Here is a 230686-nt window from a genome sequence, read left to right as displayed (position 1 = left end):
AGGTGAAATCAAAGATAACGCGTTAAAAGCGGTTGTTACCAGTCAGCTGTTCCAAACACGAGTCGTTAAAGCGAAAAAAGGTAAAGGTAGCTTCAGCCGTAAAATGAAGCATAGAGGCAAAGAGCCCTATTCAAAGTTCTCCCCAAGGTGGATTTTGAATAGGGCTTTTTTATTGGTACTAGGTGTTTGCAAAACTGATGATATTCAATTTTTTAGTACCAGATAAGTTATTCCTAATTTATCATGTACTGCTTCAACTGCTTCAACTGCTTCAGCGAACCAGGCGTTGAAAGTACCAATTAAGTACTAAAACTTACTAAGTTAGATTCATATCAATAAGCGTCACTTCCTGTCTTATGCAACTCTACTATATCTTTAGTCTAATCAAACAGCCGAGATTATGGTTTAAAAAGACTGGTGAGAAGTAGGTATGTCATCGACGAGTTATGGTACTTATGGTTGCAAATGTAAAAAAGCGTGTGCTTCTTTATTACTACTGTGGCTGTCCATTTGTCCGATGGCGCATGCGCACAAATCAGAGTCTCATTCTTTAATTGTTGCTAACTCCAAAGCGTGGAAGCCGTTCTCTTACCTTAGCCCAGATGGTGAACCTAAAGGTATTTTAATCGACTTTTGGAAAGAGTACGCGGCGAACAACCAAATTGACGTTCAGTTTCTCCTTTTGGATTGGGATGCTTCTTTGCAAGCCGTAAAAGAGGGTAAGGCTGACTTTCACGGAGGACTTGTCTACTCGCCCGAAAGAGCGAAGTATATGGACTTTGGCGCCGTCATAATGCCTATCCAAACCAAATTGTACGTAAATAAAGATGTACTTTCGGTTGATATCAGGAGTGTTTTAACTGGCGAAATGACGCTGCCAATTGGCGTTGTTAAAGGAAGTTACGAGTCTGAGTTTGTTCAGACGAATTATCCGAATGCACCTATCGCAGAATACATTAACAATGATTCGATGATACAAGCCGCCGTCGATAAAAAGGTGCTGTACTTTGTTGCAGACCTGCAAGTTGCTAACTTTTATATGGCAACCACGCCGGGAGCGGGTATGTTTGTCCCGACAATTAGCTTATATAGTAAAGATCTTCGGATTGCAGCAGGAATGCACAGTGCAACTTCCATTTTAGAGGTATCAAGAGCGTTTGAAAAAGTCATCGATACGGATCGTGAGCGGATCCTCACCCGTTGGAGTGTGGTGAAAACGGTTTATCCACTTTATCTTTTCCCTATTGCTATTTTCATTATGGCGATTGCAACGCTTTATCATATTTTTGCCCTCAAACGTATGGTTGCTCTTCGGACAAGGCAATTAACGATTGCCAATCAGCAATTGCTGGAGATGACGTTGACGGATTCTCTCACAAAGCTATACAACCGTAGACACCTGATTGAGCAATTGGCGCTACTGAATCATTTGAAGCGAAACTTAACGGTGATGGTGTTTGATATTGATGATTTTAAATCAATCAATGATCGATATGGCCACCTTGCTGGAGACCGAGCAATAGTTGCCATCGCAGAAGCCGCTAAGTCGATGACTGATGACCGAATGACATTGGCGAGAATTGGAGGAGAAGAGTTCGCACTCGTTACGTCGTCTCTGTCAGAGCGAGAAGCACTCAATTTTGCCAATATGCTTTGTAAAGCCGTTTACGATCAGCCTGTTATACTGGGCGGACAAGCAATTCATTTGAGTATCAGTTTGGGCTGTGCTTACTATCCTGAGTTTACCCACATCGTGAGCTTGCAAGATGCTGACGAGTTGATGTATCAAGGTAAGTCTGAAGGAAAGAATCGTGCAGTTTTCCAAGTTATAACAGACTGTCAGCTTCAACCTGCGCTTCGTCAAGTGAATTAGATCTCGTTAATTCAACTATACTTCAAACCGTCCTCAAGCCTCAAAGTTTTAGTCAGAGTAACGTGGTAAGCGTTAACGATCACGTTGCGTTGTTTTCTTTGAGGCCAATTTGCGTACAAATACTTGCACTTTCATATATATAACCCCCCACCTGCTCACGTTTTTATCATAGAAGCAGTAATTGTTTTAAAGTGATAAGCGATTTCTTGGTAAAGATCAGAACCCCTGTCTACACTCAGTGTAAAGTAATGCATATAAAGTATGATGCATACAGTGTTGTACAAAAACAATTAAAGAAGATAAGAAATAAGTTGGCTTGAGAAGGACGGGGAATGAACAACGAATGCTTTGCTAGGTTCCGAGCTGTCACGGATGAACTGTCAATGAAAGAATCGTTGTCAGTTGGGAAAGACCCTTATGCTCACTATCTCAAAGATATTGTGGGCATTGATTTGTTGTCTCGTGAAGAGGAGTTGCATTACGCCAAACTTAATCGAGCTGGTGATGAAGAAGCGCGCGAAATGTTGATTGAGTCTAATCTTCGACTTGTTGTGAAAATCGCAAAAGGCTACCTCAAACGGCCAGGCAATAACTTTACTCTGCTCGATTTAATAGAAGAAGGTAACATTGGTTTGATAAAAGCGGTCGATAAATTCGATCCTGAGCCAGGCTACCGTTTTTCTACTTATGCGGTATGGTGGATTCGCGAGAATATAGAAGCGGCATTAATGAACAATGGCCGCACGGTACGTTTACCTGCTCATGTGTGCAAAGAGATAAATAGCCTGGCTTTAAAAAAGCTAGATGCGTCAAAAAGTGAGAGCAAGGAGTTGTCTATTTCTGAACTCTCACGCTGCTCAGGGGTGACAGCAGAACGTATAGATGAACTTGTTGCTCTAAGTGGTTTTATTGATGTATCGACCACTGCGGACCTACATCGTGTTCCATTTGTTCTTGAACTGTGTGAAAGTGAGTACACGCCAGATCCACAACAAGACTGTGAAAACCAGTGCTTTACTCAAGCCATTGAAAATATTATTAAAACTTTGCCAACTAAGTTGCAGAAAGTCTTAATCCATCGATTCGGATTATTTGACCAGAGAGTGAAAACCTTGTCGGAAATAGGCTTGTTGTTAAACGTGTCTAACGAGCGTGTTCGTCAGATGCAGATAGAGGCGGTTGAACGCGTGCAGAAACGTCTCCGATTCGATGGTTGGGTTTAAGATTTTTAGCCCCTTATCCTAGCCGATTAATTTACTGGCTTGCTACTCTGTTCTTCCGTAAGTAACAGCAGCTCAAGCTGTGCTTTAGCTGCTGCCTCCAATCTCCATACACTCAATAATCGGTTAAGTGCTGCGCGATAAGTACGACTTTTGAGTAAAAAAGCGAGCGTACTTGTGTAGTTGTTTACGACTTGCGCTTGTGTCTCGACTAATGCGGTTTTGTTTTCGATGTCGATGTGTTGAAGGTTAAAGTCAGGAAGAAACGCACACTCATACCATACCTCTACAATTTCACGAATTTCGAGTTCTTCTTCAGGCACGTCGAAGTCTTGTAACTGGTAGTTTTCTGGTATCGTTGATAAATAAACCACATCCAATTTGTCTGCAACAAATGTATACATCGGATTCCTTAGTGTACGCGCTTACAGAGTAAATAGTCTCATCGTTTACATTTTTGTCAATGACCGTGCTCAATTATGAATGATGAACCACACCACATTCCGAACTTAACTTAGACTTTTTAAGTACTTATCGGTTAACCCGAAATACTTCAAGTTGCCATCTGGCTCCAAGACTAAGCTCATATTGGAAGTAGAGATCATGCCCGGATCATTCGTTGAGAAAATAACGGTCTTATTGAGTAGTTTGTCGCTGAATAACCGCTTGAAGTAGTGCGAGTTTTCTTGCTCTGCACCATTAAATGGCTCGTCAATGATAATCAAAGATTGTTCGCAGTTGCCTAGTCCTAATGCGAGCCGCAGCCTTTGTTGAATACCATTTGGTAAACTTTTGCAGATATCAACGCTCAATTGAGTGTCCAGGCCTTGTGGCAACCATGTATCGAGCTCAAAGAAACTCACCATTTCACGCATTTTTTCTGTTGGGATTAACCCATTATGCAAGATGAAGTTAGTCTCCAAGGAGCCTTCAAAAATATGCAGGTTAAACGGGATGTAGTTAATCGAGGTTCGATAGCGGTAACTGTTGAATTGTTTGATGTTATAACCGTCCACCGAAACTGAGCCTTGATAGCGTTCCTCTAGCCCAGCGATAATAGAAATGAGCGTCGTTTTACCGCAACCTGTTGGTCCACAAATCACAACTTTTGCGCCCGGTGGAATTTTAAAACCAAGATTAGTTAAACCTGTTGCCGCACCACTATAACGATGGCTCACACCAGAGCCGACGATACTACCTTGAAATAGGCGAATAGGGGGGCTTTTCTCTAACGTTAGCTTATCGTCATTCATCGCCATAAGGTTGTTGATTTGCGCAGAAGACGCCTTAATGGATTGGAACTTAGAAATAGAGTTGTAGATGCCCATAATAGGCCCCAACGCCTTCCAGACTAAAATTACGGTAGCGAGCATTGCACCTGCATCGGAGGTGCCGTCCATCACGCTGATAACGGCCGCGACGATACTTGCGGTACCAATAACCTGAATCAAACTTCCGCCTGCTGCCTGAACCCTGCTATTAGTCACTGAAACATGTTCTGCATCGTTGGTGCTTTGTAAATGCGATGCGCTAAAGCGGGACTGGATAACACGCAACAATGGCAAGCCTTGGATGGTTTTTATACCACGAAGAATCTCATTCCATTGGTAAGAAACCATGGCGTTGGCGCGAGAGCTCTTGGACGTGGCTTGCGAGTAGATGTAACGAGAATAAACACAGAACACCAACATTAGAATCAACCCCGCCATAACGACTAGCGCTGCGGTACCAGACATAAGAGCAATGGCAATAATGAATACGATAACAAACGGCATGTCGAAGTAGCTTAATGTTGACTCTGCGGTTACCAAACGGCGGAAAGTGTCGATGTCTTTCAAACGCGCTAACTGAGAAGAGACACCAGCGGTAGATGTCATCGAATAAGGAAGCCACAACAGTTTGGATATTACGTTTTGAGAAATATGCACCGCCAAATCCTTCCCTGATGTGGCGATGATGTTGACCCGCATTTTCTTGAAAAAGTATTCCGAGAACCCAACAATCACAGCAAATAACGTGAGCCAATAAAGCGTGGCTTGCGAGCTAGAGGTTAAGGCGAAGTTGTACACACTCATAATAAAAAAGGGCTGGAGTGCGCCGAGAATACTGACCACGAAGCTGAGGATAATCAGGCTCTTGAGTTCATTGTTGTAGCGATAAAACGCGTATTTAATCCAGTTACTGCGGTCTTGAGATTCAGGTGGCGGCTCTCGGAACAAGCGCGAGTATTCGCTGATCGAGACCAACAAGCATGGCTTTTTGCAGAGCGGGTATTCAATGGTGTTGTTATTGGTGTAATCAAACAGGATCAGCTTGCCGTCTTTGGTGCCCAAGAAAATCGCAGTGAGGTTTTCTATCTCGATAAAACAAGGATGAGGGTGCCCCTCGATGTGCTCCAACGTTTTTAATTTGGTGACGTCACAACGGTAACCAAGGCGTTCAATGGTGGCTATAAAACTGTCGCTGTCTTTTGGTTTAGGGATAAAAGCGTCACTGAGGATAGAAGGCGTGCCTTCCCATTCAAGCGCAATGAGGGTGTAAGCTAAACCACGAATCAAAGGTGACTGATTGTATCGCTCATCATAACTGCGAGCCTCAAAGTCCAACAAGCGTTGAGGGACATTATTAAAATCAACCAAAATACTCATTGGTCACCTCCGGTAAGTTTGACGCGTTTGAGGCGATGATTGAGTTTGTCCATCTTGTTGCTGACGATGATGAGGATTTTGTCGTTGGCGCGATAGGCGGTGCTGGTCAAAACCAATCGAGCAAAGTCGTCATCATAAACACAGTCGATGTCGTCGAAGATCAACACACGTTTGTTCGCGAGTAAGGCACGCACTAACAACAAGGCATAAGTGACTTGGCGCGAGAATGGGTTGCGTAAATGTCCTTTAAGCTCGGTGTAAAAACCAGCGGGAAGGGCATCGATTTGTGCCTTGATGTTCATGGTTTCGCAAAGCGCAAATGCCGTGTTATTTAAGCTCGGGCGGAAACAAGTCAAGTTGTCGATGATGGTGCCTTCGACGAACGAACTGGTTTTGTCGACCATGAGCACGCTATTACGCCAGACGTTGTAGTTGACGTCATCGAGCGGTGTCTCGTTGATTTGGATATCGAGCTTGCTGTCGGTGTTTTGCCGCGTAATGCAATTGGCGAGGTGGGTTTTACCTGCGCCGCTTTTCCCCGTCAGCAAGTAAGCCTGACCGCATTCAAACTCAATGCGTTGTTTTTCCGAATACTTCACCGAGATGCGCTCGACTTCTGTCGTGTCATTTTGTTGTTCTACAGATGCAGCAAGTTCAAGCAGCTCGGCGATACGTTGAATATGAAGCTTGTTCAACTCCCAGCGGCTCACCGTGCGCATTATTTGCTGGTATGGCGCGAAGTAGCGGTTGGTAAGCATGATGATAGCAGCCATGATGCCTTGGCTAGATTGCATGTTGATAACTGCCGTTGCCAAAACCACCACCACACAAGCTATGGAGAGCTGTTGTATGAGCGACAAGATAAGGCTGAAGTTCGATTCGATTTGCTCATATTTGATGTTCTCGACTTCACGTTCTTCCACCATTTGTGTCATGAGGCTCTCAACGCGATATTCCATATTGCGCGCTTTGATATCGAGTGGGCTAGAGATGATCTCGATGATTTTAGAAGTAGTTAAGCCTTCGATGTCGGATTTGTTTTCTAAGCTGTTGATTTTCTGCTTAGATAGGCTCAGTGCGAACACCGCCAAAATGATGGAGGCGAGCAAGATGGTCACTCCCGCCCAAATGTTGATCACACCGATAATCAGAATGGTCAGTATGCTGACGGCAAGGTTGATCAATGCCCGTACAGATTCTCCGCCAAAGAAGGATTTAATCTCGGGAATGGTGGCAATACGCTCTAAGTATTCACCGGGTTCTAGGCGACGAAACTTCGATATCTCAGCCAAACAGATGGATTGAAACACCTTGTTGGTTAAGTTGGTTTCGAATTGCTTCATGATCACCGACGAAATCTTCTCTTCCTGATTCTTTAAGTGATAGTCGAGGAAGATGGTGATCAAGATAATGGCAAACAGAAGAAACAGCGTGTCTTTGGCTTGGTTAGGTAAAACTCGGTCAAAGATAATCAGAATCGAAAAGGGCAGTACTAAACCAAACAGCGTCGAGATGACCGTGGAGAAAGTCAGGTAACACTTGTCAGCAAAGTTAATCTTTTGGGAAAAATGCTCAGTTTGCATTGCGACCTCCTTTCTTAATCGATGGTTTGGAGAGAAGGTGTTTTGGAACTAAGTCTTGACTGCTTCTGCCTTCGATATCGCTCATCAACTGCATGATGCTTTCGATGGATTGCACCGACAGCATGCCTTTGATTTGCTCAAGATTGATCGATTCAATGATGTAGTCATAACGCGCGCTCTCGTAATCACGTAGCGCGCTAAACAGTTTACTTTCCGCTGCCAGTAAGTCGGTAATGGTTCGCGTACCAAGCTGGTAAGCGCGTTGAATGCCTTTGTAGGAAGCGTAGTTGGCTCGGATGATGTTCTCGTAACTGCTAATTGCGCGGGAGAAGTCATTAATGTTGAGTACCGAGGTGTTAACGCTATTGCGCGTCGTGAACAACGAATCTTGGTACAGTAGTTCCGTTCGCTCGATAGCAGTCGACGATTTTTGATAACCGTAGTAATCCGAACCACCGGAGAAAATCGGCACATTCAAGTTCAAACCGACGCTGGTGGAATTACTGTCCCCTGTTGCGGTTGGGTCGGTTCGGTCATAGTTGTTCGCATCGTCGTAACGGTAACTGGCAGAGAGCGATACGGTCGGCACAAAGTTTGAACCGCTTTCTTTCAAGCCTCTTCGGCTGCGCTCTACCGTCTTCTTCGCAACCAATAAGTCGTTATTTAGCTTCAAAGCTTGCTCAAGAATCGCGCGTTGTTCGGATTCGCTGATTTCCGCCAAGGGCACGCTTTCGTAGATGTCCTGCGATGGGGTGACTGGGTATTGAACTTGAATCTCTAAACCGTTCAAAATCACACGTCGGTCTTTCTCTAGGGTTCTTAAGCGATTGGCAATGCCTTCTTTCTGAGCAATCACCTCATACAACTCGCTCGCCGCAGTGTTGCCAAGTTCCACGTTGCGACGCATTTGGCGCTCACGTGTTTCAGACGATTTAAGCTCAACTTTGGTGGCTTTGATTTGCGCGTTGTTTTTCAGGTACTCGAAATATTGCGTCGCGATTTCAGAAATAGTGCTCTGGATTTTGTTCTCGTGTTTGATTTCTTCAATGTTGAAATCAAGCTTCGCGGTGCCGTATTTGAAGATGTCGCCAAGGTTAAACACCGATTGAGATAAAGACACGCTGTAGCTGTTTGAGTTGTAGCTAGAACGCGTATCCGGTGTTCCCGTTAATATGGTCTCGTTTTCATTCCATGTTGTATCAGCGGCACCGTTTAAAGAAGGCAGGAACTTAGAACGGCTAATGTCGATGTTGTATTCGTTTTCTTCCACGCCTTTGTCACTAGCGCGCAGAGATAAATTGTTTTCCAAGCCGAGTTTGACCGCCTCAAGCAAGGTGGTCGCCATTGCCGAAGGAGCATTGCTCAATGTAAGCGCTGCCAATACGCAGCTAGTTAAGTTTCTGTACCGCCACATACTTGTTGATCACCTTGATGATTTCGTCGTTTTTATAAGGTTTGCTGATCACGTAATCCATTCCAGCTTCGATACAAGCTTGGTGTTCATTACTGCTGGTCAATGCTGTCGCGCCTATGATGGTGCAAGGGTTTTGTCCGCTCTCTTGTTCGTATTGTCGAATGCGTTTGGTTGCTTCAATACCGCCCATGCCAGGCATGATGCAGTCCATAAAAATGATGTCCGAGCGCTGATTCATGAAGTGCTGAACAGCGTCTGCGCCATCGTCAACGGTGTCGGCTTCGTATTCTTGCTTGCTCAAAATACGTTTGAGTAGAATCTGTTGAACACGGTCATCTTCCACAATCAGGAATGAGCTGTTCTCCATCTGATCTTCTGAGGCTTCCGCTTCCATGATTGCTAAAAGATTGGGGATAAACTCATACGGAATCGCAGGGGAGTTCAGAATCTTGTCGACAAAGGTATGGCTCTCTTGCGCTTGCTGAGTGCTAGTGACCGAGAGCAGCAACTTGGTGTTCGGGTGATTGCGCAGTTGCGATTTCACCGTTTTGCTCAGTGAGGGCAGCTTGTTTGGCTCGAACGTGTCGGTCAGCATGATGGCATCGTATTCGCCAAAGGTTTTTGCCGCAGAGAAGAGTTCGTTCGGCGTTCGAATTGGCGTAATCTCTAAGCCCAAGTTGACTAACATTTTGCTCATCACATCAATGCGCAGCTGAGAGTTGGCACACAGTAATAGGCGCTTATTGTCGAAGCGAGTTTTCTCGGTGTGGAAGCTTTTGGCTTTCAAATCGAGCTGAATTTGAAAACGTTCCTGATTGCCCGATTGATACCAATGGCTCTCGTAATAGCCATAATCTTTCAACACGCTTTTCGCCAAATCGTCTTTGGTTGCAGTGTGCTGTTTATGGTCGCTCCAGTGTAGGGTATTGAGCTTGGCAAGCGGCACATCCAGCGTGGTTAAGAAGTTTAGATTGATGGTCAGGCGGGTATTTTCAATGTCTGACGCCGCACCTGATTCAATGGTGACAAACAGTTTCTTGTCGGCTTTGAGTTGGATGGCATTTGATAGCTGAAGGAACAACACCCAGAATAAGCTGGTGGATTGTCCTTCAACACGGTTTGGTAAGTTATCTGAGATAAAGCAGTCTAGCTCACCTTCATTTCGCTGCACTTTGGAACTGATGTGAATCATCAATTCAGACAGTACATTCAGCAGTGAAAACTCTTTCGATTTGCTCTCGGTCCCTTGTGAAATGAGTCGGTTGTAGTTCTCTGCCAATTCAGACAGGGTATTGGCAGCCGAGGTTATATCTTGCGCCATCAACACGCCGCTCTCATCGGTCTCTTGAACGAGATATTGCACGCCGCCGTTAATGGTGTTGGTGATGCCACGAATCTCGTAACCAATCAGAGCATAGAGCTGCTTGTAGAGATCGTTATTGCGTTTTTGTTCTTCGAGTTTGCTGAAAATCAGTTTTAGGTGAGAGTAGATCTGACGCTGCTTCGGATTGATGCTCACTTCATTCAGCAACTCTTCCAACCTTTGTAAATCCAGTTGTTTGAGCTCTTGATAAAGCTCATCGAATTCTTGGTCAATGTCACGCTCATTCGAGCTAGATTTTTTCAGCTTAAGGATTGCCACCAAGTTCGATAGCACTGCGATACCAACCAGTACGACAACGACCACAAACAACCAAATGAAGAACTCGTTTTTCTCCATCATTAGGTCGCTCGCATGGTTGTTAAATATGGTCCGGTAGTTGTCGTCCATTTGTAGGTAGTTATTGGTGAGCGAGAGATACAGTGCCAACACATCGTCGCGTGTTTTTTGGCTGTCTGAGAAGCGATTGATTGCCAGTTCAAGCTGCGTGTATTCGGTCGCGCCCACCAAGCTAAACTCGGTTTTGTTGAGTGACGCGAGCGACTTAAATTGGTCAATTTCGTCTTTCAGAACCTCAAAATCAAGCTCTGTTGTACTGCAATAACGTGCGCTTAAACAGCGTTGAAGCGTTTGAATATCAAACTCGATAGTTTGGTTGAGTAGTTGAGCTTGAACCAAAAGAGGCGCGTTTTGCACTTTCTCGACTGAATCCACTTTGTCCCAAGAGATATACAAATAAAAGGCGAGGGCAGCCAGCATCAAGCTGAAAGCAATGCTTAGGCGCATAACAGGAACGGAAATATTGTAAGAAGGCTTGCTACTCATCCATCACCTCTCATCGAATGCGTCTTCGATAGCCGACATAACCGGCTTCGCTGCGTATTCGATAACCCGGCGTGAACCTGTTTTCACGTCTGCGGTAAACTCCATATAAGGGGACAGCTTGTATTGTGTACCTCCGCGCTCTAGATAGTTTTGACTGATTTGGATTTCCGCGAGGTAGAATTCAGCGTCTTCTTCTTCATAAGAAGAACGGCTGATCGATGCAATTCGACCTTCCAAAAATCCGTATTTGGCAAAGTTGTAGGTATCCATCTTCACTTTGACCGCTTGTCCGATTTCTACAAAACCCATGTCTTTACGCGGGATCTTCGCCTCTCCATGAAGGGCGTTATTGATCGGTGCAATGTCCGCGATGCTTTCACCTGGCGGTATCACAGCGGAGCGGAAGTTGAAGTGCACTTTATCTACTACACCGTCAATAGGGGCGTAAACCACGAGGCGATCCACTTTATCTGAGTGTTGAGGACGTAATATACGTTTCAACTTTAAGTCCTTGTTTGCTTGAATGATTTGTGCTTGATACTCGGCATTACGATTTTCCACCAAGTCTCGGTACTGCTTCTCTAGTTTGTCGAGTTGGAAGCGCTCATTCATGACCGACTCATCAAGGTTTTCTATCTCACGCACCATGTTTGACTCTTGAACCTGCATATTCAGAACATCGACGTAAGACGCCATTTCCTCTTTGTACAAGGTGTTCTTAATATTGAGCTGCTTGCGTATCAAGGAGAGCTGGTTCTCGGAGCTTTTACGGCGCTTGAGCATTGAATCAATAAGCGAATTCTTATGTTGGATATCGTGAGTGATCAACTCTTCATTGGAACGGTTTTTAGAAAATTCTTGCTGCCAGGTATTCATGTTGACTTGCACTAATTCTGGGTAGTTTTCGATGTAGGCAGAAAAATTGGGTTCCACCATATCGCGCAGGCTTTCGTAACGAATCTTGTCTAGCTCTAGCTGAATGATCTCTGTGTTTACCGTATCGAGTTGAGTGTTTCTATCCAGAGAGCGAAGGCGTGCAATAGGCTGACCTTCGTAAACTACTTCGCCTTTGCGCACTAGCATTTCTTCTAGAATACCGCCTTCAAGGTGTTGCACTTTTTCGATGTCAGATTCGAGCAATAGCTCACCGCGCACCGACACCACAATGTCGATACGAGCCTGAGATGCCACGGCGATAGCCACCATGGAAAGCAAAAAGATAACCAGCAAGGTTTTGTGTACGCTGGTCATTGCACTGGCTAGCACGATTGTATCGTCTGTTGTTACCTTCGAAGCTTCGTTGTTCGAAACGAGCGCCTTTTTGAGGTGATGTTCTATTTGCTTATTACTCATGAGCCACCCCTACGATTCACTACCTGTGCGGCTATCGATTGAATTTTCGATTTTTAACAGCTGGCTAATTTGTTTGTTTACGTTGTTAAGCTCGGTTTTAACGTCCTCGATCAATTCATTAGGAGCAGGGAAATGGTGTTTGTTTAAGTGTTCAATCTTTGCCAATTTTGGTGGTAAGTCGTCATCACATAACAAGACGAGAATGGTCTTTAGTCTTTTTGAATAACATCTGAGTGCTTCAAAACGGTTTTGTTTATGCAGCATCTCAATATCAATCCCTGCGTCACTGAAATCTTGGTAAAAATCGCCTAATAGCAATTGCAGCCCTTTATGGCTGTTGTCGACTGAGCGCAACAGATTTGTCATATTTATCATTATCCCACCGCACTAATTGCTTTAATGACAACAAGTAAGGATCTTTATACTGGGTTTTCAAATTTTTTTGTTTTTATGGAACTCGAAAGGTATGAAAAAAGTTGTATAAAAAAGTTGGTTTCTAAAAATGGTGTCCTTTACTGCCTCTAAATACGATCAGTTAGCTAAAAGCAACGGAGGCTGTAATGGCAGGCGACACTAATCAAGAAAAAGACAATGAAAAGCTTAACGATGCGGTAGAGCAAACAGAAACGAAGGATACGGGGACAAAAGAAGAAAAACAGCAGTCGACCGTCTCTTCGACTGTAGCGACCGGTGCTGAAAGTGCAGATGCTGTTGATGAAGCCAATCGTGCGATGGAAGAAAATCCTAGTGGCGCGGGTACGGAAGAAGAAGCAGTGAGCTCGGGTGGCGCAGTTCAAGAAGAGGATACTGAAAGTAGCAGCGACTCTGACGCTACACAATCCAATGTTGTTGATAGTGTAGCTTCTAGCGGAGAATCAGGTGACCAGGCTCTGGGCAGCGGTGGTTCGGATTCTGGGGCGGGTGCCCAAGCGGTCGGTGGTGGTGATGCCTCTGGCTCTGAAGGTGGTTCGGACGCAGAAGGCAATGAAGCGCAAGGACAAGCGGTACAAACTTCATCTGCGCCAAGTGCTTCTTCAGACTCTGAAGGTTCTCAAGGTGGTGACGAGCTAGATTCAGAAACCACTGAAGAGAGCTTCGCGGTGGATGTACAAGACACCAGCGAAGAAACCACGACGCAAGTAGAAGACGATTTCGACTCCGAAACTACGAGCGAGACGTTCCAAATTAAAGTCGAAGGTGAAAATGACGCGCCAGAAGTAGGGCAAGATCTGGCATACATCATGGATGAAGATGGCACTATTACCTTCACTCAAGAACAACTTCTCGGGTACGCGAGTGATGTTGATGGCGATGATCTTGCCGCATTTAACGTGCAAGTGGGTGCTAATGCATCCGTTGTGGATAATGGTGATGGCACTTATACCGTCACACCTGAAGCTGATTTTAATGGTGAACTCGACTTAACGTTTGATATCAGTGATGGTCAAGAAACCATTTCTAGTTCGATTGATTTAACTGTTCGTCCAATCAATGACGCACCAGTGCCTGAAGATAAAACCTTTGAGATTGAAGAGGATGGCACTCTGATCTTCACCGATGCTGACCTGCTTGCTGGCGCAACGGATATTGAAGGCGATAACCTCACAGTTGAAGGTGTAAGTTACGATGGTGGCGACGGCATCCTGACCGATAACGGTAATGGGACTTACACTTTCGCGCCAAATGAAAACTTCAATGGCGATGTGAACTTCAGCTTTGATGTGTCCGACGGTACAGATACGGTTTCTGCCAACATTGATGTAAGCGTCACACCAGTCGATGACGCACCAGTATCTGGCAATCTTGCTTACTCGGTGGATGAAGATGGCTCGATTCGTTTGAGCCAAGAGCAGTTGTTGTCGCAAGCTTCCGATGTGGAAGGCGATGCACTGACGGCGTCTAACCTTTCGGTAGATGGCAATGCGACGGTGACTCAAAATGACGATGGTAGCTTCACCATCACGCCGGACGCAGATTTCAACGGTGATATCGACATCAGCTTCGATATTTCCGATGGCACGAACACCGTTCAAGCAACCGCTGATCTAACCGTTAACCCAATAAACGATTTGCCGGTTCCTCAAGACCAGCAGTTCAGCGTGGAAGAAGATGGCACGCTGATCTTTACGGACGCAGACCTGCTTACTGGCGCAACGGATATTGAAGGCGATAACCTAACAGTTGAAGGTGTGAGCTACGACGGTAGCGATGGCATCCTGACCGACAACGGCAATGGGACTTACACTTTTGCGCCAAATGAAAATTTCAATGGTGATGTGAACTTCAGCTTTGATGTATCTGATGGCACAGATACGGTTTCTGCCAACATTGATGTAAGCGTCACACCAGTCGATGATGCGCCAGTGTCTGGCAATCTTGCTTACTCGGTGGACGAAGATGGCTCGATTCGTTTGAGCCAAGAGCAGTTGTTGTCGCAAGCTTCCGATGTGGAAGGCGATGCACTGACGGCTTCTAACCTTTCGGTAAATGGCAACGCGACGGTGACTCAAAATGACGATGGTAGCTTCACCATCACGCCGGACGCAGATTTCAACGGTGATATCGACATTAGCTTTGATATCTCAGATGGCACGAATACCGTTCAAGCAACCGCTGACCTAACCGTTAATCCAATCAACGATCTGCCTGTTCCTCAAGATCAACAATTCAGTGTGGAAGAGGACGGCACACTGCAATTTACTGATGCGGATCTGCTTGCAGGTGCTACCGACATTGAAGGCGATGACCTTTCTGTAACGGGAATCAGCTATGAAGGCACCGACGGCGTTCTAACTGACAATGGCGATGGCACGTATAGCTTTGCGCCAAATGAGAACTTCAACGGTGATTTAAACTTCAGCTTCGACGTGTCTGATGGCACAGATACAGTTTCAGCGAATGTAGATGTGAGCGTTACGCCGGTGAATGATCCTCCGGTGGCTAGTTCAACGTCTTACACGGTTCACGAAGATAACTCTATTACCATTTCTGACGCGCAACTGTTGGCAAACTCTTCGGATTTAGAAGGGGATGTCTCGATTGATAGCGTGAGCTACTCTGGCAGCGATGGTGTGTTGCAAATCAATGGAGACGGTACGTACACCTTCTCTCCAAATGAAAACTTTAATGGTGAAGTGACGCTTGATGTTGTCGTCGCTGATGAAGAAGGCTCAACGGATGTCACCACTGCTGGCATTACGGTGCTGGAAGTGAATGATCCACCAGTCGCAGGACCAACTTCTTACACCATTGATGAAGATTCTGTTCTGACCTTTAGTGAGTCGCAAGTGCTGCTGAATGCCTCTGATGTGGAAGGCGACGTAGAGCTTGTTGGTATTAGATACGATGGTCCGGATGGCATTTTCACCGTTAACGATGATGGTACGTGCAGCTTCGCGCCAAACGAGAACTTTAACGGACAAGTTCAACTTGATGTGACCATTCGAGATGAGGATGGGGCAGAAGTTGATACCGTCATCAATGTGAATGTATTGCCAATCAATGATGCGCCAGTATCGGGTGATTTGGCTTACAGCGTTGATGAAGACGGTGCGATTACACTCAGCCAAGAGCAGCTTCTTTCTCAAGCGTCTGATATTGAGGGCGATGACCTGACTGCTAGCGATTTGACTGTCGATGGAAACGCAACCGTTACAGCGAACGATGATGGCAGCTTCACGATTACGCCAGATGCGGACTTTAATGGTGACATTGATATCCAATTCAACATTACGGACGGCACAGACACTATCCAAGCAACGGCGGATCTAACGGTTAATCCGGTTAACGATCTTCCTGTTCCTCAAGACCAGCAGTTTAGTGTTGAAGAAGACGGCACGCTTCAGTTTACTGACGCAGACTTGCTTGCTGGCGCGACAGACATCGATGGCGATAACTTAACGGTTGATGGCATTAGCTACACAGGCAGCGATGGTGTGCTGACTGACCACGGTGATGGTACTTACACCTTTGCACCAAACGAAAACTTCAACGGTGATGTCAGCTTTAGCTTTGGTGTTTCTGACGGCACTGAGACCGTACCAGCAAATGTGGACGTGAGCGTCACTCCAGTCAATGATCCTCCGGTTGCGGGTGCAACGTCTTACATGGTTGATGAAGACAACGCGATTACCATTTCTGACGAGCAGCTTCTGGCTAACTCTTCGGATGTGGAAGGCGCAGTGTCCATCGATAGCGTGACCTATTCAGGCACCGATGGCGTATTCCAAGACAACGGTGACGGCACTTACACCTTCATGCCGAATGAGAACTTCAGCGGTGATATCAGCCTTGATGTGATTGTGGCGGATGAGCAAGGTGCGATTGACGAAACGACCGCAGGCATTACGGTCATTGAAGTGAATGACCCTCCAGTTGCCGGTCCAACGTCTTACTCGATTGATGAAGATTCAGTACTGACATTCAGTGAGTCACAAATTCTTGCCAACGCATCTGATATCGAGGGCGATGTAGAGCTTGTTGGTATCAGCTATGAAGGCTCGGATGGTATCTTTACCGTCAATGGCGATGGTACTTGTAGCTTTGCGCCAAACGAGAACTTCAATGGTCAAGTTCAGTTGGATGTGACCATTCAAGATGAGAATGGGGCAACCGTTGATACGCACATCAATGTCGATGTCTTACCAATCAACGATCCACCAGTATCGGGTGATTTGGCTTACACCATCAACGAAGACAGCTCAATTACGCTAAGCCAAGAGCAACTGCTTGCCAAAGCGGGCGATATTGATAGCGAGAACCTTGAAGCCATCAATCTATCGACAGATGACAACGCGACGATTCAATACAACGATGATGGCAGTTACACCATCACACCGGATGAAAACTACAACGGCGACCTAGATCTGACCTTCGATCTCATTGATAACGATGGTGGCTCGGTACAAGTTGGTCTGAATATTACAGTTAATCCTGTGAATGACTTGCCACAAGCGCAAGATCAACAGTTCACGGTAGAAGAAGATGGCACCTTGCTGTTCACGGATGCAGACCTATTGGAAGGCGCATCGGATATTGATGGCGATGATCTGTCTATCGAAAACGTACTCTACACAGGTGCGGATGGTGTGCTTACCGACAATGGCGATGGCACTTACAGCTTCGCGCCGAATGAAAACTTCAACGGTGATGTTCAGTTCACATTCGATGTGTCTGACGGCACAGGTTCAACACCAGCATTCATTGATGTCAGCGTGACACCAGTGAACGATCCACCGGTTGCAGGTTCAACGTCGTACACGGTTCAAGAAGACGGTCAAATCACCATTAGTGACGAGCAGTTGTTAGCCAACTCTTCTGATGTGGAAGGTGACGTAGCCTTGGCGAATGTTAGCTACTCTGGTAACGACGGTAGCTTCGTGGACAATGGCGACGGCACATATACCTTTACGCCAAATGAGAACTTTGACGGTAACATTTCGCTCGATGTTACGGTTATCGACCAAGATGGTGCAACGGATACGACAACCGCAGGCATCGATGTTATCGCGGTGAACGACGCACCAGAAACGTCAGGCATTCAAGCTGAAGTGGATGAAGATAACGCCATCACCATCACGCAAGAACAATTGCTTGCGAATGCGACAGACATTGAAGGTGATGACCTTGTTGCCAGCAATCTACAAACCAATGACCCAGATGCGACGATCGTAGCCAACGATGATGGTTCATTCACGATTACGCATACGGAAAACTTCAATGGTGAGTTGGACTTCACTTACAACATCAGCGATGGCGAAAATGATGTTCTGACCACGTTGGATCTGACCGTTAATCCTGTCAACGATGCGCCAGAAGCGGGCGACGAGATCTTTATTCAAGCAGAAGAAGACCAAACAGTGGGTGTTTCTCTGCGTGAAGAGCCTGCGTTACGTCTCGACCAAGCCCCTGAAAACGGCATCATTGAAGCAAATCTAAATGACGAATGGGTACAGCTAGAAGTCGGGCAGGAGGTTCCTGCAGACACGGAAGTGCGCTTCATTCCAAATGATGATGCATTGGCAAACGGTACGCATACGAGTCAAATTGGTACCTTTGACGACAACGCTAGCCTCGATGATTGGGGTACTGCTGTTGACCCTTACACACGTGAGTTTGTTGATGGCGATTTGAAAGTTACTGTTCAAAGTAATGATGACCCACTCGGTGCGTGGAATGGTAAAACACACATCGGTCACGGTATTGGCGATACTGACCGCCAAGGCTTGAGCGGTGATGAAAAACTGACTGTGACTGTTGAAGGTCAAGACATCAACGAAATCAGTTTCCACCTAGATGGCCTAGGCGGCTGGTTTATGGAAGAGTCTCGCCACTTTACGGAAGTCGAAATTCGCGCATTCAACTCTGATGGTGACTTGATCGACTCGATGACTTATCACAAAGAAGATCGTGGTAGCTATGAGACGGATTACACCCTAACGGTGAACGAGCCTGTATCTTACTTCGAACTAGGTACGATTCAAGGTAACGGTACTTACGTGGTTCAAAACATGACGGTTTCGCAAACTTGTCATGATGAAGCGGTGTTCACATCTATTGGCGTGGACGGTACGGAAATCACGGAGACGGTAGAACTGAATATCCGAGAAGGTGACAGTGAAATCGAACTGACCGCTGACTTGCCAAATGTGACCATCGATACCGAAGGTTCTACGCAGTTTGCCTCTGTGGTTATCACAGAAGAGCAGCTTTTAGCACAAGCGAGTGATATCGATAGTGATGTCCTTGATATTCAAAACCTAGAGCTGGTGGGGGATAACGCGGAGCACGCTACGTTAACCGACAACGGCGATGGTACATGGACAGTCACACCAGATGAGAACTTTTACGGTGAGATTGAGCTGGGTTACCAAGTTACGGATGGTGAACTCACTGACGACAACATCATCAACATCAACTTCGAAGCAGTAAACGATGCGCCAATCGTTTCTGGTCCGATTGTGTTGTCGACTGATGAGGATGTGGGCATTACGTTTAGCGCGGACGATCTGCTTGCCAATGCAAGTGATGTGGAAGGCGATGTGCTGTCTATCTCTGATATTTCTTACAGCGGTGATAACGGTGAGCTTGTCGACAATGGCGACGGCACTTACACCTTTATGCCGAATGAAAACTTCAATGGTGAAGTCGACATCGATTACAAAGTCTTCGATGGCACCGATGAAGTCGATACCCACTTAGATCTGACCGTTATTCCGGTCAACGATGTGCCAGTCCCTGGTGCACCGCTGCATACTCAAATGCTAGAAAACGGCACCATCATCATCGAAGCAAAAGACCTGTTATCAGGTGCGACTGATGTGGATGGCGACATTCTGCATATCGAGAATCTGCTGCTTGTTGACCAGTCACAAGGTACGTTGACAGACAACGGCGACAACACCTTTACCTTCGAGCCAACTTCGAACTTCTACGGTGAAGTGAACCTGACCTTCGACATCAGCGATGGTCAAGCAAGCGCACCAAGCACTGCGAAGATCGATGTTGAGATCGTCAACGAAGGTCCAGAGGTCAGCGGTCCAGTTGATGCGGTCGTCGATGAAGATGGCTCAATTACCATCACTCAAGAAGACTTATTAGCGAACGCGACGGACGTGGATGGTGACAACCTTGAAGCGGTGAACCTGTCGACCAACGATCCTAATGCAACCATCGTTGAGAACGCTGATGGTAGCTTTACGATTACACCGAGCGAAAACTTCTTTGGTGAAATCGAATTTACTTATGACGTAACTGACGCGATCGAAACCGTCGCCGCGGATCTAAACCTCACTGTTAACCCAGTGAACGACCTGCCAGATGTACCTGATTTGTCCTTCACCACAGAAGACGGTGAAGCCATCACGATTACTGAAGCAGAGCTGCTGGCTCAAGCGACGGACATCGAAGGCGATGACTTATCTGTTGTGAACGTGACGAGCTCAAGCGATACGGTTCAAGTGACAGACAATGGCGATGGCACCTACACGTTAACGCCAGAGCAGGGCTTCTTTGGTAATGTTGACCTCACGTTTGATGTGAGTGATGGCACCGATGTGGTGGCGGCAAACATCGACTTGAAAGTTGAGTTCGTCAACGACGCACCAGAAGCAGCGCCAATCGTGGCAGACGTGGACGAGGATGGCTCTATCCTCGTGACACAAGAAATGCTGCTTGAAAATGCCAGCGATCAAGATGGTGATGACCTATACGCAACGGCACTAGAAACCAATGATCCGAATGCCTCTATCGTGGATAACGGCGACGGCACCTTCACGGTGACACCGTCGGAAAACTTCAATGGTGACATTGCATTCACTTATGAAGTGAGTGACGGTGAACTAAGTGTTGCTAATGAAATGACATTGACGGTGAATCCAGTCAATGACATTCCAATTGTTGCGCCTGGCATGTACCAAATTGAAGAGAATGGCAGCATCCTGTTCACGCAAGAAGATCTGCTAAGTGGCGCGATTGATATTGATGGTGATGACCTCACCGTTACCAGCATTAACTACTCGGGTGATGAAGGTACTGTAACGGACAACGGTGACGGTACATTTAGCTTCGTACCAGAAGAGCACTTCAGTGGTGACTTACAGTTCAGCTTTACGGTTTCTGACGGTACTGATGAAGTTGAGCAAGACATTAATGTCCATATCGAAGCCGTGGCAGATGCGCCAGACCTAGTCATCACTGATGGCGACGGTCGAAACGTGGATGACCAAGCGATCTTGGTTGAGCCAGGCGGTATTGTTGAAGTGAACATCGCCGCAGCATTGGTTGACCAAGACTTGTCAGAAACGCTGACTGTGACCGTTGATGGCGTTCCAGAAGGTTCGGTGATCAGCTACGACAACGAAGGGGTACTTAACGATCAAGACAACGGTATCACCAGTTTTAACGATACTGAAATCACGGTTACCTTTGAAGGTGAAACCGCGGGTTACCAAAACGCAGCTGGCTATTACAAAGTTGATGAAGACGGCAATATCACGGGCGTTGAAGTGGTGTACGAAAACGCCTCTCAAGTTGGCGGAGGCGGTGACCTCATTCCGGGACAAGATCAGTTCAGCTTCCAAATCTCGGAAGGGGAAAGCTTCAACCTATTCTTGATTCCTAACGGTCATAACTTCAATGACTTTGCGTCCATGCAAGATGGTCAGTATGAGTTCCGTGCGGCAGATGGCTCTCCTGCGAACATGGATACGGTCGACCCACAACTCGTGTTTGTGGGTGCTGATGGTTCTGAAACCGTGATTCAAAGCCAATTTGGTGATGCAGTCTTCCATGGCGGCACAAGCTCAGAGCTCAACCAAGATGGCATTGAACATACTCGAACTACTGTGAACGAAGACGGTGAACTGGTTTACGGCTTTGAAGATCTCTACGGTGGCGGCGATGCCGATTATAGTGACTTCAACTTCACCATTGATGTAGGTGAAGTGAACAGCCAGATCTACAGCGGTGAAGTAACAGTCGGTCCAGATGGTTCTGTAACGCTTCCAACCACAGCAATTGAACAAGAGCTACAGATTCAATTGCCTGAAGACTTTAACCAACAGCTAGAAATCAATGTAACGGCAACGGCGACAGAGCTATCAAATAATGATTCTGAAACCGTTTCTCAAACCATCTACGTCAATGCGACGGGTGCTCACATTGAACATACGCCTGAAGCATTGCCTGTTTCTGCTGTGGTTGAAGAAGATGGTTCAATCCTAATCACGCAAGAAGATTTGCTCGCTAATGCGCGTGACTTGGATGGAGACCAACTGACAGCACTGAACTTGGCAACGGATGATGAAAACATCACCATCACAGACAATGGTGACGGTACTTACACCTTAACGCCAGATGCGGACTTTAATGGTGACATCACCTTTACGTTCGATGTGTCTGATGGCGATGATGTTGTCTCAACCAACCTTGAGTTATTGGTGTCACCAGTTAACGATGCGCCTGAACCACAAGATCAAGCGTTCACCATTGGTGAAGATGGTGTGCTGACCTTTACTGATGCGGATCTCCTAACAGGCGCTACCGATATTGAAGGGGATGACTTATCTGTTGAGGGCGTCACTTACACAGGCGCGGACGGTGTTCTTACTGACAATGGTGATGGCACATATAGCTTCGCACCAAACGAGAACTTTAATGGCGACGTGAACTTCACTTTCGATGTTTCCGATGGCACGGATACCGTGACGGCGAATATCGACGTAAGCGTGACGCCGGAGAACGATCCACCAGTGGCAGGCAGCACGGCTTACACCGTTCATGAAGACAATTCGATTACCATTAGTAACGAACAGCTGTTGGCTAACTCGTCTGATATAGAAGGCGAAGTGGCGATTGATAGCGTGAGCTACAGCGGTAACGATGGCGTGCTGGAAATCAACGGTGATGGTACGTACACCTTCTCACCAAACGAAAATTTCAGCGGCGAGGTGAGCCTAGATGTTGTCGTTGTCGATGAAGATGGTGCAACGGACTCGACCACTGCAGGCATTACTGTGATTGAGGTAAATGACCCACCAATCGCAGGTCCTACCGCATACACTATCGATGAAGACCAAGTTCTAACCTTCAGTGAATCGCAAGTGCTACTGAATGCTTCGGATGTTGAAGGGGATGTCGAGCTAGTAGGCATCAGCTACGACGGTCCAGATGGCATCTTCTCAGTAAACGGTGATGGTACTTGTAGCTTTGCACCGAATGAAAACTTCAATGGCCAAGTACAGTTGGATGTGACCATTCGCGATGAAGATGGTGCAGAGGTCGATACTTACATCACAGTCGATGTCTTACCAATCAATGATGCACCAGTATCGGGTAACTTGGCGTACAGCGTTGACGAAGACAACTCAATCACACTGAGCCAAGAGCAGCTTCTTGCTCAAGCATCGGATGTAGAAGGTGATGCGCTGACTGCGTCTAACCTAGTGGTTGATGGCGATGCAACGGTTACGGTAAACGACGATGGTAGCTTCACTATCACGCCAGATGCGAACTTTAATGGCGACATTGATATCACGTTCGATATCAACGACGGCAGCGATACTATTGTTGCAACGGCGGACCTAACGGTTAACCCAGTTAATGACTTGCCGCAGCCAGAAGATCAAGCGTTCACCATTGGTGAAGATGGTGTGTTGACCTTCACTGACCAAGATCTGCTTGATGGTGCAACGGACATCGATGGCGATGACCTATCGGTAGAAGGTGTGAGCTACACTGGCGCAGATGGTGTCCTAACCGACAACGGTGACGGCACATACAGCTTCGCTCCAAACGAAAACTTCAATGGCGACGTGAACTTCACCTTCGATGTTTCCGATGGCACGGACACCGTGACCGCGAATATCGATGTGACAGTCACGCCAGAGAACGATCCACCGGTGGCAGGCAGCACGTCTTACACAGTGCATGAAGACAACTCGATCACCATTAGTGACGAGCAGTTACTGGCTAATTCATCAGACGTCGAAGGAGATGTCGCAGTTGATAGCGTTAGCTACAGCGGCACAGATGGTGTGTTCCAAGACAATGGTGACGGTACGTACACCTTCTCGCCAAACGAGAACTTCAATGGCGAAGTGAGCCTAGACGTTGTCGTGGTCGATGAAGACGGTGCGACGGATTCAACTACCGCGGGTATTACAGTACTTGAGGTGAACGATCCACCAATCGCAGGCGCGACCAGCTACTCAGTGAACGAAGACGAAGTCATCACCATTAGCTCTGAACAGCTGTTGGCGAACGCTTCTGACGTTGAAGGTGAAGTTGCGATTGATAGCGTGAGCTACAGCGGCTCCGACGGTATCTTTACCGATAACGGTGACGGTACATTCAGCTTCGCACCAAACGCCAACTTCGATGGCGATGTGAGCCTAGATGTTGTGGTTGTTGATGAAGACGGTGCAACTGCGGCAACTAACGCAAACATCGATGTCTTGCCAATCAACGATGCGCCAGTATCGGGCAACTTGGCTTACAGTGTCGATGAAGACAATTCAATTACGCTAAGCCAAGAGCAGCTTCTTGCCCAAGCATCGGATGTAGAAGGCGACGCGCTAACCGCATCTAACCTAGTTGTTGACGGTGATGCAACGGTTACGGCAAACGATGATGGTAGCTTTACCATTACGCCAGATGCGAACTTCAATGGTGACATTGATATCACGTTCGACATCAACGACGGCAGCGACACTATTGTTGCAACAGCTGACCTGACGGTTAATCCAGTTAACGACCTACCACAGCCAGAAGATCAAGCGTTCACCATTGGTGAAGATGGCGTCTTGTTGTTCACTGATGAAGATCTGCTTGATGGTGCAACGGATATCGATGGCGATAGTCTTTCGGTAGAAGGTGTGAGCTACACTGGTGCAGATGGTGTCCTAACCGACAACGGTGACGGTACTTACAGCTTCGCGCCAAACGAAAACTTCAATGGCGACGTGAACTTTACCTTCGATGTTTCTGACGGCACGGATACCGTGACCGCAAATATCGACGTAAGTGTGACGCCAGAGAACGATCCACCAGTGGCAGGCAGCACGTCTTACACGGTGCATGAAGATAATTCGATCACCATCAGTAACGAACAACTATTGGCTAACTCATCTGACGTAGAAGGCGAAGTAGCAATCGACAGCGTGAGCTACAGTGGCGCAGATGGCGTGTTCCAAGACAATGGTGATGGTACTTACACCTTCTCGCCAAACGATAACTTCAATGGTGAAGTCAGCCTAGATGTTGTCGTGGTAGATGAAGACGGTGCGACGGATTCAACCACCGCTGGCATTACTGTTCTTGAGGTGAATGATCCGCCAATTGCCGGTGCAACTAGCTACTCAGTCAACGAAGACGAAGTCATCACCATTAGCTCTGAGCAGCTGTTGGCGAATGCTTCTGACGTTGAAGGTGACGTCGCGATTGATAGCGTCAGCTACAGTGGCTCCGACGGTATCTTTACCGATAACGGCGATGGCACATTCAGCTTCGCACCAAACGAAAACTTCAACGGTGATGTCAGCCTAGATGTAGTCGTGACCGATGAAGATGGTGCGACGGTAGCAACCAATGCAAACATCGATGTTCTTCCAGTCAATGATGCTCCGGTATCAGGTGATTTGGCATACAGCGTTGATGAAGATGGTTCTATCACTCTCAGCCAAGAGCAACTTCTTGCTCAAGCCGGCGACGTGGATGGCGATGACCTAACCGCATCCAACCTGACAGTTGATGGCAATGCGACCGTTGTTGCGAACGATGACGGCAGCTTCACAATCACCCCGGATGCAGACTTCAATGGCGACATTGATCTGAGCTTCAACATTACGGACGGCGATGCCACCATTCAAGCCACTGCCGATCTGACTGTGAATCCAGTAAACGACCTACCAACGGTTGGTCAGCCACAGTTCGTCACGCAAGAAGACACCAGCTTCACCTTTACCGAAGAGCAACTGCTGCAAAATGCAGGTGATATCGATGGTGATAACCTAACGGTTGAAAACGTTGCTTCTGACAGCGGTACTTTAGTCGACAACGGTGACGGCACGTACACCTTTGCGCCGAATGAAAACTTCGATGGCAACGTGAACGTGACGTTTGATGTCAACGATGGCACCGCAACCGTGCCAGCAGAAGCGAACATTGATGTTCAATCTGTGGTTGATATGCCAGAGCTTTCGATTGCTTCGGACTTGGTGATTGCTTCGGACAACTTCGAGTCTGGCTCGAACGGTTGGAACGTGAGCACTGAAAGTTCACAAGGCTTCGAAACGGGCGACATGCTGGGTCGTATTGGTGGCACTGGCGGTGATGAAGCGGTCAGCAAAACCTACGATATTCCAAGCGATGTCAACGAAGTTAATATCTCGTTTAGCTTCTACGAAATCGATTCATGGGATGGCGAGTCGTTCCAAATCTTTGTGGGCGGTGAACAGCTAACGACGTTAGAGAACTCAGCGTTCCGTACTCAAGATGGTACGACAACGCTATACGACTCTGACGGTAACGAAGTGGGTGAAGTGATTCATGGAGCCTCTCAACGTGAAGGCTTCAGTGGTTGGAATGACCAAGCACACCAAGTGAACTTAACCGTTCCGGTGGAAGACGGTCAGCTTCAGTTAGGCTTTGGTTCTACGCTAAACCAAAGTATTCCTGACGAGTCATTCGGCATCGACAACATCGAAATCACGGTAGCGGATGCGGATTACCAAATCATTGGTACCGAAGATACACCTGTGCCGCTTGATATCGATGCAGCATTGACCGATACCGATGGTTCAGAAAACCTCGCTATCTTGATTGAAGATGTGCCAGAAGGCAGCTCGCTATCAGCGGGTGTTGATAATGGTGATGGTACTTGGTCACTACAACCAGGCGAGCTAGACGGACTAGAGTTTATCCCTTCTGCGGACTTCAACGGCGATGTGACGCTAACCGTGAATGCAACCTCTACGGATGTAGATACCGGTACAACGGCGACAGCGACGCAAGATGTGACGATTCATATCTCGCCAACCAATGATGCACCAGAAGTAACGGGTGACATCAGCGCAGTCACTGCCGAAGACAACAGCATTACGCTAACTCAAGAGCAGTTACTTGAGCATGCCGTTGATATTGATGGTGACGACCTAAGCGCAATCAACCTGAGCACCAATGATGAAAATGCAACGGTTGAAATGAACGAGGATGGCAGCTTCACCATTACTCCGAGCGAGAACTTCTACGGTGACATTGAGTTTAGTTACGATGTCACGGATGGCGAAGAAGTGGTCGCGGCTGGTCTCGATCTAACGGTGACACCAGTCAATGACGCTCCAGAGCCACAAGACCAAGCGTTCACTGTGGGTGAGGACGGTCTTCTTACCTTTACAGATGCAGACTTGTTAACAGGCGCGACGGATGTAGAAGGTGACAACCTAACAGTTGAAGGCGTGACCTACACAGGTGCAGACGGTGTCCTAACCGATAATGGTGATGGCACTTACAGCTTTGCACCGAACGAGAACTTCAACGGTGACGTGAACTTCACGTTTGATGTATCAGACGGTACGGATACAACCTCTGCCAACATTGATGTGAGTGTGACGCCGGAGAACGATCCACCTGTGGCGGGTAGCACGTCTTACACCGTACATGAAGACAACTCGATCACCATCAGTGACGAGCAACTACTGGCTAATTCGTCGGATATTGAAGGCGACGTAGACATCAGTAGTGTGACTTACAGTGGCAACGATGGCGTCTTCCAAGACAATGGCGATGGTACGTACACCTTCTCTCCAAACGAGAACTTCAATGGCGAGGTTAGCCTAGACGTTGTAGTTGTCGATGAAGAGGGTGCTACAGACTCAACCACTGCGGGTATTACCGTTCTTGAGGTGAACGATCCACCAATCGCAGGTGCGACAAGTTACTCTGTCAATGAAGACGAAGTTATTATCTTCACGGAAGAGCAACTGCTAGCGCAGTCAAGCGATGTTGAAGGTGACGTGAGCCTAGAAAGCGTCTCTTACAGTGGTAGCGACGGCATTCTAACGGCGAATGACGATGGCACTTACAGCTTCGCACCAAATGAAAACTTCAACGGTGGCGTAAGTCTAGACGTAGTAGTGGCTGATGAAGACGGTGCAACTGCGACAACCAACGCGAACATTGATGTATTGCCAGTCAACGATGCTCCGGTATCTGGCGACTTGGCTTACAGCGTCGATGAAGACGGTTCAATCACATTGAGTCAAGAGCAGTTACTGGCTCAAGCGGGTGACGTCGACAGCGATAATCTAGAAGCAGTGAACTTAACCGCGGTAGCCAATGCAACCGTTGTTGAGAACCAAGATGGTAGCTTCACGATTACGCCTGATGCGAACTTCAATGGCGATATCGACCTAAGTTTCGACTTGATTGATAACGATGGTGCGAGCGTGGAAGTGGGCGTCGACCTAACGGTGAACCCAATTAACGATGCGCCGCAATCAACGCCAGTGAATATTGCTGGCACCGAAGATACCACCATTCTTATTACGCAGGACATGTTGCTTGCTAACGCGACAGACATCGACAACACCTACGATGAACTGTCTGCTGTCGACCTAGTGATTGATGAGCAATACGGTGACTTGCTAGACAACGGCGATGGCACTTGGTCATTCACTCCAGCTGAGAACTTCAACGGCGATGTGCCAATGTCGTTCGGCGTCAGCGATGGTGATTTAGTGACGCCGGTTGAAGGCAATCTAAACATCGAAGCGGTTAATGATGCACCAGAAGCGCCAACCATCCAGATGCAAGGCGAAGAAGATGTGGTCATGGTGATTGACCCAGCTTACATCGCTGATCAAGTTACGGATCTTGATGGTGACGAAATCAGCGTAGAAAGCATCACGGTTCGTGCGCCTGCAAACGCGACATTAACCCAGCAACCAGATGGTATGTACCACTTGGTAACCACTCAAGACTTCAATGGTTTGGTGGAACTGGACTACACCGCGACGGATGGTGAAGAAGTGGTTGAAGGCTCGTTGAATGTGGATGTTATCCCAGTCAACGATGCTCCATTCAATGTGGGTAATGCCTTTATGGCAACCGACGAAGATGGCGCATTCACCTTCGACGCTGGCGACCTGATGAACTTGTTTGGCGATATCGATACTGAAAACCTAGTCGTATCACGCATTATCACCGCAGAAGGTGAAGATGGTGGTGAGGTAACAGACAACGGTGACGGTACTTGGACATTCACACCGACTGGCGATTTTGCAGGGGTTTCTGACTTGCAAGTTGTGGTAAGTGACGGTGAGTTTGAAACAGTACTTGATGTACCAGTGTTTGTTCGCCCTGTTGCGGATGGCGCAGTCATCACAACCGACCATGATGGTCCGTTAGTCTTCGGTGAGGACGAAACGGGTCACCTAGGCTTGAATGTCGGTCTAATCGACGACTCAGAAACGTTAAGTAACCTAGTGATGACTGGTTTCCCTGTTGGCTTCGAAGTTACGGATGGTGTGAACACCATTACCATTACGGAACCGGGTCAATACATCGACTTGAACGAGTGGGATATCTCAGACCTGCAAATGACGCCTCCGGCTGACTTTAATGGCGAGTTCTTCGTAACCGTGACCGCAACAACGGTGGATTACGGTGACGAGCCAGAAGAGTTCGAAGATGGCATCGATTCAGGTGACTTCGAAACCCTAGCGGGTGAGCCAGTTATCCTAACCGCTGATGACCTAATTGGATTGGCAGAAAACGTAGACGCAGACGCGGGTGATGAAGTGAAATTCGTTCACCTAGCTGATCGCAGCCAAGGTGAAATTGTCGATAACGGTGATGGCACATGGACATTCAATCCAGCACCAGGCTTTACGGGTGAAGCGGATATCGCTTACGTGATTGATAAAGACGGTGTGCTTCATGATGAGCAAACGGGTGTGGTCGTGAAAGAAGACGCACCACAAGATAATGTTTCTCCAGAAATCGACAGCATTTCTACCACAGAAATGGCTGCGGATGGCACCTTGTCGTTCACCAATGATGACATGCTATCTACCTTGAGCGATGCAGAAGGCGATAGCTTGAGCATTGAGTCAGTGAGCCTAATGGAAGGTCAAGGTGTGATAGAGGCCGATAACCAAGGTAACTACCAATTCACACCAGCAGAAGGCTACACCGGAGATGTTCAAGTTGGCTTCATTGCAACTGATGGTGAAAACCGCATTGAGAGCTTCTTTAATGTCGACATCCAAGGTGAAGGTGAAACCACAACCAGCGAAGGCTACGCACTCGCTGATGATGGTTCACTAACACTAACGGAAGCACAGTTGATTGATGAGCTTGGCATTAGCCCTTCAGCAGAAGTGTTGGATGTCGCCGATGCAAACGATGCTGGTTTCTTCGCGAAATCAGGTGATGAAGAGTGGACATACTGGCCGAACGATGACTTCGATGGCAATTTGGCTATGGATGTTCAGGTCAACGACAACGGTGAAGTATCAACTCAGAATCTGAGCATCCAAGTTGCGGACGACTCAGCGCAAAGCGACGAGCCACAAATCCAAACTGCTCAAGCATCATCAGAGCAGCAAGTCGGCGAAGCGCAACAGCCTGAAGAGCAAGCAGCAAACGGTGCAGACAGTGAAGAGGAGAGCACAGCTGATGTGACTGCAGCACCAGGCGATACCATTTCTATCTCGGTTCCAGATGAGGTCAGTGGTAACGAATCGGTGGATTATGCAGAAATGTCCGGTCTACCTGATGGCGCATCGGTAAGCAACGCGCTGGATAATGGCGATGGTAGCTTCACATTAAGTGGCAACCTGAACCAACCAGTATCGGTTGACCTACCAGAAGGTTACGAAGGTACGAGCGAAATCCAATTCCAAGGTTACGACGAATTGGGCAGCGCGGTAGAAGGTGCGAGTGGCACAGTTGAAGTTGAAGTCGATGATCAATACACCATGCAAGGTTCTGCTCAAGATCAGCAACCAGACATGGCGGGTATGGAATCTGGCGGCAGCGACTGGACAAGTGCGGGAGGTCAAGATCAAGGTGTTGACTTCACGGATGACTCTGGCAGCTTCGACTCGGATACTCAAACGGGTACTGACCAAGGCAACGATTTCGATCAAAGCTCAATGTAACTAGTCATAGACGAGGGCAGTGTCATTGCTGCCCAAACCAAAGCCATGCAGAGCCTACTTTGCATGGCTTTTTTGTTGGGCTTCTTTCTATGAGCTGTAGAAAAAAACTTGGAAATTGAAAAAAGTATTCTTAGCTAGTTTATACCCAAGTAACCTCGAGATGTTAGGTTCAGCGAGAATGGCTTGGTTTGTAGACGCGGCGGCGATTTAAAGGTCTAGTGGGTCTAAATCAAGAATCGACAACAAAGTATACAAACCAAGACAGCTCGCCCTTCGGGAGCGTGTCATTGACTCGGTTTCTGTGTCAAACAACTTGGAAAGAGCTGACTATTACGCTGCGTTGTTTTCCTTGACCCCGAATCAATGACAACGCTCTGAATCCTGCATCTTGAAGTCACTTGGGTATAATAGTCATTTACAAGGAGGAGCGACATGTACCGTTATGTCAGTTCGCCAAAAGCGTCAAAGTACATAGTACCGCCGCCACTGCATCGTGAGTTGTCGAGTATCGATGTTCCAGAGTCGGAACTTGAGATGCGTGAAATTCTGAACAATTGGTTTGCCGATGGATTGGCGCCCATCATTCAGAGTGAAGACAATTACATCTCCGCTAATGAGCAACAGCGCTTTGAGCAGCTCAGCCGTACGGTGGGCGTGCTACTGCGTAATAAAGATTACTACTTTGCCACCAAGCGGATTCTTTCGTTGTGGGAGCAAGACTGCTTAGAAACCACTTACGTTAATTATCTGATTTTACGTAGTGAGCGCATACCATACTTCGAATAAGTCCCATTTATTGGCTTGAAATAGTGGTTTACATGGTTTTCTTAGTAACTTTTGATACCCGTATTTAACATTTTTGTAAACATCGTTATATTTAAGGCTCATCGTTGTCAGGAGTTTATGGATGAACCTTACGATATCAGGGAAGTTGCAGCTCAGTTTTGTGCTGCTAGCCGTACTTTTTATGGCATCAGCGGTATTCACGTATCGCAACGTCACCACCGTAGAGCAATACGCCTCTTCGTTACTTAAATCCGATTTACCGACCGTAGACACCAGTCGCGGTATCCAACAGTCCATTCAAGCGTCGCTGTCTTCTATTCGAGCCTACATGTTGCTAGGTGGCGATGAAGAGGCTAGCGCACGTCTCAGTGAGGACGTACGCAATATCATGGCATCTACAGACGAGTCGCTTCCAACGTTGCAGGCTTTGATTTCTGAACAGGATTTTCAAGCGATTCAAAGTCAGTGGGATGCGGTAAAAGTCTCTCTAAACAAGTTGATTGAGCTCAGTCACAGTGATGAGAACTTACCCGCACATAACCTCTTTATTAACGAAGCGGCACCCATTGCAGAAGTGGCACTTGATCAGCTTCAAAGCTTAATCAACGAAGAGTCAGGCAACCCATTTGGTGGGGACAGAAAGCGTTTGTTTAAAGTTTACGCCGACAGTTATACCTCGCTCGCCAATGCACTGTCTGCTCTGCGAGATTTCCTGTTGTACGGGCAGCAAGATCATCTGGACAAATATCACGACTTGATTAAGTACCACAATCAGTCTGTGGCGGAAATCGACAGTAAACTCGACAGACTGACTGATAACGACCAATCATTGTGGTCACTGTTTAAGGAAATGCAGCAACTGTACTTTCCTTTAGCAGAGCAGGTAATTGCATTGCGTCAGTCACCAGAGTGGAACGAATCAAACTTGTTAATGGCGAATGAACTGTTGCCAGCAGCGGATGCACTAGACCAAAGCTTAGAAACGATCGTATTGGCTCAGCAAAGTCGTGCTGATCAAAGTGGACAGGGTATTAATCAGTCGATCAAGAACGTACTGACCACTATGTTGATTGCAGCGGCATTAGTTTTGTTTGCCGCAGTAGCGATTTCAAAATACATGGGCAATACCATTGGTCGCCGAGTGAAAAACTTGTCGGAGCGAGCAAAGACGATCGCTTCAGGGGACGTTTCTCAGCCTCCGTTAACTGTTGTTGGGAAAGATGAATTGGCAGACCTTACCGATTCGATTAACCGCATGAACCAATCGTTAGCGAGCATCGTGGCTGGGGTGAGTGAGAAAGCGCACCAAGTGGATACCAGCATGGGGGCTTTATTGGAATCGGCGCAAGTCACTTCATCGAATGTTGAACAGCAACAGACCAGCATTGTTGAAATGGGAAGCCAATTGGATGAAATCGCTTTAGCAGCGCGTAACACTCTAGATCAAGCCAATCAATCTGTGCAGAAGCTTTCTGATTCAAAAGGCGAGATTGAACAAGGTCGCGATGCTTTAGAGCAAAACAAAGTCACCATGGAAAGTTTGCACGGCAGCATTGAAACTGCGAGTACGCAAGTCACACAGCTAAGCAAAGAGAGCGAAGCCATTGGTCGAGTGACGGAAGTGATTGAAGGTTTGGCAGAGCAAACTAACTTACTGGCATTGAATGCCGCGATAGAAGCAGCGCGCGCAGGTGACCAAGGGCGAGGCTTTGCGGTTGTGGCGGACGAAGTGCGTATGTTAGCGACGCGCACTACTCAATCGACGACGGAAATCAACGGCATTATCAACGCGATTCAACGCTCGACCAATTCGGTGGTTGAGGAGATTGAACACAGTCAATCACTTGCGGAGCAGGGCGCTGAGCACATTGAAAAAGCGGTAACTCGTTTGCTTGTTACTACTGAGCAAATAGGTTCCTTGAATGAACAAATGGCAGAGCTTGCGGCAGCGGCAGAGCAGCAATCTCATGCGACCAATTCGATCACTGGATTGATGTCCGGTATTACTCAATCAGTTGATGAGGTGTCGAATAACAGCCAACGTGCATCAGAGACATCATTGCAAGTAAAAGAGCAAGTTACCGAGCTGAATCAACAGATGGCAACTTTCAAAACGGCATAGATAAGGTTTACGTCTGTTCATCGACTTTTGAACATTAACCAAATAGTCAAAAAGCCCCAATTCTTTTTACACAAAAAGGGTTGGGGCTTTTTGTTGGATGATACGCCGATATTCGTCTACTTGCTCATTGGATTTAGCTATTTAAATCATAGTTAAAACCAAATTTTCTTCACCGAGCCAGAGTCGTAATATGACTCCATCGGCAGCAAATACTGCAAAAGAATTTTTAAACTTTATACCAATCCCGGTAAGAGAATCGTTCGTTACTACGATTGGTATCATCCTTCTAGGAGCAAGATTATGAACAAACAAGTAAGCCTAATTGGTCTAGACAGCGAACAATCAGCACAACTAGCTCAACAGTTAAATCAACTGCTAGCGCATTACCAAGTGTTATACATGAACTCTCGTGGTTACCACTGGAACATTAAAGGTACGCAATTCTTCGAACTGCACGTAAAATTTGAAGAGATCTACACTGATCTACAAACAAAAATCGATGAGCTTGCAGAGCGTATTCTAACTTTGGGTCATACGCCAGCACACGCATTCAGCAACTACTTGGAAGCAAGTGAAATTAAAGAACATCAAAACGCGACTTCTGGTGAGGAGTGTGTACAAGGTCTGGTTCAAGGCTTTAGCGTTCTACTTCTAAAACAGCGTGAGATTCTACAAAACGCGGGTGAAGCAGATGACGAAGGTACAGCGGCATTGATGGGTGACTACATCCGTGAGCAAGAAAAATTAATGTGGATGCTTAACGCTTACCTACAAGGCTAAGCAGCGCATCACCCAAGCAATCCTTGGGAACGCATGAAACAATCGGGAATAAGTCATAAGGGGCACGCTGGTGCCCCTTTTTTGTGTGCGTGTTTTATGTGTGCGCTTTATTTGCGTGGTAAGGATTGGAAATGGCTCAGTAAATCGCTGAGTTCATTAAGCGCCAACGAGGCTGAGTCATTGAAGGTTTCTTGATTCCCATGGTGCACAAGGCAAGAGGGCATCTGCGCGTTATACGCTGCCTGCAAGTCGTAAAGGTAATCGCCGACATAAAGCACTTCATCAGGCATCAAACGCCACTCTTTCGCCAATACCTGCAGAGACAAAGGGTCTGGCTTGGGCGGGAAGCATTCACGAGTGATGACTCGTTCTACTGAGATTTGGTTGTGCTCTAGTTTGCGCTGAGTGGCGATTTGGCAGTTGCGCGTCACGATAGCGGTTTTGATTTCATTTTGATGCAAGTGGGCGAGCAATTCATGGCAGCCAATCATTGGAGCAGACTGCTCAGCATCAGAAATCTCGTAATCAAATATCACGTTATGAGCGTGCTCTCGATGATGAGGATGCTCAAGTGCGTCGACAAAATCCAATAGATCTTCACTCTGCGGACAGCCAAGCTGTTGTCGCAATTCGCCGAAGTTCATATCAGAACTCACCAAGGTGTTGTCCAAATCAAACACCACGGCTTTAATTTTATCGAGCTGTAAAGGGAATGGAATCATAATGACCTCGTACAACTTAACCGAACTATCGTTTTAAAAAACAAAAGGTTATTGTTAAGTTTAGATTCTTCTGCTTAGATTGTACGAAAATAAATCACTAGTACGTCACAAATTAAATAGTCTTAACGATTTTAGTGTTTGATTACCTTTCCTCAAGACGAAATATTTTGCCGCTGTCGGTAGAAAAGTAGATATAACCATCGGGGCTGATGGTTATATCTCTTATTCGCTCACCAAGATTCTCCATTAATCTTTTTGATTCGGTAAGGTTGCCATTATCAATAGAAACCACGTTGATGTGCGCCAGTTTCAATGCGCCTGCGAGGATTTTCCCGTCCAATTCTGGGTATTTATCACCACGGTACAAAATCATATTACTGGGCGCGATAGAAGGGACGTATACCAGCTTGGGATCTTCCATTCCCGGTAACGACTTAGCTTCCCCAACGTCCAACGGTCCCCAATATTCTTTACCATGAGAGACTTTTGCCCAGCCGTAGTTCGCGCCTTTCTTGATTAGATTAATTTCATCGCCACCGCGTGGTCCATGTTCAATCGACCACAGCTGTTTTGTTGCTTCGTCGTAAAACATACCTTGTGGGTTGCGGTGCCCGTAACTCCATATCTCAGGACGAGCTTGGGAAGGTTTGAATGGGTTGTCTTGCGGAACCGAACCATCAAGGTTAAGGCGCACAATACTGCCAGCATGGGTTTGAGTGTCTTGGCCATTATCACGTTCGCCACGGTCACCGATTGAGAAGTAAACTTTGTCGTCAATAAATGAAATTCGACTGCCGTAGTGGCGACCCGTGTCGGTGATGGCATCAGCAACAAAGAGATCGTTCCAACCTACAAGCTGATTGTTTTGCAATTGCGCCGTCGCTAACGCCACCGTATTGCCTTTGCTCGTGCGCTTGCTGTAGGTAAAGAAGAGTTGCGGGTTTTGCGTATCGGCATTCGGTGCGCGCGCGACATCCAATAAGCCGGCTTGTCCACTGGTGTTCACATTGGGGACGTTAAACAGCTTTTGAGGTTTGCCTGTGGTGATATCCAGCAACGAAACCGTACCGTTCTTTTCATTGACAATAACGCGTTGGTTATCTAAAAACTCGATCCCCCAAGGGATCTGAAATCCATTCGCCACCTCGTTCGCGCGGTATTCGGCAGCGTTGGCAGAAAAGGATAAACAAGTGAGTAGGGCAGCAGCAATCGTTCTCATGGTTCCTTCCAATATGAATCGTGTTAATACTTAAAAGCTAACACTAAAAGACTATGTTTGGCAGAGATTCACTTGTATATGAATGTAAAAAATCCCCGATACGAGATCGGGGATTGAATTAAGGCTAGAGAATTGTTTAGTTAGCGAGATTACATCGCTTCTTCGAAGATCTTAGAAATTTCTTCGTGAGTTGCTTGTTTAGGGTTAGTGAAACCACAAGCGTCTTTCAGTGCGTTGTCTGCTAGTGTTGGGATGTCTTCTAGTTTCGCACCAAGCTCTTTGATACCTGCTGGGATACCCACATCTTTCGCTAGAGTAACGATAGCGTCGATTGCTGCCGCTGCACCTGCTTCAGCAGACATGCCTTCTACGTTTACGCCCATTGCTTTTGCTACGTCACGTAGACGCTCAGGACATACTTGCGCGTTGTAACGCTGTACGTGAGGTAGAAGAATCGCGTTACAAACACCGTGTGGAAGGTCATAGAAACCACCTAGCTGGTGTGCCATTGCGTGTACGTAACCTAGAGACGCGTTGTTGAATGCCATACCCGCCATGAACTGTGCATATGCCATTTGTTCACGAGCTTCTAGATCTTCACCGTTTTTCACTGCTGTGCGTAGGTAAGCTTGGATAAGCTCAATCGCTTTAATTGCTACCGCATCAGTGATTGGTGTTGCCGCGATAGATACGTAAGCTTCAATCGCGTGAGTTAGGGCATCCATACCTGTTGCCGCAGTTAGCGAAGCAGGTTTAGCGAGCATTAGCTCTGGATCGTTTACCGAGATAAGCGGTGTTGTGTGCTTATCAACGATTGCCATCTTGATGTGACGCTCTTCGTCAGTGATGATGCAGAAACGCGTCATTTCAGATGCAGTACCTGCCGTCGTGTTGATCGCGATAAGTGGCATCATTGGTTTTGCAGATTGGTCTACGCCTTCGTAATCTGCGATTTTGCCGCCGTTAGAAGCAACAAGCGCGATACCTTTCGCACAGTCGTGTGGTGAACCACCACCTAGAGAGATAACGAAGTCACATTCGTTATCAGTAAGAAGTGCTAAGCCGTCGTTAACGTTGCTGATAGTTGGATTTGGTTGAGTGCCATCAAACACAACGGTTGCTACATCGCGCTCAGTGAGAAGGTCTTGAACCTGTTTGACTACACCGATTTGGTTAAGGATCTTATCCGTAACGATCAAACCTTTTTTAAAGCCTTGAGATTGGATGCTGTCTGCTGCGTCTTTCAAACAACCAGCGCCCATTAGGTTTACCGTAGGGATAAAAAATGCACTTGTCATATTGGATAGCTCCGTCGTTATTTTTAATAATCTTTCTTAATTTGCCATTTACTGTCGCACATTCGTTTCCAGATTGAAGTTGATCTGAAGCAAGTTTACCTACTTAGAGGTACTTGCAAGAGAAAAACTGTGACAGTGATCTTGTTGCACTGCGTATAAGTGCAACACTGATATAAAGTAGAACAAATATGAAACTATGGACGCAAACGATTGGCAGAAATTGACTTCTGACGCGGATATATCTCTAAATTCGACTAAAGTATAAAAAATCCCCATTAATAACTTAATTATCAATGGGGGTAGGGAAGTGTTTTATAAGTTAACTACTAATAATTAAGCTATTTTAATCAGCTTTGATACTAACTTTTTGATACCTGAAGCCGCTTGAGAGATATTTTCTGCCAACATGTAAGCAGGGGTTGAAAGTACGAGGTGTTTTTCATCAAAAACGATGTCTTCGACAGGGCACGTGGTGTGTTCACCGCCCATTTGATTAAATGCTATTGAGACTGCCTCATCGTTGCCTACCGTTCCTTTCACGCCTTGCTCATAAATCATCGGAATAATGACAGGAGAAATACACAGATAGCCAGCTGGTTTTTTCGCATTAGCAAACGCGCGACAAGCTTGAGCTACGTGTGTGTTAATGGAGCACTCTGCACCTGAAACGGCGAAGTCGGTTAAGTTTTTCGCAGCACCAAATCCACCTGGAAGCAGTAGGGCATCGTATTCATCAACGTTAAGTTTGGCAACATCGTCAATGTTTCCGCGTGCGATACGAGCTGATTCGATCAAGACGTTACGGGTTTCATCCATTTCGTCACCAGTTAGGTGATTGATGACATGGAGTTGGTCAATGTTAGGTGCAAAGCAGTGCCAAGTTGCCCCTGCTTTCTCGATGGCGTAGAGCGCCAACACTGCTTCGTGGATCTCAGAACCGTCGTAAACGCCTGAACCACTTAAAATGACTGCGACTTTTTTCATGTTTGGATTCCTTTACTCTGAACGTTCCTTAGATTGCTCTTCGCTATCTAGACCATGCGTTTCCGAATGTGTTTTAACGTTTTCACTCTCGTTGTCATCTTCATCATAGTAGCGCACAACAAAGGGTGTAAGCATAACACTAGAGGGCAGAAAATGTTTCATATCAACTCCAACGGCTTAATAGAATGATTTTTATACTGATTTTTATAAAACAGTACGTTGAACCTGATCATTTTTGAGTTAAGCTGACGTTTCCTTTGGCATTCGTGAGTGGTAGGTCACATGAAATCAGTGCAATTTCGTTTCACACTTTATGGTTGTATCGCGATTCTCTCTTGGAGTTGTCTGCTTGGCATCGCGAGGTTGGTTACGGAGAGTTTAGGTCCTGTAGGTGGGGCAGCCATGTTGTACTCTCTCAGCTCTGTTTTCCTTCTTATCGTGGTCGGTATTCCAAAGTTGTCTTACTTTTCTCCCAAGTATCTTGTGCTTGGTGGTGCGATGTTCGTTTGTTATGAAATATTTCTCGCTCTATCTTTGGGATATTCCAACTCGCGCGCGCAGGCAATTGAGGTGTCGATTGTCAACTACCTTTGGCCTGCACTGACGGTTTTATTTGCGGTCCTTGGCAGTAATAAAAAAACAAACTGGTTGCTTTATCCAGCAGTTACGCTGGCGTTTGTTGGGGTTGCTTGGACTGTGAGCGGTGAGAATGGCTTATCCATAACTCAGATCATGTCCAATGTCAGTAGTAACCCTCTGGTGTATTTTATGGCTTTCGCTGGCGCGGTTATATGGGCTTTTTATTGCAACTTAACCCAAAGGCAGCAATCTAAACATAATGCGATTACCCTGTTTTTCATTGCAACTGCTGTTTCGCTTTGGGTCAAATATGCGTTTACGGATGAGCCAACAATGACATTCAGTTGGGAAGCGATGGGGTACTTAGTGGCTTCTGCGGCTTTAATGGCTGGTGGTTATGGTTTATGGAACATCGCGATCGTTGGCGGCAATATGGTTTTTCTCGCCACCTTGTCTTACTTCACGCCCATTTTTTCCGCTTTATTTTCTTCCATTATTCTTGGCGTAACTCTGAGCCATAGCTTTTGGCAGGGCGTTGTGATGGTAACGGTGGGCTCGCTGATGTGTTGGTTAGTCACCAAAGAGAAGCGCGAAGCGGCTGGGTAAGTTACCAACGAGATCAGAGAATTTAAGTGAGCAACGAACAGATCTCCCTTGCGAGCTGTATTCGAATACGAAGCAAATAAATCGAAAAAATTAAAAAAGCTCCCGAGATTGGGAGCTTTTTATTGAGTTTTAACGGCTCTTTGGTGGCACTCTAATAAGCGACGTTCAAGTGTAGTTGAAGCTTGAATCTGTGCTTCGACAGTCGCTTGATAAGCTGCTTACGAGTGTGCTCTAGTGTATCAAGCTCCAATGTGTCGTCATCAATATGTACGTCCACATTTACTCGTAGCTCTTGGCCCACCTTCGTTACGCCAGCCAGTTTCAATTGATGCTCAGTTACTTTTTCAATCTCAAGAACATCTTTGCCAACGCTCTGACACAGCTCTTTGCTTGGTGCCATCATTAGTAGTTCACGTAAGGCACCTACTAGCATATCGAACGGTACTTTGAGGAAGTAAAAGCCCATTAAAACCATCATCATGGGGTCGGCATATACCGCATACTCAGAGAATGGCGTTAGTGAAACAGCCCAAGCCGAGATAAATCCTACGGTCACCGCCACACTCAACAAAGTATCCATTTGCCACTGTTTTTTCTCCGCTTCAATCAAGCCTGATGAGAAGCGGCGGCTGCGTTTCGCCATAAACCACCAAGCGTAACCACAGCCGATAACATTCACGATGCCGAATAAGGTCGCAATAGAAGCATCGACCTCGCGACCTCCAGACATCAATGCTGATATCGCAGAGTAGAGAGAGAAGCTTACAACCACTAAAATGACGGCTGCTTTTATCGCAATAACGATTGGTTCTAAGACCGCTTTTCCAAATGGGAATACAGATTTTGAAGGCTTGTTAATATAGTAAGAAGCGGCCAGTGACAATAAAGTTAACAGTAAGCTGACCAAAGAGTAAACACCGTCAAAAACGATGACAATTGAGCCTACAAGCAAGCCAAGTACCATACCACCAGCAGCGAACCCAGATGCCAAAAGGGCTGAAATGGTTAGAATACGGTTTTCGTTTTTGCTTGTCCTGTCACACATAAAAGATGCCTTTGAATTTTAATACCTTACTATTCTTCGCTCATAAGGTAATTTAGGCAACCACAAAGTGACCAGTAACTAATTTAAAAAATTGCGTTTTTATTTATGTTCTTATAAAACAATGACTTACTGTGATTTTTTGGTGTCAGTAAAATTGACGCTCACTGATAAAATGTTTAGAAGTCAAATAAATACTCGCTCAATTTATCTGCTAACCACGTCATTGCTGGATGCTCAGTATGGCCGTTAGGTGAAAACATACAGTAGTCTTCTTGCGTCAAGCCGTATGTGTGTTTGATAACGGCGAGCTTCTGCTGACGAAGGTAATGGCGGATTAATGGTTCAGGAAGCACGCCCCAAGCGTCTTCTTCTAAGATGGTGTTCAGCATGTAGTCAAAACTCGAAAAACCAATATATCGAGTCGAGAAAGGTTGCAGTTCAGGGTTGTCTTTCTCATTTAGGTACACCATTAGTGCTTGCATTTGACTACGTAGATCTTCGTCTGAGACACGGCGCATCTTACTTAGGCGGTGTTCTACACTGCATACTGACATCATACGTATCTTGCCTAACGGGTTATATACGATACGAGGATCGTCTACTCGCTCATAATCAACGCCGAAAGCAAAATCTACTTGGTGGGTACTGACCAAGTTGGCTAAGTCGCCACTGGATGCCAAGATTAAGTTGAAGGTTGTTGAAGGAAAGCGGTTATTCAATGTATGAGATAATTCTTGCCAGAGATCATCAGGTAAGGAGTCGTCACGTGCTACCCAAACTTCCGCGTTAAACCCTTCCGAGATTTGAGCGCAGGTCTTTCTGACCCGTTGTGCGATGATAAGTAGGTGTTCGCAATCTTTGTAAATGGCTTTCCCAGCTTCAGAGAGGGTGAGCTGGTTGCCAGTTCGGTTAAACAATTCAACGTCGAGATCTTTCTCTAATGCCTTAATCGACATACTGAGTTTGGTGCGATTGCAGTCGAGTTGCCTTGCCGCTTCAGAAACAGAACCACACTCAGCGATGGTGCAGAAGGCTTCTACTTGAGTTAAGTTCATGATTTGACACAACCAATAAATGAATTCAAATAATTTGGGTATTATGCAGATGCGCTCCCAAAGCCATGAAAGATTATCGAAAAAAACGCGAATCCGCCAGATAAGTCTATGGTCTTTTAACGGTTTTGCGGTAATCTATGTGGGTTACAAAAAGTGAACATGGAGGCCACGATGGCACAAGATTGGGACGGCTTAGCAAAAAACTGGGAATCAAATCCAGCAACAGAGCAATTTGCGCAGTCGGTGTTTGAGCAGTTACAACAGCTAACTCAGCTTGATGGCATTAAAGTACTAGATTTTGGATGCGGAACAGGGCAGTTAAGTCAACGATTGTCACCGATGGTTAAAGACATCGTAGCATTAGACGCATCGGAAGCCATGATTGAGGAACTCGATAAAAAAGAGCTCGTCAACGTAGAACCTGTGGTAGATGCATTATCTCGCGGCTTGGTCGCTCAGCATCCGGCGTTTCGTGGACAGTTCGACTTGGTGGTTGCATCATCAGTTTTAGCGTTTGTGGAAGACTTAGACGCGTCATTAACGATCTCGCATTCTCTACTTAACCACGGCGGCTATTTTGTTCATTTTGATTGGATTGCAGAATGTGAACAAGACGGTTTTACCCTTGCGAAGTCTGAGCGTGCACTGAAAGAAGCAGGCTTTACTGAAGTTGAATCGCAACACGTTTTTGACATTACATCTGATGGTAAAACAATGTCGGTATTAATGGGGCTTGGTCGTCGCTAATACCGCTGAATAAAGAACAAAAAATGACAAAAGCGAGCTAACAAGCTCGCTTTTTTCTTATCTGCTGAGGGTATATGTAACTTCACTTGCTCTAAACAAGCGTCGTGGTGCAGGCAAGGACATACTCGAACAACTTAGTCTTCGGAGGTTATTTTGAGACGACTATCCTGCGTATCTCCTCCAGCACTTCAGGGTTGGCTATTGCGCCTAAATTTTCGACGCTTCGGTTGTTAACGACTTGCTTAACGGCTAACTCGACCAGCTTTCCTGAGCGTGTCTTAGGTATATCGCTTATTGCGTAAATTGCACTAGGTACATGCCTTGGAGAACATGCAGACTTTAGCTGTGCTTTGATGGAAGCGATCATCTCGTCATTGAGCTCTACCCCTTTGACTAATTGGACAAACAGCCATATTTGTTCGTTGCGATCGACTTCTTTTCCTACTGCGATCGAATCTAGAATACCGTCTATACAGTTCACTTGCTGATAGATTTCGGCCGTGCCGATTCTTACGCCACCAGGATTCAACGTGGTATCACTTCGACCATAAAACACGTATCCCCCAACGCGGGTCTGTTCAACATCATCGCCGTGGTGCCAAATATTGTCGAATTTATCCCAATAAGCGCGATGATATCTCTCACCGGTGTCATTCCAAAAGCCAGCAGGGAAGTTGGGTAATGAATTGGCACAAACCAACTCACCGCGCTCTCCCATTACGCTATTACCTTGTGGGTTAAAGACTCGGACATCAACCCCTAACCCTGCTGATTGGCACTCTCCCCGATAAACGGGAGAAATAGGGTTGCCCAATACAAAGCAGCCACAAATGTCTGTTCCGCCAGAAATCGAGGCGAGGTGTACATCTTCTTTAATGTGCTGATAGACATAATCAAACTGTTCTGGATACAGAACAGAGCCCGTTGAGCAAATGGTTTTCAGACTTGGAAATGCATCACTTTTCTGCGGAGAAAAAGATGCTTTTTCCAGCGCCTCTAGGTATTTTGCTGAGGTTCCAAATAGCGTCACTTCGGCTTGTTCTGCGAGGTCCCAGAGCACATTATGAGTGGGGTAAACAGGGCTACCATCAAAAATCACCAAACATGCACCGCTCGCGAGTGAAGAAACGTGCCAGTTCCACATCATCCAGCCGCAGGTTGTGTAGTAAAACACTCGGTCGTTCGGTTGAATATCGCAATGCAGTTGATGCTCTTTCAAGTGATTAAGCACCGTTCCGCCGACGGAATGAACGATGCATTTCGGTTTGCCTGTTGTGCCTGAAGAATAGAGCACAAATAGCGGATCGTTAAAATTCACACGAGTAAAAGTCAGCGCTTCGGGGGTGTATTGATTCAGGACGTTTTGCCAATCTTGGGTGCAGACATCGCATTCAAAAATGTGTGGTTTAAGGTAGCTAATTTGGCAAACTTGTTTAAGACCATCAAGATGATCCGCAATATGCTGGTTTTTCTCAGACATATCGAAAGTTTTGCCATTGAATGTATAGCCATCACAAGTAAACAGGATTTTGGGTTTCACTTGACCAAAGCGCTCCAAAACGCTTTCGATGCCAAAATCAGGTGAGGTGGAAGTCCAGGTCGCCCCTAAACTGGTGGTTGCTAGCATAGCTATCACCGTTTGAGGTAGGTGAGGTAAATAACCAGCGACGACATCACCTTGCTTAATTCCACATTCTTTCAACCATTGCTGCACACTCGAAACTTCTTCGCACAATTGTTTCCAGGTGTAGGTCTGTTTTTCTTCACGTTCATTTTCAAACCAAATCGCGAGATCATCGGGTTGGTGACACGCGTAGGTTAGCAAATTTTCGGCGTAGTTAATTTGCGCGTTTGGGAACCATTTTATATCCCTATTTTCAACAGGTTGCTGCCAGCGACTTTCTGCTCGCTCTTTTATGGTCTCTCCCTGAGTGCCAATGACGTCGCAGAATAGCCAAACTTCCTGCCAAAATTTTTCTACATGATCGAGTGACCATTGATGCAGATCAGCGAAGCTTTCAAGGGTATTTCCTTGTCGATTAATGTGTTCAATAAACTGTGTAATGTTGGCTTCTTCGATACGACTTTCGCTCGGGTGCCATACTTTGCTGCTCTCGCGCATAGGTCCCTCTATAACAAAGTGATAACAGGGTTTAGTTTGAGAGGAATACACGATAAAGTCAAACAAGCCAGAGATTATATCGTGTCATAAAAATCATGCAGTTACGATGTGTTGTAAACAATATGTTACATTGGGGTGGTGCTGAGAAAATCGCACAGGGATTGGAAGCTCTTAAGACTACAGATAGGCTTAATGTAAAGGATTTGTTAATGGAGATGAGCCATGACGCAGTATCGTTCTAAACCTGTAAACCAGGAAGGCAGGGTTGAATGGAGCCGTGAAGAAGACGCCATTTGGCGAGATTTGGTAACACGACAAATGGGTGTGATCCAAAACAGAGCTTGTGAGGCTTATTTACACGGTTTGACGCTGCTTGATTTACCTCAAGACCGCGTTCCTCAGTTACCAGAAATTAATCGTGTCTTGATGGAGACAACAGGTTGGCAAGTGGAGCCCGTTCCCGCGCTTATTGATTTCGACCGGTTTTTTAATCTACTCGGTAATAAGCGCTTTCCAGTCGCCACATTCTTGCGTACAAGAGATGAGTTCGATTACTTACAGGAGCCAGATTTCTTCCACGAAATATTTGGTCATTGCGCGATGTTAACCAACCCAGACTTTGCTGCATTTACCGAGCATTATGGTCAACTAGGGCAAGCCGCTACCCCAAAACAAAGAGCCTATCTCGCTCGCCTCTACTGGTTTACCGTAGAGTTTGGCTTGGTGAAAGAAGGGGACAAAACCAAAATTTACGGTGGTGGTATTCTCTCATCTCCTGGCGAAACCCTCTACGCATTAGAGAGTGATGCAGCAATTCGCGACCCATTTGAATTACAAACAGTGCTGAGAACGCCTTATCGTATCGACATCATGCAACCGAAGTATTACGTGATTGATGACTTTTCTCAGCTCTTTAAAATCAGTCAGTTAAATTTATTGAAACAAGCCGATCTAGCGATTGAAGCTGGACTGCTTCCTCCACTTTTTGAACCAAAGGAACCTGCTCATGTTGAATGAACAAAAATGCGAAGCTTGTAGTATCGATGCCATTGCACTAAGCAAAGAAGAACAACAATCTCTGCTGCTGCAATTGTCTGATTGGCAGATCATTGAAAGAGAAGACATACCTCAACTAGAAAAGGTGTATAAATTTAAGAACTTCAAACAAGCATGGGCTTTCAGTAACAAAATCGCGGAACTGGCAGAAGATGAGTTCCACCATCCTTCTATTTTGTTGGAGTGGGGTAAGGTTACCGTAACGTGGTGGAGTCACTCTATCAAAGGTCTGCATAAAAACGATTTTATCTGCGCATCAAAGTGTGACGCGCTAGCATCGGCAGAGTAGGACATTACCTCATACAAAAAACGCCCGGCTTACGTCGGGCGTTTTGGTTCTAAATGACTTTTACATTACTTTATAGATTGATTCGGAAGACGGATGTCGTGCCCGATACCTCATTGCCAACGACGATAAAATGACCACCGTTACGGGTAAAGTAATTAATGGACTCTGGACCTAAATCGCCTGCTTTTGGATTGTATGTGTCGTTCATGCATTCGCCATCTTCGACTTCTGTACATACTGGCTGATTGTAATCACGGCGGTTTACGTAATGCATAAACTGCGCTTGTTTCGGGTCTGTGATGTCATAAATCATGATACCGCCTTGACGCTCCAAGCCGATAAACGTGTAATGACGACCGTTAATTTGTGCTACTTCAATCGCCTCTGGCTCAATACCTTTATCATCACTTCGGTCATCCCCACTACTATTGTTATCGTTGGTGCTGTTGAAGTTCTTGCCTTCATTCAGCAGCGCGATAGTCGCGAAATCGTCACCACTATCGAAGACCAACTTGCCGTTTTCATCCCAAATCGAGAATGAACGCGCGCCAAATGATTGAACATTCTCTTGTGCAGAAAGCGTTTGTTCCGGCTTAATCACTTTTAAACGCGCGAGTTGTTTGTTGTCTTTTAGTGCCTCTGCCAATGGGTGTTCTGCTGCCACTTTCAGCTTCTTACCGCGCACTTCATCAATATGGCTTAAACAGGTTCCTTGCTCAGATGTATATTCATCTGTACCGAGGTAATCGTCTTCATCCCACATAAAGCCAGCTTTGTCGCACAGTTCTTGAGTGGTTTTGAATCCGTACTCACGCCCGTCGCCTTCATTTGCCGATACGATGTAAGTACTCCCATTCACTGAGTAGCTGTCGATGGTGTCAGGCATAAATAAGCCAACCAGTTGTGGGTAGCTTTTCAAGTTCCCAATGATTTTGTCTTTGTTGGATGCATCGAGTTTAGCGCCCGACCAAGACTTCTCACCTAAGCCAACAATTTTTTCTACCGATTTGCTCTCTGGATTGACGATTGCCATGGCGTTATTTTCTTGTAGCGCGACATAGATTTTACCGTTATCTGCAAAAGTGAGGTATTCAGGCTCTAGATCTTGTGCGACGGTGGCGTTTGGCCCCGAAATACGCACATTCATTGGGAGCTCTGCTTTTCGTGAACCATCAAATTCGTTAAAGCCAATTTGTGTCACTTCTGCTTGAGTAACACCAAGGCTCAGATCGATCAAAGTGATACTACCTTCAGGGTCAATGCTGTAATCGCTGTTTGGTTCTCCTTCATTAGCGGTTGCGATGTATCGGCCATCTTTTGAGAAGCCAACCATGTCTGGCAATGCGCCTGTTGGGAAAGTCGTGACTAATGACAAATCGCCGGAGCGGTACAAGCCAACAATACCATTCGCTTGTTTATTACTGTTTTCAATCGCAACTGCTACCAAACCATTGAATACAGCGACACTGTTTGCTGCGCCAATTTCAATGCCCGCTGCTTCGCCAGCGCTGTTGAGATCAATGAATGCGCTTTGCGTTGGTACGCCGTTGTCATCCATAGACATTACATCGATACGTTTTGCTTGAGCATTCACCACATAGAGCTTATCTGTACAGGCGTCATAACTCACGATTTCAGCTGCCGATGTGTCGAATGGAGCATCAGCAACGGATGTTCCGATAAACGTTAAACCTTGAATTGACGTTTCCCCAGTAACGGGTGCAGTGGTAGGTTTGCATTGTGTAGCGAATGAAGCCACGGTATCTTCGGGTTGTGATGAACACGCGATGGCAAGTGATGACAATGCGAGTACACCGATTGCCTTTAAAGGGGTGATCATGATATCTCCTTATCAATCCGATAGGTTGTCAATCAGCATGGGTTTTATGCTGCTGTCCATTTCCGCAACTGGAATGATAGAGCGCTGAATGACGTGTGATTTGGTAAGGCTCTGAATATATGTATGATTGATGACTCTTATATTGGCTTTTTATGAAACTAATGTGTCATCAATATGATGAGGTAGGGATAGAGGAATAATGGAATTAAAATCGTTTTTAGATTTATTGGCAGCGTCACCAGAGCAGGTCGAATTTGAAGCAACGATGGCGGTGATCGAAGATAACTATACGTTTGAGCCAACCGCTTTTGTAAATGGTGAGACACAAAACAATGCAGGCGAGAACAACGGTTCGTGTAAGATCTTCGCTTTCGGTTTGCTAAACAACCTAGACAAAGAAGCGACGCTAGCCTGCTTTGGCCGTTTTTATCGTGAAGATGTATTGCAGCATCCAGAGAACAGCGATCACCAGAATATTCGTAATTTTATGGTGACAGGGTGGGAAGGCATTAAGTTTGAAGCGTCCGCTTTAACCGCTAAATAAACACCAGTCAGAAAACGATGATCAGTAAGCCAGTCGTATTACGCGACTGGCTTTTTTTCTAGACATTTTCGGCACAAACACAGCTGGTTGGCGCTTGGCTTGGGTAAATCACGGGTTTCAATAGTAAAGCACCAGCATGTCTCTTTGCCTGCGGCGATATCACAATGGGCTTGAGTCCCGCATTCAGGACAACTGTGTGTTGAATCTTCTCCTGCGATTTGTTCGATAATCGCATCTCGTTGGAGATCGGTTTTGTCTTTCCATTGGATGATTTCATCCATCGTTCGGTGACAACCAGAGCATATTCCGGCGTTATTTTTACATGCTGCTCGACAAGGTGACTTCATTGCTTTCTCGTTCTCATTTTTTATGCCGCGTACTCTAGCATAAAGCGAGTCAAGGCCGCCAAAAATAAACGTGACTGCGATTTGCTGGTGAGGAGGGAGAACCAGTGTTACCCTTGGGCGAGTTACCTTAACTCTCTGTCACTTATGTTAGAAAAAGAAAACCTCATTAAACTCGCTAGAATGCAAATGCCATTTGGGAAATATGCAGGGCGAGTGTTAATCGACCTGCCTGAAGAATACTTACTGTGGTTTGATAAAAAGGGCTGGCCAAGCGGCGAGCTAGGGGATTTGCTCAAGCTATGTTTAGCGCTCAAAATTGAAGGCTTAGATAGTGTCGTGAAGCCTTTGAAGCGTATGTAACTAGCCACAGAAACTCCCACTCTTAATGAAAAGACTTATTATGAATTTTGATATCGATGCACTGAAACATCACCAATTGGTCGAAGATGGTAAACTAGAGGGATGCTACATTCATCAGCCAGCTCAAGGTAGCCAACACAATGACAAAGCTGTTTTGGCAGAGCGCCAAGCGTTGGAAAAGTTGGGATATAAGGTAATACAGCTTAAAGCTAAAGGCGGGACAACAACGTTTGCCGAGGCGATGCAAAAGCTTGCGAAGGAAACTGGTCACCTGCCTAAGGAGTAAGTGAGTGTAACCTGCCACAGCCTTACAAGTTCTCCCACCAGACTATTTTTTCATTCAAAAGAGCCAGACCGTTAGGCTGACTCTTTTTTGTCCCCAAATGAGCTGAAATCAATTTCGAAGTGGATAATAGAGTCCAAGATTTTCAAGTATTTAATCTAATAGAAGGCAAGATCACACTCCTACGCTTATTGACAACATAAAGGGGGAGAATGTCTATTCCTTTACTTTAAATGTACTTAAACATTAACTGTTCAACTTGTGCCATACAGGCTCTTTATCGTCTCCCTCAACCACACGATTTTAGGGTTCTGGTTATTGCGCTTGTGCCAAATCATAGTAAATGGAATCAGTAGCTTGTGCTGATAATCTTCAGCAACGGGGATAGGCAACGCTATTAAGTTGGGGTGAAGCTGTTCGCAGTATCGCTGACAATATTTTGGTGCTGTGGTTAACATTTGATGGTCGGGCTTTTCTGCAACAAATAAAGCTTGCTCGAAACTCGCCATCGTTAGGCTAACGTTTCGAGTGTGTCCCTGCTCAGCCAAGATCTCATCTAACACCCAACTGTCATTTTTCTCCCATGCTACATTGATATGGGCATAGCTTAAGAAAGTATCCAAATTCCACTCTTGCTTGAGCGCAGGATGATCTTTGCGGACATACACCATAGGTAAATCTGAGAACAACACTTCGAAGTTAATGAAATACGGTAGCAGTTCTAACGACTCTTTGGAGCGAGGATGGCTTTCGCGGCCAGTAAAACCAATATCCACTTCACCGCTAGTGATGGCATCTAATGAGTCCTCATCCCAGTTATGGTACTTTACCGTTGAGTCTGGGTAAAAGTCATGGATTCGTTTGGTCAGTTCGTCGACCATGATGAGTGACAATGGCGACTCTACTCCAAGATGAAATTTAACTCCGCTTGGAACATCATCACCTCTGAGTGAAACAATCTGGTTACCGATCTGCATCCAGTCTGACAAAAGCACTTGCACGTTTGTCGCGAGATTTGTTGGTTTTAGGCCTTGCGGCGTATTCACAAAAAGCGGGTCATCAAACCAAGCGCGTAGTTTGCCTAGAGACTTACTCACGGTTGAGGGAGTTACATTAAGTTTTTTCGCCGTTTTAGTAACACTCTGCTCTTGCAGTAGCAATTGCAGAGTGAGCAGTAAATTAAGATCAAGTCGGGCAAGAGATTTCTTCATGAGGCTCACTAACGTTATGATTTGGAAATAATAATATTACGGAGAGTCCAATAACGCCACTAGCAACCAACGCTATCATTAACATCATCACGGCCGACACACCTAGCGTCGCCATCAACCAAATGTAAAGTGCAGACCAAGAAACCTGACCTATGCCAAGCATAGAGCTTGCAAGTCCAGCTTTGCGTGAGAACTGGCTTAACGCTTGGCTCATCGCCACACCAAACCCCATTGGAAAACTCATGCTGAGCAGAGTGAATCCTACCATATAAAGTGTCGGACTATCGCTATTCAAGTGAGCCGCGAGAATAACGATAGCCGACAGAAAATTGGTCATTTGTGCAGCGAACATCAATGTGGTTTGTTTGAAGCAAGAAAGAGCAAATGGAACTGAAAACGATGTCGTCATACCTACCATCGCGAGTAGTGCCATCGTTGTTGAATATTCGCCTCGAGTAAAACCAATTGAATCCATTATTATCATTGGTGACGTATTTACATAAGAGAGAATAGCTGTGACGCCTAAAGATGTATAAATAACGCGCGATATGAAAAAGCGGTTAGATAGTGATTCGTTCGAAGCTTCACTCACCTTTAAAGTTGTGCGCTTGGTTTTAGGCAAGGTTTCTTTCAAGACAAAGCAAGCAATTAAACCTATCACAACACCCATTATCGCCATGGCAGTGAATAACACGGGCCACGGAAACTTGATCATAATCAGATTGCCGATCACGGGGGCAAGTACTGGAATAGAGCAGATAATTCCATTAAGCATCGATAGAACCTTAGCTCGCTCTGGGTCCCCTAGAGTGTCACGCAAAATGGCAAAGGCCACTACATAGCAACATGCGGCACCTACGCCTTGGAAAAAGCGCATTATTAGGAAGCTATTACTGGTCTCAGCAGAGCCCGCGAACATTGATGCAAGGGTAAAAATCACTGCACCGCAAATGGCAACAGGTTTGCGTCCTAAACAATCAGCAGTTCGCCCAACAAAAACCATAGTCGATGCTAGACCAGCGAGGTAAATAGAAAAAGCAATATGAAGTTGTGATTCGCTGGCAGACAGGTCATGGGCGATTTGTAGTAAAGCAACCAAGTAGAAATCTATTGCCGTAGGATAAAGCAACACAAAGGCGAAGCTACATATCAGATATCGGGATAAATTAATTTTTTCCATTACTACCTCGTGAAGGAATTGGGCTTACGAGGATGATATGCAACATTACTCATCTTGGCGCGTTACCTTTCTGACAACAGGTATTTCCATATACGACATCAGTAACGATTGTGGCTATAGCAGTCAAATTTGCCCTAAGAAGAACCGTGGTATTGGGAGAAAGTAATCTATACAACCGAGTCCACTACATTAGTTAAATAGACAACGATGGACATTAGTGACCTGGAGTTTTCTCAAGCTATATTAAGCTCTCAAAACCACAGGGCTTAAATAGTGTGGTTAAGCCTTTGATTCGGATGTGGCCTGCCTTTGTAATCTCTTTCCCCAAAATACAATGTGTTTTGTTTTACAGGAGTCAGAATGCCTGGCTCCTTTTCCCTTTGCTTATCGCGAACGCTACCATCTTGGTCGTAGAGTATTGGTTACCGAAACCATTAACTCATGTTAGTGAAAGGAAATTCCTGAACCCTATAGTGCTTCTTTCACCAATCTTCTGTTTGGGCCATTATCTCTAACATCCAGACGCGAAATAGCATAAGATACACGGCCTTTACTAGCACTGAGCCACTCATCGTAATGACAGATAAAACACAGCAAGCGACATTTGCCGATCTTGGCCTGATTCCAACCTTAGTCGAGCGACTAGAAGCGTTAGAATACAGCCAACCGACACCCATTCAATCCCGTGCTATTCCTGATATCCTTGAAGGGAAAGATATTATTGGTGGTGCCAATACGGGTTCTGGTAAAACCGCTGCTTTTTCGCTGCCAATCCTGCAAAAAATTGTTCAGCAAGACGGATCAAACAATCGCCGTGGTAACTTCGTTTCTCACCTGATTTTAGTTCCAACTCGTGAGTTGGCATCACAGGTGGCATACAACGTCAAATCTTACTCGTACCATCTTAGAGATAAGATCAAAACGGTTGCCGTATTTGGTGGTGTATCGGTGAACCCACAAATGCTAGCGCTTCGCGGTGGCTGTGACATTATCGTAGCTACGCCGGGTCGATTACTTGATCTGGTATCCAGTAACGCGATTAAGTTGAGCCAAGTAGAAACGCTCGTCCTTGACGAAGCCGACCGAATGTTGAGCCTCGGATTTACCGAAGAACTGAATAAGATTCTTGCGTTACTACCAGAGAAGAAACAGACGCTGTTATTTTCTGCTACTTTCCCTGATAAAGTCACGACGCTGGCTCAGCAGTTGCTCCGCGACCCTGTTGAAGTTCAGTTGCAGAGCGCAGAAGCCAGCACTTTGGTGCAGCGCGTGTTTAGTGTAAATAAAGGTGAGAAGACGGCGGTACTCGCGCACTTAATCAAACAGCATCAGTGGCGACAGACTTTGATTTTTGTGAACGCTAAGAATGCCTGTAACCATTTAGCTCAAAAGTTGTCAAAACGCGGTATTACCGCTGAAGTTTTCCATGGTGATAAAGGGCAGGGCGCTCGTACTCGTGTCCTTGACGGTTTTAAGTCTGGCGAGATTCAAGTTCTTATTGCCACTGATATCGCAGCACGCGGCCTTGATATTGAAAAACTTCCAGTGGTGATTAACTTCGATCTTCCGCGTAGCCCTGCTGATTATATGCATCGAATCGGTCGTAGTGGTCGTGCTGGTGAAGTAGGTTTAGGATTATCTCTTATCGATTACGACGACTACCACCATTTCAAAGTGATAGAAAAGAAAAATAAGTTCCAACTTGAACGCGAGCAGGTAGTCGGTTTTGAAGTGGAAGACGATCAGAGTGAAGCCTACTTTTTACCAATGAAGCCGCGAGCGAAGCCGGCAGGTACGGGTAAAAAGAAGAAAAAGCGTAATCAATAGAAAACGTAAACTACATGTGAGTTTACTTACGGGAGTTGTTAGAGAAAAGGAATGCTCACTAGCTTGAGTCTTCGCTTCTAGCCATTCCTTTAAAGAACAATAGAGCCCTGCTGGAGCTACCAGTAGGGCTCTATTGCTTTTCAAGATAGTGTTATTGGCGACGAGCAGGGCGTCCGCGAGGTGAACGCTTTTTAAATGCAGACGCTGCTTTGGCTTGTGACTTAAGAATAGAGTCAACGGTTAGCGGCATTGGCTCTTTAGGTTCAAGGCCATGAGGGAAGGTACGAGCTCTTGGTGGTAAGTTGTATTCTTCTTCGCTCGCGCGTGGCATGCGCTTAAAGCGATAAAGGTAAAAGTTTTCTAATTTTTCTCTCGCCCATTCGGTTTTCTTTAAATACTTCACGCTACTTGCAATCGAAGGCTTAGTGTTAAAGCAATTAAAACGCATTGCTGTATCTAGAATGTCCCAGCCGTAAAAATCCACTAACTCTTGCAACATAGTCTCTAGCTTTAATCCGTGCAGTGGATTGTTCTGTTGCAGCTCGATTCTCTCTTCGTCAGTCATCATTTTTAAGGGCCTTACTCATTAAAGGGCGGAGTTTAACAAAGTATACAATGTAGAGATATCTATAGTTACTTTGCGATGGATGCGAGCACAGTGCTCTCTACCTTGAAAGTATAAATCGGAATTGGCCGCTCTACTTGGCTCTCTGCTCAAAAATGACTCTTAAAAGTTCAAGCGTCCCAGCTCGATGTTAAATTGTTGTGTAATAAGTGAGATTTTTGTTGTTCTTTTACTAATGTCTAATATTCCTACCCATAGCAACACATGCTTAATAAGCTCAAAATCAAAATTGGTTCATGCCGCTTTCTTAGTATGGCCTAGAAGTTTGATGTGGGTGTTGTCTCGTATTGGTCGAAGGCCTGTCTACCAAGCGAAACTCTAGTTGACGTAGTTCAACGTTGAAACATAAAAGGATGACTCAATGTCTGACAAAAGTAAGACTTTTTACAGGGATGTGCGCAAAAAACCGCATGAATTTGAAAGCCGAGAAGACTTTCTAAATCATGATTTAACCGTCATGAGTTTCCGTCGCTGGGGAATTCATTTGCCCTCACGTGATTACAGTATTGAAATCGAAGACTGGGTACCTGCATTAGCAGCAACCATTGGTAAAGTGGTTATGGTCACTGCCATGGTTTCCGCTTTTGCTGCTCAGTTTGGTTTATCTCCGGAATTCATTGCAGAAAACGTGCGTTACGAATTACTTATCGCTGGAGCCCTGTTCGTCATCCTGTTTTCTGCCATCCTAAACCCGAATGCAAACTTAGCGGGAACCCATGGCCCAATGATACCGCTGATTCCTATGATCGCAGCTGCAGGAGGGCACCCTCTCGCGCTAGGTTTGATGGTATGTGTTTTTGGTTTAATTCTCGCTTTAACCAAAGGTGGCTCTAAACTCATGACTCTGACTGGTATCGGGGTTCGAGGAGGGTTGTTGATCTACCTTGGTGCTGTTGGGTTGCTCGGGCAAATTAATAAGACGGAAGCGTGGGCTGCAAGTACGGACCAAGGTTACATTTCGTTTGTGGTCATAGGCCTAACCGTTATGGTTTACGCTTACTTAGCCAAGATCAATAAACGTTGGCTCGCTATCCCATTGTGCTCTGCACTCGCGGGTATTGTTGCTTATTTGATGGGCGCTGAGTTTGCCTTTACCACAGAACCGGGCCTGCCTAATTTCAGTCCATTCTACTGGTGGGGTGAAGATACAGGCTGGCAGCTAGGCTGGCCAACCCTAGAGCACTTTATTGCCGTGACTCCATTTGCTCTACTGGCAGTCGCTATGTGGTCCCCTGATTATCTCGGCCATCGTGTGTTTCAAGAACTTAACTACCCAAAAGAAGCGAAAGGTGTACTCATGGATGTCGACGACACGATGGTCGGAGCATCTGTTCGTCAGGGGGTTGGTTCACTCTTAGGGGGCGGAAACCTAGCTTCTTCTTGGGGAACGTACATGATTCCTGCCGCAATTGCCAAGCGTCCTATTCCAGGTGGCGCTCTGTTGACGGGTTTCATGTGTATTGCGGCGGCGGTAATTGGCTACCCAATGGATCTAGCAATGTGGGAACCTGTTCTGCGCGTTGCTTTGATTGTGGGTGTATTCTTACCACTCCTTGAAGCGGGTATGCAGATGATCCATAAGCATAAAGATTCACTCAGTGCAGGTATCTGTATTTTTGCCTGTGCATTCGTTAATCCAGTCTTCGGTTGGGCAATCACTATGCTGCTGGATAATCTCGGGCTTATCGGCGACCATGAGCGTGCTAACGAACTATCGCGCAAAGATAAATATCTGATTCCTGGCACTGCGTTTATCGTTTGTGCAGGCTCCCTTGCTGTTGTTGGTCAGCTTCCAGGCATTCCAGCTCTTATCGGTTAATCGAATTATGCTCTAAAGGTATAGTGAGAGCAGTGAGTAAAGGGACTTGCTTCTTAAAATAGTAGACAAAAACAAAAAGCTACCTAGTACCAGGTAGCTTTTTGCATGTAGGGTTAGGCTACGGAGTTAGGCTATATGAGTGATTCAATGCCGTATTTTGCGCCGTAGTGTTCAACGACAAAATCAATGTCTTTGTCACCACGGCCTGATAAGTTGATCAAAATCGAGCCGGTTTCTCCTTGCTGCGCGAGTTTAATTGCGTAAGCGACAGCGTGTGAGGATTCAATAGCAGGGATTATTCCCTCTTCACGAGACAGCTCAAAGAAGGCATCAATCGCTTCGTCATCACTGATTGAGCCGTAATTGACACGGCCAATGTCTTTTAAGTAACTATGCTGAGGCCCAACCGATGGGTAATCCAAGCCACTTGCTACAGAGTACACTTCCTGAGGTTCGCCTTGCGCATCTTTAAGCATGTAAGACTTAAATCCGTGCATGATACCTGGCTCACCGAGTGTGAGTGTTGCAGCATGCTCGCCAACCTTTTGCAAAGAGCGGCCCGCAGGTTCAACGCCGTGAATGGCGACTTGTTCATCCTCTAAGAAAGCAGTAAATAGCCCCATCGCGTTAGAACCACCTCCAACGCATGCGACGAGATTATTGGGTAACTTGCCGGTCATTTCTTTGAATTGAACTCGTGCTTCGTTACCGATAATTGATTGGAAATCTCTCACCATTTTAGGGAATGGGTGAGGGCCAACGACAGAGCCTATCGCATAAAGTAGTGTATCAGGATCTTTCAGATAAGCTTCGAATGCAGAATCTACCGCTTCTTTGAGGGTTTTGCGCCCATGAGTGGCAGGAATGACATTAGCACCAAGGATTCTCATGCGGACGACATTCGGATGTTCTTTGGCGATATCAACTTCACCCATGTAAATATCGCATTTCAAGCCAACCAATGCCGCGGCTGTAGCAAGCGCAACACCGTGTTGCCCTGCGCCAGTTTCAGCAATCAGTTTCTTCTTACCCATCTTTTTAGCGAGAATGGCTTCCCCTAAGCAGTGGTTAATTTTATGTGCGCCTGTATGGTTTAAGTCTTCGCGCTTTAGGTAGATGTCTGCTCCGTATTTTTTAGACAAGTTTTCCGCATGGAAGATTGGGCTAGGTCGTCCAACAAAGTGCTTATACAGGCGAGCGAGTTCCGCTTTAAATTCAGGATCTTTGCTGCATTCCTCATAAGCTGCGTTGATGTCATGCATGATTTGTTCAAGCTCAGGTGGAACAAAGCTACCACCGTATTCACCAAAGTATCCTTCTTCGTTGGGCATAGTGAGATCAAACGAGTTTTTCATTATTTACATCCTAGTTAACGAAAGTATTGATACTTTTATACCCAAAATTTAGAAGTGGTTGTGTGATCAGTTGCTTAAATCAGAGTTCGCGATCTAGTGCACTAGTTAAAAAGTACAGCTTGTGTAGGGGATAATAGTTGTGATGTAGAATCAGGTGGTTTGAATAGGTGCAAAAAAGCCTCGAGAGATCCTAGGCTGTCATAAGAACCTCTCGAGGCAAACAGAGTGCTGGAAATACACTCTGCGATGGTGTCTGGAAACAAAAATTAGATTCGTTTCCTTTGTCAGATATTAGGGTTTTAGAATGAGTCGATGTCAGCGAAATGTCACAAGTTAATTGCGGTATTAAAAGCTTATTTTTTATTTTTGATTAATGGATTAGAAAGTAACCTAAAACAGGCTAGCCTACCGCGTGTTCCGCATCTTTTAAGTTGAACATGATCTTTCTTTGTTTCGAATCGACGTCTTTAACCAACGCGTGCACTTTGGTCCCTAAAGTAAACGTGGCGCTCTGGCTGGAAATTTTTTGTTTGACTGCATCAAATTCGAACTCACCATTTTGGAAAGTTGATAAAGGAATGAGACCTTCGGTTCGGTTCCTCTAACTCAACAAATACCCCGAAGTGTGTGACTCCACACGCTGTCCCTATGAAGTGTTGTCCGATAAATGGCTTCATGTAATGACATTTCAGTGCAAACTCAATCTCTCAGCTAGGGATTATGTGCTCGTAGTTATTAGAATTTATTGATTGAGCAGATATATTTAATTTCATTTTTTCTCTTATATTCGCCAATCGCTTTTATTTTATAAACTTTATTTTTATGAGCAAAGCATGAGGCGAAGTGATTCAGATATGAATGAGATTAATTTAGTTCCAAACTGGAATTGCAAGGTAGACTGTGTGATTACCTAAAGATGTATACCAAAGTGACTTTATTGAAAGTGATTAATGATGGTGTGGGAGAGGTAAGTGATTTGGGTATATAAACTCAGATAGAGAATAGTAAGGGCAGTAATAAGTGGAAGGGGATTGTGGCACCAACAACATTGATGCCACACAAAGAATTACAGTGCAGTTACTTCAGCTGCTTGTAAACCTTTGTTACCTTGTTCAACAACGAACGATACTTTTTGGCCCTCAGTAAGAGTTTTGAAGCCTTCAGAAACAATAGAACGGAAGTGAACGAATACGTCATCACCGCCATTGTCTTGAGAAATAAAACCAAAACCTTTAGTTTCGTTGAACCATTTTACTGAACCAGTTAATTTATTAGACATAGATACCTCTATATTTGATTGTTTTAAATATTGAATTTTTAGCTAATATCAAGTGCTACTATATGATTTTAGAGATAACTATTTTGTCGCAGGAACGTAAACGAGGAATTCGATGTGGAACTGAGAGAAACTTTGATCTTTAATTACATTAATAGCTCTTTCCGTAAGAGCTGATGTGCAGTATACCGACAAAATTAATAAAGGCTAGCCTTTTCTTTTTTATTTTTTGAGTACACCAAGCGCATTGCTTTCAAAGCATACGCTTGGTGTATAAGACGGCGTGATGTTATAGGTGGCGTCGAGCGCTTAGTGTTTTCTGGTTGGGCCGTTACGAACGATGTCTTTACCATTGTCATATACGTGCTGCGAAACCCAGCGGCCAAGGAGCAATTGGTGCTTTTCTCCTAATACGGCAACAAATGGACGGCCATCGGTATTAGAGGTGGCTAGCGCAACGCCAGTGACACCTTCAAGGCCTAGAGCGCCGCTTTCTACTAAATGCAGAAATGCCTCCAACTCTTCAATCGTTTCGATTACATGGTTATCAATATTCATTGTATTCAATCTCTTCGAATTGCATTGCGGTCGCGTACTCTACCTAAGTTAAGCGTGGAAACCAAGCTTCTACGTGCGTCATGTAATGAGAGAACCTTGCCCTGCCACTAATCATCGATAGTTAGTCTCGATAGTCCGGAACTTGTCTAGATTCAATAAAGTGAAAACCCTCGCTGGTTAGACATGAGTCACATAATGTTGTCTGGTTTATCTCATCAATACTTTTGCTATTGGATGGGGTGAAGGGGAGTGCAATAATTTGTAAAACTCTTTTCCTAAAGGCTGTTATGAAGAAAGTCCTGATTACCGGTTTTGAACCTTTTGGTGGTGACGCCATTAACCCCGCCTTAGAAGCGGTCAAGCAATTAGAGGCTGTGGCCATAAAAGGCGGTGTGATAGTTACTTGCCCAATCCCCGTAGTTCGATATGACTCGGTGAAAGTCGTTATTGAAGCAATAGAAGCGCACCAGCCAGACTGTGTGATTACTGTAGGGCAAGCGGCCGGGCGTAGCGCGATAACCCCAGAGCGTGTCGCAATTAATGTTGATGATTTTCGTATTCCAGATAACGCTGGTCATCAACCGATTGATGAACCCGTGGTGGCTGATGGGCCTGATGCTTACTTCTCGACACTACCGATAAAGCGTGTTGTGCAAGCATTGCAAACGCAGGGTATACCTAGCCAGATTTCCAACAGTGCTGGAACATTTGTATGTAACCATCTCTTTTATGGGATCCAACATTACTTGAAAGACAATCCGATTCGTCACGGGTTTGTTCATATTCCATTATTGCCAGAACAAGCAGCAGATGGCAGTCAGCCTTCTATGTCTTTGGACATGATAGTCGAAGGACTAAAGCTGGTGGCGCAAGTTTGTATTGCCAATGATAGCGATATCCTGGTAAGCGGTGGAACGATTTGCTAGTAAGTGTTTTAAAATCCAGTAAGTGTCTGAAAGATAATAATAAGCTCGTCGTTTGATGTTGTAGTAAATGTTAGCTTTGTCAAATTTCACAAGTAGCGAAAGGAGTAGCATTGAATAGTCAGGTTGGATGTTGTTCAAACTGGCATTCCTCTAGTACTGGAGGTGTTAGGGGCTAACTTTACGAAAGGCGAGTTATTATGAAAAGCAACAAAAGTAAGTCAATCGCACTTATCTCTGTCGTTGTTTTCGCGTTGGCTATTGCTGCGCTTAAATTCGAAAACACGCTCGGAGTTCTTCCCATCGTAGTCGCTATTATCGCGTTTTTTACTTGCGTTATTTATACCAGTAGATACCTGTCTGATATGAAGCGTTCAGAGTTGATAAGTCAACCCAAACAAGCTCGAAAAATGTGTTCCAACGCATCACGTAATGAGCTTGATGCGTGCGATAAAAAGCGTTGAAGCGAGTCACATTCTCCGTATACTTTGCTGGAGCATTAATGCACTAACGTGTCGGAGATAAGCATGTCAAATCGAGTACCAACCAACATACTGACCGGATTTTTGGGTGTCGGTAAAACGACCACGATTTTAAATCTACTGAAGAACAAACCGGAAAAAGAAAACTGGGCGGTTTTGGTCAATGAATTTGGTGAGATTGGCATCGACGGTGCATTGATGACCGACCAAGGCGCGCTGATTAAAGAAGTGCCGGGTGGTTGTATGTGCTGCACTGCGGGTGTGCCGATGTCGGTAGGTATCACCGCATTATTGCGTCAAAAACCGGACCGTTTATTGATTGAGCCGACAGGCCTTGGTCATCCAAAACAGGTTATCGCGACGCTTACCTCACAGCAGTATGAACCTTACGTTGATCTTAAAGCGACGATTGCCTTGGTTGATCCGCGTAACTTAAGTGATGAAAAGTATCTTTCTAACCAAAACTTCGTGGACCAGTTAGACAGTGCAGATGTGGTTATTGGTAGTAAGGTTGACCTATGTTCCAGCCACGACCTTGATGTGTTTAATGACTGGGTGACGGACCAATCCCCTTCAAAAGTATTCAGTAAGCTTATTCATGACGGTGAGTTGCCGATAGAAGTCTTGGATATTGAGCGGGTTTACGGCAGCGCTTCTTCCCATATCGAGTCACATCATCATGACCACGCTCATCAAGAGCCTCAATTCCAATTGGCGCCTGGTGAAGCCTTTGTGCGCAAAGAGAACAAAGGGCAGGGTTATTTTAGTTGTGGGTGGTTGTTTGGGGCAGAGTATAAGTTTGATTTTGAAAAGCTTTTCTCTATGCTTTCGGACTTGACCGCAGAGCGTGTTAAAGCAGTGGTCAATACGGATCAAGGTTGTTACGCGTTTAATGTTGCCAACCGAGTCGTGTCGGTGAATGAAATCAGCTTAGAAGGCTTTGAATCACGATTAGAAGTGATAGATTCTCAGCTGTTGCCATGGGATGAGCTTGAGCGAATTCTCCTTCAGTTATCTGGCATCAAACATTAAATCGCGCAAAGGTTAAACGAAAACGGTGAACCACTAATATATCTGTGCTCACCGTTTTTTCTTTTGTAGGATTTCAATGAGAAAAGTGAGATAAATCACTCAAATTCGGGTATAGTGCACGGCTAAATTTTTAAAGCTATTTTTAGTGGTTTGTTTAAGGAATACGCTCAATGTCATTTTCATCTCAAGGTTTTGCGCCAGAAGTGGTTAAAGCACTGGCAGAATGCGGTTATGAAAAGTTAACGCCAATTCAACAGAAGGCGATTCCAATGGCTCGCAAAGGCCATGATATTTTCGCTACAGCACAAACAGGTACTGGTAAAACGGCTGCGTTTTCTCTGCCTATGATTCAGCAGTTGCTAGACAGTAACCGTAGCGCTTCTCGTAAGACTGCTCGCGCACTTATCTTGGCTCCAACTCGTGAGCTTGCTGAACAAATTGCTGACAACATCAAAGCTTACACGAAGTACACGAACCTGTCGGTGGCTGCGATTTTCGGTGGCCGTAAAATGTCTTCTCAAGTAACGGCATTAGAAAACGGTGTAGATATCCTAGTGGCTACACCTGGTCGATTGGAAGAGCACATTGAACAAGGTAATGTCTCGGTCGCACACTTAGAGTTTTTAGTGTTTGATGAAGCAGACCGTATCTTGGACATGGGCTTTATTCACGCAGTACGTAAGATCATGCTAGATGTGGATACTGATCCGCAAATTATGATGTTTTCTGCAACGACTTCGAGCCAACTAAATCTGTTAGCAAAAGATATCCTGCGTAAGCCTAAGCGTATTGAAGTTGAGCGAGCGAATACGACAGCACAGACAGTTGCTCACGTGTTATATCCAGTTGATCAAGAGCGAAAAACGGAACTGCTTTCGGAGCTGATTGGTCGTAAGAACTGGAAACAAGTGTTGGTATTTGTGAACTACAAAGAGACCGCAAACGACGTTGTAAAAGAGTTGAAACTTGATGGTATCAAAGCGGTGGTTTGTCATGGTGACCGTGCTCAAAGTGCTCGTCGTCGTGCGTTAGAAGAGTTCAAGTCCGGTAAAGCACGTGTCATGGTGGCTACCGATGTCGCTGCTCGAGGTCTAGATATTGAAGATTTACCTCACGTTGTGAACTATGACATGCCTTTCCTAGCGGAAGATTACGTTCACCGAATTGGTCGTACAGGCCGTGCAGGTAAACAAGGTCATGCCGTTTCATTTGTAAATCGAGATGAAGAACTCACGGTTGTTCAGGTTGAAAATCTGATCCAGCAGCGAATTCGCCGTATTGAGCTTGCTGGCTATGAACCAAAACAGCGTGAATCTTACATTGAAAAGCTGCACTCAAAACCAGCATTCAAGAATCGTCAAGGTCGTCGTAATAATCCGAACCAGTCGGCAACAGACCAAGGGTCGGCAGAGCGTCGTCTTGCTATGGTGAAGCGCCTGAAAGCGCGTCGTGGCGCAAAGTAAATTACATCCGTTTTAGATGAAAAGAGCCCCTCAATATAGGGGCTTTTTTTGTTTTGTCGTTTCGCGTTAATTTAGGCCAAGCATATTTGGCTCACCACGATAAATAATGCGATCGTTTCCTCGGTGAATACCAAACGTAACTGTAACAGGTGGATTTTCCTCTTCACTTGTCGTGTTATCCCAATCGTATTTCAGCCAAGAGATGCGATTACCTGAGCCGTCTAAATCCAGATGGAATTGTATTTGCTCGCGTGCTGAGTCAATTTGTCTTGCAACGATATCGGTCATCCTGCCAACATGCATTGTCCCAACTCCAGAAAGCATGGCGTTGTTTGCAGGCGCATTCGACCAAATTGGCGTGCTGAAGTAATATTCACCATTCGCCGTTGTTGAGCTGTCATCGAAGTTAGTCATAAATCGACCGTTTTGCCAAGTTTCTACAGCAAGTGGCACTTTGATCACCATGCCTTGGTTGCCACCTACATCTTGAAAGTTCAAACGACCGAATCGAATGTCTGGTTGTTTTGTGAGTACTTCGCTATCGTCGAAGAAGTTTACCTCATCAACGGCTTTAGTCGTGACTATACCTATTTTGCTGCTGTCACTGTTAGTCCCTTTATTAAATGGGCCATCAGGATATTGCTTATCTGTCGTGTTCTTTTTCCAGCATGGGCTATTGTTACAAGTCGCATTGGTCGAGGGCTTCTCTATAACAAACGTTCCAACACTCGCGCTACCCAGTAGTTTCCAGTCTACCTTCTTAGGCTTAGGCGGCAAAAACCGATCGGAGTATGAGCTTAGCTCGCCTAAATCGAAATGTTGTTGAAGGTTAGACGAAAAGTGGACGTAATTCTTCACGTTTTCCTTATTCGCATTGAGTGCGACAACATCGTAAGTGACTTTCTCAAAAGGTTGATTCATGTAAGCAAAAGTTTGGCCATGTGGGTAGTGCCATTCTTGGTCTTGCACTTGAAAATATTTTGGGTAAAAACGACCAACGTAACGATAGCCTTCGTTCACAGTCATACCTAGATATTTACTTTCTAGGTTTGCTTTTACTCTCAAGCTCCCGACTTCTTCCCAATATAATCCATTAAAGACGAATTGATCATTCTTGGCTGAATTATGCGCCTGAGCCAGTGAGTCACTACTTTTTAGCAATTTTGAGGTTTGGTTCGCTGTCTCTGATGGCGTATGTTGCTCACTCGACAAGACAACCGATGCTGCTGGAGCGTCATCAAGCGTAAAATTACGGGTGATAGAAGCATCACAATAGCGTGCTGATTCAACAGACCCACTTACAGAGCCGTCAGGTTGCCAAATGATTGGTTTCACCGTTAGAGAGAAAAGTTCTCCGGCAGCAAGAAACCCTTCTCCTTGTTCAGAGGTGCCAGAAGGCAAAGCACGTTGGTTGTCACAAATAGCGAGTGTCCATGGTCGCGAGTGCACATTAAATGTCCCTTTCACTTCCACTTTGCCTTCTTCTGGACATTCTTCAAATCCCTCACATTCAAAATGATCGGACAATGTCACTTCAAATATGCCGGACTCGTTCGTGATAAGACCATGTTCAGACAAGCCGTCTTTAAATTCCGCTGAATAGCTAAAGTTTCCTTCACTTCCTCCTAATGGTTGAACCAATGGATGAAAAATCTTAGGCGTACCATTGTAGTTGCTTGCCACTACAGGTTCGCCGGTAGAGGCACAAGCAAGCAATCGCGTATGCACGTTTTCTGGTTTACCTGCAATAACGCGTATTTCATTTAAAGTTGCGCTTTTCGTCTTTGAGTAGGCCTCAAACATAAATGGCGTAAACATAAAGCGAACAGTTTGATGCTTGCTCGTGTCTTTCGCCATAGTGAAAGTTAGTGTGTAGTTGGTATCTAACGAGATCGTATCAATATTATTCGGAACCACTCGAACAACAAGTTCACCATTCTCGTCAGATATAAATTGGTTGGCTCCTAATGTCTGCTGACCTTTAACCACCTCTAAAGTGAACAAGTCAGGGTGTGATAGGACAGCACTGACTTCTGCGCTTACAACTTCTCCATTATTGGTTGTTGTTGCTGTAAATTGCGGAAGATCGTCGCCGCACATCAGTGCCATGTCGTCCGATGGTGTGACGCTGAGGTTTAAGTCGTTCTCCGATGGAGGCTGCATGCTGCAATTCGGAACATCTTGAGGGGTGATTGGACAGATTTGGGAAGAGTAGTGACAATCAGCCTGGTCCAATCCACAGTATTGCGTGTATGTGTTGTCTTGTGCTTTCGTTTGTGCACTTCCTGGCGCTTGTTGGATTTCACCACAAACTTGACTAGGCTGATTTGGAGCGTTGTTGAAGTTCAATGTGTGGAAGTATTTAATTGCTGCGGTGGAACTATAGAATGAGCCACTTAATGTAGCTGACGATCCTACAGATTCAGCTGTACCATAGATCGACATATCTTTTATAATCAGAGAGTTGTGCGCAGAAACATCACCGACGACAAAATGGTCTTGTAAAGGATGGTTTGTTTTTAGGTGTAGTGTTTCGCCTTGTGATTCGACCTTACCACAGATGTTTGTATTAAATACATTGGTCGTGCTGTGTGTCGAAATATCACCAATAATGGTGTTGTACGTTCCATCAATGTGAAGTGTCGAACCTGTTAGCTTAATATTCCCGTCTATGAGAATGTTATGAAGCTTTGTTGGGTAAGCCGATAGAAGATCACCATAGATGACAGTGTGTTTGTTTTGGTAATCGTCGAGGTTTGATGCTTTCTCATTGTTAACTGTTAATCCGGTAGCGAGGGCGTGTAGAGAGATACGTTTATTGGGTTCACCAATCGTATTATTCCCCTCTAACACAATGCCATAATCTGCTTTTAACGTTATCTCTTTTTCCGGTAATGAGGAGACAATTTTATCACCAGCGGGTAGGACTAGTTTCCCTGTACAGCGATAAGTCGTGCCATCGCTTTCGATACTAAAACTCTTGTGTGAACAAAGTTGACCTAACTCAGATAGATCTTTTACGTCATAAGTGGTGGCGTGTGAGGTTAGCGGTAAAAAAAGAACCGCAGTGAAAATACTGCAAAGACGCATCATCAAATGTCCTAATGAGTGGAACAAGATGGCATCAAGCGAGCGTGAGCAAATGCTCACTGAAATTGGAATAGCTGCGGTACTTTTTTGTTTTGAAGCCGCTTAGTTATTGAACTTTGGTTAATTTTTATTTCGTATGTCATACCAAAGTTTAGCGGCCTTATTACAACGTAAGTGTCAGGTTAGTTCAAGAGGTAAGTGTGATGTGTGTCGCTTTATATGTGTAACTATTTGTTAGTTAAGGATAATGAGTAAGCATGTTGGTTCAGAATCAGGAAGGACGCGATCCTGATTCTGAATGTTTATAACGCTAGGCAGCGTGAACGATGAGTGGGGCCATCTGATATAACTCTTCTAGTATGGCTTTCGTTTGTCTCGAATACACCAGACAATCTCGATCGCCAACGAGCTGAATTGCTCGCACTTTACCTGCAACCAAACATTGCCTAATCGTGCGTAGAACCATTTGGATATCAATTTCTGACGCGCCATCAAGGCTGTTTTTGGTTTTTAGAGATCCAAGGTCGATGCTAATGATTATTTGGTCGCAGTGGTCTAGGTAATTGCCGATCTGTTGCTTAACGTTATTGCGATGACGAAAAGAAAACTCTTTCTCGGTCACCCAATCACAACCTTGATCTTCCGCGTATTCCCACGTTTCCTGCTTCGTCTCTTGCTCACTGACGCCAGCAAAAAACAATCGTACGTTTTGATAGCGAGAAAGAGCAAAATGGAATGCAGAGCCTAAGCGTGGCTCAAGTGTCGGCTTCAAGTTCATGTTATGCCCGATATTTACGACACCCACTTCGTCTCGATAGGATACGACCACAGGTAACATGGACAAGATTGCCTCGGTACAGTTAGTGACTAAAACAGGAATTGAGTGGCGAGAAAGCGAAAGGCTTAATGCTTCCTGAAACTCGCCATTTTCCAGCTTGTCGTGGTTGAAGTGACCAAAGTTTTCAGCGGTTTCATGATCATGCTGTTGGTATAGCCAATCGCTAGCATTTTCCAAACTTTGATCAGCTAATTCAAACGCGCCCTTAGACATGGGTGGCAAATACTCACACACTGTCATAAAAGAAAAAGGGTAATGCTGCGGCTGTTTCACGGTGTGGTGGAGTTTATAGCGTTTGAAAAAGCTTAACATGATGAATTACCTTTCTGGTGGTAGTGCCCTTGCCGCTTGCAGTACATGTAAAATAATGCGCTGCTTATCCTTTTCGACTCGGTGGGCCGGAGCCATCACCGAGACTGCGCCAATCAGTTTGCTTCCTTTCATTACCGGTGCGCTAATACCTGACACACCAGGGTCAATCTCAGAAGTACTGACGGCATATCCGTGTTTACGGATGGTTGTGAGCTCTTTTTCCCACTCGTCACGTCGGTGATCTTGATTAAAATATCTCAAGATTTTCTCGCATCGACTTTGAGGCATAAAAGCAAGCATCACTTTAGATGAGGCACCGCGCAGCAGAGGTTGACTTTGACCCTGGACGAAGCTGCAACGCAGCGCCTGCATACTTTCTTTCTGTCTGACACAAAGCGCACGATAACCCGCTGGTACCATATAAGCGGCCATTTCCCCGGTTTGTTGTACCAACCTAGCCAGTATGGTTTCGACCATGTCGAGCCCATGTTGCGCGGTCTCATAGCTGTGCATGAGTAATAATGCCGCCGGACCAACGACAAATGTCTTGTCGTGAACGCTTTCTTCGATCAAGTTCCACTCTTTAAGCAGTTTTAAGTGTCGGTAAAGGCTGCTTAAAGGAACGTTCAATTGCTCGCTTAGCGTTTTCGCAGAAACTGGGAACGGACTAACTGCAACTTGCATTAACAACTGCAGTGATTTTTCGTTTACCTGGTTAGCATTAGCTTTGTTTGTCGTCATGAGAGTGTTGTAACGTGTTGTAGGAGTTACGACAAATATAATTCTTAATCACTGAGAAAAGAAAAATAATTTTAATGGGTAATTCTTACATGATGAGAAACAGACAGGTAAAGACTTTCGCAAGTACCGATAGACATAACATGGTGTCGAATTAAAGTCTCAGGTTTGAGGCGCTTGATACTAAATTGGAACAGGAGTGAATAAGACATTGTTTAGTTTGCGGTATTACTCAGCGTTTCGCATACTGAGTTAATCCAAACAAATAATGTTAAAAAACGTGAGTTGCTAGCGGGTATCGGAATCGAGGTACCATCTCAGTAAATCGGTTTTATAAAAGGTTACTTTTATATGCTGAATAAGGCGATTTTTAAAAAAGCCATCATTTTTCTTCTGCCTATTCCCTTGGTTATTGGAGAGGTTTTGTATTTAGCTCGTGAAAGCGTGCAAAACAATCTCAATCATTTATTAGAAAAAAATGTGCAAATTGCAGATGAAATTTTATTCCAAATAGAGACAGAAAACCGCACGGCGTTGCTACACCCTGAACGATGTGAAGAGCTCCAGCAAAGCTTAATGTTTGAACGAGATATTGAAGAAATGCTCATTGTGAAAGAGGGAGTCATTACTTGTTCTTCGAAATTGGGAAGTATCTCTAAACCGTTAGCTGAGCACATCACCTTTCCTAAGGGACAAACGCTAGCGTTTGGTAGTGTTGATAGCTTGTACGATCAGTTCTTGCTTGTGGTAACGGAGGGAGAGCGGGGTTATCAAGCCGTAACGATTATCGATCATGACTACTTTAATGCAACAATAGGGTTTAACAACGATTTACGCCTAAAACGCTCTGCGCTGTTTATCCATGATCAAGTTTCACCTGAAGGAGCATTAAGAGCGGGAAGTAATCCTATCGGTATCAAATCGTCGCAAATGTTTGAGTATGAAGCTTTGAGCGAAGCCAGCGATCTTTTCGTCAAACAGAGAACACTTTCCTATTTTTTGTACTCAATTCCAATTATTTTCGTTATCTACCTTTGCTTGTATGCGTTGAATAAGTTTATTGATCCCCATCGCAATTTGATACTGGATCTTAAAAGAGCGATAAAAAGAGGAGAGTTGACCCTGTATTACCAACCGCAAGTTAACGTTGATACCGGCCAGTTATTCGGGTTTGAAGCGCTAGTGCGATGGGAGCATCAAAGTAAGGGGTTCATTTCTCCGGATGAGTTTGTCCCTGCGGCAGAGCAAAGTGGATTGGTTTTTTTACTTACTGATTTCGTTCTGGATAAAGCGGCAGAGGACTTCAGTAAATTAGGCTTTGATCAGCCTGTCCACCTTGGTATTAACGTGCCGCCTGGTTATTTAGTCGGACCAAACGCGATCAGAAAAATTCAATTGCTCGACAGACAGTTGAGCCGAAACAAAGTCTCATTAGGGGTAGAGATAACGGAGCGTCAGCTCATTGATTCAGAGGCGAGAAAATGCATTGCAGCGCTGCGAGTGCATGGTATTGATGTGCTGATCGATGATTTTGGAACTGGCCAAACCTCGTTAGCATTTCTACAGCACATGCGCATAGATTACTTAAAAATCGATAAGTGCTTTGTCGAAACTATTGGTATTCCTAGCCTTAGTGCTTCTGTCTTAAAAGCGATGGTTCACTTCGCGGAAGAATTACAAGTACAATTGATCGCTGAAGGCGTGGAAACCATAGCGCAAGCTGAACACTTAAAGAAGATGGGAGTGAGATATCATCAGGGATACCTGTACTCCAAACCATTACCTTATGAGCAGCTTGCGCAGCGAAGTCATTATGATTGGTAGACGTTAGCTCTATAACACTGAGCATTTTCATCAAACACAAACTCTAACTCATTTTTGATGCTATCTAAGCGGTCTTCTTGGTAGTGAGACACATACAATAGTTGGCTTAAATTCTCTCTAGCGATGAGCTCAAGTGTGTTCTTAACTAACCGTCTACCCAAAAAATCTAACCCTTGATACGGCTCGTCCAAAATCAATAATGTGGGTTGTTTCACGATGGCTCTTGCAATCAGTAATAGTCGCTGCTGACCGTACTCTAATTGCTTGAATGAGGTTTTTTTGTACTGGCTCATATGTAAGATATCGAGCCACTCGTTTGCAATATTCATCTCTTTGCGAGTTGGCTGGTTATACAACCCAATCGAATCGTAAAATCCTGACAAAATGACTTCTAATGCGCTGCAATTGACTCGATATTGGAGGTGTAGCGCTGAAGACACCATACCGATATGCTGCTTAATTTCCCAGATTGTCTCGCCAGTACCACGCTTTTTACCAAAAATATCAATGTCATTGCTGTAGCATTGCGGATGATCGCCAAAGATCAATCCAAGTAAGGTACTCTTTCCACAACCATTTGGACCTTTGACCTGCCAATGTTGGCCCTTGTCTATGCGCCAGTTCAAGCCAGTAAAAATCTTCTTATCGGTATATTCAACAGCCCCATTCTTTAGTTCAAATATTGGGTTGTTGAATGGTGTCGAGTGCTGATGCTGACGTATCAAGCTCATCATTTCTTCACTCTGTTGTTCTGACTGAGATTTAATTTGTCCAATGATTGGATGATTATCCCAACTGGACTTATCCATTGTACTATCAAGCTTTCCTGCACTGAAAAGCGCGATGCTATTGATCCACTCAGGCATGTCAGATTCGCGAGAGAAGGTTATGAGTAGTTGCACATTTTGAGAAAGCGAGTGTAAATAGCGAGCGAGAGCAGCTCGGTGCGCAATATCTAAGCCAGTAAATGGATTATCGAGTAATACTAAGTCAGGTTGTGTGGCTAAAGCTCGGGCGAGCATTACTCTTCTGGTTTCTCCGGTAGAGAGAACACGGAAGCCACTATCTCTAAGATGACTTAGGTCGAGATCATTAACTAGCTGTTCAGTTAAGTTAGTGTCTTGGCTCTGTTCTAGGATTAATGAATAAACAGTGCTTCCTTGGTCGATACGATCAAGAAAATCCGTATCATCTTTTTCTAATTCTCTTTCCAGTAATCGCTGTTGCTCTGATAACGACACTTGCGCAACGGATAGCCCATTTAGCTCAATTTCCCCACTATTTGGTGACATTTCATCACAAATAAGGTCTCCAAGCAGAGAGCCAATATCTCCATCCGCGCTGAATATCCCCCAAGACTGCTGAGTGTTAATTTTCCAATCGTCAATAAACAAGTGTGTCGTGTTTCTCTTAGCTGCAAGCTGACGAAAGTGAATAGTCATTGTGTTTGTCTTCCTTGTTTTCGTTTTAGTGGATTACTTATAACAATTTACGAACTCAGTACGGAAGCGCTTTTGTGTATTAATTTTGAACAGTGCTCAGTCTTGTGCATATCAACGAAGCCTTGTGTTAGAGGATAAAAATGCGACTAGAGTCATTAAGTAACAAGTAAGCTTGTCAATAATTTTGTTTTATTTTTGAATCAATCTATCATTATGCATGTAAATGTTATGCTGATAAATTCATATTTGCCGTTTGTTAATTAATCAATGTAAGGACACATGTTTATGAGTGAAACGGAATACGATTACCCTTCGAGTTACAGCCTAGTTTCCATTACCGATACCTCCAGTTACATCAAATATGCCAGTGAAAACTTTAATGAAGTAGCGGGGTTTGATGAAGGGGAGCTTATCGGTAAACCCCACAATGTTGTGCGTCATCCTGATATGCCAAAACAGGCTTTTAAAGATTTATGGACTCACCTGAAAACTGGCAAACACTGGATGGGAATGGTCAAAAATCGACGTAAAAACGGCGGCTATTATTGGGTTGACGCGTTTGCTTCTCCTATAAAATCTAATGGTGAAGTTGTGGAATACCAATCAGTGAGATTTAAACCTGAGCGTATACACATCCAGCGAGCGGAAAAAGCGTATTCGAAGCTTCGAAATAATCGTAAGCCGTGGAAAATGTATCTTCCTCGTACACGTTTGTGGATGAGATCGGCCTTCTTCCTTTTAATTTCAAACCTTCTTGGCTTACTCATTCTACAAATGAATCAATCACCAGTGATAGCGTTTGGCGTTGTTGCGTTACTTTCCGTTTTCTCTATTTATGTATTAACCAGACCAGTTGAGAAGCTCGCTAAACAGGCTAGGCAAGACTTCAACAATCCACTCATGGAATATATTTATTGCGGAAGAATCAACGATCTGGCTGAGATTGAGCTGGGTATGAAGATGCGTAAGCAATTTGCCAATGCGCTACTGGGGCGCGTTGGCGTGTCTGTAAAAGACTCTTGCGAAGAAACGCGCGCAAGTGCTAACAGTGCTGCGACAAATAGCCAGCAAGTGACGGAGAACTTAAGCGCACAGAAAGTGGAGATTGACTCGGTCGCAACAGCGGTCAACGAGATGCAAGCCTCTTCATCTGAGATATCAAATAATGCTCAAGCGACCGCCGAGGCTACGTTAGAAGCGCAAAATACGATGATAGACAGCCGTAGCGTTATCGATAATGTTAACCAATCGGTTTTAGAGTTGGTTGATGAGCTCGGCGAAATATCTAAAGTGGTCATACGTTTGAACCAACAAACCGAGCAAATTGGAACCGTTGTTGAAGTCATCAACGGTATTGCCGAACAAACTAATTTATTAGCGTTGAACGCTGCAATTGAAGCCGCGAGGGCAGGCGAACAAGGCAGAGGGTTTGCCGTTGTAGCAGATGAAGTGAGAACCTTAGCTAAAAGAACTCAGGAATCGACAACAGAGATTAAATCGGCCATTGAAGGGATTCAAAATGGGAGCAAATCAGCGGTTTCTGCGTTAGAGAAAGGTAACGAAATGTCGACCGGAACGGTAACATTGTTAGGTACTGCTTTGGATAGCATTCAACAACTGGAATCCCTTGTTCAAGACGTTGTCGAACGAAACCAACAAATTGCGGTCGCGATAGAAGAGCAGGTTTATGTAACGGATGAAATAAATGAAAACATCCAGTCGCTTAATTTAAAGTACAGTGAATCGTATGAACTGATGACTGAAACGAATCATATGAACACCAAAGTGCAAAATTGCACCAATGACCTGTCTGAAATGATTAAGAAGTTTGCTTAAACTTTAGAAAATCGAAGTTAAAAGCCCGCTAAACATTAGCGGGCTTTTAACTGGAATATAGTGAAGTGCCGGATTCGTTTACGAGCGAGGATTTCTAAATCTCGTTTTTTAAGAGCTAAAACGACGAAAGCTCGCAATAAATGCGAGCTCTCTAAATAAGTGGCGGAGAGATAGGGATTTGAACCCTAGATACGCTATTAACGTATGCCGGTTTTCAAGACCGGTGCTTTCAACCACTCAGCCATCTCTCCGTTTTGGGCGGTATAATAAGGAGCATAGTCCGACTTGTAAAGTGCTGAATTATAATAGAAGTACTGTTTGCTTGTTTTATGATCACTGATGTGATGTTGGACAGTTTGAAAACGGAGTGAAAAAGGGACAAAAAGTACCAATTTATAGAGTTTTTACTTTATATTGGCGCACGTCAATAAAATGGTGTTTTATTGTTATCTTGCTGATATATAAGACATAACATGCTTTTAGGGTACATGTGTTCGCCCGAAAGTATTTGCAAGACTTTGTGAACTAATTCAAAATTAACTGGTATAGCCAGTTGTGCTTAGAATTCTTAAGGGTGTTTATGAAGGTCACAAATCTATTTAAAGACAAAGTTGATGCGATTTCTGCTCATCAATCCGAGTTTATGAATTGGATGTCTCCAACGTTACGCGATTATTGGAGTGACTTTTTGGGGAAAGCTCAAAATAGCTTTCTTTTCTCAAAAGTTCGTGATCACCAGCAGCCAGCCGTCAACGAAGAAGTTGCACCTCAACCTGCACCGATCGTAATGGCACCTGAGGCTCAAAAGCTTTATGACGAGTTAAGTGAAAAAATTGGCGAAGTTATTCACACTGGTGATTGGGTTCATGTGTCTCAAGAACGTATTAACCAATTTGGTGCGGTAACGGAAGACATGCAATGGATTCATACCGATCCAGAGCGTGCTTCAACTGAATCTCCATTTAAGACAACTATCGCTCATGGCTTTTTAACATTAGCATTGCTGCCTAAACTGACGGATTCAGTCGATCCAGACAAGCCAATGTTCCCAACAGCTAAAATGGTAGTTAACTTGGGTTTAAACCAAGTCCGTTTCCCTTACCCTGTCAAAGCAGGCAATAATGTTCGTGCAGTCAGCACGTTAACAAAAGTAACGCCAATCAAAAAAGGTTTGGAGATTGAGCGCGAAATTAAAGTGGAAATTGAAGGTATTCGTCGACCTGGTGCGGTTGTGGTCTCTGTAATTCAACTGCATTTCTAATTCCGAAACCGGATAGAACACGACATAGTAAAAGAGAGCATCAGGGTGCTCTCTTTTTCATTTTTACTGATTAAAGTTTTTTACTGGCGTATAACCGTAATCTGCAATCGCTTTTTGTCCCTGCTCTGAACGAAGGAAAGCGATAAAACCTTTACCTGCATCGCTAATCTTATCTACTTTGTATAGCACTAGGAATGGTCGCGCCAACTTGTACTTATGATTGCTAATGTTTGTCGAGGTTGGGTCAATACCATCTAACTGAATCGCCTTGATCGAGCGATCTACTGACCCTACAGAGATAAAACCAATGGCGCGAGTGTTATGGTTAACAATGGTTTTTACCATGCTGTTGCTGTTTACAACCAAGTTGTTTGGGCTGATATCCGAGACAAGGCGATCATTAACGATTTTGGTCAGTCCCAGCAAGCTTTCGAAGCTGTAACGTGAACCTGAAGACGCTTCTCTAGTAACCACCGCGATAGGCTGATCTGCGCCCCCGACCTCTTTCCAATTCTTAATCTTACCTTTGTAAATATCAAACAGCTGTTGCTGAGAAAGGTTTTCTACAGAGTTGGTACGGTTTACAACAACAGCGAGGCCATCATAAGCGATAGGGTATACATTGAGATCTTCACCTTTTTCGCTTTCAGTCAGATAGCGAGAGCTCATGCCTATTTCGGCTACTCCTTTATTGACCATGGTGATACCAGCACTCGAACCAATGCCCTGAACAGCAACGTAATCGTCTGGGTGTGTTTTGTTGTATTCCTCAGCAAGTACATCCATCACACGAGCAACCGACGTTGAACCCGAGATGTTGATTTCTTTTGCAATGGTAGGGAGGGAGACTGCTATGGCCAATAACGTCGCCACAGTAAAACGTAACATATTAAACTCCATATACGGGATAAAGCAGAGTTTATGATATTGCGTTCAGGTTACACTTTTGTGAACTGTTAGCGCTAAACAGGGGAATTGTTTCTAGTCAAGAGGTGATGGAGCTAGCGTTTCCAAGTGGACTGAGATGATAATCTGGGCAAATGATAATATAGCTATCTTATACTTGAGTTAGGTAGATAACTACCATCGGTGATGATGTAAAGGTTATATACTAGGATCGACAGCTCTAACTATCATCCATCGGGAGAACGTTGATGTCAGTGTCCCAAATGGCGACAAGTCGTTTATACAAATCAGTTCAATCGCTCTGCTCTGCGCGTAATGCTAACTTGCCTGTCGAACAGGGCAAGTGCCTCTATGAGCTAGTAGAAAATGGCGTTGAGCTTCATCGGGCGCATTTTCTCCTCGACTCCCAGCATAGCGAGTATACTTCTCCCGTCGCGAAGATCATGTTTGATGAGGAAAACCAACTTTGGTATTTCTATGTTCCCACATATCACAACGAGCTGTTAAGGTGGGTGCCTTATAAGCCACTTCCATTTAGCCGAATGCTTGAGGACTTACTCAACGAGTTGGAGCGCGATCCTCAAGCGTGTTTTTGGGAATAGGGCGAGCCCAACGGATGCGAATGCCGACATGATTTATACTTTAGGCCTAACAACTTGGTTTCTAAAGTCTTTGGGGGTCATGTTGTAAACGGATTTAAATGCTGTACTGAAATGCGCTGCACTTTTAAAGCCAGACTCAAACGCTATTTCTGTTATTGATTTTTCTGACTTGCGCAGTTGGGTTGCTGCGAAGTTTATCCGTTTCACCTTTAATATCTGAGAAAACGAAAGATCATCTGCGGCGAGGCGACGTTTTAAGGTTGCGATGGACATGCTCATATGAGCCGCTAAGCCTTCTAGCGTGATGTCTTTTTCAATATTACCCTCAATGTACTTAATGGCTTTTTGAGAGTCGCTCAGGCTACTTGCATCATCTATGATAGATAGGATGTTTGGCTCTACCTCAACCATCAACGACAGCAATGCCATTGCGATATGGCTTTGTGTGTAGTCTGGAGCATTGCGACTCGCTAACTTAACCAACATGTCCTTCAATTGTGCTACTTCGCTACTGGATTGCGTTGAAAAAGGATAGAAGCGCCTTTCTTCCGTTTTGGAACGTAGCATCGGGTGCGCTTTCTTAAAGTCACAGAATATATTTGGATTGAAGACTAAAGCCAGTGCTTTAAAGCCTCCGTCACTAGAGACGGCTTCTGCACTGCTCAGATCTGCGGAGTTATAGAGTGTGAAATCTCCGGCTTTAAGTTCAAATTGCTCGCCATTAGGTTGATGAACTAATAGGGCACCTTCTTCAACAATATATAACCCATTATGTGTTGCAGTGTAACGCTCACTTTTGCGCGCAGTGAAGTGATTAAAGCGAATGATCTCAATGTTCGGCATACTCTTTCTTATCGTTTTACATAACAAATAAAAAAGGCGCTCAATAGAGCGCCTTTTAACTTCATTCGGTATTACTCACTTACAGTCTGTTCTGTTTGTGCTGCTGGTTGTTCAGCGAATACCTGGGTTGGCTTTGCAACTAAACTGCGGTTTTCTTGGTTTACGTCCGTAAGGACAATTTCCAATGTATCCCCAAGTTTGTATACGATCTCTTTATCGATAGAGATGGTACCGTTGTCGCCATTGCACTCAATTCTTTCTTTATTATCAAGAATTAGTGCACCAGGAATAAAGGCTGCTGCGCCATTTTCGAGAAGTCGGACACGTGCGCCTGCACGATTAATATCGAAAATCTCACCTGTGAAACAAGTTTTCTTACTCGGCTCATCAGCAAGCGTGCGTGCATATAGCCAATCTGAGACATTTCGCTCAGCGATTTTATGATGTTTACGATGTAGAGCTAGCTCTTCGCCTACTTGGTCATCTGGTTTTTGTACGGGTTCTTTACCAAGGATGACGGCCTTCAACATACGGTGGTTGATCATATCACCGTATTTACGAATTGGTGATGTCCAAGTTGCATAGATGTCTAAACCCATTGCGTAATGAGGCAGAGGCTGATTACCCACCTCACTGTATGCTTGGAACTTACGAATGCGGTTATCTAGATAAGACGTTTCTTGAGCTGCCAACCAGCGGCGCAACGCAGCAAAGCCTTCTAGCGTAGCAATAGACTCCGCTGTGAACTCCAACTGGCCTTCTGGATTGACAAGTTGAACCACTTCTTCAATCTTCTCGTTCTTGATACCTGCATGCGTATTGAAGACACCTGTTTCAAATTTATCGCGTAATGTACGACCTGCACAGATGTTTGCGGTAATCATGGATTCTTCAACAAGACGGTTTGCACTGCGGCGCATGTCTGCGTGGATAGCGATTACATCGTTATCTTCACTGAGCTCAAAACGGTAGTCAGGACGATCAGGGAAGACCACTGCGTTTTTCTCACGCCATTCAGCGCGAGCAAGAGAGAACTCATAAAGATCACGAACGATGGTCGCGATCTCTTCAGATGGCGTCCATGCTTCAGAGCTGCCGTTTTCTAACCAATCAGACACGTGATCGTATGCTAGGCGTGCATGTGATTTGATGTTTGCCGCGAAGAATTTAATATCGTCGCCAATCACACCATCTTTACTTACCGTTACGGTACAGCAAATAGCAGGGCGGGTTTCACCTTCAATCAGAGAACATAGGTTGTCCGCTAAATCGCGAGGTAGCATCGGGATGTTGCGTCCTGGAAGATAGATAGTATAGCCACGCTCACGCGCTACTTTATCCATTTCATCTTCAGGTGTGATGTAAGCGGTTGGGTCCGCAATAGCGATGGTGAGTTCGAAATCGCCAGATACGGTTTTCTTCGCGTACAGCGCATCGTCCATATCTTTAGTCGATTCACCGTCGATAGTGACGAATGGAACATGAGTCATGTCTACGCGTTCTAGCTCCGCGTCGTCTTTCAGTTCCCAGTTATCGATGCCTGCTGGCTCAGAGTTTGGTAGATCGTTTTGAGCAAGCGTTACCCACCAAGGCGCAATTTTATCATTCGCGTCAGTGATTTTTTCAGAAATTTCTACGAAGAAAGAGTTATCGCCTTTTAGAGGGTGGCGAATAAGATGTGCGACAACCCAATCACCTTCGGCGAACTCGTCAGGTTTTAGACCTTTCTTTAGTTTCGCTTTAAGAGATAGCTTTTTAAGCTGTGGGTGATCAGGTGCTACGTTGAGCTTGCCTTTGAACATTTTTACTCGACCAATAAAGCGAGTCACTGCTTGTTCTAGCAGCTCTTGTGGCTCTGCAACTTCGCGTTCATTTTCGGTGCGGATAATGGCGATGACTTTGTCACCGTGCATGCACTTTTTCATGTACGCAGGCGGGATGAAGAAGCTCGTCTTACTGTCCACTTCCAAAAAGCCAAAGCCTTTATCTGTGGCTTTTATTGAGCCTTCTTTTTTAGGCAGGTTTTCTTGGATTTGCTGCTTAAGCTGAGCGAGTAGTGGGTTATCTTGAAACATCTTTTCTTAAATTACCTATGGAGTTGGGCACACTATAATCATTGCGAGCTATTATTACTACCTGTGGAGCGTAATTTCGCCGTGAATTTTGCCAATTTAACCACGAGAAATTGGCTTAAATATTGATGAAATTCTCATCTGTGAGTTACGCGAATCTACGGGGAATGGTAGGGTTGGTGGAAAAATATGCTAAAAATACCATTGTTGAGAATAAATTGTGATGTAATTCAATTTTTTCTGGATTTTTTTATGCTTTTAAGGAATAATCCGCCTCCCTTAGTCGTCCCTAATGGCTTATCGCGGTTGTGTACTGTGCTGTGTTCCCGTCTGAATGGAATCAGTATCTGGATGGATCAGTATCGAATTGGAAGAGCATATGGGACTGTTTTTTTGTTTAATTAAGTAGGATCCCAATGCAAGATTCTGTTATTCAATTCAGTGATTTATCTCTGAATGATTCTATCCTTTCTGCTCTAGACGGAATGGGTTTCGTGTCACCAACTCCAATTCAGGCTGCGGCAATCCCACACCTATTGGAAGGTGCTGACGCGCTGGGTAAAGCTCAAACAGGTACAGGTAAAACAGCAGCGTTCTCTCTGCCTCTTCTCAACAAACTCGATCTAAACCAACGCAAACCGCAAGCGATTGTACTTGCTCCGACTCGTGAGCTGGCAATTCAGGTTGCAGCGGAAATGAAAAACCTTGGTAAAAACATCAAAGGTTTGAAAGTTCTAGAGATTTACGGTGGCGCATCTATTGTCGACCAAATGCGTGCTCTTAAAAGTGGCGCTCATGTAGTTGTCGGTACTCCAGGCCGTGTTCAAGATCTTATCAATCGCGAACGTCTACACCTAGACGAAGTTAGTACTTTCGTTCTTGATGAAGCAGACGAAATGCTAAACATGGGTTTCGTAGATGACGTAACTGCGATCATGGAGCACGCTCCAGAGTCAGCACAACGCGTTCTGTTTTCTGCAACTATGCCTCCAATGCTGAAGAAGATCGTTGAACGTTTCCTTCGTGACCCTGTAACGGTTGACGTTGCTGGTAAAAACCACACTGTAGACAAAGTTCAACAACAGTTCTGGGTAGTGAAAGGTGTAGAGAAAGATGAAGCAATGTCTCGTCTTCTTGAAACTGAAGAAACTGACGCGTCAATCGTATTCGTACGTACTCGTCAAGATACTGAGCGTCTGGCTGACTGGCTATCTGCACGTGGCTTCAAAGCAGCTGCACTGCACGGTGACATTCCTCAGTCTCTACGTGAACGTACTGTTGATCACATCAAACAAGGTGTTATTGACATCCTAGTTGCAACTGATGTTGTAGCTCGTGGTCTTGACGTTCCACGTATTACGCACGTATTTAACTACGACATCCCATTTGATGTTGAGTCATACATCCACCGTATCGGTCGTACTGGCCGTGCTGGACGTAAAGGTAAAGCGATCCTTCTAGTTCGCACTAACCAAATTCGTATGCTTCGCACTATCGAGCGTGTAACTAAGTCATCTATGGAAGAAATCCAACTTCCTCTACGTGACCAAGTTGCTGAAGCTCGTCTAGCTAAGCTAGGCGCTGAGCTTGAAGCAGAGAAAGAGCACAAAGCACTAGACAAATTTGCTGAGTTGGTAGAGAAACTACAAACTTCTCTAGACATCGACCCTGCAACACTTGCTGCTATGCTTCTTAAGCGTCAGCAAGGCAAACGTCCTCTGTTCTATATTGGCGAAGACCCAATGGTTGAAGCAATTGAGCGTGACAAGCAACGTCGTAAAGAGCGCCGTGAAGGTGGTCGCGACGGCGGTCGTAACTTCAACAACCAAGACTGGGATACTTACCAGCTTCAAGTTGGTCGTGAGCAAGGCGTTCAAGTTAAAGACATCGTTGGCGCTCTAGCAAACGAACTAGGTCTAGGTAAAGGTTCTATCGGTGCGATCAAACTAGCTCAAGGTCACACATTCGTACAGCTACCTAAAGCAATGACTTCAGACGCGGCGAACAAGCTAAGCAAACTACGTATCCGTCAACAAGATGTTGGTGCTGTAGTATGTGACTTCGATGATTTCCGCGAGTCTCGTGGTGGTCGCCGTGACGGTGGTCGTCGCGATGGTGGTCGTCGTGATGGCGGTGGTTACCGTGGCAACCGCGAAGGCGGCAATCGTGGTGGTGATCGTCGTGAAGGCGGTCGTCGCGAAGGTGGTTTCCGTGGTAACCGTGACGGCAACCGCGATGGTAATCGTGAAGGTGGCGAACGTCGTTTCGATCGCAACCGTGGTGGTGATCACCGTGGTGCACATCGTGGTGAACGTGGTCACGGTCGTGGCCGTCGTACAGACGCATAATCACGAGTGATTAAAGCGACGGTTTAAGTTGCTACAAAAAGAATTGAAAGCCGAGCAAAGCGCTCGGCTTTTTTATGCGCGTCTAATACGGTTTTGCTTTTCATCGTGTTTGTTTACCCAACTTATTACTTCGTCTAAGGGCAGGGCAGAACAAGTAACCCTGAATGATGTCACAGCCTCGACTTCTCAAAAAATGCAGTGTGTCCATGTCTTGAACGCCTTCTGCTACGACCGAATACCCTAATCCATGTGCTAGCGCAATCGTGTTCTCAACGATAGAGCGGGAGCCTTCAGTGCGGCTTGCTGTGAAAAGAAATTAACCAGCTTACCTTGAAACGTATTATCAATCTTTCGACGTTTTTGAGGTTATCTCATAATTTGAATCAGTCATTGGCCTTCAGGTTGTGTCATGTCTTCGATAGACTCAAAGTAGTATTTACGATAAGGGAGCCCAGTAAGAGCGTCATGGACGGCATTGCGCTTCTCTCTTTCAGCAACAGTATGAAGCTTTAATATCGAATCGTTGCTCCACTTAATCACCAGCACGACAAAGATACTGCCGCCAAAAAGTATAAGAGAAACCCCCGTTTCTAAGAGAGAAGTAATAGGTTTTTGCATGATAGCGTGCAAAAAAACGGCATAAGCAAAAATGAAACAGCTGATTAACAATAATAGGAAAGTCCACCCGGTTACGTCAGTTTTCGAGCAGATGTTTTTTGTCATCTGCCATCCCCAGCAGAGCAAAATCAAACCTAAGATCACTAATAGAAATGCAATAGTGGGCACATTATTACCCCGATTTATTGATTGGTTTGTTATTTTTGTTCACCCAATAAACAACGTAGCTTATATATCTGACTTTGTACAAATTGACCTATTCATAAATTATGTTTAACAAGTGATATTTTTTAGTCTTCAAATAAAATCAAAACTTGCTACAGATCAACAAAATTTGTTCAATCAAATCGCTTTTACTAAAAGATTGTTGAAAGATTAAAAAATTATTGAATAATAGAGGGACAAACAAGAAGTACGCAGCGCACAAGCGCTATTACAACCTCTGCTCTACAACAGGATAACTATTTCATGTCTAATTCGTTTGTACTGGTGATCAACTCTGGTAGCTCTTCATTAAAATTTGCTGTTATTGATTCTGAAACCGGTGAAGCTTTGGTATCAGGTATTGGTGAGTGTTTTGGCCTACCTGAAGCTGAAATCAGTTGGAAATATCAGGGAGAAAAAACCGTTGAAGCAATTCCAGCTGGTGGCAACCATCATCAGTACGCTGTTGAGCGAGTGGTAAAACTACTCGATACTCTAGGTTTGAGCTCAAAATTTGTCGCTGTAGGCCATCGCATTGTCGCAGGCGGTGAAACCTTTAAAGGAACTGTGAAAGTTGATGAAACAGTTATTCAAGAAGTAGAGCGCCTTGCTGAACTTGCACCACTTCATAACAAAGCGAACGCTGAAGGCATGAGAGCGGCAATGGCGGCGTTCCCTTCACTGCCTCAATTTGCTGTATTTGACACTGCTTTCCACCAAACAATGCCAGCCAAAGCCTTTATGTACGCACTTCCTTACGAGCTTTACGAAGAGCATAAAGTGCGTCGTTACGGTGCTCACGGTACAAGCCACTACTACGTAAGCCGTGAAGCAGCGAAAATGCTAGATAAGCCGGTTGAAGAAAGCAGCTTTATCACTGTGCACTTAGGTAACGGTGCATCAGTGAGTGCGGTTAAAAATGGCGAATGTGTTGATACAAGTATGGGTTTGACGCCGTTAGCTGGCCTAATGATGGGCACTCGCTGTGGTGACCTTGATCCAAGTGTTATCGAGTTCCTTTTCCGTAAAGGCTGGGAAAAAGACGAAGTGTTCGAGATGATGAACAAGAAGTCAGGTTTCTTAGGTGTATCTGGTGTGACAAGTGATGCTCGTGGCGTACTAGAAGCAATGGAAGCGGGGAATTCACGTGCGAAGTTGGCATTTGAGATCTTCACTTACCGCGTTGCGAAATACATTACTTCCTACCTAGCGGCTCTGGATTCATTAGACGGCATCATCTTCACTGGTGGTATTGGTGAAAACTCACTACCAATTCGTCGTGAAATCTTGAAAAACCTAAAACTGTTAGGTTTTGTTGAAGATGAGAAAGGTAACGAAGATGCAAGATTTGGTAACGCAGGTGTTATTGCAACATCTGAGTTATTAGGTGCCAAAGCTCTTGTTATTCCTACTAACGAGGAATTTGTGATAGCTAAACAATCGGTTGAGCTATTGTAATATATAACGAAAACAGAAAGTTAAAAGCGAGCCTCGTGCTCGCTTTTTTACTTAAAGCAATTTGGTAATTACTCTTTGAGTTTCAGAGCTTCGCGCTTTTCGATTAAAAAATCCATCAAGACGCGGATTTTTTTCGGCATATGCTCTCGTGAAGGTATATATAAATAAAACCCAGGAAACTCTTTGCACCAAGGTGTCAGAACTCGGGTCAATCTTCCCTCATTTATGTGCTTTTCCACCCATAAATCAATATGCTTCACTAAACCCACACCCTGTATTGCAGCTTGTAACATACTATAGTCATCATTAAAAATAGCATTGCCTTTAGGCTCGAAAACGAGGGTGCGCTTTGCAACATCTGGAGAGGTTAGCGACCAATGATCAATTGTTCCGCTAGAGGTAAAACGATAAGCAAGGCAATTGTGACCTTCTAAATCCTCAGGAGTTTGAGGTAGTCCATTTTGCCTAAAGTATTCAGGAGAGCCCACTATTGCCGTTGTTAACGGCGGAGTAATAGGGACCGCAACCATATGTTCATCTAAGCTTAATCCTAAGCGAATGCCAGCGTCAACGCCTTCTGCGACGATGTTAGAAAACCCATCATCCATGATTAGCTCTAGGCGTATTTTAGGATAACGAGAGAGGAACTCACCTAGATAGGGCTCAATAAGCAGCCGAGCAGCGGTTCTTGATACACTGATACGGATTAATCCCGAAGGCTCAAGATGAGAGTCGTTCAATTCGTTAACGACCTGCTCAATGTTCATCAATGAAGGTTGCAAAATATCAAGCAGACGTTGGCCTTCTTGAGTCAACGACATACTTCTGGTGGTTCGATTAATTAACCGAACTTGTAGCTGTTGTTCTAACGCTTTTAGGTGTTGTGATAAGGCAGCACGGGTTACCCCCATTTCTAAGGCTGCTTTAGTGAAACTGCGATGGCGAGCAATATGTGCAAACCACGTCAGTGATGAAATTAAAGAAGGTTCTATTCTCATTTGTTAAGTATAACTAAACAGTCATGTAGATAAAACGATATTTATCCGAAACAGTGTGTTGACTAATATTACATCGAAGCTTAGGTCAGCCTGAGATGAACAGTTAACCTCTAATGGAGAATGTCGCTATGTCTAAAGTCACTTTCAAAAATCTCAATGGTCAAGGTATTGAGATTTCAGCGGTTATCAACTTCCCTACAGATTTTGATGCAAGTAAACAATATGCGGCGGTTGTTGTTTCACACCCAGGTGGTGGCGTAAAAGAGCAAACCGCAGGCCTATATGCGAGTAAACTTGCAAAAAGCGGCATAATTGCCATTGCGTTTGACCGTTCGTATCAAGGTGAAAGTACAGGTGAGCCTCGCCAAATGGAAAACCCTTACACGAGTACTGAAGACGTGAGCGCAGTCGTCGACTATCTGACAACGTTAGAGTACGTCGATAACGATAAAATTGGCGCAATGGGGATTTGTGCTGGTGCGGGCTATAGTGCAAATGCAGCGATCAATGATCGTCGAATCAAAGCACTGGGTATGGTTAGTGCCGTAAACATTGGCCAAATGTTCCGTAATGGTTGGGATAATTCGGTTAACGATGCTGACGCTGTTGGTTACTTAGAATTTGGTTCGAATGCTCGCACAACCGACACGAATGGTACAGAATTCGCGACTATTCCTCTAGCTCCGATGCGTGAAGAAGATGCCTCAAATGCAGAGCTACGCGAAGCTTGGGAGTATTACCACACACCACGTTGTGAACATCCAAATGCGCCGGGTTTTGCTCTAACTCGTAACTTAAACCAGATCATTACTTACGATGCGTACCACAAAGCGGAAGCATTCCTAACTCAGCCAATTCTTGCTGTCGTTGGTAGTGACGCAGGCAGCAAATGGATGAGTGATGACCTGATAGAACGTGCAGCGAGTTCAGATAAAACCTTGTATGCCATTGATGGTGCAAACCATATGTCGCTTTATGATGTTGCCGAATACGTCGATGACGCAGTATCCCAACTCGCATCTTTCTTCCAACGCACTCTTTAATATTCCCGATGAAAGGCTCAATTGCTTCGAGCCTTTCTGCTCTCAAGGCTTTTTACTCTTAAGGTATTGATTATGAATATGCAAAAAATCACTTTTAGAAATGCTGATATGGCTTGGGATATGTCTGCATTAATTTTATTTCCAGAAGGCTTCAATGAATCGAAACGCTACCCAACAATGATAAGCGTTCATCCTTTTGGTAGTTGTAAAGAACAAACATCCAGCGCTGTCTATGGTAAAGCCCTTGCTGAGTTAGGTTACGTCGTGATCGCATTTGACGCGAGCTTCCAAGGAGAATCGGGAGGATTGCCTCGCTACGTAGAAGACCCAAGTCAACGTGTTGAAGATATCAGTCGCGTTATCGACTATGCAGTAACTTTACCATATGTCGATGAGAATAGAATTGGTGGACTCGGTATCTGCGGCGGTGGTGGTTACATGATCAATTCAGCCCTAACCGAAAAGCGCTTGAAAGCTGTCGTAGGTATTACGCCTGTTAACTTAGGCCGCTTGTTCCGTGAAGGCTTTAGTATGTACGACCCTATCGCCAATCTTGAAGCTATGGCTGCACAGAGAACAGCCGAAGCTCGCGGCTCAGAGCTGAAAATCGATGAACTTCTTCCTCCAAATATTGAATTTGCAAAAGAAAATGGATTAACAGAACGAGACGTGTTCGAAGCTACTGAATACTACAAAACATCACGTGGACAAACCGAAGGTGGTGCAACTCGTATGCTGTTTTCACATGCACAGAAAACACTGAGCTGGGATGCCTTTGCATTTGCCGAAACGTTATTGACTCAGCCTGTTATGGCCGTGGTAGGGCAAAAAGTCGGGGCGTTTGGTGCTTATCGTGATGGGCAGGAAATTTATGGCCGCTCTGTTCAATCAAAAGACCGACAGCTGGTTAATTTGGAAAATTGGTCTCACTATGAACTGTATGACCATCCAGAAGCAGTCGGCATTGCAATGGACAAGGTTTCTGCATTCCTTGAAACACACTTAAAATAATCTAATAAGTTAGAAGCGTTTTGTAGAGTTGCAAAGCGCTTATTTTTAACAGCGTAAGATGTAGTTCGAAGCGAGTAGGTCGGTAAATCTTCGTGCGAATAACCTCATCTACAGGCTATTGACTAAATACCACTGCCAAATACTGTTTAAGACAATGTAGACTGAGACCTAATTAAAGGCGTTAGATAGGAAGGCAGTTTAATTCATGCGCAAATCAGATAAGAAGGTCGAGAATCTAATTAGAGAAGTGTTGACCGAAGTTTGTGAAGATACGCTAAAAGGCTACGATGGCTTTCTTTGGGTGACTCATACCGTCAAATTCTCTTCTTTTCCACAAAGTTTAGAAATAGTCTGTGTATTCGAAACGAAGCAAGATCGAGCTAACTTTTTTGAAGGAGAGGGCCGCCAGCATGTTTCCACAACTATTCAAAAGGCATTTAATAAGGTAGGAGTGCAACTAAAGAACGTCAGTAAGCAAATCAGTTACGATACAAAACAAAAGCATTAGCGCAGGCAGCAATGGTCCGTAATAAAATGGTGCTTGGCTACCTTGCTATAAAAATGCAAAGGGCACTGGATGGGCAATGAAGCTTCAGCTCACTTAGATATACATCGGTGTAACTATGAGTTATGGAGTTATGGATTGTGAATACGGTTGGTTTTCTAATGTTGCCTTAAGAGGCCATGATTAGTCGTTTACAATGAGTAAAGTACAAACTTCTGCATGGTGGATATCCGCAGAAAATTATTGAAAAGAAAGGCTCTAGCTGGAGCGGTCTATCATTTTCTTTGGGTTACCTCGACTATGAATAGCTTAATTGCTATGTTTCGCAAAATATATGGAGAATCTCCTGCGCGTTATTTTTCTAGATGCCGTGCAGAATAATGTGTTGACCGGCTGAGGGAAAAATGAAAACCAAAATAATAATGTCGTTTCTACTCGCTACATTGTGTGTCAGTGCCAGCGCCAGTACGAATGAGCCGAAATACCATTCTGCGCTAACAATCAAAACGGGATTCAGTGAAGACAGAGATAAGCCAGTAGAAGTCTATTATTGGTATCCCACAACGAACGAAAAAAACAATTTCACGTTTGGTAGGGGGAACATTTTTAAATCAGTCGAAACGCAGTTAGATGCCCCTTTAGCAAGTGGAAAATTTCCCGTTGTGCTTTTGTCGCAGGGCGGAACACGGTCAGCGTTTTCCCACAGTGGTTGGATAGCCTCGAGCCTGGCGCAACAAGGTTATGTCGTTGTGGTACCAAAGCCTCCTGCACCGAACGAAATCAATGCAGAAATGGCTGTCGATGAAATCACATTCAGAACCAGTGATTTGGTGCTTGGGCTGAACGAATTAAGTTCGGTCGGGATACTGTCCGGAGGCGTAGATACTGATGCAGTGCAGGGGGTCGGCTTTTTTCTGGGCGGCACATCTATGCTGATGCTCTCCGGAGCGCAAATAAGCCCGGAGAAATATCGAACATCGTGTCACAACGCCACCAATGTAGACTGTCATTGGTTACGTGAAAATAACGTTGATATTACCAGCATCCCGGATCAAAAATTTCCCCGATTTCAGTCTGAAAACAAACTGAAATCGGTCGTCGTTATCAACCCTGAGCTAACGAAAACTTTTGTCCCTGAAACTCTGGCCTTGATGAACAATGCTATCACCGTGGTGGCGCTCTCTGATCGGCTATATCCCGCACTGACACCAGCCGAATCACTTGTTGCTCTTCCCAATGTAACATTTCAAGAGATCCCCAGTGCGAGTCAGTTTAGTGCGTTCGCAGAATGTACTGAGCGTGGCATTAAAATTCTCGCATCAGAAGGGGAGGAAGCACTTTGCCAGGAGCGTGACGAGGTTTCCAGAAAGGACAATCATCGGCACATTTTGGATGTAATTCTGGCCAGGTTAACAAAGTCATAAGAGTGCAACAATGAGGAGCTTTCTTACACATTGTGTGCTTGGACCAGCAAAGCGAGAAGTAAGTTTTTGCAGGCTTATCCTTTCACCATAGTGCAAGGCCTACTAGTGACCGTGTTATTTGCTCTAACTAAGTACTTGTACCAACATTTTGAAACTTAGAAGAATACACAAAATACCAACGATTTTCTTAAGAACTTTATTTGGGAAATACTCTGCACAACGCACGCCGAGGCTAGTAGTTAAGTAGCTACTAATGGAGAAGCTGAGCATTGCAGGAAGGTATATGTATCCTAAGACTAAGTTGTTCCAATCTGTATTTTCCCATCCGTTTAACATGTAACCGAGGCTTCCTGACAGCGCGATAGGGAAACCTATCGCAGCAGAGGTTCCAATAGCACGTTTTACTTCAAAATTTTGCTGGACAAGATAGGGGATGATCAACCCCGCACCGCTTATAGAGACAAGTGCTGATACAGAGCCAATGACCGAGCCTACAGTGATATTACCGATAGCCCCATGCGGGTTAGGGTTGTACTCATTTTCAGTGTTGAGAAACATCTTATAAGCAACATACAACATGAATACGCTGAAAAAGCCTGCCAGATAGACTCCTTGTAGATACGATGCTACGAATGTGGCGCAAAATGTTCCGACTAGAACTCCGCTCAACATTTTTACTACCATTGTCGAGTCTACATTCTCTTTTTTGTAGTGAGCGCGCATGCTGCCCAATGTTGTAACAATCATCGAAGCCATTGATGTCCCCAACGCAAGATGCACTACTTCCGTATCAGCTATTCCCTGTAGTGAAAATAGAAACGCAAAAATAGGGACGGCCATTCCACCACCACCCACACCAACGAGTCCTGCGAGAAAGCCAATGCCCAAGCCTGCCGTAATGTAATAGATAATAAAGATAGGTTCGTTCATGATGGTTCTGCCTTCGATAAAATGGTCGTTGCTAAAATGTTACTCGAACGCTAACTTGCTATGGTAACGTTAAGAGGACAGAAAATAATGAATAATGGCCAAAATGGAATTGAGTAAATAAAGTGACAAACTCTGATTACAGCGAATGGAAAAATGGCGCCGCACTGATCGTTAAGGAGTGGCAGCATGAAAGGAGCGACTTCAACCATTTGGATCAACGGCCACATAATTGGCACAGTCATCATCGAGGCCAGTTACTGTGTATAGATGAAGGGCTAATTCAGGTCAAAACCGATGAAGGAACGTGGATACTACCACCTCACCGAGCTGGTTGGATCCCCCCGGGTGCGATGCACAGTGTTTATTTTTGTGGTTCTCTGAAAGGTCGTTCATTACTGTTTACTCCAGAGAGTTGTGAGCGGTTTCCAATGAGACCTTGTGTTATCCAAATGAGCGATGTGTTGAAAGCCCTATCGGTTAGAGCATCGATATGGAGCAAAACAGACGATCTATCCATACAGTCTTTACGTATTCTTGCCGTAATATCCGATGAAATCGTCAATAGCCCTCATGAGTCACTCCACATCCCGCTGCCCAGAGATCCGAGACTGCAAAAAGTTACTCAAGCAATTTTAATAGACCCAAACAGCAAACATTCTGTGGAGCATTGGGCCAATATTGGGGCAGTCTCATCTCGGACGTTAAGACGATTGATTCGAAGTGAGTTAAACATGAGTTTTAATGAATGGCGGCAACAAGTACTGCTAATACATTCATTAGAAATGATAGCTCGAGGGGAATCTGTAGGAGCGGTTGCACATGCTTTGGGTTATTCGACGCCCAGCAACTTTATCGCGATGTTTCGTCGGGTCTATGGCGATTCACCTACGCGTTACTTTTCTAATCGCGGAATATAATTTCCGTGCTCGCATGCTCATGATGTTCCCCTAATTATTTTTAATCAAAAAAGGTAAATATTGAAAAGATTAATTGTTATGTTATAACATTGCTTTGTTTGGGGCTCTACAATTTGTTGTTTAAAGAATTGATCTCACAACCAGTAGTCTCCTATTGAGAGAGAGTAAACGTTGATTTCTTCACAAGCGTTGTCTGACTTGACTCTACATGGGGTGGGACTGTGTCAATATGTCCGTGAACTAGAGCGAAATCGTAACGATTACTAGGTCTCATAGCCCTAGAAAATCAACGTTATTAAAACCTTTACCTGACCTTTTTAACGCTTGGGAGGAAGATATATGAGCATTGATGTAGTTGAGAACCCGCTTCGTGTCCAAACAACATCATCGTTGGCGATATCGACATCAGCGAACATACTTAGCGACATCTACAAACCAGAGCACAATATTGCCATATGGCAGCGAACGCTCTCGAAAGAGTTGACGAAGGACATTAATCTGATGCTGGCACAGGAGCCTAGATTGGCACTGGTACAAAGTGTCACGCCAGATGATGCTGCACAATGGGTACGAAGCAAGTTAAAGGGCTATGCGTGTGCTGATGCGCTGAGTGAAGATGTTGCTTTAATCGTCGATATGTTCTGCTGTTTGTTTGAGGTTAAAGAAGCAGGTTTGAGGCTAACTCGCCTAGACAGCCCGATGTGCCCGAAATTTCACTTTGATCGTGTGCCTTGCAGACTTGTCATAACTTATACCGGCCGAGCGACCGAATGGTTAACCAACGATACCATTGATCGCACTAAACTCGGTGCCGGTAGTCTTGGTCAACCTGATCACCTATCGGGCTTATACGACTCTGAAAGTGCCATACGACGAATGCAGCCTGGCGATGTTGCCCTGCTCAAAGGAAGTGGTTGGGAAGGCAATGAAGCCACTGGACTTATACATCGCTCTCCACATGTTGCAGACAATGAACGTCGCTTACTACTCACATTGGATTTCATCTAGAGATATGAGAAAGCTCAAAACGGTAGATGACGTCATGAAGCAGGTAGAGAAAATCTGCCTGCTGCGAGGTAAACAACTCACTACTAAACGGAAATTGATACTGACTTCACTGCTATATGCGGAGAAGCCGCTTTCTGCCTACGAACTAGTTGACTACTGCAATCACAACTTTTCTCAAAACATTCAAGCGATGTCGGTTTATCGAATACTCGATTTCCTTGAAGCAGAGCACTTTGTCCATAAGCTCAATACATCTAGTAAATACGTCGTTTGTTCTCAAATCGCGTGCGATCAGGAGCATGGCGTTCCACAGTTTTTGATTTGCTCTCAGTGTGGAAAGGTTAGTGAAATAGCGGTTGAAGCCAATGTTATTTCTAGCGTATGTGCGAAAGCCATACAAGAAGGCTTCACCGTTCTTAGCCCACAATTTGAGATTTCCTGTGTTTGCGATGAATGCGCAAAGCGCCCGCTATGAGGCGGACACACGATTTCCCCTTATAGCTTCACAAGGTGACCGAGTATTGGCCACCTTTTCAAATTATCTAAAGAATGAATTATGTCAGCAACATTGATTAAAAACGCTCGGGTGGTCAACGAAAGAGCCATTACCGAAACAGATTTACGTATTGTTGATCAAAGAATTGACAAGATTGCTACTAATATATCCGTACAACACGGAGATATTGTAATTGATGCTAAAGGGGCTTATTTACTGCCAGGCATGATTGACGATCAAGTGCATTTCCGAGAGCCAGGGCTGACACATAAAGGCACAATTGCAAGTGAGTCGCGGGCAGCGGTGGCTGGCGGTATTACAAGCTACATGGAAATGCCCAATGTTAGTCCGGCTACAACGACTATTGACTCGTTAGAGCGCAAGTTCGCTCTCGCTAAAGAAAGCTCGTTTGCGAATTATTCTTTCTACCTCGGTGCAACCGAAGACAATCTTGAACAGATTAAACAACTTAACCCCAAACAACATTGTGGTGTGAAAGTATTTATGGGGGCATCAACAGGAAATTTGTTAGTCGAAGATCCGCAAGCGTTAGAGTCAATTTTTCGTGACTCTCCAGTACTCATTGTTACTCATTGTGAAAGTGGGACTGTTATTAAACAAAACCAGCAAAAGCAAAGGCTTAAGAAGCCAGGTTTCACTATCGAAGACCATCCCATTTTGCGTGACGAAGAGGCCTGTTACGCTTCATCTTCTTATGCGGTAGAACTTGCCAAAAAGTATCACAGCCAACTGCATGTGCTGCACATCACAACGGCGAAGGAGCTAGCACTTTTTGACGAGGGAGACATTCGAGATAAATCAATCACTGCGGAGGCTTGTGTTCACCATCTTTGGTTCAGCAACAAAGATTATGGCGCTCTTGGTAATTTGATCAAATGTAATCCTTCAATCAAGTTTCCTAGTGACCGCGATGCGTTGTTAAAAGCGTTAAATACGGGGCAAATAGATATCATTGCAACAGACCACGCTCCTCACACTTGGCAAGAAAAACAAGTGCCTTACGAGCAGGCTCCAGCCGGACTGCCGTTAGTTCAGCATGCGTTACTTACTCTCTTCGAGCATGTCCGTTTAGGTCATATGAGTTTGACTCAAGTAGTCGAAAAAACTGCGCACAACCCGGCCATTCGCTATGGCATTCAAGGCCGAGGTTTTATTCGTGAAGGTTACTACGCCGATTTGGTGTTGGTTGATGCTCATACCCCAACACGAGTTAGCAACGAAAACAGTTTATATCACTGTGGTTGGTCGCCTTTTGCTGGACATGAATTTTCAGCTCAAATTCAAAAGACTTGGGTCAATGGCGCGCTAGTTTATGCCAATAACAAAGTCATCGATAAACCAGCTGGAGCGATGCGTTTATCCTTCAATCGTTAAGTCGCTGACCGCAAAGAAAGAGCCATAAACAAACTGGAAGCATTATGTTAAGAAGAAACCCAACGGGCCATATGCCACAGGTGTCCTCAACAGCCTTTATCGATCCAACCGCTATTATCTGTGGCAAAGTCATTATTGAGGATAACGTTTTTATTGGACCCTATGCTGTTATTCGAGCTGACGAAGTTAATAACCATGGAGACATGGAAGCTATCGTCATCAAACGTGACACCAATATCCAAGATGGTGTCGTAATTCACTCTAAGGCAGGGGCTGCGGTGACCATTGGTGAGCGCTCATCCATTGCTCATCGTTCGATTATTCATGGTCCTTGCCAGGTTTGTGATGATGTTTTCATTGGCTTCAACTCCGTCGTGTTCAATAGCGTCATCGGTGAGAGGTGTGTTATTCGTCATAACTGTGTCGTCGATGGCCTCGATTTACCCGCTTATTTCCATGTACCACCGATGACCAATATTGGTGTCGGTTTTGATTTAGAGAGTATCTCTAAAGTGCCGCCAGAATATTCAGCTTTTTCCGAATCCGTCGTTTCTGCCAACCATGAACTAGTCCAAGGCTACCGGAGAATTGCCAATGAACTTTAATAAGCCACTGATTTCGCGAGTGCCGACTAACATCATCACTGGCTTTCTCGGGGTGGGGAAAACATCGGCAATAATGCACTTATTGACCCATAAACCGAGTCATGAACGTTGGGCTGTATTGGTCAATGAATTTGGCGAAGTTGGTATTGATGGCAGCTTGTTACAAGGCCAAAAAAAACAACAAGACCAAGTGTTTATTCGAGAGGTCCCCGGGGGATGTATGTGCTGTGCAGCAGGTCTTCCGATGCAAATCGCCTTAAATCAATTATTGTCTGAAGCAAGGCCAGATCGATTGTTGATTGAACCTACAGGCCTTGGTCATCCTAAAGAAGTACTGCAAGTGCTATCGACCGAGTATTATCGTCAAATTCTCGCTTTGCAAAAAAACATTACTTTAGTCGATGCACGTAAACTATCGGATCCTAAGTACACTGAGCATGAAACGTTTAACCAGCAAATCACTATCGCAGATACAGTGGTAGGTAATAAGCGCGATCTCTATCAAGATGAAGATGAGCAAAAGCTGACGGCTTATATAGCAAAGCTCGGTCTGCGGGAAACAAAAGTGATTTTCGCTGAACATGGCGCTATCCCTTTTCATGAATGTGAGGGAGCGACTCGTATTGACGTGCAAAAAACGCCCTCTGTTCTTTATCGTGAAAGAGAGAAAAAGTCACTTGTTCCTGAGTTGCCTATGCCTGAGAGCGGCATTCTAAAAGCAACCAATCAGGGGGAAGGTTTCTACAGTATCGGTTGGCGTATATCCGCTGAAAACGTGTTCGATCATCAAAAGCTGAGATTATTGCTGCTCGACCTCAAGGTCGAACGAATGAAAGCGGTTTTTATCACGGGAAGCGGTATTTTTGGTTACAATCTAACATCAGATGGACTCACAGAGTTTGAACTAGACGAGTGTTCAGAAAGCCGCCTAGAACTGATCTCTTCCGGTCTAGATGACCAATTTGAAGATAGATTATTTCGATGTTTGGAGAAGGCATCATGATAGAAAAGAGAAAACTCTCCTTTTAACCATAATGTCTTACCTCCTTAAAATTCTAGTGGGGTTTCTTTTAAAGCTGCGCTTAGGGCACTTATGCTGCCGTATTAGGGTGGGGTTAGTACCCGTATTTTCTGCCTATGCGGTTCAGGCACAGTTTTATTCATGGGGTGAGGTATCCACGTTACACGTGGCCTAATTACTTGCTTTAAGTTACACGGAAGAAACACGTCTTTTTTTAGCGAGGGCCATTGCTATATTTGCGGTACTGTAGGCGCTCTCATTGATAAAGTGCGGGTAAATTTCCCCTTTGCCATTCCAATGGATATCATAACCAGCGAAAGTCGCTAATAAAGGTGCTCCTGGTTTGACCGCCTCAAAATCTCTGCCACAAATAGTAGGGTGTACTAGTGCTTGCCGCATACCCTCTTGATCAAGTGGAACCCTGATTTCTTCGGTGTAAAAAAACGCCTCATAATCGCTCAGTAAGCCTATTTGGTTGAGGTTGTGCTTTTCAACATAGTCCAATACTGCGGTAAGCATCTGTTTCATCAACTCCAACGTACTGTACTCTAGCGCACCATGTGCTTGCGCCCCGACCTCAATCATTATTCCATATTGCCCAGCAGTACAAAGGTAAGGTTGCTCTTGCCATTCTTTTCGCTCTTCGAAAAGGATATGTGCTGATGGCATTCGTTGTTTGACGTACGCGCCCAGTTTCCGATAAAAAACATCGTTAGAAAGCAAAATCAACGTCGCTCCCATATTGCTTGTTGTATTGTGCAGGTCAACAATCAACAGTTTTTCTTGGTTTGCATATTTTTCGATAAATTGATGTGCAATCTTGCTTTCATGCAAATCAGGACAATGATTGCTATTCATTGCTGAGAACTCGCGATTTAAGTCTGTATCGATGTATCGGACGTTGTGTTTTGCTGCTTCGGAGTTTGCGATGATCGAGCAGGCTGAAAAGGTTGATCTATTGACAGAGTAACGTTTTTCTTTGATTAGTTTATGTAAATAAATACCAGAAAGTTCGTTTCCGTGTGTTCCTGCAACGATAAGTGCTGAATTGAATGTGTTCATTATTGAGCCTTCTCAAAGAGAATGGGTTGAATGACTGGTCTTCTCTTAGCCAATCCAGTGAACTGAATAAACGTTTACTAAACTGAGTAAAAATAATCCTAGATATGTTATAACATAACAATAGTTGTTATTGATACTTAGTTTCTCATGAGTCAGTTTAAATTTATTGCTTTAATCGTTGCTGTGTTTTGTTTTTCGGTCGCTTTGCTTCTACCTACAGAGGATGAGCCAAATCAAGATAGTCACAGCACTCAACTGAATCAAAGCAGTGATTCGTCACCACCTCCATCATCAAAGATAGTGGTTCCCTCAGATAGCAGTTTGACTCCGTTGCCTAAACCTAAACCTAAACAAATACACTACATAGTTAAAGTGGGAGATACGCTCAGTGGTATCTTCGCTCAATTGGGTCTCCCTTACGGTATTTTGCAGCAAATTCTCTCAGTTGATCTTGATCACCTCCAGCTAGATATGATTCAGCCCGGAGAAGAGCTTGAATTAGTGATGGATGACATGGGGCAATTGAGTCGACTAATTTATCATATGAGCCTTGTAGAGAAGGCTATCTACACTAGAGAAAACGATGGCTCCTTCTCTTACGAATTTCAGGAAATTTCAGGGGAATGGCGTGAAACCTTATTTTCGGGAGAAATCAAAGGGAGTTTTTCAGTCTCGGCACATCGAGTAGGATTGGCATTAGGCCACGTCGCAAATATTACGCAGGTGATGAAAGATAAGATTGATTTTGCGCGATCTCTTAGAGCCGGTGACCGTTTCGATATATTAGTGAAACAGCAATATTTAGGTGAACACAAAACTGGCAATAGTGAGATTAAGGCTATTTCTTTTAACTTAGCGAAGGGCGAAGTCGCTGCATTTCTAGCCGAGGATGGACGGTTCTATGATAGAGCTGGTAACAGTTTGGAGCGAGCGTTTAACCGTTATCCTGTCGATAGGGCATACCGCCGAATCACCTCTGGGTTTAACCCTAAGCGTAAACACCCAGTGACGGAAAGAGTCACCCCGCATAACGGAACGGATTTCGCGACACCAATCGGTGCGCCAGTTTATTCTACTGGGGATGGAAAAGTAATTGCGGTCCGCAAGCACCCTTATGCCGGTAATTATTTAGTGATTGAACATAACAGTGTGTACAAAACTCGTTACCTACACTTGAATAAAATCTTGGTTAAAAAAGGTCAAGTTATAAAGCGTGGGCAAAAAATAGCCCTCTCTGGGAATACTGGTCGTTCAACCGGACCACATTTACATTTTGAAGTTTTAGTTCGTAATCGTCCGGTTGATGCAATGAAAGCCGACTTACCTATCGCGAAGTCGCTTCCTAACATCCAGAAACCTTCATTTTTGGCGCGAGTATCAGAGTTTGATTATCTAGTAGAAACGAAAAACTGAGTCCCGACAATTTGTTAGGGCTCAGTTATGCTATTTTGTGTTGTGAGGTTGGAGCAATAGGTGAGTGTCAATATGTGTTCCTAGAAGAATAATGACTGCGATTTTTTCTTTTACGTGCGCCCACATCCGCAACATCGGACGCTTTGCAACAACCTCCGCCTTTGATCGGCCTACGTGAAAACATCACACCAATCGCGAGCATCGCAATACAACTTAGGAAAATAAGAATGGTAAGAACTAAAGTCATAACACCACCTCCTATAAATCGCTGTACTGTCATCTTTCTCCAATTTTATAAACAAAGCAATGGTCGTTTTGTAACCACTTATTATTTTTATCAATAGTCAGACCTTTGCTGGTGATGAAACGTGATGAGAAACGAAGGCTAGCTCTGAAAAATCAGCCTCTGTGGTCTTAACCGACTCTTAATCTTTGGGTACAAGACAGCAATTGGATTCCTTCTATAACTCATCAAATTGTTATGTTATAACATGCATTCATCCAGAGTTTGTAGGTCAAAGGTATGCCATCAATTCCAGTCACCATTTTGCATGGGTTTCTCGGGTCAGGGAAGACCACGTTTTTACGCAATATTCTTCAACAAGCCGATTATTCTGGTGTTGATCTGTCAGTTATTGTGAATGACATGAGTGAGTTAGACGTCGATGGCGTGCTTATCTTAAATACCGATGCGGTGAGTGAAGAGCAGGGCAACTTTGTCACGATCAGTGGAGACAGCATCAGCAGCCTGAGTGGTGTAAAGCAGCTCGATAAAGCCCTTAAAAAGCTCTGCGCAGAAAAATCGCCAGAATGGATTGTGATTGAAACATCGGGCAGTAGTCATCCTTTGCCTTTGGTTGAGTATTTCAAAAATAACGCACAATTCGCTCTCAAAGACGTGATTACGTTGGTGGATGCGACTTGGTTGCGAGATGACTATCGACAAGGCTCTGCCTTAATTCCGAAGTGGCAAAAGAACGTACAGCAGGGTGTTCGCGGCGTTGAAAACTTGTTGGTAGAGCAAATCATGTTCTCAAACCGTATCATGCTCACCAAGACGGACAAAGTGGACGACAATACCGTTCGCAACATCGCGCAGGCGATTCACCCGCTTAATGTTTACACCGAGATAATCAAAACGTCATGGGGAAACTTAGATATCCGCATGTTGAAAGGTGAGCAAGACTACAATTTCTTCCTCGTTGAGCAGTTAACCGCAGAACTTCGTGAGACGGCGAATGAGCCGTTGAATCTCTCTGATAAAGACGAACAAAGCCTTGTCGCCAAAGTGATCAAAGATGATCGACCTTTTCATCCTGCGCGTTTGTGGAATACCTGCCATCAGTATTTAACTAAAGGTGTGTTCCGCAGTAAGGGGTTCTTTTGGTTCCCAACTCGAGACGATGTTTCACTACTTTGGAGCCAAGTAAACGGCAATGTGGGGCTTGAAATTACAGGCTTTTGGCGCGCTTCGGTAATCAATGACGAATCGCAAAACTTCACAGAGGAACATCGTCAAATCCTACAAGATAAGATAGACAGCGTTGAAAGCCGCTTTGGTGATCGTCGTTGTCGCTTAACGGTGATTGGGCAAGAAAACGAAGTCGATGTGTTTATTGATGCGCTGGAAAACTGCTTTTTAACGGATGTGGAATTGGAGCAATGGCAACAAGGGGCAACATTTGAAGATCCTTGGCCAAAGAAAATAGCTAAGTTGAGCCAGAAGAAGACGGTTTGAATGCGATGGTGAGGATTCCCTCGCTGCATGTTTGCTCGGGTTGTTTCGAGAACGGACTTACTGAATTGGCTCGGTATACCAAAATTGGCTCTGTGTAACGAGAAAGCCTCTCGAATGGTGAGAGGCTTTTTTGTATCTCAGTCGTTTACTGTTCCCATTCAGGGAAAGGGTCTTCCAGAGATAACCAATAGTCGAGTCCTTGCTCCATCTCATCTTCTGTTAACAAGCATTCGTTGAGACGAGCAATCAATTTCTCTTGCTCTAATCCCTGACCAATAAACACCAATTCTTGTCGCATATCGCCGTATGGTTCTTGCCAAATGTCGTTTATAGCATCGAGGTAATCTTGATCCGTCGGCCATTCCTCCTTCGGAATCGCTTTCCAAAACATACCCGCAACACCATAACGTGCGATGCCTCCCGCTTGGCTCCATTGACCGACAAACTCTGGTCTTGTTGCTAGCCAAAAGTAACCTTTGGAACGAATCAGTTTGCCGTAATCTTTCGCATTGTGGAGGAAGTCGTAAAACTTCTCTGGATGGAAAGGGCGTCTCGCATGATAGGCAAAGCTGGAAATGCCGTATTCTTCGGTTTCAGGTATGTGCTCGCCTCGCATTTCCTTCAACCAACCTGGGGCTTGTTGTGCCTTTTCAAAACTGAAGCTTTGTGTGTCGAGTACCGCATCAAGTTCTACTTCACCATTCGAGATAGGAAGAATAGTGGCCGATGTATTGAGAGTTTTAAGAATAGCAAGAAGCCTTTCGATTTCTGATTTCTCAGCGAGGTCGGTTTTACTTATCAAGATAACGTCAGCGAACTCTACTTGATCAACGAGCAAGTCGGCGACGCTGCGTTCATCGTCTTCACCTAAGGATTCGGCTGTCTCTGTTAAGAACTTAGCTTCATCGTAATCACGCAGAAAGTTAATCGCATCAACTACTGTAACCATGGTGTCTAAACGTGCAACGTCTGAAAGTGAGAGCCCGTTTTCATCGGCAAAAGTAAAAGTCTCTGCAACGGGGAGTGGCTCGGCGATGCCAGTGGACTCGATAACTAAGTAATCGAATCTGCCTTCTTGCGCGAGTTTAGTGACTTCTTCAAGCAGATCTTCACGCAGGGTACAACAGATGCAACCGTTACTCATTTCAACCAACTTTTCTTCACTGTGGTTGAGAGAAACTTCATTCTGAACGGTCGCTGCATCGATGTTGACTTCGCTCATGTCGTTGACGATGACCGCAACTTTTCTGCCTTGTCTATTGTTAAGAATATGACTTAAAACGGTTGTTTTTCCTGCGCCTAGAAAGCCGGACAAAACCGTAACAGGGAGTTTCTGGGTGTTCATGCTCATGCTCTTTATAGTGTAATGTTATAATATAACAATTAATATAGTCGGTGATCTTAACTCTGGCATCAAGCAGTTTGTGAGTGTGTCGAGCACTGCACCTTATTGGCGGCTTTATTTGTCGTTTAGTTGCACAGGTTCAGATGTCCGGAATTTAGAGATCAAACTCTTATCTCGGTGTGGAGGTTCTATGAACGAAGAGAAAAAGCATGTCATGACAGAAGAAGAAATTCTTGCAGCGCCCGAGGCGGATTATATGAATGAAGCTCAGCTAGCGTTTTTTGAAAACCGATTATTTGAGCTTTATGAATTGACGTTAGCGCATATTGAACGCGCGAAAGAAGAGATGATTGCGCCAATGGAATTCAGTGACGAAAGCGATAGGGCGTCCAGTGAGGAGCAATCTGCAATCGCATTAAGAATCATAGATAGAGAGCAAAAGCTGTTACCTAAGATTCAACAATCGTTGGCTCGCTTGCGCGCAGGGGAGTATGGCTATTGTTTAGAGTCCGGAGAACCTATCGGCATTCCAAGGTTATTGGCACGACCTACTGCTGAATATAGTGCAGAAGTAAAAGCTCAAATGGAGTCAAAAGAGCACTGGTATAAACACTAAAGCCTCACTATCTTATGACGTCGATATTCTTCTCGTTCACTTGTTTTTTTGATGTTCTCTGAGAAGTCTAAAGCGATGGCGACTACCGTTGGGTATGGTAGTCATTACCTTTGAGATATTAATAGTTATCGATAGGATAGAAGTAAGTTCTGTATTGTAAATAACGCACCATTTTTGTTTTTCTGAATGAGCTCTCGCTATGTTAGCGTCAAACATTTTCTCTGCTACTTCAAGCTGATCTTCTATCCTTAAAGCTAAATTAGTACTGGAGAAAGTAGCATGATTGACTTTGTGGCAACTTTTATCTTTTTCTTTGCTGTCATCGATCCCATAGGTACTGTGCCCGTTTTTATCGCAGCCACAAAAAGCTATGAAGAAGTGGCAAAGCGTAAGGTCGCTCTGTTTGCGACTCTATTCTCCGCTGCTATCCTACTGTTTTTTGTTGTTGCTGGTGAAATCATACTTACAGCAATGCGTATTCCCTTGTCTGCGTTTCAAATCTCGGGCGGTATCGTATTGTTCTTGTTTGCTTTGACTATGATATTTGGTGAGAGTAAACCAGCAGAAGAAATCAGAACGCTCAATAGTCATCATGATACAGCAGTTTTTCCTCTAGCCATTCCATCAATTGCTAGCCCTGGCGCAATATTAGCCGCCGTTTTACTCACAGAGAACGTGCGGTTTAATATTTGGGAGCAAGTCCAGACCGTGGCTATGATGCTGCTGGTACTATTGGTTGTTTATATCTTGCTATTAATGGCCAGCGGCATACACAGGATTATTGGGAATACAGGAGCTAGTGCTGTAAGTCGGATCATGGGGTTGATATTAGCCGCTGTGGCCACGACCAACACTCTGAATGGGATTGAAAGTTACTTTGACCTTTAAGGCTGTTTCGCAAACTGAGCTGAAGGAGTTGAAAGTAAAATGCATAGATGTTGAGGGTATATATCAGATGGGGGAACTGGAGCAACACTTGCCCCCATTGAGCTGTGCCAATACTCAAAGATTAGCTGCTAGAAAACAATATCGATAATTTCTCCGCTTAGGCACTACTCTATAATCTTGTAGTCTCGCAGTATATAGAGCCTAGCATGGAGGAATTTATTAGCTTCAACGTGCCAAGACAAGACTTTTTCATGCCGTGAGAGTATCTGAAAAGTCGGGAGGCTGAGAAGTTTATTCAGTATGGCTCTTATTGGGCAGTTTATGGATCAGCCAGTAACCAAGACTCATACTAAGAACTACAGCCGCAATTCCAATCAGGTACATTGGAGACAAGGTTTCAAAGTCTATAATAATGACCTTTCGGGAGATTGCCATCAGCGCGGTGGCCATGACGATTTTTACATGAATAACATTTTCTCTCAGGTAAATAGTTATATTGATGAAAATTTCAATAGCAATTAAAACGGCCATAAAAGCACCAAAAGTGGCTAGCATATCTGAAATCGTCAGAATGAGTTTAGGTGGCGTGATAAGTTTTTGATATATCGTCCATGCAACATCTATCACACCCATGACGATTACAAACAACATAACTATCGACAATACTCTTACAGACCAATGAATCACTACCTGTAATTTCTTTGTTAACTTATCATTTTTATCGACTTCCATGACCCTGTTTCCTTCGCTTGTTTATGTTCACTTAACCTTCATATGTTGAAGCTAGACAATTGAATACATGTCGTTTAAAGCATAGTTGCTGTGGTGAGAGATAGAAGCGTCCGAGGGAAGGAAGTTATGAAACTTAGGAGTGGGCACAATGTTGGACACATAATGTAATCTCTGGTGTCATGCGTTATTACCTCATTGCCTCATTTCTGATCGTGACGAATCGACTGATGAGGTGGTGATTCATCACCTTCACGGCAAACTGAATGAGCGAATACCACAACGTATTGATACTGGGCAAATCGATGCGTTTGTTGCTCCGTGCGTTGTTAATAGAAATCCAAGCGAATAAGGAGTGGGTAATCGCTCAAAAGTCGGGTGGAAAAGCGGTAAAACGGCGAAAATTATTGGAACTAAGTCAAAGCCCTTTTTTGATGAAAAGGCTTATTGATCTGAACACACCAATTTTCCATATAAGTAAATCCACAAATACAAATCTAAAGCTGGCGATAAAGAGCTTTAATATTGATAAATATATAAACAGCTTGGGCGCTGAAGAAATTTCAGTATACTGCGCTTAGGTTACACTGGAGAAAAAATCGCCGTATTCCCAGCGAGAATCCTTTTATAAGAAATAGAAATCGCGTTTGAATATGCAACCAAACGATTTTGCCGCTTGCAGTTTATTCGGTATACAAATAATAAACCTTTGACTAGTCCGAAGGTCGGTCAAATGAGAGAAAGTCATGTTTTTTAATAAGTCGCTTCAACAAGAAAATCAACGATTAAAGCAGGAGTTGCAAATCCTGCAGCAAATCCAAACCAGTTTAGATGAAGAGATGATCCGCTTAACATTGGATAGTAAAGGCCTCATTACTTCTGCAAATACCAAACTACAGCAAGAACTTTTCTTACATGATGATGAGATCTTAACGAAATCAATTACTGAATTGGTACCGTCAAATTCGCGCAATACAGACCACTTTCATCGAATGAAGAAAGCCGTCCAAGATAAAGTGTTCTGGAATGGGGCATTGCAAGTACAGAAAGGTAATGGTGAGGAAGCCTGGTTAAGAACGATTATCCAGCCTGTTTTAAATGAGCGCAGAGAAGTAGAAAGCTTTTTTGTTTTTGCTTCTGAACTTACGCGAACGATCAAATCATCCCGTGAGCAAGAGGACATGCTAAATGCATTAAGTCGTTCTATGGCGGTGATTGAGTTCACATTAGATGGCCATGTTTTAAAAGCCAACGATAATTTCCTAAACACAATGGGTTATACGCTTGATCAGATTCAAGGGAAGCATCATCGCATGTTTTGTGATCAGGAAGAGTCGAGCTCTCAAGCTTACCGTGAGTTTTGGCAACGTTTAGCAAAAGGGCAATTTTCATCAGAGCGATTCAAACGAGTTAACCGTTATGGTGAAGAGGTGTGGCTAGAGGCTTCATATAACCCTATCCATAACGACAGAGGAGAGCTCTACAAGGTCGTTAAGTTCGCGACAGATATTACCCAGCAGGTGATGCAGGAACAGAAAATGGCCCAGGCTGCGCAATTGGCGAACGAAATCTCCCAAGAAACTGGTACACAAACCCTGCAAGGGCAAGAGGTTATAGGCTCAACGTTAGAAAAGATGCAGATACTTTCCGAGCAAATGCAGCAAGCGAACACCGCGATTGACGAGCTTAAAGCGCACTCATCGCGTATTAGCGAGTTGGTAAATAGCATCAGTGGTATCGCTGACCAAACTAACTTATTGGCGTTAAATGCGGCGATAGAAGCGGCTCGTGCGGGTGAGCATGGTAGAGGTTTTGCCGTTGTTGCTGATGAAGTCAGACAGCTTGCTACAAGAACCAATGCAACCACCGATGAAATTGTCACAATGGTCAGTGAAAACCTACAGCGAACAGATAACGCAGTTAAGCTGATCGCTAAATGCCAAAAAGAAGCACTAGATACGCTAGAGCTCTCTGAAAAAGCAGGCAATGTGATGAATGAAATACAAGATGGCGCTAGCCGTGTTGTAGAGGCCGTGGAGCAATTTAACCGCTCGTTGTAGTTAATCAATAGGTTTTCATTGTAGGGGCGATGGGTAAAAAGCAATTCACCTTATTCAACCTGTATTGAGGAGCGTTGAAGTCGCAATACTACTCCTGCCGCAGTCAAGTTAAGCGTTTTGAAGGAGGGGTAGTTCGACACCCCGTACAGGTTTTAGCCAGTTTGCTTGCTGTATAGAATGCTAAAGTAATTTAGTATGCGAAAAGGCTTGCCTTAAGACTTTGCCTGCATTTAATGTATCTAGAAGCAGAACTTCAATCTGCGTGACAACAATACAGGAGAGGATCGGGCTTTCACTTTTTCGCTCGACACAAACCCCTTTCAAATTTACACAGTAGCGCAGTAAAACTCTCTTGCTGCGCTATTGTGTGTTCCATATTTTGTGAGTACTTATGTTTAACTCAGAACGCAAAGCGACGGTTATTCTGGTTGCGACGACGATGATCGCGGCACTTGGCTGGATATTCTCTAAGGAAACAATACAGGGTTTACCACCTTTTGGCTTTATTGGGGCGCGATTTACAATCGCTTCGCTCTGCTTGCTGCCTCTATGTTACCGACCTTTGCTGAAAGCAAACTTAAAAGATGTGTTATCTGCTAGTGGTGTCGGACTCCTGTTAGGCAGTGCCGTTATGACATGGATTTACGCCATTTCTATCAGTGATACTCTCGGGGAAGGCGCATTTATCATGAGCCTTTCCATGCTGTTTGTGCCGATTGTTGCATGGGTTATGTTTCGTCAACGACCACAACGAATTTTCTGGCTTTCTTTGCCTATCGCTGTATTAGGTCTCGCTTGTCTTTCTTTAGTTGGTGGCTGGAAACAATCGGCCAGTCAATTGTGGTTTCTTGGTGCAGCACTGGTTTTGGCGCTTCATTTTAATGTGAACAGCAAATACTCTCAAAAACTACCTGTGTTGCTGCTTACTTGCGTGCAACTTTTTTCAGCAGGTTGTTTAGGTTTGTTGGTTTCATTTTTTATGGAATCTTTCCCGGCAGAGGTGGACTCCTCTATTTGGTGGTGGTTTGCGTTGAGTACCTTATTAGCGACGAGCTTGCGTTACGTAATGCAAACCATGGGGCAAAAATTTGTTCAGGCAGGTAACGCTGCTCTAATTATGATATTAGAACCAGTTTGGACGGTTATTCTGAGCGTGCTGTGGTATGGCGAAGTGCTAACGGCAAATAAACTAGTAGGTTGTGTGCTTATCTTATTTTCTCTAATTATTTATCGTACTGGCGGGCGGTTTCGCTTCCCAACTCGAAAGTAGAGCAAATTAACTTGGGTTGGGAGAATTTGAGGTGCCGGATGGCCTTCTACGAAAGTGATAATACGCGGTTACGCAATGCTAATGACACTTTTGATGTAGGCTGCCGACCCAGCTCTTCGCTGATCATCCAGCCAGCTTTAGCCAGTAGCTCTAAGTCGATCCCCGTTTCTATTCCTAACCCTTGGCATAAATATAGTACATCCTCCGTTGCGACATTTCCTGATGCGCCATGAGCGTATGGACATCCACCCAGCCCAGCGACACTGCTGTCGATGGTATTGATGCCCATACTCAAGGCTTGATGAATGTTGGTGAGAGCTTGTCCCCATGTATCGTGGAAATGGACAGCAAGCTGGGGAAGAGGTGCAACCAACATGACGGCTTCCAGCATAGCAGCAATTCGATTTGGCGTGCCTGTGCCGATTGTATCGCCTAGAGATACTTCATAGCACCCTAAATCGATGAGCGATTTGGTCACGCTCGCCACCTGTTTAGGGGCTGTTGGACCGTCGTAAGGGCAATCTGCAACGCAGGATAGATAACCTCGAACAGGGATGCTGTGTTTGGTGGCTAATCGCATTACAGGCTCGAAGCGAGTTAAACTTTCTGCAATCGAGCAATTGATATTGTGTTGGCAGAATCCTTCTGATGATGAAGTGAAAATTGCGACCTGATTGGCACCAGCCTCCAAGGCTTGTTCGAAGCCTTTTAGGTTTGGTGTCAGGGCAGAATAAGTAACATGATTTCGCCTTGTTATTGCTTTCATGACCTCTGTTGAGTCCGCCATTTGTGGCACCCATTTGGGCGAAACAAAAGAGCCCGCCTCAATATGCGTTAGCCCAGTATCAGAGAGTAAGTTGATCAACCGGATTTTAGTCTGGGTCGCAACAGGAGATTCATTTTGCAATCCATCTCGTGGACCTACTTCGACAATATTTACTTTGGAAGGCAGCATTACTTGTCCTGTGATTTGGTTACCCAACTTGGGCTTCGTTTTTCAAGAAACGCTTGCAGCCCATCTTGACCTTGGGGTGATACTCTAATGTCCGCAATGAGCTTGCTAGTATAGTGAATCAGTTGTTGATCGATGGGGTTTTGATGACATTGATGGCAGAGAGTTTTCGCTTTACGCATCGCATCTGGGCTATTAAGTAGCAACGTCTTGATTACACTATCGACCGCATTTTCAAGCTGTTTGGCTTCTTTCACTTCGTGCACAATACCAAACCGTTCGGCATCTTCGGCTGAAATGACTTCACCACTTAAGATATAGCGTCTAGCTTGTCTATTCCCCATCGCGCGCATGACGTAAGGCGCAATGGTCGCTGGAACTAAACCAAGCTTAACTTCACTTAAGCAAAATTTGGCACTTTGGCTTGCGATGGCGATATCACTACAACAAATCAACCCTAAAGCACCACCATAAGCGGAACCTTGAACAACTGCGATGGTGGGTTGAGGGAACGAATCTAATGTTTCCATGAGTCTTGCCAAGTTTTGGGCATCAACGAAGTTATCTTGCCTCGTGCTGTCGGCCATCGACTGCATCCAATTCAAATCGGCCCCGGATGAAAAGTGCTTGCCGTTACTTCTTAATACCAAGCACCGCACATCCGTTCGTAAAGCGAGATAATCTAGGCGGTGGATCAGCAAGTCGATCGTACAAGCGTCAAAAGCATTGTGTTTAGCTGTTCTGTTTAGGGTAATGGTCGCTACGCCATTATCATCGACATGCCAAAGAACATCATCTTGCCTTTGGGCGTTGGGAATAATGCTTGGTTGCATTTCCTGCATACTAACTTCCTTAATTCATCTTTGGATGTTTACATTCTGAAGACGCCAAACTCGCTATCAGGAATGGGGGCATTTAATGCTGCCGTTAACGCTTGACTCAACACCTGACGCGTTTTTTTAGGGTCAATAATTCCGTCATCCCATAGCCGAGCACTCGCAAAATAGGGATGTCCTTGTGTTTCATACAAGTCTATGATCGATTCTCTAAAAATGTGCTCTTCTTGCTCTGACCACGCTTCCCCCTGACGTTCCTTCGCGTCTTTTCGAACTTGTGTTAAAACGCCTGCTGCTTGTTCTCCGCCCATCACAGAAATACGCGCGTTCGGCCACATCCACATCATGGTTGGATCATACGCTCGGCCGCACATGCCGTAATTACCAGCGCCGTACGATCCACCGATGATCACGGTAAACTTCGGCACGTCAGCACAAGCGACGGCCATCACTAACTTGGCGCCATGTTTTGCGATGCCTTCTTCTTCAACCTTTTTTCCGACCATAAAGCCGGTAATGTTTTGGAGAAAGAGAAGCGGTATTTTCCGTTTGGCGCACAGCTCAATAAAGTGCGCGCCTTTTTGTGCCGATTCAGAAAACAAGATACCGTTGTTTGCCACAATACCAATCAAGTGTCCTTGAATACGAGCGAAGCCACACACTAGCGTTCTGCCGTACAAGGATTTGAATTCGTCGAAATCAGAATCATCGACGATGCGGGCAATAATTTCTCGAACGTCGAATGACAGTCGTAAGTTTGCATTCACGATTCCGTAGATTTCTTCTGCGTCGTAGCGGGGAGGAAGTACGGTGTTTTCTGGCTTAACAGGTCTTGTTCTATTGGCATTGGCAATGGCTTCTCTCGCAAGCATTAGGGCATGTTCATCATTTTCAGCGTAATAATCTGCGACACCAGATTTCCGACAATGCACGTCTGCACCGCCGAGCTCTTCACCCGTCACGACTTCGCCAGTGGCCGCTTTCACCAAAGGTGGCCCCGCCAAAAAAATGGTGCCTTGCTCTTTAACCATAATGGACACATCCGCCATGGCAGGAACGTACGCGCCCCTAGCAGTGCAAAGCCCCATCACAACAGCAACTTGGGGAATGCCTTTCGCTGACATTCTCGCTTGGTTAAAGAAAATGCGACCAAAGTGTTCTTTGTCGGGGAAGACGTCGGACTGATGAGGGAGATTTGCGCCACCGGAGTCCACCAAGTACACGCAGGGGAGTTGGCAACGTTGGGCAATCTCTTGCGCTCTTAGGTGTTTTTTTACCGAGAGTGGGTAGTAGGTTCCACCTTTTACCGAAGCATCGTTGGCGATAACCATGCATTGAATTCCCTCTATGATACCAATGCCGGCGATAACGCCAGCGCATGGGATCGCTTCGTCATACACCTGCCAGGCGGCAAACTGGCTGATTTCAAGAAAGTCAGTGTTGTCATCAAGCAAGCGCGCGATGCGTTCTCGGGCTGGGAGCTTTCCTTTTTGCCTCTGGTGCTGAATGGCTTTTTCACCGCCTCCCTGTTTGATGGTATCGATGTGTTGATTCAGTTGAGTGACCAACGTTTCCATCGCAGCTTTATTGGAAAGAAATAACTCGTCAGTTGGCTTAGTTTTACTTTTGATAATGGCCATAATGACTTCCTTGTCGTATGTTCCGTTAGCGAGATTCTTCGAACAGTTCTCGGCCTATTAACATGCGGCGAATCTCTGAGGTACCCGCGCCGATTTCATAAAGCTTTGCATCACGTAGCAAACGACCAGCAGGGTATTCATTGATGTAGCCATTCCCACCGAGCAGTTGTATTGCATCGAGTGCCATTTGTGTGGCGAGTTCTGCACTGTACAAAATCGCGCCAGCGGCGTCTTTGCGTGTTGCGTTACCTCGATCACAAGACGCTGCGACGGTATATACATACGCTTTTGCTGCACTCATTCGAGAGTACATATCGGCGATCTTGCCCTGAACTAACTGAAACTCGCCAATGGATTTTCCAAACTGCTCTCGTTCATGTACGTACGGGACCACAATGTCCATGCAAGCTTGCATTATCCCGAGTGGTCCGGCAGCGAGGACGACGCGCTCGTAATCCAGCCCACTCATTAACACCTCGACGCCTTGATTCAACTCGCCAAGAATATTCTCTTTTGGCACTACGCAATGGTTAAATACAAGTTCGCAAGTATTCGAGCCTCTCATGCCTAGTTTGTCCAGCTTTTGAGCATGAGTGAAACCTGCGAAGTTACGTTCAATAATGAATGCGGTAATGCCACGTGAACCTGCGCTGACATCCGTTTTAGCGTAAAGCACCACTACGTCAGCATCGGGCCCGTTTGTTATCCACATTTTGTTGCCATTCAGTACAAAATGGTCGCCCTTGTTCTCCGCTTTCAGTTGCATGCTTATCACGTCTGAACCGGCATTGGGCTCACTCATCGCTAGGGCGCCAACGTGCGTACCATCAATGAGTTTTGGAAGGTATTTTTCGCGTTGAGAAGGCGTGCCGTTACGAAAGATTTGGTTGACGCACAGGTTAGAATGAGCGCCGTAGCTTAAAGCGACAGACGCAGAGGCACGGCTGATTTCTTCCATGGCAACAACATGAGCGAGGTATCCCATGCCTGCACCACCAAGCTCTTCATCGACGGTCACACCAAGCAACCCCATTTCTCCCAACAAAGGCCATAAATGATTCGGGAACTGGTTATCGCGGTCTATCTCAGCGGCGATGGGCGCAATATGTTCCGTAGCAAAGGCATTAACGTGTTCTCGGAGCATATCGATGGTATCACCAAGTCCGAAATTGAGTGGGGTATAGGTGCTTTTCATAACGTCTCCCGGTATCAGAGGTAAGGTGGAAAAGCCTGTAGCGGTGTTGCTAATTGAGTATAGCGTTTATGTCTGCTTGCTTTTGAGTGTTTGAATACAACGCTCCTTAGCGGCATTCAACTCTGCCATAACGACGCTGATGTCGTTGAGTTGTTGCTGTAGGACGGCTTGTTTCTCTTCAATGATATTGAGCATTTTCAATAACTGTCCTTCGGTTTGTTGCATGTCGTAGAGCTCGAAAAGTTCACGAATTTCTGCCAACGAAAAACCGAGTCGTTTCCCTCTTAAAATCAGTTTGAGGCGAATTCTATCCCTGCGTTGATAAACGCGCATATTGCCCTTTCGCTCTGGTTCAATCAGACCCACGTCTTCATAAAACCGGATACTGCGAGTAGTAATATCAAACTCCTTGGCGAGGTCACTGATCTTGTATTTTTCCATAACATACTTACCTCGAATAAAAATCCAGTTTCTGGAAATCGAACCTTAAATGGGAAGGCCGAACATCAACTTTGAAATATAAACGTCTGCTTGGTGTGTTTTTTCATCTCATTGTAAAGGCTAGTGCTATGCTTACGTAAACGTCAAGAAATCGCGGAATGAAAGTTTGTTAGTGAAAAAGGCGATAAAGGCTGGTGTGGCGCTTGGTGAGTAATTCTATGTAGGGTGTCATCAGTCTGCCAAGTGTTCACATATACCTTAAGGGAATGCGAATCATGGGAAAAGACATCTGGATTGTCAGCGCGAAAAGAACGCCAATTGGGCGCTTTCAAGGTAAGTTGCAAACTTACTCTGCTCCTCAATTAGGCGCACTGGCGATCAAGGCGGCAATGCACGAAGTGAATGTGACTTCGGTGGATGAAGTGTTCATGGGATGTGTGCTTCCAGCAGGGTGTGGACAAGCTCCTGCTAGGCAAGCATCTATGGGGGCAGATCTTCCTTTGGGCGTAGGGTGCACCACCATTAACAAAGTGTGTGGCTCTGGCATGAAGAGCGTCATGTTAGCGTACGATCTCATTAAAGCTGGAACGATTCGCTCTGCCATTGCTGGTGGTATGGAAAGTATGACCAATGCGCCGTATTTGCTGAGGGAGGCGAGAAAGGGAATGCGCATGGGGCACCAGTCTACGTATGACCACATGTTTCTCGATGGGCTACAAGATGCTTACGAAGGGCACTTAATGGGTGTTTATGCTCAGCAAGTCGCTGACAGGCTTAAGTTCACCAGAGAGCAAATGGATGAATGGGCCGTGATGTCGGCAAAACGTGCGTTGGAAGCTCAAGAGCGAGGCTTGTTTGCCGATGAACTTTCGCCGGTTTCACTCAATACCAAGTCAGAACAAGCGGTGCTGGACTACGATGAGCACCCTCGCTCGATTGACCTTGGTAAAATTCCTCAACTCAAACCTGCATTCGATGAAAAAGGTACGGTGACCGCTGCTAATTCGAGTGCCATTTCAGATGGCGCGGCGGCTCTGGTGCTTATGGATGAAGACACTGCGCGTCATCAGGGGCTTAAACCACTTGCGATCATCAAGGCGCACTCTACACATGCCAGAAAACCTGCAGGAAATCAATGAAGCCTTTGCCGTCGTGACACAAATAGCGGTGGCGGAACTTGGGCTTGATACGAGCAAAGTAAATATTAAAGGTGGAGCCTGTGCGCTTGGGCATCCAATAGGGGCTAGTGGCGCACGAATTCTGGTGACATTGATTCACAGTTTGCGTCAGCTACAAGCGTTAGGCACCAATGGTGATCTCGAAGCCAAAAAAGTGATGCGGGGTGTTGCGTCACTTTGTATCGGTGGTGGAGAAGCCACGGCGATAGGCATTGAAATACCGCTTTAATTGAAATTAGAAAGGAGTAAATGATGACTCGTTTGGTTCCCTTGTTTATTGGTGGCGAGTTTCGTGAATCTCAAACATCGTATTGGGTTGAGGTAACCAATCCCGCCACTAATGATGTCATTGCGTACGTTCCATGTTCCACAGAGCACGAGATGGAAGCCGCCATTGATAATGCGAAAGAGACATTCCAATCTTGGAAAAAAGTGGCGATACCCGAGCGTGCCCGAGTTATGCTGCGTTATCAGCACTTGCTCAAAGAGCATCATGATGAGCTTGCCACACTGCTTTCTCATGAAACGGGTAAGATTTTAGCGGATGCTAAAGGCGATGTGTGGCGAGGCATAGAGGTTGTTGAGCAGGCGGCAAACATTGCCAGCAACATGATGGGCGAAACCGTCGAAAACGTTGCCACGGATATTGATAGTTACTCAATGATTCAGCCCCTAGGTGTGTGTTGCGGCATTACGCCATTTAACTTTCCTGCCATGATTCCGTTGTGGATGTTCCCAATCGCTATCGCTGCGGGCAATACATTTGTGCTTAAACCCTCCGAACAAGTGCCGTTGACCTCTATTCGTTTAGCTGAACTATTTGAGCAAGCTGGCGCGCCGAAAGGAGTGTTGCAGATCGTTCATGGCCGCAAAGAGCAAGTCGACTTTCTTCTGGCTCATCCTGATATTCGAGCGGTGTCATTTGTTGGCTCGGTTCCCGTTGCCCGTTATATCTACACCACAGGGACTAAACATTTTAAACGGGTTCAAGCTTTTGCTGGTGCAAAGAATCACATGGTGATCATGCCTGATGCAAACAAAGATCAAGTGGTGAATAACCTAATCGGAGCCTCCGTTGGGGCTGCGGGGCAACGCTGTATGGCGATTTCTGTTGCGGTGTTTGTCGGCGATTCAAAACAATGGATTACAGACCTCAAACAGGCAATGGCGAAAGTACACCCAGGGCCTTGGGACGATGAGCAAGCTGCTTATGGCCCACTGATCAGTGAGCAAGCTAAACAACGCGTATTGGACCTAATTGAAGATGGCAAACAACAAGGCGCAGTGTGTGAACTCGATGGCAGTCAGTGTGAAGTGGAAGGCTTTCCCGATGGAAACTGGATTGGCCCAACCTTGTTTAGCGGTGTAACAGCGAACATGTCGATTTACACGCAAGAGATATTTGGCCCTGTTTTAGTTTGTATGGAAGTCGAAACGTTGCAAGAGGCCATTGAGTTGGTGAATCGCAACCCATACGGGAACGGCACTTCCATTTTTACGGCTAATGGCGCTGCTGCGAGAAAATATCAGCATGACATTCAAGTCGGTCAGGTTGGGATCAATGTGCCTATTCCAGTCCCTTTACCATTTTTCTCCTTTACTGGTTGGAGAGGCAGTTTCTATGGTGATTTACATGCGTATGGTAAACAAGCGGTACGTTTTTATACCGAGACTAAAACGGTGACGGCACGTTGGTTTGATGACGATATTCCAACGGGGCCCAATCTGACCATCCAACTGCGCTGAGTGAATAAAAGGAGCTTTTATGGACTTTGAACTTAATGAAGATCAACGTGCATTTGCCGATACCGCTCAACAATTTGCCGATGAGCGTTTAGCACCGATGGCGGCGGAGTGGGATGAAAAGCAGATTTTCCCCAAAGACGTATTGAGAGAGGCGGGGGAACTGGGGTTTCTCAGTCTCTACACACCAGAAGAACATGACGGCTTAGGGTTAAGCCGTTTGGATGCGTCAATTATCTTTGAACAACTCTCAATGGGCTGTACGTCGACGACCGCTTTCATGACTATCCACAATATGGTGAGTTGGATGATAGCCAGTTTTGCTACCGATGAAGCCAAAACGCAGTTCTGTCCGAAATTAGTTACGGGGGAGTGGTTAGGCTCCTATTGCTTAACCGAGCCTAATGCGGGATCGGATGCCGCTTCGTTGACCACAACCGCGAGCAAAAAAGGTGATACTTACGTGTTGAATGGTGGCAAAACCTTTATCTCTGGCGCAGGAGAGACAGATGTTTTGGTCGTGATGGCGCGAACCGGAGAAGCGGGTGCCAAAGGCGTGTCTGCATTTGTTGTTCCTGCTCAAACAGGTGGTATCAGCTATGGGCGCAAAGAACCCAAAATGGGTTGGAACAGCCAACCAACACGAGCGGTTACTTTTGAAAATGTCGTTATTCCAGCTAGCCATTTACTGGGCGAAGAAGGGCAAGGTTTTGTCTTTGCGATGAAAGGGCTTGATGGAGGGCGTATAAATATTGCGACCTGCTCCGTCGGTACGGCTCAACAGGCCCTTAATCAGGCGGCACGGTACATTCAAGAACGTAAGCAGTTCGGCAAGCCGCTTGCGCAGTTTCAAGCCTTACAATTCAAATTGGCAGACATGGCGACAGAGCTAGTGGCTGCGCGGCAGTTGGTGCGCTATGCCGCCAGTAAACTCGACCGAAATGACCCGGATGCCACGGCTTATTGCGCGATGGCAAAACGGTTCGCAACCGATGTGGGCTTTCAGGTTTGCGACCAAGCGCTGCAGCTTTATGGCGGCTATGGTTACATCAAAGAGTATCCAATGGAGCGTCATTTCAGAGATGTGCGTGTGCATCAAATTCTGGAGGGAACGAACGAAATCATGCGCTTGATCATCGCGCGCCGTTTGCTCTCTGAGGAATCGGCCTTGCTGTAGCGAAGTATTGGATTTGCTCATTGAGAAAGGATTCAGATATGCCATTAACCCAAGCAGCCATTCAACATACGATCACTAATCACGTTGCGGTGGTGACAATGAACAACCCGCCAGCCAATACGTGGACAGCAGAGAGCCTCAAGGCACTGAAGTCGCTGATACTCACACTTAACGATGATAAGCAGGTCTATTCATTGGTTTTAACTGGCAGTGGAGACAAGTTTTTCTCTGCTGGTGCTGATCTCAAGCTATTTTCTGATGGTGACAAAGCGGTTGCGTTAGACATGGCGCGATGCTTTGGTGAAGCGTTTGAAACATTCTCGGAATTCCGTGGTGTTTCCATTGCCGCCATTAATGGTTACGCCATGGGCGGAGGGTTAGAAGTGGCATTAGCTTGTGATATTCGAGTAGTTGAAGAGCAAGCGGTACTTGCTTTACCTGAAGCCAAAGTCGGACTTTTGCCCTGCGCTGGCGGTACCCAAAACCTCACAGCGTTAGTAGGAGAAGGCTGGGCAAAGCGCATCATTTTATGTGGAGAACAAGTCAGCGCTGACAAAGCAAAAGAACTAGGCTTGGCTGAGGAGTTGGTTCCCAAAGGTGAAGCTTTAAGTAAAGCGCTGGAGCTTGCTGAATCTGTTTCGAACCAGTCGCCATCTTCTGTCGCCGCATGTAAGGCGCTCATTCAAAATATGCGCTCTGCGCCACTTCAACACGGCTTAATGAAAGAGCGAGAGTTGTTTCTGAATCTTTTTGATACGGAAGATCAAGTTGAGGGTGTTCGCGCCTTTTTAGAAAAACGCCCACCGCAATGGAAAAACCGATAGGAGGCCACATGGCAGGGATGGTAACCATCAGTGAAATAGAGTGCTTAGATGGCGTGCACCGCATTGGTATCGCAACGTTAGACAACACCGCTTCATTGAATGCATTGACGTATAACATGTTAGTCCAACTTAACGATCAGCTTGTCAAGTGGCAAGACGATCCGCATGTGACTTGTGTGGTACTCACTGGCGCTGGAGAAAAAGCATTCTGTGCTGGTGGTGATGTTCGAGCTATGTATCATGTCATGCATAACGAGAGCAAAGAAAAAATCGTAGAGTTCTGTACGGACTATTTCTCGTTGGAGTATGAGTGTGACTATCTCATTCACACTTACAACAAGCCTATTATCGGTTGGGGAGAAGGTATTGTAATGGGCGGTGGGATGGGGCTTTTTATGGGAACCAGCCATAAAGTTGTGACAACAACATCACGCCTTGCTATGCCAGAAATCAATATCGGACTGTATCCTGATGTGGGAGGTACGTGGTTTTTAAGCCAGATAGATCCGCAAGTGGGCTTATTCCTCGGATTGACAGGTTCAATGGTAAATTCAAGTGACGCTGTCACTATTGGTTTGGCCGATTGGTTACTGTTGGAAGAGCAGTATCCCACCTTACTGGATGAGCTAAAGCGGCTCCAGTGGGGCAAAGAAGATGCGAAAGAGTTGGTAACTGCGCTACTAAAATTAATGGAAGAACAGGTTATTGATAGCAAACCAACCACGCAAATTTGTCCATACTTAGATCAGATAGAGGAAGCGTGCAAAGGCTTTGATCTTAATGCGATAGCACAGCGAATCATGACTATCGAAGGGAATAGCCAGTGGATAGAAAACGCGAAACAAACGTTCGCATCGGGCAGTCCGATCACCGCGCATATTTGCTTTAGACAAGTGAAAGAGTACCACAGCTTACCGCTTGCAGATTGCTTCCGTTTAGAGTTGAGTTTGTCGGTTCGCAGTGCCTTATTAGGTGAGTTTAAAGAGGGCGTCCGTTCTCGGCTTATTGACCGGGATGGCGAACCTAACTGGATGTTTAACAATGTCAGTGAAGTCGATGAAGATATCATCGATACCTTGTTTACCTCACTTTGGCCGGATGACGAACATCCGCTTGCTGATTTGGGTGAACAAACACTAGGTCAATAAGGAGAATGATCATGAGTACCATCGCATTTATCGGTTTAGGAAGAATGGGGCATCCTATGGCGCAAAACTTACTCGCGTCTGGATTTAACGTGCAAGTATTCGATGTCGATAGCGAAGCCGCAAAGCAACTAGTACCTTTTGGTGCCGTGGTGGCGAGCTCTATCGAAGAGGTAGTAGATGGTGCTAGCACAGTCATCACGATGCTACCAGCAGGGTCTCACGTTCGTTCCGTGTATCTTGGTGACTTACATGGTGGCGTAGGTGTCCTCAATCTTGTCTCGCCAAGTACCTTGATGATTGATTGTTCAACCATTGATCCGGACTCTGCGCGATTAGTCGCCAATGAAGCGGCAAATAAACGTGTGTTGTTTGTCGACGCGCCCGTTTCGGGAGGCGTTGCTGGCGCGAAAGCGGCGACATTAACCTTTATTGTTGGTGGTTCGGATCAAGCGTTTTCTAAAGCCAATGCGATTTTGCAGTATATGGGAAAAAATGTTTTCCATGCTGGCAAAGCAGGCGATGGTCAAATGGCGAAAATCTGTAACAACCTTATGCTCGGCATTTTAATGTCTGGTACGTGCGAGGCATTAAACCTAGGTATCGATCATGGACTCGATCCAAAAGTGCTATCAAACATCATGCTGCAAAGCTCTGGCCGAAATTGGGCATTGGAGCTTTACAATCCTTGCCCAGGCGTGATGGACAGTGCGCCAGCTAGTCACGATTACCAACCGGGCTTTATGAGCAAACTCATGCTAAAAGATCTCGGCTTGGGGTTAGATGCGGCGTTACAAACACATTCTTCGGTTCCGATGGGGTCGTTAGCGCGCAACTTATATTCTTTCCACAACGCGAGCGGCCACGGCGAGCTCGATTTCTCAAGCTTATTTGAGTTATACAAGAGTAAGAAAGGCTAGACCGAGTTTTGTGACAAACCAGCCTGAGATGGTGACCTAAAACGCGCATCATTTCGGCCAACTTAGACTGGTTGAGATAGAGAACATTACGAGTTATGGAGTGCACCAATATGGACATAAAAAGTAGTGTTATTGCCATTACAGGAGCAGGGCAGGGGCTTGGGCAAATGATGGCCATTACCCTTGCTCAAGCTGGCGCTGATTTAGCGTTGTTGGATGTAAACGCCAGTGGCTTAATGGAAACACAAGAGCAGTGTCGAATGCTGAGTGCGAAAGCGTTGACATATCAAGTGGATGTCACCAACGAAATCGACGTTGAAACCACGTTTGAAGCGATTATCCAAGATTTTGGTCAACTCAATGGGTTAGTCAATAACGCTGGCGTGTTAAGAGATGGGTTACTTGTAAAAGCAAAAGATGGCGTGATCAGTAAGATGTCTTTGGATCAATTCAATTTGGTCATGAACGTTAACGTGACAGGAACATTTTTGTGTGGGCGTGAAGCGGCCGTCAAGATGATTGAGAGTGGCTCCCAAGGCGTTATCATCAATATTTCTAGTGTTGCGAGAGCAGGGAATATCGGACAAACCAATTATTCTGCATCTAAAGCGGCGGTCGCGACCATGGCGACAACATGGGCCCGTGAGCTCGCAAGATACGGTATTCGTGCGGCGGCGGTTGCACCAGGTGTAGTACACACCGCGATGGCAGAGCAAATGAAACCCGAAGCCATAGAGCGATTAGAAAAGATGATCCCAGTTGGCAGGATGGGCGAAACAAGCGAAATCGCGCATGCAGTAAAATACATTATTGAGAGTGATTACTTTACTGGCAGGGTTTTAGAAGTGGATGGCGGTATTCGTATGTAAGTGACCACTGAAATAAGGCTCTGATAGACCTGAATAATAAGTTTCTTTCCATTTCAACATTTTCTATGTTGTGGAGTGCTCATTCTGCGCAGCCCAAATGTATTTACAACTTATGTTTGGATTTACCTTGAGAATGATTTCTCACAATCCAATAAAGAGATGTAAATACCACTCAAATATTAAGTGAAATCATTAATTTGATGTTGATCACACTTTTGGTTTTTTAGTTTCCGCTTCTCATTAAGGCTATCTGCGTAAATGAAGTTGATAGTCAGTCTCATCAATTTTAAGTTTCAACTGTTTGTTTTTAAATAATTAATTGTTGAAGCACGAGAAATTCGTGTTGAGGTTACTATTCGATTTAAAGTGTGTAACTTCCATTAATGGAAGGTTAGTTTCCAGTTGTGGCTAATGAGCTTTAACTTTTTACTCCTCATAATGCGCCAAATGTAACATAGTGTTTCAAAGTGTAACAATAAACTCACACTAAGAGTGTGGTTTTGATCTCCACTCAATTCCGTTTTGTTTCGCTCTGAGCCCGACGTTACTCATGCTCAACACATAAACATTCTAATGACTATAACAACTGGTTCTTGGCTTGGTACCAATCGTATCGTAGTAAATAACGGTTCATTCTAGCTGGTTAAATGCTTGATGACGAAGTTGAAAAATTGTAAGTAGAATAACTACTTATCGAAGTTTCTTCTTGTTCTCATACATTACCTCTGCGCAATTTGTGAGCTCTTATTTACTTTGATTGGCATCTGCTTTGAAACCAGACAACCATCGAGAAAGTTAATGGAAGCCTCAAGATATAAACGCATCTTGTCGAGGGGAAGTTTGGCGTCCGTCATACTTATGCTCTCAGGATGTAATTCAGCTTTACTTGACCCCAAAGGTGCCATTGGTGTGCAAGAAAAAGAGTTAATTATTACTGCTCTTTTGCTGATGTTGATCGTTGTAATCCCTGTGATTTTAATGACGATTTACTTCGCTTACCGATACCGCGCCTCTAACACTGAAGAAGAGTACGCACCCGAGTGGTCACACTCGACCAAAATCGAAGTGGTGGTATGGACAATTCCAATCATCATCATTGCGATTCTTGCGACGATCACATGGCGTTCGACTCATGAACTAGAGCCCTCCAAACCATTGGAAAGTGATGTTAAACCAATGACCATCGAAGTGGTGTCACTCGATTGGAAATGGTTGTTCATCTATCCAGAAGAAAACATTGCGACGGTAAACTATGTGGCGTTCCCGAAAGACGTGCCAGTGCAGTTCAAACTGACTTCGGACAACATCATGAACGCGTTTTTCATCCCTCGCTTAGGTACACAGATCTACGCGATGCCAGGAATGGTAACCAAGCTCAACCTGATAGCGAACCACGAAGGTGACTACAAGGGTTTTGCATCGAACTACAGCGGCGAAGGCTTTTCGCAAATGAAGTTCACAGCTTCAGCAATGTCTGATCGTGCTGCGTTCCTAAATTGGGTGCAGAAAGTGAAGGCGAGCCCTGATCGTATTGAAGATTGGGAGCAATACAGCTCACTGGCAGCGCCAAGTATCGCAGAGCCAGTCACTTTGTTCTCTAGCGTTCCTCCGTTCTTGTTCACCGACGTTGTGACTCAGCATCCTGGTTCAATGAACTGTTTGCCTGAAAACCAAGGATAATCGTAATGTTTGGAAGATTAACTCTTGATTCAGTTCCATTCCACGAACCTATTATCGTCATCACCCTAGCGGTTGTGGCGCTGGTTGGTTTAGCCGTAGTTTACGCGGTGACCAAAGCCGGAAAGTGGCAATATTTTTGGAATGAATGGTTTACTTCAGTAGACCATAAAAAACTTGGCTTCATGTACATCGCAGTAGCGATGGTGATGCTTGTTCGTGGTTTTGCTGACGCAGTCATGATGCGTAGTCAGCAACTCCTTTCTTCTGCGGGTGAAGCAGGTTACTTACCACCGCATCACTACGATCAAATTTTTACTGCCCATGGCGTGATCATGATCTTCTTCGTAGCGATGCCATTGGTCATTGGTCTGATGAACATCATCGTGCCATTGCAGATTGGTGCGCGTGACGTAGCTTTCCCGTATCTGAATAACTTGAGCTTCTGGCTGTTTGTTGTAGGTGTCATCCTAACAAACATGTCTCTCGGCTTAGGTGAATTTGGTCGTACCGGCTGGTTGGCGTATCCGCCGCTTTCAGGTATTGAGGCTAGCCCAGGAGTCGGGGTCGACTATTGGATTTGGGCGCTGCAGATATCAGGTGTTGGTACGACGTTAACAGGCGTGAACTTCTTCGCGACCATTTTGCGTATGCGTACACCGTCTATGCCAATGATGAAGATGCCAGTTTTCACTTGGGCGTCTCTGTGTGCAAACATTTTGATCATCATTTCATTCCCAATCCTAACGGTGACTATCGCTCTGCTTACGCTGGATAGATACCTAGGCATGCACTTCTTTACCAATGATCTTGGCGGCAACGTAATGATGTACGTCAACCTGATTTGGGCTTGGGGTCACCCAGAAGTGTACATCTTGATCTTGCCAATTTTTGGTGTGTTCTCAGAAGTCACCGCAACCTTCTCACGTAAAAAGTTGTTCGGTTACACATCGCTAGTTTGGGCTACCGTAGTTATCACGATTCTTGCCTTTGTCGTTTGGCTACACCACTTCTTTACGATGGGGTCTGGCGCGAACGTAAATGCCTTCTTCGGTATTGCCACGATGATCATTTCTATCCCAACAGGGGTGAAGATCTTCAACTGGCTATTCACGATGTACAAAGGCCGCATCCGCTTTACGACGCCAATGATGTGGACGGTGGGTTTCCTGATCACCTTTACTGTTGGTGGTATGACGGGCGTACTAATGGCTGTTCCGGGCGCAGATTTCGTTCTGCATAACTCAGTATTCCTTATCGCTCACTTCCACAACGTTATCATCGGTGGTGTGGTGTTTGGATGTTTCGCTGCGATCACTTACTGGTTCCCGAAAGCGACCGGTTTCACCATGAATGAAACTTGGGGCAAACGCGCGTTCTATCTTTGGATTATTGGTTTCTTAATGGCGTTCTTACCGCTTTACGCGCTGGGCTTCATGGGGATGACTCGTCGTTTAAGCCAAGACATCAACCCAGAATACTTCCCACTGTTGTCGATTGCCGCATCAGGTACGGTTGTGATTGCGCTGGGCGTATTATCTCAGTTCATCCAAATTTACGTGAGTATCCGTGACCGCGAGCAAAACCGTGATCTAACTGGTGACCCGTGGGGTGGTCGTACTCTTGAGTGGGCAACATCGTCTCCACCGCCGTTCTACAACTTTGCGCACCTACCAAAAGGTGATGTGCTGGATGCCTTCTGGTACCAGAAACAAAGTGGCGAGTTCGATCCAACTAAAGAAGTGGAATACGAACGTATTCATATGCCAAAAAACACGGCAACAGGCATCTACGTGTCGGCTTGGTCGCTCCTATTTGGCTTCGGCATGATTTGGTACATCTGGTGGCTAGCGGCGGCAAGTTTGGTCGGTATTATCGTGACGTGTATTCAGCATAGCTATAACGATGATGTGGATTACTACGTGGAAGTTGAAGAGATCAAAGCAATTGAGGCTGAACGTCGAGCTCAGCTTGAAGAAGCGAAGAAAAACTCAGTGAAAGACAGCGAAAGTAAAGATGATCTGGAGGTGACGTATGCAAACTAATATCGCAGCACATCACGACCATGATCACCACCATGACACGAATGGCAACAAGCTATTTGGCTTCTGGGTTTACCTGATGAGTGACTGTGTACTGTTTGCGACCTTGTTCGCGACTTACGCTGTGCTGTCGAGCAATTCAATTGCGGGCCCAACAGGTAAAGACATTTTCGAACTCCCATTCGTTTTTGTCGAAACCATGCTGCTGCTGTTTAGCAGTATCACATTTGGTTTTGGCATTATCGCGATGAAGCGCAACAACGTTGCTGGTCTCAAACGTTGGATGTTAGTCACGTTCGCGCTTGGTCTTGGCTTTATCTGTATGGAGGTCTATGAATTCCATCACCTGATTGAAGAAGGCTATGGCCCACAAACCAGTGCATTCCTGTCGGCATTCTTTACGTTGGTTGGTACGCACGGCCTGCACGTAACCTTTGGTCTGATTTGGTTAGCGGTAGCATACCATCAACTGTCGACGAAAGGTCTGAACGACAATATGGCAATGCGCTTTAACTGCTTAAGCCTATTCTGGCACTTTCTAGATATCGTTTGGATTTGTGTCTTTACCATCGTTTACTTACTGGGGGTAATGTAATGGATCAACATGTAGAAACCAGTTCGTCAGATTACGTGAAAGGTTTTATTGCCTCACTGATTCTGACGGTAATTCCGTTCTACTTTGTTTGGACGAAATCATTACCAGATACAACGACCTATGCGATTCTATTTGGATGTGCATTAGTGCAGATATTTGTTCACTTTAAATACTTCTTGCACATGGAAACAAAAACATCCGACGGACGTTGGAACCTTGTATCACTGATGTTTACCGCCATTGTTGTACTTATCCTTATCGCTGGCTCGGTATGGATCATCTACAACATGAACGTCAACATGAAGTTGTAGGCCAAGGTATGCTGAAAAGTTATTTGTCTATCACTAAACCGGGCATTATTTTCGGCAACCTGATTTCTGTTGCGGCGGGGTTCTTCCTCGCCGCAAAAACAGAACCAGCCAGTCTAATGTTGTTCGTTACGACGTTAGTTGGTGTTGGGTTAGTCATCGCTTCAGGTTGTGTGGTGAATAATATTTTCGATCGTGATATCGACCAAAAGATGGCACGTACACGAAATCGTGAAACAGTGAAAGGCAACATCAATATCGATATTGCGTTTGTTTATGCACTTGCTTTATTGCTGGTAGGAACCGCACTCTTATTTATCCGAGTGAATCCACTATCCGCTGTCGTCGTGTTGCTTGGCTACGTGTATTACGTGTTCTTTTACACGATGTGGTACAAACGTAACTCGGTGTATGGAACCTTAGTGGGAAGTATCTCAGGCGCAGTTCCGCCATTGGTGGGTTACTTAGCGGTAACAAACTTCATTAGCTTGGAAGCGATTTTACTCTTTACCATGTTCTGTCTCTGGCAAATGCCGCACTCTTATGCCATTGCCATGTTCCGCATGCAAGACTACCGAGAAGCCGGGATTCCCGTATTGCCAGTTAAAGAAGGTATTCATAAAGCGCATCGACACATGAAAGCGTATGTCGTGGCTTTTGGGGCAGCATCATTGGGGTTATTTTTACTAGGTGAAGCCGGGTATGAATACTTAGCGGTTGCAGCGGTTGTTTGCTTTATGTGGACGAAAGTGACCTTTCGCAGCATTGATGAGAACAACTACATCGCTTGGTCAAAGTCGGTGTTTAAAGTCTCACTGCTAGTGGTGATGGGGATCAGTGGTGTGCTTGGTGTCGAGTTGATTCCTCTAGCTCTGTAACAACCAGACCTAAGCGTTTGCTACGCGCCAATATCTTTTGCTGCTGAATGCATGAATGACCTTACCTAGAAGTAAGGTCATTTAACTTTCTATTGTCCTTTATTTTCCCTGTTCCTCCTCTAGCTTCACTATCACGTATTCATATCTAAAAGCAAAAACAACCAGTGTGTAAAACATAGTAGATCGCGCGTTTCCGCTGACGCGTAATAATGCCAAGAGATAGCGACGATTAAGCTAAAAGTATAAACAGCGCAATAACTCTACTTACCATATGAGAATTCAATATCGATAGTTTGTAATGTAAACATTTGGGGTAGTGCTAGTTCCCATAGCAGCATACAAACTAACAATGTGAATGTTTAAGTTGAATCACCAGCTAGCGAAATACAAAAGTTTTACGACTGAAAGTGGGTGAGGAAGCATCTTAACTCCAGTGAAATGAACACGATTAAGAATCATCCTTTTACATAATCTAAAAACTCACTAAACCTTAACCCAGATTAAAGTTTTGTCGTCTCCGAGGCATTAAGGTGCGCCTGTAGTTTGCAGGTCTCAAGGATTCAGAGAAGGAACAGCCATACATCGTGTATCGCTGTTCCTTTTTCGTTCTTGTTTACTTGCGAAAAGATAAAACATAAAGACAACTTTAAGAGGACTGGTTTTGAGCATTTTGTTTTCCGAAGCCCGCATTGGCAACATGACCCTAAAGAACCGTTTTGTGAGAAGCGCAACGTGGGAGAACATGGCGACCGAAGATGGTCACATGACGGCAAAGCTTTACGATATTTACGAAACGCTTGCGAAAGGGGAGGTTGGGCTTATTGTCACGGGTTATGCCAATATCGTTGAAGAAGAGAAACCCAACGCAGGTATGATGGGGATCTACAACGACTCTTTTATTGAAGAATACAAAAAGCTAACAGAGCTAGTACATCAACAAGATTCTAAAATCGTGATGCAAATTGCTTACGGTGGCACCAAAACCACCCATAACGTCGGTGAGCGTGTCATCTTCGCTCCGAGTGACGTGCCTGAGCGTGGTACAAATACGCAAGGCAAAGCGATGACAAAGGACGAAATAGACTACATCGTAAAGGCATTCGCATTGGCGAGTAAACGTGCTCAAGACGCTGGTTTTGACGGCGTAGAGATTCATGCGGCGCACACTTATTTAATTAACCAGTTTTTAAGCCCGTACTATAATCGTCGCGAAGACGAATATGGTGGTGACTTAGAAAATCGCATGCGCTTTCTTTTAGAAATTTATTCTGAAACCAGAAAGCTGGTTGGAAGCGAATTTCCCATCCTCGTTAAACTGACGGCAACAGAGTTCTTTGACGGCGGTTTAACGTTCAATGAAACTCGCGTCGTCTGCAAGAAACTTGAAGAAATAGGCGTTGATGCGATCATCGTATCTGGCAATGTTCACGGCAAAGCAAACGAACTTGTTGGTCAAACGTTCGATGGTTACACACTACAAGAAGAAGGTTACTTTCACGAATATGGTCACGTGATCAGCCAGGACGTTAGCATACCGGTGATTACTGTCGGCGGGCTGAGCGACATTGATGCGATTGAGAAAATTGCAGAAAACACAGATATCCAATTTTTTGCTGTGTCACGCCCTTTATTGGCTGAGCCACAGTTGATCAAACGTTGGAAAGAAGGCAATCGCGCACCAGTAGATTGTGAACGTTGCTCAAAGTGTCGTACCAAGCGTGGTAACTTTTGCGTGGTGTATAAGAACCGAAATCGTCGCAAAAAATAGAACGAAGCGAATACACAAATACAAATTAGCCTCCACTCTGAATATGGAGGCTTTTAATTATCCGCATGTTAATCGAACCATTATTTATCTTCTTTTTGATAGTTTAAATAATGCACACAAAGATCGTGAAATGCTTTAGCTTGAGGCGAGATCGTGCGATCGGTTAACGTAAATATACCAATTTGCCTTTCAAGTGGTGGATCGATAAGCGGAATCCAAACCAAGCGTGTTTCATTGGTTGGGAAAGCAAGCTTAGGTAGGGTCGTGACACCAATCCCAAGTTCTAAGACAGAAAACAGCGAAGTAATATTTTCGACCGAATAGAGCGCTTGCTGACTCAGAGCTCTTGCTGGGGTTGGATCGAGAAGTGTACAAGTGCCGTTACGGATAAAGGGTTGTTCCAACAAAGTTTGCCACTCGATTCCTTCTGGATGACTCGCAATAGGGTTGTCCTTTAAACACACCACGCCTATTGGATCGGCTAACAGCGGCGTAAAGTCAATGCCGCCCTCATCGAGGTGAGAGGGGTTACCGAGCGCTAAGTCGACCTCACCGGAGAGTAGGCGAGCCTCGACGCCAGCGGCATTATCGTCTATCAAGCTTACTTCTACATTTGGATACTGTTCGCAAAAGGCGCCCAACACGCTAGGAATGAGCTTCGCTGCAACAGAAGGAACGCTCGCAATTCGCACTCTCCCTTGCTGTCCGGCAGCGGCTGCTTTGAGATCGTTGTCTAGTGCACTGTAGATATTGAGAAACTGAACCACTTTGGGAAGACAAATTTCACCAAACGGGGTCAATTTGGTTTTGTTTCCGGGTTCAAACAGCGTTTGCCCTAGAATTCTTTCAAGCTCTTTTATCGATGTTGACAGTGCCGCCTGAGAACGATTTGCACGATGTGAAGCGGCTCGAAAGCCTCCTTCCTCGACTACCATCACAAAATGCATTAATTGTTGAAGCTTAATACTCATCCCTAATGCCTCTTAATCCCTTTATTTACGTTATTTTAAATAGAGCGATAAGTTTAACTTATCAAATGTCAAAAATTTACCGTTAGATTTATCGCCTGTCAATGTGCATCATTTAACCATATTGAAACAAAGTTGTTACAAAGGTTGAAAGGCACGTGAATACTCCTACTAAAAAACACCCAGTTAAAACCAGTCTATTTGCTTCTAAAGCGCCGCTTGAATGGGCGATAGTCAACAACGGAACCCTGTATACGGCTCAAATTCCTATTGATGACACAGGCGCGGTTGTGGAAGGCGGTATCGAAGCACAAACACGTCAAACCTTTAACAATCTCATTCACACCCTGGAGTGTGCAGGGGAGTCTTTGGACTCGGTGTTGCAGGTCCTGATTTATGTGACCGACAGAGAATACTTAAAGACCGTTAACCAAGTGTACGCGGAATATTTTGAAGCGCCGTACCCAAATCGCGCCGCCATGGTGGTTGCAGGGTTAGCGCGAGAAGAGATGTTGGTGGAGTTTGTCGTCTACGCGTCGGCAAGCCAACCAGAATAAATCCAATAAGAACAATTAGAGATCAGTGAGTGGGTGGCTTGCCATCACAAATCGGAAGAACAAGGAAAGAACCATGACTTTTATTAACAATGTTCAAGCAGAAAAATCCCTCTATATAGCGGGTGAGTGGCAATCGGGCATGGACACCATCGCCAATATTAACCCTTCTGATATCAGCGAAAACATTGGCGATTTCGCACAAGCGAGTGTGTCGCAAGTAGAGCAAGCGATTCAAGCGGCTAAATCAGCGCAGCCAGAGTGGGAAAAAACACCAATCGAGCGCAAGCAAGCAGTGCTACAAGCGATTGGTGATGAGCTCATTGCACGATGTGACGAATTGGGCACCTTACTTTCGCGTGAAGAAGGTAAGCCATTTGCTGAAGGTCGAGGTGAGATATACCGTGCTGGCCAATTCTTCCAATACTTTGCTGCTGAGGTTCTGCGTCAAATTGGCGATAACGCTGCTTCCGTCCGTCCAGGTGTCTCCGTTGAAGTTACTCGTGAAGCCGTCGGCGTTATCGCCATTATCTCTCCTTGGAACTTTCCAACAGCAACAGCGGCTTGGAAAATCGCGCCAGCACTTGCGTTTGGTAACAGCGTCGTCTGGAAGCCTGCCAACCTAACCCCAGCAAGTGCCGTTGCGCTGACAGAGATTATCCATCGCCAAGGTTTACCTGCCGGCACGTTTAACCTCGTTTTGGGTAGCGGTTCGCAAGTCGGTAATACCCTTATCAATTCGAAGGATGTGAACGGCGTGAGCTTCACTGGTTCTGTGGACACAGGCCGTAAAGTTGCAGCGGCAACGGCACCAAATTTTGTGCGTTGTCAGCTAGAGATGGGTAGCAAAAATGCGCTCGTAGTGGCAGATGATGCAGACATTCAAATTGCCGTTGAAGCGACAATCGCAGGCTCATTCTCGGGTGCAGGTCAAAAGTGCACCGCGTCTTCTCGTCTTGTGGTTATGGACGGAATTCACGACGCGTATGTTGAAGCGCTAATCAAACGCATGAGCGAATTAAAAGTGGGTCACGCACTGGAAGAGGGCGTATTCATGGGTCCTGTTGTTGATGGTAACCAGCTGAATGCGAACTTTGAGTGGATTGAAAATGCACGCCAAGCAGGCGCGGAGCTGGCTTTCGGTGGTGAGCGTCTGAGCCTAGAGCATGACGGTTACTATATGTCACCAACCCTGTTCTTGAACACACAAAACAGCTGGGAAGTGAACCAAGAAGAAGTCTTTGCACCAATGGCAAGCGTGATTCGCGTTTCTGATTTGGATGAGGCGATTGCAGTCGCGAACGATACGCGCTTTGGCCTGACAGGCGGCATTATCACGCAAAGTCTGCGCAATAGCGCGATCTTCAAACAGCAAGTCCAAACGGGCTGCGTCATGGTTAACTTGCCAACTGCGGGTACAGATTATCATGTCCCATTTGGTGGCCGTAAAGAATCTAGCTTTGGCCCTCGTGAGCAAGGGCAGTACGCCAAAGAGTTCTACACCGTGGTGAAAACCGCTTATCAGCGCCCTTACTAAGAACAGCAGGGTAGCTGATGGTGTCAGTTACCCGCACTGAAAGGCTAAGAAATTGTTTAAGGAGTGGTTATGTACCAACAACGGATTGTGATTGACGGATTGCAGTACTGCAATTGGGATCGAGAGTATTTCCAAACGCTTAAGGCGAGTGGCATTACTGCCGTTCATGCCACCATCGTCTACCACGAAACTGCGCGCGAAACCTTAACGCGTTTTGCTGAGTGGAACTTGCGCTTCGAGCAAAATGCGGACCTCATCATGCCTATTTATTCAATGGCAGATGTAGAAAAAGCCAAAGCAGAAGGCAAAGTCGGCATCTTCTTCGGCGCGCAAAATTGCTCACCTATCGATGATGAAATTGGTCTGATTGAAGTGATGCGCCGCCAAGGTCTGCTGATCATGCAACTGACCTACAACAACCAAAGCTTACTGGCGACAGGTTGTTACGAACCAAACGATTCCGGCGTAACTCGCTTTGGTAAGCAAGCGATTGAAGAGATGAACCGAGTCGGGATGATCATTGATATGTCCCACAGCGCGGAGCGTTCGACGTTGGAAGCTATCGAGCTCTCTTCGCGTCCAATTTGTATCAGCCATGCTAACCCGACATTTGCGCATGACGCACTGCGCAACAAGTCTAACACCGTGATCAAAGCACTAACGGAGCGCGGTGGTTTGATTGGATTCAGTTTATATCCGTTCCATTTGCCAAATGGCAGCCAGTGCACGCTGGATGATTTCTGCCAGATGGTTGCGAAAACCGCAGACATGTTTGGCGTTGACCATTTAGGTATCGGTAGCGATTTGTGCCTAAATCAGCCGCAACAAGTGTTGGAGTGGATGCGCAACGGGCGTTGGTCAAAAGCGATGGATTACGGCGAAGGTTCAGCAAGTAACTCGGGATGGCCAGATGCGCTGCCATGGTTCTGCGGCAGCGCAGGGATGGAGAACATCTACAACGGATTAATGGGTCACGGATTCAGTGAATCTGAGGCTGGAAAAATATTGGGTGAAAACTGGTTCAACTTCCTTAAAGAAGGATTAGAGCCTATTTCATAGCATTCCCCAAAGTAGGAACCGCCTGTCCACATAATAACAATACGGCAGGCGTAAAACTCACATTTGTAGCCAGTCTTTGGCTGCTGCAAAGAACCTCTGGAGCCAGAGTATGTCTGATTTAACCAATAGCATGAAAGCTTCCACGATGAGCGTGTCATCGGGCAAGTCAAAAGCAAAACACAACACATCAACAACAGAAAACACGACGGACAAATTAGGACTGAATAACCCGGCCTTTTGGTATAGCGGTGGTTTCATCGCGTTGTTCGTTGCTATTGCACTTTATGACGGCGAGCTGTTATCTACGATCGTTAACGCTGGCTTTGGCTGGGCAGTTCAGGTATTTGGTCCATACTGGCAGTTACTGCTGCTTCTCACTTTTCTTATTGGTCTTGGCTTGGCTGCAGGGCGAACAGGCAAGGTGATGTTGGGCGGGATTGCAAAACCAGAAATGGATTCTTTCCGCTGGATGGCGATTATTTTCTGTACCTTATTGGCTGGTGGTGGTGTTTTCTGGGCCGCGGCTGAGCCTATCGCGCATTATGTTAGCCCACCTCCTTTGTACGGCGCGCAAGATAACCCGCAGCAAGGTGCGGTGAATGCGTTGTCGCAATCCTTTATGCACTGGGGCTTTCTAGCTTGGGCGATTGTAGGTAGCTTAACTTCCATCGTGGTGATGCACCTACATTACGACAAAGGTTTACCGCTAAAACCCCGTATTTTGCTTTACCCAGTCTTGGGCGAACGAGCACTTAAAGGCCAACTCGGTGCATTGATTGACGCGTGCTGCATTATCGCGGTAGCCGCAGGCACCATCGGGCCAATTGGGTTTCTAGGCTTGCAGGTTAGCTACGCGTTAAATGCGTTGTTTGATATCCCTGATGGCTTTACCACTCAGCTTATCATCATCTTGTTTGCGATTGCGCTTTACACCTTGTCAGCACTCAGTGGATTAAGCCGAGGCATGCAACTGCTTAGTCGTTACAACGTGATTCTGGCAATGGCATTGATGGTTTACATCCTGTTTTTTGGTCCGACGAATTTTATCTTTAACGGATACATTCAAGGTGTAGGAAGCATGTTGGATAACTTTATCCCAATGGCGACTTATCGCGGTGACGAAGGTTGGCTAAGTTGGTGGACAGTATTTTTCTGGGGCTGGTTCCTGGGTTATGGTCCGATGATGGCAATCTTTATTGCGCGTATTTCCCGTGGTCGAACTATTCGCCAAGTTATTTCCACCATCAGTATTGTGGCTCCGTTAACCACCTGTTTTTGGTTCACGATTGTAGGCGGCTCTGGCCTAGCGTTTGAAATTACTGAACCGGGTAGCGTGAGTGCGGCGTTTGAGGGCTTTAACTTGCCAGGTGCTTTGCTTGCAGTGACTCAGCAACTACCAATGCCAATGCTGACTTCAATTCTATTTCTGATTTTAACCACGATCTTCATCGTCACGACGGGCGACTCAATGACCTACACAATCAGTGTCGTGATCAGTGGTGAAACGGAGCCGAATGCGATCATCCGTACCTTCTGGGGAGTAATGATGGGTGTGACGGCATTGATCCTAATTTCCCTTGGCTCTGGCGGCATCTCTGCTCTGCAATCTTTCATTGTTATTACCGCGGTTCCGGTTTCGTTGATTCTGTTACCGTCACTTTGGAATGCGCCACAAATTGCAATCAAAATGGCGAAAGAGCAAGGGCTATAACAATTATCCAATTCAAACAACGTGGAGCTTGTGCGGGTGTTTTCCTCCTGCATCCGCACAAACCCTAGTATTCTTACAATAACAAATAGGTGGTGAGCAAAATGGATGCACATCGTTCTACTTATACGGAAGCAACTATGCGCGATGCAGCGATTGTCATGGCAGCCGAAAGGCTTGGCGCAATGCACCAAAACCGAATCAGCTTTGTTCGCAGTCTGATTCGTAATATGGCAAGCCAAAACTGGCAAGTAACCAAGCATGAGTGGCAGCTTTGTCCTCGTGGTTATGGTCATGTGATTTACAAATTGACCACGCCAGAGCACGTTTATCATTTGGTGGTATTCTGTGATGAAATTGCCGACGACGAGCGTAATGATCGCGTAATTGCTGAAAAGTGGGACGTCACATTTGCACTGGTTCAAGGCGATGTTGATGTTACTTTGTTGGAAAGATTGCGAGAAAATGTACCGCTGCAAGAAGCGGGACGTAATCCAAACAACGTACTTGTTCTTGCTCGCGCAAACAAAAGTGTGCGCGTGTTTGAGCACATTGTTAGCGCGCTTTCTCAAGGCGAGCAGCCTGAGCCGAAAGAGTTAGCGGAAGTGGGTTATATCCTGCGTACCACAGCTGTTTATGGTAACGGAAAGTTTGGTATCGCCGATTTCAAACTGTTAGAGAACAACTCAGATTTCAGCCAGTCTTTTAGTGCGCAAATGTGTGCCGTATATATGTTGCGCGAATTCAGCCTAGATTGGGTGCACTATCTGGCACTTCAACAAGGTGGCGACAACGCGGTGGCTTTGCATCGTGGCTTGCAGCGCTACCTTGGTGTCGGCAATGCGACTGGCTTAGGCATGGCTCCATACTTGATTAATCACCCGTGCATCGTTGACCAATGGATGACCTCTCGCGAACGTGCGGTAGCGCGAGTCTTTGCGATGCCATGTGAAGCTTCATTCCATGCTCCTTTGCAAGGATTACTACAAAAAGCACAGCGTCATTTAGAGCAAGTCATCACCATCAATGAACATCAATACAGGCTCAATCATCAAGCGATATCAGACATCAAACAACTGCTATCGGAGCTAACAACGTTAATGGCATTACATCCGAACTGGGCGAGTTTGGTCGAGCATAAGAAAACAATGAGTGTGGAAGCCCAAGAAATCCTCACCTCTTGCTTGATCGAACTCTACCCATCTTTAGTGGATGAATTTGCTAGCCAAATGAATACGGATGAAACGTTATCTATTCCGGGCGGGAAAAAGATCCAAGACTTACTGGAAGTGTTGCAAAACAAATACCGCTGGGCGATTGATGCGGATTACTCACTGGCCGAGAACAATTATTGGTTCTGGTATCGTTCACAAGACAAAGAAGAGCCAAGGCTTGGTGTTCGTGGCGAGGAAGCAGGAGAAGAAAAAGAGCTGCCGCTTGATATCGGCAGACAAGTGAATCGCTTGTACCACGCTTTGCTTGGTTGTGATGAAGAAATGTCCGTAGCAGAGTTTCTGTTGCAAAATCCGACTTATCGTTCGATCACACGTCGCGTATGGACGCTAGGCAACCGTGCGATGGGGGATATTCAAATGAACGTGCTGCGTAAAGATGCGTTACCAATGCACTTACTGCGCTGTAAATTGGCGATCTTTGGTGCGACTAAGTTTGATCCGCGCTCGGATCGTTGGGTTCGAGTAACTTTCTTCCAAGGTGCGCCGTTGTTAGATGAAATTCACGACCCTAAACTGGCAGACACATGGATTTTCCCTAGCATGCCGCCACGTGACGAAATTGCGCAAAGTGATAATCAAAAAATCAGTGGAGGATTTGCATTATGATCGTCTCTCACAACGAATTGGTGGCCGCGGTTAATAAGGCATTTCTTGGCATGCGCCGTCACTGTGGTGAGGCGGATGTCATTGCGAACATGGTGGCGGACTTGCAAATGGTTGGCTTACATGGAGTTCGTCATTTTAATAACGCCAGTCTGTTTCTTGGGTTAGATTCAGACTGCGCCGTATCGGTGACCAACAGTACGCCGTCAAACATAGAGGTAGAACTGCACAACGGGAGTGTAGCGTGTCATTTACCCGCTGTGTTGGATTTCGCACTTGAGAAAATGATTAACCGTAAGTCGATTACTATCACGTTGACGCAGTGCCATAACCGTTGGCTAGGTTTTAGTGAGTTGTTGAAGCTCTCTGCAAAAGGCATCGCGTGTCGCGCACAATGGGTCAATGGCTCTAGTCCCAAGCGAACGCTTTATGTGTTAAACCGCGGACGAATCGCACCAGAAGTCTTTTTCTCGGATCAGTTTGATGGGCATGATACGGATTTGCATAGTATGGTTATCGAGCTCTCCGTGAACGATTTCGATATCGAGAAAAGTGCACAAGGGTATACCACCCACATTGAAGGCGATGAGTTAAGCCGTACGCAACAAGCTTCTTGGCAAAATGGTATCTTTGTCGAAGACCAAGAATGGGAAACACTGAAACAAACCGCAACCGCGTTGCTGGTGGAGAACAGTGAGCGTTCTATGCTCGGTGCTGGTGGTGTGGTTTAAGCTATGAAAGGCGATGATTCCAAGTAGAAGTGATGAAGGCTGCTGTTTAGCGGCCTTTTTTGTGCGCGATGTTCAGTCACTTCTGAAGTTCAAAGACTATGATTACCGTTATCCGCAAGATGGAGCAACACAGGTAAGAAAAATGGATCTGCAAGAGAATAAAAGAAATGCCATTGCGTTTTACGAAACCGCCTATAGAGGTAACCCAAGAAAGGCAGTTGAAGACTACGTAGGTGATGAGTACATCCAGCACAATCCATTAGTTGGAAATGGCCCCGAGGCTTTTATCGAGTATTTTGAGCGGATGCAAAATGAGTATCCCGATAAAGATATTACGTTTGTGCGAGCCATTGCTGAAGGGAATTTGGTGGCACTACACACTCACCAAACATGGCCTAATGATATTGAATACGTGACGATGGATTTCTTTCGTTTTGATCACAATGGGAAGATCGTTGAACATTGGGACGCTCTGCAAGAGATACCCAAAGAAACATTGAATGGTCACACCATGTATTAACGAGTCGTTGATTAGCCTCCCATGCCGTTTATTCAAACGGTATGGGAGGTTAAATGATTTGTGGCACTCGAAGTATTAATCATCAAAGCGCTTTTTCGATTCTCACCGCGACGTCTTCAGATACCCAGCCTTTCCACAAGTCAGGGTAGGTATTAAAGAAGTAAAACATCGCTTCTTCACCGTCCGCGTAGTTATCTTCCATCCAGGCCAGCATTTCACTCATTTGCTCGTTGGTAAATCCGCGTTTCTGCAAGTACGCGAATGCTTGGGGTTCTTTGTTCGCAAATGCCTCAGTTGTTACTGTGCGAACTGGAGAAGGTGGGTACATTGTTACTTTGGGAGAAGTACAATCAGGCTGGGTGGTACAGTTGCGATACTCTTCCAGATCCGTTCCGCTACCAAAATCCACTTTGACCATATCATACTTGCCCAATACGGGTGTTGGTGACCAGTAGTAACCAAACCAAGGCATTTTGCGATCATAGGCTTTGGCGATGGTACCAGCTAGTGCAGCGCCAGAGCCTGGGTCAACCATCTCAAAGCCGTGCTCACTTAACCCTAATGCATTAAACAAGTGACCGGAGGTGATTTGGCATGTCCAACCAGCAGGGCAGCTATAAAACGCGAACTTGTCATCATCTTCTGGGTGTTCAAATAGTTTGGCGTGCTTGATGACGCCTTCTATCGTCGCGAGTTCTGGATACTGTTTTACCAGATAGGCGGGAACCCAAAACCCTTCTTCACCACCATTGACAAGCGATTCACTAGCGATGCGCAAGCGTTTATCCGCAATTCCTTTATCAAGTGCTTCTTTAATGCCGTTTGTCCATAACTCTGGCGCAACGTCAGGCTGCCCCTTTTCAATCATAGAGGTGCCCGTAGGAACGCTATCACCAGGGATCAATTCCGCATCGCACTGGTAGCCTTCATTTAAGACAAATTGGTCGATGTGCGCCATTAAGCTGGCCGAATTCCAATTCATATCCGCGATGGTTATTTTTCCACATTCATCCGCATTTGCATGAGTTGATAATGCTGAGAGCAGCATAACAGAGAGCATTGAAGGTGTCGTCTTCATGTGACTGAATTTCCTTGTCGTTGTCATTTACTTCAGTATATACATCGGTTTATAAAGATTCAGTGAACAAGGTTTTTTCAGTGACGTTAAGCATAAAAACGGCGATTTATGAAGCGTTTAGTCAGAGTGGTTGAAAGGGAGTTAATACAGCAAGAACACCCCTTCGTAGCCGCCGATCTCAATGTGAGAAACATAGTCGCCGATGTTACCGTCTTGATCTACAGGTCGCATAGGTTCTGGAAGTGCGATAGTTATCTTCGGTGAGGAGAAATAATCGATATTCTTGCCAAAGAAATCAGTTCGATACAGAACTTGGCCTTTGGTGAATTCGCGGGCTAACACCATCTCTGTAGGGCCATGCATCACTACCGTATCGTCTGAGTGATACGCAAAGTACGTATGGGTTGGTAACAAATCGATAGCGCCATTAGGCAAGTCAGGATGAGCCACTTTGCTCATAGAAGCATCTCCAATCACCGTGTAATCGGCGGAATAGGGCGTGCTGGTGGACATCATTAGCGGAGTCGCCTGATACCCATCTGGGATTTGATTGGTTGGCATACCTAAATCGATGGCAAGCAAGGCGCTAGGTTGATAAGCAATATTCTTTGGTACGCCTGCCTTCCAGAAGTTGTCACTTGTTGTGTTATTACTTCCATATAAGTAGCCATTGTTCCACTGATTAAAGTAAATGCGCTCAGGGTGATAGTTTAAGTAGAACACCGCTAGTGCAGAGTATTGGTCCTGTTTCCAATTGTTTTCTGTGTTACCAAAGTATTGAACTCGACCATAACGCGTGGTCGCTTGATAAATCACTTTCTGACCCGCTTTGGCGAGTGCAGAGTTATCCCAAAACTTAGCCAAGCCAGCATAGCCACTAAAGCCGGTAGCAGGGAAAAGGTAGTGCTCGCGCAAGTACAAGGAGCCAGCGTTAACCAAGTGGTTTTGCCCATTACGACCGAATAAGTTTGCCGTACCTATGTTGAGGCCAATTAACGCATCTTCATCCAGCGTTGCCAGTTTATTCAAGAACGCCGAGAATTGCGCTTTGTAAGCATCGTCAGCAGCTTGGCTACCCGCCACCAAACCAAGTTCATCCACTGTGCCTCCGGAATATATGTAGAACTGATTTGCACCGAGTAACTTATTCGTATCGTCGTTGTACGCACCATTTAAACCTTGTTTCGCCCATTCAGCTTGGTAAGAGTGGCGCATTGTATTGGCAAAAAAGGGATTGCCGAGATTGGTCAATGCCCAAGAAGAGGTTTGATTCCACATACGACCAAATGGAATAACGCGTGACTCCCAACGAAATCGTGCGGTTGCATTCTTATTCGAACGGTTTTTGTATTCATGCCAAGAAAGATAATTGTCTTGGTTTCGATCTGCAGATTTGTCGAAGCCACGAATTTTACGCCAGCGTTGAATGGTTTGACCTTCAGGTGTCTCCGTTGGTGCTCCTGAGATATTGACGGCAGGGAAGCTATCTTTGAGTTGAATGTTTTCGAGACGTGGGCGGTTTTCTATGTTGTCGTCATGCCAAGTAATTTTCGCAACGTAAAGGCGGCCGCCGTCGCGTAAAAAGGTGGAGCCAAAGTTCTGACCGCCACCATAAGTTTTTCCGCTACCATCATGCGTTGTAGCGCGAACCCAATCCGAAGGGACAGACCAGTTGACCGTTTGGTTTTTAGTCATGTTCTCAGTTTTGTCTTTTTTAATCGCGAAGCGTTTCCATTCAGTTACCTGACCAAACGAGTCGATGGCAGAAGGGTATTCAATCGTGAAGCTGCCGCCTTGAGCAAACTGAGAGAACGTAAAGGCTAAGCGGTCGAACTTCTCTGAGTGATAGACATAGAGGGCTCCACCATTATTCGCCTGACCAAATACATCAGCATCCCATGGCGGTGGTTGATATAGCCAAAAACCGGCGTGGTTAGCGCTGGCGGTATAGCCAACGATCATCGGTTTTCGATTGAGTAGAGTATTCTCACCATGGCTTGAGTCGACTTCAGCTAGGATAGTGTCTTCAGAAAAGTGGAGAAAGAAATCTTCGTAGTCAACTCCATTCAGTTTTGCTTGGTTACGTATATCGTTTTCCAGCCAACCTGAGTTAAGTTCCAGCTTTTGGTTGTACATGTAACCAAGCGCTTTTACACGCTCGTTATCACTCTTATTTTCGTAAGCTCCAAACACGATATCGGCATTATCCAACTCCCATTCAAGTGCAGCGGCAGCAGAGATAGGCTTATCTTGAAGATCAATACCCTGTTCATGCAACCCAGGTAATACGATTGCTGTTCTACTCCAAACGTTGGGTACAGAAAGTAAGCTCAGAGAAGCAAGTGCAATGAGAGAAAAACAATGCGACTTCAACATGGGGTTATCTCACTCATACTTAGATGACTCGAATTAAGGGCCAGAATACAAAGAGAAATTATAGTCCATTCACAAAGTCCTAATCAGGAACCCGCCGATAGAAGGCTTTACCGGAAATCGAGGGGAGCCCGGCAAAAATGAGAAGGTCTGCGTCGGGTGTAGTACGCTCAAAGACTCAAAATTCCGTCTACACAAGCACAAAAGTAACCAGAATTTTAACCTTATTTCGATTGCCATCATATTGTTGGATTTTCATCAACAATTTCAGTTAAAACCAACTGATTAAACCAGTCATATTCTCTGTTGTATTGATTGCTTATCATACAAAAATTTAACAAAATTAATTTTTATACATTTTTATTGCATAAAAAATCCTTTTGAGTAATATAAATGCTAAGTGACAATTAATGCGGTATGTCAGCATGACTATTCAGGTAAGCGGAATCAATAAATCCTACGGTGAGACACAAGTGCTTCACGATGTCAGCTTTAAGTGTGAAAGCGGCGAAACACTGGTGTTACTTGGTCCAAGTGGTGCAGGGAAGAGCTCTCTACTACGTGTTCTTAACCTTCTTGAAGGTGCGGATAACGGCAAGCTAAACATCGCAAATGATGTTTTTGATTTCTCTACTGAAATCAAAGAGAAACAAGGTTTAGCGCTTCGTCGTAAAGTAGGCATGGTGTTCCAGCAGTACAACCTATGGCCACACATGACAGTGATGGAGAACCTGATTGAGGCTCCGGTAAAAGTCGCTGGCATGGATAAAGAAGAAGCGAAGAAGCAGGCAATGCAAATTCTTGCGACGCTGCATTTGGCAGACAAAGCGGATGCATGGCCGATGCAACTTTCTGGTGGTCAGCAACAACGTGTGGCGATTGCTCGTGCATTGATGATGAAACCGGAAGTCTTGCTTTTTGATGAACCGACCGCTGCGCTTGATCCGGAAATTACTAACCAAGTCGTTAAGATTATTAAAAATTTAAGCGAAACCGGAATTACACAAGTAGTTGTGACGCACGAAGTGGATTTCGCCAAGAAAATCGCTAGTCACGTACTGTATTTAGAAAAAGGACACATCGTTGAGCACGGCACAAATGATTCGTTTTCTAACCCGCAAACCGCCCAGTTTGCTGACTACTTAAATCACTAAATTACGTTTTTAAAGTTCAGTCTATTTAACAGATAAGCTCGGCTGTCATTGCGAGTGTCAGCCCACTAAGTACACACGGAGTATTGCAATGAAAAAGATTCTACTAGCTTCACTAATCGGCCTTTCTTCTGCAACTATGGCAGCAAACGCAGCAGCACAAGAAGAGATCAAATTCGCGATGGAAGCGACGTACGCACCGTTCGAATACATGGATGAAAACAACCAAATCCAAGGTTTTGATGTGGATCTGGCGAATGCACTATGTAAAGAAATCGAAGCAAAATGCACCTTCCACAACCAATCTTTTGACAGCCTGATCCCAGCATTAAAATTCAAGCGCTACGATGCGGCAATCTCTGCAATGGACATTACTGAGGCGCGTTTGGAGCAAGTGAATTTCACGAATGCATACTATGACAACTCAGCAGCGTTTGTTTCTATCAAAGAAAAAGTGGCTGATCAAAAAGCACTAGAAGGTAAGCGTGTTGGTGTTCAAAACGGTTCAACACACCAAAGCTACCTGATTGAGCAAATGCCGGGCGTAACCGCGGTTCCTTACTCAAGCTACCAAGACGCGTTCATCGATATGAAAAATGGCCGTATTGATTCTGTATTCGGTGACACAGCAGTCGTAGCAGAATGGTTCAAGAAAGAAGACAACCTAGCTTACGTGGGTGAGCACATCACTAACCCTAAATACTTCGGTAACGGTTTCGGTATCGCAGTAAACAAAGGTAACGACGAGCTAGTGAACAAGCTGAACACGGCACTGAAAACCGTGAAAGCGAACGGCGAATACGACGTAATCTACAACAAGTACTTCGGTAAGTAATATGGCACTAACGGGTTACTCTTTATCGCTTGTTCAAGCTAGTTGGATGACCGTCCAGTTAGCCTTCACAAGCCTATTAGTCGGTTTGATTCTGGCAGTGGTATTCGCCAGTGGTGAAATGTCTCGTCGCGTTTTCGTTAAATGGCCAATGACGGCGTTTGTAACGATTGTACGTGGCTTGCCAGAAATCCTTGTCGTGTTGTTCATCTATTTTGGTTCGACGCAGGTTCTGTTTTTAATCACCGGCGACTTTATTGAAGTTAGCCCGTTCTTGTCTGGCGTGGTGGCGTTGTCATTGATCTTCGCTTCTTATGCTTCTCAAACTCTACGTGGCGCATTAAAAGCCGTTGGAAGAGGGCAGAGAGAAGCAGCAAGTGCACTTGGCATCAGTCAAGCACACGCTTTCGTTCGCATTGTTTTGCCACAAGCAGTAAGACACGCACTACCAGGTTTAACTAACCAATGGTTGGTTCTGCTGAAAGACACCGCACTTGTATCACTGATCGGCGTGACGGATTTGTTGAAACAAGCGCAGCTAACATCTGCAGCGACCCATGAAGCGTTTACATGGTACGCAACCGCTGCGGCGATTTACCTAGGCATTACTTTGATTACACAACGTGCCGTCAAACTGATTGATAAGAAGTTCTCAATTCAAGGCATGAGCATGGGACAGGAGGCAACTGCATGAACGAACAACACGTTTGGCAAATGCTGGATGGCTTAGGCACTAGCCTTCAATTGACCGCCGCTTCCTTGGTTGTGGGCTGTCTTTTAGCTCTGATGATGACGCTGACTCTGATCCTACGTACTCCGGGTTTGCATTGGGTAAGTCGTGGCATCATTACCTTGTTCACTGGTACACCTTTATTGGTACAGATCTTCTTGGTGTACTACGGTCCGGGTCAGTTTGATGCCGTAAGAGAAAGTGTATTCTGGACATGGTTAAGCCAACCTTGGTTCTGTGCGATGTTGGCGTTAGCGTTGAATACCGCGGCGTACAGTACTCAGCTGTTCAAAGGAGCGTTTAACGCGATTCCTTCTGGTCAATGGCAAGCGTGTCTTGCATTAGGTATGAACAAAACCGCAACACTTAAAGTGCTGCTGCCATACGCCATTCGTCGTGCTGTTCCGGCTTACTCGAACGAAGTGATTTTGGTCTTCAAAGGCACGTCACTAGCAAGCACGATTACGATCATGGATTTGATGGGCTACGCGCAGCGCATTAATGCACAAACTTACGATACGTTGACGGTATTTGGTATTGCAGGTGCATTTTATTTAACGGTAAATGGTGTGCTAACTCTCATTTTCCGTCAGGTAGAGAAGAAAGCATTGGCGTTCGAAGCTGCATAAACCTTCAATCAACACTCAATTTAGTTCCACAGTGCCTCTGCAAATGACTCTCTTGCAGGGGCATTTTTTATATTCGTCATGGCAAAACCCTCAAGTTCCACCAAACTTAATGCAACGCAATTACATTGGTGGCATCATGGAAAGAAGACACTTTTTAGCGCTGTGGACATTGTTGCTCGCACCCTCTTTAAAAGCGAAAACACCAATGCGGCCAACGCCAGCACAAACAGAAGGGCCATTTTATCCAGTGGTGGACATTCCTCTTCGTCAAAACTTGATTCTGCAATCGGAGGGCTTGCTTGGTGAACCTATTGTGCTGCAAGGCAAAGTCGTAGATACATCTGGAAACCCAGTTTCAGGCATCAAAGTAGAAATCTGGCAATGCGATGGGCAGGGGATTTACGATCATCCTAAGCAGCCAAATAATGATAAGTTTGATGCTCATTTTGCAGGCTTTGGCGCAGTCGAAACTCAATTGGATGGTCGCTACTTATTCCAGACTTTGTATCCTGTGCCTTACGCCTCTCGTCCGCCGCACATTCACGTTAAGTTGTGGCGGGATAACCAAGAGCTTCTGACCACTCAGTTGTACTTAAAAGGCAATACTGGTGATGAATGGTGGGGTGGCAAAGCCCGTGATTATCTACAGTTTGAGACTATACGAATCGACGGGCGCTTAACGGGCGAATTTAACTTTGTGATTGGTTAGCTAATCCGGTTAAGCCATTAACTCAACCAATTGCGCCAAGCATTCTTTATCCAGTATCGGATGAGGCTCGACGCCCGTGACCAAAACGATATCCACGGAAGGCAGCGATGGCATATCGCCTAAGATCTTAAGATCCTCGCTAACGCTAATACTGCCCATCGCACCGATAGCCATGCCTGAACGTACAATTGCTCGTTGTGCAGAAGCCGTATTGCAACATGCCAGTAGTTGATAAGGAGTGCCACGTTTGGTTAATCCGTCTACTGCTGCCGCATGGTATTTACAGTCGGTTTGGAATAGGGCGAGAGGGAGAGGTTGGGCGTTCTCAATGTCAAAATCAGGATGAGCAATCCACACGCCTTTGTCGCTTGCTAGCCAGTAACCTTCCTCACTGTCCGGTGCTCTTGTCACAATAGCGGCGTCTAGCTTTCCTTCATCAAGTTTTTCTCTCAAGGTGATGCTTGGCTCACTGAAGACTTGAATTGAACATGTGGGCTCAGATTGCTGTAATACGCGGATGACTTTAGGCAGGATATTGTCGTTGTAATCCTCGGGGCAACCTAAGCGAAGAGGGCGCTTGTTTTCATAGCGCTTCACTTGTTTCAGTGCTTGATTGTGCAAGTTAACCAATAGTTCGGCGTGAGAGCGCAGTGCCAGTCCCGCTTCACTCAATACTAGGTTGCGACCTTCTTTTTCAAACAAACTGACGCTGAGTTCGTCTTCTAGCTTACGCATTTGAGCACTGAACGCGGATTGGGTGCGATTGATCTGCTTGGCTGCACGAGTGAAACTGCCCGTTTCGACAAAAGCAAGAAAGCTGCGCAACGCATCGATATCCATATCTAAAACTCATCCATCGTTTTTGTTGAAGTGTTCCATCAAAACTATCCGTTAGTCCCCTTAAATACAATCAGATATTGTGAATGGGTACTCAAAACACGAACCGCATGGAGGCGTCATGAAACTGTTTATTGCTAATCAAAACTACTCAAGCTGGTCACTTCGCGCATGGCTGATCTTTTCTCAATTCAAACTGGATGTGAAAGTCACCAAGCTCAAATTATTCACAGAAGATTTTTATAAGACCTTGGAAGATATTACACCAACCGCGAAAGTCCCTACCTTAGTGGATGGTGACGCAACAGTGTGGGATTCATTAGCGATTTTGGAATACGTTAACGAGCAATACTTACAAGGCAAAGCATGGCCAAGTAAGTCTGCAGAACGGGCTAAAGCACGCGCCATCGCATCAGAAATGCATTCGGGTTTCTTTAACTTAAGAAGCGAACTCCCAATGAACATCCGCGCACGCAGAAAAGTCGATCTAACGGATGGTGCGCGTAAGGATATTGCGCGTATTGATGCCATTTGGGCTGAGCAAGCCAAACTGTATCCCAACGGTTGGCTATTTGGAGAATGGTCGATAGCTGATGCTATGTATGCACCTGTGGCATTGCGTTTCCAAACTTACGGTATCGAGTTATCGGAAGGTGCCAAAGCTTACCAACAGAAGGTGCTAGCAAGTGAATCTTTACAGCAATGGTTGGAAGAGGCGAGCCAAGAAACGGATATCGTAGAAGAGGACGAGGCAGGGGAAGAAGTATAAGCGCATCTTGCGATCGCCTGTAGCAAGGGAAAGCATGACAAAGCACGCTTTCCTCTTCTAGGATAGTTGTAGTTTCCGGCGCGTTTAAGCTAGGTGTTCAACAATCGCTCTGCCTACGCCGTGTGCGCTCGTTGGGTTTTGACCTGTGATGACACGATCATCCACAATTACAAACTCTTGCCATGGTTGCACTTTAGAGTAGCGCGCTGCGCTGCGTGCAAGAGATTCTTCCAATAGGAATGGGATATCGTTGATGGTGCCGAAGTCGATCTCTTCTTCACGAGTGAAGCCTGTTACTGATTTAGACGAAAGTAGCTTTTCGCCATTGCTAAGCGTGATAGGTAGAAGAGCGCCCGGACCATGACAAACTGCTGCCACAATACCGCCATCTTCATAGTGTTTTGCAGAAATCTTGGCAAAATCTTCGTTGCTCGCTAGGTCTGAAAGAAGACCAAAACCACCCGGATAGAAGATCGCATCATAGTTGTCACCGTTGATTTGTGACACTGGAATCGTGTTGTTGATGCGGTTCTGGAAATCATCATCCGCCAAGATTTTCTCGTTTATTGCGTCACCTTCGATGTCGGTTCCGTACAGTGGTGCTTGCCCGCCTTTGATAGAGGCAATGTCGTAATCGAAGCCTGCACCCAGTAGTTCGCTAAGGGCATGAGTGAGCTCTGGCGCGTAAGTTCCGTTTGCTTGGTCAGTTTCACCAAGGGTCGCATGGTTCGTCACAATGATGAGTACTTTCTTCATGATGGTTTCCTTTTTGGCTTACGTGTATTTGTTGAACACCTTCATACTAATTGCTAAACAAATAAGTGATAATACGATTAATTGGCAAAACATTATTGCTATATAGCAAAGGTAAGTATGGACAGTTTTGAAGGTATCAATGAGTTTGTTACGGTTGCTGAGAGCTTAGGGTTTTCTGCAGCGGCAAAACAGTTAGGTTGCAGTACCAGTCATGTCAGTCGTCAAGTCACAAGGTTAGAAGAGCGATTAGGTGTCGCTTTGTTAGCACGTTCGACAAGAATGGTGAGTCTAACGGAAGCGGGGCAAGCGTATTATCAACAGTGTAAAGAGTTGGTGATTGGGCTTCAGCAAGCCAATGAGCAACTCACCACGCAGCAAACTCAATTGAGTGGTACGTTACGTGTGAGTGCCGCTGGTGCGTTTTCTGAGAACCATGTAGCGCCTGCCTTGATGGCGTTTGCCAAGCAACATCCTAATCTCACGGTTGAAATTAACTTCAACACCAGCATGGTCAACTTTATTGAAGATGGTTTCGATTTTGCCATTCGTTACGGCAGGTTGAGTGATTCAGGCTTGGTTGCGAGAAAGCTGGTGGATCGTCCCATGGCAGCGGCAGCCAGTCAGCGTTATCTCGATGAACATGGTTTACCAACGCACCCAGAGCAACTCAAGCGTCATAGCTGCATTATTGCCAATAAGGACGTTTGGTTGTTTGAAAAAGACGGCAAGCCTTTAGATGGCGTAAAAGTGCAGGGCAGATGGAAGAGCAATAACGCACACACGGTCTTGCAAGCCTGTGCAGAAGGATTAGGTGTGGCGTACTTACCGAAGAGTAGTTTCAACGATGCTATTTCGTCTGGTCGTTTGGTGCCAATACTAGAGCCGTATTGGGGAAGCGGCAACAGCAGCTGGATTGTTTATCAGAATCGTCACTTTCTACCACTACGAGCGCGATTGGCTATCGACTTCTTGCTTGATCATTTTGTCGATTGGCAGGAGTAATGAGGCTCTGCCAATCGGTTTGTTTATCCATTTGTTAGATCGTCAACATACTAACGTATCTACATGTTTTGATAGCTTGGTCCGCCGCCACCTTCTGGTGCTTTCCACGTGATGTTTTGCGAAGGATCTTTGATGTCACAGGTTTTGCAATGCACACAGTTGGCGGCATTTATCTGAAACTTCAACTTATTGTTCACTTCCACCACTTCGTAAACCCCTGCGGGGCAATAGCGCTGACTTGGTTCGTCATACATGCCTAAATTCACATCAATTGGAATGTGAGGGTAAGTCAGAACAAGGTGACAAGGTTGATTCTCTTCGTGCTGTGTTCCCGACAAAAATACCGACGAAGGCTTATCAAAACTGATTTCACCATCTGGTTTTGGGTATGCAATTGGGTGGCACTCTTGTTTAGGTTTTAACTGCTCATGATCGTGCGAATAGTCCTTGATAGACCAAGGTAACGGCCTCTTAACCAGTGGTTGCCACAGGTTGTGTTCAAAAGTCGAAAGAGCACCGCCCAGTATGCTGCCAAACTTATGAATGTTCGCACCAAAGTTACGCGTTTCAGCGAGTTCGTCATACAACCATGATGATTCGAACAACGACTGGTAGTCTGGCTCAGAAGCTCCAGTTTGTCGGGCCGTATGTACCGCTTCTGCTGCAATGATTCCGGATTTCATTGCTGTGTGGCTGCCTTTAATTTTAGCAACGTTCAAAGTCCCCGCATCACAACCAATCAATAAACCGCCAGGGAATTGCTGTCTCGGCAGAGAGGAAAGTCCACCTTTCGCAATGGCTCTTGCGCCGTAAGCGATGCGCTGAGCACCTTTCAAATGTGGCTCAATAGCAGGATGGTGTTTAAAGCGTTGAAATTCGTCAAATGGACTCAAGTAAGGATTGCTGTAATTCAAGTCGACAATAAGCCCCACGGCGATTTGGTTGTTCTCCATGTGATAGAGAAAACCGCCGCCTGTGGTATTTGTTTCACTCAAGGGCCAGCCAGCGGAGTGGATAACACTGCCAGATACATCCTTACTGTCAGTGGGTAACTCCCATATCTCTTTTAGGCCAAGCGCGTAGTGCTGTGGTTGCTTTCCTGCATCTAGGTCGAACCTTTGAATAAGTTCTTTACCCAGATGTCCGCGACAACCTTCAGCAAAAAGGGTGTATTTTGCCCTTAGCTCGATACCTGGTTCAAAGTTAGGTTTGGCCTGGCCGTTCTTATCTAGTCCCATATCGCTCGTGTTAATGCCTGTCACTGCGCCAGTCTGATCATAATTGATGCTTGCAGCGGCAAAGCCCGGAAAAACTTCCACCCCAAGATTTTCTGCTTGGTTAGCGAGCCAACGGCAAAGGTTGGCAAGGCTAATTACGTAATTATTCTCGCCATTTATCATTGGACGCGGTTTAAGGAAGTGGGGAACGCGAATATGGTTTTGTTCAGTAGTAAGATAAAGGAAATCATCTCGTTGAACCGAGGCTGCTAGCGGGGCGTCCATTTCTTTCCAATTGGGGAAAAGCTCATCTAAGGCACTAGTTTCAAAAACAGCGCCAGATAGAATATGTGCGCCCACTTCTGAGCCTTTTTCTACAACGCAAATTGAAAGAGCGTCACCTTCACTGTCTTGGTTGAATTGAGCTAGCCGACAAGCGGCGCTTAAGCCTGCAGGTCCGGCCCCCACGATCACGACATCAAACTCCATGCATTCTCGTTCCATCTTTATGCTTCCTTTCTATTATCGTCATCTGCGTGACAGGTTTTTGGTTTCTATACAGAAAACTATAGCTCAGTTGACGTTAACGTGAAGTGGACTAAGCTCAAGTAATGGATCTGACGTGTTATATGAGGCATGACCATGGAAGACCGACCACTAGCAACACTTGTGCTCGCAGAGCATGACAACCAATCGTTGGCTGTAGGGACGCTGTGTGCAATTAAAGCGGCATTTGAGATTAAGGGTGATGATAAATCGCTTCCTGTTTCTGTGTTGCTTATTGGTTATCAGTGCCAATCAGTTTTGGATGAGTTGAATTGTGTTCAAGGTGTTGCAGAAATTATCTGGGTTGATGCGAAGGGATATGAACATGGATTAGCGGAAAATATCGCACCTTTGATCTCACAAGTAGCCAAAAACTACTCACACATTCTTTCTCCTGCTAGTACATTTGGTAAGAATGTGATGCCTCGTGTGGCGGCGTTGCTTAATGTTGGTCAACTTTCTGACGTGATGACAATCGAGTCTATCGATACGGTGATTCGTCCAATTTATGCTGGAAATGCATTGGCGAGAGTCACGTCGAATGATCCCTATAAAGTGATGACCATAAGAAGTACGGCTTTTGATGCCGCAGAGCTATCTGACACGCCAGTTGTCCCTAAGCTTACTCAAGTCGACACGGTGATTATCAATAAACTTAGTGAGTTTGTTTCGCAACAAACGCCAGAAAGTGAGCGACCAGAATTGCCAGCGGCTAGAGTAGTGGTGTCGGGTGGTCGTGCATTCGGGAGTAAAGAGAAGTTTGTTATAGTAGAACAATTGGCTGACAAGCTAGGTGGAGCGGTAGGGGCGTCACGAGCGGCGGTCGATGCGGGCTATGTGTCTAATGACCATCAAGTCGGGCAAACCGGCAAAATTGTTGCACCGGAGTTATACATTGCCGTCGGAATTTCTGGCGCGATCCAGCATTTGGCGGGAATGAAAGATTCCAAGGTGATTGTTGCAATTAATAGCGATCCTGATGCGCCTATTTTTGACATTGCTGATTATGGATTGGTCGGCGATTTGTTTGTGGTAATGCCTGAGCTGTTAGAGAAGCTGTAGATATAGTCTTGCTTCCTAAAACAAAAGGCTTCCGGACTGGAAGCCTTTATCATTTGATTTTTATAAGTTACTTTTCGCTCGGACGTTGCAGGTGCTCTGCAAGTACTTTCGTAAACCTTGCAGCTTCACCACCAGTACAAGCGCGATGATCAAACGTTACGGATAGCGGCATTGCTTTCACCGAAATTGCTTGACCATTTCTTATCACAACTCGGTCGAGTATTCGGCCCGCGCCGACAATAGCGACTTGTGGCGGTGTGACGACAGGTGTTGCGTAAATACCGGCAATCGCGCCGAAGTTGGAAAGCGTAATCGTCGCGTGCTGCAATTGCTCACGACCGATTTTTCTCTCTCTGATCCCTTCAACGGTTTGATCGAGCCAACGACGAACATCTTGTGGCTCGTATTCATCTGCGTGGCGCAAGACTGGCACGTACAATCCATGACGGCTATCTACTGCAATTCCTACATTGACCGTTGTGTGTACACAGCGTGTCATGGTTTCGGCATCAAACCAAGCGTTTAAAGCGGGCTCTTCTTGACACGCATGAACAATCGCTTGAACAAGGCGGATACTGATATCTTCGTTTGGCAGCCAATCTTCCAACAACGCTTCTTCCGTAATAGTTACGGCAGCAACATGTTCGTGCGATTCGGTCATAGACGATACCATGGTACGTCGAGCGCCTTTCAAAACTTCGGTGCCTGGACGCTGTTTTCCGGCTTCGTCGTAAATATCGGCATCTACGATAAGTCCGTTCGGGCCACTACCTGACACAAGGTTAAGATCTACCCCAAGTTTTTGTGCCAACAAGCGAGCCGAAGGCAGGGCGGTAACGAGGTTACTTTCTGTCGTGTTGTGGTTGCCACCAATCCAGAAATCATCAACGTTAACATGATGCGCTTGGTGAGAAACGCTACCGACGACGGTTGCGGCGTCAGCAGTGGCTTTTTTCTCTGCCGTTACTTCTCTCCCGGCACCTGTTTCATCAATCTCTAGCAGTAATGCACCAATATTGACGATTTCACCTTCCTCACCATGACGGCTGACCACACGGCCCGAATAGGGGGCAGGGACGTCTACCGTCGCTTTTGCTGTCTCGACAGTTAAGATCACTTGATCTAATTTAACCATGTCTCCGACATTAACGTGCCATTTGACAATTTCTGACTCAGCGAGACCTTCACCGAGATCGGGTAAATTAAACGTCTTCATTTCCAATCCTCCACGAGTTCGCGCGCCGCGGTCACAATGTCTTCTTCCTGAACCATGAAATAATCTTCGTTACGGTAATAAGGCATAATGGTGTCCATTCCAGTTACTCGTTTAGGTGGGGCTTTAAGTAAGCACATGGCGTGTTCAGCGGTTCGAGCTAATAGCTCAGATCCCACACCACAAGTTTTACTCGCTTCATGAACAACGAGTAAACGTCCAGTTTTTTCTAGTGAGCTGAAAATCGTCGCGGTATCAATTGGCTTAATACTCGCCAAATCAATCACCTCGACTTCAATTCCCTGACTAGACAAGGTTTGCGCGGCCTGAAGTGACTCTACGACGCATGCGCCCCAAGTAACGAGCGTGATATCTCGCCCCTTACGTAAGGTGAAGCAGGTGTCGAGTGGGAGTGCTTCGCCGTTATCAACGACTTCAGATTTAACGGTGCGATATATGCGCTTCGGTTCGAAGAACATGACGGGATCATTGCTTCTAATTGCGGCGAGAAGTAAGCCGTATGCGCGTTGTGGTGAAGAAGGAATCACCACTTTAAATCCAGCAGTGTGAGCAAATAGCGCTTCCACGCTTTCTGAGTGGTGTTCCGGAGCGTGGATACCGCCGCCAAATGGCGCACGGAAAACCGCGGGACAAGTGAGCCGACCGCGAGTTCTGTTACGCATTCGAGCCGCGTGGCACATTAAGTGCTCCATCGCAGGAAAAACGAAACCTTGAAACTGAAATTCGGCGACAGGTCGTAATCCTTGCGTTGCCATACCGACCGCAACCCCGCCGATTAAGGCTTCAGCGAGTGGCGTATCGATGACTCGTTTAAGACCAAACTCTTGCTTGAGTCCGACAGTGGCACGAAATACACCACCATTATCGCCCACGTCTTCACCTAATACGACAACATTGGGGTCTTGTTGCATTTCGTGGTGCAGGGCAAGGTTTACTGCTTCAACCAACGTTAGCTCAGCCATGTCTGCCTCCCTGCATTCTCATTGCCTTGTTGATGAGTTCATCTCTTTGTGCATGAAGCTCTTGAGGTAGCGATTCATACAAATAATCGAAACCGGTTTCTGGTGCTTGTGGCGGTAAGCTCAGATAGCGTTCAACAGCTAACTCTACTTGCTCTTTACAGTAATCTAGCCATTGCTGTTCTTGTTCGTCGCTCCAAGCGCCTTGATTAAGGAGGTACGTTTTAAGACGTGCGATAGGTTCGTATTGCCATGCAGTTTGAACATCATCTTCTTTACGATAACGAGTCGCATCATCGGCCGTAGTGTGGTCACTCAGTCGGTAACTCACCGCTTCGATGAGTGTTGCGCCTTTCCCTTTTCTTGCTCTCTCAAGGGCGGTTTTAGTTGCATCATAAACGGCGACGACATCGTTACCATCGACAGTAATACCCGGTATACCTGCACCTTGCGCTTTTTCTGATAAGAAATCGGCGGCACATTGGAGACTACGCGGCACTGAAATTGCCCACTGGTTATTGTTTACGACGAAAACAAGTGGAATATTCCAAGTACCTGCGCAGTTTATTGACTCAAGAAAGTCCCCTTTGGATGTACCACCATCGCCACACATGACTAGCGCAGCTTCATGGTTACCTTGAATTTTTAGCGCGGAAGCCACCCCGACAGCATGCGTACATTGCGTCGCTATGGGTACACAGTAGGGAAGGTCTCGGCTAGGAACCGGACTGCCTTCAGGAGCAAAATCACTCCCGCGCTCATCGCCACCCCAGTATTGAAGGTTCTTTTCCATGCCAATGCCACGACACCACATCGCAGGCATATCGCGGTAGTAAGGGACAAACACATCATCGGCTTTAAGTGCTCTGCCGACCGCAATGCCTATGGCTTCCGCGCCTAAGTGTGAGGGATAGGTCCCTAGCTTACCGGTGCGTTGCAAGGCAACTGCTTTGTTGTCGTAAGTGCGAGTTAATACCATGTCTCGGTAAAACCCGACCAATGTTTCAGTGTCAGCCCAGTTGGGTAGTTGGCCGACGAGGTCCCCACGATGGTCGATAAACCGATGCATGGGTAATGCCTGAACGTTCATCTCAAGCTCCTTTTGACGCTGCGGGTCTTTTGGACTGCAGCTGTTCATACAAAACCAGAGTTTGTATGGGTACTCAAACTCTGATATCAGCGCAAAGGCCATACCTAAGGTTGCGTGTGCTTTCGATAGCGGTAGGCATCTGTTCGTCCCTTAAACTATTTGTCGATAACATCGCTGCGATTATTTCACCGCAAGATACAGAGAAAGGCTTTTCTGTATCTAACCCTCTAACTAAATCGTGGTATAGCCAGATACAATAAGTGTAAACAAATTGTTAAATTATGCTTCATTTTGACTTTTGCTCAGTAGTAAAGTTTTGCTTACACCCTGATTTTGCAGAGTAATATGCTGCTATTTTGCTGGTGGTATTTTTAAACTCGAATTTAATTACTGGTTAATGAAACATATTTGCAACAAAATTTGGCTGTAAAATTTGACAAAGTGAGTCATTATTAATGAATCAACTCAAACAGTTGCTATATGATGAATTGCAAATTTTTGTTGTGCTCGAAGCCTCGACCTTATGAGAATGCATAACTTCTTCCCAACTGAGTGGAATCAAGGTAGGGTGACGGCATTACAAATGTATACCCTCGGCAGTGCTTGAGCTTATCCAAAGTAGGTGGTGCTCAAGCGGAAGTGATTATGGAGAAGTTATGTACCACGCTCATGTTTATTTTCCCCTAAGAGAACAAGATAAAGCGCAAGCCTTGAACGAGATCATCCGTCAAGAGCGTCAAGATGTGCTGCGTGTGTTTCCATTAGTTGGACGGTTAGTTGGCCCACACAAAATGCCGATGTTTGAAATTCACCTAGAATCATTGAGTGAAGAGTTCTTGGCGTGGCTTGATACGATTCGAGGCGATTTTTCTGTGCTTATTCACCCAGTAAGCGAAGAAGAGTTGCTCGATCACACAGAACGCGCGATTTGGTTGGGCAGAGAGATTGGTGTATTTGAAGAAAAGTTAGAGAAATAGTTGCTCCTCTTGCCCATGCATGGCCGCTTTGAATCCTTCTCTTCTCATTGCGGTCGCAGCTTCTGCTTAACGCCTCATCTTCATTGATGGGTGCGGAATCCCTCTCTTACGCTTTGCTGTAGCTATTTTTGTGCTAAACCTAAAAGTAGGCTTTCGAACTTCACACAAAGCGTGAAAATGTCGCTGTTTAGTATGCCGTTAAATGAATTTTGGTGGTAATAAAATAATAAGTCTTTGATAAATCAAATAGGTATAGCAGGGAAGTGCAGTTTACGACCCCAACGCCATTGGCAGTGGCGCCGATAATTTCTGAGGGGGAAGGGTATGTTTTCAATACTCTTGGTTATACTTGCACTCTATATATTTTGGCTGTTGTTTCGCAACGGGCCTGAGTTTGCCGGGCGTACCGCCCAAAAAAAACGTGACTGGGTAGGGCCTACCGCCAACAAAGAAGAATGGCGAGGATTTTGTAGGGATGTATTTCAGCCGTTCAGTTCTCAAACGACTTTCTACGCTATTGCTTATTTTGCCAATTACGTAGCAGCAGCGAACGCAATATCTTGGTCAACGATATACGAAGGCGATTATCCGGTCATCATAAGCCGATTTGGTAGCTACTTCATTTTAAGCACGCATGATGCACTGGTCGTAGCTGGGTTTATTGCGCTTGCTTTCTTTATCATTAATTGGCAACTTGCCATGCGCTGCTCCGGTATTCTTAGCCAGTATCTAGTGCGGATTCTTATTATTAATCAAAAGCGCTTTGTCGCGATTAGCTTGGTGTTTTGCAGCTACTTTTCGTACCTACTGACGCTTGGTATATTCTGGCTGTTCCATGATGGGTATTCAATCTGGCATGGATTAATGCTTAGCCCTGTGTTCCTATTGTTAGCTTTATTGGTAGCGGTTGTTGTGCCATCTGCAAAAAGAGAAAATAGTGTACCTTAGATAGATTTTCCACGTTAAATTACACTTGATTTTGGGATAGTAATTCTTATGCCATTAAGTTAGCATTGCCAGCTTTTTAACGGTCAAAAGGCCACTAATCAGTGGGACAGTGGGAGAAACAATGTTTATCGGCTTTGACTATGGTACTGCAAACTGTTCAGTGGCTAAAATGGAATCGGGTGAGCCAGTACTGCTTAATCTAGAAGGAAACAGCCCTTTTATTCCTTCCACCCTTGCTGCACCGACTCGTGAATCGGTATCCGAGCATTTATTTCGCCATCGAGATATTAAACCATTAGATCAAGTTGGTGAGCAGGTTTTACGCCGGGCAATCAATTTAAACCGAGAAGAAAGTATTGACTTAGAATCCGACGACATCGCGTTTGGTCAGGCTGCACTTAATCTCTATTTGGAAGATCCTCGCGATATCTATTATGTGAAATCGCCGAAGTCTTTTCTTGGTGCATCTGGCTTGCGTGATGTGCAATTGGCTTTCTTCGAAGACCTTGTCTGCGCGATGATGGACAATATTAAGTCTCAAGCCGAAAGCGATGCGCAGCAAAGTATTACCGATACTGTTATCGGCCGGCCAATTAACTTCCATGGGCGTGGCGGCGAAACGGCTAACATTCAGGCAGAAAGCATTTTGCTGCGAGCAGCGAAACGTGCGGGCTTCCAAAGTGTGGAGTTCCAGTTTGAGCCTGTCGCGGCGGGCTTAGAGTATGAAGCCACACTCAGCGAAGATAAAATCATTCTAGTAGTCGATATTGGCGGTGGTACAACGGACTGTTCGTTGATCCAAATGGGACCGTCTTGGCGCGGCAAAGCAGATAGGACCGCAAGCTTGTTAGCTCACAGTGGCCAGCGCGTCGGCGGGAATGATCTTGATATCGCGCTAGCATTTAAGCAGCTCATGTTCCCTTTTGGCATGGGAAGTAAAATGGAGTCAGGTATTGTGATGCCGACCACCCAATTCTGGAACCCGATAGCAATCAATAATGTAGAAGCGCAGAGTGACTTCTATTCGCGAGAGAACCTATCAGCGTTAAAGTTGCTTCAAAAGCAGGCTCAAGAGCCAGAAAAACTTGCTCGTTTGCTAGAGGTGTATCATGAGTCTTTAGGCTACAACATTGTTCGCCGTGCCGAAGAGGCAAAAGTGGCACTTTCAGAACAAGCTTCTTACCGAACTGGCATCAACTTGTTATCAGAAACGATTGAAGTTGATGTACAACGTGACGAAATGATCGAAGCGATCCAGTCGCCAAAGAATAAAATGACGGCGTTGGTGACAGAAGCGGTAGAGCAAGCTGGAGTTAACCCCGATGCTATCTTTATGACTGGAGGTTCGGCACGCTCGCCAATCTTGCGCGATGCGGTGCAAACCGTACTGCCAAGTATTCCGGTTGTCAGTGGAAACTATTTTGGCTCAGTAACTGCTGGCTTAGCTCGTTGGGCTGAGGTTTGTTTCAAGTAGAAAGAAAGCCGATTAACCGTGGATCTTTGTTGCCAAACTTATGATTTCATTTAGGCTTGCCAAGTGATGGTTGGAGAACTTTGTCGAGAGGTTGAGTTTTAAGCGGGTAGGGAACCTTTTTAGGATCTTAAGTCTTTCAAGGTCATTCTGAATAGCGAGGAACGAGCGTGATTTAGAATCTCTTGCCCGAGCACGCTGTTATGATATATGACGCCGTTTCGCCAAGCGTTATTTATCACCATTATTCTGAAGAGTCGAGTTAAGACCTATTGGATAATGATTTTGACTAAGCTGAGATAAAAATGCCCGCTAAATCAGCGGGCACTTTTGTTTGCGTCATTAATGATGCATGTGTTTTTCCATGTGGCCTTGTTTCTCAACCGCCATTTCCACTTCAACCTTACCTGCGTTTTTAAAGGTTAATGTCATAGGGAAGCGGTCACCCTCTTTAAGAGTTTGTGTTGGGTTAAAAATCATTAAATGGAAGCTGCCTGGTTTAAACAACACAGATTCATTGGCTGGAACGCGCACTTCGTCAATCTTAATCATTTTCATCACACCATCTTCTTTCTTATGCGTGTGAATTTCGACATGTCCTGCGATTGGGCTTTCTGCTGCGATCAATGTATCTTCACTGTCACCGTGGTTGGTTAGTTGAAAAAAACCACCGATAACAGGTGCGTTTGGTGGCGCTTCGCGGCTCCATGGATGGTCGATATGAATTTTTCCTGCTTCATAATCGTGCGCTAAACTCAGTGGGCTAGCGATGACAGCAATAAGCGCGATAGCGGCGGTTTTTAATGATTTAAGCATGTGTTTTTCCTTTTGAATTAATAGCTTCTCTGAATGGACAACAAACAGAGTCATCGTTATTTTTGGATAAAGTTGTTAATGATTAGATGCCTGTTAGGCAGGAAAAACACTCGGCGGAGAGTGCTTAGGCGCGATGTGTTTGTAAACGAGCTTATCGCATTTTGAAAAGTGATAAGTCGTCAGTGCATACTTTACTCGGCGCAGCCAATGGATCGTTGTCAGGTAAAGCCCAATCGTAACTAAAAGAAAGAATTGAACAGCTTGAAGAAGCGGGCATTCAAACTGGAAGCCGTCGTGTAAGTTAAGATCTTGGATGAGCTTAGAAGAAGATTGAGCGTTAGCCTCAATCAACGTATTGATATCCACCCATTTGAAACCATCTGCGGTACACAGTAAAACCTTTTCACTTTGGACTTTGTTGAGCCAAGTTGTGCTGTGAACTTGTGTAGGGTTAAGAGCGGCTGTGGACGCTAAATACAACTGAAACAACACCGCGATAATAACCGCAATAGCGTGCAAGCGATGGTGTTTGTGCTGTATTAGAGTGTTTTCCATACAATTGAGTGCTTATCTTCTTCGGCGCGGGATACTAACAAATTAACCAAACAATGTAATTATCAGTTTACTAAAAGGTGATGCAAGTGTGCATTATTTGTTTTATTGCCTATTTTTAACGCTTTAATGTCTTGATTCGGCTGACATTCACAACCTCCAATTCAACTTGTCAGTCTTGCCTAGTCGCTTTTGAAGATACCGAATTAATCTCTCTTATATGCCACTGAAGCTTCGGTTAGTGGGTGTCGTGGTGGTGTTTTTACGTGCTAGATTTGGCTGATATCGATTCAAAATGCACACCGAATCTTCACTTGTTTTCCGTTAACGGAATTATGACAGTAATTTAATAAAGGATACGGTATTCTGCGCTCCTTTGTACATGCCAGAAACGTCCGTCCTACTTAGTAGGAGGGGCGATTAATCTTAAGAAATTTCTCAAATGAAATACGAACAACAGATTGGATATCGATACCCTAAAGGTCGATTTGCCATGGTGAGTGTATACGCATTCACTGGTGCTGCGATTTTAGCATCGACTATTTTTTCTCTATTGCTATTTTTGTCTATCGACGAAAATCCGATGATGCAAACCTTATTTGGTGGTTTAGCGATCATTTTTGAAGCGGGTAAATTTTACGCTTGGTATGAATACGGTGAGCGCCGAGCCCATCGCAACTACACAGGAGCAGCAACCGCTCTCGTGTTTTATTTAGTCTTAGCTACGATTTCCATTGGCGGTAGTATTGGTGGCATTAATAGTGCAACCAATAGTGCACAAAGTCATATTTCGGTAGAGCAGGCGAAAGTGGAAGCGTTTAATCGTCAGATTGCGGCAATCGATAAGCAGATTGAGCTCAACAATATGGCAGCGCAGAAATACATCGAGATGGAGCGTATCGCGACTGGTGTAACTCGCATTCAGGATCAAAACAAAACCTTACGTGAAGAGCAGCAACGCTTGGCTATGGAGCGTGATAGTTTACCGCCGGTTACGCAAGGCTCAGTGATTGGTTTGATTGATAGCCTAGCCAACGCATTTGGTACCACCTCTCAGCAAGCTCAGCTTGGCTTGGTTGTATTTCTTTCGATTCTTTTGGACTTCTTTGCTGCATTTTTTGTTGGCTTGATTGGTGAAGAGCAACGGTTCCGATATTTCTATCGCAGAAATGAGGGCATGATATTGAAAACAGTTCGCGATATAGACCCAGCGCCTGCGGGTTATCTTCCTCATATAAAAGAGGAAGAAGAGCAAGAAATACCAGCTGCGCCGGAGCCAGAAGAACCAAAGGAACCGAAAACCTTGTTAGAGCAAGTTAGCGATGCACTTAAAACGCATCAAATTACGTGCACCAAAAAAGCCGTTGCTAAACAGTTTAGGCTGTCTGCGGAAGAGGTAGACAAGGTATTTGAAGAATTGGCAGAGCTCGGTTTAGTGGGGAAAAAAGCCAACCACCATTATCATTGGATAGGTGAAGCAGAAACCGCATAATTGGTTATCTATTAAAGTTCGGAAAGAGCGTCAATCGGCGCTCTTTTTTTTGGGAGGGGGGAGTTTCGCTATTAAAGTTAACTACAAGAAAGCGTATCAATCTTTATTGAGCTTTTTGGTTACGTCTTTCACCGTTTTCTTCTCTTTTTCCGGTGTCATTGCATCAACAGCTTTACCCGCCATCCCTTCATCTGGCAATTTGTCTTTTCCTGCATCAACTGCGGTATCTTTCAGTGCCTCTTTAGGCGTACAGCGACCACCAACACCAACCACGGCTTTTGTCGCAGCGGCTTTAGCTGCCTTTTCTGCATCGCAGTCAGGATCCATAACGCTAGCTAAGCTCGTGGCTGAACCAAAAAACAAGATTAACAAAATGAGGTTGCGTTTTTTCATATTCGTCACCAATGTTGTGAAACATAGGTAAAGTGTAACGGAGAGAAAAGGCTTTGGCTGAGAATTTGTTGGTTTGAGCTTGGGAAGCAAAGTAAGGTGAAAAGAAAAAGTGCCACCGAAGTGACACTTTTTCTTAAGCGTAGAAGGGATTAGTTGTCGTAAACGTCTAACTCCACTTCACGGGCAATATTTTGCTCGTTAATGATCACACCTTCGACTTCGACTTCGACACGAGCACCATTTAGGTTAAGTTCTTCAATGCCTTGGAAGCGTGTTTGTGCATCAATCACAACGGTGGTGTTACTTAGTACTTGATCAGCATCATTCTCACAATGCTCGATTTCAAACACTCTTGAATCAGCATCGTAGTTTGATACATAGCCTTCACATTCAAACTCTTTACCTCGCCATTGGTTGTCATTGTCAAACTCCGACCGCTCAAATTCGATGACGGTAGCGGTGCGTTTGCCATTTTTCATCACAGAGGTCACTTCTACTTCTTGACCTTGTTCTAGATTAGCTTTGCTACCATCCTCAAAGCGTGTTGCGTTATCGATGAAGAATGCACCTCGGTAGTTTAGAGAGAACTCACTATAATCCTTGGCAACCCAAGTCACGATGCCTTCCACATCGCTGTCATTGCTTATGACGTCGTAGCCTTCAACTTGTACCTCATGTGCCATGAAGATACCGTTTTGCATTTCACCTTCTACTTCCACCCATTGGCCGATGCTAAGTTGGCTAATGTTGTCGTAAGATACGGTTATATTTGTACCAAGCTCAAACGTGCCAGCATTTTCATCGATACTGGTAATACGGCCTTCCAGTTCGTAGTCGTTATCAAGTACTGGGTAATCGTTATCTACGTCGAGTTCGACCACAGACAACACTCGATAACCCGCATCCGCAGTCGGCAAGGATGACACCATCACCCAGTCGTTGATCTCTATATCATCACTTAAACCGTCAAACTGCAGATCTACGCCGTTTACCGTAAATGTTTTCTTCACATGATCAATCGCTGTGACACGTCCTGTAATGGTTGGTTCAAGTGTGACTCGGACGCCATTGTTCGAAGCTTGCCGAATATCTGACCCCACGCGAACCACCATTTTTGGTTTTACATCGGCCAATTGCACTTGTGTGTCGTCATAAACCACCTCAGACACACGATACGTATGTCCATTGACGGTTAACGTGCTTTCTTCAGCGTTGACCGCTTCAACAGAGCCCATCGCTACACTTGGTTTCACTGTTGGTTGAGTTGGTGTGCTATCGCTATTGCTGCCACCACCTGAACCACCACAACCAGACAATGCCAAACCTACTACAGAAATAAGAGCGAGTTTTTTCATTGTATTAACCTCAATTTACGAGCGAGTTTAGGAAATTGCCTGTATCTTATTGGGCATATCGTGAAGAGATCGTGAAGAAATGTGATTTTATGAAAATTTTAATTGTAGATGACAACCATAACGTCTCGGAGACGATTGCAGACTATCTTGAGCTCGAAGGCATGATTATCGATTGTGCGTTTCATGGAGAGGCTGCGATTAAGTTAATCGAGGAAAATCATTACGATGTAATTATCATGGATATCATGATGCCGAAGCTCGATGGCATCAGTACGGTACAGAAGCTTCGACAAGATAAGTTATGTGGAACGCCAATTCTCTTCCTAACGGCAAAAGATACGCTAGATGACAAAATCGCGGCTTTTAAAGCGGGGGGAGATGACTATTTAATGAAGCCATTTGCGATGGAAGAGCTCAGTTTGCGTGTTCATGCTTTGGCTAATCGTGGTCCAAGACAAGATATCGGAACGCTCAAATTTGCAGATATTTGTTTAGATGCGCGTACAGGAAAAGTAACGAGAAAAGACAAAGAAATTAAGCTGAGTCGAATTCAAACTAAAATTTTAAAATTGCTCCTCCAACGTGCTCCAGCAGCGGTCTCGCGCACAGAAGTGATCGATAGTGTGTGGGGAGACGAACCACCTGGAAGTGATGCACTTCGTAGCCATATTTATGGTTTAAGAACCGCACTAGACAAAGGTTTTGAAGAATCACGATTAGAGACTATTCATGGACAAGGTTACCGACTTAAAGCATAACGAATATCCAAGCATTTATCGCAAGATCCGTTGGGGTTTTGGGGTCATGACGTTTGTGATGTTTACTCTTTTTTGGTCGCTGATTTATGTGGCAGAAAACAAACTGGAAGTGCTGAGTTTACATCACTGGCTCGATACTGAAGCTGCGCTTTATAGTGAGAATTTCGAGAAACAGGGCTGGGATGCGCCATTGCCAAACGTATTGGAGTTCAACTCATATTGGAGTGAAGCTCCGACACCGGATTGGTTGCTCTCTTTTACTTCACCTGGTTTTTACGAATACCTGCTTGGTGAAGAAGACAAACACTTTGTTGTATTGAACCATCCCTCAGGGAAGGGGCTTATGTACATTGTATTTCAAGATGACTCCGATGATTACCTCGACGAATACGAAAGCTCGCTGCATCAGTTTACGCTACTGCTCGGTGGCTTATTTTCATTTGTTATGGTCGGGTATGGCATTTATATGGTGCGAATATTGTCTCGACCACTAGCGCAAATCGAAGAAAAAATTAGCCAAATGTCACCGGATCAACCCGCTTTCCAAGTTGAAACTAAGTTCAGCGAAACACGCCAGATAGAGCAAACTTTGCTGGATAATAAAAACGATATCGCGGGCTATTTCAAACGAGAACAAGAATTTAGCCGTTTTGCATCGCATGAGTTGAGAACGCCAATCATGGTGATTAAAGGCTCAACAGACATTCTGACGCGTCTTCCTGATCAACCTCGAGTTGCGCAAAAAGCCATCACGAGGATGCAGTCAGCTTGTGACGAGATGCGTGTACTGACAGAAGCGTTTCTCTTACTTGGTAAAGAGAAAATAGAGCCTCAGCATTACGGAGAGCATCAGCTTCTTACTTGTTTACAAAAACAACTGGAAGAGCTGGCTCCTTTATTTGCCAAGCAAGATTCGAACTACGCTTTGCACGAACAACATAGTGGTGTCGTGAATGCACCGGAGAGTTTTGTGACCATTGTAATCAACAATCTGATTAAAAACGCCTTTAGCTATAGTGTGGGAGATATTGAAATTGAGTTGAAAGGTCATGCGCTTAAGATCCTAAACCGTCACGATGGCAACGAGACGTACAACGCTGGTTATGGTTGTGGGCTTGTTATCGTACAACGAATATGTGAACGGATGGGGTGGGCGTTAGTACTGGACGATGATGGTGTTCGATTTAGTGCAAAAGTGGAGTTCTGCTCTTAGCTTTGTGCGTATTGATTCAAGTGAGACTTAACGCTCTGGCTTTTTCTTGTCGTACGCATCTAACCCGCAGTCAAACAAGAAAAAACTGGAATTTGAATTAGACTGAAGTTAGTGAAGCGGAAACTCGAGGAACCGTTATGCTCTCTTATCAGGTCAGCCGAAGTATTGAAATTAATAAGAATCAAAGTGAAATTATTGGCTATCTCAAGAACTTCAAACACTGGCCCAGCTGGTCACCATGGATCATTCTTGAACCAAGCTGCGAGCTGACATTCAGTGATAATCAGGGCCACGTTGGAGCTGGTTATCAATGGAATGGTCAGCGTATTGGGACTGGCGCGATTGTACTGGAAAGTACTCAAGAGCATCGATTAGATATGGAGCTGCATTTCTTTCGTCCAATCAAGAGCCATGGAAAGGTGACTCTAATCGTGACGCCGTCACAAAATGGCTGTTTAGTCGAATGGCAAATGCAATCTCGCGTCCCTTGGTATCTGTTCTTTCTGAAAAGTATGTTTAAGTCGATGATAGAGATGGATTATCAACGTGGGTTACGCATGCTTAAAAGTAAGCTTGAAACCGGAAGAGTGCATTCAGACTTAGTCGAAATTGGGAACCGAACGTTGCCTCAAATTCATTATATTGGGATCAAGGGTGTGGCTAGCTTGCAGGAATTAGGTTCGGTAATTGATAAGCATGTTCAGCAACTAGAACAGTTAATTAGTGACGAAACCCTATCCGTGAATGGTGAATTGTTTTGTTATTACCAGTCGATGGATATGCAGAAAGGTACATTCGAGTTTATCACTTGCTTTCCTCTTCATAACTCAGTACCAGCGCCTCAAGGGGCGGTTACCGGTACCATTCCTGAGAGTGAAACATTTGTCGTTGAACACCGAGGTGAATATCAGTTTTTGGGAAATGCATGGGCTTTAGCGATGAACTTGGTTCATCAGAGTGGTATGAAAGTCAAAACCAGTCCTTTAGGAATCGAACGCTATCTGAATAGTCCGAAGGAAACCACGGAAGAAGAGCTAAGAACGGAAATTATTTTGTTTAAGAAATGACAGGCGCAGGCGAGTAGGGTGTTTAGGTATCATACTAGTTATGCGAAATGTTACTAAAGAATAATAGCGTATCTGTTCCTACCCATAAAAATGCCTCAGCAATCGCTGAGGCATGGTTTTACAGGCCAACTTCTCTTGTTAGAGAATTATTGTGCACGGTATTTACCGCTGTTTAGTTCAATTTTAGACGCTTTTACCCGGCTGTCTGCATTTAGGTAGTCGCTAATACTTAGCAGATCTTGATCTTGAGATGCTTTTAACACCGCTGATTCCCCCTCTGCGAAGATAACTTCTAATTTTAACTCGTTGGCGACTGCTTTCGCTTCGTTAGGATTGTTTACGGTGATATAAACCAGTCCTGTGGCTTTGGATACATTACTAAACGCATTCTTAAACACCTCATCACCCGCTTGAAGTTTTACGTCTTCAGATAGGGTTCTAACAGTGCCAGTTTGCACTTTTCGATAATCTTGGCCATTAATCTCAACCGCTTCTGATGGCACAAACAGTTCTGGTGCAGGTTGTTGAGAGAGCTGTTGCTCTGCGTATACACTCGACGTCATGATAACGAGAGCCAGCATAGAAAATGATTTGTATTTCATGTTATTGACTCCTTAGTGTCCAAATATGCGCATCGACCAGTTCTTAATAACACCGGGTTGAGCGTTGTTTGCCATCGGAACGTCATAGATGGTGGAAGAGTTGAAATATGCAATGTAAGAATAGGCTTCATCGCCGTTCGTATCTATTGCTCGCAACGTCCATTCGCCTTTTGCATCTTCGCCATAAAATTGGTTAGACAACATTAATTGATCTTTGTAGCCAGTAATCGTTGGATCAAGAGATTGACCAACAAGACCATTGCGCGGTGTTTGCAAAACAGAACGAGTCCCTGATGGCGAAATGAGCTCGATAGCTAAGTCGGGCAGACGAGCGTGGTCCAATGTCAATGTCACTTGAACGGATTCTACTGTCAGCTCATCGGCAATGGCGATACTTGAAGAACCACCAACTAGACTTGCATCGGGTACACTTACTTCTGTAGCGTTATTAACCCATGGCGTAATGACCTGAGCTGGTAAAACACGATTCGTCATGCGAGCACGTTGCATCGCGTCATCTAAATCTACAGCGCCGAAGCCATAAAAAGTATGGAAATCTACGCCTGCTGCGTTTTTTTGCCAAGGGGCAATGGCCTCGTAGCTAACCTGTTCACCTTTATGGTTAGTAAATTCAAGCTGTACGCCTGGATGCGCTTTATCCGTTACTTTTGCTGTCTCCGCTAGTAAAGCACGTACATCACGAGCAGAAAGTGCGTGGTTGGTTGACATGATTGCCGCGATGGCACCCGATGTGTTTGGCGCAGCCGATGAGGTTCCGTTCATCGTACTGGTATAGTTACAGTTCGGATCGAGCTCCGTTCCGCCGTGTAACCCATTAATGCCAAGGCCTTCACTGGTATTTTGCCCTTCTTCACAACCCATTAAATCAGTGGTGACCATAGCAGGGAAATCTTGCCCATATTCACCTGCTGGTGCTGCAACCCACACGTTCGAACCCACCGATGAGTAACTCGCTCTCGTACCATCCGCTCGCAGTGCACTAGTGACTAAATTGAAGTAATTGGCGTTATCATAAGACTGAGCAGAGTTGTGCATCGGTAAGCCTTGATTGTCTCCACCAGCAAAGAAGTTACTTGGCAATACGAAGAATCGCCCTGCATTGAAATAACGGTAACCATTACCTGCTGACTTTACAAATACAGCACCTCGACCCCAGGCGTTACTCTCGCTGACGTTTTTCATCACGTCCATTTCAAGTTTTAGTTGAGGGTCGCTCTCATCAAAAGTAATCGGGTTTATAGGGCTGAAACCGTAACTTTGGTTAAATACGCGAACATCACGTGTTGCTGGGTCCATGCCATGGGAGATTAACCAACCTTCTAATGTCTGGTTGGCTAACCAGTTAAAACCAATGAGGGAAGAGTGAGAAGCGACACCGCGTCCGCCTTCACCGTTGTTGCCGACGGCGCTAATCAAACCGGCTACAGCAGTGCCATGACCATTAGTATCAACCGGATAACTTGGTGGGAATGAAGAGTCTTCGACGAAGTTTCTGCTACCTGTAACTATATTACCTGCAAGGTCGGGGTGATCGATCTGCACTCCAGAATCAATGACGGCAACTTTCACACCAACACCTGCAATCCCCATTGCCTGAGTGAGCTTAGTGTTTAAGTCGTTCCCAGCAACAGCAGGATTAGCCGCAAACGCAGTTTGCCCCGTGTTGTCTAAGTGCCATTGTTCAGAATAGAGTGGATCAAACGCCGAGACGGCAGGTGCAATGCCTACTGCCAACATAGCAGCAAATAGGCGATTAATGCGTATTTCCATTTTTGACCTCATGTCTTTGTTTGGAATTTTTTAGTTCCTGTTTCATATTCCGCTAACAGGAACAAACAAAGCTAACGACAAAGAATAAGGACGAAAACCATTTACAACTTGTTTACATTAAAAGTTCGATGGACAACATAAGTCTTTGTTAATTTACTGAAACCATGAGGTTTTTATATGTCGCATCGAGCATGCGTGAAAAGTGAAAAGCAGAAAATACGAGTGTACCGTCTGCTTCAAGAGGGGAGTTATTTAGTTGAAGCGGGTTGAATAGTTGCCATTGGTTTCTTAGATTCGGCTTTTTCCTTAGGCAGCACGTTATCAATCCACTTTTTAATGTACAACTTATCGAATTCTTTATCACACCACTTTTTGTTTAATCCACGTCGATTGAACTCAGCACCAATCGCCACTTTGGTTTGGTTGGTTGCACGGTTGTAGTAGAGAGTTTCACATAGTTGAGTGTTACTCATTTGCTGGGCATATACATTGACACTGCTGCTGCGCATTCCCAGTTGAGATGCTTGCTGATTACTACACGCCATAAGAAATAGAGGCGCAAAAGTAATAATGATTAGATTTTTTTTCATGTGTGCTTTTTTATGATGTAGGATGAATGATGAACTGGTTTCTACCAGCTTGCTTCGCATCATACAAAGCTTGGTCTGCCAAGAAAAACCACTGATCCCATTCTTGTTTAATTGTTTGTGCCGACAGTTTGTCCACTGCTCCAAGGGAAATTGTCGCGCTTAATGGTTTAGAGTCAACCACCAATGGCGTGTTTTCAACAGTATATCTCAATCGCTCCAAAAACTTAGTGCAATCTTCGGCTCGCTGTACTTCGAATAATAGGACAAACTCTTCTCCACCCCAACGAATGAGTAGGTCACCAGAGCGGGTGGATTCGTTAAATAGCGTGGCAATATGAGTCAGCATTTTATCGCCAATATCGTGTCCATATTGATCATTAAAGGTTTTGAAATGATCGACATCTAAAACGGCTAAGGCAAATGTTCTATCTGGGCTTCTACGAGCCATTTTGTCCAACCAAATGTGAAGATAGCGACGGTTATGCAGTTGAGTTAATGGATCGGTAGTATTTTCTTGAGTGAGTGCTTTATTAATACGTCTAACGCGCAGTACGTAACGAAAACCAACGACTCCAATTGCCGCAATAGCGATAAAGTAGAACATTTCTCGATAGCGCTGTGAACGCAGTTCAGAGGCTTGTAGCGCATTTTTTGTTTCTAGCAATTTGAGTTCTTTCTGGGCTAACTTAGCTTCGAGGTCAAACTTAATGTTAATCATCTCTTCACCATGAATATGATGAGAAAACTCAGCCTCTAGCTCTCTTAATTGGGTTAAATAATGAAAAGCCGCTTCATAGTCATTAAGAATTTGATGAGCGTTTACCAGTACCGAAAGCATATCAATACGCTGACGCAGCTCTAATTCACTGGTTGATTTGGTTTGTTCTAGAACGTTAAGTGCTGTTGTAATAGCTTTATCGTATTGTTTGTTTGCGAGGTAAGCCTCTGCAAATGCCTCGTAACAAGACGTTTTTAGCATTTCTAGATTTTTGGGAATGGGCAGGTCTACGCAACGCTGTGCGACCATTAATGCATCATCAATTTTTCCTACCGAGCTCAACATTTGTGAAAAGCTGGATAAAGAGTGGTGCTTGACTGTGTCCGACCCCGTTTGCATTGAAAGTCGAATGGCTTCATTGAAATAATATTCCGCTTTTTTGTTATCTCCGAGGCTCGAGTGAACGATGCTAAGGTTTGCGTAGATAACCCCCATAAAAAAGCTATTATCGTATTGATATTCGCTCTCTAGGTAAGTGTCGAGAGCTTGCGTTAGGTAACTGTTGGCCCGAGCCCAATCTGATGCATCGATGTAGACCGTCCCAATGTTGTTCAGTGTCATCGCGACTTGTATTTCAAATACTGTTTTTTCTAATAACTCATAGGCATTGCGATAATATTTTAGGCCACTGCGTAGTTGATTTCGAGATACTTCTAGATTGCCTAACCAGCGGTAAGCACGGCCTTCTAATGCTAGATAACCAAGATCACGGGCTGTAGAAACAACGTCATGGAGTAACAATTCTGCGTTCCAGTTATCGTCTTGCTCAATCATTGTTACAGCCTTATTGAGCTGTGCTTCAGCGACGACCCATTCCAAATGGTGCTTTTTACCGAATTCGATTAAATCGGGCATATCTTTCGGTAATGGAACGCCTTCGTAACGCTTAAGGTACTTGCGTGCAAAGTAATACAGAGCAAGAGACTCCGCTGATGCATTCTGTGGCGCATTTAACTCATCTTTTTGAATTGATCGCGGCTTACCCATCGAGCGAAAGTAGAGTTTTAACATGGGCTTGCTTTCTGCTGAAATGTGTTCTTCCAGATAAGCTTGCTTTTCGGTACTCGCCAGTACGTTGGTGGGATGCAAGAAAAGTCCAAGTGCAGTACAAAGTGCGCAAGCCAGTGTTTTAATTGAGAAGTGCATGAGCGTATTAATAAAATGTGATCTCTTAACCGAATACCAGTTAAGTCTACCATTTCTTGTTGGTTACGTGCGGATGGATTCCCAGTGGCAAAGTGTTTTAGGAGTGAGATACGAGAAGGATCTCTATAATATTATGATTTATAAAACAAAATCTATTGAAAACTTATGCAATGATTAGGCGATGGTATAGATAAGGTAACGATGACAGGTAGGCGAGCATATTCGGTGGACTCAATCTAATGATTTAAGCCGCGGATTCATCGCTCAAAATCAGGGCGAAGTGTAAAAAATTACGTTTCTGTCATAAATATTTAATGTTTGTATGGGTTGTTAAAAAACTGGATATTAGACATAGTGTTATTAAGCCAATAAAAAATGGCTTTTATAATAAATAGGAGATTAACTATGCATAATGAAATGATTCAACCTTCGCACTTCGGCATTATCGGCCGTACCTGCATCGCTTCAGTACTTATGATTGCGGGTGTTTTCGCTCTTATTTAAGAGTCAAGCGTAACGATGATTACCTTTTAAAGAGTAAGAAAATTCAGGGAATCACCTTAACCTTGTGTAAGGTATTCCCCTGAAAATCCAAGCTAGTCTTTAGTTATTAGCTGAAGAAGCTAAAAATCAATGCACTTACCGCCACAATGCCTGCTGCTAGAACAAAGTAAGTAGAGACATTTCCTCGATATTGTTTCATCGCCTCGATTTTATACACCGCTAACATTGGCATAATAAATAAGATCATTGCAATAACAGGCCCTGACAATGCTTCCATCATACCAAGAATACTTGGGTTCATGATCGCGGCCGCCCAGATTGAGAAGAACAGTGCTGCCACGCTGATACGATCAACACGCTTCTCAGATAGGTTAAAATGCTTGTTAATTAAACCATTTAAGCTTTCACGCGCACCTAAAAAATGCCCAAGGAAAGATGAAGTGATAGCAACAAACGCTACTAAAGGACCAAGTGTTGCAATAAATGGATTATCGGTTGCGTTCGCTAAGTAAGACAATACGGATACGTTTTGTTCTTTTGCTTGAGCCAATTGTTCAGGTGACAGTGTTAGTACACAGGAAAATACAAAAATAAGAACAAAGGCAATCAGCATAATGCTAGTGCGACGAAGAATAACTTCGGATTTGGCATCTGCCTGCTTACCGTAATGGCGACGTTGTACATTTGCAAAGCTTGAAATTGCAGCTGCGTGACTAAACGAGAAAATCACTACAGGAACTGCTAACCACATAGTGCTAGCAAAAGCTGACGCTTCTGGCACATCCATGACAGGCATGGTCCAGTTCGGTATTAAGTAAAATGATAGAAAGGCAAGAATGGCAACAAGTGGGAACACCATGATGGCAAAGGCCCGTAGCATTACTTTTTCACCCGCCATCATAATAGCAATTAGTGCAAACACTAGTACGCCAGAAAGCAAAGGTCTAGGTAAAGAAGCCATATCAGCCTGATTTACCATGAAGCTATCTACTGTGTTTGTTATTCCAACCCCATATATCAACAGGATCGGGAAGATCGAAAGAAAATACAGCAGTGAAATAGAACGACCTGCTTTTGCGCCGAAGTGCTCTTCCACTACATCAGTGAAGTCTGCGTTTTTGATCTTAGAAGATAGTACAAAACGAGCTAAGCCACGGTGCGCAAGATAGGTCATTGGAAAAGCAAGTACTGCCATCGCGACTAAAGGCCAAAAACCACCAATCCCAAGGTTAATTGGCAGAAACAGGATGCCTGCGCCAACGGCTGTTCCAAATAGGCTAAGAACCCAATGTGTATCATGTTTTGACCAAGCTGTGGTTGTGTTTATTTCACTAGGATTTAAGGCATTTCGAGATTCTTTCACTTTAAAACTCGCTTTTATAAAAATAATAATGCTGAAAATGGTAAAGGTTTTAGTGTTTATTATCACACGCGAAGCTTGGTGAATAATGCTGTGAATTTGGGGTGGTTGTAAATTATCCAACTATGAATTTTTCAATAAACCAGAATAAAGTTCTTAAATGTAATGCATTTAATGGTTATATGTATTGAAATTTTCATCTTGTGTGGTTTTTGATTTTGCGGTTAAAACTTAATCACGGATGTATGTTCTAAGTGAGTTAGGCCTAATTTTCAGGAAGAATATTACATTTCTTAAGCACTTAATTGAGATGTTTGTGTCCCGTCATTTAGATGAGATTTAGGTATACTGCTGCCATTCATGTTAAAGAAGGAGTCATTGAATGGACATCTTGTCTGCGCAAAAAGAGGACTTATTTGCCATATATAAGCTCGAAAATACTTTATTTGGAGAACACGCCTATCCTCAATTTTTCTTTCGGCAAGCTTTTGATTGTTGGGGAGAGAGTTTACTGGTAGCAAAAGAGGGAGAGCAGGTCGCAGGGTATATATTGCTAACGACTAGCACAAATGCACATCAATATTGGATCATGTCATTGGCCGTCGATATTCAACATAGAGGTAAAGGTATTGCGCGTTCCCTCCTAGAAAACGTTATTGCGTCGTTGACGTTAGGCTCAAGCGTGAAATTGACTGTCGATCCTAAGAACCAACCTGCATTGTCTTTATACCTCTCCCTTGGCTTTAAAACGTTAGAAGAAGAAGCGCATTATTTTGGTGACGAAGAATCCAGGTTAGTTATGGAATTAGTAAAGTAATACTGCACGATAATGACCGAAATTTGCACACAATCAGTGCGTAGCATTACGTTGCTATAATTGGTTTTAAGCTAACCCTTTGTATGGTAAGGGTTTTTAATCTTGGCACCTCACTTGCTTTACATAAACGTTCATCGATAACTCGATGCGCCGCTCTTAATAGCAGGCGAGAGCGGTATAGGGTATTACTTTTTGAAAATGTACTAACAGCGTTAAAGGCATTGCTGCCTCTCTCGATTCGGGAGAGGCTTTTTTTTGCTAGTAAGTTGGGCTGAATCGCACTGGAGGTGTTATGTCGCAAGGATGCAAAAAAACCACTTGTCCCTATTGTGGTGTTGGATGTGGTGTCGAGGTCAATACGAAAGGAATCGTTGGGGATGTGTGTCATCCTGCAAATGCGGGATCACTGTGCGTGAAGGGTGTCGCGCTGGCAGAGAGCTTGAATATGCCTTCGCGCTTGTTGTATCCAAAGCTTGTCACCAAGCAACGACCTCAAGGGCAAGAGGTGCAATGGCAACAAGCCACGGATCTGATTGCTGAAAAGATTCATCAAGCGAAAGCGGAGTTTGGACCGGATTCCATCGCGATGTACGTGTCAGGGCAGTTGTTAACGGAAGACTATTACGTCGCCAACAAACTCATGAAAGGCTATGTTGGCAGCGCAAACATCGATACGAACTCGCGTTTGTGTATGTCTTCGGCGGTTGCGGCTCATGTACGAGCATTTGGTGAAGATGTCGTTCCCGTCAATTACGACGATATTGATAAGACTGAGCTATTGATCATTTGCGGTGCTAATACCGCTTGGACGCACCCTGTTTTATTCCGACGTATTCAACAAGCGAGAGAAAACAATCCTAACCTCAAGCTGGTGGTCATTGACCCGCGTGAAACGGTCACCGCACAGCAAGCGGATTTGCATCTACCGATTAAAAACGATGGTGATGTGTCACTCTTCAATGGGCTGCTCAAGTTTCTTATTGAACAACAATTGATTGATTCTGAATACATAAATTCTTATACCGACGGATTTAATGCACTTAGAGAAGAAGTTTCTGATTTGCGTTACGATGTCACTAATTTGACGTCTTCCATTGGCATTTCAGAAGAAAAACTCACGACATTCTTCCAATGGTTTGCGCAAAGCCCAACCGCAATTACGTTGTTTTGCCAAGGGGTAAACCAAGCCGAAAATGGCGTCGACAAAGGCAATGCAATCATTAATGCACACTTGGCGACGGGTAAAATTGCCAAGTCAGGTTGTGGGCCGTTTTCTATTACAGGTCAGCCCAATGCGATGGGTGGGCGAGAAGTCGGTGGATTGGCAAACCAGTTAGCGGTTCATCGTGCTTTTGACGCAAAGTCTATAAAGCAAGTGCAGGCGTTTTGGGATTCACCAGAAATTGCCACTCAGCCCGGTTTAAAAGCTGTTGAACTGTTTGAGGCGGTAGAACGTGGTGAGATTAAAGTTCTCTGGATCATGGCAACCAATCCTGTTGTCTCTTTGCCAGATAACCAATTGGTAAAACGTGCACTAGAGATTTGTCCGTTTGTGATTGTTTCCGATATCACAGCGGATTCGGATGTAGCGCATTACGCGGACCTATTGCTACCCGCCGCTGGCTGGGGGGAGAAGCAAGGCATGGTGACCAATTCTGAGCGTCGACTTTCAAGGCAGCGCCAGTTTCAAACGCCTCCCGGTGAAGCAAAATCAGATTGGTGGGCGATAAGCCAAGTTGGGCAAGCTCTGTGTGCATTGGAAAAGACACAAAATGGCTTTGCGTTTACTTCTGAGCGGGCGGTATTCAGGGAATATGCCGCGATGACAGGCATGAATGCAGATTCGCCATTGAAGCTAGATCTTTCTCAATACGCCAACTTAACCGAGCAAGAATACGAAGAGTGGGTGCCGACACAATGGGGAGGAGAGCGCCCTTTTGCTGATGGCGTCTATTCACACCCAGATGGAAAAGCGCGTTTTGTCGTGACCAGTGAATCTCCAACGCGCTTAGAAAGAACAAAAGGCTGGTGGCTCAATACGGGCAGGCAACGTGACCAATGGCATACCATGACGCGCACAGGGCATATCGCCCACCTTGCCGCATCAGAGTTAGAACCAACCGTGTACATGAACACGCTCTCTGCCACTCAAAATCGCTTAAAAGCAGGACAGCTCACCAAGCTGTTTCAGCCTGCTTCAAACACCGGTATTTATGCCAAAGTTGCCATTGATGAAGGTTTGGGTTTTCAGGAGCTGTTTATGTCAATGCACTGGGCGGGTCGATATGGCGGTGAAAGCAGTGTTAATGCGATAGTAAACAGCGCAAAAGACCCTATTTCAGGGCAGCCTGCATTTAAGTCGTCTTATGTTGAAGTGCAAGACGCCGCGGTCAAAACCTACGGTATGTTCATCGGTACACAGTTTGATTCCGGTAAATTTCTCTACAGCGCATTTCAAGCAGAAAGCAATTTGGGCATTTGGCGCTTTGCACATGATAAGCGACCAAAGAAGCAGAGTTTTTGTCTAACGGAAAAGAGCCGCAGAATTACGATAGATATTGTCCAAGGTTGGCTAGCGGTGGACTATGACCTTGTTGGAGACGTGCGTATCATTCGCTCTGTTTTGGTGGTGTCTAGTGAACCGATTCAAACCGACTACACCAACTTTACCGGCTTGATTGGCAAGCCGATGGAGCTATCGCAACTGCTTACCATCACTCAATCGCAAAGCAGTGCCAAACTGGTTTGTAGTTGTTTCCGCGTTACCGATAAACAAATACATGACGCGATGGAGAAACAAGACTGCACGTCAGTGACCCAACTTCAAAACAAACTCAAATGCGGTACTAACTGTGGCTCGTGCGTCTCTCAAATCAAACAAATGGTCGACAGCCATCAGCATCAAAAGGGCAAACAGCAAGCGAACCAGCAAAGTTTGGCTATTCAAATAAAGTAAGTCATAAAGAGGATAAGCACATGGAAGCGCCTTATCAAAAGTCTTGGTTTAAGAAAGGACAAGCGAGTCAGAAACAAGAACGCTCGTCTCGCTTTTCTAAGCATGATCAAGCAAGCAAACTGAACCAACTTTTAGAAGACCATTCACTAGACCTGGACGCGAACCACAAAGGTTTTGTCTCGATTGTCGGAGCAGGGCCGCACGATCCTGACTTGTTAACGGTAAAGGCTGTGAAAGCGATTATGTCGGCAGAGGTACTGTTGTACGACCGTTTGGTTAACAAAGATATTTTGGAGTTGGCTTCGCCACAAGCCGATTGGATTTACGTGGGCAAAAGATGCGGACAACCTAGTATTGGTCAGGAAGAAATTTGTGACTTGATGGTATCGCTCGCTCAACAAGGAAAGCGAGTTGTACGCTTAAAAGGGGGAGATCCTTTTGTATTTGGCCGTGGAGGTGAAGAGGCGTTAGCACTCGTCAAACACTCAATCGCGTACGAAGTCATTCCCGGCATTACCGCTGCGATTGGATGTTCAGCAAACAGCTTGATTCCGCTGACTCATCGTGGCGTTGCTCGTAGCGTTACCTTTGTGACGGGGCAAGTGGTAACAGGCGCATTTGAAGCGTGGAGCCAACTGATGCAAAGCGGACAAACGTTAGTCTTCTATATGGGGTTAGAAAAATCATCGCAAATACAAACGGGTTTAATAGGCTCTGGTTTGAGAGAAGATTTCCCTGTCGCGATCATCACTCATGGTTGCAGCCCTCAACAACAAGTGCACGTTACACAACTCAATCAGCTCAATGATTTATCGATTACACTTAAAGGCGTGAGCCCAGCATTGATTGTGATGGGAGAAGTTGTCAAACTGCGTGAACAACTAATAGAAACCGTACAGTCAGTGACGGAATACGAGGGAATATGAGCAGCATTTTGGAGTGTATTAGAACAGTCGGTCGTGGCGAACGTGGTAGAAAACCACTGAACTTTGACCAAGCGTTTCGAGTTATGGATGAATACCTAAACGGTGAGTGCGATGATGATCAGATGGCGATGTTATTGATGCTGATCCGCGTACAGAACGAGACTCAACAAGAAATCGCTGGCTTTGTGAAAGCATTCCAATCCCGCATGCCTGCTATTGGTGCAGATATTGATTGGCCATGCTATGCGGGCAAACGTGAAGCGGCAGGTCAGCCTTGGCATCTGTTGGCAGCGAAAATCCTTGCCGATAATGGCCACAAAGTGCTGATGCACGGATATCACGACCGTCAATCTGGTCGTTTACACGCTGAAGACTACCTCGACAAATTTGCTATCGAGAAAGCGGAATCAGCAGAAGAAGCAAAGCGTGTCTTAGAAACACAAAACATCGTGTATCTACCGCTCAGCGCATTTGCTCCACAAGCAGAAACCATGATCGGTTGGAAGAATCGTTATGGGCTTAGAACGCCGATTAATACCGTGGTTCGAGCATTGAATCCGGGGCAAGCAACGGTTGGTATTCGTGGTAGCTTCCATCCTGGTTTCCAACAACTTCATGCAGAAGTCGAATACGAGATCGGTCAAACCGCTCACGCTGTTGTGTCATTCAAAGGACAATCGGGTGAGTCAGAATACAACCCGAAAGTAAGCCAAACAGTATGGTTAAGCCAAACAAGCGGCGTGACATCGCACTACTGGACGGAGCAAATGCTGTCTGAGGTGCCAATGCCTGCGAACTGCCCGTTTGGGACGTCAGAAGATGACATGAACCAAATGGCGAATACGGTTCTCGCTACGATGACAGTGATCTTGTTTGCACAAATGCACGACAGGGAAAAAGCATTCGAACGCGCCTTCTCCTACTGGCAAGCCTATTGTGGCCAGCAATAACGCACTATTGTCAATTAATGTAAAACCAACGACGCAAAGTTGTTGAATCTGAATCCATTATCTATTGTTTGAAGAAGGTAAAAGATCCTAGCTCGCCAATGATGTGTTTCACCACCTTGCTCCGTATCAGAGTGGTGAAACCGCAGTTTTAGCCTCAATCGCGTTCGTTTCTCGCTGCGCTTTTGAGAATGAGAAAATCCCATATGGTAAGACACAGAGGACATGGATAATGGTTCTAAAGCATACCACTCCTAGTGAAAAGGCTTCTCACCCGATCCCGCAAGAAGCCTTCGATTGGTACGACGAATACGCCCACGGAAAAATCTCGCGCCGTGAGTTTCTTAATAGGCTGGGTGGTCTTGCTGTGCTTGGCTTTAGCATGACAGCACTGGTCGACGCGCTAACCCCTAATTACGCACTCGCAGAACAAGTTTCATTTAACGATCCTGACATCAAGGCAACGTACGAAACCTTTCCATCTCCAAATGGACATGGAGAAGGTCGCGGCTATTTGGTGATGCCACAGAAGAAGACTTTAAAATCGCCGACTGTGTTGGTGATTCATGAAAACCGAGGTCTGAACCCTTATATCAAAGATGTCGCAAGACGACTTGCAAAAGATGGCTTTATTGCTTTCGCTCCAGACGCACTTTATCCACTCGGCGGCTATCCGGGGAACGACGATGAAGGTCGCGCCATGCAGAAAGAGATGGACAGAGCCAAGATCGAACAAGACTTTATTGCAGCCGCTAACTTCCTCAAACAATACGAGGGTGGCAACGGTAAATTGGGCGCGGTTGGATTCTGCTTCGGTGGATACATTGTCAATATGCTTGCAGCGGTAATGCCTGAAGAGCTCGATGCAGGTGTGCCTTTTTATGGAACACCAGCTGCGCAAGAGATCCAAAAGCAAGTCAAAGGGCCGTTGATGATTCACTTTGCAGGGCTCGATAAGCGTGTTAACGACACATGGCCTGCTTATGAGCAGCAATTGATCGCAACCGACGCACAGTATCAAGCGTTAATGTATGAGAACGTCAACCACGGCTTCCATAACGACTCAACAGCACGCTACGCACCGGAAGAAGCAGCACTCGCTTGGGAGCGCACACTCGGCTTCTTCAAAGAACATCTCGCCTCTAGTTAAAACGCGTCTATTTTAGTTGGCACATTCCTTGTTATGTCTCTCTTAGTGAGTGAGATATAAACAAGGAATGTGCATGACTCAATCAACGTCAAAAACACCCATCATAGTATGTTGTGATAGCCTCCAAGAGCAGGCTCGATTGTCCGGCTTATTGAGCAAAGATTACGACAACATCATCGGTTGCCAATTGGCACAACTAGAAACGTTAATGCAACGAGAACCGTCAGCAAGCGTTGTGGTTGGATGGCAGCAACCAACCGCGGAACTGCGTTTGATCGTCGATTTCTGCCGCAGAAAATCGGCACCACTTCTTATCGTCTTAAAGCAGTTATCATCTAATGATATCAATCGGTTATCAGAAAAAATGGACTATGTGCTCATGCCGCACGATAGTGAGTTTGCGCTTCAGCCTTGGATTGAACATGCGACACTAGTGAGAGCGAAATTCGAAAGTATGCAATCGGAAATTGAATCGCTGACCCATAAGATTGAAGAGCGCAAGCTGGTGGAAAAAGCCAAAGGTCTGCTGATGAAGATGCACAGCGTTGATGAAGAACAGGCTTATAAAGCACTTAGAAATTCAGCCATGCAATCGAGCCAAACGCTCGCACAAGTTGCCAAGAATTTGATAACTACTTTGGAGGTGCTTGATTAGTTGCTCTACCACTTTGGGGTTGGAGTGCGTTTTCTAACGTGGTGCGTGTTGCACTATCAGCAAGCAATAACAGGGAATAACAAACGGCAAGATATACTAACTTATTGTATTTAATGTGAAAAATAAGTTGGCACAGTAATTGGAATAGTAGAATTGGGTTTATTGTTGAATCGCTTATCTCAATTATCAACGGCGGTAATTGTAGACTTAGCAACGGCGCTACTGCTCTTCGGAGTAGTGGCGCTTTTTTTATGGGAGCAAACCAATGAAATGGAGTTCGATGCTGAAAGTGTCAGCAATTTCGTTATCGGTATTCACCACGGTCAGCGTAAAGGCAGAGTTGGGTGAGCCAGAAATTGAAGACCTGAAGTTTGGTTTTATTAAGTTAACCGATATGGCACCGCTGGCGGTTGCTTATGAGAAAGGCTTTTTTGAAGACGAAGGCTTGTACGTCACTTTAGAAGCGCAAGCAAACTGGAAGGTGCTTTTAGACCGAGTCATCGACGGTGAGCTTGCTGGCGCGCACATGCTTGCTGGTCAGCCATTGGGCGCGACGATTGGTGTCGGCACAAAAGCAGAAGTGATTACCGCGTTCAGTATGGATTTGAACGGCAACGCAATCACGGTTTCCAATGATACTTGGGAGCAGATGAAGCAATACATTCCAAAACAACCAGATGGCAAACCTGTTCACCCAATCAAAGCGGATGCACTGAAGCCTGTGGTCGACAGCTATCTGGATAAAGGCAAACCGTTCAACATGGGCATGGTGTTCCCGGTATCGACGCACAACTATGAGTTGCGATATTGGTTAGCGGCAGGCGGGATTCATCCAGGCTTTTACGCACCAGAATCAGGCGATAACAGTGGCCAGTTGGATGCTGACGTTCTTTTGAGTGTTACACCGCCACCACAAATGCCAGCCACAATGGAAGCGGGCACAATCAAAGGCTACTGCGTTGGCGAACCATGGAACCAACAAGCTGTGTTCAAGGGCATTGGTACACCAGTCGTGACCGATTACGAGATCTGGAAGAACAACCCAGAGAAAGTATTTGGTGTTTCTAAAGCTTGGGCTGAGAAGTATCCAAACACGCACATTCGCGTAGTGAAAGCCTTGATTCGAGCGGCACATTGGTTAGATGAAAACGACAATGCCAACCGCCAAGAGGCAGTGAAGATGCTATCAAAAAGCGAATACGTCGGAGCCGATGCCGAAGTTATCGCCAACTCAATGACGGGCACATTTGAATATGAGAAAGGCGACAAACGAGACGTGCCAGACTTCAACGTTTTCTTCCGTCATAACGCCACGTATCCGTATTACAGCGATGCGATTTGGTATCTGACTCAAATGCGCCGTTGGGGACAAATCTCAAGCGAGAAATCCGATGATTGGTACATGGATGTGGCGAAAGAGGTTTACCGTCCAGATATCTACAAACAAGCAGCTCAAGCGCTAATTGAAGATGGTGTGTTGAGCAAAAAAGACTTCCCAGATTTTAGTGCTGAAGATGGTTTCCGTGCGCCACAAACACACTTTATCGACAACATCGTTTATGACGGTCGCGAGCCAAATAAATATCTAGAGAAGTTCTCTATCGGGCTTAAAGGAAAAGACAAGGTTTAACCATAACGATAAACGCCACAGGCGAGGGAATTCGCTTGTGGCAACAAGGATGTAAATTTCTTAGGAGTGAGTATGTCTAGTAATGTCATTTCCCTGTTTCCTGCTAAGCAGGTAGTGAACCGAAGTCGGCTGGTGCTTTTGCCCGTCATTGGCTTGCTGATCTTTTTGGCAATGTGGCACTTAGCAGCGAGAGAAGTGCAAACTTCATTAGGTACGCTACCGGGACCTGTGCAAACTTTTCAGCAGTTCAGCAACCTTGTCGATGACCATTGGCAAGAGCGAGAAAAGGAACAAGCGTTTATCGAGCGTCAGGAAAAGCGCAATGCTGCGAAGTTAGCGAAGAATCCAGACGCGGAAGTGAAGATTCGTCCTTACACAGGTAAACCGACGTTCTTCGACCAAATCGTGACTAGCTTAGTGACTGTGACCGCGGGCTTTCTGCTGGCGACGATTATCGCGATTCCGCTTGGCATCGTGCTTGGTCTTAATCAAGGGCTGTATCAAGCGTTCAACCCAATCATTCAACTGCTCAAGCCCGTATCACCTTTAGCTTGGCTACCCATCGTTACCATGGTTGTAAGTGCCACTTATGTGAGTGATGACCCGATGTTTGCTAAGTCGTTCATTAACTCTCTGATCACAGTAGCGCTATGTAGCTTATGGCCGACGCTGATTAATACCGCTGTGGGTGTAACGAGCGTTGATAAAGACTTAATCAACGTGAGCAAAGTGCTCCAACTTTCGTGGTGGCAGCACATTCGCACTATCGTTTTACCTTCTGCCATTCCAATGATCTTCACAGGTTTACGTCTCTCTTTAGGTATCGCTTGGATGGTGTTGATTGCGGCAGAAATGCTCGCTCAGAACCCGGGGTTAGGCAAGTTCGTTTGGGATGAATTCCAGAACGGCAGCTCGGCATCATTGGGGCGCATCATGGTGGCAGTCATCACCATTGGTTTTATCGGTTTGATGCTCGATAGAGGCATGCTGCAACTTCAAAAGTGGCTGTCTTGGAATAAACAACAAGCGTTGAGATAAGGGAAACGATCATGGAAAAAGCATTATTAGATCTAACGCGTTTAGGGATGCGATTCCCAACGCCAGATGGCGAGTTCATCGCGCTTAAGAACGTCGATTTACAAATCAATAAAGGTGAGTTTGTATCCCTAATTGGTCACTCTGGCTGCGGTAAATCAACGGTATTAAACTTAGTCGCAGGGCTACACATGCCAACAGACGGCGGCGTAATAGTCGATGGACGAGAGGTGGCAGGGCCGGGACCCGACCGCGCAGTGGTATTCCAAAACCATTCATTATTGCCTTGGTTAACCGTGTATCAAAACGTTGAGCTTGCAGTAAAACAAATTGCCGGCAAAAAGGGCAAAGCGTGGATTCAGGAACAAGTGAACCACTATTTGGAGTTGATTCAAATGCAGCATGCTGCGCACAAAAAGCCGGATGAAATCTCGGGCGGTATGAAGCAGCGAGTCGGCATTGCGAGAGCACTGGCACTTCAACCAAAGGTTTTGCTGATGGATGAGCCATTTGGTGCGCTGGATGCGTTGACTCGTGCGCACTTACAGGATGCACTGATGAAGATTCAAGCCGAGCTAAACAATACCGTCATCATGATTACCCATGACGTGGATGAAGCGGTGCTGCTATCTGACAAAATCGTGATGATGACTAATGGACCGGCAGCAACCATTGGAGAAGTGTTAGAAGTAAATCTACCTCGCCCTCGTGAGCGTGTAGCACTGGCGGATGATGCGCAGTATCAGAAGTGTCGACAAGCGGTGTTGAAGTTCCTTTACGAGAAGCAATCCAAAGTCGAGATTCCTGCTTCGAAAGAAGACAAACCCAAAACCGCAGCGCAAACGGCATAAGGAGGCAGCGATGAACAGTCCTTTAACGATTCCAGTAAAGAACGCATTGAGCCACATCGTTGTGGTAGGCAACGGTATGGTCGGGCAACACCTTGTCGAGCAATTAGTACAGAAAAACGCGCATTTGGAGCACCGAATTACCGTGATTGGTGCAGAGCGCTTTATCGCGTATGACCGTGTACAGTTGTCCTCTTTGTTTGCGGGTAAGTCTCATGATGATTTGATGCTGAGTAACCAAGAATGGTACGACATGCATGGCATCCAACTCGTACTTGGCAGCCAAGTAACAGGCATCGACAGAGAGCAAAAGCGCATTCTCCTTGATGGTGAAGATGTGCTGGGTTACGACGAACTTGTGCTCGCGACCGGTTCTTACCCATTTGTGCCGCCAATTGAAGGTAAAGACCGCGACAACGTGTTTGTCTACCGCACGCTTGATGATCTTTCACAGATCAAAAAGGCATGTGAAGGTGCAAGAACAGGCGCAGTGATTGGCGGCGGCTTGTTGGGTTTAGAAGCGGCAAACGCACTCAAACTGTTGGGGCTAGAAACTCACGTCATTGAGTTTGCACCTCGCCTGATGCCCGTACAGTTAGATGATGGTGCTGGCTTAGTGCTAAAAGAGAAGATTGAAGCGCTAGGGTTAACCGTACATACCTCGACGGGTACGGAACGAATCTGCGATGGTGAAACGGCTAAGCATCGTATGGTGTTTAAAGACAAAGATCCTCTCGAAGTGGATGTGATTGTCTTTTCCGCAGGTATTCGCCCTCAAGATGAGCTGGCAAAACTGGCTGAGCTGGAAGTAGGCGAACGAGGCGGTATTGTGATTAACAATCAATGCCAAACCAGCGATGAGAATATTTATGCGATTGGCGAATGTGCTCTTTGGGAGCAAAAGATCTTTGGTTTAGTCGCACCCGGTTACACCATGGCAAGAACCACTGCTGATGTCCTGACTGGAATGCCAAGCGAAGGTTTTAAAGGTGCAGACATGAGCACCAAACTCAAGCTGCTTGGGGTGGATGTGGCGTCTATCGGAGATGCACAAATGCAAACCGAAGGCGCACAAGAAATGGTCTTGCAAGATGCGGTAGCAGGCATCTACAAAAAGCTGGTGGTTGATGCGAGCGGCACCCAATTACTTGGTGCGATTCTCGTCGGTGATAACAGCGATTACGATGCGCTCTTACAGTGTTATTTGAACAAAACAGTCTTGCCAGACCACGCCGCGAACCTGTTGTTTGATACCGGAATGCTTGATGGAGAGATGCCAGACAGCGCCATCATCTGTTCTTGTCACAACGTCACAAAAGGTGACTTAGTTGCCGAGATTCAAGCCGGCACTACCAACCTGACGGACCTTAAAGCCAACACCAAAGCCGGTACTGGCTGTGGTGGGTGTAGCAATATGGTGAAGTCGGTATTGGATACTCAACTGGCAGCCATGGGGGTAGAGGTTAACAACCACCTTTGTGAGCACTTTGAGCTTAGTCGCCAAGAGATGTTCCATATTTGCCAAGTGGAACAAATCAAAGACTTCGACACCTTAATCGCACTGCATGGCAAAGGGCATGGGTGTGATATCTGTAAGCCGACAGCGGCATCTGTGTTCGCTTCTTTGTGGAATGAACACATCATGGAGCCTCAACATCAATCTCTGCAAGATTCTAATGATGCCTTTATGGCGAACCTACAAAAAGATGGCTCTTACTCGATTGTGCCTCGTGTTCCGGGTGGCGAAATCACACCAGACAAACTTATCGTACTAGGTGAAGTCGCTCAGCAGTACGATCTGTACACCAAGATCACTGGTGGTCAGCGCGTGGATTTATTTGGTGCGCAGTTAGAACAGCTTCCTGAAATCTGGCAAACCTTAATTGATGCCGGTTTTGAAACAGGGCACGCCTACGGCAAGTCGGTCCGCACCGTGAAATCTTGCGTCGGTTCTACGTGGTGTCGCTATGGTGTTGATGATTCAGTTGGATTAGCCATCGAGTTAGAGAACCGCTACAAAGGATTGCGATCGCCCCATAAGCTTAAGTTTGCCGTATCGGGCTGTACTCGTGAGTGTGCAGAAGCGCAAAGTAAAGACATTGGGGTGATCGCCACCGAAAACGGCTGGAATCTATACGTTTGTGGTAATGGTGGCATGAGACCAAGACACGCTGATTTGTTTGCATCCGACTTATCCAAATCAGAGTTGATCACCATGATTGACCGAGTTTTGATGTTCTACGTCAGCACCGCTGATCGCTTACAGCGCACGTCAGTGTGGATGGAGAACATGGAAGGGGGCCTAGACTACCTTAAACAAGTGATTTTGGATGACTCTCTCAACCTATGTGATTCTTTGGATGAACAAATGGCACGAGTCGTAGATACCTATCAATGTGAGTGGAAGAGTACGTTGGATAATCCTCAAAAATTGCAACGCTTCCGTCCTTTCTTGAACAGCACGTCGGGCAGCAAAGTCTTGCCGTACCAACGTGTGCGCGGTCAGCGTATTCCCGTGAAACAGGAGGTGTAAATGGCAGCTTTAACCAAAGTGAAATTGTGTCAGCTTGATGACTTAATGCCGTTTATCGGTGCCACTGTATTGATTGAAGGCGAGCATGTGGCGTTATTCTACATTCCTGATAACGGTGTTTACGCTGTTCAGGATTGGGACCCAATTGGTAAGGCTTATGTGATGAGTCGAGGGATTGTCGGTGATATTGATGGTGAGATGTGTGTTGCATCACCACTGTATAAACAGCACTTCAGTTTAAAGAGTGGGCAGTGTTTAGAAGACGATGCGCACTGTCTAAAAACATGGCAAGTAACAGTCGACGATAATCAGGTTTGTTACTTAGTCGAAGAATGACCCTCGAAACTAGCTTGCTCGAAATGAGTAAATTCTTAGCGTAAGAGACAAGCGAATAAAGCTCCAGAGACAGCACAGTATGGCTCTGGAGCTTTTAATTATTTGGAAGGGTTCACTTGTAGTTCGGTATAGCCAGTCGAGTCGTCCATCGCTCTAGTGAACTCAAGTTCTGAGTAAGAATGGATGATCAATTCCGCGGTGGTATCTATAACCGTGCCTTCCATTAAATGCCCACCCCAAACTCGTCCTTCACGATCAGACACCGAGATATGAACGTGTTGATGTTCAGGCGTTAGAGTTCCCATCACAGAGACGATTTCAAATGGCTCATGTTTGGTTAACGTACTCTCTGCACCTGCCAAACGAAGGTTGAGGTCAGAGACACAGCCAACGCATGAGGCAATCGAGCCAGCTTTGATACCATGCTGCTTGACCAATTTCGCAAGGCTCAGCTTTAAGTCCATGCCTTTGGTAAGACGTACTGCTATCACTTCAATCGACATGTCACTTCCTAATCAAAACCAGCAAGCAGGAAAGCGCGGTATCCAAGTCGGCATAACGTTTAGCTTTGCCAAGTACACGCATACCTTGCATGTTGTTGAGAACAAAACGAGCAAGCTCTTCTGGTTTAAGCGTTTTTGGCACTAAGGTTTCCTTTTGCGCATTGGTCAGCGCATCCGCAATGATGTCGATAAGATGGTCAAACAAAAAATGCCCTTTGCGCAGTACGTCATCGTCTTCGCCAGCGTGCTCAATCAACGCATTTTGAATAAAACACCCACAGTTCCGTTTGCGTTGCAGCTCAGCAAAAGATTTAAGGAACGATTCCAACTCAGGTAAAGACGCGTCGTCTTTTTCCAAATCATTCAGTGACGGTAGCGAGACTTTTTTTAAGTAAGTATCGAGCGCTTCGTAGTAGAGCTGTTGCTTGTCACCATAGGTGTTATAAAGACTGAACCGGTTGATGTTCAACTCGTCGGTGAGATCCGAGATAGACGTGTTCGCAAAGCCCTTGCGCCAAAACACATCCATAGCCACGAGAAGCTTTTCATCTCGGTCGAAGTTGGCTTTTCTTGCCATAAATTACCTGCCTGGGTCTGCTTATCGGGTAATTAAATTGCTTTGGAGGGATGGTACAGAGAACCTCTAGCGTTCGAACTGAACCAATATGATGAATACCCATCTATTCTTGGGTATCAGCCCCCAAATTCATGTGAACTCACAAACGGCATCAAAAATCTCGCTCAGCAAACAGACCCACAACTGTTTGAAAATTTTTGATAGTGAAGTTCTTGACTGATCGTTTATAAACTGACTACAGTATATCCTAACCAATCGGTTAGAAAAAGATAAAAGGATGTGAAATGAAGCTCTATGAAACCGCAATGACTCCAAGTTGTAAGCGAGTTAGCATTTTTCTAAAGGAAATCGGTGGCGAGGTTGAGCGAATTGCGCTGAACGTTCGTGAGGGCGATAACCTATCTGAACCGTTTAAATCGAAAAGCGTGAACGGCAAAGTGCCTCTACTAGAACTGGATGATGGTACGACGATCTGTGAAAGCGTGGCGATTTGTCGCTACCTAGATGAAGCGTTTGAAAATGATCTGGCGCTGTTTGGTGCTAACCAGCTCGAACGTGCTCAGGTGGAAATGTGGCATCGTGTGGTGGAGTTCCAAGGACTAAATGCGGCATTTCAGGCGTTTCGAAACATGACCGGAGTTTATGGAGACAGAGAACGTTGCGTTGAAGCATGGGGCGAAGAATCAAAACAACGCGTCTACGAATTTCTGCCCGTCTTAGACAAGCGTCTTGAACATAATGATTTTATCGCCGTAGACCATTTTACTATCGTCGATATAACAGGCTTTATTTTGATCAGTTTCGCAATTAAAGGCCTAGAAATTGATGTGCTATCGACGTCGCCAAACATTGCTCGATGGTATAACCAAATTTTAGCTAGACCTGCATTTCAGAGTTAATGTATTGCAGCGAGTGGATGATAGCTCGCTGCTACCACCTTACCGATTCTTAACTCAGCAGGATATTCAAATTTTCTCAGATTTTTCTTATTTTTTCTCCTATCGCCTATAATTGGAAAAACAACCTCAATTTGCTTCGTTGCGTTTTAGAGCCTCGAGCTCTTGGTCCGTAGACGCTCTCTTTCATCATGGAAAGTCTAGTAATAGACAAGGAGAGGTCATGAGTATTCAAGTGAAAACTATCAATAATATTCTAATAGCCCTGTTAATGGTTTCGGTTTTTGGTCTATTCGCACTGTACCTCAATTACATACAGCAGGATGAACAGATTGAAAGGCTGCAAAGTCAGTTAATCGAAAAAGAGCATCAGATACTAATTTCTAATGAAGCGTTGTCTTACACTCGATATCAACACCAATTATTAGCCGAAGACTACAGCCGTTTTAGAAATGAGCAGTCAGTGACTAGTGTTTTGCGTTAGCCAGTATAGCAACTGTATTAAGGAGGAAGATGAAACCCATTCTTTTGGTCGATGACAGTAAAACAGTACTGCTTTACATCAGCAGTGCATTGGAAAAGCAAGGCTATGAAGTGGTTGCAGTTGAAGACGGAAGAGCGGCGCTTGAAGTGCTAACCCACCGCCCTGATATTCAGTTTGTGCTGAGCGATTTAATGATGCCTAGAATTAATGGTATTGAATTGTGTCGCCAATTAAAATCTAAAGTTAGCGAACGTTACATTTTCTTTGTTCTACTGTCTTCTAGAAATGACCAAAGTTCGATCGTGAAAGGCATTGATGCTGGCGCAGATGATTTCGTAGATAAGAAGACGTCTGTAGAGGAACTTCAGGCCAGAATCCGTGCGGGGTTTCGTACTTTAGAACTGCACAACAAACTCGTTGAGAGAAATAAAGAGCTAGATGCGGCCTATCAAACAATTCACCAAGACCTACAGTCTGCTAGTCATCTGATGGAGCAACTACTCCCTGCTGAATCAACTATTCAGAATGTAAATTTTAGCTATGTCTACAAACCATGCTCCCAGATTGGTGGTGATATGTTGGGGTATTTGGAGCTCGATGAACGACATGTTGCGTTTTATGTATTTGATGTTTCTGGTCATGGTATTTCTTCAGCTTTGATGGCTTTTTCTATTCAACAGACGCTATCTCAAAGTCAGGGGCCTGATTCGATCACGATGGAGTTGAGAGATGACGGCTATTGCGTAAGTGAGCCTGCATCTGTGATTGAACGGCTAAATCGGCGTTATCAGCAAACTAGAAACAGTCAACTTTACTTTACTATGGCTTACGCCATTCTTAACACAAAATCAGGGCAACTTAGCTATTGCACGGCTGGCCACCCCAGGATCTTAGTTTGGCGAACGAGTACGAAAACGATGGAACAGATAGGTGACGATAACTTTATCGTTGGTGCAATGCAGCCGATGGAATATATCGGTAACCAAATTAGTCTGGATGAGGGCGATGCATTGTGGCTTTATTCGGATGGTTTGATTGAAGCGAGGCAGGGTGAGGAGATGTTTTCACTACAACGATTGGCATCGAGTATAAAAGCTGTTTGCACGCTGACAGTTGAAGACCAAGTGGGAGACGTCTTTAAAAAAGTACAATCTTGGCATAACGAAGATGAGTTTGATGATGATGCCAGCCTTTTACAGGTAAAATGGCATGGTGAGAGGCTCGATTTTAAGGAAAAGAATGTCAAAGAGCGAATTTAAACGAACTTACGGGAGCTCCCTTACTCACTCACGAAGTGCGAGCAAAGACGTTGTTCGGTTTTTGATGGGTCATCAAATCCCCTTAAATGCAATTCAATCATTGGAGCTTTGTGTCGTTGAACTCATGAATAACGCTTATATTCATTCTTACAGTGAAATAGATGGCCTACCAATTGAAGTGGAGTGTAGGGTTGGGGATGACCAAGTGTCCGGTTTCGTGGAACTGAGAGTCTCTGATTGCGGAGCGCCGATCAATGAAAAGACGTTCATCCAACATAAAAATAAACAGATTGAGGCACCTAACTTAATGGATGACGATAGTTGGTCCTCCTCAGGTCGCGGACTGATGTTAGTCGCTCAATTATCTGACCTGTTTACATTGGAAAAAGGTTTCGAAAACAATACGTTTGTTGTAGTGAAAAGGAATAGGGAGATAAACTAACAACCAAGCAAAGTCGATTTGCTTCACTTGGTCCCTAGCGTTAATCTGACGGTTGCGTTGTATATCATTGTTATTTTGTATTCGTTGTTGGTGCCGGTGATAGTAACGCCTCCAACTCTTCTGGTGTTAGAATATCACTGATGTTTAACATATTACTTTCATCATCTAGCGCCATCTTTGTACGGCTAAGTAAGTACCTTTTTTGAGTTGGTGTTAAGTCTTTGAGAGACTCAATCAACTCCCTGAAATTGCTATTATTCATTGCCATATTTCCCCCAGTTAAGCCTTGAATTTCTTTATTGCATATTCTTCAAGTAAGTGAAGATTTGTTGATTAATTGCAGCTAGCTCTTTAGTAACTATAGCTATATCTGAGCTATCTGGCGCTGTATCGTTTCTGGTTTTTTCTTCTATTCTTTGAAACGCAATGACCGCGGTGTCTTCTCCGAAACTCTCTAGAATGCCCTTTAAACTATGAGCTAATAGATAGAGTTCTGACCAACATTTGCTTGCATATAGCTCATCTATACGCTCTATATCATTCGTGTGATCTTCAAGGTATGTAGAAAAAACAGTGACGATCAGATCTACGTCGTTATCCATGTATGTATTGAGAACATCAAAATTAATCATGTATACCCCTATTAAACGTTGAGGTAGAGGAATGTTTCGGATAATGAAGGCTTAGCCGAAGGTATGAATGGCATAACCAGTATTTGAGCAGAAATAGTTTGCTTGTCGCTTGAGATAAACTTACAAAAAGAAAGTCATTGTTAAAGATATTTTGACTTATATCCAAACGGCAATGGTCGAAATGTAGGGATGAAAAAACTTCAACTCGCGTGTTTTTAACACAAGTAGCAAAGGGGATGTTTCCAAGTAAAACGCCGAGTCGGTAAGTGTCTTGCAGTCCTAGTTTAAGGCTATCGTTACATACGGACGCCAGACGTTCGCCAACTTTGACTATTCCTTCAGTCAAGGCTAACTCTCCTCATTAAGTACAAGTATAAATTAGCAATCTAGTTGCATATTGGCAAGTAATCTACGGCAAAAAAGGGACTCGCGTCCCTTTTGTATTACTAGCTTTGCTTAGAGTCCTGTTCTATTTGCTTCATAAGCTCGTTGGCTTTCTTCATAGCGCGTCTTGCGCTTGAAGTCCTTCGCTTATTAAGCAATATATCGGAGAAGCGTAAGTATTTATCAGCAGTTTTGAATCTTAAATCGTTAACATCCTGAAAACCAATAGGAAAGTTTTTCGAGAACAGATCCACATCCTTCACCAAGTTATCGAGATGAGTTGTCGTCCTTGCCTTTTCTAGGCGAGAATAAAAGTTTTCAAACTCTTCTTGGAACAGGATTCTAGCGGCATCTTCTGGAAACGGTAGAGGGCTGTTGGAATCTAGCGCTGTCTCATATAATTTCATTTCCAGCACTGCATCTTTCATCGCATTACTTATCTGTAAGTTCTCTTGATGCTCTTCTACGTTTGAAAAGAAGGTGTTCCCAACCTTAATAAGAGCAACAAGTGCAGCTGCGTCTTTCTTTTTGAGTGCTTCAGTGAGGTGCTGACCGAAAACATCGCTAGATAACGAACTTGGCGTGAAAGGATAACCTTGATGAATCTGATTTAACTCATCCTTGAGCTCATAGATGGATTTACTGCCGTCTTCTTTACTGTACCGAGACTTTTCAAGTTGACTGTTGATTTGCCTTGCTATCGAAAGTAACGTGGAGTGCTTGCTTGACTGAATATCTAAGGCAAGAACTTCTATTTTATGTGAGTCAGGGTAGTAGGTTTTTGCTTTATCAAGTATGGACTCAATTTCATCATAATTCGGGTAGTTGTTGGCATCAGAATTCAAAACCTGATCAATTTCAGATTCAAACTCGCTGAGAATATAGGTCTTGTGTAAGCGTAATAAGCCAGCCTTAACGACTGGATGTAAGCTTTTTTCACTATCAATCAGTGCCAAACTTTTTTCTGCTGGCGTATCAAGCTGCCACTCTTGTCCGGCAATTTGATCATTTTGCTTGCTAATAACGGTTTCCAAATTGGTGATGGTTTCTTGTTGCTGCTGATAACCAAATACAATGCCGCTAACTAATAATATACTCGCTGCCGCGCCGCTAGCGATAGGCCAATAGCGCATATTCAATTTGCGTTTCAACTGCTCAGGGGTCAGTTCGTTCGGAATAATGCCAGTTGAAAATACGCTTGAAAATATTGGCCACTTAGATGCAGGCATGTTAGTTGGTTTAGAGACCTTGATCTTCTTTTTGAGAGCTTCATTAACTGGAGTTCTTGCGTAAGGGTGTTTGCAACTCAATAGCTCGTAAGCAATACAAAATAGAGCAAACATATCGTCGCTTAAGTTCGGTTCCTTACCGGATAACAGGTTGAGTGATGCATAGTTGGGAGTATAACCAAGCGTTTCAACATTTTCGGATTTACGTTTAGCCGCATATTGATCCTGCTTTAATTGATGAGTTTTAGATACACCAAAATCAAGCAACTTAACGTTACCGTCAGACGTTAAAATCACATTAGCGGGCTTTAGGTCGGCGTGCACTACACCAAGAGAGTGAGCATATGAGAGTGCATCGAGTACCTGATTTAGGATTGATAAAGTTGCATTAAACTTCAGCCCATGGGGCCTAGAACGCTGTATTAAACTCTCTAATGTTTCTCCGTTAATATACTCCATAACTAAAAAGTATATTTCGCCATCAACACCAAAATCAAAAACCCTAATGATATTAGGGTGGCTTAACCTTTGAGTTTGTTGAGCTTCACGTATTAACATGCGTGCAGTCTCTGGTTGAGAAGCAAACTCTTTCTGTAATATTTTTAACGCAACGTAGGGTGTTTCTGAACCTGAAGATTCAAGAATCCTATCTTTAGCTAAGTAAACATCGCAAAGCCCACCATGCCCAATAACCGACTCAATTTCATACCGATTTTTAACGGTCGCTCCTATTAAGCTTTCGTTAATAACATCTTTGTTATTATTTAATGAGTCATCTTTATTGTTTTTTTTCTTATTAACTAACGGAGTGTTTTCTTTTTGAGACAGTTTTGTATTTGTTTCATTTTTATTTTTAACGGAGGTTTCATTATTAGTGAGTTTGGTTGATTTAATTGCATTGTCTCGTTTTTGAGTCTTTACAATTTTAGTTTTATCTCCGCTTTCTTCGTTATTTATAGAATTGTTTTTATTACTGTCTTCCATCACAAGAACTCCGTATAAATGATGGGGGAATATATACCTTTCTGCTCAATGAAAAGTCATTATGTTAGAATTTCTCGGCCAAACTAACATTCGTTTTTTTATTGATGAAAGTCTAAGTGTCAAAAATTTGAACTTGGTTGGATAATTAAAATTGTTGAACAATACGTGATTGCTTTGATAAAAAAATGATTCATTATTCCGTGCATGATTTTCAATGGCAGTATTAAGATTTTTATTAATCTTACTGTTAATAAGAAAGTAGTTAATAATAAAATTAAAAATAATATCTAGCAGGTCTTTGGCGAGGTTTACATGAAGTTGGTTTTAACCATAACAAGTTTTCACAAATTTACTCCAGAGATTGAGAGTGAGTTCGTGTTTGAATCAAGTGATGAACATGCCAAGGTTACATTTGGTAGGTCTGAACAATGTGATTGGACACTACCAGATCCTGAAAGAGTGGTATCCGGAACCCACGGAGAACTGATTAAGTTTGGTGACAAATACTTGATAAAAGACCTCTCAACTAATGGTACTTTTGTAAATAATGCTGTAACTCCTGTGGGTCAAGGAAATGAAATAGCACTAAGCGATGACGATATGGTTAGCTTAGGGGATTATCAAATTTCAGTTTCTATTCAAACAGATACAGATGTAGTCAGTCTTGAGACAAGTAAAAGTCTTTCTAGCGCACCCCCTGAAGTAGTCTCAAGTCCATCGGAAGCAGAATTTGTTGACCTAGGCCTTAGTGCTAGTGAACTCTTAAACGAAAGTGTTCCTTCTGATTTTCAGCTAGATATTGGTTTAGTCGATGATTTTATTGATATCCCAAAGCCCGAAAAACAGAGCACCGTATCTGAAACTTTACCGAAAGTTAACCGACAATCAGAACACCTATCGACTCCCAACTTTGATACCAATGGGGGTGAACTTGCGGCTTTTGTTAGAGGGGTGGGTATAGATCCAATGATGATTCCCAGCGATAACCGAGAGGAATGGTTCGAACAACTGGGGGAGTCATTTTCTTTGATGCTAGTTGGTTTAATGGAAACACTGCATAACAGAGCAGTGTTTAAACAAACAAATCGACTTAGTCATACCGCATTTCGTAAGTCAGAAAATAACCCTTTAAAGTTTTCTGCAAACTTAGAAGATGCGATTCATAACTTATATAACCGTCAAACCGCTAGCTTCTTAAAGCCAAATGCAGCCATTAAAGAAGCATTTAATGACATCGAAAGTCATGAGCAAGCCTTAATGAAAGGTGTTGAAGGTACGGTTTCGAGTGTTATGTCACTTGTTGAACCTACTTCTATATACTCAGATGCTTTAGCGAAAGACACGGTTATTAATAAGGTTATTCCAGCTAGGAAATATGCTCAAAGTTGGAAGAGGTTTGAGGATATTCATGAAAAGCTATCCGATGATATTATCAATAAAGAGTCTCCGTTCTATTTAGAAGACTTCGCTAAGCACTATGAATTAGCATTAAAAAACAAAGGCTAGGAATTAGGGTGATGAAAAAGTTTTACCAATATATTTTGTTATTAATTTCAATAGCTTTATTTGGGTGCTCAGCAGCGAACCTAGTTGTTGATCCATACTCAGATTTAGAAATAGCAGCAAGTCATAACATTAATCCTGATTCAAACGGCAGGCCTTCTCCTGTAGTGGTGTATGTATTTGAATTAACGTCAAATACCATTTTCGAAAGCCAGGACTTTTTTTCTATTTATGAAGAAAGTGAAAAAGTCTTAGGACCTGATTTAGTGAATAAATATGAAGTTTCATTAACTCCAGGTCAGAAAGAAACATATCAAGCAAGTATGTCTCCAAAGACAGAATATTTAGGTATTGTCGTAGCGTTTCGAGATATTGAAAACTCAAATTGGCGACAAGTCATTAAAGTGGATAAGACCGGTTACAACACATATCAAGTATTGTTAGAAGATCTGTCTTTGGTCGTTAAATAACGTTTAGTTGGCTAATTATAAATGACGCAATACTCCAAGACGGCTTGGTGCGAAGGAATGTTTTTACGTCCCCAGCACTTCCAGCAACAAGAACGCGCAACCTCTCAAGAATTCAAGGGCTTACATCAGTTAGGTGGGGCTTACAATTGGGGAGTTTGGAAATGTCGAGTAAAAAAACACGCGCTAAAAGATGGTCTTATTGAACTTGAGCATCTTGAAGCTGTTTTGCCAGATATGACGTTGGTTAATACGTTAATATCCAACGATTCAGTTTCGCCTCTACTTATTGATAAAAACACTGAAAATACGTTAGTAAAAATAACTCTCCCTCTTTCAAGTGTTACAGGTAAAAACGTTTCGGATGTAAGCGAATCGATCGTCTCTCGTTATGTACTTCAAGATATCGACGTGATAGATAACCTTACAGGACAAGATGAAGAAACCATCCAAGTTGCAGCCCTTAACCTAGAGTTGAAAGCGAGTAATGACAAATTAGCGGGTTATGTGGAGTTACCTATCTTAAGGATCAAAGAGGTAACTCCTGAAGGGGAAGTTATACTAGACGATGAGTACGTTCCTCCGCTTATCAACCTCCTTAGCGACAAAGTTATGTCAGCTTATCTACGTAACGTTATCGCGATGACAAAGATGCGTGCTGACGTTATTGCACAGCGCTTGATTAAGGGTAAGTCTGCATCGGCATCTGCTGTTGATTTCATCATGCTCCAAATGCTGAACCGATATGAGGCGAAGTTAAAGCATTTCAGTGAGTTAGATAGGTTACATCCACTGGAATTAGCGACGACACTTAAAGGTTACATTGGTGAGTTAGCCACTTTTTCTAATAAAACTAAAAGAGTCCCAAGTTTGCTTGCGTATGATCACTTAGATGTATCAAGTGTCTATAGCGAGTTGAATCAGATACTCAGTCAGTACCTCAGTGTTGTCCTTGACCACACTGCGACCAAACTTCCGTTGGAGCCTCGCCAATACGGTATTCAAGTGACGCCGCTTCCAGATAAACGCTTGCTTGAGTCATGCCAATTTGTGCTAGCAATTAAAGCAGACACCACAACAGATGAAATAAGACGCCTGGTCCCAGCGCAACTCAAGTTTGGCCCGGCAGAACAGATTCGCGATCTAATTAATAATCAGATCAACGGTATAAACGTAGTGCCGTTGAGTGTCGTCCCGAGACAGATTCCTTACCAAACGGGCTATGTTTATTTCGAAGTTGTCAAGAAAGGGCCATTTTGGATGAGGCTAAAAGATAGTGGCGGTATTGCGCTTCACCTATCAGGGCATTTTCCGAATGCTGAACTTGAGCTTTGGAGTATTAATCAATAGGCGCACTCTGTATGGAACAAACGATAGTAAAACCAACACCGGGTGGAAGAGCACCCGCATCGAAACCACAATCAGAAAAGTCTGTGGATAATACCGTAGTTATCTCAAAAAGTCCTGAATTGGTGAACAATGATTCAGTGGTCGCTTATGGGAATAACTCTCTACTAGCAGAGGCGAATGGCCTGTTATCTATTATCGGTCAAATTCGCTCGACAGCGACTCATTCCGATCCGTTGTTTCTAAAAGAGACATTGGCACAAAAGCTTAGAGATTATGAGAACCGATTACGTCAGCATGACGTTGATTTGGATACCATTGATACAGCTCGTTATTGTTTATGCTGTTCACTAGATGAAGTTGTCCTTAACACCAATTGGGGTGGGAATTCATTCTGGAGTCACGATTCATTACTTAGCTCCTTCTATGCTAGCAGTCAAGGTGGGGAAGCGTTCTTTAAGCATCTTGATAAGTGCATGGCGAAACCAGATGTGAACTTAGATTTGCTTGAACTAATGTATGTGTGCTTATCTCTCGGGTTTCTGGGTCAATACCGTTTAGAAAAAAATGGACTGGAATCGCACCGGAAATTGAGAAGACAGGTTATTGCTACTCTTAAGACTTATGGGAGAGGAGTCCCTCAGGAACTAAGCAATAGTATCGACCAACACATTTTGAATGGCTCAAAGGCTTCTGATAGAGCTCCTCTTTGGGTTGTATGTTCTGTAACGGCGGCACTATTGGTCTGCATATATATGTATTTTAGTTATGAGCTAAATAAGGCATCCAATCGCACCTTTTCTCAATTAGTCAATTTGATTCAACCGCAACAACTTAACCAAGATGCAACGTCAGAATCAAAATCAGCGCCAATTGCAGAAAAGATTTCAATGTATCTAGCAACTGAGATCGGTAAGGGGCTAATCAATGTTGAGCCGCTGCAAGACAGGGTGAGAATTTCGTTAAAGTCTCAAGATCTATTTGAATCAGGTAGTGCTGATGTTGTCGCTTACATCCAACCCGTTATTTCTAAGCTTGCGAGAACATTGGAGTCGACCCAAGGCAAGATCATTGTTACTGGTCACACCGACGATAGGCCTATTTTCACGAGTAAATATCCCTCGAACTGGCACCTATCATTAGCTCGAGCCACTGCTATGTCTGAACAACTGATCTCGAATAGTGCATTAGAAGGGCGAGTGATACCCGAGGGATTGGGGGATGCAAGACCATTAGTTGAAAACAGTAGTGATGAAAACCGAGCTATTAACCGCCGGATTGAAATCGACCTTCTTGTCGCGAATTAATAATAGGTAGATAGAGATGCGTATTAAAGAAATTGGCAGAATATTTACTCAAAGATGGTTTCTCGGTCTTATAGGTGTCGCTGCTTGTTCTATTTTCATTTGGGTTGTTGGTCCACTTATTGCGATAGCGGGATATGAGCCCCTAAAGAGTGACTTTCAACGGCTAGTCACTATTCTAGTGTTGGTGTTGCTTTGGGCGATATTTAACGTTACCAAGCAGCATAAGCAAAAGGTGAAAGAAGACGAAAGTATTCAAACGTTGCTTGAGGTTGATAGCCTATCAGATAAAGAAGCGGCAAGTGAAATTGACTTAATGCGCGAGCGTATTGAGCAAGCTGTCAAAGTAGTGACGAAAACACACAAAGGCAAGAGAAGCTTGTATGACTTACCGTGGTATGTGTTGATTGGCCCTCCTGGAACGGGGAAAACAACCGTATTAAAGCAGTCGGGGTTAGAGTTTCCATTAGGAGACAGCCTTGGCTCTGACTCTATTGCCGGTGTAGGTGGCACTCGCCACTGTGATTGGTGGTTTGCAAATAAAGCAGTTCTTATAGATACGGCTGGCCGGTATACGACACAAGACAGTCAAGAAAAGGTCGACTCTAAAGCGTGGCATGGTTTCTTAGGATTGTTGAAAAAGTATAGAACGCAAAGACCAATTAATGGTGCGATTGTTACGATAAGTTTAGCCAGCGTGATGTCTCAGACTCGAACCGAGCGAAGTCTTCATGCTCGAGCAATTAAGTCGAGACTTCAAGAACTGAAAAACCAGTTAGGCATGCAGTTTCCGATTTACGTATTGCTCACCAAAATGGATTTAGTTGCCGGTTTCAATGAGTTTTTTGCCGATTTAAGTAAGGAAGAGCGAGAGGAATTATTTGGTTTCATGTTCCCTCGTGAAGTGGATGATGAAAGAGGCGTTATTTCTCTATTCAACAAAGAATTTCATGGCATGTTGGAGCGCCTTGATGCCCGTATGCTTAGAATACTTGAAACAGAGGACGATTTAGATAAACGCGCGCTTATCTTTGAATTTCCAAAGCAATTAAGAGTGCTACAAGCTAATCTTGACGAGTTTTTAGCTGAAATTTTTGCACAAAACAGTTTTGAAGAGCCTGCCTTGATTCGTGGTGTGTTTATGTTGAGTTCGGTTCAAGAAGGCTTACCAGTCGATAAGCTGATGAATGAATCAACCAATGGACTTGGGTTAAATCGTTTAGCTCTAGCAAAGAGTCAGACTGGTTCTCATAGTTATTTCGTAAAGAATCTTTTTGACAAGGTTATTTTCAAAGAGCAACTGTTAGGAACAGTTAATCGTCACTATCAAAAGCAGTCAGGTTGGATGCGTCGAGGTGTTTACATTGGATGTACAACGCTACTGCTAGGAGCTTCTGCGCTTTGGTTTATGAGTTATAAGTGGAACTCACAGTTAATTGTCGATACCAATGAACAAGCGAGCCATATTGATGCAATGATTGGCGCTCAAAGTTTAGATTTTGAAGCGGATATTGTTTCAGCTGTAGAAACATTAGATAGGTTGATGACGCTTCCTCTCGGAAAGCAAAGCGACTACGGTGATGCCGACTCTGTAAAGAGGTTTGGTCTCTATCAAGGAGACAAAGTGTCTCAGGCGGCAAACAATGCATATTCTGATGCTTTGACCCAATATTACGCCCCTCTGCTTCTTGATAGCTTGGTGTCAGAAATGGAGAGCAATCAACAGCATCGTGAGTATTTGTACGAAACGTTAAAAACGTATTTGATGTTATTCAATCCAGACAAATATCAACAAGATGAAGTGTTGGCTTGGTTTAACTTTTATTTCGAACGTCAATATCCGGGTGAGCTAAACGCAGACTTAAGAAGACGTTTGCTACAGCACACTCAATATTTATTAGGCAACGATGGACAAGGCTTTACTTACAACACTGCTGCCGTGACGAGTGCTCGAGAAGTGTTGACTCAAATGTCTCTACCTGAACGTGCTTATCAGCGAATGAAAATACAATTTTCTAAGAGTCATGTACCTTCATTTCGCTTGACTGATGTATTGGGACCTAAAGGGCTTGAGCAGTTCGAGCGAGCTAGTGGAAAACCGCTATCACAAGGCATTTCGGGTTTCTACACGTACAATGGTTTTCATAGCATTTTTCAGATTCAGATCAACCGTACAGTAAAAAGCTTAATGGAAGAGAACTGGGTTTATGGTGACGATCTTAAGGCTCATGAAATTGATCAAGATAGTGCCATCCAAGGCGTTCAGTCTCGATACTATCAAGATTATGTTAATGAATGGAAAACGTTGATCGAAGATATTCAATTGAAGCAGGCTCCGAGCCTAGAACTTGCGACAGAGCAAGCGAGGGTTTTATCTGGAGTTGAAAGACCAATCGAATCTTTGTTGAGAGCAATCCAAAAAGAGGTTGCTCTATCAAAAGTATCATTGTCAGAAAATCAAAAAGCCGCTTCTGAGGTTGCTGGTAAAGTTGCCAAAGTTAAGTTTTCAAATACGGCAGATAGACTAGACATGTATTTACCTGAAGAAAACGGTTTCAATGTTGCTCTGCCAGGTAAAGAAGTCGAATCGCATTTTTCAGAGATCTTACGCCTTGGTGAGCAAGACTTTGATGATATTCAACAAGCAATGGTTAACTTGCGTTCGTATTTAAGTGACTTATCAAGCTCTGGTAACAATCAGAAAATTGCCTACAAAAGTATTTTAGATGGAACCGTTACACAAGATGTCGCAGCTTCCTTTGCTCGTGCTAAAGAACTTTTGCCGAGACCATTTAATCAATGGCTAGGTGAGCTTTCTCAAGAGTCGGTTAAGTTTGCGGAGAGCGGTTCGAAGGATCATCTAAATCAACTTTGGGTAACACAAGTGGTCCGCCCTTATCAGCGGACTATTGCTGGCAGATATCCATTCGAGCCCAACGCGAGCAGAGAAGTTAGATTGAAAGACTTTAAGCGATTCTTTGGTTATGGAGGTACGCTTGACGCATTCTTCCAAGAATACCTCGAACCGTTTGTGGATACTTCGAAAAGTCGTTGGCGATTAGAAAAGGAAATTGGAGTTCGCCCAGAAACACTAATGGTCTTTCAAAGAGCGCAACGTATCAGGCAGTCTTTCTTTGAATCTGATAATTCCTTACGCGTAGAGTTTGGGATGAAGCCTGTTTATCTAGACCAGCACATTACTCGATTTGTCTTAGAGTTGGGTGGACAAGATTTGGTTTATAAGCATGGACCAGCAAGAGCTAAATCGTTGAGTTGGCCTGCCGGTCAAGATCAGACTCGAATTGTGTTCACACCACCTGAATCTAAACGCGAAATTGCGCATACCTATGAAGGTGAGTGGGGCATATTCAAGCTTTTGGATCAATCACTTAAAGCAAGGCCAGAATCGCGTAAAGACAATATAGTTATGATTGATTTAAAGGGAAATAAGGTGCAGCTAGAGCTTATTCCTTCTAGTGCCATTAATCCTTTTTGGTCAAATGAAATGGAGAGGTTCAGATGTCCACGAACCTTATAACATCAGGCTGGGGCTATATCGGTAAAATGCCCGCAAAAGGGGACTTTGTGAAAGATGGTTTATCACAAGATTTCTCGGAGCGTTGGCATGATTGGCAACAGGCGGTTATTGCAGTCAGCAGGGAACAACTGGGTGAAAGCTGGAATGAGCACTTTTTAACGGCTCCTGTGTGGCACTTTGCTTTGGATATTAGCTATTTAGAAGACTCAACCTACATTGGTAGCATGATTCCTAGTGTTGATGCATGCGGTAGATACTTTTTCTTTACTATAGCTCGTGCCGTAAAAGGTGAAGCTGCGCAATATTGGGGTGACAGAGCTTGGACAGAGGACAGTGCCGCTCTTGCTCTTTCAGTACTTGAGGACGACTTTGTCTTTGATGTTTGGCATAAGAGTACTCAAGAAAAAAATGACCTCGTTGCGAATGTAACAAGTGAAGTGAGGCCTCTAGAGTTTCTTTATCAAAGCCAAATATCTACAGTTTTTCATGATCACGGCAATACTGATCAAAATACGCTTTTGAATTACCTCATTAAAGAAAAATTGAGTAAACCATGTTTTTGGTGGACTGAAGGTTCAACGAAGGTTGAACCATGCATGTTCATTACTAGTGGATTTCCTTCAATTGGTCAGTTTTCAGCCATGCTTGATGGCGGCTGGAAAAAGTGGAATTGGTAGGATAGAAGAATGAATTGGAACTATTTTACCTTTGCTAAATCGCACGCAGGAAAAGTACGCCCTTATAACGAGGATGCTCTGTTGGATATGACAGAGCAGCATATTTGGGTGGTTGCCGATGGAATGGGTGGACACAGTGCTGGCGATATAGCAAGCCAGATGCTAGTGGATAGAGTCGCGCGCCACATGCAGGATGTCTCCAATACTAATATCGATGATATCCGAAGAGTGGTTCAAGAAGCGAACTTAGAAATTTACCAATACGCACAAAATCACTTAGACGGTAAAACGATGGGAACAACACTTGTTTTGTTGTTTATTCAGGATGGGTATTACCACTGCCTTTGGGTGGGGGATAGCCGAATTTACCAGCTTAGAAGTGGTAATTTTGTCCAAAAAACACGTGATCATAGTCAAGTCATGGACTTAGTGGATCAGGGCTTATTGGCATTTGAAGATGCCGAATCTCACCCTCTTGCAAATGTTATTACCAGAGCTGTTGGGGTCGACGAAAGTGTCACTATTGATCAAGTTTCAGGGCAGTTGGCTGACGGCGATCAGTTTCTACTCTGTAGCGATGGACTCTCTAAGGAACTTACGAGTGATGAAATTCATCGGACATTGTATGCAGACTCAGTCAACCAAGCTGGATTAGCGCTCATGCATTCGGCTTTGGTTCGGGGCGCAAGTGATAACGTAACTTGTGCTTTGATCAAAGTTCGCCAAGCGCAAACGGAGTGCGAAACAGTAACTAGAGAAGACGCGACAATACCTGTCTTTCTAAGAGGGAGAGCTTATGAGTAATGAAATGTTTGATTGGTATGAACAAGCGTTGGCTCCTATATCTCAAGAAAATCCTACAGGTGTTGATCCTAGAGAGGATGTATCACCACAGTCTGCTTACTATCGGTTGAAAGATCAGCGTATGGCCGCCCGCAACGCTGAACGTAATGCTCTTATAGAAGAAGAAAGTATCTATACCCACAGTAATTTATGGCGAGTATTTATTGAAGATGTCCCAGAAATACTCACGAATCAGTCTAAAGATTTGGAATTTGTTGCCTGGCTTATAGAAGCCCTAACTCGATTGTATGGTTTTCGTGGTATGGGCGTTGGCTACAAACTCGCAACCAGTTTAATTGAGAACTTTTGGGATGATCTGTACCCAATGCCTGATGAAGATGGTATTGAGACAAGAATATCGGCGATTATTGGCCTCAATGGTATCGATAGTGAAGGAACACTTATTTTTCCAATTGCTTGTATACCATTGACTGACTTAGGCGTGGAGCAAGCTTATGCCTATTGGGAATATCAGCAAGCTATAGAGCTTGAGCGCTTAGACGAAGATAAGCGCCGAAATCGAGTCGAGCTTGGGGCTGTTGAGTTATCTGAAATTATAACTACGGTTAAGTCGACTTCTGATACGTTTTATCAAGAATTAATCACGGATTTGGAGTTCGCTACAGAATCATTTAATGAATTCAGTCAGCGATTAGACGAAGCGGCCGGTGATGTGACTCCTAGCTCTTATATATCAAAAAGACTTGAATCAATACACTCGGCATTAAAGCACCTTCTAGGAGATCGTTTCAATCAACCACAAGCCGTGTTTGAAGAGCTAGAGGATCTTGATGAATCTTCTTCTGAACAACCGTTAAGTTCACAAAGTTGTGATGCATTATTAGCGACAAACATGAAATCACGAGAGCAGGCAATTAGACAATTGCAGCAAGTAGCTGATTTCTTCCGAGAGAGTGAACCTCACTCACCAGTTTCTTACTCCATCGAACAGATTATTCGTTGGTGTGGGATGCCTCTGCCGGAGTTACTGGCGGAACTTATCTCCGACGGGGATGCAAAGAAAAGCTACTTCCGTTTGGTTGGCATAGCAGAACAAAATGAAAATTAATAAAGGGAGAATGGTATGACGAGTATCCACTCGAAACTATCACGAGTACGGAAGCCTCGTGTCCACATTACCTATGATGTTGAAACTGAAGGTACGACTCTTAAGAAAGAACTGCCTTTTGTTGTAGGTGTAATGGGTGACTTCGCTGGTCAAAACACAGAAGCGTTGAAGCCATTAAAAGACCGCCGTTTTATTCAGATCGATCGAGATAACTTTGACGATGTACTCAAAAAAATGAATCCATCGGTGAAGTTTAAAGTTGCGAATAAGCTTGCGAATGACGATTCACAGTTTGAGGTCGATTTAAACTTTAAATCAATGCAAGACTTTGAGCCTGCTGCGATCGTAAATCAAGTTGATCCACTACGCCAATTGATGGAAACGCGTAATAAACTGCGTGATTTGATGACAAAAGTTGACCGCTCAGAAGAGCTTGAAAATATCCTAGAGGATGTTTTGAACAATACAGACAATCTGGCAAGACTTGCAGGCGAGTTAGATCTTGGCAAGAAAGCGAAGTCAGACAGTACTGAAGGAGCGGAATAATGACGACTGAAGCTGAAAAACAGTTAGATCCAACTGTTAATGAACAGACAATTTCATTCTTAGATCAAGCTATTGGTGCGACTAAGCAGACCGAAGCTTCTCGTGCTGAGGAGCTGATTAAAACGCTCGCTGAAGAAGCAATGAAAGGGACAGTTACTTGGAACAAAAACCTAACAGTAACTTTTCGTGAAGCGATTAATTTGCTCGATAGGCAGATTTCTGATCAGTTGTCTGAAGTAATGCATCACCCAGAATTACAGAAACTCGAAGGTTCTTGGCGCGGCTTAAATTATCTAGTGATGAATTCAGAGACCAGCTCTACTCTGAAAGTTCGCATGATGAGCATGACCAAGAAAGAGCTACATAAAGACTTGAGCAAAGCTGTTGAGTTTGATCAAAGCCAGATCTTTAAAAAGGTTTACGAGTCTGAGTTTGGTAGTGCTGGTGGTGAACCGTATGGTGCATTGATTGGAGACTATGAGTTTACCAACCACCCAGAAGATATTGAGTCGTTACGCCTAATGTCAAATGTAGCGGCTTCTGGCTTCTCTCCATTCTTGTCCGCAGCTTCACCAGCACTATTCGGCTTTGATGAGTGGACTGAGTTGTCAAAACCACGCGACCTAGATAAGGTATTTGAATCACTAGAATACGCCCAATGGCGTTCGTTCCGCGAGAGTGCCGATTCGCGCTTCGTTAGTCTGACGATGCCAAAAGTCCTTGCTCGTTTGCCATACGGACAAGCTACCGCTCCAGTCGAAGAGTTTGGGTTTGAAGAGTTCGAAGTAGATCCTGTTTCAGGTATTGCTGTTAACGCTGAACATAACGACTACTGTTGGATGAACTCTTCGTATGTTCTTGGTGTTAAGTTAACCGACGCATTTTCAAAATATGGATTTTGTACTGCCATCCGTGGTGCAGAAGGCGGCGGTCGAGTGGATAACTTGCCAACGCATTTCTTCATGAGTGATGATGGCGACCCTGATATGAAGTGCCCAACAGAGATTGGTATTACCGACAGACGTGAGGCGGAGCTTGGTAAGCTTGGTTTCTTACCGCTTTGTCACTACAAAAACACCAACTATGCAGTGTTCTTTGGTGCGCAAACCTGTCAAAAACCAGCGAACCATGAATCCCCTGAAGCAACGGCCAATGCGGCCATTTCTGCCCGCCTACCTTATATGATGGCAACATCTCGTTTTGCGCATTATTTGAAAGTAATGGCCCGAGATAAAATTGGTAGCTTTATGGAAGCAGAAGACGTTGAGTCTTGGCTGAACCGCTGGATCCTAGGTTACGTCAATGCTTCTGAAGGCGGTGGTCAAGAGATCAGAGCGAAATACCCTCTAGCAGACGCTCGTGTTCAGGTTAAGGAAATTCCTGGCGCACCTGGTTCTTACAATGCCGTAGCATGGCTGAAGCCTTGGTTACAAATGGAAGAACTGACCACATCTTTGCGACTTGTGGCAAAGATCCCTCAGTCAGGTGGATAAGAAATGAATTGGCTGGTCGAAAGGCCAGCCATGACCAATCTTTATGTTCTAGATGGAATTAGCAGTGTCACTTAACTTTCGCGACCCTAGCAAGCTAAAACATGAGTTCAGTACCGGAGGCTATGCTGAACTTGATAGCCCGTGGTTGACTCGATTCAATGAATCTTCTGATCTTGTAGCGTCAGCGCGAATTTGGCTAGAAGGTACACGTTCAAGAGATTTGGACAGCTTTCGTCATAGTGTGATGAACACAATTAACCGCATTGATGAGCTATTAGAATCTCAACTAAATGAAATATTACATCATCCTGAGTTTCAACAGCTCGAAAGGGGGTGGGTTGGAGTTAGGTATTTATGTGAACAGGTTGATTCTCGTTCATCGGACTCTGTAAAAGTTAAGGTTTTAACGGCGACATGGAATGAAATCAGTAAAGATGCTTTCAAAGCCATCGAGTTTGACCAATCAGCACTATTTAAGTTGCTCTATCAAAATGAATATGGCATGGCAGGGGGAGAACCCTTTGGTGTGGTGGTTGGAGATTATCAGCTTCGCTGTGATCCTAGTAAAAATTATTTTGATAGAGATCTGTCTGTGTTGAGTAAGATCTCTCAGTCTGCAGCTGCAGCATTCAGCCCATTTATCATGTCTGCATCGCCAGAGGTGTTTGGTGTTGATAGTTTCGCTCAACTCTCTGCGATAAGAGATATAGCAGCCCAATTTGAACAGGAAGATTATGCAAAGTGGCGTAGTTTGAGAGATAACGATGACGCTAAATTTATTGGTTTGACTGCACCTAACGTCTTGTTCCGTCAGCCATACAAAAGTGATGGCTCGCGGAATGATAAATTCAATTTTCAAGAACACATCTACGACTCCAACCGAGATTTGCTATGGGGGAGTAGTGCGTACTGTTTTGCTGCCGTATCAATTAGAGCATTTCAGGAACATGGTTGGTTCACGCATATGCGAGGGATTAAACAAGGCGATTACAGTCAGGGCATTATCGTCGCTCCTACAAGGAGCAAGATGCGTGTTAACGGCAAGAATGATCGTGAAAGATGTCCGTTAAACTTGAAAATCTCTGAGAGAAAAGAACAAGAATTGTCTGAGTGCGGTTTTATTTCTATTTCTCCAATACCTGAGACTGATATGGTAGGGATGACCTCGAATGTATCTCTCTACAAGCCCAAACAATACGCAGAAAAGCATATTTCAACGAATGCAAAACTGACATCGATGTTGCAATACACATTGTGTGTATCGCGAGTCGCACATTATCTCAAGGTTATGGGGCGTGACAAAATTGGTGGGTATCAAGATGCAGAAAGCCTAGAGCGTGACTTTCAACGCTGGTTACATCAGTACACTACCGCATCAGATGAAGCGTCTGATGAGCTTCGAGCTAAATATCCCCTAAATGAAGCGAAAATTACAGTTCGAGAGAAAAGAGAAACTCCTGGACATTATTACTCAGTTATCCATTTGCGACCGCATTTTCAACTCGATCAAATGGTATCTAGCATTAAATTAATTACCGAATTATCACCAGAGCACATGGTGTAAGGAAATAACAATGACTCAATGGAAAAATGCTTTGTCCCAAGGCCTATTGCAACACGCTCTAGAGCAATTAACTGATGAAATTAAAGCAACACCTAAAGATGCGAGCTTGAGAAGTTCCTTCATTGAGCTTCTTTGCATTGATGGGGACTTCGAGCGTGCGGACGCTCAGCTCATGCAATCGATTAAATTGTTTCCTGAGTATCTGCCTGGTGCAAGTCAGCTACGACATTTAGTGAAAGCAGCTCAAGCTAGAAAGGATTTTATCAATGGTGCGGCTAGTGCCAAAGTAATAGGTGATGAGGAATTAACTAAAGAGCTTGTTCGATTTAATCTTGCTCTCGGAAATCAAGAGTACGAAGAAGCGTCACGTCTATCGCATCGCATTGAAGAGCATCGTACTATTAAAGGGTTTAACGTAAACGGCACAAACTACGAAGATGCTAGAGATATTGATGATCGTTTAGGTGGTTACATTGAACTGTTTTCTACAGCAGGTAACTATTTTCTTGTACCCATATCGAGCATCCATACGCTAGAAGTTAAAGCACCTACTTCATTGTTAGAGAGTATTTGGCGACCTGTCGAGTTTGATATCGATGGACTTGGTGAAGGCGAAGGCCATATGCCGTTGACATATGTTGACTCAGAGACCGATGCGCAAAAGTTAGGTCGAGAAACGGATTGGAAGCAGATTGGTGAGCAAGAATCTTTTGTTGGCTTGGGTCAAAAATGTTGGTTAGTCGGTGATTCAGCGCTTCCAATCTGTGATTTGACTACATTATTAGAACAGAAACAAATAGCGTAGAAATATCATGTCTTTAACCGTTTCTCTGCTCGACAAATTGATAGATAGTGATCCTCTCACTCGAGATGAGAAAGACTTCCCTGCAAGCCAGCAACAGATGTTGAGCAGCTTACTTAGAGATCTAGAGTCGATGCTGAATAGTCGTATTGGATGGAAAAACATTCCTGATGATCTTTTAGAGGTTCGTTATTCAATATTGAATTATGGGCTGCCAGATTTTTCCTCAATGCCCTATAGCAGCCAAGAAGGGCAGAATCAGCTTTGCGACATCGTTCATGATGCAATTAAAGAGTTTGAGCCGAGGTTAAGGAACCCTCATGTCCAGATTTCAGACGAGAAAAACGCTATTGATAGGGTATTGAGGTTACAGATAAATGCCACTTGCTTAATTGATAACAGTATTCATGAAGTGCGATTCAATTCTGAAGTAGAGCCGGTAAATTTAGGTATGAAACTGAGTAGAGCAAAATGAGTGAAGAGTTTCTCAAGTACTATAATCGCGAGTTAGCTTATTTGCGTCACAAAGGGCAAGAATTTGGGGAGCAGTATCCTAAGATTGCTGCGAGACTTCGTATTAGTGAGGAACAGGTTGACGATCCGCACGTAGAAAGATTGTTAGAAGGCTGCGCATTTCTAACAGCAAGGATTAGACAAAGCTTAGACAATAGTTACCCTCAATTTACAGAGTCTTTGATGGGACAGTTATATCCTGATTTTCACGCCCCAATCCCGTCAATGTCAGTCATTAAAATGAGCTGTTCTAACTCCACTTCCTCTTATTTTGATGTAGAAGAAGGCGAGCGAGTTGTTATCGGTGCTCCTGGATATCATGAGTGCGAGTTTAGAACTTGTTATCCGGTCAGAATGTATCCTGTTGATGTGACCTCTGGCGTTTTTAAAAATGCGCCTTTCAAGCCAGTTGGCTCACGATGGGAAAGCAATGCTCATTCAGTTTTGAAAGTACAGCTCACGGCTCAAGATGAAGAGACTCCTCTTGGTGAAATAGGGGCAGAACGGCTGCGCTTCTATTTAAACGGTCAATCTCAATTGACTTTTAAGCTCTACCAAATGCTGTTTCAAAACCTAATTGGTTTATCTGTTGTTGTGGATGGCAAAGAAGTTCGTCCTTTAACCAAAAGGCATCTTTCTGAAGTGGGATTTTCAGAAGATGAGAAAGTTGTGCCATACAGTAAAAGAAGCTTTTCAGGAGCAAGATTACTTGTTGAGTATTTGCACTTTCCTGAGAAGTTTATGTTCTTTGATATCACCGAACTTGGATTATCTGAGCTAGATCTTGGAGAGCAATTCGAACTGTATTTTTACTTTGATACCAACGATGACTGGCTTCCAAAGCAAGTGGACGAAGAAAGCTTAATGGTAGGTTGTGTGCCTGTAATCAACTTATTTAAAAGTATTATGGAGCCTAAGCGTATTCTACCAACTGAATACGATTACCACTTGTCTCCGCAATACCAAGAAGCTGAAAGTAATGAGGTTGTCTCAATTTCTGACGTAACGTTGAGAAATTGGAACAAAACGTACCACAATTTGCCATGTTATCACGCTGGTGAGCACACGCATTATACGAACACTAGTGAGATTTATTGGTTGATGAGACGTGAGGATAAGAACTGGGCTGGTGGGTATGATGAGCCAGGTAGAGAAACTTACATTTCTTTTGTTGATAAAAAACATCAATTGTTCAGCCCGGATAGCCGGGAAAACTGGTTAATGTACGTGGAAGCTGAGTGCTGTAACCGCAACTTAGCGCAGAAACTTCCATTTGGAGGTGGGCTGCCGCAAGTATCTTTACCGGAGGTAAATGACAATTTCGAATCTGTTCGTTGTTTAGTCTCTTTATCAGAAACTATTCGGCCAGAAATGGATGAAAGCACACGATGGCAGTTAACTAAGCTTTTAACTTTAAACCATTTTACCGAGGAAGATGGTTTAGCAACTTTGAAGCAGACCCTTAATCTCTATGCATTTTCTGGGACAGCAGAAACGAAAGCGGTAATCGATGCTTTAACTAAGTTAGAGTTTGAGCCTACTACAGGAAGAATTAGTCAGAAAGGCAAAGTTGGATTTGCGCACGGTATAAAAGTTATTTTGACGGTTTCTGATCAAATTTTACCTAAAGAGCAGATCTTTCTCTTAGGTAGTGTTTTATCTGTTTACTTCTCGCAATATGCTGAAATTAACATTTTTACGCAGTTAGAAATAAGACTTAAGTCCACGGGAAAGTTTTTCCACCTATGGCCCGCATTAACTGGCGATAAGGTGTTGCTATGAGCGCGGAACAATTTTATCGAGAATTAAAGCAACATCCATTGTTTGAAGCGATTCATCTTATTGAACACGAAGTTCTGCAAGCAGAGGCGCAAATAGGAACAGATGCGTTACCGAAGCATGAAAAGCTAAACTTAAAGGTTAATCCATCATTAGGTTTTGAAAATGCTCAGCTTTGTGAACTGAAAAATATAGATGACAGCAAGTTAGAGATTGAGACCAATTTAATAGGCCTAACGGGTGAGCAAGGTGTGCTTCCCCAGCACTATAGTGAATTAGCTTTACATCGCCAAAAAGAAGGCGATACGGCTATGGTGGACTTCTACGATATTTTCAATCATCGCTTATTATCTCTTTATTATCGATGTTGGCAACTGAGTCAGCTGACAGTTCAATCTCGTGCGCATGCGCAGGGCGCGCGTTCGCCGTTAGAAAGCTGTAAATCGGCATTAACTGGGGAAGGGAGTTCACTGTCCCTGCACTATGGTGGTGTGTTTGCTTCACCAATGAGAAGTAAAGGTGGACTAAAAAGTATTCTTGAATGTTTATCTGGATGCCAAGTAAAAGTTCATGAATTTCAAGGACAATGGTTACACCTTACGAAAGAAGAGCAAACACGCCTTGCATCCCGAACTATGCCTGAAGGGCAGTTTGCTCAACTTGGTTTAGGAGCTTCTTTGGGTTCGAAAGCATGGAATATCAACGCGGGGACAACAATAGAATTTCTGCCAAAAGATAAACAGCTAGTTAGTAAATTGCTTCCTAACCAACCCAATATAGCAATCATTAAGAACGCTGCTTATGAGTTGATTGGAAAACATAAACAACTGAAGTGGCAGCTCACCACCAAACATAGTTTGCTACCACAAGCTTGCTTATCGAAACAGCAGGGGCAGTTAGGTATTGGTTCTGTGCTTAAAAAACACGAACGTACAAAAGATCGAACTATAACAATTACTATTTAAAGGAAATGTAATGGCTTCACTCTCACTTTCAGCGTTGGTCGAAAGATTGTCTCCTCAGGCTAAGGAAACACTTGAACAGGCAGCTGCGATGGCAAGCTCCCGAACTCATCACAGTATTGAAATGTCTCACTGGTTAATGATGATTATCCGCCATCCTGACGATATTTACTCTGAAGTTTTTGACGAATTTGATGTCGATACAATCAAGGTTGAAACCGATATTCAAAAGGCATTAGAAAAATACAAAACAGGATGCCAGTCGGTGCCTGGGCTATCAGCTCATACAGTGACTGTTATGCAAAATGCCTTGTTATCTGCAACCATTGAATTCAATCAAGAACAGTTGGGGTGCATCCATCTTTTATTTGCCTACTTGTCTGATGATACGTTAGTCAACATGGCTGGTTCGATTAGTCCTGAACTAAACAAGATAGAACCATCTCGCTTATTGAACTTTAAAGAAAGTAATGCGCCTCAATCAAGATCGAATGACTTAGCGCAGTCAAACGCGAATTCCGCCTTGAATCAATTTACAACAGACCTTACTGAGCAAGCTAGGGAAGGTAAAATAGATCCGGTGATTGGTAGAGATAATGAAATTCGCCTAATGATCGATATTTTATTAAGACGCCGACAAAACAACCCGATTCTTACGGGAGAAGCTGGTGTTGGAAAAACAGCCGCTGTTGAAGGTTTGGCGCAAAAGATCATTGATGGCGATGTACCTCCCGCTCTGCAAAATGTGGCGATTAAGTCTCTGGATTTGGCATTACTGCAAGCCGGCGCAGGCATGAAAGGTGAGTTTGAAAACAGGCTTAAGAACCTTGTGAAGGAAGTAAACGACGCTCCACAGCCTATTATATTGTTCATTGATGAAGCTCATGGCCTAATTGGCGGTGGTGGGCAAGCGGGCCAAGGTGATGCGGCGAATATTCTGAAGCCAGCATTAGCGAGAGGCGAACTCAGAACGATCGCAGCAACTACGTGGGCAGAGTATAAAAAGTATTTTGAAAAAGATGCAGCTTTAACTAGGCGTTTTCAAGTCGTAAAGGTTGATGAGCCAGCCCCTGAGCTCGCGATCGAAATGTTACGAGGCTTACTTGATGTAATGGCACAACACCACGATGTTCATATCACTAACCAAGCTCTCAATGCAGCGGTCCAACTCTCAGCTCGATACATTAATGGTCGTCAACTGCCAGATAAGGCGGTTTCTGTTTTGGATACGGCCTGTTCTCGAGTTGCGTTAAGTCAGTCATCTACACCGGGAGGTCTAGATGCAAAAAGAAACAAACTTAAAGCAAAGCAAGCTGAGTATGAGCATCTTAGCCAAGAGAATCGATTAGGAGCATCTCTTGATGTGCAGCTCCAAGGTGTCCGAAAAGAGATTGATGCGCTATCTAATGACATTATTGAATTAGAGGTACTTTGGGAAAAAGAAAAAGAATGGGTAAGTGAAGCTAAGTCACTTAGAACCCAAATAATCCAGGAGGGTTCTGAAACTGCTAGAGACAAGTTACAAGAGCTTGAAAATAACCTCTCCGTTAACTCACAGCCCTTAGTTTTTTCGCATGTAAATGAAGCGCTAATCGCAGAAGTTATTTCGGATTGGACCGGTATACCGCTGGGTAAACTTCAGGATGATGAAATCCAAGCAGTATTGGGTTTGAAAGAAAGTTTGTGCAAGCGAGTTGTCGGGCAGGATCACGCTTTAGAGCTCATGTCTGAAGTGATAAAAACCGCGAGTGCGCAGCTCACGGATGAGACACGACCAAATGGTGTATTTCTCCTAACCGGACCAAGCGGAGTGGGTAAAACCGAATCGGCTTTGGCGATTGCAGAGAAAGTGTATGGTAGTGAAGAAAATGTCACGACTATCAATATGTCGGAATTTAAGGAAGAGCATAAAGTCTCATTGCTATTAGGTTCTCCTCCTGGTTATGTCGGTTATGGAGAAGGAGGTGTACTGACTGAAGCTGTTAGACGTAAACCTTATAGTGTAATTCTCCTCGATGAAATGGAAAAAGCGCACCCTGGTGTTCAAGATATTTTTTATCAGGTATTTGATAAAGGCTCAATTAAAGACGGTGAAGGTCGAGATATAGACTTTAAAAACACTATTATTATTATGACCGCGAACACAGGGACCGAAACGACGATGTCTTTGTATTCTGATCCTGATTTAGCGCCTGAGCCGTCAGCACTAAAAGATGCTTTACGCGATGATTTGTTGGTTGACTTTAAACCAGCATTTTTAGGGCGTGTGAATGTATTACCTTATTTGCCTCTATCAAGAAAAGTATTGATAGAAATAACAAAATTAAAGTTAGATAAAATTACGACTCGTATTCGTAAGCACTATAACGCTGACCTGTTTTTTGATGAGGAACTAATTAATGATATTGTAGACAATAGCAATGAGTCTGGGAGTGGTGCGCGTGTGGTACAAACAACCATAGAAAATACATTGCTTCCGAAGATTTCTCATGAAATATTGCATGCAATTCTTAATGATAAGACGTTTGATGAAATTATTGTTAAAGGTACAACTAGTGGACTTGATGTCTCAATAGTTTAACATCCTTTACACTCTCAATAATAATTGGGAGTTGGTTCATATTAACTATTATTTTTTATAAAAAACGCTTAAATTAAATCTTATTTAAAGATATAACAGGGCGTATTTAAAATGAAGTTTTTGATACATTAATCACTAATTATCACCAAACGTCAGATAATTAAATTACTACGATATATGTCAATTAATAATGCTATAGGAGATTAGCATGCAGTCTAATACGTATCTTAAATACGCAGATATTAAGGGTGAGGCAACAGCCGAGCAATACAAAGATTTGATTACACTACTATCTGTAGATTGGAGTGTAGGTCGTGAGATCTCATCATACACTGGTACAGCGATGGACCGTGAAGCGAGCGCTACTCGTCTATATGATTTGACTATCACTAAACTTCAAGACCGTTCTTCTCCTGACTTATTTAAAGAAGCGACGATTGGTAAAGGTAAACCAGCGGTTTTCCATATTACTAAGCAGGGTGAGAAGGTTGAAGAGATCATGAAGATCGAACTGACTGATGCGATGATTTCTAACTACTCAGTTTCTATCCAAGACGATCGTCCAGTTGAAACTATCACAATTTCTTACACAGAAATGATGATGACAGTGACTCCTACTGACGATAAGAACAACACTTCTGCTCCATTGGTATACGGCTACAGCGGTGTTAAAGGTCAACAAATGTAATTTTCATGCGGGGGAGTATTCCTCCGCATTTTTTTGAAAGAAGTATTTAATGAAAAGAGCAACTCAAGATAACAATTTCATCCGAATTTCTTCCCCATTCGGTAAAGATGCCATCATACTAAACTCGTTTGAGTATAAAGAAGAGATCTCAGAACTTTTTTCATTGCGTGCTAAAGCTTACTTTAATGATCAACGAAGTGAGTTAAACGAAATTATTGGTAAGGAAGTTACCATTACCCTTGAAAATAATGAGGATGTTTCTTCAAATCCTCGTTATATGCATGGTTACGTTTCTGCTGCAAGATTAGAAGGGAAAAGGGTTTCTAATACACATAAAGGCGAAAATTATAAAAACATAGAATTATTAATAGAGCCTAAATTACGTTTCGCTGAATATCGAAAAAATTGCAGAATATTTCAGCATAAAGATATAAAGGAAATTATCTCTGAAGTACTATCGGAGCATAGTGTTGCCTTTAGTTTTGAGCTAACCAAGTCCTATCCTAAATACACGTACAAAGTACAATATGAAGAATCAGATCTTGAATTTGTTCGACGTCTGTTATCGGAAGAGGGGCTATCATTTTTTTTTACACATACTAAGTCTGCCCATACGCTCAATATTTTTGATGACATCAGTTTTTATAAGCCGGGTACTGAGTTTTTAGTCGATTTTGATACAGGTACGGCGAAATCTAGCCACATTTCTTCTTGGCATGAAACGCAAATTCTGACTACTAAAGCGAGTCAAAAGTCAGGCTATAACATGCTCAAGCCTTCTTCGAATCCTAAAAATACTGCAAAGGGTGAAAGTGATTTTTTTACAGTGCCTGAAAGCGAGTATTTTGAATACATGGGTGAAATGGAGAGCAATGATCAATACGCACTGAGAAACACGCATGCAATAGAAGCACTACAGCAAAATGCATATTTGTGTCGTGGCGAGGCTACGTGCAGAACATTCAGCGTAGGCAAGTGCTTCAAGTTTAAAAAACATGAAGATAAATCTCGAGTTGGCAAAGAATATGTACTGTCTTCTGTTTTTTTGTCTGCTGCTGTTTATAACCAGACTGGTCAAGGTGGCACCGGTGCGCAAGGTGTCAAAGTCTCGTTTAGTTGTGTTGACTCAAAGACAATCCTTCGTCCTTCAGTTAACTATCCGAAACCTCAGATGAAAGGTTTGCAAACTGCAATAGTTACGGGGAACAAAGATGGTGAAATTTACATAGACAAACATGGCCGTATCAAAGTTCAGTTTCACTGGGACCGTGTTGGTAAATACGATGTAAATAGTTCATGTTGGATTCGTGTAGCGCAAAATATCGCAGGTAACGGATGGGGGTCGGTGTTTCACCCTAGAGTCGGACAAGAGGTCATCGTCGAGTTTGTCAACGGAGACCCTGATCAACCAATCGTTACGGGGTCACTATATAACGGTAGTCAACTCCCTCCTTACGCTTTACCAGAGCAAAGTTCTCAGAGTGGTTATAAATCACGCTCTGTACAAAAAGGTACATCCAATTTTAATGAGTTGCGCTTCGATGATAAGCCTGGTGAAGAGCACATTTATCTTCATGCTGAAAAACTGTTCCAAATGCTAGTTGAAGACTGTGTTGATATCGCCGTTGAAAACAGTAAAACCGAAAAAGTGACCAATGATGTTAATCAAGAGGTTGGTCAGAACGCGAGCTTGAAAGTAGGTAAAAACTTTTCGAATGAAACGGGTGAAGTACTGTCTTTTAATGCAGGAAAGAGCGTCGAGATCAAAGTAGGTGGTGCTTCTATTCAGATGTCTAGCTCTGGAGAAATCAATATCAAAGGTAATAAAATATCCATTAACGGCTCAGCTATTGCTCTTAAAGCTGGGCAAATTTCATTGAACTAAGGTGATTTAAAGTGGGTAAACCAGCCGCAATTTTGGGCAGCTTTCATCTTTGCCCTAAAAAAACAGGAAAGATACCGCATGTCGGTGGTCCCGTCGTTGTTGGTTCACCAAACGTAACGATTGGCGGGATACCTGCGGCAAGACAAGGCGACAAGCTTATTTGTATCGGTCCTCCGGATAGTATCTCAGCAGGTTCTTCTAGCGTAACAATCAACGGTAAACCAGCCGCAAGAGTCGGCGATTCAACGTCTCATGGTGGCAAAATTCTATCTGGTATGCCTACGGTTTTAATCGGAGGCTAGATGCCACTCGCATTTCAAACGCATCTTCTATCCTTTAATGGCCGTTCACACACCGTTCGCGAGATAGCTGATGATTCTTTTAGATTGTCCGAGGAAATCCGACCCCCTGACTTCGCTCAATCAATAGATGAGCATATATTAAGCCTCGTGCGCTCTGAGCGCGAGAGTCTTGAGCAAGTTGATATCAAAGGGAATCTCTGTGTTCTTTTACCATCTTCGGTAGACAAAAGCTTGCTTAAAGCATTGATAAGCGAGCTTTCTATTTTCGTTGGCCAAACTGTCAATACTGAAATTTACTTTTATCCTTATGGCCAAGCTGCATTTTTGATGGCACTAAATCGGATAAATCGTGAAGTTAATGAAACGCAAGCGACTTGGATACTGGCTATAGAGGTTACGAGCGATGTAGAAGGGCATGTCAAACCTCAAAGCTCTATCATTTTAACCAAGTGTTTTTTTCGACATTCAGGTCTTGTGCCTGATGTTGTTCGAATTGATTTAGATGCCAAACAACAACGCATCGCCGTGGACAAGGTGTTTAAGCAATTAGGAGTAAGTTGTGAACATCCACTCAGTCAATTGTATTTATCCGTTAATGAGGAAGAGCCGCAATGGTTAAACTCAATGCAATTCTTGTCTCCGTGGGTGACCGATCAAACTCAGTATCAATTTGTTGATATAAAACTTGGCGGATTGGGTGCATGTGGCGGAGTTTTAAAAGCGTTAGTGATTGATGAGCTTCAAAGAAGCAGCCCCTGCCCAGACTTTCACGTTTTGCAAGCCGACATCGAGCCAGATGGCTATGCGGTAGGAGTAATATACAATTGGCGTAGCGAATAGGTCTGGCTATTGCTTTTCCTTCTAGTAGCTGAGGTTTTAGTGATGCAAATGTTATGGGGGATTGACTCGAAACTGGCCCTTTAATGATGTTTGGACAATGACTAGGCGCAGCTTGCTTTTCAAAATAGCTTTGCTCACCGCGTTTTTACAGTGTTCTTCTCGCTTTCTGATTAAATAGCCAGCCATAGAACACAAACCACATGAAAAGCTGTTCGACTCAAGATATCCTTACCGATATAAAATAACTTGAGTTTTGGCTTGTTCGAGATCCCACCCGTGACGCATTCCTTTTTATAAACGGTACATGGACTCTGACAGAAGCAAGCCTACTCATAGAATTGGCGGAAAGTGAATTCGAATGAAGTTTATCCACACCTCAGATTGGCATCTTGGTCGACAATTCCACAACGTATCACTACTCGAAGATCAACAAGCAGTACTCGAACAACTGATTAACTATATTGAACGCAACCCCGTCGATGCAGTTGTAGTGGCGGGAGATATCTATGACCGTTCGGTGCCACCAACGGTTGCAATAGAACTGTTAGATCGAGTCGTGAAACGCATTTGTACCGAGTTAGAAACACCAATGATATTTATATCTGGCAACCATGATGGTGCAGAAAGGCTAGGTTTCGGCTCAGAGCAAATGAAAAATGCAGGTCTCCATATTGTTAGCAACTTTGAAGATATGCTCACTCCCATCATCATAAAAACGGACTCTGCGGACGAGGTCGCGTTTTATGGTATGCCTTATAACGACCCTGAACAGGTCAGGTTTGCCTACAAAGCCTCGGTATCCACTCATGATGAGGCTCATCAATTGCTTGTTGAGCAAATTAAAGAGCGCTTTATCTCTAAGCAAAAGCGCGTGCTCGTGAGTCACTGTTTTGTTGATGGGGCTATCGAGTCAGACTCTGAACGACCATTATCTATTGGTGGTTCTGATCGCGTGAGTCATGAACACTTCTTAGATTTTGACTACGTCGCACTTGGTCATTTGCATCAGCCTCAAAAGAAAGGCGCAGAGCATATCCGTTACTCTGGCTCTCTCATGAAGTATAGCTTTGGTGAACAGAACCAGAGAAAAGGTTTCACGTTAGTTGAACTGGACAAGAAAGGATTCGTTTCTGCAAAGCATATTGATCTTACGGCTCCTCATGAAATGCGTATTGTAGAGGGCGAGCTGGATAAAGTTATTGAGCAAGGGAAAACAGACCCCAAGAATGAAGATTATTTGTTAGTTCGTTTGATGGATAAACATGCGATTTTAAACCCAATGGAAAAACTTCGTTCAGTGTATCCAAACGTTTTACACCTTGAGAAACCTGGCATGTTAATTGGGGTAGAGCAGGAAATGGCGCAAGCAAAGTTGGCGCGAAGCGAAATTGATATGTTCCGAGATTTTTTTATTGAGGCGCAAGATAGCCAGTTGTCTAAAGAGCAAGAGCAAGCTGTTACTGACATTATTAAGCAATTATCACAGCAATAGGGACCAAAGATGAAACCAATTAAACTAACCATGCAAGCCTTTGGTCCGTTTGCAAAAACTGAAATCATTCATTTTGAGAAGCTTGGCAGTAACCCTCTATTTTTGATTAATGGTCCTACAGGTTCCGGTAAAACGTCGATCTTAGATGCCATTTGCTTCGCCCTTTATGGTGAAACCACAGGTAATGAGCGACAAGGTATTCAGATGCGGTGTGACTTATCCGCGCAAGACTTACCAACCGAAGTAGTTCTCGAATTTTCGTTACACGGCAAACAATACCGAGTTGTTCGATCCCCTGAGCAGGAAGCGCCCAAGGCCCGTGGTGAAGGGATGACGATTAAAAAGCACACTGCGGCTCTTTATGAACTCGGTGAGACTGAAACGCTTATCACCAGCAAGACGACTCAGGTTAAAACTGAAGTTAGCAATATTATTGGCTTGAATGAAACTCAATTTCGTCAAGTTATGGTGTTGCCTCAAGGAAAATTCCGAGAACTGTTGCTTGCTAGCTCTAAAGAGCGTGAAGAAATTTTTGGCCAGCTCTTTCAAACTGACATATATAAAAAAATTGAGTACGCGCTCAAAGATAAAGCGAGTGCAATTAGTAAAGCGAAAGGCGAATTTGATAATCAAATTCGAGGTGCTTTACAAGTTGCAGAAGCGAGTTCTGAACAAGAACTATTACAACAACTGGAACAAGTAACTAAGCAATTAGAGTCTGATAAAAAGAATGAGCAAGCAGCGTTAGATAAGCTCAATACTGCTAAATCTGAATTGCAAAAAGCGGAAACCTTGAATGGAGAGTTTTCGAAACGAGAGCAAGCAGAAAGCGCACTCAAGCTGCATCTAGAACACGCAGATTCGATAAAAGCTCGTCAACAGCAATTAGAAAACGCTAAAAATGCCAATAAGATAGAGTTGCCCTACATCTCATTACAAAATGCAAAAGCTCAAACGCAAGAGCTTAGGCAAAAAATCGTAGCTTTGGAAGAGAGTCTCGAAAAAGCTAATGTCGTTGCGAGAGAACAAGAAAACTTGCAGCAAAGTGCAAAAGAGGCAGCGGCAAAGGTCCCGCAGTTAACGCAACTGCAGTATCAGCTTGAAAGTATGAAAAACAAGTTGGTCGAGAAAGACAATTTGGAAAGTAAAATAACGGCGGGTTATCAACAAAAACAACAATTTGAAGCAACGTTAAAACAGTACATAGAACTAAAAGATAAGTTAACGTTACAGGCCCAGCAGGGACAGAAGGAGCTAGAGAAAGCACGAGTTGATGTTGCGCTTATTGGCAGCATCGATGCGGAAATAAAACAAAAACAACGGCTGTTACAGGATCTACAAAAGCTGCATGATCTTACTTTAGAGCTCTCTAAACTCAATGCGCTAACTGTAGGCAAGCAGCAGTCACTACACGAAGCCAGTCAGCGCTATATGCAGCGTCAACAAGCCGCTGATACGATAGAGCTTAAGTGGCACAACGCTCAAGCGGCAGTATTAGCGCAGCGACTAAAAGCAGGTGAAGCATGCCCGGTGTGTGGTAGCGAAACGCATCCTAACCCCGCAACGTTTGTTGAAGAAGCCGTTACAAAAGAGCAAGTTCAGGCGGCTAGAGCTAAAGAGCGAGAAGCTCAAACCTTGTTGAACCAACTAAGCAATCAGCTAGAACAACATAACGTTGTCATTAGTCAGTATCAGAATCAGTGTAACCAGTTGAAAGAGGAGTTGGGTGAGTATGCTACATCTGAGATCTCGACGGTTCAAAATGATTTGCAAGCGATCAATGCTCAACTCCTACGTCTACAAGCTATTGATATTGAAAAGCTAGAAAAGAACGTTGAACAGCTTAATCAACGCTGCGTCGTGGGTGAAAATAAAATTCATGAGCTGCAGAATAAAATGGCGGCAAATGAATCAACCGTTAAAGCGAACCAAGAACAATTGGCTCAATTACAAGCTTCTATTGACCCAAAATACAGTTCCGCTGACTTGCTTGAACGTGAAATTTTGCTGACAAAAGAGCAAATTCTGAGTTTGAACACAGGCTTAGAAAAGGCGCAAACCGCTTTGCAGCAAGCGATATTGGAGAAATCAAATGCGGAAAGTCACTTAGCGACGAACAAGCAGTGGTTATCTGAGTCAGAGCAAAAACTTAGCCAAGCAGAATTAGCGTGGAATGAGGCACTACAGGCGAGTAAATTTGAGGATGAAAGCCATTATCTAAGTAGTCGAGTGGGAGATGATGAACTTCAAGCCTGGCAGCAAGAAATAGACAGCTTCAAACAGGCACAAACCAAGCTTGAGCAAACACTACATGATTTAAATCATGCATTGAAAGATCTTGAAAGGCCTAATTTAGAGTCGTTTAACGATAGGTTAACCACTCTGCAGGCGCAATATATTGAAGTAAGGAATCAACTTGATACCACACGCTCAATATTTGAACGTCTTGAAAAGGTTCGTAAAGATATTGCCGTGTTGCATGAGAAAAATAGTAAGTTAGAAGAAGAATACAAAGTCTTTGGTACGTTGTACGACGTTGCTAGCGGTAAAACAGGCAGCAGGGTTAGCCTACATCGCTTTGTTCTTGGTGTACTGTTGGATGATGTGCTGATTCAGGCCTCTCAACGCTTAAGCCTTATGAGTAAAGGGCGCTATATTCTTGCTCGAAAAACAGAGGGCTTCAAAGGCGCTGCGGGTCGCGGCTTAGATTTAATGGTTGAAGATGGCTACACAGGAAAAACGCGTGATGTTGCGACACTTTCCGGCGGTGAATCATTTATGGCAGCGCTTGCTCTGGCACTTGGTTTGTCGGATGTTGTGCAATCCTATAGTGGCGGTATCCGTTTAGACACTTTATTTATTGATGAGGGCTTCGGTAGTTTAGACCCAGAGTCTTTAGATCTTGCTATTCAAACGCTAGTGGACCTGCAACAGACTGGGCGCATGATCGGTGTTATTTCTCACGTTTCTGAGCTGAAAGAGCAAATGGCGCAGAGGATTGATGTTGAACCATCAAGACTTGGTTCAACGGTGTCGATTAAATCTCAATGTCGCTTCGCTGTCTAATTCAGTGATTACTGTTAGATCAAAAAGCCCCTATTGTTAGGGGCTTTCTGACTAAGTCGCTACTGTTCGCAAAAGTGGCCTTCTTTTGGCGATTGGGTAATCGCATATTCGCCATCGAGGTTGCGATAAACAATCGTGTTCCAAACAGAGCCATCATCCAATTCAAACTCAATAGCATAGTTGACGCCGCTAACGATTTGCGCGTGAACATTCAGTATTTGTTTAAACGACGCTATTGTGTCCATTTTCTTTAAAACAAAGGCCATTGCCTTTTGTGCATCAGGGGTCGCGTTAAACTCATTCCACCCACCTGGCATGTTTCCTTGTGCATTACATACATCTGCCGAGGTCGTTAATTGTGTCGTTTCGCTCGGCTTTTCCTGCTGACAACCTGCAAGTAACACCAAAAGTGCACAAACTGACACTGTTTTTAATTTCATAACAATAACCTCTGTCTATAACGCAACGTATTATAGGAGGGTGATATGCCTACGAATGTCTATGTTGTGCAAAGTTTCTATATGCATAGGGTTAAATGCTGACAAAATGTACAAGCATGGTCAGCTTGTAAGTCAAAAATAGAGCAATCTTGTTATCGATTTGCTGAGATGACGAGGTTTCGGTGTTCAGCGCGCTATTGATGATGAAGAATTGTGATGTGTACCTATGAGGGCGATGGTGCGGCTTAGTGATCGATTTGTTATCTTCTAGAGTAAAATCAATCACTAATTAAAATTTAGGTGTTGTATGAAATCGATAAAAATATTTTTACTTTTGTCACTTGCAACTTTATTTGGTTGTACCTCGAAGCCGGATGGGGTGGAACCCGTGAATAATTTCGATTTAGAGCCATATCTAGGTAAGTGGTATGAGATTGCACGCCTAGACCATTCATTTGAGCGAGGCTTATCCAACGTTACCGCTGAGTATCAGGTTCGTGAGGATGGCGGGGTCAAGGTGATAAACCGTGGATATTCCGAAGAAGAGCGACAGTGGTCAGAAGCTGAAGGCAAAGCTTATTTTGTTGAAGATGAAACGGTGGGACACTTAAAGGTTTCCTTTTTTGGGCCAATATACTCTTCTTACATTGTGTTTGAGCTAGGTGAAAACTATGACTATGCGTTTGTCTCAGGTTACAACCACGACTACTTGTGGCTATTGTCTAGAACTCCTAATGTTGATGAGAAAGTAGTGGAGCGCTTTAAGTACGTAGCTAAAGAGAAAGGTTTCGCTATCGACGAGCTCATTTTTGTTGAACAAGAGAAACAACGGCAGCTTTAAGTTCATCAGCGTGGCTGAAAAAGCGGACAGAGGGGAAGCTTCCTAATTAAAGCTCAGTTTGTCATTTCGCTTAACAGTAATTTGTTACGGCGTAACTTAATGTGGTCAAAATGGATATAGCCCCATCATTTGTGATTACTCGTGATGGGGCTTATATAAATTTGAGTGAGCGTCGAAAGGTTGCTCTATCAACAAACGGTTATGGTTTACTTAATCAAACGAACGATCAGGGAACCTGGTGCTCGAATAGATTCAACATTGTGGCTAAGTACTGTGCCGCTTGTTGGGGCGGTGTAGCGTTTAATCTCAGCGCCAAAGCTGTCGTATTGAATCGCAAGAAGTTGACCTTGCTCGACAAAATCCATCAAACTGACATGAGGCAGTACAAAGCCGCCGTGTGTCGCTTTCACACTGATGATTTCGTTTCCTTCCAAGCATGACGTAATAGGGTCCATATCACCTTCAACAATGTTATGCTTTTTCAGCACATTAAAAATGCCTGTTACAGTTCGACTGATAAGTTCTTGCTCGGTGTATCGCCCCATACCTACTTCAACAGTAATGCTTGGGACACCATGGTTATTCCAGACCGTTTCAAGGACGCCAGCATCTCCAGGATCATTTAAAATCGCATCAGGATTAATGAGGCGAGCCATTTCTAATGATTGCTCGATTCGGAAATCTGCAAACACGTAAAGTGGATAGGCAGCACCACTGGTTTGAGTGTGAACGTCAATGGCTAAATCAGCATTTGGCTTGAGCAAATCATTCCACAATGCATATAAGTAACGTTGGGCCTCATTGCCGTTTTGGTCACCAGGAAAAAAGCGGTTTAAGTTTGCAGGAGACGCATCAGGGTCTGCGGAATAGAAATCGCGGCTGTGGTTTAGCATACCAGGCATGTTAATGGTTGGAACAATAGTGACAGTACCAGCGACTTCAGTGCCGATGAGCTCTCGAGCAGTTTTCTGCGCTGCTAACACACCATTGTACTCATCACCATGAACCCCTGCGGTAATCATGATCTTCTTGCCAGGTTTTTCACCTTTGAACACTAGCACAGGTAGGTGTTGCCACTGAGAGAGAGCATTCGTTGCGATGCGAAACCAAAACTTATGCTCGCCCGAATTTAGGTCTGCTACATTGAGAGATTGAATCACTTGATGACCTTGAATCACGTCATCGAGAAATTGTGTTGCCATTAAAGTTACCACTCCAAAACCATGAGCTAATCTAAAACCTTAGCGTCGTCATACCATGAATATTAATAAGGCGAGAACATGTCTCGCCTTAATTACCAATTGGCTTCGTTTTACGCAAAACCCATAATATGAGCTGCGATAACGACGATACTTGATAGGGTAAAGAGTAATAGAATAAATCGCCAGCAGAATTTTGCCCAGTCACCCCAGTCGATACGGCAGACACCAAGCGTTGCCATGAGAGATGCCGAAGTAGGGACGATAACGTTAGTAAAGCCATCGCCAAGTTGGAATGACAAAACTGCCACTTGGCGCGTAACTCCTGCAATGTCTGCCAGAGGGGCCAGTAGAGGCATCGTTAGTGCCGCTTGTCCGGATCCTGAAGTGACGAAGAAGTTGAAGATAGATTGGAATACATACATTAACCATGCCGCAGCCACGTCAGGAAGCCCGCTAATCACGCCGCCAGCACTGTTTAGAATTGAATTCAGTACACTCGCTTCATCAGTTGTACCACCACCAAGTATAAGCAATACACCTTTCGCACAACCCACTAATAGGGCAGGTGCAAGCATAATAGCTGCACCTTCTTTAAATGCATCAGCTGCGCAGTTTAGCGTCATACCGTTCAGGCGGAAAATCGTACCGATGATCGCGACAACAAAGCCCATAGTGAAAAATTGAGAAGCGATTTCTGGGATGTACCATGCGTTAGCGACTACGCCCCAAACGACCCACACCGTGGTCGCAATAACCGTAAGGATAACGAGTGTGTCACCTAGGTTCCAACGAGAATCTTGATTGCCAAGCTCTTGCTGACGGAAATACTGGTCTGTGCGGTGGCTGTAAGAAAGTTTAGGATTTGACTTCACACGAGCGGCGTAGATCATTGTGAAAGCGATACCGATTAACGTAAAGCCAGCCCATAACCCCATGCGCACTGTCATGCCAGATAAAACAGGTACACCCGCAATGCCTTGCGCAATAGCGACGGAGAAAGGGTTCATCCAAGAAGTAGCAAAGCCAATTTGAGTCGCAACATAGGTAACCATTACCGTAGTGATACCATCATAACCAAGGCGAACCATAAGCGGCGCGATAATAATCGCAAATGCTACGGCTTCTTCACCCATACCAAATACTGCACCGCCTAGCGAGAACAGCAAAAATAGCACTGGAATGAATAGCGCTTCGTTACCTTTGGTCTTATCGATAAGGCGCAGGATACCGTTATCGATTGTGCCTGTGCGCATTACAACGCCGAAAGCACCGCCGATAACCAACATGAACATAATCACGCCGATTGCGCTGCCCCATTTAGAGCCAGAAACTAGCCCTTCGAAAGGGAAGTTCATCAGACCAATGCCACCACCAGAAGCAAACAGGCCAACCTTGTTGTAAACCAATTCACCGTTTTCGTCGGTTGCATAAGAGAAAGAAGAAGGATCGATAACTGTGCGAGTTTTTTCTGCACCGTCGACCATGTAGGTCACCTGTTGGCTATCAAAATGACCAGCAGGAATTAAGTAGGTAAGAATCGCAGCAAGAATACCAACAATGAAGATCAAAATGAGGGTATCTGGCATCTGCCACGACTTAGGGGTAGCAACCGAGTCTGCTGGTTGCGCATGTGTGTGAGACATAACTTACTTCACGTCAAATTCAATAAAGCATGAAATATCGATAAAATAGAATAAAAAGTCAATATTAATGCTTATGTTGAACTATAAATTCATCAAATATTTGAAGTGAAGTTAATTTGATTGTTTAGTGGTCAAATGTTGGGTTAATGTTTCAATATGCGTTGAGTTTGGATGATTCACGAGCTTTCATAGTCATCTACAGGTGATCTAATTACTTGATTTCTGTCTGTTCTGCATAAAAAGCAGCGACATCACGAAGGTCTTCATCATTTAACATTTTTAACTGTGCTGCCATCATTTCTGCAAGCGGCCCTTTACGCTCACCGGCTTGATAAGATTTCATTGCATTGTAAAGGTACTGAGAATTTTGACCAGCAAGGCTTGGATAGGTGTTGTTCGTTGCGATGCCTTTAACACCGTGACAATAGACACAGCTAGGTGATTTGATTTTACCTTTATCAGCATCACCAAACGGCTCGGCATGGATAGCGGAAGAGAAAATAAAAGAGATTAGAAGTACAAACCTGAGCATGGAGGTTATCTATTCGCTAAAAATCATGGCGATACAATAAAGCTTCCCCTTAGGGGAAGCTCAATGATCAAAATCAAATTAAAGTAGAGATTTTATACTTGATAAGAAAGTGTCGATGTCTTTCGCTGAAATATCTTTATGAGTTACAAAACGAATTGGATTTCCAGGGGTTATCGTGATGTTTTGTTCCTTTAGTTTCGCAGCGATACTTACTATGTCCACTTGAGGATCAAGCTTCGCGAACACGATGTTCGTTTGAACAAATTCAGGGTTGACTGAAAAACCAGGCAGTTCTGCTAAACCTTCCGCTAAGGTTTTTGCGTTGATGTGGTCTTGTTTTAGCTGTTCCACTTGTTCGGTAAGGGCAAGTTTGCCTGCTGCGGCAAGAATACCCGCTTGACGCATACCACCGCCGACCATCTTTCTTAAGCGACGTGCTTTTGCGATGTAGTCTTTGCTACCAAGTAGTAGCGAGCCAACAGGGGCAGCCAGACCTTTCGACAGACAGATCGTCATTGAATCAAAGTACTGACCGATCTCTTTTACCGGAACATCAAGTGCAACGGCTGCGTTAAAAACGCGAGCGCCATCTAGATGCATCTGCAAGTTATGTTTATTCACGAAGTCACGTGCTTCTGCTAAGTAAGACAGAGGTAGTACTTTACCATTAATTGTGTTTTCTAAGCTGAGAAGCTTAGTGCGAGCAAAGTGACAATCATCTGGTTTAATCGCAGCAGCCAGTTTATCAAATGGTAGCGTGCCATCTGGGTTATTTTCGACTGGTTGAGGTTGAATTGATCCCAAAACCGCCGCGCCACCAGCTTCGTATTTGTAGTTATGTGCTTGTTGCCCACATAGATATTCATCTCCCCGCTCGCAATGCGCCATTAAACCGAGCAGATTGGCTTGAGTGCCTGAAGTGGTAAACAAAGCTGCTTCGAAACCAGCAAGCTGCGCAGCAAATTTTTCAAGCTCATTGACCGTAGGGTCATCACCATAAACATCATCCCCAACGGGGGCCTTAAACATGGCTTCTCGCATGGCTTGGGTGGGCTGTGTAACGGTATCTGATCGAAAATCCATGAATGTCTCCTTGGTCAAAGTCCTAAATATATCCGCAAAGGCGCGCTTTGCTTAAGCAAGCGATCGTTTTGGCATCGGTGATCGTGCCATCGACTATCTTTTCTTCGAGTTGCTTGATTGACAAGGTGACGACCTCAATCACTTCGTCTTCATCGCACTCGTAACGGTTTGTTTTGTTGAGCTTTTCGGCAACAAATAGATACTGTATCTCATCACAAAATCCGGCAAGAGGGGTGACTTGGCCGAGAGACGTGAATTTCTCTGCACTAAACCCAGTTTCTTCCTCTAACTCTCTTTTGGCGCAGCAGAGTGGCTCTTCGTTGCCTTCTCTGGTACCAGCAGGAAGTTCCAATAGCCATTTATTAAGTGAAGGCCGAAATTGGTGGACAAGGACAATGTGACCCTCCGCTGTAATAGGGAGAATCACCGCAGCACCCGGATGATGGATTGTGGTGTGCGTAATTGCCTGTCCTGTAGGAAGCACAACGTCTTCTTCAATCAGAGAAATTTGCTTCCATTTATGAATTATCTTGCTCATGCAGTTATAAACCCTAGCTGTTACCGCATTTTTGACGTTTTTCGACATTAACCACAAATGGTGGGAAACAAAAGCAAAAAATACTGCAACACGACGAAAGCGTTTGCACTTTAAGTGAGCAATGTCTCATAAATGGAAACTTTGATTGCTTCGTCAAGAAGGGGAAAAGCATCTGCTATAAGGGGAATTCGACAAAATACATTTGTAACAAAGTTATAACAAGTGTATAAAAATGTTAACGCAATACCACTTCAGCAGCCGGAGAACGTATGACACAAACCTTATTTACCTCAAATGCCGAAAAAGCGCTTCTCTCAGAACGCATCAATAAATTGGCGAAAGCGTTAACGGATGGCGTTTATGAGCGTGAACATACGATCAAGCTCTGCCTTCTTGCTGCACTTGCTGGTGAAAGTGTTTTTCTTTTAGGTCCCCCTGGTATTGCAAAAAGCTTAATTGCCAAACGACTCATCCAAGCGTTCGATAACAGCAGTTACTTCGAATACCTGATGACGCGCTTCTCAACCCCTGAAGAGGTGTTTGGGCCACTGAGTATCCAAGAGCTAAAAGACAACGGCCGTTATGTTCGCTTAACTAAAGGGTATTTGCCAACTGCACAAGTCGTATTTTTGGATGAAATCTGGAAGGCGGGCCCTGCAATTCTTAATACATTGCTGACAGTGGTTAATGAGAAAACATTCAAAAATGGCAGCGATATCGAGCGTGTGCCAATGCGCTTGTTGGTATCGGCTTCCAATGAATTACCCGATGAAGATAGTGGATTGGATGCGCTCTACGACCGCATGTTGGTGCGTGTGTTTGTGAATCGAATTCAGAATAAACAAAACTTTAAGTCGATGTTGACTGTGGGCACATCGCAAGAGGCACAAGTACCAGAAGGCCTAGCGATAACTGATGAAGAATATCATCAATGGCAACAACAGCTCGACAAATTGACGTTAACCGACAATGCATTCGAAAAGCTTTTCCAGCTTAAAACGATGTTAGAAAGCAAAGTTGAAGCTCAGTTTGGTGATGTGGCCAATACCGATATGTATGTCTCTGACCGCCGCTGGAAGAAAGCCGTGAAGTTGTTAAAAGCGGGCGCGTTTTTTAATGGTCGCGATGAAATAAATCCGCTTGACCTTTTACTGCTGCAAGATTGTTTATGGAACAGTCCTGAATCGCGAGATGTGGTACGTGAAGTGGTTCAAGAGTTCGCCTTAAAACATGCATTTGATCAACAAGACGCGGAGCAGGAAATCGAGTACTGCCGTGAGTCTTTGGTTGATGTCCAACATGAACTAGAAGATGCCTACCGCATGACGTTAACGTCTGAAGCGGCCACGGGTATTTTGCGTAAAGAAACCATGCGCTTTGATAGCTCTAAAGCCAAGATGTACAAAGTTGGCGCAGCCGTTAACTTAGTTAAATTGGTTGTCTTGCAAAGCAACATGTCGGTTTCAGAATCAGAAAAAGGTGATAGCCGCTGGGTTTATGTACCCAAAGATGAGTTAGATCGAGTCATTAAAGAGGGAAGCGGTGATGTGTATGGTTACGTCAATCAAAACACCAACATGTGCCGTTTACGATTTGATGTTGACGCGGCGAATAACCTAGTTATCCGTGATATCGCGAACCGAGGCATTTTGGTTAGCCTAGTGACTCAAGAGGGCTTGGATGTAGAGCTTTACCAAAAGTGGTTAACGCAGAGCGAAAAAGCCGTAAATCAGCTTAGTGAGGCAGAACACCATATGCGCAAGGTGAAAGCGAACTTTCATGATGCGCTTCCGCATAGCTTTGTTGATCCTGAACTACCCCGCCTTATGGAGTCGAGTCTACAACAGGTCAGTCAGAGACTTGAATCAATCCAAGCAGAAAGTGAAAAAGTTATCCAACGCTTTAAAAACTTAAATCAGTTTTTCTCATAAGGAGACGACATGCTAGGTGCAGACGGACTTAACCTCGCGCTGATGGTGGCCGACTCCGGCATCATCGATAGCGCAGTTAATGATTTGATGGCTCGTTCACAAGTCATGATGATGGCAGAAAACCGAGGTGTTAAATCTTCGGTCAAAGGTCACTTGTTAAAGTGGCGAGGCAGCGTCAAAAAACGGATCACCAAGGTATGTGAGACAGAGCGTTTCCAACAAGAGCTGTCTTTATATCAAGAGGTTATTCATTGGGATGAAGAGGCGTTTTTTGAAAACATCGAAGATGTGATTAAAAAGCTGGAATGGCACTCTGCGTTTTACATGCAAGCTCGCCGAATGATGGAAAAGAACAAAGGGATGAATAACCCTATGTTCCCTCATTACTTTTGTGATCAATGGTACAAAAGCCTCACCGATGCTATAAAACAAGCGCAAGTAAGCGAGCTTGAAGCCAATAAAGAAAAGGTGCTGAATGACCTGTATCAACGTATGGAAACCATGCGTAATATGGATAAAGTCACGGAGTCGGGTGACGCTGAAAGTGTAGGGCGCCTGTGGGATATGGCATCTGCCAAGTTGAGTAAAACAGACTTAACGGTGATGAAACGCCATGCTGAGTTTCTGAAGAAGCACCAAGGCTTGCAAGAAATTGCGGAGCAACTCGGTCGTATGGCGGGGCAAGTAAATGATCCTGAACTAAATCGTGCGCCCACTGAAGAACTTCAATTGGTCGAAGAGAAAAGTGATGAGGCGACGGATGATATTGTCGGTATTCACGAAAGCGATGATCTAAATAAGCTACTTCCCAACGAAACGATGTTTTTGGCGTATCCTGAACTTGAAGTTGTGTTCTATAAACACTTAGTTGATAAACGGCTCATGAACTATCGTACACAAGGCAAATCGCGCACGTTACGTAAAGTTAAAGCTCACCGACCTGACCATAAAGCGGTAGATATCGAAAAAGGCCCCTTCATTGTTTGTGTGGACGCGTCCGGTTCCATGAGTGGCTTTCCTGAGCAATGCGCCAAAGCCATGGCTTATGCTCTGATGCAAATCGCACTAGCGGAGCAACGTGATTGCTATGTCATTATTTTTTCTACGGAACACATTACCTACGAACTAACCAAACAAGATGGTCTGCGCGAGGCGGCGGACTTTCTAACTTATAGCTTCCATGGTGGTACAGACTTAGAGCCAACTTTGATTAAATCTATCGACTTGATGAGCGGTGATAAATATAAAAACGCAGACATGGTAGTCATTTCCGACTTTATCGCGCCAAAACAACAAGACGAGTTACTGGCCAAAGTGGATGCGCTCAAAGCGAAGAAAAACCGTTTTCACGCGATTAGCTTATCGAAATACGGAAATCCTGCATTAATGTCGATGTTTGATCACACTTGGTCTTATCACCCTAATGTTGTGGGAAGATTGCTAAAAAGGGTCAGCAACTATTAAACGCCTTGTTGTTTCATGGGACAAAACGAACTGAAAGCGAGATTTATATTGCTTCGTTTTAAGGCAATAAGATCGAACTTTGGTCGAATTGACTTAAAAGAAATCAAACGAACAGAGAATGAAATATTTTTGTTTGACTATCTTCTCTCAATCCGTAAAGTAGCCACCAACGCAACGGGGTAGAGCCCTGAAGCGTAATAAAAAGGCGCCTTGGCAGAGTGGCTATGCAGCGGATTGCAAATCCGTGGACCTCGGTTCGACTCCGGGAGGCGCCTCCA

Annotated in this window: 187 protein-coding genes, 2 tRNA genes and 4 pseudogenes (1 of these 193 cut by a window edge); 120 read left to right on the top strand and 73 right to left on the bottom strand. The window is 44.6% G+C overall.

Annotated features, from left to right (window positions below; genetic code table 11):
- The 3 genes from R7Z50_RS09935 to R7Z50_RS09925 form a co-directional block, all read left to right on the top strand.
- A protein-coding gene (locus tag R7Z50_RS09935; RefSeq protein WP_017821594.1) for an alternative ribosome-rescue factor A crosses the window boundary here: on the top strand, nt 1–226 show its 3' portion. The gene continues 62 nt to the left of window position 1, outside the view; 226 of the gene's 288 nt are visible here — the last part of the coding sequence; its start codon lies beyond the left edge, outside the window; the stop codon is at nt 224–226.
- Nucleotides 227–430: 204 nt separating this feature from the next.
- Nucleotides 431–1873: a diguanylate cyclase domain-containing protein gene (locus tag R7Z50_RS09930; protein WP_132936358.1), complete on the top strand. Its 1443-nt coding sequence runs from the start codon at nt 431–433 to the stop codon at nt 1871–1873.
- Between the two features lie 332 nt (nt 1874–2205).
- Nucleotides 2206–3096 carry an RNA polymerase sigma factor RpoD/SigA gene (locus R7Z50_RS09925; RefSeq protein ID WP_213965125.1) on the top strand — a complete coding sequence of 297 codons (891 nt, stop codon included), beginning with the start codon at nt 2206–2208 and terminating at the stop codon, nt 3094–3096.
- A gap of 26 nt (nt 3097–3122) precedes the next feature.
- On the opposite strand, the gene R7Z50_RS09920 is transcribed toward R7Z50_RS09925, so the two are convergent.
- The 7 genes from R7Z50_RS09920 to R7Z50_RS09890 form a co-directional block, all read right to left on the bottom strand.
- The gene (locus R7Z50_RS09920) at nt 3123–3497 is read right to left on the bottom strand and encodes a hypothetical protein (RefSeq protein WP_005375619.1); all 375 of its coding nucleotides are present in this window, start codon (nt 3495–3497) and stop codon (nt 3123–3125) included.
- A 105-nt stretch (nt 3498–3602) separates the two neighbouring features.
- Nucleotides 3603–5741 (bottom strand): ATP-binding cassette domain-containing protein, encoded by a 2139-nt coding sequence (locus R7Z50_RS09915; protein WP_213965126.1) that lies wholly within the window; start codon nt 5739–5741, stop codon nt 3603–3605.
- Entirely contained in the window at nt 5738–7324 is a 1587-nt protein-coding gene (locus tag R7Z50_RS09910; RefSeq protein ID WP_318149051.1) for an ABC transporter transmembrane domain-containing protein, read from the bottom strand. The genes R7Z50_RS09915 and R7Z50_RS09910 overlap by 4 nt, the downstream gene beginning before the upstream one ends.
- Nucleotides 7314–8738 carry a TolC family protein gene (locus R7Z50_RS09905; protein ID WP_213965127.1) on the bottom strand — a complete coding sequence of 475 codons (1425 nt, stop codon included), beginning with the start codon at nt 8736–8738 and terminating at the stop codon, nt 7314–7316. Before R7Z50_RS09905 ends, R7Z50_RS09910 begins: the two co-directional genes overlap by 11 nt.
- Nucleotides 8713–10944 (bottom strand): response regulator, encoded by a 2232-nt coding sequence (locus tag R7Z50_RS09900; RefSeq protein ID WP_213965128.1) that lies wholly within the window; start codon nt 10942–10944, stop codon nt 8713–8715. The genes R7Z50_RS09905 and R7Z50_RS09900 overlap by 26 nt, the downstream gene beginning before the upstream one ends.
- Nucleotides 10945–10947: 3 nt before the next feature.
- Nucleotides 10948–12297 carry an HlyD family type I secretion periplasmic adaptor subunit gene (locus R7Z50_RS09895; RefSeq protein ID WP_318149050.1) on the bottom strand — a complete coding sequence of 450 codons (1350 nt, stop codon included), beginning with the start codon at nt 12295–12297 and terminating at the stop codon, nt 10948–10950.
- 9 nt (nt 12298–12306) lie between these two features.
- Nucleotides 12307–12675 (bottom strand): hypothetical protein, encoded by a 369-nt coding sequence (locus R7Z50_RS09890; RefSeq protein ID WP_025998718.1) that lies wholly within the window; start codon nt 12673–12675, stop codon nt 12307–12309.
- 182 nt (nt 12676–12857) lie between these two features.
- Here R7Z50_RS09890 and R7Z50_RS09885 point away from each other — a divergent pair, with 182 nt between their 5' ends.
- From R7Z50_RS09885 to R7Z50_RS09870, 4 genes are all read left to right on the top strand, one after another.
- Complete coding sequence (locus tag R7Z50_RS09885; RefSeq protein WP_318149049.1) at nt 12858–30959, top strand: tandem-95 repeat protein; 18102 nt, start codon at nt 12858–12860, stop codon at nt 30957–30959.
- 432 nt (nt 30960–31391) lie between these two features.
- Nucleotides 31392–31745, top strand: a complete 354-nt coding sequence (locus tag R7Z50_RS09880) for a hypothetical protein (RefSeq protein WP_318149048.1) — start codon at nt 31392–31394, stop codon at nt 31743–31745.
- A 121-nt stretch (nt 31746–31866) separates the two neighbouring features.
- Nucleotides 31867–33867: a methyl-accepting chemotaxis protein gene (locus R7Z50_RS09875; protein ID WP_318149047.1), complete on the top strand. Its 2001-nt coding sequence runs from the start codon at nt 31867–31869 to the stop codon at nt 33865–33867.
- Nucleotides 33868–34167: 300 nt separating this feature from the next.
- Entirely contained in the window at nt 34168–34647 is a 480-nt protein-coding gene (locus R7Z50_RS09870) for a Dps family protein (protein WP_005375587.1), read from the top strand.
- Between the two features lie 107 nt (nt 34648–34754).
- Here the strand turns inward: R7Z50_RS09870 and R7Z50_RS09865 are convergent, their stop codons facing one another.
- The 5 genes from R7Z50_RS09865 to R7Z50_RS09845 all read right to left on the bottom strand — a co-directional run bounded on the left by R7Z50_RS09865 (nt 34755) and on the right by R7Z50_RS09845 (nt 39032).
- Nucleotides 34755–35369: an HAD family hydrolase gene (locus R7Z50_RS09865; protein WP_005375585.1), complete on the bottom strand. Its 615-nt coding sequence runs from the start codon at nt 35367–35369 to the stop codon at nt 34755–34757.
- Nucleotides 35370–35511: 142 nt separating this feature from the next.
- On the bottom strand, nt 35512–36588 hold the full coding sequence (locus tag R7Z50_RS09860; protein ID WP_053303757.1) for a PQQ-dependent sugar dehydrogenase: 1077 nt from the start codon (nt 36586–36588) through the stop codon (nt 35512–35514).
- A 149-nt stretch (nt 36589–36737) separates the two neighbouring features.
- Nucleotides 36738–37886 (bottom strand): L-threonine dehydrogenase, encoded by a 1149-nt coding sequence (gene yiaY, locus R7Z50_RS09855; protein WP_005442614.1) that lies wholly within the window; start codon nt 37884–37886, stop codon nt 36738–36740.
- A gap of 333 nt (nt 37887–38219) precedes the next feature.
- The gene (gene elbB, locus R7Z50_RS09850) at nt 38220–38870 is read right to left on the bottom strand and encodes an isoprenoid biosynthesis glyoxalase ElbB (RefSeq protein WP_138939597.1); all 651 of its coding nucleotides are present in this window, start codon (nt 38868–38870) and stop codon (nt 38220–38222) included.
- 12 nt (nt 38871–38882) lie between these two features.
- Nucleotides 38883–39032, bottom strand: a complete 150-nt coding sequence (locus tag R7Z50_RS09845; RefSeq protein ID WP_017634379.1) for a hypothetical protein — start codon at nt 39030–39032, stop codon at nt 38883–38885.
- Between the two features lie 120 nt (nt 39033–39152).
- Between R7Z50_RS09845 and yddG the strand changes: the two genes are divergently transcribed.
- Nucleotides 39153–40055: an aromatic amino acid DMT transporter YddG gene (gene yddG, locus R7Z50_RS09840; protein WP_053350622.1), complete on the top strand. Its 903-nt coding sequence runs from the start codon at nt 39153–39155 to the stop codon at nt 40053–40055.
- A gap of 151 nt (nt 40056–40206) precedes the next feature.
- On the opposite strand, the gene R7Z50_RS09835 is transcribed toward yddG, so the two are convergent.
- Both R7Z50_RS09835 and R7Z50_RS09830 read right to left on the bottom strand, forming a co-directional pair.
- Nucleotides 40207–41100: a cation diffusion facilitator family transporter gene (locus R7Z50_RS09835; RefSeq protein WP_053303754.1), complete on the bottom strand. Its 894-nt coding sequence runs from the start codon at nt 41098–41100 to the stop codon at nt 40207–40209.
- Between the two features lie 176 nt (nt 41101–41276).
- Nucleotides 41277–42155, bottom strand: coding sequence for a LysR family transcriptional regulator (locus R7Z50_RS09830; protein ID WP_005375568.1), 879 nt, complete (start codon nt 42153–42155; stop codon nt 41277–41279).
- A gap of 171 nt (nt 42156–42326) precedes the next feature.
- Between R7Z50_RS09830 and R7Z50_RS09825 the strand changes: the two genes are divergently transcribed.
- Nucleotides 42327–42902, top strand: a complete 576-nt coding sequence (locus R7Z50_RS09825) for a class I SAM-dependent DNA methyltransferase (protein WP_017821100.1) — start codon at nt 42327–42329, stop codon at nt 42900–42902.
- 148 nt (nt 42903–43050) lie between these two features.
- Here the strand turns inward: R7Z50_RS09825 and R7Z50_RS09820 are convergent, their stop codons facing one another.
- Nucleotides 43051–45024 carry an acetoacetate--CoA ligase gene (locus tag R7Z50_RS09820; RefSeq protein WP_206969229.1) on the bottom strand — a complete coding sequence of 658 codons (1974 nt, stop codon included), beginning with the start codon at nt 45022–45024 and terminating at the stop codon, nt 43051–43053.
- Between the two features lie 222 nt (nt 45025–45246).
- Between R7Z50_RS09820 and phhA the strand changes: the two genes are divergently transcribed.
- Together phhA and R7Z50_RS09810 are read left to right on the top strand one after the other, a co-directional pair.
- Entirely contained in the window at nt 45247–46041 is a 795-nt protein-coding gene (gene phhA / locus R7Z50_RS09815) for a phenylalanine 4-monooxygenase (protein WP_005375564.1), read from the top strand.
- Nucleotides 46031–46369, top strand: a complete 339-nt coding sequence (locus tag R7Z50_RS09810; RefSeq protein ID WP_005375563.1) for a 4a-hydroxytetrahydrobiopterin dehydratase — start codon at nt 46031–46033, stop codon at nt 46367–46369. Before phhA ends, R7Z50_RS09810 begins: the two co-directional genes overlap by 11 nt.
- A 70-nt stretch (nt 46370–46439) precedes the next feature.
- On the opposite strand, the gene R7Z50_RS09805 is transcribed toward R7Z50_RS09810, so the two are convergent.
- Nucleotides 46440–48209, bottom strand: coding sequence for a choice-of-anchor I family protein (locus tag R7Z50_RS09805; protein ID WP_206969231.1), 1770 nt, complete (start codon nt 48207–48209; stop codon nt 46440–46442).
- 199 nt (nt 48210–48408) lie between these two features.
- Here R7Z50_RS09805 and R7Z50_RS09800 point away from each other — a divergent pair, with 199 nt between their 5' ends.
- Entirely contained in the window at nt 48409–48753 is a 345-nt protein-coding gene (locus R7Z50_RS09800; protein ID WP_005375560.1) for a HopJ type III effector protein, read from the top strand.
- A gap of 38 nt (nt 48754–48791) precedes the next feature.
- On the opposite strand, the gene R7Z50_RS09795 is transcribed toward R7Z50_RS09800, so the two are convergent.
- Nucleotides 48792–49100, bottom strand: a complete 309-nt coding sequence (locus R7Z50_RS09795) for a cysteine-rich CWC family protein (RefSeq protein ID WP_080276966.1) — start codon at nt 49098–49100, stop codon at nt 48792–48794.
- Nucleotides 49101–49244: 144 nt separating this feature from the next.
- Here R7Z50_RS09795 and R7Z50_RS09790 point away from each other — a divergent pair, with 144 nt between their 5' ends.
- On the top strand, nt 49245–49460 hold the full coding sequence (locus R7Z50_RS09790; RefSeq protein WP_005375557.1) for a DUF3820 family protein: 216 nt from the start codon (nt 49245–49247) through the stop codon (nt 49458–49460).
- A gap of 40 nt (nt 49461–49500) precedes the next feature.
- Nucleotides 49501–49746: a hypothetical protein gene (locus R7Z50_RS09785; RefSeq protein ID WP_033906842.1), complete on the top strand. Its 246-nt coding sequence runs from the start codon at nt 49501–49503 to the stop codon at nt 49744–49746.
- Nucleotides 49747–49997: 251 nt separating this feature from the next.
- Here R7Z50_RS09785 and yidZ read toward each other — a convergent pair whose 3' ends face one another.
- Nucleotides 49998–50954: an HTH-type transcriptional regulator YidZ gene (yidZ, locus tag R7Z50_RS09780; protein ID WP_033907131.1), complete on the bottom strand. Its 957-nt coding sequence runs from the start codon at nt 50952–50954 to the stop codon at nt 49998–50000.
- Nucleotides 50929–52134, bottom strand: a complete 1206-nt coding sequence (locus R7Z50_RS09775; RefSeq protein WP_318091655.1) for an MFS transporter — start codon at nt 52132–52134, stop codon at nt 50929–50931. Before R7Z50_RS09775 ends, yidZ begins: the two co-directional genes overlap by 26 nt.
- Nucleotides 52135–52710: 576 nt before the next feature.
- On the opposite strand from R7Z50_RS09775, the gene R7Z50_RS09770 reads away from it, so the two are divergent.
- Nucleotides 52711–53961, top strand: a complete 1251-nt coding sequence (locus tag R7Z50_RS09770; protein ID WP_053307822.1) for a DEAD/DEAH box helicase — start codon at nt 52711–52713, stop codon at nt 53959–53961.
- Between the two features lie 151 nt (nt 53962–54112).
- Here R7Z50_RS09770 and R7Z50_RS09765 read toward each other — a convergent pair whose 3' ends face one another.
- Nucleotides 54113–54529 (bottom strand): VF530 family DNA-binding protein, encoded by a 417-nt coding sequence (locus R7Z50_RS09765; RefSeq protein ID WP_005375544.1) that lies wholly within the window; start codon nt 54527–54529, stop codon nt 54113–54115.
- Nucleotides 54530–54947: 418 nt separating this feature from the next.
- Between R7Z50_RS09765 and R7Z50_RS09760 the strand changes: the two genes are divergently transcribed.
- Nucleotides 54948–56405, top strand: a complete 1458-nt coding sequence (locus R7Z50_RS09760; RefSeq protein ID WP_085569280.1) for a DUF3360 domain-containing protein — start codon at nt 54948–54950, stop codon at nt 56403–56405.
- 131 nt (nt 56406–56536) lie between these two features.
- On the opposite strand, the gene trpB is transcribed toward R7Z50_RS09760, so the two are convergent.
- The 4 genes and pseudogenes from trpB to R7Z50_RS09740 all read right to left on the bottom strand — a co-directional run bounded on the left by trpB (nt 56537) and on the right by R7Z50_RS09740 (nt 59594).
- Nucleotides 56537–57760, bottom strand: a complete 1224-nt coding sequence (gene trpB / locus R7Z50_RS09755; protein WP_258457153.1) for a tryptophan synthase subunit beta — start codon at nt 57758–57760, stop codon at nt 56537–56539.
- A gap of 400 nt (nt 57761–58160) precedes the next feature.
- Nucleotides 58161–58467: pseudogene (locus tag R7Z50_RS09750) on the bottom strand (S1 RNA-binding domain-containing protein); the annotation flags it as partial.
- Between the two features lie 359 nt (nt 58468–58826).
- Nucleotides 58827–59039, bottom strand: coding sequence for a cold-shock protein (locus R7Z50_RS09745; RefSeq protein WP_005375644.1), 213 nt, complete (start codon nt 59037–59039; stop codon nt 58827–58829).
- A 306-nt stretch (nt 59040–59345) separates the two neighbouring features.
- Nucleotides 59346–59594 (bottom strand): hypothetical protein, encoded by a 249-nt coding sequence (locus tag R7Z50_RS09740; RefSeq protein ID WP_005375646.1) that lies wholly within the window; start codon nt 59592–59594, stop codon nt 59346–59348.
- Nucleotides 59595–59881: 287 nt separating this feature from the next.
- Between R7Z50_RS09740 and pcp the strand changes: the two genes are divergently transcribed.
- The 4 genes from pcp (at nt 59882) to R7Z50_RS09720 (ending at nt 63494) form a co-directional block, all read left to right on the top strand.
- Nucleotides 59882–60520 (top strand): pyroglutamyl-peptidase I, encoded by a 639-nt coding sequence (gene pcp, locus R7Z50_RS09735; protein ID WP_206952773.1) that lies wholly within the window; start codon nt 59882–59884, stop codon nt 60518–60520.
- A gap of 197 nt (nt 60521–60717) precedes the next feature.
- Nucleotides 60718–60981, top strand: a complete 264-nt coding sequence (locus R7Z50_RS09730) for a hypothetical protein (protein WP_005375648.1) — start codon at nt 60718–60720, stop codon at nt 60979–60981.
- Between the two features lie 63 nt (nt 60982–61044).
- On the top strand, nt 61045–62031 hold the full coding sequence (locus tag R7Z50_RS09725) for a CobW family GTP-binding protein (protein ID WP_017821090.1): 987 nt from the start codon (nt 61045–61047) through the stop codon (nt 62029–62031).
- A gap of 170 nt (nt 62032–62201) precedes the next feature.
- The gene (locus R7Z50_RS09720) at nt 62202–63494 is read left to right on the top strand and encodes a DEAD/DEAH box helicase (protein ID WP_025768979.1); all 1293 of its coding nucleotides are present in this window, start codon (nt 62202–62204) and stop codon (nt 63492–63494) included.
- A 66-nt stretch (nt 63495–63560) separates the two neighbouring features.
- Here the strand turns inward: R7Z50_RS09720 and R7Z50_RS09715 are convergent, their stop codons facing one another.
- From R7Z50_RS09715 to R7Z50_RS09705, 3 genes are all read right to left on the bottom strand, one after another.
- On the bottom strand, nt 63561–66587 hold the full coding sequence (locus tag R7Z50_RS09715) for a polymer-forming cytoskeletal protein (RefSeq protein ID WP_267923209.1): 3027 nt from the start codon (nt 66585–66587) through the stop codon (nt 63561–63563).
- 307 nt (nt 66588–66894) lie between these two features.
- Nucleotides 66895–67734: an arginase gene (locus R7Z50_RS09710; protein WP_033907142.1), complete on the bottom strand. Its 840-nt coding sequence runs from the start codon at nt 67732–67734 to the stop codon at nt 66895–66897.
- A 6-nt stretch (nt 67735–67740) separates the two neighbouring features.
- Nucleotides 67741–68475: an IclR family transcriptional regulator gene (locus R7Z50_RS09705; RefSeq protein WP_005386192.1), complete on the bottom strand. Its 735-nt coding sequence runs from the start codon at nt 68473–68475 to the stop codon at nt 67741–67743.
- Between the two features lie 348 nt (nt 68476–68823).
- Here R7Z50_RS09705 and R7Z50_RS09700 point away from each other — a divergent pair, with 348 nt between their 5' ends.
- Nucleotides 68824–70296 carry an EAL domain-containing protein gene (locus R7Z50_RS09700; protein WP_005375659.1) on the top strand — a complete coding sequence of 491 codons (1473 nt, stop codon included), beginning with the start codon at nt 68824–68826 and terminating at the stop codon, nt 70294–70296.
- Here the strand turns inward: R7Z50_RS09700 and modF are convergent.
- Complete coding sequence (gene modF, locus R7Z50_RS09695) at nt 70284–71738, bottom strand: molybdate ABC transporter ATP-binding protein ModF (protein ID WP_053350645.1); 1455 nt, start codon at nt 71736–71738, stop codon at nt 70284–70286. The genes R7Z50_RS09700 and modF overlap by 13 nt on opposite strands.
- 285 nt (nt 71739–72023) lie before the next feature.
- Here modF and R7Z50_RS09690 point away from each other — a divergent pair, with 285 nt between their 5' ends.
- Nucleotides 72024–73574: a PAS domain-containing methyl-accepting chemotaxis protein gene (locus R7Z50_RS09690; protein WP_198556859.1), complete on the top strand. Its 1551-nt coding sequence runs from the start codon at nt 72024–72026 to the stop codon at nt 73572–73574.
- Nucleotides 73575–73734: 160 nt separating this feature from the next.
- Here R7Z50_RS09690 and R7Z50_RS09685 read toward each other — a convergent pair.
- Nucleotides 73735–73825, bottom strand: a tRNA-Ser gene (locus R7Z50_RS09685).
- A 329-nt stretch (nt 73826–74154) separates the two neighbouring features.
- On the opposite strand from R7Z50_RS09685, the gene R7Z50_RS09680 reads away from it, so the two are divergent.
- Nucleotides 74155–74835 carry a MaoC family dehydratase gene (locus R7Z50_RS09680; protein ID WP_005375670.1) on the top strand — a complete coding sequence of 227 codons (681 nt, stop codon included), beginning with the start codon at nt 74155–74157 and terminating at the stop codon, nt 74833–74835.
- Nucleotides 74836–74898: 63 nt separating this feature from the next.
- Here R7Z50_RS09680 and R7Z50_RS09675 read toward each other — a convergent pair whose 3' ends face one another.
- A complete protein-coding gene (locus R7Z50_RS09675) occupies nt 74899–75723 on the bottom strand; it encodes a phosphate ABC transporter substrate-binding protein (protein ID WP_017635752.1) in 825 nt (274 codons plus the stop codon).
- A gap of 266 nt (nt 75724–75989) precedes the next feature.
- Between R7Z50_RS09675 and R7Z50_RS09670 the strand changes: the two genes are divergently transcribed.
- A complete protein-coding gene (locus tag R7Z50_RS09670) occupies nt 75990–76343 on the top strand; it encodes a DUF3024 domain-containing protein (protein ID WP_017821084.1) in 354 nt (117 codons plus the stop codon).
- A 33-nt stretch (nt 76344–76376) separates the two neighbouring features.
- On the opposite strand, the gene R7Z50_RS09665 is transcribed toward R7Z50_RS09670, so the two are convergent.
- Together R7Z50_RS09665 and rnb are read right to left on the bottom strand one after the other, a co-directional pair.
- Nucleotides 76377–77186 (bottom strand): helix-turn-helix transcriptional regulator, encoded by an 810-nt coding sequence (locus R7Z50_RS09665; protein WP_017635750.1) that lies wholly within the window; start codon nt 77184–77186, stop codon nt 76377–76379.
- A 71-nt stretch (nt 77187–77257) separates the two neighbouring features.
- Nucleotides 77258–79261 (bottom strand): exoribonuclease II, encoded by a 2004-nt coding sequence (gene rnb, locus R7Z50_RS09660; protein WP_171344110.1) that lies wholly within the window; start codon nt 79259–79261, stop codon nt 77258–77260.
- A gap of 413 nt (nt 79262–79674) precedes the next feature.
- On the opposite strand from rnb, the gene R7Z50_RS09655 reads away from it, so the two are divergent.
- On the top strand, nt 79675–81606 hold the full coding sequence (locus tag R7Z50_RS09655; RefSeq protein ID WP_005375680.1) for a DEAD/DEAH box helicase: 1932 nt from the start codon (nt 79675–79677) through the stop codon (nt 81604–81606).
- 72 nt (nt 81607–81678) lie between these two features.
- Here R7Z50_RS09655 and R7Z50_RS31580 read toward each other — a convergent pair.
- Nucleotides 81679–81922 (bottom strand): annotated as a pseudogene (locus R7Z50_RS31580) (EAL domain-containing protein); the annotation flags it as partial.
- Between the two features lie 71 nt (nt 81923–81993).
- Complete coding sequence (locus R7Z50_RS31575) at nt 81994–82224, bottom strand: hypothetical protein (RefSeq protein ID WP_224721257.1); 231 nt, start codon at nt 82222–82224, stop codon at nt 81994–81996.
- 468 nt (nt 82225–82692) lie between these two features.
- Between R7Z50_RS31575 and R7Z50_RS09645 the strand changes: the two genes are divergently transcribed.
- On the top strand, nt 82693–83886 hold the full coding sequence (locus R7Z50_RS09645) for an acetate/propionate family kinase (RefSeq protein ID WP_005375697.1): 1194 nt from the start codon (nt 82693–82695) through the stop codon (nt 83884–83886).
- A gap of 68 nt (nt 83887–83954) precedes the next feature.
- Here the strand turns inward: R7Z50_RS09645 and R7Z50_RS09640 are convergent, their stop codons facing one another.
- Nucleotides 83955–84884, bottom strand: a complete 930-nt coding sequence (locus R7Z50_RS09640) for a LysR family transcriptional regulator (RefSeq protein WP_047104466.1) — start codon at nt 84882–84884, stop codon at nt 83955–83957.
- Between the two features lie 128 nt (nt 84885–85012).
- Between R7Z50_RS09640 and R7Z50_RS09635 the strand changes: the two genes are divergently transcribed.
- The 4 genes from R7Z50_RS09635 (at nt 85013) to R7Z50_RS09620 (ending at nt 88867) form a co-directional block, all read left to right on the top strand.
- Complete coding sequence (locus tag R7Z50_RS09635; RefSeq protein ID WP_017821078.1) at nt 85013–85927, top strand: alpha/beta hydrolase; 915 nt, start codon at nt 85013–85015, stop codon at nt 85925–85927.
- A gap of 72 nt (nt 85928–85999) precedes the next feature.
- Nucleotides 86000–86938 carry an alpha/beta hydrolase gene (locus R7Z50_RS09630; protein WP_005375705.1) on the top strand — a complete coding sequence of 313 codons (939 nt, stop codon included), beginning with the start codon at nt 86000–86002 and terminating at the stop codon, nt 86936–86938.
- Nucleotides 86939–87143: 205 nt separating this feature from the next.
- Entirely contained in the window at nt 87144–87446 is a 303-nt protein-coding gene (locus tag R7Z50_RS09625) for a hypothetical protein (RefSeq protein ID WP_005375707.1), read from the top strand.
- 401 nt (nt 87447–87847) lie between these two features.
- Nucleotides 87848–88867, top strand: coding sequence for a hypothetical protein (locus R7Z50_RS09620; protein WP_318149046.1), 1020 nt, complete (start codon nt 87848–87850; stop codon nt 88865–88867).
- Nucleotides 88868–88990: 123 nt separating this feature from the next.
- Here R7Z50_RS09620 and R7Z50_RS09615 read toward each other — a convergent pair whose 3' ends face one another.
- On the bottom strand, nt 88991–89797 hold the full coding sequence (locus tag R7Z50_RS09615; protein WP_318149045.1) for a sulfite exporter TauE/SafE family protein: 807 nt from the start codon (nt 89795–89797) through the stop codon (nt 88991–88993).
- A 122-nt stretch (nt 89798–89919) separates the two neighbouring features.
- Here R7Z50_RS09615 and R7Z50_RS09610 point away from each other — a divergent pair, with 122 nt between their 5' ends.
- From R7Z50_RS09610 to R7Z50_RS09585, 6 genes are all read left to right on the top strand, one after another.
- Nucleotides 89920–90714, top strand: a complete 795-nt coding sequence (locus R7Z50_RS09610; RefSeq protein WP_005375710.1) for an AraC family transcriptional regulator — start codon at nt 89920–89922, stop codon at nt 90712–90714.
- Nucleotides 90715–91053: 339 nt separating this feature from the next.
- Nucleotides 91054–91722, top strand: coding sequence for a DUF1826 domain-containing protein (locus R7Z50_RS09605; protein ID WP_005375711.1), 669 nt, complete (start codon nt 91054–91056; stop codon nt 91720–91722).
- A 4-nt stretch (nt 91723–91726) separates the two neighbouring features.
- Nucleotides 91727–92197 carry a Fur family transcriptional regulator gene (locus R7Z50_RS09600; protein ID WP_025767649.1) on the top strand — a complete coding sequence of 157 codons (471 nt, stop codon included), beginning with the start codon at nt 91727–91729 and terminating at the stop codon, nt 92195–92197.
- A gap of 81 nt (nt 92198–92278) precedes the next feature.
- Entirely contained in the window at nt 92279–93613 is a 1335-nt protein-coding gene (locus R7Z50_RS09595; RefSeq protein WP_017821072.1) for a dihydroorotase, read from the top strand.
- A gap of 44 nt (nt 93614–93657) precedes the next feature.
- Complete coding sequence (locus R7Z50_RS09590; protein WP_017821071.1) at nt 93658–94218, top strand: carbonate dehydratase; 561 nt, start codon at nt 93658–93660, stop codon at nt 94216–94218.
- Nucleotides 94208–95221: a CobW family GTP-binding protein gene (locus R7Z50_RS09585; protein ID WP_021707804.1), complete on the top strand. Its 1014-nt coding sequence runs from the start codon at nt 94208–94210 to the stop codon at nt 95219–95221. Before R7Z50_RS09590 ends, R7Z50_RS09585 begins: the two co-directional genes overlap by 11 nt.
- A gap of 207 nt (nt 95222–95428) precedes the next feature.
- On the opposite strand, the gene R7Z50_RS09580 is transcribed toward R7Z50_RS09585, so the two are convergent.
- Entirely contained in the window at nt 95429–96301 is an 873-nt protein-coding gene (locus R7Z50_RS09580; protein WP_047100907.1) for an aspartoacylase, read from the bottom strand.
- A gap of 147 nt (nt 96302–96448) precedes the next feature.
- Between R7Z50_RS09580 and R7Z50_RS09575 the strand changes: the two genes are divergently transcribed.
- Together R7Z50_RS09575 and R7Z50_RS09565 are read left to right on the top strand one after the other, a co-directional pair.
- Nucleotides 96449–97714, top strand: coding sequence for a peptidoglycan DD-metalloendopeptidase family protein (locus R7Z50_RS09575; RefSeq protein ID WP_318149044.1), 1266 nt, complete (start codon nt 96449–96451; stop codon nt 97712–97714).
- 523 nt (nt 97715–98237) lie between these two features.
- Nucleotides 98238–99452 (top strand): CobW family GTP-binding protein, encoded by a 1215-nt coding sequence (locus R7Z50_RS09565; RefSeq protein ID WP_206969242.1) that lies wholly within the window; start codon nt 98238–98240, stop codon nt 99450–99452.
- 145 nt (nt 99453–99597) lie between these two features.
- Here the strand turns inward: R7Z50_RS09565 and zigA are convergent, their stop codons facing one another.
- Nucleotides 99598–100797 carry a zinc metallochaperone GTPase ZigA gene (zigA, locus tag R7Z50_RS09560; RefSeq protein ID WP_005375723.1) on the bottom strand — a complete coding sequence of 400 codons (1200 nt, stop codon included), beginning with the start codon at nt 100795–100797 and terminating at the stop codon, nt 99598–99600.
- Nucleotides 100798–100987: 190 nt separating this feature from the next.
- Here zigA and R7Z50_RS09555 point away from each other — a divergent pair, with 190 nt between their 5' ends.
- A complete protein-coding gene (locus R7Z50_RS09555; protein ID WP_104976545.1) occupies nt 100988–101413 on the top strand; it encodes a TraR/DksA C4-type zinc finger protein in 426 nt (141 codons plus the stop codon).
- 279 nt (nt 101414–101692) lie between these two features.
- A complete protein-coding gene (locus tag R7Z50_RS09550; protein WP_017635732.1) occupies nt 101693–102301 on the top strand; it encodes a MarC family protein in 609 nt (202 codons plus the stop codon).
- Nucleotides 102302–102592: 291 nt separating this feature from the next.
- On the opposite strand, the gene R7Z50_RS09545 is transcribed toward R7Z50_RS09550, so the two are convergent.
- Nucleotides 102593–103033, bottom strand: coding sequence for a phosphate-starvation-inducible PsiE family protein (locus R7Z50_RS09545; RefSeq protein ID WP_104976546.1), 441 nt, complete (start codon nt 103031–103033; stop codon nt 102593–102595).
- Between the two features lie 263 nt (nt 103034–103296).
- Between R7Z50_RS09545 and R7Z50_RS09540 the strand changes: the two genes are divergently transcribed.
- The 4 genes and pseudogenes from R7Z50_RS09540 (at nt 103297) to R7Z50_RS09530 (ending at nt 106360) form a co-directional block, all read left to right on the top strand.
- Nucleotides 103297–103611 carry a hypothetical protein gene (locus R7Z50_RS09540; protein WP_104976547.1) on the top strand — a complete coding sequence of 105 codons (315 nt, stop codon included), beginning with the start codon at nt 103297–103299 and terminating at the stop codon, nt 103609–103611.
- Between the two features lie 165 nt (nt 103612–103776).
- Nucleotides 103777–104556: pseudogene (locus tag R7Z50_RS31570) on the top strand (PAS domain-containing protein); the annotation flags it as partial.
- On the top strand, nt 104554–105090 hold the full coding sequence (locus tag R7Z50_RS31565) for a methyl-accepting chemotaxis protein (protein WP_372036153.1): 537 nt from the start codon (nt 104554–104556) through the stop codon (nt 105088–105090). The pseudogene R7Z50_RS31570 and the gene R7Z50_RS31565, both read left to right, overlap by 3 nt.
- Before the next feature lie 391 nt (nt 105091–105481).
- On the top strand, nt 105482–106360 hold the full coding sequence (locus R7Z50_RS09530; protein ID WP_047100918.1) for a DMT family transporter: 879 nt from the start codon (nt 105482–105484) through the stop codon (nt 106358–106360).
- Nucleotides 106361–106406: 46 nt separating this feature from the next.
- Here R7Z50_RS09530 and R7Z50_RS09525 read toward each other — a convergent pair whose 3' ends face one another.
- From R7Z50_RS09525 to R7Z50_RS09505, 5 genes are all read right to left on the bottom strand, one after another.
- Nucleotides 106407–107315 (bottom strand): hydroxymethylglutaryl-CoA lyase, encoded by a 909-nt coding sequence (locus R7Z50_RS09525; protein WP_085568956.1) that lies wholly within the window; start codon nt 107313–107315, stop codon nt 106407–106409.
- Nucleotides 107315–108154, bottom strand: a complete 840-nt coding sequence (locus R7Z50_RS09520; protein WP_206969244.1) for an enoyl-CoA hydratase-related protein — start codon at nt 108152–108154, stop codon at nt 107315–107317. Before R7Z50_RS09520 ends, R7Z50_RS09525 begins: the two co-directional genes overlap by 1 nt.
- Nucleotides 108155–108183: 29 nt before the next feature.
- Nucleotides 108184–109788 carry a carboxyl transferase domain-containing protein gene (locus R7Z50_RS09515; RefSeq protein WP_318149043.1) on the bottom strand — a complete coding sequence of 535 codons (1605 nt, stop codon included), beginning with the start codon at nt 109786–109788 and terminating at the stop codon, nt 108184–108186.
- Between the two features lie 25 nt (nt 109789–109813).
- Nucleotides 109814–110983, bottom strand: coding sequence for an isovaleryl-CoA dehydrogenase (locus R7Z50_RS09510; protein ID WP_169628816.1), 1170 nt, complete (start codon nt 110981–110983; stop codon nt 109814–109816).
- A gap of 66 nt (nt 110984–111049) precedes the next feature.
- Nucleotides 111050–111424 carry a MerR family transcriptional regulator gene (locus R7Z50_RS09505; protein WP_017821195.1) on the bottom strand — a complete coding sequence of 125 codons (375 nt, stop codon included), beginning with the start codon at nt 111422–111424 and terminating at the stop codon, nt 111050–111052.
- Between the two features lie 275 nt (nt 111425–111699).
- Between R7Z50_RS09505 and R7Z50_RS09500 the strand changes: the two are divergent.
- From R7Z50_RS09500 to R7Z50_RS09440, 13 genes and pseudogenes are all read left to right on the top strand, one after another.
- Nucleotides 111700–112831: pseudogene (locus R7Z50_RS09500) on the top strand (thiolase family protein).
- 23 nt (nt 112832–112854) lie between these two features.
- Complete coding sequence (locus R7Z50_RS09495; RefSeq protein WP_318149067.1) at nt 112855–114348, top strand: CoA-acylating methylmalonate-semialdehyde dehydrogenase; 1494 nt, start codon at nt 112855–112857, stop codon at nt 114346–114348.
- 19 nt (nt 114349–114367) lie between these two features.
- Nucleotides 114368–115522, top strand: a complete 1155-nt coding sequence (locus R7Z50_RS09490) for an acyl-CoA dehydrogenase family protein (protein ID WP_206952828.1) — start codon at nt 114368–114370, stop codon at nt 115520–115522.
- A gap of 38 nt (nt 115523–115560) precedes the next feature.
- A complete protein-coding gene (locus R7Z50_RS09485; RefSeq protein ID WP_318149042.1) occupies nt 115561–116346 on the top strand; it encodes an enoyl-CoA hydratase in 786 nt (261 codons plus the stop codon).
- Nucleotides 116347–116354: 8 nt separating this feature from the next.
- Complete coding sequence (locus tag R7Z50_RS09480; protein WP_206969245.1) at nt 116355–117494, top strand: enoyl-CoA hydratase/isomerase family protein; 1140 nt, start codon at nt 116355–116357, stop codon at nt 117492–117494.
- 11 nt (nt 117495–117505) lie between these two features.
- The gene (mmsB, locus tag R7Z50_RS09475) at nt 117506–118411 is read left to right on the top strand and encodes a 3-hydroxyisobutyrate dehydrogenase (protein WP_005375775.1); all 906 of its coding nucleotides are present in this window, start codon (nt 117506–117508) and stop codon (nt 118409–118411) included.
- A 110-nt stretch (nt 118412–118521) separates the two neighbouring features.
- Nucleotides 118522–119280 (top strand): SDR family oxidoreductase, encoded by a 759-nt coding sequence (locus tag R7Z50_RS09470; protein WP_005375778.1) that lies wholly within the window; start codon nt 118522–118524, stop codon nt 119278–119280.
- A gap of 798 nt (nt 119281–120078) precedes the next feature.
- On the top strand, nt 120079–120960 hold the full coding sequence (gene cyoA, locus R7Z50_RS09465) for a ubiquinol oxidase subunit II (RefSeq protein ID WP_005388604.1): 882 nt from the start codon (nt 120079–120081) through the stop codon (nt 120958–120960).
- 5 nt (nt 120961–120965) lie between these two features.
- Entirely contained in the window at nt 120966–123002 is a 2037-nt protein-coding gene (cyoB, locus tag R7Z50_RS09460; protein WP_318149041.1) for a cytochrome o ubiquinol oxidase subunit I, read from the top strand.
- On the top strand, nt 122992–123594 hold the full coding sequence (gene cyoC / locus R7Z50_RS09455; RefSeq protein ID WP_005375782.1) for a cytochrome o ubiquinol oxidase subunit III: 603 nt from the start codon (nt 122992–122994) through the stop codon (nt 123592–123594). The genes cyoB and cyoC overlap by 11 nt, the downstream gene beginning before the upstream one ends.
- Entirely contained in the window at nt 123594–123905 is a 312-nt protein-coding gene (cyoD, locus tag R7Z50_RS09450) for a cytochrome o ubiquinol oxidase subunit IV (protein WP_005375783.1), read from the top strand. Before cyoC ends, cyoD begins: the two co-directional genes overlap by 1 nt.
- On the top strand, nt 123866–124780 hold the full coding sequence (cyoE, locus tag R7Z50_RS09445) for a heme o synthase (protein ID WP_047100930.1): 915 nt from the start codon (nt 123866–123868) through the stop codon (nt 124778–124780). The genes cyoD and cyoE overlap by 40 nt, the downstream gene beginning before the upstream one ends.
- Nucleotides 124781–125441: 661 nt before the next feature.
- Nucleotides 125442–126548, top strand: a complete 1107-nt coding sequence (locus tag R7Z50_RS09440) for an NADH:flavin oxidoreductase (protein WP_053303714.1) — start codon at nt 125442–125444, stop codon at nt 126546–126548.
- 80 nt (nt 126549–126628) lie between these two features.
- Here R7Z50_RS09440 and R7Z50_RS09435 read toward each other — a convergent pair whose 3' ends face one another.
- The gene (locus R7Z50_RS09435; RefSeq protein WP_104970091.1) at nt 126629–127519 is read right to left on the bottom strand and encodes a LysR family transcriptional regulator; all 891 of its coding nucleotides are present in this window, start codon (nt 127517–127519) and stop codon (nt 126629–126631) included.
- Between the two features lie 155 nt (nt 127520–127674).
- On the opposite strand from R7Z50_RS09435, the gene R7Z50_RS09430 reads away from it, so the two are divergent.
- From R7Z50_RS09430 to R7Z50_RS09400, 7 genes are all read left to right on the top strand, one after another.
- The gene (locus R7Z50_RS09430; RefSeq protein ID WP_005375789.1) at nt 127675–128073 is read left to right on the top strand and encodes a RidA family protein; all 399 of its coding nucleotides are present in this window, start codon (nt 127675–127677) and stop codon (nt 128071–128073) included.
- Between the two features lie 73 nt (nt 128074–128146).
- Nucleotides 128147–129607 carry an aldehyde dehydrogenase family protein gene (locus R7Z50_RS09425; RefSeq protein WP_053349978.1) on the top strand — a complete coding sequence of 487 codons (1461 nt, stop codon included), beginning with the start codon at nt 128147–128149 and terminating at the stop codon, nt 129605–129607.
- 69 nt (nt 129608–129676) lie between these two features.
- Nucleotides 129677–130666, top strand: coding sequence for a membrane dipeptidase (locus R7Z50_RS09420; protein WP_130545570.1), 990 nt, complete (start codon nt 129677–129679; stop codon nt 130664–130666).
- Nucleotides 130667–130775: 109 nt separating this feature from the next.
- Nucleotides 130776–132377 (top strand): BCCT family transporter, encoded by a 1602-nt coding sequence (locus R7Z50_RS09415; protein WP_206969255.1) that lies wholly within the window; start codon nt 130776–130778, stop codon nt 132375–132377.
- A 101-nt stretch (nt 132378–132478) separates the two neighbouring features.
- Nucleotides 132479–134215 (top strand): hypothetical protein, encoded by a 1737-nt coding sequence (locus tag R7Z50_RS09410; RefSeq protein ID WP_054574347.1) that lies wholly within the window; start codon nt 132479–132481, stop codon nt 134213–134215.
- On the top strand, nt 134212–134943 hold the full coding sequence (locus R7Z50_RS09405; protein ID WP_053307776.1) for a DUF3726 domain-containing protein: 732 nt from the start codon (nt 134212–134214) through the stop codon (nt 134941–134943). The genes R7Z50_RS09410 and R7Z50_RS09405 overlap by 4 nt, the downstream gene beginning before the upstream one ends.
- Nucleotides 134944–135085: 142 nt before the next feature.
- Nucleotides 135086–135463 carry a nuclear transport factor 2 family protein gene (locus R7Z50_RS09400; RefSeq protein ID WP_031777276.1) on the top strand — a complete coding sequence of 126 codons (378 nt, stop codon included), beginning with the start codon at nt 135086–135088 and terminating at the stop codon, nt 135461–135463.
- An 82-nt stretch (nt 135464–135545) separates the two neighbouring features.
- Here the strand turns inward: R7Z50_RS09400 and R7Z50_RS09395 are convergent, their stop codons facing one another.
- Nucleotides 135546–136541, bottom strand: a complete 996-nt coding sequence (locus R7Z50_RS09395) for an ABC transporter substrate-binding protein (protein WP_017821206.1) — start codon at nt 136539–136541, stop codon at nt 135546–135548.
- A 141-nt stretch (nt 136542–136682) separates the two neighbouring features.
- Nucleotides 136683–138917 carry a hypothetical protein gene (locus tag R7Z50_RS09390; protein WP_269665031.1) on the bottom strand — a complete coding sequence of 745 codons (2235 nt, stop codon included), beginning with the start codon at nt 138915–138917 and terminating at the stop codon, nt 136683–136685.
- 422 nt (nt 138918–139339) lie between these two features.
- Here R7Z50_RS09390 and artP point away from each other — a divergent pair, with 422 nt between their 5' ends.
- The 5 genes from artP to R7Z50_RS09365 all read left to right on the top strand — a co-directional run bounded on the left by artP (nt 139340) and on the right by R7Z50_RS09365 (nt 142965).
- On the top strand, nt 139340–140068 hold the full coding sequence (artP, locus tag R7Z50_RS09385; RefSeq protein ID WP_086013014.1) for an arginine ABC transporter ATP-binding protein ArtP: 729 nt from the start codon (nt 139340–139342) through the stop codon (nt 140066–140068).
- Between the two features lie 88 nt (nt 140069–140156).
- Nucleotides 140157–140900, top strand: coding sequence for an arginine ABC transporter substrate-binding protein (locus R7Z50_RS09380; protein WP_047100941.1), 744 nt, complete (start codon nt 140157–140159; stop codon nt 140898–140900).
- Nucleotide 140901: 1 nt separating this feature from the next.
- Nucleotides 140902–141591 (top strand): arginine ABC transporter permease ArtQ, encoded by a 690-nt coding sequence (artQ, locus tag R7Z50_RS09375; RefSeq protein ID WP_005388570.1) that lies wholly within the window; start codon nt 140902–140904, stop codon nt 141589–141591.
- Complete coding sequence (gene artM / locus R7Z50_RS09370; protein ID WP_318149040.1) at nt 141588–142256, top strand: arginine ABC transporter permease ArtM; 669 nt, start codon at nt 141588–141590, stop codon at nt 142254–142256. Before artQ ends, artM begins: the two co-directional genes overlap by 4 nt.
- Before the next feature lie 136 nt (nt 142257–142392).
- Nucleotides 142393–142965: a protocatechuate 3,4-dioxygenase gene (locus tag R7Z50_RS09365; protein WP_213905235.1), complete on the top strand. Its 573-nt coding sequence runs from the start codon at nt 142393–142395 to the stop codon at nt 142963–142965.
- Nucleotides 142966–142974: 9 nt separating this feature from the next.
- Here the strand turns inward: R7Z50_RS09365 and R7Z50_RS09360 are convergent, their stop codons facing one another.
- Nucleotides 142975–143805, bottom strand: coding sequence for a LysR family transcriptional regulator (locus R7Z50_RS09360; protein WP_318149039.1), 831 nt, complete (start codon nt 143803–143805; stop codon nt 142975–142977).
- 118 nt (nt 143806–143923) lie between these two features.
- Between R7Z50_RS09360 and R7Z50_RS09355 the strand changes: the two genes are divergently transcribed.
- Nucleotides 143924–144571, top strand: coding sequence for a glutathione S-transferase family protein (locus R7Z50_RS09355; protein ID WP_132936388.1), 648 nt, complete (start codon nt 143924–143926; stop codon nt 144569–144571).
- A gap of 84 nt (nt 144572–144655) precedes the next feature.
- On the opposite strand, the gene R7Z50_RS09350 is transcribed toward R7Z50_RS09355, so the two are convergent.
- Complete coding sequence (locus tag R7Z50_RS09350; protein WP_318149038.1) at nt 144656–145327, bottom strand: type 1 glutamine amidotransferase domain-containing protein; 672 nt, start codon at nt 145325–145327, stop codon at nt 144656–144658.
- A gap of 117 nt (nt 145328–145444) precedes the next feature.
- Between R7Z50_RS09350 and R7Z50_RS09345 the strand changes: the two genes are divergently transcribed.
- On the top strand, nt 145445–146329 hold the full coding sequence (locus R7Z50_RS09345) for a LysR family transcriptional regulator (RefSeq protein ID WP_042521059.1): 885 nt from the start codon (nt 145445–145447) through the stop codon (nt 146327–146329).
- A 59-nt stretch (nt 146330–146388) separates the two neighbouring features.
- Here the strand turns inward: R7Z50_RS09345 and R7Z50_RS09340 are convergent, their stop codons facing one another.
- The gene (locus tag R7Z50_RS09340) at nt 146389–148050 is read right to left on the bottom strand and encodes an electron transfer flavoprotein-ubiquinone oxidoreductase (RefSeq protein WP_318149037.1); all 1662 of its coding nucleotides are present in this window, start codon (nt 148048–148050) and stop codon (nt 146389–146391) included.
- A gap of 138 nt (nt 148051–148188) precedes the next feature.
- On the opposite strand from R7Z50_RS09340, the gene R7Z50_RS09335 reads away from it, so the two are divergent.
- Nucleotides 148189–149154 (top strand): electron transfer flavoprotein subunit alpha/FixB family protein, encoded by a 966-nt coding sequence (locus R7Z50_RS09335; RefSeq protein ID WP_318116827.1) that lies wholly within the window; start codon nt 148189–148191, stop codon nt 149152–149154.
- A gap of 67 nt (nt 149155–149221) precedes the next feature.
- Here the strand turns inward: R7Z50_RS09335 and R7Z50_RS09330 are convergent, their stop codons facing one another.
- Genes R7Z50_RS09330 through pdhA form a run of 3 tightly spaced genes read right to left on the bottom strand, consistent with a single transcriptional unit; the run spans nt 149222 to nt 152437 of the window.
- Complete coding sequence (locus tag R7Z50_RS09330) at nt 149222–150370, bottom strand: dihydrolipoamide acetyltransferase family protein (RefSeq protein ID WP_005375831.1); 1149 nt, start codon at nt 150368–150370, stop codon at nt 149222–149224.
- Nucleotides 150367–151350, bottom strand: a complete 984-nt coding sequence (locus R7Z50_RS09325; RefSeq protein ID WP_017634235.1) for an alpha-ketoacid dehydrogenase subunit beta — start codon at nt 151348–151350, stop codon at nt 150367–150369. The genes R7Z50_RS09330 and R7Z50_RS09325 overlap by 4 nt, the downstream gene beginning before the upstream one ends.
- Entirely contained in the window at nt 151343–152437 is a 1095-nt protein-coding gene (pdhA, locus tag R7Z50_RS09320; RefSeq protein WP_025998586.1) for a pyruvate dehydrogenase (acetyl-transferring) E1 component subunit alpha, read from the bottom strand. The genes R7Z50_RS09325 and pdhA overlap by 8 nt, the downstream gene beginning before the upstream one ends.
- A gap of 656 nt (nt 152438–153093) precedes the next feature.
- Between pdhA and R7Z50_RS09315 the strand changes: the two genes are divergently transcribed.
- From R7Z50_RS09315 to yegD, 3 genes are all read left to right on the top strand, one after another.
- Nucleotides 153094–153414 carry a DOPA 4,5-dioxygenase family protein gene (locus R7Z50_RS09315; RefSeq protein ID WP_005375836.1) on the top strand — a complete coding sequence of 107 codons (321 nt, stop codon included), beginning with the start codon at nt 153094–153096 and terminating at the stop codon, nt 153412–153414.
- 324 nt (nt 153415–153738) lie between these two features.
- On the top strand, nt 153739–154362 hold the full coding sequence (locus R7Z50_RS09310) for a hypothetical protein (RefSeq protein ID WP_130545582.1): 624 nt from the start codon (nt 153739–153741) through the stop codon (nt 154360–154362).
- A 121-nt stretch (nt 154363–154483) separates the two neighbouring features.
- Entirely contained in the window at nt 154484–155836 is a 1353-nt protein-coding gene (gene yegD, locus R7Z50_RS09305) for a molecular chaperone (protein WP_318121617.1), read from the top strand.
- 339 nt (nt 155837–156175) lie between these two features.
- Here yegD and R7Z50_RS09300 read toward each other — a convergent pair whose 3' ends face one another.
- Together R7Z50_RS09300 and R7Z50_RS09295 are read right to left on the bottom strand one after the other, a co-directional pair.
- Nucleotides 156176–156649: a copper chaperone PCu(A)C gene (locus R7Z50_RS09300; RefSeq protein ID WP_005388497.1), complete on the bottom strand. Its 474-nt coding sequence runs from the start codon at nt 156647–156649 to the stop codon at nt 156176–156178.
- A gap of 93 nt (nt 156650–156742) precedes the next feature.
- Nucleotides 156743–157204, bottom strand: coding sequence for a hypothetical protein (locus R7Z50_RS09295; RefSeq protein WP_213961489.1), 462 nt, complete (start codon nt 157202–157204; stop codon nt 156743–156745).
- A 439-nt stretch (nt 157205–157643) separates the two neighbouring features.
- On the opposite strand from R7Z50_RS09295, the gene R7Z50_RS09290 reads away from it, so the two are divergent.
- The gene (locus tag R7Z50_RS09290) at nt 157644–158693 is read left to right on the top strand and encodes a Preprotein translocase subunit SecY (protein WP_318121618.1); all 1050 of its coding nucleotides are present in this window, start codon (nt 157644–157646) and stop codon (nt 158691–158693) included.
- 96 nt (nt 158694–158789) lie between these two features.
- On the opposite strand, the gene R7Z50_RS09285 is transcribed toward R7Z50_RS09290, so the two are convergent.
- Nucleotides 158790–159086, bottom strand: coding sequence for a hypothetical protein (locus tag R7Z50_RS09285; protein WP_017634219.1), 297 nt, complete (start codon nt 159084–159086; stop codon nt 158790–158792).
- A 149-nt stretch (nt 159087–159235) separates the two neighbouring features.
- Nucleotides 159236–160441, bottom strand: a complete 1206-nt coding sequence (locus tag R7Z50_RS09280; RefSeq protein ID WP_318149036.1) for a DUF5666 domain-containing protein — start codon at nt 160439–160441, stop codon at nt 159236–159238.
- 89 nt (nt 160442–160530) lie between these two features.
- Here R7Z50_RS09280 and R7Z50_RS09275 point away from each other — a divergent pair, with 89 nt between their 5' ends.
- From R7Z50_RS09275 to R7Z50_RS09265, 3 genes are all read left to right on the top strand, one after another.
- Nucleotides 160531–161199 (top strand): response regulator transcription factor, encoded by a 669-nt coding sequence (locus R7Z50_RS09275; protein ID WP_025767686.1) that lies wholly within the window; start codon nt 160531–160533, stop codon nt 161197–161199.
- The gene (locus R7Z50_RS09270) at nt 161171–162412 is read left to right on the top strand and encodes a HAMP domain-containing sensor histidine kinase (protein ID WP_318149035.1); all 1242 of its coding nucleotides are present in this window, start codon (nt 161171–161173) and stop codon (nt 162410–162412) included. Before R7Z50_RS09275 ends, R7Z50_RS09270 begins: the two co-directional genes overlap by 29 nt.
- Nucleotides 162413–162549: 137 nt before the next feature.
- A complete protein-coding gene (locus tag R7Z50_RS09265; RefSeq protein ID WP_115386685.1) occupies nt 162550–163479 on the top strand; it encodes an SRPBCC family protein in 930 nt (309 codons plus the stop codon).
- Between the two features lie 146 nt (nt 163480–163625).
- Here R7Z50_RS09265 and R7Z50_RS09260 read toward each other — a convergent pair whose 3' ends face one another.
- The 5 genes from R7Z50_RS09260 to R7Z50_RS09240 all read right to left on the bottom strand — a co-directional run bounded on the left by R7Z50_RS09260 (nt 163626) and on the right by R7Z50_RS09240 (nt 170253).
- Entirely contained in the window at nt 163626–164081 is a 456-nt protein-coding gene (locus R7Z50_RS09260; protein ID WP_064369213.1) for a hypothetical protein, read from the bottom strand.
- Between the two features lie 12 nt (nt 164082–164093).
- Nucleotides 164094–165872 (bottom strand): S8 family peptidase, encoded by a 1779-nt coding sequence (locus tag R7Z50_RS09255; protein WP_064369214.1) that lies wholly within the window; start codon nt 165870–165872, stop codon nt 164094–164096.
- Between the two features lie 248 nt (nt 165873–166120).
- Nucleotides 166121–166462 carry a hypothetical protein gene (locus tag R7Z50_RS09250; protein ID WP_136976420.1) on the bottom strand — a complete coding sequence of 114 codons (342 nt, stop codon included), beginning with the start codon at nt 166460–166462 and terminating at the stop codon, nt 166121–166123.
- A 10-nt stretch (nt 166463–166472) separates the two neighbouring features.
- Entirely contained in the window at nt 166473–168386 is a 1914-nt protein-coding gene (locus R7Z50_RS09245; protein ID WP_025767692.1) for a tetratricopeptide repeat-containing diguanylate cyclase, read from the bottom strand.
- A gap of 610 nt (nt 168387–168996) precedes the next feature.
- Entirely contained in the window at nt 168997–170253 is a 1257-nt protein-coding gene (locus tag R7Z50_RS09240; protein WP_017820237.1) for an aromatic amino acid transport family protein, read from the bottom strand.
- Nucleotides 170254–170632: 379 nt separating this feature from the next.
- Here R7Z50_RS09240 and R7Z50_RS09235 point away from each other — a divergent pair, with 379 nt between their 5' ends.
- The 11 genes from R7Z50_RS09235 to nirD all read left to right on the top strand — a co-directional run bounded on the left by R7Z50_RS09235 (nt 170633) and on the right by nirD (nt 184083).
- Nucleotides 170633–171067 carry a GNAT family N-acetyltransferase gene (locus R7Z50_RS09235; protein WP_017634213.1) on the top strand — a complete coding sequence of 145 codons (435 nt, stop codon included), beginning with the start codon at nt 170633–170635 and terminating at the stop codon, nt 171065–171067.
- A 292-nt stretch (nt 171068–171359) separates the two neighbouring features.
- Nucleotides 171360–174023, top strand: a complete 2664-nt coding sequence (locus R7Z50_RS09230; RefSeq protein ID WP_318149034.1) for a nitrate reductase — start codon at nt 171360–171362, stop codon at nt 174021–174023.
- Between the two features lie 20 nt (nt 174024–174043).
- Nucleotides 174044–174949 (top strand): uroporphyrinogen-III C-methyltransferase, encoded by a 906-nt coding sequence (cobA, locus tag R7Z50_RS09225; protein ID WP_017634211.1) that lies wholly within the window; start codon nt 174044–174046, stop codon nt 174947–174949.
- Nucleotides 174946–175899, top strand: coding sequence for a glycosyl transferase family protein (locus R7Z50_RS09220; RefSeq protein ID WP_130545591.1), 954 nt, complete (start codon nt 174946–174948; stop codon nt 175897–175899). Before cobA ends, R7Z50_RS09220 begins: the two co-directional genes overlap by 4 nt.
- Before the next feature lie 229 nt (nt 175900–176128).
- On the top strand, nt 176129–177046 hold the full coding sequence (locus tag R7Z50_RS09215) for a dienelactone hydrolase family protein (protein ID WP_009704599.1): 918 nt from the start codon (nt 176129–176131) through the stop codon (nt 177044–177046).
- 73 nt (nt 177047–177119) lie between these two features.
- Nucleotides 177120–177701: an ANTAR domain-containing response regulator gene (locus tag R7Z50_RS09210; protein ID WP_012842515.1), complete on the top strand. Its 582-nt coding sequence runs from the start codon at nt 177120–177122 to the stop codon at nt 177699–177701.
- 265 nt (nt 177702–177966) lie between these two features.
- Nucleotides 177967–179331 carry a CmpA/NrtA family ABC transporter substrate-binding protein gene (locus R7Z50_RS09205; protein ID WP_130545592.1) on the top strand — a complete coding sequence of 455 codons (1365 nt, stop codon included), beginning with the start codon at nt 177967–177969 and terminating at the stop codon, nt 179329–179331.
- A gap of 72 nt (nt 179332–179403) precedes the next feature.
- Nucleotides 179404–180369 (top strand): ABC transporter permease, encoded by a 966-nt coding sequence (locus tag R7Z50_RS09200; RefSeq protein WP_053303689.1) that lies wholly within the window; start codon nt 179404–179406, stop codon nt 180367–180369.
- Between the two features lie 11 nt (nt 180370–180380).
- Nucleotides 180381–181217, top strand: coding sequence for an ABC transporter ATP-binding protein (locus tag R7Z50_RS09195; RefSeq protein WP_005450080.1), 837 nt, complete (start codon nt 180381–180383; stop codon nt 181215–181217).
- Nucleotides 181218–181227: 10 nt separating this feature from the next.
- Nucleotides 181228–183747, top strand: coding sequence for a nitrite reductase large subunit NirB (gene nirB, locus R7Z50_RS09190; RefSeq protein ID WP_132936411.1), 2520 nt, complete (start codon nt 181228–181230; stop codon nt 183745–183747).
- The gene (nirD, locus tag R7Z50_RS09185) at nt 183748–184083 is read left to right on the top strand and encodes a nitrite reductase small subunit NirD (RefSeq protein WP_047123394.1); all 336 of its coding nucleotides are present in this window, start codon (nt 183748–183750) and stop codon (nt 184081–184083) included.
- 98 nt (nt 184084–184181) lie between these two features.
- Here the strand turns inward: nirD and R7Z50_RS09180 are convergent, their stop codons facing one another.
- Nucleotides 184182–184586 (bottom strand): PPC domain-containing DNA-binding protein, encoded by a 405-nt coding sequence (locus R7Z50_RS09180; protein WP_132936412.1) that lies wholly within the window; start codon nt 184584–184586, stop codon nt 184182–184184.
- A gap of 1 nt (nt 184587) precedes the next feature.
- On the bottom strand, nt 184588–185163 hold the full coding sequence (locus tag R7Z50_RS09175; RefSeq protein ID WP_005375904.1) for a TetR/AcrR family transcriptional regulator: 576 nt from the start codon (nt 185161–185163) through the stop codon (nt 184588–184590).
- A 284-nt stretch (nt 185164–185447) separates the two neighbouring features.
- On the opposite strand from R7Z50_RS09175, the gene R7Z50_RS09170 reads away from it, so the two are divergent.
- From R7Z50_RS09170 to R7Z50_RS09155, 4 genes are all read left to right on the top strand, one after another.
- Nucleotides 185448–186062 carry a glutathione S-transferase family protein gene (locus tag R7Z50_RS09170; protein WP_005375905.1) on the top strand — a complete coding sequence of 205 codons (615 nt, stop codon included), beginning with the start codon at nt 185448–185450 and terminating at the stop codon, nt 186060–186062.
- Nucleotides 186063–186282: 220 nt separating this feature from the next.
- Nucleotides 186283–186543, top strand: coding sequence for a hypothetical protein (locus R7Z50_RS09165; RefSeq protein ID WP_132936413.1), 261 nt, complete (start codon nt 186283–186285; stop codon nt 186541–186543).
- A gap of 29 nt (nt 186544–186572) precedes the next feature.
- Nucleotides 186573–187802 carry a PP2C family protein-serine/threonine phosphatase gene (locus R7Z50_RS09160; RefSeq protein WP_132936414.1) on the top strand — a complete coding sequence of 410 codons (1230 nt, stop codon included), beginning with the start codon at nt 186573–186575 and terminating at the stop codon, nt 187800–187802.
- Nucleotides 187783–188244, top strand: a complete 462-nt coding sequence (locus R7Z50_RS09155) for an ATP-binding protein (RefSeq protein WP_132936415.1) — start codon at nt 187783–187785, stop codon at nt 188242–188244. Before R7Z50_RS09160 ends, R7Z50_RS09155 begins: the two co-directional genes overlap by 20 nt.
- Nucleotides 188245–188314: 70 nt before the next feature.
- On the opposite strand, the gene R7Z50_RS09150 is transcribed toward R7Z50_RS09155, so the two are convergent.
- The 3 genes from R7Z50_RS09150 to R7Z50_RS09140 form a co-directional block, all read right to left on the bottom strand.
- Nucleotides 188315–188506: a hypothetical protein gene (locus R7Z50_RS09150; protein ID WP_025767706.1), complete on the bottom strand. Its 192-nt coding sequence runs from the start codon at nt 188504–188506 to the stop codon at nt 188315–188317.
- Between the two features lie 34 nt (nt 188507–188540).
- Nucleotides 188541–188876, bottom strand: coding sequence for an Hpt domain-containing protein (locus R7Z50_RS09145; RefSeq protein WP_031781126.1), 336 nt, complete (start codon nt 188874–188876; stop codon nt 188541–188543).
- A gap of 446 nt (nt 188877–189322) precedes the next feature.
- On the bottom strand, nt 189323–191473 hold the full coding sequence (locus tag R7Z50_RS09140; protein ID WP_318149033.1) for a serine/threonine-protein kinase: 2151 nt from the start codon (nt 191471–191473) through the stop codon (nt 189323–189325).
- A gap of 312 nt (nt 191474–191785) precedes the next feature.
- Here R7Z50_RS09140 and tagH point away from each other — a divergent pair, with 312 nt between their 5' ends.
- From tagH to R7Z50_RS09030, 22 genes are all read left to right on the top strand, one after another.
- Nucleotides 191786–192979, top strand: coding sequence for a type VI secretion system-associated FHA domain protein TagH (gene tagH, locus R7Z50_RS09135; protein WP_054578971.1), 1194 nt, complete (start codon nt 191786–191788; stop codon nt 192977–192979).
- An 11-nt stretch (nt 192980–192990) separates the two neighbouring features.
- Complete coding sequence (tssJ, locus tag R7Z50_RS09130; RefSeq protein WP_005375933.1) at nt 192991–193446, top strand: type VI secretion system lipoprotein TssJ; 456 nt, start codon at nt 192991–192993, stop codon at nt 193444–193446.
- 21 nt (nt 193447–193467) lie between these two features.
- Complete coding sequence (tssK, locus tag R7Z50_RS09125) at nt 193468–194793, top strand: type VI secretion system baseplate subunit TssK (protein ID WP_206969299.1); 1326 nt, start codon at nt 193468–193470, stop codon at nt 194791–194793.
- Nucleotides 194794–194804: 11 nt separating this feature from the next.
- Complete coding sequence (gene tssL, locus R7Z50_RS09120) at nt 194805–196097, top strand: type VI secretion system protein TssL, long form (RefSeq protein ID WP_005375939.1); 1293 nt, start codon at nt 194805–194807, stop codon at nt 196095–196097.
- Nucleotides 196098–196113: 16 nt separating this feature from the next.
- Complete coding sequence (gene tssM, locus R7Z50_RS09115; RefSeq protein WP_047100988.1) at nt 196114–199632, top strand: type VI secretion system membrane subunit TssM; 3519 nt, start codon at nt 196114–196116, stop codon at nt 199630–199632.
- A complete protein-coding gene (gene tagF, locus R7Z50_RS09110; protein ID WP_005387528.1) occupies nt 199614–200309 on the top strand; it encodes a type VI secretion system-associated protein TagF in 696 nt (231 codons plus the stop codon). The genes tssM and tagF overlap by 19 nt, the downstream gene beginning before the upstream one ends.
- Nucleotides 200310–200318: 9 nt before the next feature.
- Nucleotides 200319–201113 (top strand): PP2C family protein-serine/threonine phosphatase, encoded by a 795-nt coding sequence (locus tag R7Z50_RS09105; RefSeq protein WP_005375947.1) that lies wholly within the window; start codon nt 200319–200321, stop codon nt 201111–201113.
- A complete protein-coding gene (tssA, locus tag R7Z50_RS09100; RefSeq protein ID WP_054701384.1) occupies nt 201106–202221 on the top strand; it encodes a type VI secretion system protein TssA in 1116 nt (371 codons plus the stop codon). Before R7Z50_RS09105 ends, tssA begins: the two co-directional genes overlap by 8 nt.
- A gap of 15 nt (nt 202222–202236) precedes the next feature.
- A complete protein-coding gene (gene tssB / locus R7Z50_RS09095; protein WP_005375949.1) occupies nt 202237–202767 on the top strand; it encodes a type VI secretion system contractile sheath small subunit in 531 nt (176 codons plus the stop codon).
- Nucleotides 202767–204260 carry a type VI secretion system contractile sheath large subunit gene (tssC, locus tag R7Z50_RS09090; RefSeq protein ID WP_104980728.1) on the top strand — a complete coding sequence of 498 codons (1494 nt, stop codon included), beginning with the start codon at nt 202767–202769 and terminating at the stop codon, nt 204258–204260. Before tssB ends, tssC (R7Z50_RS09090) begins: the two co-directional genes overlap by 1 nt.
- 52 nt (nt 204261–204312) lie before the next feature.
- Nucleotides 204313–205824, top strand: a complete 1512-nt coding sequence (gene tssC / locus R7Z50_RS09085) for a type VI secretion system contractile sheath large subunit (protein ID WP_318149032.1) — start codon at nt 204313–204315, stop codon at nt 205822–205824.
- A 10-nt stretch (nt 205825–205834) separates the two neighbouring features.
- The gene (locus tag R7Z50_RS09080; RefSeq protein ID WP_005375952.1) at nt 205835–206629 is read left to right on the top strand and encodes a type VI secretion system accessory protein TagJ; all 795 of its coding nucleotides are present in this window, start codon (nt 205835–205837) and stop codon (nt 206627–206629) included.
- A gap of 7 nt (nt 206630–206636) precedes the next feature.
- Nucleotides 206637–207101, top strand: a complete 465-nt coding sequence (tssE, locus tag R7Z50_RS09075) for a type VI secretion system baseplate subunit TssE (protein WP_017635621.1) — start codon at nt 206637–206639, stop codon at nt 207099–207101.
- On the top strand, nt 207098–208921 hold the full coding sequence (gene tssF, locus R7Z50_RS09070) for a type VI secretion system baseplate subunit TssF (protein WP_318149031.1): 1824 nt from the start codon (nt 207098–207100) through the stop codon (nt 208919–208921). The genes tssE and tssF overlap by 4 nt, the downstream gene beginning before the upstream one ends.
- Complete coding sequence (gene tssG / locus R7Z50_RS09065) at nt 208918–209883, top strand: type VI secretion system baseplate subunit TssG (protein ID WP_017635619.1); 966 nt, start codon at nt 208918–208920, stop codon at nt 209881–209883. Before tssF ends, tssG begins: the two co-directional genes overlap by 4 nt.
- 10 nt (nt 209884–209893) lie before the next feature.
- Complete coding sequence (tssH, locus tag R7Z50_RS09060; RefSeq protein WP_318149030.1) at nt 209894–212461, top strand: type VI secretion system ATPase TssH; 2568 nt, start codon at nt 209894–209896, stop codon at nt 212459–212461.
- 208 nt (nt 212462–212669) lie between these two features.
- Nucleotides 212670–213149 (top strand): Hcp family type VI secretion system effector, encoded by a 480-nt coding sequence (locus R7Z50_RS09055; protein ID WP_005375967.1) that lies wholly within the window; start codon nt 212670–212672, stop codon nt 213147–213149.
- A 49-nt stretch (nt 213150–213198) separates the two neighbouring features.
- Nucleotides 213199–215034 (top strand): type VI secretion system tip protein TssI/VgrG, encoded by a 1836-nt coding sequence (gene tssI / locus R7Z50_RS09050; protein ID WP_186585264.1) that lies wholly within the window; start codon nt 213199–213201, stop codon nt 215032–215034.
- An 11-nt stretch (nt 215035–215045) separates the two neighbouring features.
- Complete coding sequence (locus R7Z50_RS09045; protein WP_005375969.1) at nt 215046–215336, top strand: PAAR domain-containing protein; 291 nt, start codon at nt 215046–215048, stop codon at nt 215334–215336.
- Entirely contained in the window at nt 215337–216176 is an 840-nt protein-coding gene (locus R7Z50_RS09040; RefSeq protein WP_054578967.1) for a hypothetical protein, read from the top strand. It abuts the gene before it with no gap.
- Nucleotides 216177–216534: 358 nt separating this feature from the next.
- Entirely contained in the window at nt 216535–217668 is a 1134-nt protein-coding gene (locus tag R7Z50_RS09035; protein WP_017820209.1) for an exonuclease SbcCD subunit D, read from the top strand.
- 9 nt (nt 217669–217677) lie between these two features.
- Nucleotides 217678–220734 (top strand): AAA family ATPase, encoded by a 3057-nt coding sequence (locus R7Z50_RS09030; protein ID WP_115386666.1) that lies wholly within the window; start codon nt 217678–217680, stop codon nt 220732–220734.
- Nucleotides 220735–220793: 59 nt separating this feature from the next.
- Here R7Z50_RS09030 and R7Z50_RS09025 read toward each other — a convergent pair whose 3' ends face one another.
- Nucleotides 220794–221174 (bottom strand): cystatin domain-containing protein, encoded by a 381-nt coding sequence (locus R7Z50_RS09025; protein WP_005387498.1) that lies wholly within the window; start codon nt 221172–221174, stop codon nt 220794–220796.
- Nucleotides 221175–221481: 307 nt separating this feature from the next.
- Between R7Z50_RS09025 and R7Z50_RS09020 the strand changes: the two genes are divergently transcribed.
- Nucleotides 221482–222015: a lipocalin family protein gene (locus R7Z50_RS09020; RefSeq protein ID WP_025767720.1), complete on the top strand. Its 534-nt coding sequence runs from the start codon at nt 221482–221484 to the stop codon at nt 222013–222015.
- A 206-nt stretch (nt 222016–222221) separates the two neighbouring features.
- Here the strand turns inward: R7Z50_RS09020 and R7Z50_RS09015 are convergent, their stop codons facing one another.
- From R7Z50_RS09015 to R7Z50_RS08995, 5 genes are all read right to left on the bottom strand, one after another.
- Nucleotides 222222–223217: a succinylglutamate desuccinylase/aspartoacylase family protein gene (locus R7Z50_RS09015; protein WP_042520988.1), complete on the bottom strand. Its 996-nt coding sequence runs from the start codon at nt 223215–223217 to the stop codon at nt 222222–222224.
- Nucleotides 223218–223327: 110 nt separating this feature from the next.
- Complete coding sequence (yfcC, locus tag R7Z50_RS09010; protein WP_005387492.1) at nt 223328–224860, bottom strand: putative basic amino acid antiporter YfcC; 1533 nt, start codon at nt 224858–224860, stop codon at nt 223328–223330.
- A 211-nt stretch (nt 224861–225071) separates the two neighbouring features.
- Complete coding sequence (locus tag R7Z50_RS09005; protein WP_005375977.1) at nt 225072–225392, bottom strand: c-type cytochrome; 321 nt, start codon at nt 225390–225392, stop codon at nt 225072–225074.
- A gap of 78 nt (nt 225393–225470) precedes the next feature.
- Nucleotides 225471–226475 carry a low-specificity L-threonine aldolase gene (gene ltaE / locus R7Z50_RS09000; RefSeq protein ID WP_005375978.1) on the bottom strand — a complete coding sequence of 335 codons (1005 nt, stop codon included), beginning with the start codon at nt 226473–226475 and terminating at the stop codon, nt 225471–225473.
- 22 nt (nt 226476–226497) lie between these two features.
- Nucleotides 226498–227013 carry an NUDIX hydrolase gene (locus R7Z50_RS08995; protein ID WP_005375979.1) on the bottom strand — a complete coding sequence of 172 codons (516 nt, stop codon included), beginning with the start codon at nt 227011–227013 and terminating at the stop codon, nt 226498–226500.
- Nucleotides 227014–227282: 269 nt separating this feature from the next.
- Between R7Z50_RS08995 and R7Z50_RS08990 the strand changes: the two genes are divergently transcribed.
- From R7Z50_RS08990 to R7Z50_RS08980, 3 genes are all read left to right on the top strand, one after another.
- Nucleotides 227283–228944, top strand: coding sequence for an ATPase RavA domain-containing protein (locus R7Z50_RS08990; protein WP_206969300.1), 1662 nt, complete (start codon nt 227283–227285; stop codon nt 228942–228944).
- Between the two features lie 9 nt (nt 228945–228953).
- Entirely contained in the window at nt 228954–230408 is a 1455-nt protein-coding gene (gene viaA / locus R7Z50_RS08985; RefSeq protein ID WP_005375981.1) for an ATPase RavA stimulator ViaA, read from the top strand.
- A 204-nt stretch (nt 230409–230612) separates the two neighbouring features.
- Nucleotides 230613–230686 (top strand) — tRNA-Cys (locus R7Z50_RS08980).

This window comes from Vibrio sp. 1249-1 (assembly GCF_033340495.1).
The sequence above is the reverse complement of the archived record's forward strand: the minus strand, read 5'-3'. Positions and strand labels throughout refer to the sequence as shown.

Coding starts and splice junctions, on each gene's coding strand:
- R7Z50_RS09280 (WP_318149036.1), bottom strand. CDS start 160,441: ATGAAAAAACTCGCTCTTATTTCTGTAGTAGGTTTGGCATTGTCTGGT.
- artQ (WP_005388570.1), top strand. CDS start 140,902: ATGGCACTAACGGGTTACTCTTTATCGCTTGTTCAAGCTAGTTGGATG.
- R7Z50_RS09785 (WP_033906842.1), top strand. CDS start 49,501: ATGAATTTTGATATCGATGCACTGAAACATCACCAATTGGTCGAAGAT.
- R7Z50_RS09520 (WP_206969244.1), bottom strand. CDS start 108,154: ATGCAGGAAATGCAACCAAGCATTATTCCCAACGCCCAAAGGCAAGAT.
- R7Z50_RS09155 (WP_132936415.1), top strand. CDS start 187,783: ATGTCAAAGAGCGAATTTAAACGAACTTACGGGAGCTCCCTTACTCAC.
- R7Z50_RS09345 (WP_042521059.1), top strand. CDS start 145,445: ATGGACAGTTTTGAAGGTATCAATGAGTTTGTTACGGTTGCTGAGAGC.
- tssA (WP_054701384.1), top strand. CDS start 201,106: ATGAGTAATGAAATGTTTGATTGGTATGAACAAGCGTTGGCTCCTATA.
- R7Z50_RS09820 (WP_206969229.1), bottom strand. CDS start 45,024: ATGCGCGAGAGCAGCAAAGTATGGCACCCGAGCGAAAGTCGTATCGAA.
- R7Z50_RS09555 (WP_104976545.1), top strand. CDS start 100,988: ATGAACGAAGAGAAAAAGCATGTCATGACAGAAGAAGAAATTCTTGCA.
- tssJ (WP_005375933.1), top strand. CDS start 192,991: ATGAAAAAGTTTTACCAATATATTTTGTTATTAATTTCAATAGCTTTA.
- R7Z50_RS31565 (WP_372036153.1), top strand. CDS start 104,554: ATGCAGGAACAGAAAATGGCCCAGGCTGCGCAATTGGCGAACGAAATC.
- R7Z50_RS09215 (WP_009704599.1), top strand. CDS start 176,129: ATGGTTCTAAAGCATACCACTCCTAGTGAAAAGGCTTCTCACCCGATC.
- viaA (WP_005375981.1), top strand. CDS start 228,954: ATGCTAGGTGCAGACGGACTTAACCTCGCGCTGATGGTGGCCGACTCC.
- R7Z50_RS09290 (WP_318121618.1), top strand. CDS start 157,644: ATGAAATACGAACAACAGATTGGATATCGATACCCTAAAGGTCGATTT.
- R7Z50_RS09495 (WP_318149067.1), top strand. CDS start 112,855: ATGACTCGTTTGGTTCCCTTGTTTATTGGTGGCGAGTTTCGTGAATCT.
- R7Z50_RS09395 (WP_017821206.1), bottom strand. CDS start 136,541: ATGAAGACGACACCTTCAATGCTCTCTGTTATGCTGCTCTCAGCATTA.
- tssK (WP_206969299.1), top strand. CDS start 193,468: ATGACGCAATACTCCAAGACGGCTTGGTGCGAAGGAATGTTTTTACGT.
- R7Z50_RS09285 (WP_017634219.1), bottom strand. CDS start 159,086: ATGAAAAAACGCAACCTCATTTTGTTAATCTTGTTTTTTGGTTCAGCC.
- R7Z50_RS09720 (WP_025768979.1), top strand. CDS start 62,202: ATGTCATTTTCATCTCAAGGTTTTGCGCCAGAAGTGGTTAAAGCACTG.
- R7Z50_RS09585 (WP_021707804.1), top strand. CDS start 94,208: ATGAACTTTAATAAGCCACTGATTTCGCGAGTGCCGACTAACATCATC.
- R7Z50_RS09540 (WP_104976547.1), top strand. CDS start 103,297: ATGAGCGAATACCACAACGTATTGATACTGGGCAAATCGATGCGTTTG.
- tssC (WP_104980728.1), top strand. CDS start 202,767: ATGACGACTGAAGCTGAAAAACAGTTAGATCCAACTGTTAATGAACAG.
- R7Z50_RS09480 (WP_206969245.1), top strand. CDS start 116,355: ATGGCAGGGATGGTAACCATCAGTGAAATAGAGTGCTTAGATGGCGTG.
- R7Z50_RS09565 (WP_206969242.1), top strand. CDS start 98,238: ATGCCATCAATTCCAGTCACCATTTTGCATGGGTTTCTCGGGTCAGGG.
- R7Z50_RS09715 (WP_267923209.1), bottom strand. CDS start 66,587: ATGATGCGTCTTTGCAGTATTTTCACTGCGGTTCTTTTTTTACCGCTA.
- R7Z50_RS09590 (WP_017821071.1), top strand. CDS start 93,658: ATGTTAAGAAGAAACCCAACGGGCCATATGCCACAGGTGTCCTCAACA.
- yegD (WP_318121617.1), top strand. CDS start 154,484: ATGTTTATCGGCTTTGACTATGGTACTGCAAACTGTTCAGTGGCTAAA.
- R7Z50_RS09705 (WP_005386192.1), bottom strand. CDS start 68,475: ATGACGACAAACAAAGCTAATGCTAACCAGGTAAACGAAAAATCACTG.
- R7Z50_RS09270 (WP_318149035.1), top strand. CDS start 161,171: ATGGACAAGGTTACCGACTTAAAGCATAACGAATATCCAAGCATTTAT.
- R7Z50_RS09895 (WP_318149050.1), bottom strand. CDS start 12,297: ATGAGTAATAAGCAAATAGAACATCACCTCAAAAAGGCGCTCGTTTCG.
- R7Z50_RS09025 (WP_005387498.1), bottom strand. CDS start 221,174: ATGAAATTAAAAACAGTGTCAGTTTGTGCACTTTTGGTGTTACTTGCA.
- R7Z50_RS09730 (WP_005375648.1), top strand. CDS start 60,718: ATGAAAAGCAACAAAAGTAAGTCAATCGCACTTATCTCTGTCGTTGTT.
- R7Z50_RS09870 (WP_005375587.1), top strand. CDS start 34,168: ATGAACAAACAAGTAAGCCTAATTGGTCTAGACAGCGAACAATCAGCA.
- R7Z50_RS09645 (WP_005375697.1), top strand. CDS start 82,693: ATGTCTAATTCGTTTGTACTGGTGATCAACTCTGGTAGCTCTTCATTA.
- R7Z50_RS09805 (WP_206969231.1), bottom strand. CDS start 48,209: ATGATCACCCCTTTAAAGGCAATCGGTGTACTCGCATTGTCATCACTT.
- R7Z50_RS09195 (WP_005450080.1), top strand. CDS start 180,381: ATGGAAAAAGCATTATTAGATCTAACGCGTTTAGGGATGCGATTCCCA.
- tssB (WP_005375949.1), top strand. CDS start 202,237: ATGACGAGTATCCACTCGAAACTATCACGAGTACGGAAGCCTCGTGTC.
- R7Z50_RS09175 (WP_005375904.1), bottom strand. CDS start 185,163: ATGGCAAGAAAAGCCAACTTCGACCGAGATGAAAAGCTTCTCGTGGCT.
- R7Z50_RS09145 (WP_031781126.1), bottom strand. CDS start 188,876: ATGATTAATTTTGATGTTCTCAATACATACATGGATAACGACGTAGAT.
- R7Z50_RS09020 (WP_025767720.1), top strand. CDS start 221,482: ATGAAATCGATAAAAATATTTTTACTTTTGTCACTTGCAACTTTATTT.
- R7Z50_RS09665 (WP_017635750.1), bottom strand. CDS start 77,186: ATGCCGAACATTGAGATCATTCGCTTTAATCACTTCACTGCGCGCAAA.
- R7Z50_RS09200 (WP_053303689.1), top strand. CDS start 179,404: ATGTCTAGTAATGTCATTTCCCTGTTTCCTGCTAAGCAGGTAGTGAAC.
- tagF (WP_005387528.1), top strand. CDS start 199,614: ATGTCCACGAACCTTATAACATCAGGCTGGGGCTATATCGGTAAAATG.
- R7Z50_RS31575 (WP_224721257.1), bottom strand. CDS start 82,224: ATGCAAAAACCTATTACTTCTCTCTTAGAAACGGGGGTTTCTCTTATA.
- R7Z50_RS09640 (WP_047104466.1), bottom strand. CDS start 84,884: ATGAGAATAGAACCTTCTTTAATTTCATCACTGACGTGGTTTGCACAT.
- R7Z50_RS09900 (WP_213965128.1), bottom strand. CDS start 10,944: ATGAGTAGCAAGCCTTCTTACAATATTTCCGTTCCTGTTATGCGCCTA.
- R7Z50_RS09795 (WP_080276966.1), bottom strand. CDS start 49,100: ATGAAGTCACCTTGTCGAGCAGCATGTAAAAATAACGCCGGAATATGC.
- R7Z50_RS09595 (WP_017821072.1), top strand. CDS start 92,279: ATGTCAGCAACATTGATTAAAAACGCTCGGGTGGTCAACGAAAGAGCC.
- R7Z50_RS09165 (WP_132936413.1), top strand. CDS start 186,283: ATGAGTATTCAAGTGAAAACTATCAATAATATTCTAATAGCCCTGTTA.
- R7Z50_RS09260 (WP_064369213.1), bottom strand. CDS start 164,081: ATGAAATACAAATCATTTTCTATGCTGGCTCTCGTTATCATGACGTCG.
- R7Z50_RS09800 (WP_005375560.1), top strand. CDS start 48,409: ATGGAATTAAAATCGTTTTTAGATTTATTGGCAGCGTCACCAGAGCAG.
- R7Z50_RS09920 (WP_005375619.1), bottom strand. CDS start 3,497: ATGTATACATTTGTTGCAGACAAATTGGATGTGGTTTATTTATCAACG.
- R7Z50_RS09405 (WP_053307776.1), top strand. CDS start 134,212: ATGATCGTCTCTCACAACGAATTGGTGGCCGCGGTTAATAAGGCATTT.
- R7Z50_RS09635 (WP_017821078.1), top strand. CDS start 85,013: ATGTCTAAAGTCACTTTCAAAAATCTCAATGGTCAAGGTATTGAGATT.
- R7Z50_RS09210 (WP_012842515.1), top strand. CDS start 177,120: ATGACTCAATCAACGTCAAAAACACCCATCATAGTATGTTGTGATAGC.
- R7Z50_RS09915 (WP_213965126.1), bottom strand. CDS start 5,741: ATGAGTATTTTGGTTGATTTTAATAATGTCCCTCAACGCTTGTTGGAC.
- R7Z50_RS09885 (WP_318149049.1), top strand. CDS start 12,858: ATGGCAGGCGACACTAATCAAGAAAAAGACAATGAAAAGCTTAACGAT.
- R7Z50_RS09105 (WP_005375947.1), top strand. CDS start 200,319: ATGAATTGGAACTATTTTACCTTTGCTAAATCGCACGCAGGAAAAGTA.
- R7Z50_RS09250 (WP_136976420.1), bottom strand. CDS start 166,462: ATGAAAAAAAATCTAATCATTATTACTTTTGCGCCTCTATTTCTTATG.
- R7Z50_RS09380 (WP_047100941.1), top strand. CDS start 140,157: ATGAAAAAGATTCTACTAGCTTCACTAATCGGCCTTTCTTCTGCAACT.
- R7Z50_RS09390 (WP_269665031.1), bottom strand. CDS start 138,917: ATGTTGAAGTCGCATTGTTTTTCTCTCATTGCACTTGCTTCTCTGAGC.
- R7Z50_RS09360 (WP_318149039.1), bottom strand. CDS start 143,805: ATGGATATCGATGCGTTGCGCAGCTTTCTTGCTTTTGTCGAAACGGGC.
- R7Z50_RS09615 (WP_318149045.1), bottom strand. CDS start 89,797: ATGAACGAACCTATCTTTATTATCTATTACATTACGGCAGGCTTGGGC.
- R7Z50_RS09410 (WP_054574347.1), top strand. CDS start 132,479: ATGGATGCACATCGTTCTACTTATACGGAAGCAACTATGCGCGATGCA.
- artM (WP_318149040.1), top strand. CDS start 141,588: ATGAACGAACAACACGTTTGGCAAATGCTGGATGGCTTAGGCACTAGC.
- R7Z50_RS09005 (WP_005375977.1), bottom strand. CDS start 225,392: ATGCTCAGGTTTGTACTTCTAATCTCTTTTATTTTCTCTTCCGCTATC.
- cyoB (WP_318149041.1), top strand. CDS start 120,966: ATGTTTGGAAGATTAACTCTTGATTCAGTTCCATTCCACGAACCTATT.
- R7Z50_RS08990 (WP_206969300.1), top strand. CDS start 227,283: ATGACACAAACCTTATTTACCTCAAATGCCGAAAAAGCGCTTCTCTCA.
- R7Z50_RS09035 (WP_017820209.1), top strand. CDS start 216,535: ATGAAGTTTATCCACACCTCAGATTGGCATCTTGGTCGACAATTCCAC.
- mmsB (WP_005375775.1), top strand. CDS start 117,506: ATGAGTACCATCGCATTTATCGGTTTAGGAAGAATGGGGCATCCTATG.
- R7Z50_RS08995 (WP_005375979.1), bottom strand. CDS start 227,013: ATGAGCAAGATAATTCATAAATGGAAGCAAATTTCTCTGATTGAAGAA.
- tssC (WP_318149032.1), top strand. CDS start 204,313: ATGGAATTAGCAGTGTCACTTAACTTTCGCGACCCTAGCAAGCTAAAA.
- R7Z50_RS09015 (WP_042520988.1), bottom strand. CDS start 223,217: ATGGCAACACAATTTCTCGATGACGTGATTCAAGGTCATCAAGTGATT.
- R7Z50_RS09910 (WP_318149051.1), bottom strand. CDS start 7,324: ATGCAAACTGAGCATTTTTCCCAAAAGATTAACTTTGCTGACAAGTGT.
- R7Z50_RS09330 (WP_005375831.1), bottom strand. CDS start 150,370: ATGAAGACGTTTAATTTACCCGATCTCGGTGAAGGTCTCGCTGAGTCA.
- R7Z50_RS09515 (WP_318149043.1), bottom strand. CDS start 109,788: ATGGCCATTATCAAAAGTAAAACTAAGCCAACTGACGAGTTATTTCTT.
- R7Z50_RS09470 (WP_005375778.1), top strand. CDS start 118,522: ATGGACATAAAAAGTAGTGTTATTGCCATTACAGGAGCAGGGCAGGGG.
- R7Z50_RS09835 (WP_053303754.1), bottom strand. CDS start 41,100: ATGTGTGACAGGACAAGCAAAAACGAAAACCGTATTCTAACCATTTCA.
- zigA (WP_005375723.1), bottom strand. CDS start 100,797: ATGAACACCCAGAAACTCCCTGTTACGGTTTTGTCCGGCTTTCTAGGC.
- R7Z50_RS09030 (WP_115386666.1), top strand. CDS start 217,678: ATGAAACCAATTAAACTAACCATGCAAGCCTTTGGTCCGTTTGCAAAA.
- R7Z50_RS09575 (WP_318149044.1), top strand. CDS start 96,449: ATGAGTCAGTTTAAATTTATTGCTTTAATCGTTGCTGTGTTTTGTTTT.
- pcp (WP_206952773.1), top strand. CDS start 59,882: ATGAAGAAAGTCCTGATTACCGGTTTTGAACCTTTTGGTGGTGACGCC.
- R7Z50_RS09625 (WP_005375707.1), top strand. CDS start 87,144: ATGCGCAAATCAGATAAGAAGGTCGAGAATCTAATTAGAGAAGTGTTG.
- R7Z50_RS09760 (WP_085569280.1), top strand. CDS start 54,948: ATGTCTGACAAAAGTAAGACTTTTTACAGGGATGTGCGCAAAAAACCG.
- R7Z50_RS09845 (WP_017634379.1), bottom strand. CDS start 39,032: ATGAAACATTTTCTGCCCTCTAGTGTTATGCTTACACCCTTTGTTGTG.
- tssE (WP_017635621.1), top strand. CDS start 206,637: ATGTCTTTAACCGTTTCTCTGCTCGACAAATTGATAGATAGTGATCCT.
- R7Z50_RS09825 (WP_017821100.1), top strand. CDS start 42,327: ATGGCACAAGATTGGGACGGCTTAGCAAAAAACTGGGAATCAAATCCA.
- R7Z50_RS09300 (WP_005388497.1), bottom strand. CDS start 156,649: ATGCTTAAATCATTAAAAACCGCCGCTATCGCGCTTATTGCTGTCATC.
- R7Z50_RS09325 (WP_017634235.1), bottom strand. CDS start 151,350: ATGGCTGAGCTAACGTTGGTTGAAGCAGTAAACCTTGCCCTGCACCAC.
- R7Z50_RS09545 (WP_104976546.1), bottom strand. CDS start 103,033: ATGGAAGTCGATAAAAATGATAAGTTAACAAAGAAATTACAGGTAGTG.
- R7Z50_RS09680 (WP_005375670.1), top strand. CDS start 74,155: ATGAAGGTCACAAATCTATTTAAAGACAAAGTTGATGCGATTTCTGCT.
- R7Z50_RS09745 (WP_005375644.1), bottom strand. CDS start 59,039: ATGTCTAATAAATTAACTGGTTCAGTAAAATGGTTCAACGAAACTAAA.
- yidZ (WP_033907131.1), bottom strand. CDS start 50,954: ATGAAGAAATCTCTTGCCCGACTTGATCTTAATTTACTGCTCACTCTG.
- ltaE (WP_005375978.1), bottom strand. CDS start 226,475: ATGGATTTTCGATCAGATACCGTTACACAGCCCACCCAAGCCATGCGA.
- R7Z50_RS09880 (WP_318149048.1), top strand. CDS start 31,392: ATGTACCGTTATGTCAGTTCGCCAAAAGCGTCAAAGTACATAGTACCG.
- R7Z50_RS09510 (WP_169628816.1), bottom strand. CDS start 110,983: ATGAAAAGCACCTATACCCCACTCAATTTCGGACTTGGTGATACCATC.
- R7Z50_RS09580 (WP_047100907.1), bottom strand. CDS start 96,301: ATGAACACATTCAATTCAGCACTTATCGTTGCAGGAACACACGGAAAC.
- R7Z50_RS09810 (WP_005375563.1), top strand. CDS start 46,031: ATGTTGAATGAACAAAAATGCGAAGCTTGTAGTATCGATGCCATTGCA.
- R7Z50_RS09930 (WP_132936358.1), top strand. CDS start 431: ATGTCATCGACGAGTTATGGTACTTATGGTTGCAAATGTAAAAAAGCG.
- R7Z50_RS09675 (WP_017635752.1), bottom strand. CDS start 75,723: ATGTTACGTTTTACTGTGGCGACGTTATTGGCCATAGCAGTCTCCCTC.
- R7Z50_RS09655 (WP_005375680.1), top strand. CDS start 79,675: ATGCAAGATTCTGTTATTCAATTCAGTGATTTATCTCTGAATGATTCT.
- R7Z50_RS09435 (WP_104970091.1), bottom strand. CDS start 127,519: ATGAGTATTAAGCTTCAACAATTAATGCATTTTGTGATGGTAGTCGAG.
- R7Z50_RS09245 (WP_025767692.1), bottom strand. CDS start 168,386: ATGCACTTCTCAATTAAAACACTGGCTTGCGCACTTTGTACTGCACTT.
- R7Z50_RS09275 (WP_025767686.1), top strand. CDS start 160,531: ATGAAAATTTTAATTGTAGATGACAACCATAACGTCTCGGAGACGATT.
- cyoE (WP_047100930.1), top strand. CDS start 123,866: ATGGATCATCTACAACATGAACGTCAACATGAAGTTGTAGGCCAAGGT.
- R7Z50_RS09080 (WP_005375952.1), top strand. CDS start 205,835: ATGACTCAATGGAAAAATGCTTTGTCCCAAGGCCTATTGCAACACGCT.
- R7Z50_RS09350 (WP_318149038.1), bottom strand. CDS start 145,327: ATGAAGAAAGTACTCATCATTGTGACGAACCATGCGACCCTTGGTGAA.
- R7Z50_RS09170 (WP_005375905.1), top strand. CDS start 185,448: ATGAAGCTCTATGAAACCGCAATGACTCCAAGTTGTAAGCGAGTTAGC.
- R7Z50_RS09490 (WP_206952828.1), top strand. CDS start 114,368: ATGGACTTTGAACTTAATGAAGATCAACGTGCATTTGCCGATACCGCT.
- artP (WP_086013014.1), top strand. CDS start 139,340: ATGACTATTCAGGTAAGCGGAATCAATAAATCCTACGGTGAGACACAA.
- R7Z50_RS09180 (WP_132936412.1), bottom strand. CDS start 184,586: ATGTCGATTGAAGTGATAGCAGTACGTCTTACCAAAGGCATGGACTTA.
- tssF (WP_318149031.1), top strand. CDS start 207,098: ATGAGTGAAGAGTTTCTCAAGTACTATAATCGCGAGTTAGCTTATTTG.
- R7Z50_RS09525 (WP_085568956.1), bottom strand. CDS start 107,315: ATGCTGCCTTCCAAAGTAAATATTGTCGAAGTAGGTCCACGAGATGGA.
- R7Z50_RS09690 (WP_198556859.1), top strand. CDS start 72,024: ATGAGTGAAACGGAATACGATTACCCTTCGAGTTACAGCCTAGTTTCC.
- R7Z50_RS09150 (WP_025767706.1), bottom strand. CDS start 188,506: ATGAATAATAGCAATTTCAGGGAGTTGATTGAGTCTCTCAAAGACTTA.
- R7Z50_RS09740 (WP_005375646.1), bottom strand. CDS start 59,594: ATGAATATTGATAACCATGTAATCGAAACGATTGAAGAGTTGGAGGCA.
- R7Z50_RS09140 (WP_318149033.1), bottom strand. CDS start 191,473: ATGGAAGACAGTAATAAAAACAATTCTATAAATAACGAAGAAAGCGGA.
- tssH (WP_318149030.1), top strand. CDS start 209,894: ATGGCTTCACTCTCACTTTCAGCGTTGGTCGAAAGATTGTCTCCTCAG.
- trpB (WP_258457153.1), bottom strand. CDS start 57,760: ATGAAAAACTCGTTTGATCTCACTATGCCCAACGAAGAAGGATACTTT.
- yfcC (WP_005387492.1), bottom strand. CDS start 224,860: ATGTCTCACACACATGCGCAACCAGCAGACTCGGTTGCTACCCCTAAG.
- phhA (WP_005375564.1), top strand. CDS start 45,247: ATGACGCAGTATCGTTCTAAACCTGTAAACCAGGAAGGCAGGGTTGAA.
- R7Z50_RS09255 (WP_064369214.1), bottom strand. CDS start 165,872: ATGGAAATACGCATTAATCGCCTATTTGCTGCTATGTTGGCAGTAGGC.
- R7Z50_RS09710 (WP_033907142.1), bottom strand. CDS start 67,734: ATGTTAAGCTTTTTCAAACGCTATAAACTCCACCACACCGTGAAACAG.
- R7Z50_RS09790 (WP_005375557.1), top strand. CDS start 49,245: ATGTTAGAAAAAGAAAACCTCATTAAACTCGCTAGAATGCAAATGCCA.
- yddG (WP_053350622.1), top strand. CDS start 39,153: ATGAAATCAGTGCAATTTCGTTTCACACTTTATGGTTGTATCGCGATT.
- tssM (WP_047100988.1), top strand. CDS start 196,114: ATGCGTATTAAAGAAATTGGCAGAATATTTACTCAAAGATGGTTTCTC.
- R7Z50_RS09550 (WP_017635732.1), top strand. CDS start 101,693: ATGATTGACTTTGTGGCAACTTTTATCTTTTTCTTTGCTGTCATCGAT.
- R7Z50_RS09355 (WP_132936388.1), top strand. CDS start 143,924: ATGAAACTGTTTATTGCTAATCAAAACTACTCAAGCTGGTCACTTCGC.
- cyoC (WP_005375782.1), top strand. CDS start 122,992: ATGCAAACTAATATCGCAGCACATCACGACCATGATCACCACCATGAC.
- R7Z50_RS09700 (WP_005375659.1), top strand. CDS start 68,824: ATGCTGAATAAGGCGATTTTTAAAAAAGCCATCATTTTTCTTCTGCCT.
- R7Z50_RS09775 (WP_318091655.1), bottom strand. CDS start 52,134: ATGGAAAAAATTAATTTATCCCGATATCTGATATGTAGCTTCGCCTTT.
- R7Z50_RS09040 (WP_054578967.1), top strand. CDS start 215,337: ATGCCACTCGCATTTCAAACGCATCTTCTATCCTTTAATGGCCGTTCA.
- R7Z50_RS09765 (WP_005375544.1), bottom strand. CDS start 54,529: ATGATGACTGACGAAGAGAGAATCGAGCTGCAACAGAACAATCCACTG.
- R7Z50_RS09425 (WP_053349978.1), top strand. CDS start 128,147: ATGACTTTTATTAACAATGTTCAAGCAGAAAAATCCCTCTATATAGCG.
- nirB (WP_132936411.1), top strand. CDS start 181,228: ATGAACAGTCCTTTAACGATTCCAGTAAAGAACGCATTGAGCCACATC.
- R7Z50_RS09865 (WP_005375585.1), bottom strand. CDS start 35,369: ATGATTCCATTCCCTTTACAGCTCGATAAAATTAAAGCCGTGGTGTTT.
- R7Z50_RS09235 (WP_017634213.1), top strand. CDS start 170,633: ATGGACATCTTGTCTGCGCAAAAAGAGGACTTATTTGCCATATATAAG.
- R7Z50_RS09770 (WP_053307822.1), top strand. CDS start 52,711: ATGACAGATAAAACACAGCAAGCGACATTTGCCGATCTTGGCCTGATT.
- rnb (WP_171344110.1), bottom strand. CDS start 79,261: ATGTTTCAAGATAACCCACTACTCGCTCAGCTTAAGCAGCAAATCCAA.
- R7Z50_RS09220 (WP_130545591.1), top strand. CDS start 174,946: ATGAGCAGCATTTTGGAGTGTATTAGAACAGTCGGTCGTGGCGAACGT.
- tssL (WP_005375939.1), top strand. CDS start 194,805: ATGGAACAAACGATAGTAAAACCAACACCGGGTGGAAGAGCACCCGCA.
- R7Z50_RS09485 (WP_318149042.1), top strand. CDS start 115,561: ATGCCATTAACCCAAGCAGCCATTCAACATACGATCACTAATCACGTT.
- R7Z50_RS09055 (WP_005375967.1), top strand. CDS start 212,670: ATGCAGTCTAATACGTATCTTAAATACGCAGATATTAAGGGTGAGGCA.
- R7Z50_RS09335 (WP_318116827.1), top strand. CDS start 148,189: ATGGAAGACCGACCACTAGCAACACTTGTGCTCGCAGAGCATGACAAC.
- yiaY (WP_005442614.1), bottom strand. CDS start 37,886: ATGACAAGTGCATTTTTTATCCCTACGGTAAACCTAATGGGCGCTGGT.
- R7Z50_RS09365 (WP_213905235.1), top strand. CDS start 142,393: ATGGAAAGAAGACACTTTTTAGCGCTGTGGACATTGTTGCTCGCACCC.
- R7Z50_RS09505 (WP_017821195.1), bottom strand. CDS start 111,424: ATGGAAAAATACAAGATCAGTGACCTCGCCAAGGAGTTTGATATTACT.
- tssG (WP_017635619.1), top strand. CDS start 208,918: ATGAGCGCGGAACAATTTTATCGAGAATTAAAGCAACATCCATTGTTT.
- R7Z50_RS09265 (WP_115386685.1), top strand. CDS start 162,550: ATGCTCTCTTATCAGGTCAGCCGAAGTATTGAAATTAATAAGAATCAA.
- R7Z50_RS09310 (WP_130545582.1), top strand. CDS start 153,739: ATGTTTTCAATACTCTTGGTTATACTTGCACTCTATATATTTTGGCTG.
- R7Z50_RS09860 (WP_053303757.1), bottom strand. CDS start 36,588: ATGAGAACGATTGCTGCTGCCCTACTCACTTGTTTATCCTTTTCTGCC.
- R7Z50_RS09605 (WP_005375711.1), top strand. CDS start 91,054: ATGAGCATTGATGTAGTTGAGAACCCGCTTCGTGTCCAAACAACATCA.
- elbB (WP_138939597.1), bottom strand. CDS start 38,870: ATGAAAAAAGTCGCAGTCATTTTAAGTGGTTCAGGCGTTTACGACGGT.
- R7Z50_RS09925 (WP_213965125.1), top strand. CDS start 2,206: ATGAACAACGAATGCTTTGCTAGGTTCCGAGCTGTCACGGATGAACTG.
- nirD (WP_047123394.1), top strand. CDS start 183,748: ATGGCAGCTTTAACCAAAGTGAAATTGTGTCAGCTTGATGACTTAATG.
- R7Z50_RS09905 (WP_213965127.1), bottom strand. CDS start 8,738: ATGTGGCGGTACAGAAACTTAACTAGCTGCGTATTGGCAGCGCTTACA.
- cyoD (WP_005375783.1), top strand. CDS start 123,594: ATGGATCAACATGTAGAAACCAGTTCGTCAGATTACGTGAAAGGTTTT.
- R7Z50_RS09415 (WP_206969255.1), top strand. CDS start 130,776: ATGTCTGATTTAACCAATAGCATGAAAGCTTCCACGATGAGCGTGTCA.
- R7Z50_RS09725 (WP_017821090.1), top strand. CDS start 61,045: ATGTCAAATCGAGTACCAACCAACATACTGACCGGATTTTTGGGTGTC.
- R7Z50_RS09230 (WP_318149034.1), top strand. CDS start 171,360: ATGTCGCAAGGATGCAAAAAAACCACTTGTCCCTATTGTGGTGTTGGA.
- R7Z50_RS09160 (WP_132936414.1), top strand. CDS start 186,573: ATGAAACCCATTCTTTTGGTCGATGACAGTAAAACAGTACTGCTTTAC.
- R7Z50_RS09340 (WP_318149037.1), bottom strand. CDS start 148,050: ATGGAACGAGAATGCATGGAGTTTGATGTCGTGATCGTGGGGGCCGGA.
- R7Z50_RS09630 (WP_005375705.1), top strand. CDS start 86,000: ATGAATATGCAAAAAATCACTTTTAGAAATGCTGATATGGCTTGGGAT.
- tagH (WP_054578971.1), top strand. CDS start 191,786: ATGAAGTTGGTTTTAACCATAACAAGTTTTCACAAATTTACTCCAGAG.
- R7Z50_RS09420 (WP_130545570.1), top strand. CDS start 129,677: ATGTACCAACAACGGATTGTGATTGACGGATTGCAGTACTGCAATTGG.
- cobA (WP_017634211.1), top strand. CDS start 174,044: ATGGAAGCGCCTTATCAAAAGTCTTGGTTTAAGAAAGGACAAGCGAGT.
- modF (WP_053350645.1), bottom strand. CDS start 71,738: ATGACTATTCACTTTCGTCAGCTTGCAGCTAAGAGAAACACGACACAC.
- R7Z50_RS09205 (WP_130545592.1), top strand. CDS start 177,967: ATGAAATGGAGTTCGATGCTGAAAGTGTCAGCAATTTCGTTATCGGTA.
- R7Z50_RS09875 (WP_318149047.1), top strand. CDS start 31,867: ATGAACCTTACGATATCAGGGAAGTTGCAGCTCAGTTTTGTGCTGCTA.
- R7Z50_RS09530 (WP_047100918.1), top strand. CDS start 105,482: ATGTTTAACTCAGAACGCAAAGCGACGGTTATTCTGGTTGCGACGACG.
- R7Z50_RS09315 (WP_005375836.1), top strand. CDS start 153,094: ATGTACCACGCTCATGTTTATTTTCCCCTAAGAGAACAAGATAAAGCG.
- R7Z50_RS09830 (WP_005375568.1), bottom strand. CDS start 42,155: ATGAACTTAACTCAAGTAGAAGCCTTCTGCACCATCGCTGAGTGTGGT.
- tssI (WP_186585264.1), top strand. CDS start 213,199: ATGAAAAGAGCAACTCAAGATAACAATTTCATCCGAATTTCTTCCCCA.
- R7Z50_RS09400 (WP_031777276.1), top strand. CDS start 135,086: ATGGATCTGCAAGAGAATAAAAGAAATGCCATTGCGTTTTACGAAACC.
- R7Z50_RS09670 (WP_017821084.1), top strand. CDS start 75,990: ATGTCAGTGTCCCAAATGGCGACAAGTCGTTTATACAAATCAGTTCAA.
- cyoA (WP_005388604.1), top strand. CDS start 120,079: ATGGAAGCCTCAAGATATAAACGCATCTTGTCGAGGGGAAGTTTGGCG.
- pdhA (WP_025998586.1), bottom strand. CDS start 152,437: ATGAACGTTCAGGCATTACCCATGCATCGGTTTATCGACCATCGTGGG.
- R7Z50_RS09600 (WP_025767649.1), top strand. CDS start 91,727: ATGAGAAAGCTCAAAACGGTAGATGACGTCATGAAGCAGGTAGAGAAA.
- R7Z50_RS09620 (WP_318149046.1), top strand. CDS start 87,848: ATGAAAACCAAAATAATAATGTCGTTTCTACTCGCTACATTGTGTGTC.
- R7Z50_RS09295 (WP_213961489.1), bottom strand. CDS start 157,204: ATGGAAAACACTCTAATACAGCACAAACACCATCGCTTGCACGCTATT.